This window comes from Paenibacillus sp. FSL K6-1566, from assembly GCF_038050475.1.
In the GTDB taxonomy this organism is placed as follows: Bacteria; Bacillota; Bacilli; order Paenibacillales; family Paenibacillaceae; genus Paenibacillus_AQ; species Paenibacillus_AQ lactis.
This window is the reverse complement of sequence record NZ_JBBOSR010000001.1, coordinates 5061160-5291845: the sequence shown is the minus strand read 5'-3', so window position 1 is coordinate 5291845 and position 230686 is coordinate 5061160. Positions and strand designations below refer to the sequence as shown.

The window sequence follows — 230686 nt, the reverse complement described above, 5'->3', positions numbered from 1 at the left end:
ACCGGCTTCTGCTGTGGCTGCAGCTTCTGGCTGCCGCGTTGATGGTCTTCGCGCTGATGCAGCCCTTTATGCAGGTGTCCGGAGGCAGCGCCCATATCGTCATCGTTGCCGATACCTCGGGCAGCATGAGCGCGCAGATGCAGACTGAAGGCAGCGGGGAAGGAGAGGACTCCTCCCGATTGGAACAGATGAAGGAGCGCTTGAAGGCCTACGTTCGGGATCAGGGGAGACGGAGCGAGATCACGCTGCTGTCGACCGGATCCAGCCCTGTAACGCATGTATCCCATGAAAGCGACCGGGGCGCGATCGATGAAGCGATTGAAGCGCTGCATCCTTATTACGGAACGGCATCGTATCGGGAGACGCTCTCGCTTGCCGCGGCATTGACAAGGGAGGAACCCGATGCTGAGGTTGTCATATTTACGGACAGCCATTGGCGGCAGGATCCGGTCCCGATAGCCTTCCAGGTGCCGGTATCGGTGGAGACGATCCAGGGGGCGGCAAAACACAACGCATCGATCGAGCAGTTCGGCGTTTCTCCGAAGGGGGGACAGGATCTTCGTACGAAGGCGTTGCGGTGGTCAGCTCGAACGCGGAGGGGGCCTCCTCCGTCGAGGTAAATCTGTACGGAGACAGCCAGCTGCTCGCGAGCAGAGTCGTTGAGCTCGAACCCAAGAAGAAGGCGACGGCATCCTTCTCCGATCTTCCGTTTGCGGAGGTCTACCGGCTCGAGCTGGCATCCGAAGATGGCTATGCGGCCGATAATGAATCATTTGCCTTCGGAACCGGCCGCAGCTCCGCAAGGGTGCTGCTGTTAACCTCAGGCAATCTGTTTCTGGAGAAGGCGCTGCAGCTTAGCGGAGCGGAAGTGACCCGGATCGCCGTGAACGGATCGGCAGGCAATCAAGGCGATCAAGCTTCGGAAGGAAGCGGGAAAGGCGGTCTGAGCGAAGGAAGCGGGGATGACCGCACAGAACCGGATATTCCGCCCGTACCCGACGGCGAATTTGATCTGCTCGTCATGGACGGAAGCATTCCTGCGGGCTTTACGCAGGGGAAATGGGCAGAGCTGGCCCGGCAAACGCCGCTATGGACCATCGGCGGAGATGGACCGAAGGTCGGGAGCCAGGGCGGGCGGCCCGTGCTGGCCCAGCATCCGCTCACTTCTTATCTGACCATGTCGGGCGTTTATTTCGGCAAGCTGATCGATCAGCGCCCTGCATGGGGGAACCGGTCATCCGGCTCGGGGACCAGCCGCTCGTATATGCCGGTGTGGCGGAAGGCCGCCCGAGATTGTCCTTCCAGTTCCTGCTGCAGGACAGCGATCTGCCTCTGTCGCCTGAATTCCCGGTATTGGTGAATAATGCACTCGATTGGATGACTTCCGGCTCAGGGACCGGGCTTGGGCGATTCCTGGCCGGGGCCCAGGCGGATATTCCTGTAGCGGCTGATGCGGTATCCGCCAAGTGGGTACCCAAGAGCGGGCTTGCTCTTGCGGACGGACCGGATACCGTCGAGGTGCAGCGGAGCGAGAGCGGCATTTCAACGGTGCAGACGGTACCGGACGTTCCGGGACTGTATGCGTTCGAACAACAGAACGAAGCGGGAGAGACGACGTCGTACTGGCTTGCGGTGACGGCTGATCCGTACGAAGCGGACCTGAGCACGACGCAAGGTCCGGCGGTGAGCCAGACCGGCTCTGGCGCAGCGTCCGGCGGAGGAGATCAAGGCAGCGGCGCTTCGGCTGCAGAGCAGCGCAGAGCGGCCAGCCAGGCCGGTTCGCTTATGCCTTGGCTTGCTGCACTGGCGCTGGCCGTGATCGCTGCAGAATGGGGGTGTACCAGCGTGGGCGTTCAATTTAGTCATCCATGGTTGCTGCTGCTGCTGATCCCGGCAGGGATCTTTCTGTATTATGCATACCGGTCGGATTTCCGGTTAAGCGGCTTTCGGCGGAAGCTGGCGCTGGGTCTCAGAACCTTGGTCATTTTGCTGCTCATCTTCATGCTGTCGGGCCTGCATGGGTTCACCGTGCTGCGGGATAAACAGGTCGTCTTTTTGGCGGACCGATCGGACAGCATGGGAGACCCGTCACGGATCACAAGCTGGATCGGCGAGTCCATTGCAGCCAAAGGGGAAGAGGATACAACCGCCATCGTCTCAACGGGTCTTGAGGGCGCAGTGGAGCGGCGACTCTCGGCGGACGAGTCGGCCGGCGCGTCGCTGAATGCGCTGCTTGAAGGGCGGTTCACGGGACTGGAATCGGGTTTGCAGCTTGCCGGAAGCCTTCTGGACGGAAACGGCGATTCCCGAATCGTGCTGATCTCCGATGGGGAAGAGAATGTCGGAAGCATGACGGCCGCCGGAAGGCTGCTGAAGGATCGAGGCATCGCGGTGGATGTCCTCCCGGCTCCGAAGCAAGAGATCCGGGATGTCGCCGTCGAGGAGCTGAAGGTGCCGGAGAAGCTCTATCAAGCGGAATCCTTCTATGTGGAGGCGCTCATTCGCAGCACCTTCAAAACCGCCGGCGAGCTCCGCATTTATGAGGACAACCGGGAAATCGGACGGGAACGCGTGGAGGTATCGCCGGGGGAGAACCGTTTTGCGATCAAGGGACTTGCCAAGAACCCGGGTCTTCACAGGTACCGGGCCGAAATATTCATGGACGGGGATGAATCTGCGGCCAACAATGCCGCATTTGATTTTACCCGGGTCGACGGACCGCCGAGGGTGCTGATCGTTGAAGGCACCCCTGGGACCTCCGGCAACATTACGGCGGCTCTTGAGTCCGGCATGATCGGTACCGAGGTCATTCCGCCGGAGCTGCTGCCGCTCGATGCCGCGAAGTACGCCGCTTATGACAGCATCATATTCAACGATGTTTCGGGCAGCCGTGTCGGAGGCAAACAAATGGAGCTGATCGAACAGGCGGTCCGCAGCTTCGGCATCGGGTTCATGATGGCCGGCGGCGAAGACAGCTTCGGGATGGGCGGCTATTTCAAGACGCCGATCGAGAAGGCGCTGCCTGTGTCCATGGAGCTTGAGGGCAAGCGGGAAATCCCATCGCTCGGGCTGATTCTGGTCATTGACCGCTCGGGAAGCATGAGCGGGGAAAAGATCGAGCTTGCGAAAGAATCCGCGATGCGCACGGTGGAGCTCCTCAGGCCGAAGGATACGGTCGGGGTGGTCGCTTTCGACGACGCGCCTTGGTGGGTGGTGCCCCCTCAGACGCTGGAAAATAAGGAAGAGATCATCAGCAGCATCCAGTCGATTCCGAGCAACGGCGGCACGAATATTTATCCGGCGGTTTCATCCGCCTTGGATGAGATGCTGAAGATTAAATCCCAGCGCAGGCATATCATTCTGATGACGGACGGCCAGTCGGCCTTCAATTCGGGATATCAGGATTTGACCGATACGATGGTAAAGAATAAAATCACGATGTCCTCGGTAGCGGTCGGCATGGATGCAGACGTCAACCTGCTGCAAACCTTGGCGGAAGCCGCCAAGGGACGCTTCTACTTCGTGGAGGACGAAACGACGCTGCCGGCGATTTTCAGCCGGGAGGCCGTCATGATGGCCAAGTCTTATATTGTCGATAAGCCGTTCGTCCCCGCGCTTCAGCAGGCGGGAGACTGGGCAAGCCTGTTTCAAGAGGGCGTCCCGGGGCTGTACGGTTATGTGGCGACAACGCCGAAGTCGACGGCTCAGACGGTGCTGGCCAGCCCGGAGCCGGATCCGGTGCTCGCCCGCTGGCAGTACGGCTCGGGCCGAAGCGTGGCATGGACGAGCGATTTAAGCGGGAAATGGTCGAAGGAATGGGTGTCCTGGAACGCCTTTGCGGATACGCTGACGGAGATCGTGAAATGGACGTTCCCGCAGTTTACCTCCTCACCCTATGAGGTTACGACGGAAACGGCCGGGAACCAGGTGAGGCTGCAGGTAACGACCAACGGGGAGAAGCCGCCCGAGAAGCTGAATGCGGTCATTGGAGATGACGAAGCCGGCGAGCAGAAGGTGGAGCTGGTTCAGGAGGCGCCGGGCCGTTATACAGGGCTTGTGAATGTGACGAAGCCGGGCGCTTTCCTCCTTTCGCTCGAGGATGCGAGTGGAGATGGATCGAGAGCGGCAGCGCCGGGAACGGGCTTTGTCGTCCCTTATTCGCCGGAATATCGGATCTCCTCCGGAGACGGCGAGGAAGGGCTGACCCGTCTTGCTGAGCTTACGGGCGGACGCGTGCTGTCCTGGGATAACCCCAAGGAGGTATTTGACGGGAAGGCGGCTTCCCGAACGCAGCTGCATGACTGGAGCTATCCGCTGTTAGTTGCGGCCCTTCTGCTGTGGGTCGCCGACATCGCCGTGCGGCGCCTGGCGCTGCCATGGGCCGCCCTCGGCGCCCGCCTGGCCGCCCTGCTCCGCAGGCGGCCGGCTCCCGCCGGCGAGGCCGGGCAGCGCACCGGCCTCGAGCGGCTGGCGGCGCGCAAAGCCCGCGCCGCCACCTTTTACGGCGGCGGCCAGACATCGCCGCCGGCCAAGGCGCCGCCCGCGCAGGAGCGCAGCGGCGCGGGCGCACTCGCCGGGGGCGGGAACCCCGCCCCGGCGCCCGGCGCGGCTCCGGCTGGGGGCCGCAAGGCCCAGCCGGAGGCACGCGCACCGCAGCGGGGGCTGCCCCGCTGCGGGAAGAGCGGCCGGCGAAGGCGAAGCCGGCCGCAGGGGAGGGCGCGCGCCGCGGAAGCGCGCCGCCTCCGCCGCCCCCGCCGTCGAAGGCACCGGGGGGCGGAGAGCGCCGGCCCGAGGGAACCGGGCCGGCAGCGGGAGGAGGCTCCTCCATGGATCGCCTCCTCCAGGCCAAGAAGCGGGGAACCCGCCGATGAGCTTGAATGCCAATCCGAAGGCTCCGGCCAGACCATTTGTGTCTGGACCGGGGCTTTTTTTCGTACAAGGAAGCCAGCTTGGGAGAAGCCGGGGATGGACGGAGCCTAAAACGGCAGGCGTATTCCGGGAGTCTGGAACGTCCTGATGTTTTCCTGGGGAGTCGATTCCCGGGCCTTATTTCCAGCGGCTCGTTTAAGATTCGCTTCTCACGGTTATAACCCGTCTAATAAAGGAAATAATGCAGGAGGGACATTCGCGGCTTTTGTGTCAATTTGGAAAACAACGAAAATTACGTTATGGAAATGAATCACGTCTGGTGATACAATAAGAGTCAAAATGATATTCTCAACATTCCTAACTGCCCTCATTGCTACATAACAGGGCCGAAGGGGCGTAAGATGACTTCATATTCGAAGCTTACGACGGAGAAGATTTGAGGAGGACGAATCATGACAACTGAACATAATCAAACGATCGACAACCTGTCCATCGCGACGATTCGGACGCTGGCGATCGATGCGATCGAGAAGGCCAAATCCGGTCACCCGGGCATGCCGATGGGCTCTGCGCCAATGGGCTATCAATTGTTCGCGAAGACCATGGTCCATAACCCGGATCAGCCGAGCTGGATTAACCGCGACCGCTTTGTGCTGTCGGCAGGCCACGGTTCCATGCTGCTGTACAGCTTGCTTCACCTGAGCGGCTATGATCTCTCGCTGGAGGATCTGAAGCAGTTCCGTCAATGGGGCAGCAAGACGCCGGGCCATCCGGAATACGGTCATACGGCAGGCGTAGACGCCACGACAGGACCGCTTGGACAAGGCGTTGCGATGGCAGTCGGCATGGCGATGGCGGAAGCGCATCTGGGCGCGACTTACAACAAGGACGATTTCAAAGTTGTCGACCACTATACGTACGCGATCTGCGGCGACGGCGACCTGATGGAGGGCGTTGCTTCCGAAGCGGCTTCCCTGGCTGGCCATCTAAAGCTTGGCAAGCTGATCATGCTGTATGATTCCAACGATATCTCCCTGGACGGCGAGCTGAGCCTGGCCTTCTCCGAAAATGTAGCGAAGCGTTTTGAAGCTTACGGCTGGCAGGTGCTGCGCGTCGAAGACGGCAACGATCTGCCTGCCATTGAGAAAGCGATCGAGGAAGCGAAAGCCGAAACCGGTCGTCCGACGCTGATCGAAGTGAAGACGATCATCGGCTACGGAAGCCCGAACAAGCAAGGCAAGGGCGGACATGGCGGTACGCACGGCTCCCCGCTCGGAACCGAGGAAGCGAAGCTGACCAAGGAATTCTACAAGTGGGTATACGAAGAGGATTTCTATGTGCCTGAAGAAGTGCGCGAGCATTTCGGCAAAGTGAAGGAGCGCGGAATCGCCGCATACCAAGCTTGGGTCGATCAATTCGCGAAATATAAAGAAGCTTACCCTGAACTCGCAGCGCAGTTCGAGCGCGGCGAATCCGGCAAGCTTGCTGAGGGCTGGGATAAGGATCTTCCGAAATACAGCGCCGAGGACAAAGCCGTTTCCACCCGCGTTGCATCCGGTAAAGCGCTGAACGGCCTGACATCCGGCGTGCCTCATCTGCTTGGCGGCTCTGCGGATCTGGAGAGCTCCACAATGACGCATCTTAACGATCTGCCGTCCTTTACGCCTGAAAGCTATGAAGGCCGCAACGTCTACTACGGCGTTCGTGAATTTGCGATGGCCGGCGCGATGAACGGGATTGCGCTTCATGGCGGATTGAAAATCTTCGGCGGCACATTCTTCGTGTTTACGGATTATCTGCGTCCGGCTATTCGTCTGGCTGCGCTGATGAAGCTGCCGGTAACTTACGTGCTGACGCATGACAGCATCGCGGTTGGCGAAGACGGCCCAACCCACGAGCCGATTGAACAGCTCGCGTCCCTGCGCATTATCCCAGGCCTGACCGTGATCCGTCCGGCGGATGCCAACGAAACGTCGGCTGCATGGGCTTATGCGGTTGAAAATACGGACCGTCCGGTTGCTCTCGTGCTGACACGTCAGAACCTGCCGATTCTTGCAGGCACGGTAGACAACGCCCGCGAAGGCATCAAACGCGGCGCTTATGTCGTATCCGATGCCAAAGGCGGCAAGGTGCAGGCGCAAATCATCGCGACAGGCTCCGAGGTGCAGCTTGCGGTGAAAGCCCAAGAGGCGCTCGCTGAAGAGGGCATCCATGTCCGCGTCATCAGCATGCCAAGCTGGGATCTGTTCGACAGCCAGGATCAGGCTTACAAAGATTCCGTCCTGCTTCCGGACGTGAAAGCCCGCCTTGCCGTTGAAATGGCCCATCCGTTCGGCTGGGAGCGTTACGTCGGCGAAAAAGGCGACATTCTCGGCATCTCCATCTTCGGTGCTTCCGCACCTGGCGACCGTGTCATTGCGGAGTATGGCTTCACCGTTGAAAATGTCGTCAGCCGCGTCAAAGCGCTGCTGTAATTCATTTAGAACGAACTCCATAGGATCAACCGGCACCCGCTTCATGCGGGTGTCGTCATATATCTTGCTTTACATATTTTGGAGGGGAGCAGAACGATGTCGCAATTCAAGAATGCTACGATTACTAAGGCAGCCAACATTTATTATGAGGGGAACGTGACGAGCCGCACGGTGGTCTTGGAGGATGGCCAAAAGGTAACGCTGGGCATCATGCTGCCGGGCAGCTACGAATTTGGCACGGACGGCCCGGAAATTATGGAGATCTTGTCGGGCGATCTGCGGGTTCTTCTTCCGGGTGAGCAGGAATGGCGGGAGATTCAGGGGAGCGCCACCTTCGACGTGCCGGGCAACTCGAGCTTTAAGCTGGAGATCCGCACCGTTACCGATTACTGTTGCTCTTATCCGGCGTCCTGATCCAAGGCGCGAAGCTTCGACTGCCGCGCTCGGTAAATCAGCAGGGGATCACTGATTCTTGCTAGTGGGTCGATCACACAAAAAAAGACCCGTTCCCCGGTCCGCGTGTCATTGACGGATACTTAGGAAAACGAGCCGTTACGATGTGGATGCCAGCTATTACGTTTTATGTGAGCTTGCATCAATCTGACTTTGAGCTTGACTTAGCTTACTTAGAGCTTGTCTTAAAGCTTACTTAGAGCTTAGAGCTTAGAGCTTGCTGATTGCATGACTTGAGGACTTAGAGCCCGGCTTTGATTTCGGCTTTGAGCTTATTGCAGCTCCTTGCCTCCGATTTTCTGGCCGATCCATGCCTCGTAGCATTTCACGACAGCGGACAGGTCCTCCTCGCCGTAGCCTTCGCTGGCTCCGGCCTGGAACAGGCTCTTCGCCAGATTCAGCATCGGGGACGGCATGCCGGCACTGTCGGTGAGCGAGGATGCCAGCTTCAAGTCCTTAAGCATAAGCGCCAAGGAGAATTGATTGCTGAAGTCGCCGTCGATAATTTTGCGGCCTTTCAGCTCCGCCGCTTTGCTGCCCGCCGAGCCGAGCTGAACCAGCTCGAGGAAGTTATCTGCCGGAATGCCGGATTTGGCGGCAATGGCGAACCCTTCGGCAAGCGCCAGATTATTGATGCCGACGATGGTATTATGCGCGAGCTTGGCCACCGCGCCGCTTCCGTTCGCGCCCATGTGGATAACCTTTTTGCCAAGCGTCTCGAATATGTCCGACTGAGCCGCTATGACCTCAGCATCGCCGCCGACCATGAAGACCAGTGTTCCGTCAATCGCGGCAGGCTTGCTGCCGGTTACGGGCGCGTCAAGGAAGGATGCGCCAAGTCCGGAAACGGCGGACGCAATTTCTTTGACGAGGCTTGGGGAGATCGTGCTGCAGTCGATGACGGTCATGCCCTCCCTTAGCGAGCCCAGCAGACCGTTCTCGCCATAGAAGACGTCCCGGATGGATTCATCATTGCTTACCATCGTGATAACGACATCTTGTCCTTCTGCGGCTTCGCGCGGGGTATCCGCAACGGAAGCACCCTGTTCGGCGAGCGGACGGCATTTTTCACTGGTCCGGTTGTACACGGTAACGTCATAATTCTGTTTAAGCAGGTTGGCTGCCATGGGTGCGCCCATGGTGCCGAGCCCGATAAAGCCGATTTTCTTCATAGCTATCACCTTCGCTTATGGATTCCTGATCCATTCTATCTTAGCACGTGTTTCCGAACCGAAGCCAGTCTTCACCGGAGGAAGCGCCGGATTGCCGGATTCGAAGGAACGATGAAGAATGCATGACGGTTCGCTTGCGGACCTTGCGGTCCCTATCAAATTACAGTATCCTATTCCTAAATTCACAGGAGGTTTAGAGGCATGTCTAAAAAAATCAAATTTGATTATAGTAAAGCACTAACTTTCGTCAATCAACACGAGGTGGATTATTTCGCGGAGCCGATCCGCACCGCTCATGAGCAGCTACATAAAGGCACAGGCGCCGGCTCCGATTATTTGGGCTGGATCGACCTTCCAACGAATTATGATAAAGAAGAATTTGCGCGAATCCAGAAAGCGGCGGCTAAAATCCAGAGCGATTCCGACGTGCTGATCGTCATTGGCATCGGCGGCTCCTATCTCGGCGCCCGCGCTGCGATCGAGATGCTGTCCCATTCGTTCTATAATGAACTGCCGAAGGACAAGCGCAAGACGCCTGAAATATATTTTGCAGGCAACAACATCAGCTCCACTTATGTGAAGCATCTGCTTGATCTGATTGAGGGCAAGGACTTCTCCGTCAACGTAATCTCCAAATCGGGCACAACGACGGAGCCGGCCATCGCATTCCGGATCTTCCGTGCCGAGCTCGAGAAGAAATACGGCAAGGAGGAAGCGCGCAAGCGGATCTACGCGACAACGGACCAAGCGAAGGGCGCACTCAAGAAGCTTGCCAATGAGGAAGGCTACGAGTCCTTCGTGATCCCTGACGACGTAGGCGGACGCTACTCGGTACTGACGGCCGTGGGACTTCTTCCGATCGCAACCGCTGGCATCAACATCGAAGAGATGATGCAAGGCGCGGCTGATGCTGCGAAGGAATACAGCAGCCCGAACGTTGCCGAGAACGAAGCGTACCAGTATGCCGCTGTTCGGAACGCGTTGTATCGCAAAGGCAAGGCTATCGAGATTCTGGTTAACTACGAGCCTTCCCTGCACTTCGTATCCGAATGGTGGAAGCAGCTGTACGGCGAGAGCGAAGGCAAGGACTTCAAGGGCATTTATCCGGCATCGGTGGATTTCTCGACCGATCTGCACTCCATGGGCCAATTCATTCAGGAAGGCAGCCGCAATATCTTCGAAACCGTCATTCAGGTGGAGAACGTTTCCGAGCACATTACGATCGAATCGGATCCGGAAGATCTGGACGGCCTTAACTTCTTGACCGGAAAAACGCTGGATTTCGTCAACAAAAAAGCATTCCAGGGCACGATGCTGGCCCATACGGACGGACAAGTTCCGAACTTGATTGTGACAATTCCAGATTTCACTCCCTATTCGTTCGGATATCTGGTATACTTTTTCGAAAAGGCATGCGGTATCAGCGGCTACTTGTTGGGTGTGAACCCGTTTGACCAACCGGGCGTAGAGGCTTACAAGAAGAATATGTTCGCTCTGCTTGGCAAACCGGGATATGAGAAGGAAAAAGCCGAATTGGAAGCGAGACTTTCCGAATAAACCTGACACATCATGGAATTTTAACGCAAGACGCTGAAGAAAGCAGTTCGCCGGCATATTTTTTGTGCCGGGAACTGCTTTCTTGGTAATTTGTTCGTTCTCGGGTTCACCCGCTGAAGTTTGCATCCATATGCGGGCATTGATTGTTATGCCGCTTCGGGGAAGAGAGCCCGATAGTAAGGGGTGGTTATTCATTCATGTTGGATCGTTACAAGACGGTGCGTCAGGCAGGCTCCAAGGAAATCGTCATCAAGAAATCCCGATTCATCGGTCATGTGATGCCGGTTGCGACCGAGGAGGAAGCCATCGCATTTATTGAAGACATCAAGAAGAAGCATTGGAACGCGACGCATAACTGCTCCGCCTACATGATCGGCGAGCGGGACGAAATCCAGAAGCAGTCCGATGACGGGGAACCGAGCGGTACGGCCGGCAAGCCGATTCTGGAAGTGATCCGCAGCCAGGGGCGGAAAAATATAGCGATCGTCGTCACCCGGTATTTCGGCGGCATCATGCTGGGTGCGGGCGGACTTATTCGGGCTTATACGGACGGAGCGGTTGCCGCCATTGAGTCGGGGGATCCGATTACGAGAGTACTCCACCGGGAGGTTTTCGTGGAACTGGATTATACTTGGCTCGGGAAGGTAGAGAACGAGCTCCGCAACCGCGGTGTCCGCATGGGAGAGACGGGCTTTGCCGATACAGTGACATTGACCTGCTTGCCGCTGGACGGCGAGGCGGAGAGCTTTATCGCCTGGATGGTTGATTTGACGCAGGGGCAGTCCTTGATCACGGAGGGAGAGCGGCTTTATTTTATTGAAGGGGAATAAAATAATATGGCAAGAAGAGCAGTTGAACGCGAGTTGTCCAGGGAGCGGATATTGGAAGCAGCCAGGCATTTGTTTATAACAAAAGGCTACAGGGCCATTTCGATGCGCAGCATCGGGCAGCATCTGGGTTATAGCCACGGCTCCTTGTACTATCATTTTAAGGAAAAGGCGGAGCTATTCTACGCCATTGTCGTGAAGGATTTCAATGATCTGAATGATTTGCTGTTGGAAGTGTCGGGAAAGCCTCCCTGTGACGGAGTTTCGAAGCTGGAGCAGCTGATGCTGGAGTTCGTCCGTTTTGGTCTGGACAATCCGTACCAATACGAGATCATGTTCATGATCCGGGACGAGGAGCTGCTGTCCTACTGTCGCTCTGAGCAGGGGCGTTGTTTTGAAATGTTCGCTACGCTTGTCCGTCAATATTTGCTTGAGGAGAACTATAGCGAGGAGGAGCGGCGCACCGTTCCGCTGACTTTATTTTTGTCGCTGCATGGCTTTATATCGTATTACATTCAGGACCGGATCGGTTTTGAAGAGATCAAACCCGCCGCACTCACCCATATCAAGGTACTATGCCGAAGCTTGTACAGCCGGGTCTAGTCCCCGTTTTTGCCGTACCGTTTTCGCTTGATGCTTCAATGTATTACAACGATGTTGCGTTGAAACGTCAATCACCTGATGTTAACATCAAGACAGACATCACGCTCTAGCATGATGCCTGTCTTTTTTCTGATGGCATACTCCGAAAGCTTGATTAGCCTTCCATGATCTTCACATGGTACTGCCGCTGCCGCGGTCCGTCAAATTCGCAGAAATAAATGCCCTGCCAGCGTCCGAGCAGCAGATGTCCGTTATGAATAATGACGGTCTGGGAAGGGCCGCATGTGATGGATTTCAGATGGGAAGCCGTATTCCCTGCGGCATGACGGTATTTGGGGTGCTCCCACGGATACACCTCATCCAGCGACATCAGCACATCCCGTCTCACGTCCGGATCGGCATTCTCATTAATGGCAATGCCTGCCGTCGTATGAGGGCAGTAGATCAGCGCTGTCCCTTGCTGAACCCCGCTTTGCTTCACGAAGGAAGCAACCTCCCGGGTAATATCCCTCAACTCGTCCCGTCCCTGTGTACGTAATTCCCCTGTAAACAGCAAAATAAAAACCTCCTCAACTTTTTCCATATTTATTATTATTTTACCCTATAAACTGCAAAAGATGGATTGACGATCGGATTCCGCATTTGGTAAAGTATGTTTAAGCAAAAAAACCAAGTATACAAATAGGAAATATAAAGATGAATTCTGCGTACGAGTCGACCGGAAGTAAGTTCCGGAGGCGGGAGGGGTGCATTGTGACAACATGGATACGCCATAAGGGATGGACATGGGGATTTCGGAGCACGGTACTGCTTTATTTTTTTGCCCTGATCGTGCTGCCGATTTTTGGCGTATATGTACAGTCTTTTTCTGCCGGTTGGAGCCATTTCGCCGAGAGCATCGTGGAGCCGATCGCCTGGAAGGCCGTGCTTCTAACGATCAAGCTTGGCTTGATCTCTACCTTGATCAACGTGCTTATCGGAACGATGATCGCCTGGGTGCTGACAAAATACCGCTTTCCGGGAAGAACGCTGCTCAATAGTCTGGTGGATTTGCCCTTTGCCCTTCCTACCGCGGTCGGAGGGCTTATGATATTGCTCTTACTGGGACCTGGAAGTCTGATCGGCGAGGCAGCGGAGAAGCTGGGTTTCGAGATCGTGTTTCATCAGCCGGCCATCGTCATTGCCATGCTGTTCGTCACGTTTCCGTTCGTCATTCGGGCGGTTCAGCCGCTGCTGGAGGAGCTGGATCCGCTTGAGGAAGAGGCGGCCTATACGCTGGGAGCATCCAAGACAACAACCTTTTTCAAGGTCATTCTGCCTTCTATGCTGCCCGGCATCATCAGCGGAGGGATGCTGGCATTTTCCAGAGCGCTTGCCGAGTTCGGCGCAGTCGTATTGGTAGCCGGAAATATCCCTGGACGAACGTTGATTGCCTCCGTATTCATTTTCGGAGAAATCGAGAGTGACAACCCGGCAGGGGCCGCAGCCGTATCCGTTATGCTCCTTACGCTGTCGTTCCTCATCTTATGGATCATCAATACGGTTCAGCAGAGGGGGAGACGGATGTGAGAAGGCTGTGGATCGGATTAACCTATGCCGTATTTATATTTCTCCTCATCATTCCATTGTCCCGCATCGCCATTGGGGCATTTGAGAACGGGCTTGATGGATTTGCCGAGGGGCTCTTTCGCCCGGAGGCGCTGCATGCCTTGATGATGACAGGACTTATCGTAATCGTTGTTACTATACTTAATGCTTTGTTCGGCATTATGATGGCGCTCTATTTGGTCAGGGCGAATTGGCTGAGCCATAAAATCAAAAGCATCCTGAACAGCATCGTCGATCTTCCCTACGCCGTTTCCCCGGTCATCGGCGGCCTTATGATTGTATTGCTGCTGGGTCCCGACAGTATCATCGGCGGATTTTTTGAAGGAATCGGCTTTAAGGTAGTTTATGCCTTCCCGGGCATGGTCATTGCCACCCTTTTTGTGACGTTCCCGCTGATGGTGCGCGAGGTAATGCCGGTGCTGCAGGAGATCGGACATGATCAGGAGCAGGCTGCCGCTACGCTGGGAGCTTATAGCTGGACCACGTTCCGCAAGGTGACCTGGCCCTCCATTCGCTGGGCTGTCGTATACGGCCTCGTGCTTACGGTCGCCCGTTCCCTCGGGGAATTCGGTGCTGTGCTGGTGGTGTCGGGCAATATCATGAACAAGACGCAAACGGCGACAACGCTTGTTTATCAGGATGTCGAGAATTTTAACGTGGCTGCCGCCAACGGAGTGGCTCTCGTGCTCGCGGCTTTTTCCGTGGCGCTGCTGCTGATGATGGAGTGGGCCAAGAAAAGAAAGGAAGTGCATTGACATGCATGTTGAAGTTCGCGATCTGAATAAGCATTTCGGTACGTTTCACGCGGTAAAGGATGTCAGCTTCGAAATCGAGAAGGGGCATCTGATCGGGCTTCTCGGTCCGAGCGGCGGCGGCAAAACCTCGATTCTGCGCATGCTGGCAGGGCTTGAGACCCCGGACTCGGGCCAGATTTCCTTTCACGGCCAGGTGGTCAACGACCTGCCGCCTCAGGAGCGGGGGATTGGATTCGTTTTTCAAAATTATGCATTGTTCAAGCATATGACCGTATATGACAACATCGCATTCGGCTTGAAGATTAAGAAAGAGCCGAAAGCCAGAATCAAAGACAAGGTGACGGAACTGGTGGAGCTCACCGGGCTCAAAGGATTCGAGCACAGATACCCGCATCAATTGTCAGGCGGCCAGCGCCAGCGCGTCGCCTTCGCAAGGGCACTAGCTCCGGAGCCGCAGCTGCTGCTCCTGGATGAGCCGTTCGCGGCGATCGATGCGAAGATTCGCCAGGAGCTCCGCTCCTGGCTGCGGGAGCTGATCGAGCGGGTGGGCATTACGTCCATTTTCGTTACCCATGACCAGGATGAGGCGATCGAGGTTGCGGATGAAATCATGATCATTAATCAGGGGCGGGTCGAGCAGAAGGGAACGCCTTGGGATATTTATAAGGAGCCGAAGACGCCGTTTGTTGCGTCCTTTATCGGCGAGTCCACCGTCATTGCCAGCGCCGGCGAGCTGAAGGGCTTCGAAGCGGCCGTGAACAAGCACGCTACGCGCGCGCTCATTCGGCCGGAATATATCGAGCTCGGCAGCGAGCATGATTTCCCGGTGCTGTCCGCAACGGAGACCGGGATCGTTCGCCATCTGCATTTCCGCGGAAGCGAATGGCTCGTTGAGGTCGAGGTTAAGGGCCATAAATTAATCACGTATCGTTCCTTGGAGAAGGAGACGCTGCATCCGGGGCAGCAAGTCCGGGTGCTCGTACATCGGGCTTATCTGTTCAATGAGGAGCACAGCTGGATTGAAGAGAATCGACTAAAGGTCGATCCGATGCCGATCATGATCTGACCGTTCTAACTATACGGAGGGAAGTGGTATCATGCGAATCTTGAGAAATCACCCTGCCTCATTCCTGCTGATCGGCATGGCGCTTCTCTTCGGCTTCCTGATCGCCGGATGCGCTGAGAAGGAGCCATCCCAAGAGGTAACCGTCCGGCCTGGCGAAAGGACGCTTGTCCTTGGCGCATACAGTGTCGCCCGGGACGCCATGCACGAGATTATTCCGGCCTTCCAGGAGAAGTGGAAGGAGCAGACGGGTGAGACGATCCGTTTTCAGGAATCGTACGAGGCATCCGGAACCCAGGCACGCGCGATTACAGGCGGTTTCGAAGCGGATGTGACACTGCTCGCCATGGAGGGGGACGTCGGCAAGCTGGTCAGATCGGGCCTGGTGTCGAAGGAGTGGAAGAATCAAGCTTATGGCGGCATGGTGACGCGCTCGATCGTCGTGCTGGGCACAAGGGAAGGAAACCCGAAAGGGATTCGGGATTTTGACGACCTCACGAAACCGGGCGTGAAAGTTCTGTATCCGAACCCGAAGACGTCGGGAGGCGCCCAGTGGGATATCAACGCCATTTACGGCGCAGGTCTGAAGCAATCGGAAGCGAAGGGCCAGCGGGATCCTGCGGCAGCGAAGGCGTTTCTTGAAGCGGTGCATCGGAACGTGGAGTCGCTCGACAAGAGCGGCAGGGCGTCCATGGCTGCCTTTGAGTACGGGGTCGGCGATGTCATTGTCACGTATGAAAACGAACTGCTGGCACGCATCGCGCAAGGGGTGCCTTATGATATCGTGGTGCCGGAACACACGATGCTGATCGAGAATCCAGCCGTTGTGGTCGAGAAGTATGCCGAGGAGCACGGGACATCCGATGTGGCTGAAGCCTTCGTTCAATACTTGTATTCACCCGATGCGCAGCGCATCTTCGTCAAGCATGGCTTCCGCCCGGTAGAGGAAACGGTTTACGCCGAGACGAAGGACCGCTTCCCGAACCCGCCGGGGCTGTTCGATATCGAATATTTGGGGGGCTGGGATACCGTCCGCGAGACGCTGTATTCCAAGCGCGGCGTCTGGTATCAGGTGCTGGCCGGCTTGTAACCTCTTATAACCAGGATGCCGCATACGGAACGAGCCGGCGGGGGAGATCCCCAACCGGCTCGTTTTCGGTGTGTCCGCGCTTTGAATGCACGCAGCATGTTATTTGACAGAGTGGCCGATGCAGCTCGGGTTGCTTGAAGCTTTGCGTTCCTCCCACTCTTCCCTCAGTACGCCCATGCGAATGGAATCATAGTAAACCCCATTATAATATCTGCATTTTCTCATGCGTCCTTCCAGGCGCATCCCGATCTTCTCTGCACAGCGCATCATCCGTGGATTTCCGGACCAGGTCGTAATGCCGACCCGGGCGATATCGAGATGACGAAACAGGCAATCCACCCACAGGGACAGCGCCTCGGTTCCATAGCCTCCGCTCCAATGCTGCGGGTCATAAATGGTAATGCCCGCTTCCAGCCACTTCGAGGGCTCATGCTCCCAGTAGAAGGTCACGAGCCCAATCGTTTGACCTTGGACTTCGATGAGCAGATCACTGGGAAAACGACCGGATTCGAAATCGGAGCTCCACTGTGTTTCAAATACCTCATAGGAGACATGCTTTAAGGGAAAGTAGGGGGCGTCGTATTGTTTCCACATCGGGTTGTCGGTACCGTATATAAGCTCGTAGAGAACAGGCGTATCCTCCGGACGACGGGTTCGAAGCGTTACTAGCTTGCCTTGAATCACGATATTTTGCATATGTAGATCATTCCTCCGCTTTTTTGAAAAGACCGCAAACCGGTGCTTGATTGCACATCCATTGTACCTCCGCCTGGGGGGGAATTACCAATGAAAATGGATAATAGCTCCATGGTATGCAACATTAGGATACATTAAAGCGTCTCTATAGGTTAGTAGCGAACAATCCATAATAAGGGGCGTTTACCATGCGGAAATGGACGGTTATTGCCTGTGCTTGCTTGCTCATATGGCTCACTGCCTGCGGTCAGGGGGACAAGATTCAAACCGCTGGCGGGAAAAAGGAGGAGCAGCAGAAAAAAATCAAGGTGTTGTCGGAAACGGAACGGAAAAACGTATTGGCCAAGGTCGATCAAGGCATGACGCAAGCCGGGCGTGATTTTGCGCTGCGGCTGCATCAATCGCTCGCAACGGAGCTGGAACAAGAGAACTTGATTCTATCGCCTTACAGCATTACCCAAGCGCTTGCGCTGGCATACAACGGCGCTGCAGGGGATACGGCGGCCGAGATGTCCGCCATGCTCGGCTGGAAGGACCAGCCCCTGGCAGACGTCAATGAAGGGAACCACCACCTATCAACGCTTCTGGAGCGCGGAAACGGCGTAGTCCTGAATGTGGCCAATTCCGTCTGGTATCAGCAGGGAGTGGCTATGAAGAAGGACTATCTGAACACGCTTCAAGACAGCTATGGGGCAGTGGCCAAAGGGACCCATTTAGGGGAAGACAAGGCTATGAACCAGATCAACGACTGGGTGAACAAGAAGACGGAAGGGATGATTCCCTCCATCTTTAGCGAGCCTCCAGGCGGCGTTGCTGTACTGATCAATGCGATCTATTTCAACGGGGGCTGGAAGGATGAATTCGATCCGGCGAATACCGTGGACGAGTCGTTTACCTTGGCCAACGGCAACAGTAAGCAAATTCCGATGATGAAGCGGGAAGGTAAATACGAATATAAGGAAGGGGAGGATTGGCAGGCCATTCGCATCCCGTATGCGGAAGGGCAGATGCATATGCTGGTCATCCTGCCGAAGGCGTCCTCTTCGCTTGCCACACTGCATCAGGAGCTGTGGGAGGATGCGTCAGCCTGGGAGGAAGGCTTCTCCTACGAAACGGTTAAGCTGAGCCTGCCGCGATTTAAGGCGGAACAGTCCTTTGAGCTGCCGAAAACGCTGCAAGGGCTCGGCATGGTCAAGGCATTCGATCCGCTTGAAGCGGATTTTACCGCCATGGCCGAAGGAGGAGACGGCTTCTACATCGACGAAGTGAAGCATAAAGCGGTCGTTGACGTCAGCGAAACCGGGACGAAAGCCGCTGCCGTTACCTCGGTTGGGGTTGTAGCGAGCGCGGAGCCTCCTTCCGAGCCAATCGAGATGGACGTCAACCGCCCGTTTTTCTTTGCGATCGAAGATCGGGACACGGGTTCATGGGTATTCATTGGGTCTGTATTTGATCCCCGGGCATAATATACAATAACGATTCAGACCCTCCCATTATTTTTACCTAAAAATAGGCAACTTTGTTATAATGATCGAATAAGACTAAAATGTATAACAAAGGGAGACTCGGATTGCCTATGTCCATGCCGAAACCGAAATTATTCATCGGCTCCTCCAGAGAGTCCATCAAGTATGCCCGAGCGATCCACGAACAGCTCAAACGGACGGCACAGGTGACACCCTGGTATGGCGGTACGTTCGGGGCGAACATGTATACGATGGAGGCTTTGGAGAAGCAGCTTGCGTCCAGTGACTTTGGTGTGTTCGTATTTGCTCCAGACGATGTGGCGTTGATTCGAGGCAAGCATGTCTTTGTAACCCGCGACAATACACTGTTTGAAATGGGCCTGTTCTGGGGAAGGCTCGGAAGGCGAAGGGTGTTCTGCATCATTCCCGATCACGTGGAGCCGGATGAGGAGTCCGTGCAGGACGTGACGGTTAAGGAATATCATCTGCTCTCCGATCTGCAGGGCATTACGCTGCTGGAATACGAGCTGCGAAGCGACAACGATTATAAATCGGCGGTGGATGTCGCATGCGGGCATATTATGCATGCAATCGAAGCGGAAGGAGCTTATATCAGCCCGAACGACGTGATTGAGCAGAAGGAATTGGAGCTTAGGCGCAAGCAGAGCGTGCTGCATTTTTTCTGGGAATATAACCGGAATGTGCATGTAACGGATGAAGCCGAGAAGTATCATGCGCTGAGTGAAGCCGTACGCAATTCCCTGCTGCCGCCCGGCAAAGGCGATTACCGGGTAACGGGGGCAGCCTTCTGGGCCCGAAAAGGAGATGAGGGAATCGGGCATATTGGGGGTAATGTAGGAAGAGGGAGATTTTTCCCGTTTGGCGAGAATCGTTCCCCGAGCAACCAGTCGATTTATGTGATGGATGTCTATAATAGTGGAAAATGGGCATTTTATCACGAAGAGGAAGTTGCGCAGGTGTATGTGTTCTGCTATCCTTTAGGGGAGAATCATGTGCTGTCGGTGCATTTTACAGGACATGACGTTCTTTCGGAGGACGAACTCGCGGAGATTGTGGAACAGAACCGTGAGCTGCTTCGTACCATCAGGCATTTAGTTGGAGGGGATTCGCCATGAGCAGGAATGAGAGGAAAAAAACAACTTCATCAAGTCAGCCGCAAGAGTCCGCCAATGGGAGCTGGGTGGTTCGGGGACCGGTGCCGATGCTGAGTACGCTGAAATCGCGTAATCGAAAGGTAAGGCGCCAGAGCAAGAATAGCGTGTATGTCGGCCCTTCGGTTGAAGGTGTAGATAAGAAATATGTCAAGGTTATCAGCGGAGCCGTTGATGATAATAAGCCCTCATTTGCTTAGATCATAAGGTTGCTAAATGGATTGCTAAGGCTTGATAAGAATAAAAGACAGGAGACCGCTTGGCATGGGCCGGGGCGGTTTTTTGTTCATTTGAAGGGCTGCTTTCGCTTGCTTTTGGGCAAGGGAGGTTTGGAGCGACGCGACCCGTACCCGGGAACGGGATCCGCGGGACAAGCGTTCACCAAGAAACCAGGAACTCCTAGTTAGATAGATGCGGTTAGAACGGAGGAGATGCAGATGGAGGATCGGCTTACTTTTTTAGGCACGGGGGATGCGATGGGAGTCCCTCGGGTGCATTGTGATTGCCAGGTCTGTAGGGAGGCACGAGAGACGGGGATGAATCGCCGGCTTCGTTCCTCGGTGCTGGTGGAGGGCGGCGGAGAGGAATTCATCATCGATTGCGGACCGGATTGGCGCTTCATGATGGAGCGCCTCGGCAAGCGAAAGGTGAGGGACATGCTGATTACCCATGCCCATTTCGACCATATCGGCGGACTTCCGGAATGGAGCGATGCGTGCCGGTGGCTTGGGGAGAAAGGGCGGCTATACGCGCCGGCCGAGGTGGTGGAGCAGATTGTCCGGCAATACCCGTGGCTGCCGCGGCAGATGGAGATGACCGCTGTGGATGATGGAGTGACGCTATGCGGCTGGGCCATAACCTGCTGGAAAGTAAACCATGGCAAGAACGGCTTCAGTTACGCGTACCGATTCCGCAAGGGCGATTATCATTGGGTATACAACTCCGATTCCATCAACCTGAGCGCCGGGGAAAAGGAACCCCTGCACGGCCTCGATCTGCTTGTGCTGGGGACCAGCTTCGTGCATGAAACGGCACCTTTTGAGACGCGCTCCGTCTATGACATGAGGGAAGCCGCGGAGCTGCTGTCCGAGGTAAAGCCGCGCCAGACGATCTATACCCATATGTCCCATGACGTGGACCTCCGGAAGGCCCTCCCGCTGCCCGAAGGGGTTCGCGTGGCGAAGGCGGGCATGACGGTGGGCTTGCACAAGTAAAGGGTAGGAGCGCAGCAAATCCGTTGGGCTTCACCCCTATACGGATCGAAACCAGATGGCCGTGCCCGGATGTTGTCCGTGCGCGGCTATTTCTTGTTTAGGTGATTCGAAGGGAGCGGGACAGGATCGGGCATCGAAGCAGCGGAGGGAACGAATCGATACACGGTATACCAACCACTATACAACATTGATGCAAGTGAGAAGATGGGTAGCTTGTGCCCCTTTCGATTCCGTGCTTTTATATTTTGGAACCTTATCAAGAAGCTTTAAGGTTGAATTTTAAGGTTTGCAAGAGCCTCGTGTTTCTGGTACAGTAGGTTCTCAATCGGAAGAGGGAGGGAAGCCGCATGCCTTTTTACAAGCCGAAGGAAATTGCCGATGAACTCGGGATCAGCACAAGCGCGTTAAGACATTATGAATCCTGGGGCGTCGTGCCTGCACCGGAACGGAGCGCGAACGGGTACCGTTTATATACGCAAGTGCATCTCGCTTATTTCCGCTGCCTTCGGGCCATGTTTCCCGGATTCGGATACGCAGTTACCTACGAGGTGCTTCGTCATGTACAAAATGGAGAGCTGGACGCAGCGTTATGGCTCGTGAATGCGGAGCAAGTCAAGCTTATGCAGGAGAAGAAAACCGCCGACGAAACGCTGGCCATGCTGGAAAATCCGGAGCTGCCCATTGAGAATCAGAAGAAGCTGAAGCCGGTCATGACCATCGGTGAGGTGGCCGAAGCAACGCATGTGGAACCCTCAGCCATCCGTCATTGGGAGAAGGAGGGGGTGCTGACACCCGATCGGAATCCCGAGAACGGATACCGGCTGTATACGCCGAAGCATGTTCGTCAAGTTCTGCTGATCCGATCGCTGCGAACGACCGTATTTTTTCTCGATAAAATCAAAGAGATTGTCCAGGTGGTGGAGAACCAGAGCATCGACCATGCCAGAAAGCTGCTGAAGCAAGCGCTGGCCGGCATTCATCAGCGGAATCGTCGGCAGTATATCGGGATTCAGAAATTGATGGAGCTGTGCATTGAGGTGGGGCTCATGGGGGCGGACGAGTCCGCGGAGCACAAGCCGATTCATACATTTGATCCGGAGCGGGACCGTTAGCTGAAGTCGGAGGGGTAGAGGAATTCGCTTGATACAGGTTCGTGAACATAGAACAAGCCCCCGTCAGAGACGGAGGCTTGTTGCAGCATTATATACATTAGCTCGGGTTGAGGATAAAGGTATCAATGACGTGCTTGACGCCGTCCTCGTTATTGCTCTTCGTCACAAAATCGGCGATTGCTTTCAGCGGCTCAATGGCATTGCCCATCGCAACGCCAAGTCCTGCCGCTTCGAGCATTTCATGGTCATTCCAGGAGTCCCCGATCGCGATGGTTTCTTTCAGATCGCAGCCGAAATGATTGGCCAGGAACGTAAGCGCATGGCCTTTCGTCCCCTCTTTATGCATGAACTCCAGAAAATGCGGCTTCGATTTCGTAATATGCACGTCTTCGCCCAGCAGCTCGCGGAAGATAGGAATGAGCTCGTCCAACACGTCCGGATCATCGATAATAAGCATTTTCGGGGTTGGCTGCTTCACCATCTTCATAAAGTCCGGCTCTATATAATAAGGGGTCCGGTTCAGTGCGCAGTAGTCGATCAGCTTTTGGTTTTCCTCACGGGCATAGAGCTTGTCGTCGATATAGGTCTGCAGATGAAGATTGTGCTCCACGCAGTATTCATAGAGCTTAACGGCGGCATCGATCGGGAAATAGCGCTCGTACAGCACCTTTTCGTCCAGCAGGTTTTTGATGAGGGCACCTTGATAGGTAATGATCGGAACGTTAAGTCCGGTTTGTCTGGCTATCGCTTGGGCTGATGCATAGGCACGCCCCGTAGCGAGCGTGACAACGACGCCCTTCGAAACGGCCTCTTCCAGTGCTTGCTGGACCCCGGGCGTAACCTCTTTGTCATCATTGATCAGCGTGTCGTCGATATCGATGGCCATCAGTTTGTAGGTTGTCATGGTCTTCTCTCCTTTGGTCGGTCTCTGGTCTCTATCTGTATCTGCCTTCTATTGTACCTCTAAACGGCCTCTGATTGTACCTTTGGCGGCACGGATTTCAATTCCGCAACCACCATCCCGGCCAAAATGCATACACAGCCGATACCGCCGATGAATGTAAGCCGCTCGCCCGCGAACAAAATTCCGGTCAGCGCGGCAAAAACAGGCTCTGTCGCGAAAATGATCGCGACCCTGGACGGCGTCGTATACTTCTGGCATACCGTCTGGATCCAGAAGGCAAAAGCGCTTGTGGGCCCGATCGATACGGCCAGTGCCCACAGCACATGGGGCCGGGTCAGCTGCTCAAAGAGGGCAGCGGGATCCGAAACAGGCTCCGTCAAGGCAGAAGCGGCGAGGCTAAGCAGTCCGACGACCGCCATTTGCAGCGCCGCGAGCGGCAGGGCAGGGTAGCGTCCGGCATAGATCCCCGTATAACCGATATGCAGCGCAAAACCGATTGCGCATACAAAGATGAGGAGGTCACCGCGGTTCAGGCTCATGCCCGATCCGGAGAAGGTCAACAAGTACAGCCCTGCCGCTGCAAGCAGCGCGCTGAACCAGGTATACTTGGAAATCGAATGCCGAAGCAGAGCAAAGGACAGGAAGGGCACCAGCACAACGGATAGTCCGGTGATGAACCCCGCGTTCGAGGTCGTTGTGTACAGCAATCCCGCGGTTTGAAAGGCATAGCCTATGAATAAAAAAAGGCCCAGCACGCACGAGTGCAGGAGCATTTTAAGGGTCATTTCCTTCCATTGGCTCCGATAGAAGACGGTAATGATGATGGCCAGCAGCAAGGCGGCGCCGAGAAAACGGACGCTGTTGAAAGCCATGGGCGGAAGCACGCGTACCGCATGCTGAACGATGAGAAACGTACATCCCCACATCATGGCGACCAGAAGGAGGCTGAGATCGGCAGCGCGAGATCGGTTCACGATGGTGTCATCCTTTCAAATTCGTATGTAAATGTTATCTAGCATAATGAAAAGCCCGGATGCGACCGGAGCGGGCTAGTCGTTAAAGCTGCTGCACCCCAAGTGCTCGGGATCAGACGTCATTTCTTGGCTGGGTCTGGCATCGCAGTGCAGGCAAGTGATCAAATTGTATCCCAAAATGAAGAATCGGACAACCGTTTCAAGGGGTCCTCAGATGGGAAGGTCTGGACAAAAAGAGGATGATTTTGCTATACTATTAAACCGAACGTATATTCGCTTTCGGGTGATTGTGAAGCGGGTATACAGCGCTATTATAGGACTCCAAGACGCATGGAAGAGCTGAGAAAGGAAGAATTGCATCATGATGGGAAGAGCACATTTAATTATCAGCACAGGGGTCACGTTATCGGTTATGGGCATGAGCGGGGTTCAGGTGACGCTGCCCGCCGCCGCGGTGGCCTTAGTCAGCTCGCTGCTTCCCGATATTGACGAGCCGAATTCCCTGCTGGTTCGCAAGGCCATTCCTGCCGAAATACTGCGCCTGCTGCAGCTGGCCATGATCGGGGCGGCTCTATTCGTATTGTTCTATGGCCGCGACTATGCGCCATGGAATTTCGCCTTGGCCGGATTAATCGGGGTTGTATCCTTTCTGCCAAGCAGGACGCTTCGGCATGTCGTCATGTTTCTGATCGGGCTTGGCCTTATCGCCTTCGGACAAGCCTTCAGTCCATGGAACCTGATTGCAGGCAGCGTACTGATCGTGGCCTCGCTTGTCACCCATCGCGGGTTCACGCACACGATTTACGCCGCTTGCGGCTGGTGCGCGCTCCTGTATTTTGCCTCACAGGGCAAGGAGGGAGCGGAAAGCCTGTGGTTTGCCGGGGGCTTATCGTATTCCATCCATTTACTTTCCGATGCCTTGACGAATCGAGGCATTCGGCCGCTGCCGCCGCTGAAGTGGCGAATCAAGCTGAAGATCATGAGCACGGGGAGCCGCTGGGGCCGCACGGTGGAGAATATTTGCATTCTGCTGACGCTGGTGCTGTTGTGGTACGTGTTCATGGCATCGGGCTAATCCCGTTCGGAGGAAGCCTTAAGGAACAACCTCGGTCCATTAGATGTATGCGGATAAAACAGACAAAGAGAAGACCCGCCCACAGCAGCGAGCGATTGCGCTTTCGCTGAAGGGCGGGTCTGTTTGTGCCGCTTGGGGAGGATGCTATTCCTCGAGGAAGATGAGTCCTACCAGATCGTCCATTTCGAGGTTGCCGAAATAGTGCTTGACGTCAACGCCGGACAAGGCGGCGCGAACGGTTTGCTCCTCGTATTTTTTGCCGCGGAGGAGGTTTTCGATATCGGCGACATCCCCTACACCGAAGAAATCCCCGTAAATTTTAATTTCTCCGATATGCCCCTCCCGGATATCCATCCGGATATCGATAATGCCGACCGGAAATTTCTTGGCATGCTTCACGTTGCTCTCCGGCGACAGGCCGTAGTTCCAATCCCAAGTCTGATAACGCTCTTTGGAGATTTGGTTGATGATCTCCCAATCCTTGTCCTGCAGCACATACTGCGGCACCTGATCCGGCTCCATGCCAAAAATGGAACGCAGCAGCTCTGCGCGGAACTCCTCGATCGTCATGTCGGTGCCGAGCAGCTCTTTGATGTTGGCTACGCGGCTGCGCACCGATTTCGTGCTCTTGGATTTGAATTTTTCCGGATTTGCGTTCAAGGAGGCCTGTACATCATCCAGGTTCAAATCGAACATGAGCGTTCCGTGGCTGAACATGCGTCCGCGGGTGGAGAATTGGGCATTGCCCGATATTTTCTTCTCGCCGACCTGAAGGTCATTGCGGCCGCTTAATTCTGCAGGCACGCCCATTTTTCGCAAAAAGTCGATAACAGGCTGCGTGAACTTCAGGAAATTGTGGAAGGATTGGCCGTCATCCTTCGTAATAAAGCTGAAATTGAGGTTGCCGAGGTCATGATACACCGCGCCTCCGCCGGACAGCCGGCGAACGACCTGGATGTTGTTGTTGCGGACGTACTCCTGATTGATTTCCTCAATCGTATTCTGATGCTTCCCGATAATGATGGAAGGCTTATTAATGTAAAAGAGAAGGTAGCTCTCGTCCATGGACAAGTGCTTCAAGGCGTATTCTTCAATCGCCAGATTGATGGCGGGATCGTGGATTCCCTGATTATCGATAAACAGCATAACATCCTCCGTCGTTACATGTATTTAGATTGGAATTGCTTCTTATTCACTTATTGTAAACCAATTGCAGTGCGAAAGACAAAGCATTCCGTATTGACGTTTGGGTGAAGGTACCCACATAATGATGGCATTGCGAGCAGCAAGTACAGGAGGCGTGAGAAATGACGGAAACCAAGCAGTCTTGGATCGAAGTATACGGTCACGGAGGCGATATCGAGACGGCCGCGGCGAGGTTTGGACAAAGGGCGGAGGCTATTCTCGACTACAGTGCCAACATTAATCCATTAGGCCCTCCGGTGGAAGTTATCGCAGCATTGCGGGATGGTCTGGGAGCGGTCATTCGTTACCCCGACCCGGGGCATCGCCGGTTCAAGGCGATGCTTGCCGAGCATGTGGGAGCCGGGACCGAAAATATTCTGGTCGGAAACGGTGCCGCGGAATGCATGGCTCTGCTCTTGCTGGCACTAAGGCCTGAGATTGTCGGCGTTGTCGATCCCTGTTTCTCGGAATACCGCGAATTGGCTCTTAAGTTCGGAGCGGGCATACGCTCCGTAAGCGGCGAGAAGGAAGGGGCATGGCGCGCGTCCAGCCGGCGGATCATGGAGCTGTTGTCCGGCTGTGACCTGGTGTTCCTGGGTCAGCCGAACAACCCGAACGGCGTACAGTACAGCTTGGAAGACATCCGGGCAATCGCAGGGGAGGCGCAGCGGCTGGGTACGTGGCTCGTGCTGGATGAAGCGTTCATGGATTTCATTCCGCATGGAGAGAGGCAGACGCTGCTGCCGGAGCTGTCCTCTTATTCAAGGACCGTCATTATAAGATCGATGACCAAGTTCTATGCGATACCGGGACTGCGCCTCGGTTATGCGGTCGGCCATCCGGACGTCATCCAGTCCATGTCAGCCATGCAAGTGACATGGAGCGTCAACGGACTGGCCCTGTTGGCAGGGGAAGCCTGTCTAAGAAGCGGCAGCGAGTATGAGCGGCGAACCCTGGAGCTGATTCATGGCGAGCGTTTGAGGCTGACCGACGGGCTGCAGGCGCTCGGTGTGGACGTGACGCCAGGGGAAGTCAACTATTTGCTGGGAGAGCTGCCGACCGGTTGGACGGCAGCGGCATTTCAAACGGCAATGGGCAGGCGCGGTGTCCTGATTCGCAGCTGCGCCATGTATCCCGGACTGGGAGAACGCCATTTCCGCCTGGCTGTAAAGGATGGGGAATCCAACAGCAGGCTGCTGCAAACCGCTGCGGAAGTGCTCCAGGGCTCGTCTCGGCCGGAGGCGTAAATGGCGGCGCCCTACGTTCCACAGTGTCGAGGCAGCAAGCCTAAGCTTGCGTTACCTGAGGGACAATCGGGTTCGAAGAACAGATTTGTATCTCGAATTCACCAGTCTCCTTCGAATACTGCAGTGATGGCGAGGAACGAGCCAAGCGGGTGGGGAATATGGACAACCAGCCCTCCAAGCATGCCCTACCATGCATCGTGCACACAGGGAGAAGTATGAACGATCTTTAAACTCCCCGTCACTTCGCAGTGACTTTAACCGGGGAGCCATTTCAAATGTTTAGAGCAGGGAGAGAGAGACGTGGCAGTACCTTTTTTGCACATTACGGAGCCGTGCAGTTATTCGTCCGCCGTATGGCCCGGCCTGATCGTTTCATCCGAGGGCTACCCGGAGCACCCGCATATCCGCATATCGCTCCCGCAGCCGGCGGATGCCTTGGGCAGTGCGGTGTATGGCGGAGGCTATGCAAGACTGAATCATATCGTTAACCGGTATGTGGACCGGCGCTACGATTGCAGTGATCCCGTGAAGGACATGCACAGCTTCATTCGCGGCTGCGGATACCCGGAGGATGCGACGGCCGGGTTATTAACCGCCGTCCGGCTGAAATATGCGTCAATCTGGGAGGAGGGCGGCTCCCAGGCTTCCATTCTGTGCTGCTCGACGGCCGGAACAGGCAATGCCGCGCGGGCAGGCATCAGCCGGACCACCTTCGCCGCCTATCAGCCTGGCACGATCAATATCATGCTGATGATCGACGGGCGGATGACGCCTGCCTGCATGGTGAACGCGATCCTGACCGCTACGGAAGCGAAAGCGGCAGCGCTCGGTGATTTGGGGATTGCGGATCACGAAACCGGGGCTGCTGCTACCGGGACGACGACCGATGCGATCGTGCTCGCCGTCAGCGGGAATGAAGCCTACGGGGTGGAACACCGCTATGCCGGCACCGCAACCGACCTCGGCGGCATGATTGGACGCCTTGTGTATAACAGCGTTACGGAAAGCGTTCGAACAGAAAGAGAAGAGCGGTTATGACAGCGGTCTGGATCCTATGGGCGGCCGTTGTGATCGATCTGCTGATCGGTGATCCCAGATGGCTTCCGCACCCCGTCATTGGCATAGGTAAAGCGATCCGTGCAGTGGAGAAGCGGATTCGCACCCGTACCCAATCGCCGGCAGGATTGAAGCGGGCCGGCATTCTGCTCCCGCTCATTGTTGCAGGCGGGGCGTATGCGATTACGCTGCTGCTCCTGCTGCTGTGTGCCTCTATTCATCCTTGGCTGGCCGCAGGCGCAGAGGCGGTGCTCATTGCGACAACCATTGCCGTAAAAGGACTGCGCGATGCCGGCCTTGAGGTGTACGGCCATCTTCGTGCCGGCGACCTTCCGGCTGCCCGCCGTTCGCTCAGTATGATCGTAGGAAGGGACACGGCCCATTTGGATGAGCCGGAAATCGTGCGGGGAACGGTGGAGACGGTGGCGGAAAATATCGTCGATGCGGTCATCTCCCCGCTGCTGTATGCCCTCATCGGCGGGGCGCCCTTGGCGATGGCTTACCGGGCGGTGAACACGCTTGATTCGATGGTCGGGTATAAGAATGAGAAATACGAGCATCTTGGCTGGGCATCGGCCCGGCTGGATGATGTCGCCAACTGGATTCCCGCCCGGCTGACGGCGGGGCTGGTGGCGATCTCGGCCGCGATGTTCTCCTTGCCTTGGCAGAAGTCCATCGCTACCGTCCGAAGAGATGCAAGGAAACACCCGAGCCCAAACAGCGGATTTCCGGAATCGGCGGTGGCCGGTGCGCTCGGCATTCGCCTTGGCGGGGAAAATTCTTATCAAGGGATCGTCTCGTTCCGGGCGTATATGGGAGATCCGGAGCGGGCGCTGAATGCGGAGGACATCCGCATCACGACCCGGCTGCTCCTCGCGGCTTCGGTGATTTTTACCGTGATCGGCACCGCCGTATTGGCGATCGTTATCGCCGCAGGCGGGGGAGCATGGGTATGAGGGAGCCGAAGGAAATCGTAAATGCAAACGATGAGGACGTAGGACTGGATGCGATACAAAGCAATAAGGCAATTGACGCAAACGCCGCATTGGAAGCGATCGATGCGGATCAGGCTAAAGCCTTGAACAAAGCGAACGACGTGAATGAGGCGATAGACGCGATTGATGCAAAGGACGCAAAGGACGCAAAGGACGCAAAGGACGCAAAGGACGTGAAGAATGCACATCCTGCACACTTTGCATACCATGCGGAGGATAAGGGGGATATTCAGCTGCTTGAAAAAGATACGAGTCCGCTGCAGGTTGTCCTGCACCTGGTCCGCCACGGCGTTACGCGGTGGAATCAGGAGCGGCGGTACCTCGGCCATGAGGATCAGGGCGTGATATCCGCGGAGCTGGAACGGCTGGCCCCGCTGGCGCGGCGGCTCCAAGGCCTGCAATGGGCACGCATATACTGCAGCGACCTGCTCAGATGCAGGCAGACCCTTCGCTATTTGCTGACCGGTAACGGGGTTCAAAGTGCCGGTTTAAATGGTAATACGGAAGTTTTGCCAATTCCGGGAGCGGTGTATGACAGCAGGCTGCGCGAGCTTCATTTCGGCGAATGGGAGGGGAAAACCTACGAGGATTTGAAAGGAAATCCTTTATATCGCCGCTGGATTGAGGACCCGGCAGCTGTTACTCCGCCGGGCGGAGAGAGCTGGGAAGCCTTCGCGTCCAGGATTCAGCATTTTTTGGCGGGATTGCATCAAGATATGTGCCGCAGCTTTGAGAGGGACGAGGACGGTGAAGCCAGAGGACGGGATTCCCAAAGAATTCCCGACCTGCTGGTCGTCACGCATGGCGGCGTGATTCGCCAGATTGCGGCGGCTACGGTTCCGGATACCCCTTTTTGGAGCTTGCGCATCCTGCCGGGTGAGGAGCTTAGACTGAAGCTGGCTTGGAACGGACTGGGCTGGCAAGGCGAGATCATGAGCTGACAGCCCTGCCATACCCGTTGGCAAGGACCTTGGGCAATCCACAAGAAAGCATCAACGGATCTCCAGATCAAGATGCAAAATATGCTGGATGCCCTGCACGCCCATGACCCGGTATCCCCTGTCACGAAAGCCGGCTTGAAGATAGACGTGACGGGCATGCTCATTGCGGTCGTTTACCGCCAGGGCAATCTCGTTCACTCCCGGCAGTCGCGAGCGAATAAATTCGGGCAGCAGGCGCATGGCAGCCTGGCCGTAGCCCCGCCCCTGCTCCTTGTGATCAACGGATAGGGCGCGAAGGAGCACCGCGCTTTGGTTCGGCGTATAACGGGCGATACGTTCCCCGCGATCCAGGACGAAGAAGGCGACGGGCTTATCCGCCGCGAGCAGAACGACCGGCAGCTTGTCCTCCGTGGGCGGATAACCGTGCTTCTTCATCGCATCGTCCGGAAGCAAAGTGAATCTTCGCTGGTGCTCCGGGAGGGAGAATTGACTCAGCACGGGAAGATGCTCGGGTTCCAGAACGGTCAGACGAAGTCTCTCTGGCTTTTGGTTTGAAGGAATTTTCATCATGGATTCACTCCCCGTTTTCAAAAAGATGTGATTTCAGGCGAATAATGAACGATAACGAGAACTATCAGTACCATTATACTCGAAGAATGGGATAATCCTTTAGTTGTAAGGGCGGGGGTTATCCCCTATAATCGTGTTCAGAGAAATCCAGCTTGGCTATATAAGCATGATTCATATGATTTGCGAGGGTCCTGGACAGGCAGCCGGGTATTGACGGCCTGCCATTCGGGTTAATAGGGAAGCCGGTGCAAATCCGGCACGGTCCCGCCACTGTGAAGCAGGAGACTCCTCCTTAATGCCACTGGGCGCTGATGCGCTTGGGAAGGCGGAGAAGTCGTTAGGCCTGTAAGTCAGGAGACCTGCCCTCGGCAATGAATGACGGTCCTTCGAGGAGAGGATTACGTTCACTTGGACCCGTTTTGATCGCGGGAGCGGCAGGAGCTGTGGAGGTACAGCTTTCCGGCAATAAGCCGCTTTGTTGATGATCAATCTATATTCGCAGGTGTCCTGAAGCTGAAACGTAATCCCCGATTCCTTATTCGTCAAGGAGTCGGGGATTTTTGCTGGAGAACGAGAAGGCAATGCCGGCCTCCTGATTCCCGCTCCGGGGAAACACCGGTATTCCTCTTCCTAACGGATAGCAGGGGTACCCGGAGGTTTAGGTCCCGGCGGAACCAGCCGGCTCTCCTTATACATGCGAGGACAGTCGTTTTCATACCCGGTAAGGATCGGAATTGAAGTTGTGAAATATGCAGGCTAGGGTTCTCAATGATGACGTAGGGGGAAACAAGAAAATGAAAGCAATGTTGAAATCATGGTCCGTCTTGATCGTGGCGATGCTGATGGCGCTGTCGCTGATCGCCTGCGGAAACGCCGAGGATGCCGCGCCGAATAGTGCGCCTTCGGAAACGCCTGCCCAGCAGGAGAAGCCGGCTGAACAGCCTGCGGAGGAGCAGGGTGCGCTGAAGACGCAGTATCCACTCACCGTTAAGGATGCGACCGGAACGGAGGTCACCTTCGAGAAGGCGCCGACCCGTATCGTATCCCTGGCTCCGTCCGAGACGGAAAAGCTGTTTGCCCTCGGGCTGGACGAGGAAATCGTAGGTGTGTCCGATCTGGATGATTATCCGGAAGCCGCGAAATCCAAGCCGAAAATGGGAGGCTTCCAGGTGAATGAAGAGGCTGTAATCGCAGCCGAGGCCGATGTCGTGTTCAGCGCGTCGATGAATGCGGAAAACGCGGAGAAGCTCCGCGGGATGGGCGTGAAATTGTTCGTTAACGATCCGTCCACGATTGAAGAAGTCATGTCTTCCATTACGCTGGTCGGACAAATTACCGACCGTCAGGAGGAAGCGCAGACTGTGGTCGAGCAGATGCAGCAGGAGCTGGCAAGCGTTACGGAAGCGGTGAAATCCGTGAAGGAAGAGGACAAGAAGAAAGTGTACGTCGAGTTCTCGCCGGGCTGGACCGTCGGCAAAGGCGAGTTCATGGATGAGATGATCACGCTGGCCGGCGGCGTCAACGCAGCCGGGGATACAGAGGGCTGGTTCGAAATTAGCGAGGAGAACATTATTGCGGCGAATCCGGATGTCATTCTGTATTCGAGCAATGTTGTCGACGAAGCCACCAAGAAAACGCTGGACCAGATGATTAAAGAGCGCGACGGTTGGGATCAGATCGAAGCGATCAAGAACGACCGGGTCATTGCGATGGACGATAATCTGCTGAGCCGTCCGGGGCCGCGCGTCACGCAAGGTTTGATTGAAGTGGCCAAAGCCGTTTATCCGGAACTGATGACACCATGAGACAAAAACTGGCGGGTTACGGAACGGCCGGCATTGTCCTGCTGCTGTTGACTTTGATCGTCAGCCTCGGAATCGGCTCGGTCCACCTGCCTGTTAGCGAGATTGGAGCGATGCTGCTGCATCGGCTGCCTTGGCTCGGCGATGCGATCGTCCCGGGCTGGGAGGTATCCTCCGAGCAGATTTTAATGAAGGTGAGGCTCCCGCGCATTCTGCTGGGAATGCTGGTCGGCGCCTCGCTTGCGGTGGCAGGAGCGGCGTTTCAAGGCGTGCTGCGCAATCCGCTGGCTGATCCTTTTACGCTGGGCGTGTCTTCCGGAGCAGCGCTTGGAGCGGCGTCCCTCATTTTTTTCGGATTGGAGTATTCCTTTGCCGGAGGCTACACGCTGCCGCTGGTTGCCTTTCTGACCGGAGCGGGTACGCTGTGGGTCGTTCTGCTGCTGGCACGGGATCAGGGGAAGCTGCCGGTGCACGGACTCATTTTATCCGGGGTCGTAATGCAATCCTTTCTCGGCGCCGTCGTTTCCTTCTTAACGGTGATGTCCAAAGACACGGTGAACCAGATTCTGTTCTGGACGATGGGAAGCTTGAGCATGCGCGGATGGTCCTACGTGGCCATCCTTTTCCCGTATTTTGGGGTAGGGCTTATTTATTTGTGGAGCCGCTCGCGGGCTTTGAATCTGCTGTCGCTCGGCGAAAGGCAGGCTGCCCATATGGGACTGAACGTGGATCGGCTGAAGACCAGCGTTCTGGTCGTAGCTACGCTTCTTGCAGCCGCGGCCGTATCGGTCTCGGGCGTGATCGGATTTGTGGGACTGGTGGTGCCGCATATGATCCGACTCATGACGGGCTCGGATTATCGTGTCATTATTCCGATATCCGCGCTGGGAGGCGCTATATTCATGGTGTGGTGCGATACGGCGGCACGATCCGTGCTCGCTCCGACTGAAATTCCGCTCGGGGTGGTCACTGCGTTTATCGGCGCTCCATTCTTTGCGTACTTGCTCTACCGGAACAAGAAGCGGCGCAGGGAGGGATTCTCATGATGATCGTTGCCCAAGGGCTGTCGAAGGTCTATGGCCGCACGCAGGTATTGTCGGAGGTCGAGCTTCGGGTCCGAAAAGGCGAATGGTGGGGCATCATCGGGCCGAACGGCAGCGGTAAGTCTACGCTAATGCAGCTGCTGTCCGGTGTGGAGCGGCCTTCCAAGGGAAGTGTTCGGCTTTTGGACCGCGATATCGGAAGCTATAGCCGCAAGGCGCTCGCCCGAATTATTGCCGTGCTCCAGCAGGAGGGACTGGACCCGACTGATTTTACAGTACGGGAAGTGCTCGAGATGGGGCGTTATCCATTCCTGAACTGGCTTGGTCGGGAGGAGCAGGATGCGGCACCCCTGATTGACAGCATCATGGAGAAGCTGGAGCTTCGCGATATTCAGGAGCGGCGTCTTACGGAGCTGAGCGGCGGCCAGCGGCAGCGGGTTGCGCTCGGCAAGGTGATGGTGCAGGAGCCGTCGCTCTTGATGCTGGATGAACCGACGACCTACCTCGATATTCATTACCAGCTTCAATTCATGGAGATGGTGGATGCTTGGAGACAGACGTCGGAAATTACCGTAATCAGCGTCCTGCACGATTTGAATCTGGCCGCGCAGTTTTGCGATAAGCTGCTCGTGCTTCATGAGGGGCGCGTTGCAGGAATGGGGTCACCGGAGGAAGTGCTGACCGAGGCGTATATCAGCCGGATATTCCGGGTCATGCCTTCCGTCGTCAAGCACCCCGAGAACGGCGCGCCGCAGGTGCTGCTCACCGCGAACCGGTCGAGAAAATAAGGACCGGCAAGCCTTGTCCTTGCCCGCAGCGCACGGATTCGGATAAAGTAAAAGCAAGCGAGATAAGTAAAAAGGAGGCTTCGTGCATGAAGGAGCTCATGGACCGATTGACGCGATCGGTTGGAACAATCACCGCGCCCGATGCTAGGGCGCAGGCGGAAGCCGCCGCCTATTTGGACAAGCTGACGAAACCTCCCGGGAGCCTTGGCAAGCTGGAATCGCTGGCGATTCAGCTCGCGGGAATTACCGGGACGATCAAGCCCTCATTCGAGAAAAAGGCCGTCGTGGTCATGGCTGGTGACCATGGAGTGTGCGAGGAGGGCGTCAGCGCCTTCCCGTCGGAAGTAACGCCCCAGATGGTCATGAATTTCCTGAACGGCGGCGCTGCCGTCAACGTATTGGCCCGTCAAGCGGGCGCGGACGTGCTGTGCGTGGATATCGGCGTTGCGGCGGATCTGTCCCATGAACGTCTCCTTTCCCGTAAAATTAATAAAGGAACGAAAAATATTGCAAAAGGGCCTGCGATGACGAGGGCGGAGGCGGAGCAGGCGATCCTGACCGGCGCCGAGGTAGCCGCCGAGCTCTACTCCCATGGAACCCGGGTGTTCGTGACCGGGGAAATGGGGATCGGCAATACGACGCCGAGCGCCGCCGTCTTCGCGGTTCTGTCCGGCAAGCCTCCGGCTGAGGTCGTGGGGCGGGGAACCGGCGTTAGCGACGAGCGGCTGATGCATAAGATCCGCGTTGTCGAGCAGGCCATTACGGTCAATCGCCCCCTGGCGGAAGATCCGGTGGATGTGCTGGCCAAGGTCGGCGGGTATGAGATCGGCGGTCTGGCCGGACTCATTCTCGGCGCGGCGGCCAAGGGTTGCCCTGTCGTTATCGACGGCTTCATATCCAGTGCAGCCGCTCTGATCGCTGCGGCGATTTGCCCCGAATCGCGTTCCTATATGATCGCTTCCCATAATTCGAAGGAGCGTGGACATGCCCTGCTGCTGCAAGCGCTGGAACTGTCTCCGATGCTGCATATGGACATGCGTCTTGGCGAAGGAACCGGGGGCGTGTTATGTCTTCATATGATAGAAGCCGCCTGCCGGATTATGAGCGAGATGGCAACCTTCGAAAGCGCGGGAATAAGCGGAGGCGAATTATGAACCCATTAAGCTCGCTCGTAACGGGAGGTGCCCGGAGCGGCAAGAGCTCGTTCGCCGAGAAGCTCTGCATGAAACGGTCGTCCTCGGGCCTTTATATTGCGACGGCTCAGGCGTATGACGATGAAATGAAGGAACGGATTCGGATTCATCAGGATAGGCGCAGCGATGCGGATTATCGCTGGGAGACGGTCGAAGAGCCCGTCGCCTTGCCGGAGCTGCTCGAAACGCTCGGCCAATCGGCATCGGATGCGCCAGCGGTCGTCGTGGATTGCCTGACGCTGTGGCTCACGAACGTGCTGCTCCAGGTCGAGCCGGAAGGAGCTGCGGCTATGGAGGAACGGCTGCAGTTGGATATCGGCAGGCTGGCCCGAGCCGTTCAGACGTATCCCGGAACGGTGATTCTGGTAACGAACGAAGTGGGATCGGGGATCGTCCCCGAGTACCCGCTCGGCCGAATATTCCGCGATTGGGCTGGGATGATGAACCAGCGGCTGGCACGGATCTGCCATGAAGTATTTCTCGTAACCGCGGGGATTCCGATGGAAATCAAGAGCAGGGAGTATCGAATATGAACAGGATGATGGAAGCGGCTGCGGCCGCTTTTCAATTTTTATCAAGGTTTCCGATCCGGCGGGAGATCCCCTTTACCCCGGAGGTTCAGCAGCGAAGCGTTGTCTTTTATCCGCTGGTAGGGGGCGTGATCGGCCTGACAGTGGCGCTGCTGGGGTGGGGATTAAGCTTAGCTCTCCCGGTCTTTCCGGCATCGGTTATCACATTGACCGTCTGGGTGGGGCTGACGGGCGGTCTTCATCTGGACGGATGGATGGACAGCGCGGATGCCCTCCTCAGCCATCGGTCGCGGGAGCGGATGCTCGAGATTATGAAAGACAGCCGGGTTGGCGCAATGGGGGTTATCGCCTGCACGCTGCTTCTGCTGCTGAAGGCTTCGCTGATTCAATCGATTTTTGAGCTGTCGGGCGGGGACTTGAAGCAGGAAGCTCTTCTGCTTGTGCTCGCACCCGTCTGGAGCCGTTGGTTTATGGTGCACGCAATGTACCGCTGGCCTGTAGCAAGAGGCAGCGAAGGGCTGGCTGCATTGTTCAGCGGATTATCCAGCCTGCGGAGGCTGCAGGCCGGCTTGATGGCGGTTCTGGTCACGCTCGGGGTCATCGTCACGCTGGGGCTGGTCACGGATTCAACACATCTTTGGATCACCGGATTAGCGGTACTCGTTCTTGCGCCGTTCCTTACCTGGTTGATTGGAGCGGCCGTAGCAGGACGTATGAGCCGGCGCCTCGGCGGCCTCACGGGAGACACCTACGGCGCATTGAATGAACTGCTTGAAGCAGCCGTTCTGTTATTTGTGGTTCTGCTCCTCCAGCATTGGGGATAGGATAGAAGTAAATGAATTTATCTTGGTAATCCGATCTGTATAATCGAATTGATCGGATGCCGGGAGTACCAATTTCCGATAAGAATCGGGAAGAACGGGTAATGTAATGTTTAGAGTGGGCGGTGAGTTGGAAATGAATACATACTAGCGCACTTATCCCCACAAGGATGGTACAACTTAATCCGAAATGAGAATGGAGGAAGCAAAGGATGGAAACGCTTTGGGTCGTTATCAATGTCCTTGTTTTGATTCTGCTGGTCGGTATTTTGTACTGGATGCAGAAAAAGCATTACTCGTTTACCAAGCGTGTCTTCGCGGGCTTGGGTCTGGGCGTTCTGTTCGGCGTCGTTCTGCAGCTCGTTTACACTTCTGACTCCGATATCGTGGCCGATTCAGCGGATTGGTTCAATTTGGTCGGCTACGGCTACGTCCGGCTGCTGCAGATGATGGTCATTCCACTGATCATGGTATCGATCATCTCGGCTATCACCAAGCTGAAGGGCGGGCGCAATCTCGGCAAAATGAGCGGGCTCATCATCGCCGTGCTAATGCTGACGACCGCGGTGGCCGCGACCGTCGGGATCACGACCGCGCTGTCCTTTGATCTGTCTGCGGTCAACATTCAGGGCGGAGCGGCAGAGGAGGAGCAGGGCGCACTGCTGCAGGAGCGGCTTGGAGACATCGAGGATCGTACGCTGCCGCAGCAGATCCTTGATTTCATACCGAGCAATCCGTTTGAGGATATGACGGGCGCGAGAAGAACGTCCACGATCGCGGTCGTTATTTTCTCGGCCTTCATCGGGATTGCCGTGCTTGGCCTGGACCGGAAAAATAAAGAGCAGGCCGATACGTTCCGCGGCATCATCTCCTCGGTCTATGGGGTTGTCATGCGCATCGTGACGCTTGTGCTTCGCCTGACGCCTTACGGCATTCTCGCGTTGATGGCCAAGACCATCGCGACGACGAATCTGCAGGTTATTTTGAACCTGATTGATTTTGTCTTGGCTTCCTACGTGGCGTTGATTGTCATGTTTATTGTCCATCTTGTGCTGCTCGCCTTGTTCGGCTTCAATCCGTTTACGTATGTGAAAAAGGTCTTCCCGACGCTGACGTTTGCGTTCACCTCGCGCTCCAGCGCGGCGACCATCCCGCTTAACGTCCAGACGCAGAGCAAGAAGCTCGGCGTATCGGAGGGGATCGCGAATCTGTCCGCATCGCTTGGCGCCACGATCGGGCAGAACGGCTGCGCCGGCATTTATCCTGCCATGTTGGCCGTTATGATCGCACCGACCGCCGGCGTTGATCCGACCTCATGGTCCTTCATCCTGACCTTGATCGTTGTCGTCATGATCAGCTCATTCGGTGTCGCCGGCGTCGGGGGCGGGGCTACGTTCGCATCGCTTATCGTTCTCTCCACGATGAACCTGCCGGTAGCGCTGGCGGGACTGCTGATTTCTGTCGAGCCGTTGATCGATATGGGCCGGACGGCGCTGAACGTCAATGATTCCATGACGGCAGGCGTCATTACGGGGAAAGTGATGAATGAAGTGGATAAGGATGTATATAACGATAAAAACATTCAACTTGATATGGTCCAGTAGTAAACGCTCAGGGATTCAACAGCCATCCTGGGATGTCTCGGACCGTGCATCGTGCATAGCGGGAAAAGCAGAGCAGTATCCAAAGTAAAAAAAGGCCATCCGGCAAGGCGAAGATAACGCCTTGCGGATGGCCTTTTTGTCGTATGAAGGGCTATTCGTACAATAGCTTAGCTAAGGAGCGGACCTGGATTACCCGATGACGGTCAGCTCCTTCGGAAATGTGGTTAGCACCAGGGCGCCGGTCTCGGTAACGAGGACATCGTCCTCGATGCGTACGCCGCCGACATGCTGTACATATACGCCGGGCTCGATGGTAAACACAGCGCCGGCCTGCAGCACATCCTCGTTCAGCCCATGCACGGACGGGTATTCATGGACATCCATCCCGAGGCCGTGACCAAGGCGATGAACGAAGGCGGGGCCGTAACCCGCATGCTCAATGACGGTTCTTGCCGCCCGGTCGATCGATCCGTATGTAACACCGGGTTTCACCGCCTGAATCGCGGCTTGATTCGCGGCCAGAACGGTATCGTAGATGCGAACGGCATCCGGCTTCAAGTCGCCGACAGCAAAGGTACGGGTAATATCCGAGGCATAGCCGCCCGCATATACGCCCAGGTCGAACATAAGCAGATCTCCCGCTTCGATCCGTCTGCCCCCCGGCACGCCGTGAGGAAGCGCCGTGTTTGGCCCGGACAGCACCATCGTCGCGAACGAAGGGGCATCCGCTCCGAGCTTCTTCATCAAATATTCCAGCTCGGCCACAAGCTCCAGCTCGCTAACGCCGATGCTTGCCTTTTTCAAGCCTTGCCGCAGCACCTCTTCCACTAGCTTGACGGCATGCTTGATCAGCGATACCTCCTCCGGCGATTTCCGCACCCGCAGCTCGCGAAGAACGGGACCGGCATCCTTGAAGGCAGAGGCGTCCACATGCTGCTGCAGCTGCTCGAAGCGGGAGACGGTCAATTGCTCCTTCTCCACAGCCACCGTGCCGGCAGAGCCGCGAAGGGAGCGCTGAAGCACAGCATACGGATTATCGGTATCCTGATGCGTCACGATGTTCTTGACGGACGATGCCGCCTCGGCAGCGGCGGCATCCAGGGCGGGTACGATCAGGACCGGCTCGCTCCCTGAGGAGAGGAGCAGGCCGAGAAAACGCTCATGGGGATCGCTGGCAAATCCGGTCAAGTAATAGACATGCTTGGGATCCGTGATCAGCGCATGATCCCAGCCGTGCGAATTCATGGATTGGAGCAGCGTGTTTAAACGTTCATTCATCAGGGTTCATTCCTTTCATGGTAACAACGGTCGTATAGCTACTAATGTAAGGGTATATCGTTCGGCTGCCGAAGTAAAGTTTCCCTTTATGAGAGCTAGTCCTTTCTATATAATGATCCATAGTTAGAAATTACATAATGCTGGAAGGAGTACTTATTCATGGATCCGAATCCGTTTCAAGAGAACGGGCAGATGCCGCCGCATGAGCCGGGGAAGCAGAAGAGCTATTCGCTGAAACCACCGGTTGAAGGGCTTGGGGGCTGGCTGGTCCTCGTTCAGATCTCCATTTATTTTTCATTGATTACGATTACCGCCCTGCTCATTACGAATGTGCTGCCGCTTTATGAGTCCGAAGTATGGGATGTGCTCACAGATCCGTCATCTCCTTATTATGACGCCATGCTGGCCCCGCTAATTCTGTTCGAGACGGTAATGAATGTTTTATTTGTGATTGGCCTCATTATTGCATTGTTCCTGATGTACGGCAAGAAAAGGGCATTCCCGAAATTGATGATCGGCTATATTATCGCCAGCCTTTTGTTCGGCATTGCAGACTTCGCCGTTGCCAGTCAAATCGAACTGCTGGCCGAGACCGACGACGGGCAATCTGCAACCCAAATTGTCCGCTCCATGATTTATGCCTGCATCTGGATTCCGTATTTCATCCGGTCCGAGCGGGTGCGCAACACATTTGTAAATTAATCCCTGATCAGAAAAATAAGGCGTAATCCCGCTTCCTCCTGTACAATAGACCTCATAGCAGTCATCGTCATCACAATCTGACATTCAACATTCATCGACTCGGAGGTAGCACATGACAGCGCATCAATATCAGATCGATTATGCCGTAATGGAGGATTTGCCGGCTATTGTCGACATCTACAATTCTACGATCGAAAGCCGAAAGGTTACCGCCGATCTGGAGCCGGTGACGGTGGAGAGCCGCATTCGCTGGTTCGAAGAGCACAGCGAGGACCACCGTCCGCTGTGGGTTATGCGTTTTGGAAGCGAAATCGTCGCCTGGATGAGCTTTCAATCCTTTTACGGGCGTCCTGCTTATAACGGAACAGCCGAAATCAGCATCTACGTGAATGAGAAGTTTCGGGGGATCGGCGCGGGCAGCATCCTGATCGCCAAGGCGCTGGAGGAATGTCCGCGGCTTCGCGTCAGCAATCTGGTCGGATTCGTATTTGGCCACAATGAGCCCTCCCTTAAGCTGCTCCGGAAATTCGGCTTCGAACAGTGGGGGCTTCTCCCGGGCGTTGCCGAGCTGGACGGGGTTAAGCGGGATCTTGTCATCGTGGGCCGTTCGGTTTAAGCCGGCATCCGGAGGATTGGCGTATTGAAAGCCTTCTTGCATGCAGTGAGGCTCCTGCCTGGCAGGCGATCCTGGCTGCATCATCGATCCAACCCTTTATCCGGCAGGACTGTTCCATGCGAGTCATGGGCAGTCCTTTTTGTTGTTTTTTTATGTAGATGAAATTCGTCACGTTGACAGCCAGCAGGATGCAAGCCGCTTCATTCCTTCGTCGATCTCTTCCTCCAGAAGACCGCCGAACCCGACGATGAATGATCTGCGATCCGTTGCCGTGCAGCTACGGGTGTCAGGGAGCCACGTATAATCCGCAGCGCTTACGCGGATTCCCGCGTGTTCGGCCAGGGTCTCGAGCTCATGGGCGGACAGCGGATGCGTGATGGACAGCATGAGATGAAATCCCGCTCCATTCCCGCTAATGACGGCCCGTTCTCCGAAGTATCGCTGGATCGAAGCAATCAGGCGATCATGCTTCTTTCTGAGCAGCATCCTCATTTTGCGGAGATGCCGGTCTACATAGCCTTCTTTCATAAAGCGTTCGAGGGCCAGCTGCTGCAGTCTGGAGGCGGTGCATTCCAGGAACAAGTGGAATTTCAAATGATGGTATGCCGGCAGCAGGACTGCGGGCAGTATCATATAATGGACCCCGATCGCGGGGGACAGAACCTGTGAGAACCCGCTCATATAGATGACCCGGCCGTCGGACCGGAGGCCCTGCAGGCAAGGAATGGGCCTGCCGTAATACCGGAATTCTCCGTCGTAGTCATCCTCGATAATAAACCCTTCGGTCTCGTGAGCCCATTGAAGCAGAGCCAGCCGCCGCGAGATCGGCATGGTGACGCCGGTCGGGAACTGATGCGATGGCGACACCGTTACTAGCTTGACCCCGCTCCCTTGAAGGTCTTCATGGCGGATGCCGTCCTCGTGCACGGCCAGCGGCATGACCTGAAGGCCGTTTTGCCTGAACGCTTCGGGATACTGGGGATAGCCCGGATTTTCAACGCCGACCCGGTCCCCGTATGGGCGTAGCAGGCGGCAGATGATATCCAGCAGAGGATAGGGATCCGAACCGATAATGACCTGCTCGGGCGTGCATTGAACCCCGCGCACGCTTTTTGCGTAGGCTGCAATTTCACGGCGAAGGCCCTCTTCTCCCTGTGGATCGCCGTAAAACAGCATCTCCGCTGCGCACTCCTCCTGCAGGCATCGGCTGTATGCTTTCCTCCAGGCTGCGACGGGAAAATGACGATACTCATTTTTGGACATATGAAAATCAAACGGAAAATGATGATGTCGCTTGAGCTTCGGGCCGTTCGTCGGGGGCGGTGCTGCCGGGAGCGGAAAGATATCGTCCGGCGTCTGCACAAAATACCCGCTTCGCGGTCTGCTGACGATAAACCCTTCGGCGAGCAGCTGCTGGTAAGCCATTTCGACGGGCGTCGTGCTGATTCCAAGAAGCTCAGCCAGCTTGCGAACGGAGGGCAGACGGGCTTGATTGAGCCATCGGCTGGCGATAATCTCCCGCTTCATGTACTGATACGCCTGGACGTACAGTGGCGCGGAGGAGCCCGCGAGAGCGGACATCATCTCTGTTTGGTGGATCGGAACCTGAATCTGTTTCATGCAAAATCTGTCCCTTTTATAGATTCAAAACTGTATATTCAGCTATGGTCAATTCATTGATATAGTATAAGGGATTTAAGCTGGAAACAAAACAGGAGGGCACATTTAATATGAGCATACCATCCACGTTATGGAACCCTCGGCCGGTACGTTTGCTGGAGGGAGAACGGGTGTATCTAAGACCCGTATCGGCTGAGGATGCCGAAGGATATTTTCAAATGCTGTTCAACCCGGAGATCAGGCGGCTGACAGGGACCCGGCGGGCATTCACGCTTGAGGAGGTCCGCCGGTATATCGAGGCCAAATCAGGGGACAATGCAGCCGTGCTGCTTCTGATTGCGCTTCGGGATGACGATGCGGTAATCGGCGATATTGCGCTGCAGGACATCGATCAAGTTAACCGGAATGCCAACTTGCGGATTGCGATTGATTCGGAGCAGCATCTCGGTAAGGGATACGGACCGGAATCGATCAAGCTGCTGCTGGAATATGGCTTCGGCATTCTGAATCTTCACCGGATTGAGCTCCAGGTGTTCTACAACGGGCGGGCGATCAAAGCCTATGAGAAGGTGGGCTTTAAGAGAGAAGGCGTGCAGCGGGATGCGCTGTATTTCAATCACCGCTACCATGATTCAATCTGGATGAGCATGCTGGAGGATGAATATCGAGAGCGTTACTGCTCGCAATGACCAGCGTGGGAGAGAACGTTAGGGAACAGCAAAAGGAGGCAGGAGATGCGCAGAGGGCAAGGATTGTTCCGAAATGCAAATCTTCGCCGGATCTCTCCATACCCATAAGACTGAAGCTTTCGCTAAACTAGGGATTATCACGTCATGCGAAAGAAAGGAATGAAAGTTTCATGGGATCGAAGCTTCGGATCCATCAGGCTGACGGCTGTGATTTGAACGCTGTCGCAGCTTTGTTTAATCAATATCGCATGTTTTACGGTAAGCCGGATGATGCGGCCGGAGCGGCCCGGTTTATCGGGGAGCGGCTAGAGCTGCGGGACTCCGTCATCTTCGTTGCGGCTGCATTTCAGGAGCCCGCAGACGCCGCGTGGGAAGCTGCAGGCTTTGTGCAGCTGTATCCGTCCTTCTCTTCCCTTTCGATGTCCCGGTTATGGATCTTGAACGATCTTTATGTCGCGAAGGAATTCCGGGGGCATGGGATCGGACGGATGCTGCTTAATCAAGCCAAGGAGCACGCTGTGCGGTCAGGGGCCGCCGGGCTTACATTGTCAACCCATCCCGGGAACCTCGCTGCGCGACGGCTCTATGAATCGGCCGGATACGTGGAGGACAGCGAGTTCGTATGCTACAACCTCTCGCTGCAGAATACAGCCAGATAATGCATTCCTCTCGAGCAAACGACGGCGGCGTCCTGAATTAGGACACCGCCGTTTTTAGGTAACGTTACAGTTATTGATAAATCGATTTTAGTTTCCGAAATACCTCGATTCGCGCGATTTTCAGCTCCCACATCTGGTCGAGCAATTTACGCTGCATGCTCTCATCTTGGGTTGCCTTCAATTCGGCGTACAGCTGGTGCATCCGGTTGTTGATTTGATCGATGCATTGCCACAGCTCTTGCTCGGAATATTCCTCTTTGTCTGAGCACATCTCCGGCGGTTCCTGCATCTGCTTCAGCGTACTGATAATTTCGGCTTGCCAATGCTCATCACCCAAACGAATTGCCAGATTCAGAAGATCGAGATAGTCATCGAGGGATAATGAGGTGTGCTGCATATTATGATAATGCATGTGAACGTCCCCCTTAATGTACGCTTTGCGTTTTACCAAGTATTATACTAGGAATTGTAGTAATTTCAAGCGGCAATTGGGATGCCCCCGGGTAAAATGTATAACGCTCGCCTATTAGAGCTATAGTCATTGCGTCTTGGACGTGAGCTTCAGGATGGAGTAGGATGGAGGGAACAGCGACAGTTTTTGGATAAGGGTGAGCTTTGTGATTTCTTCTTTCTTAACTACGATGGTCGGCGTGTTCCTGCCAATCTCTTTGCCCGTGATCGGCGGTGCGCTGCTGAAACGGTTCAAGGGACTTGAGACGAAGGCGCTCTCGGCCCTGTCTCTCTATGTCATGAGTCCGGCACTCATCTTCGAAACCTTGGCGAATGCTTCCATAACCTCTGGCGAAGTGAACGTCACGATCATTTTCTGTCTTTTGAATGTTGTTGTGCTGTGGCTTCTCAGTTCGTTAGCCGGAAAAATGCTCGGTCTGTCCCAGACGGAACGGTCCGGTCTTGCACTGACCACGATCTTTACCAACAGCGTGAATTACGGTCTGCCGCTCGTTCTACTCGCTTTCGGACAGGCAGGTCTTGATAAAGCCTCCGTCTATGTGATCGTACAGATTATCATTATGAATACGCTAGGCGTTTATTTGGCGGCGAGATCCCATTTCTCGGCAGCCAAAGCCGTAAAATCCGTCTTTACGCTTCCTTCGGTATATGCCGCTATGCTGGCTGTGCTCATTCGCGTGACCGGATTCGAGCCTCCTCAAGGACTGGATACGGGAATATCGATGCTGTCAGCCGCTTATGCCCCGCTGGCGCTGGTGATCCTGGGGGCACAGATGGTTGGCGTTCGTGACAGCGATGCAGCCCGTTCGGTATCGAAGATCGGATTCTGGTCCGGCATGAGCATGCGGATGCTCGTCGCCCCGCTTGTGGCGTGGGGACTGCTGGCCGCATTGTCGATCAAGGGAACGCTGTTCGCCGTCATCCTCATCCTGTCGGCCATGCCGGCAGCGGTTAATGCCGTCATTCTGGCGGAGGAATATGATGCTGCGCCAAAGCTCGTATCGCGCTGCATCCTATGGACAACTCTGGCGTCCTTCATCTTGCTGCCTCTTTTGATCGGTATTCTATAGACGCATAAGGGTGGCCTTGCCGCCTGGTTCAAGCCGTGCACGCGCGTGTAATGAGTAGTAAGCTTCGAGAGCATTCCAGCATCTTACGCATGCGTAGAACGGATGGAGGTGGAGATGATGAGCAGGCGCGTTGATCGCGATGTAGAAATCGAAACCCGTAACGTGGAGGAGAGGAATGACTCCAGCAGGGTGGCATCTACGTTAATCAAGTATGTGGCATATCTGATTATCTTTTTCGGATTTTTGTATTTCCTGATTAAATATGTTTTCCCGATGTTCTAAGCGCCCGGATTCCCGAAAAGGAGCCTTCTCTTAGCGTTGTTGCCAAGGAGGCTCCTTTTTGTCATGGAGAGAGTTTTATAAATGCGTTCATTTTGGGTGAATCATGCTCTTTCATGCACAGGGAGCATACATACGGTATCATCGAAATCCGAAGCTTGATTGCAAGCTGTGGCAATAAGGGGTAGGCGTTCGGGGTAAACGGATATTTGACTTTATAAAATTTAGTAACTATAATAATTATATAAACATCGTTTTTCATAAACATCGATCTTCGTTATTATTTCGCAAAAAGGGCACGCTGTAACCGATGAGGTTCCATTCTGCCCGCAGCTTTCGTTTGAAAGTTTTGGTAAGAGCTTGTTTTAACACGGAGCACGTTTTCGTTTCTAATAAAATAAAGGAAGAGTCAGGAGTGAGGTAATGTCGGCTGTTTTGCATCCAGCGACGAAGCTGGGCGCCGTCTCGCTGCGCATTAGCGATTTGGCGCAATCGGTTCGTTTTTATACGGAAGTGGTAGGTTTAAGAATGCTGCGACAGCACGGCAGAGTTGCCGAGCTTACGGCAGACGGCAGAGAAACCCTGTTAACGCTTGAGGAGATTGAGGGGTTCGAGGAGTCCAAGACACGTACAGCCGGGTTGTACCATTTCGCCATTCTGGTACCGGACCGGGTTAGTCTGGGGCTTGCGCTGCGGAATTTGCTCGCCCATCATATTTCAGTCGGTCAAGGGGACCATCTGGTCAGCGAAGCGCTCTACATTAATGATCCGGATGGCAACGGCATCGAGATCTACGCCGACCGGCCTCGCGAAACCTGGAAGCGGGATGCTCAAGGGGAATACATCATGACAACCGATCCGGTTGATATCGATGGATTGCTTGCTCTGTCCGCGGATAAGGAATGGAACGGACTTCCCGAAAATACCGTCATCGGACATGTGCATTTCCATGTATCGGATCTTCACCAGGCCCGTGCGTTCTACTGCGATACGCTTGGGTTTGAGCTGACCGCCCATTACGGCGGAGCCGCCCTGTTTATCTCCGCAGGCGGATATCATCATCATATCGGGTTAAACACATGGGCCGGTATCGGCATTCCGAATACGCCGCGCCGTGCAGCCGGTATCGAAAGCTTTACCATCTTGCTTCCAAGCGACGAGGAGCTTCAAGCAGTAACCGGGAGAATCCGCGAGGCAGGCTTTACTCCTGTACAACGGGAGGGCGCTTGGTTCGTTCAGGATCCGTCGGAGATTTGGATCCGGCTGCTGGTCGCATAAAGATAAATCCTGGCGGATACCATCCGTCAGGATTTTTTTGCTTGGGAGACAAGGAAGAAGAACCCTCGCCCCCATCTCAATCTAACAGCACTTAGATCCGATTCAACTGTTCCAGCGTCTGGAGCATATGATCCGCCAAATTCGGGATGTCCTCCATCTGCTCCTCGTTAATGGTGCGCGAGAACCGTACCTCGGTCATGCTGCGATATCCATCTGCTTCTTCTCCAACGATGTAGGTTACGGTCTGCACCGGGGGAATCTCGGGTTCCCATATGGCGGCAACGATCCGGGAAATTGCCGCGCATTCATCTTCAATCCTCTTCACGTTTTTATAAAAGCGGACTTTCAGCTCGCAGCCCGGCTGCTTCCCCGGTGTTTCCAATATCTCGGCCGCAAGCTCCTGAAGTCCGGCATCAAGCCGAATTTCCGCAGCTGCCTCCTTCAGACCCCTCAATTCAAACGTCAGGCTGAAGCTTCTCGACATGACGGCCATGTCCAGCAGATCCTCCCGACCGGTAATGAGGACGAGCTCATCCAGATTGTCCAAGTCGTATATTACGTTCTCAATGCCTACTTTTAAATTTTCAAATACCGTCGGGTCAAACATCGTGCACATCCTTTTTACGATTCATTGAACATCCTTCCATTCGTGGTTAATATACCATACTTCATTCTGTATTCGAAAATTTGCGAGCGATAGATCAAGGCGGACGACAGCGGTTTTGAAGAACGTCCCGTTCGGCCGGCAGCCCCATCTAAAGGTTCCCGTTCGGCGGCAATTCCAGGAGATTGGAGGGTTCGAGAGGATGAACATGACTTGTAAGAGTGAAGATAACCCAAAATGAAAGAGACTGGAAGTATTGACCAATGGGAGGAAACCGGATATGATCATCCATAACAGTAAAATTAATTTTACCGGTAAAAAATACGGAGGTGGATAAATGGATTTTACTGCAGTCTACAAAATTTCAACGCATGAGCAGCTTAAAGCGATTGCCGATCCCTTGCGGACGAAAATGCTGATGAATCTTGTGAAAAATGAATATACCGGCCAGCAGCTGGCAGAAATGCTTGGGATTACCCGCAATAATATCTATTTTCATCTCAGGGAGCTGGAGAAGCACGGCGTTATCCGGGTTGTCCGGAAAGAGGAGAAGAACGGCATCGTTCAGAAATATTACCGGGCTGCTGCAAGCCGGTTTATTCCCGAGGAGCATCTGCTGCCCAGCCTGGATTTGGTCGAAACCTCAAGGCAGGTATTTCTTGAGACGCTCGATACTACGCGATCCCAAGTCGAGCATGCGCCAGCAGCATCCTTTGCCTTGGATCCCACCCATGAGAGCAAGAGAAAGAACATTGCCTCCACTTACAGCTTCTATGCAACGGAGGAGAGCTTCCACGCGTTTATTGAAGAATTCAAGCAGCTGATGGACAAGCATTTCACCATGCGGAATACGGAAGCAAGCGAGGCTTCGCGATCCGAAGATGAGAAAAGCTACCGGATGTCCTTGATCGCGTTTCCCGATGGAGACGAAGGGACGGACAGTCAAGAACGACAGCAGGATGGAGGATAGAATACATATGGAAAACAAGCGGCATAACATCGTCATCGATGATGCCTGGTTTACGGTATCCGAGCTGGACGAGGCGACCTATGCAATCAGTGAATTCGGCCATTGGGAAAAGGTCCACTCCTATTTGCTGCTCGGCAGTGAACGGGCAGCGCTTATCGATACGGGGCTCGGCATCGATAATATCAGGCGGATGACCGATCAGCTAACCGACCTTCCCATTATGGTGCTGACGACTCACGTTCACGCCGACCACATCGGAAGCCACGGCCAGTACGATGAAATCTACGTGCATGAGGCCGAGGAGGACTGGCTTGTCAGCGGAATCAAGAAGCTGTCGATCGAACAGATCCGGAAGGATATTTCGCGTGACATTACGAGACCGGTGCCGGCTTCATTCAATCCCGTTACGTATACACCGTACCAAGGACGCCCTACAGGTCTGCTGCGGGACGGGGACGAGATTGAATTGGGGAATCGAAGGCTGGTGATCTATCATACCCCGGGCCATTCTCCCGGACATATCGCTGTTCTCGATACGAGCAGAGGCTATCTGTTCACCGGGGATTTGCTGTATGACGAAACTCCCGTATACGCGTTCTATCCGACGACGAGTCCGGAGGATCTCGTCCGCTCATTGGAACGGATTGCGGCTATCGAAGGCGTAACGCAAATTTACGGGGGGCATAACCGGCTCGGGCTTCCTCCGGAGCTGCTGGAGGTTGTCCGGGAGGCCGCCAGGGAGCTTAAGGAGAAGGATCTGGTCCGCTTCGGGACAGGCATCCACCGCTTTGATGGATTTTCAGTACAATTCTAACGGACAAGGTTTGCGGCCAGATCAGCATGTCTCGCCGGGGCAATTGCCTTGGCAATGCAGCACAAATAGCCTCCGGCAGATATGTTGTTCATCTGCCGGAGGCTTTTTTAGGTGAAGAGAAGGACTCAATCCATATTTTTGCCGTAGTAAATTTCGTTCATTTCGAGCGTCAATCGCTCGGTAATTTCCTTCTGCTCTTGAGGGGACAGCTTGTCTTTCGTGTATCCGAACAAGTAGTTATCCAGGTCGAATTGCTTCAGCTTGCATTTGGTGTGGAACAGATTCTCCTGGTACACGTTGACGTCGATCATATCGAACATCTCTTTGACCTCGTCCGGGATATAGTTCTGGATCGAGCTGATCTCATGGTCGATAAACAGCTTATGGCCGTGAATATCGCGAGTGAAGCCGCGGATTTTGTAGTCGATGGTCATGATATCCGTATCGAAGGAGTGGATCAAATAATTCAGCGCTTTCAGCGGCGATATTTCGCCGCAGGTGGACACGTCGATATCGGCGCGGAAGGTGCTGATGCCTTCATCCGGATGGAATTCGGGGTACGTATGCACGGTAATATGGCTCTTGTCGAGCTGAAGCATCACGTTGTCCGGCAGCGGACCCGGTGATTCATCATATGATTCCTCGGGGACCTCGACGACCGGGCCTTCGGATACCAGGACCGTTACGCTGGCCCCCTGCGGAACGTAATCCTGCTTGGCGATGTTCAGCACATGCGCGCCGATGATATCGGCGACATGGCTTAGAATTTTCGTCAGCCGGTCGGCATTATACTGCTCGTCAATGTATTCGAGATAAGCCTCCCGCTCCTCCCTCGTTTTCGTATAGCATACATCGTACATATTGAAGCTGAGAGATTTGGTCAGGTTGTTGAAGCCATGTAAGGTGACACGCTGTTCCGGTGTAATATCCATATGAATTTCCCCTTGTGATTGATATATCAGGTTCGTGTTATTCTTTCCCATCATGACGATTCCTAGTCGATGCTTCGGGATGTCGCCAGATATCATGATGTTCTTACCCGAATTAAGGCGGGGAGTAACAAAAGGATTGGATGAGGGGATTAAATTTGGGCCCCTTGTGGAGCGGAATTTCCATAACGCGAAAAGAAGGATACCTTGCGGTCGCAAAGTATCCTTCTATGGTAGGGGATGTTTTGAAGATACGCTTGCAAGATGAACCTTTGGTTTGCTGCCAAAGCTATCTTGATTTCCCCAAAATTATCCCCCAATTATTCGCTCCTGAAGCTATTGGCAGCAGAGAAGGCCCTGTCCCGATTCCATGCGGGATTTCAGGCTTGCGAGCATATCCTCCCACGCTTTAACATGCCACGACCTCGCTGCTTGCCAGTCGGCAGAGTCCTTCCAGCCATGATGCTTAAGCGTTACCCGTGTCTCTTCCGTCTCTTGGGCGAGAATGACTTCAACCCAAGTAAGCTCATCGCTGCGGTTCATGATGTCCGCAAACGGATCGGGCCCTTTCCATTCAAAAGCTAACGTGTGCGGCTCCTGATACTTCAGGATAGTGCATCCGGTTGTGCTCATGCTGCTTTTATCCCCGGGGTTGAAGTAAAGCTCGAATTTTCCTCCCTCCCGGGCTTCAATATCGGCTGCCGGCGCAAACCATTCCGTAATGCGTGCAGATTCCGTCCACGCGCGCCATACGAGCGTTATGTCAGCCTGGATCTGTGCTTCCTGCGTGATGATCATATCCACTTCTCCTCCATTCAACCGGTAACCCTGACAACGGATTTATCCTAATACATTCCTCTTCGTCCCATTATAACGGGGAAAATCGGAGGGGAATTCTTCTACTTTGCTGAGTTGCTCCGGTCCTTTTCGAACAGCAGCAGCGGCAAATTCACGACGATGGGCGGATCATACGGCTGGGGCTCCCTAAGCGTGATGGCCACGCTAATATCCGTCGTTTCATTGATATGAACAGGCGTGTCCAGCTTGCCTCGCAGCGAATGGTTCAGCAAATAGTAGTCCTTCGGATTCAGGCTCCACGGAATACCGGCTGCCAGTACGTAATATGTGCCTGGAGGAATCCCGGTAATGACGCAGGTTCTCCGCTTCAGGTTAACGGCGGTGCCGGCGGCGGGTTTCTGATCAGGTACAGGTCTTGGGAAGAGCCCCACGTAGATGATGCCGTGAAAAGCAGAAGGGGCCTCGATCCGGCAATGAACCCGCGGCAGTCTCCCCGATTTTTCGTCTTTGAAGCTGAGCGGCTTATGTCTATATTGATTGACATATTGATGAAGGGACTCGGAGACGGAACGGAATTTGCTCGGAGAGAGACCGACAAATTGCTTGAAACGCGTATTGAAGGTGCCCGGGCTTGTAAGTCCGACATGCATCCCGATCTTGACCAGCAGGGAGGGGGCTTTCAGCAGCTCCGATTTGCCGGATTCAACCCGGAGGGCGGATAGATAGTGCCTTACCGATATGCCCGTGGCTTTTTTGAATATTCTTGAAAAATGAAACGGACTATACCCCGCCTGATCCGCCAGCTGCCGGGTAGTTAAAGGCTCGTCCAGATGCTCCTTCATATATTGGATGGCTTGGGCAATGATTTCGCCATGCTCTTCGTTCATTTTGTAGAATCACCAACTTTTGATGATAAGATTTGCGAGACCCGTCATGACAGACCGATGCCTAGTTTTCTGATGATCTACTATCTTCTTTAACCCCCATGCTTTTTCCTGCCTGATCCGGTTGCCCATTCATTGAAACACCGTTAAACTTAAAGGATGGTATGTTTGTTAACGGTCGGCAGCCGCTCGAACCCCTGCCCGGTAAGAAGGACGCGATCATGCGGCTTCAGCTTACACGGTGCGCACTTTTCCCTGTGGGAACGGTTCGTGGTCCGGGGTCTGCCTAAGATGGCAATCGATCCAGCTCGAATCGGGCGACAGGACGAATAAATTAGTTGCAAAGTAGTGATATAAGGAGTTTTTATCCATGAATGTGGAAACGAATGATAGAGAATCCATGAATATGGACGCCGCGCGGGAATACCTGCAGCGGTATTATGGTTATCCGGATTTTCGGGAAGGTCAGAAGAAGATCGTGGACAGCCTGCTGCACGGAAGGGATACGCTCGGCATTATGCCGACCGGCGGCGGAAAATCCATCTGCTACCAAATTCCTGCCCTGATGCATCCGGGGCTGACGCTTGTCATCTCGCCTCTGATATCCTTGATGAAGGACCAGGTGGATGCATTGACGACGGCGGGCATCAACGCCGCTTACATCAATAGTACGCTGAGCGGCAAAGAAGTGAACGAGCGCATTCGCGCGGCCAAGCGGGGGGATTTGAAGCTGCTGTACGTCGCGCCGGAACGGCTTGAGCTGGACTGGTTCCGTGAGGAAATGGCCAGCCTGGATATCTCCATCGTCGCCGTAGACGAGGCGCACTGTGTGTCTCAGTGGGGGCATGACTTCCGGACAAGCTATCTTTCAGTGGCGCCATTTGTCGCGGAGCTGCCCGGAAGGCCGATTGTTGCGGCATTCACGGCAACGGCCACACCGGAGGTCATGGAGGATATGCAGCGTCTTCTCCGCCTAGATGACCCGCAGGTATTCGTTACAGGGCTTGGCCGCGACAATCTTGAAATGTCGGTGCTGCGCGGGGAGAATAAGCGGGAGTTCGTACTGAATTACGCGGCTTCGCACACCCACCAGCCGGGCATCATCTACGCGGCCACCCGCAAAGAGGTCGATGATCTGTGTCAACGGCTGCAGGCCCATGGATTGCTCGCAGGCCGGTATCATGCCGGGATGAGCGATGCCGAGCGGGCCGAGAGCCAGGAAGCGTTCCTGTATGACGATATTCGGGTCATCGTCGCCACGAATGCGTTCGGCATGGGGATCGACAAATCGAATGTGCGTTACGTTATCCATTACAATATGCCGAAAAATATGGAGTCCTACGTGCAGGAGGCGGGCCGTGCGGGAAGGGACGGCGAGCCGAGCCAGTGCATCCTGCTGTTCAGCGCGCAGGACATCATGACCCAGAAGTTTCTGATCGAACAGAACCCGCAGGATTCGGAGCGCAAGCATAATGAATACCGCAAGTTACAGCAAATGATCGATTACTGCTATACAACGCGCTGCCTGCGCAGTGCCATGCTGGATTATTTTGGGGAGGAGCACGACGATAAGCCGTGCGGCACATGCAGCTCCTGCACGGACGATCGGGAGCTGATCGATATTACCGTGGATGCGCAGAAGATCTTCTCCTGCATTCATCGGATGCGCGAGCGGTTTGGCGTGTCTATGGTGGCAGCGGTTTTAAAGGGCTCACGTGCCAAAAAGGTTCTGGAATACGGCTTTGACCGCCTGCCCACCTATGGCGTCATGTCGAACCGAACCGAGAAGGAAATATCCGAGACGATCAATGTGCTCATCTCGGAGGGCTATTTGGCGCTGACAGAGGGACAATATCCGGTCGTGAAGCTGCAGAGCGGGGCTGCTGAAGTGCTGAAGGGCCAGCGCGAGGTCATGCAGCGCGTGCCGAGACCTGCACGCACCGCCGGCAGCACGCGCAGCGCCAGCCGCCGCGATTCATCGCCATCGGCGGTCAACGAGACGGTGTTCGAGCAGCTTCGCCTCATCCGGCGCGAGCTTGCGAGCAAGGAGCATGTGCCTTCCTACATCATTTTCAATGATGCAACGCTGCGCGAAATGAGCGTGGTCTGCCCGCAGACCGAGGACGAAATGCTGCAGGTCAAAGGTGTAGGGGAAGTGAAATTCCGCAAGTACGGTCGGCCGTTTCTGGAGTTTTTTCAAAATGGCCCGGGGGTTTCGGCGGAAAGTGATGACTTGTATGATTATGAGTGAGAGGCGATCGCAATCCCTGCGATGAAGAGGCGTTAGATCTGCGGATCGCTCGCTGCCTGTACGGAATTTGAAGAGAAGGATCGTGAATCATGAAAGTCATTTTATCTACCTTGAACGCAAAATATATCCACACCTCTCTTGCCATACGCTGCTTGAAGGCTTACAGCGAGAAGGATTTTGATATCGAACTGGCGGAATACACCATTAAGGACCCGGTCATGAACATCGTCTCCGACCTGTTTCAGCGCCAACCGGATGTGATCGGATTTTCCTGCTATATCTGGAACATCGAAGAGACCATCAAAGTGATTGATATCGTCAAGAAGATTATGCCCGAGGTTACGATCGTTCTCGGCGGACCGGAGGTTTCCTACGATACGGATTATTGGATGAAGCGGCTCGTTAACGTCGATTTTATCGTCATGGGCGAAGGGGAGGAGACGTTCCACCATTTGCTTCAGACGATCGAAGGGGACCGCAAATTCCATTTTGTGTACGGCATCGCTTATCGCAAGCAGGATGAGGTCATTATCAATCCCGGCAGGCCGAAAAGCATACTGGCCGAGCTGCCCTCGCCGCACCGCTTTCCGGAGGACATTCCGCATCTCGGCAAACGGGTGGTGTATTTTGAGACGAGTCGGGGCTGTCCTTTCAGCTGCCAGTTCTGTCTTTCGAGCATCGAGGTCGGCGTGCGTTATTATGATATTGAGCGGACGAAGGCCGACATTTTGTATCTGATCGAGAATGGCGCGAAGCTCATCAAGTTCGTGGACCGGACCTTTAACATTAAACGGGATTATGCGCTGGAAATGTTCGAGTTCCTCATCAAGAACCACGGCGGCTGCGTGTTCCAGTTCGAGATTACGGCCGATATTATGAGGCCGGAGGTGCTCGACTACTTGTCGAAGAATGCGCCGCCGGGCATATTCCGCTTCGAGATCGGCGTTCAATCCACGAACGATCCGACGAACGAGCTGGTGAAGCGGCGGCAGAACTTTGCGAAGCTGTCCCGGACGGTAACGATGATCAAGGAAAGCGGCAAGATCGACCAGCATCTGGATCTGATTGCAGGCCTGCCGCTGGAGGATTATGATACCTTCCGTAAAACCTTTAATGATGTGTTCGCTTTGGGGCCAGAGGAGCTGCAGCTGGGCTTTTTGAAGATGCTTCGAGGAACGGGGCTCCGCATTGATGCCGAGAAGTATAACTATACGTACATGGATCATGCGCCATACGAAATTTTGAGCAGCGATGTGCTGCCCTTCTCGGATATCGTACGGTTAAAGCGGCTGGAGGACGTGCTGGAGAAGTATTGGAACGCGCACCGGATGGACCACACGGTCAACTACTTAATCCGGCACGAATTTGCGTCGCCATTCGATTTCTTCCAGGAGTTCGGAGATTATTGGGAGGGCCAGGGCTGGCAAAAAATCGGCCATCAGCTCGAGGACCTGTTCACCCGCTTGACGGCTTTTTTGGAAGACCGCCAAACGCCGAACATGGACATCATTACCGGGCTGATGAAATTCGATTATTTCCTGGGCCATAAGTATAAGCCGCGTAAAATATGGTGGGAGCACACCCAAAATAAAGCGGAGTGGTCGGCCAACGTACGACGAATCCTGGAGCAGCCAACCGAGCTGTCGGACGGCTTCGCCGAGCTTGGCATTACGGAGAGAGAGCTGCAGAAGCATGCAATGATCGAGCTGCTGCCGTTCGACCTGCTGGATGTTATCCACGGCGGCAGTAACGGAATCCCGGTTGACAACCCGGAGCATGGACGTGCAGCTACGCTGCTGCTCGTGCTGTACCAGCAGGATGATCGCGGCCAGCCGCGGTATTTCACGATGCCGCTGGCGGGGGCGGCTGCAGGCGGGGAGCTCCTTGGTTAAAGGAGCTCCGGGAAAAGAGAATAAGGCGCCTGGAGCGTGAACAAGTCCCTATTCGGGACGTGTGTGGAGAAAAGCGGCGCCGGAGCGTGAACAAGTCCCTATGCGGGACGTGTGTGAAGGAATGCTGTGCCTGGAGCGTGAACAAGTCTCCTTTCGGGGCTTGTGTAGGTTCCAAGGTAACCTGCAGAAACCTCAAGTGTTAAAATCAAGGGGTTTCAGGTAACTGTATCTCCTCAGGGAATTAGGTAATGATCAGTTACAGTAAATTCTCATTAATAGGTATCTGCTACTCCTCGAGTAGGTTAACGGTTTGCCCCTTTCTAGAGAGTTGATGCTGCTACAGTATAATTCGATCCGATAATCGGTACGCTAGTGGCATAATACGATGAAAAAGGAGGGGGACTCGGGATGAACGAAAAGCAAGAGCACCGTCCTGATCAAAGCACCCAAGAGGAGCCGACCATCGCCCCAGGCATGGAAACGAATAATGATTTGCGCGAGGAGGCCACCGACGAGGAGATCCAACGGGGCGATTATACGGAAGTCACCCAGTTCGTCATTGACCGAACACCGGATGACGAGTAAATATAGTCGGAGAAACATGAGCGGGGTGGTTGGATAGACGCTCAAGTTGCACTTCGCGTTATAGCAAAAGGGATGCCCCTGGTCCATGGACCAATAGGCATCCCTTTTTTACATTCGTTTTCAACTACCCATGACAGCCACTGCTTCCCTTACCTGTTAAATCAAGCGTCTTTGGGGGTCGCGTCTGCTGAACTCTTGTCTTCGGCACTCGCGTCTTTCGCAAGCGCGTTTTCGGGGCTCGCGTTTTCGGTACGCGTGTCTTCGGCACTCGTGTCTGATGCATTCGCGTCTTCAGCACTCGCATCACTCGCGTCCCTCACATTGGCGTCTTCGATACTTGCAGCATCCCCAAGGGTGTCTGCAGGCGTATGCCGCTCCAACCAGTCCAGCAGATGCGCGGCGACTTCATCCCGGTTGATCTCATGCAGCATTTCATGTCGGCCGCCGGGATACAGCCGGTATTCCAGGTCCGCAATGCCGTATTCCCGATACAGTTCGATAAGCTGCCGGACGCCCTTGCCGCGCTGGCCGACCGGGTCCTCCTCGCCGGAGAAGATATAAACCGGCTTATCCTTGCGTAGCCCTTTCATCAGCTGTGGCTTGTGGAGCTGCAGCAGCAGCCGGAAGAAATCCCGGAAGAAACGGGCGCTGCATACTTGCCCGCAATAGGGGTCGTCAATGTATTTATCGACCTCGGCCTCGTCCCGGGACAGCCAGTCAAACGGGGTGCGGATAACGCCGAAGCCCTTGTTGTAGGGCCCGAACACGATGGCATTCAGCATCAGGCTGCGGTGTGTACTGCCCTGAAGGCGCATCTGCGCCGATGCAAGCTGAATCCCGAACGGGAGCATCTTCTGGGGCCCGTTCGTGCCGGAGAGGATGAAGCCGTCGAAACGATCGCCGTGAATGCACATGATTTTCTGGGTGAGGAATGAGCCCATGCTGTGCCCCATTAAGAACAGAGACAGGCCCGGGTAATCCTTCCGAAGCTCGGAAGCGAGCAGCAGCTGATCCTCAATCATGCCTTCGAACCCATTCTCTCCGGCGTCGCCGAGACGCTCGAGGTTCCCGGCCGTCAGCCCATGCCCGCGATGGTCGTTCGCGTATACCGCATAGCCGTGGGCAGTAAGCAAAGCAGCGAGCTCCTCATAGCGCTTGCCGGTTTCGCACATGCCGTGGGCGATCTGGACGACAGCCCGTACCCGGGTTTCTGTGTCCGGAAGCCATTTATATACATGGATCGACATGGCTTCAGCATTCAACATGGTAAACGTTTCGCTTTGCATCTAGGACTTGCACCTCCATACAGACAATAATTTACCCTGCATTGCCTCGTATGTCTTTGATGAATGGAGCCGTGCTACTTAAGGAAGATAGGAACGAAGAACCGTGGATTCCCCGTCCAGGGTGTAAGTCCCCAGGTTAGCAGGGAGCAGGAAGCATTGGCCGGACGTATATTCGATCGAGCCTCCGTCCCAACGCAGGGTTCCCTTTCCGTCACAGACGACGATAATGGTAAAGCTGTCCTCGGATGTCGAGAGCTCCCATGCCCCGTTAACGACGCCTTTCTCCACGATGAAGTAAGGCGATTGCGCGAGCTGGAGCCATTCTCCCGGAACAGCGCCTTCCGTGCTCATCTTCGTGGCCCCTGAGCCTTCATAGGCTGTGACATTGAGGGAATCCTCAATGTGAAGCTCGCGCGGCTTGCCGTCGAGCCCTGGACGGTTGTAGTCGTAAATCCGATAAGTGGTATCCGAATTTTGCTGGATCTCCGCGACCACAACCCCTGCGCACAGGGCATGCACGGTGCCTGCCGGTATGTAGAACGTATCGCCGGCTTTCACGGGCACCTCTTGGAGCTGCTCCATGACGTTGCCGTTTTCCATCGCTTCCTTCAGAACGTCGCGGGTAACGCCTTCCTTCAGACCGTAAATGATTTTGGCGTCCGGCTTCGCATCAAGCACATACCACATTTCCGTCTTGCCGAGCTCCCCCTTCGGAAGGCCTTCATAATCATCGGTCGGATGCACCTGTACGGACAGATTGTCGTTGCAGTCAAGCAGCTTGATCAAGAGTGGAAAGCGTCCGTTCACTTCGGAAAAGCCTTTCGCGCCGAACCATTCGCGTCCGAGCTCTTCGCGGATCTGGTCGAGACCGCGGCCAGCCAGCTCACCGTTTACGATCGTAGTCGTGCCGTTCGGATGGTCCGCGATCATCCAGCCTTCGCCGATATGCCCTTCGGGAAGCTCCAGGCCGAACTGCTCCAGCGCGCGGCCGCCCCATACACGCTCTTTAAATTCGGGTTGAAACAATAGTGGATAAGGTTTCGTCATTGTAAATCAACTGCCTTTCATCATGATGGTATTAATGGTTGATAAAATGGTTGTGCCTCATTGAACTCTTATCATAACGGCTTTTTTCGCTCCAGCGCAATAAGATATGGCGCATCCGGCCGCTGCAGTCCCCGGTACACGATCGTCTGAGCCGTGCTCCATGGCAGCCTTGCGGCCCAGGCCTCAACGGCGGCGGCCTCCGTGTCGCCGCCCCGGTGGCCGGGATACAGCACGATGGTGATGATGCCGCCGGGCCGCAGCAGCTGCAAGGAAGACTCAAGAGCGGCAATGCTGCTTTCAGGCACAGTCATAATCTGCTTATCCGCCGTGTCTGCCGGGAGATAGCCTAGATTAAACATGACGGCTCCGATCCGGCCATGAAGCTGGTCGGGAACGCAGCTATTCATGCGGGCATGGCTTTCAAGGTGCAGTGATACCTCGCCAATGGATGCTTGAGGCTCCTTGGCAAGCCTGCTGCGCGTCAGCTCCAGTGCTTCCTCTTGAATATCGAAGGCGAATACTTTGCCTTTCGAGCCGACGCAGCGTGCCAGAAACAGGGTGTCGGCGCCCGTACCGGCTGTGGCGTCCAGCGCAGCCTCCCCCGCCCGAAGCCGCTCCGACACGAGCTTATGCGCAAAGCTTAGAACGGACAGGAAACCCATTACGCATCCCTCCACAGCTTGCCCTGCCATGTATCCCGGCGTTTCAGCTCGGCATCGATGCCGTTGAGAACCGGCCATTTGTCGAGGCTCCACATCGGCCCGATGAGCAGCTCCCGCGGCGCGTCTCCGGTCAGGCGGTGAATGATCATCTCCGGCGGCAGGAATTCCAGGGTGTCGACGATCAAATTCACGTACTCGTCACGCTCCAGAAATCGCAGCAATCCAGCCTCATACTGCTTCACCATCGGGGTTTTGCGCATCAGGTGCAGCAGATGGATTTTGATGCCCTGGACATCCATCTTTGAGACCGCCTTGCCGGTAGCAAGCATCATTTCATGGTCCTCCTGCGGAAGACCGTAGATGATATGGGTGCACACACGGATGTTATGCTTACGCAGCTTCTCAACGGCCCTGAGGTAGCATTCGGTGTCATGGGCGCGGTTGATCAGCTCGGAAGTTGAGTCGTGAATGGTCTGCAGCCCCATCTCCACCCATAGATAAGTTCGTTCGTTCAGCTCGGCCAAATATTCGATGACATCGTCAGGCAGGCAGTCCGGGCGCGTTGCGATCGACAATCCAACCACGCCGGGCTGCTTAAGGATCACTTCATAATATTCCCGAAGCACTTCGACCGGCGCATAGGTGTTGGTGTAGGCCTGAAAGTACCCGATGTACTTCGCGTTCGGCCATTTCAGATGCTGTCTGTCCCGGATCGTATTGAACTGGGTGACCAGGTCATCCCGACGGCTCCCGGCAAAATCGCCGGATCCGCGTGCGCTGCAGAAGGTGCAGCCGCCCTTGGCAATCGTTCCGTCCCGGTTGGGACAAGTAAAGCCGGCATCCAGCATGACCTTGAACACTTTGTCCTGGAATTGGCTGCGCATCTCGTAATTCCATGTATGAAATCGTTTATCCCCCCATAATCTTGGGGTCTGAATCACTGTTGTACTCATCGCTTCTCCTTTACAGCACATCGATGGGCTGAATACGTTGTAAGCAGCTAAGGCCAGGCCCCGGGATTTCTCCAAAAGGATACGGCTTTTTCGGCTGCTTTTTCTTTGATTTGCGGCTTACGTCTATTGTAGCAAAAAACAGCCTTTATCGTCATATGGGGGTCTTACAGCCTAATTCTTCATTGTTACTTGAATGGGCCTCCCTTAGTTGGTATATTTAAATTAGAAAAATAAATATCTGTTTCAGGCTGTTTTGGTACGGGTATATATACGGAGAGGATTCATATTTGTAAGACGTCATGGATACAATAATACCGTGAGGTGATTGCGAATGAATTCATCGACAGTGAAGTCTGACAGAGATAAAATCGCTGTGGAACTTACCCCGAATGAAGCTTTGGCTCTGACCGGCGTGGAATTTAACGCCGACCATGATGTGAAGGCTTCGGCACAACGTAAAATTCGGGCCGCCTTTGAGAAGACATTTGATTTTCAAGCACAGGAAAGGTAAATATTTCACAGTTTAACTACCGCGGAACCCCAATTCCAATATAAGAAAGAGGAACCTGTTTCTTTTCCGAGAGGGAAAGATAGGGTTCCTTTTTCTATTGGCTCTTTACTTTTGGCTGTAACTTCGTCACAATAATGCAGTATCGGGATATGACGTCCCAATTCATTGGACAAGCTTGTGGAGGTATGTGATGCGTTTACGCGGGAGAAAAGGTATTCGGGAAAATCTGGAGCAGCAGGAAGACCTGGTCGTTTTGGACCCCGGTCAATATAGAGGAAAGTGGGCCGAGCTGTTCGGCAACGATCTTCCGATCCATGTCGAATTTGGCATGGGCAAAGGCCAGTTCATCAGTCAGATGAGCTATAAGCACCGGAATGTCAATTTTATCGGCGTCGATATGTACGACGAGCTGATCCGTCGTGCAAGCGAGAAGGGCCGGGGCGTATGGGCTTCGGAGGGAGTGGATACCCCGCCGAACTTGAAGCTGGCGCTGTTAAATATCGAGAACGTCGAGCAGGCTTTCGCTCCGGGAGAGATCGAACGGATTTATTTGAATTTCAGCGATCCGTGGCCTAAATCGAGACATGCGCGCCGCCGTTTGACGCATCCGCGGTTCCTGGATAAATATAAGGTGATTTTGAACGACAGAGGCCAGATTCACTTTAAGACGGACTCGGTCACGCTGTTCGAATTTTCGTTGAATGCTTTCGCGGATTACGGTTTGCAGATGACTAATATTTCCTTGGATTTACACCGCGACGGGCTGAACGAAGAGCATGTGATGACCGAATACGAGACGAAGTTTGTCGGGCAGGGGATGAAGATTCATCGCTGCGAGGTCCTTATGGGGGAAGCAGCGCTTGAAAGCTATCGACCGAACCGGCTGGAGAAATACGGAAAATAGTAGAAGGCGCAATGCCAGCTCCGTGCACTCCCTATGATAACGGTTACACGACTAATTATAATAGTAGAAAAAGATCGAACTTGCACCGATTCACATCCGGATCCTCGGGAAAATGGTCGATTATGCAGCTTCGTGCGGCATGGGATGGAAACGCGGTTTGTCAAAAAAAGGTGTACTCCAATTTCTAGGAGTACACCTTTTCATTTTCAAGCATGTCGATGATGCTTTTCGCGCTTTGCATGGGATGAAACCGCTCGATGTCCTTCAAATTTCGCTCCCGCTGTTCCTGGATGCGGTCGTATTGGTGAAGCAGCATGTTCATCCATTTGCCGATGACCTCAAGCGAGGTAATCGGCTCCCCAAGGCCTTGAGCCGTAAAATATTGGCAATTCTCTTCCTCCTGTCCGGGAAGCGGCTGATGAAACAGCATCGGAATGCCTTTGGCCAGCCCTTCCGTACAGGTCATTCCGCCAGGCTTCGTGACGAGCAGATCGGACACTTCCATCAGCTTGTCAATTTCGCGGGTAAAGCCCAGCAGCCGGATATTCGGGTGCTGGAAGCGCGGGTTGGCTTCCATCTCCTCCCGGGCCTTGTCATTGTTTCCAAGGCAGAAGATAATCTGGACTTGCTTGCTCCACCGGGTCAAATATTCGTTAACGACCTCGTCGTTCATAATGCCCCAGCCGCCGCCCATAACGAGAACGGTCGGCATATCGGACAGATTGAAGCGCTCGCGGATTTCATCCTTGCTTGGATGCGTCCAGAAGTCGGGGTGGATCGGAATGCCGGTCACCTGGATTTTCGCCTGGGAGACGCCGCGGTTCAGCAGCTTTCTCTTCACTTCCGGCGTCGAGACGAAGTAGCGGTCGACTTCCGGACTGATCCACGTATCATGGGCATCGTAATCGGTAATAACGGTACACAGAGGCACATCGGTGCCCAGCCGCTTCAAACGGGATATCACCGCGCTTGGAATGAAGTGCGTGCACACGATGATGTCGGGCCGAAGCGCCCTTACCACGTTCTTGGTGCTTGTATAGAAAATCCGGTGCAGCGCTAAAGCAGTAAACCGGTTAAAGGACTTCTGATGGCGGTACATGTACCCTACGAGTCTCGGGCGTGTCGTGATCGTCTTCCTGTAAGCCGAAATGATCAACGGAGCGATCTTGGGGTTCAGGAAGCTTCCGAGCTCTAGTACCTTCGTTTGTACGCTAGGGGACAATTGGCGCAGGCTGCTGGAGAGTGCGTGGGCGGCCTGCGTATGACCGGCACCGAACCCTTCAGATAACAGCAAGACTCTTTTTTTAGCCACTACTTTTCACCCGTTCTGCAGCGTTATTCTTTAACTTTAACATATCGGCTTTAGGAAGAGAATGCAACTATTTCCGGCTGCTATGAGGAGGGACTATGGTCCCGGATCAAGAAATCAATGCTGCCATGCGCTGCCGCATCCTGCTTGCTACTTAAGCCACTTGACGGCGATGCGGATTTTGTAGAAAAGAAGGGTCTGCGGACTTTTGACTTCGGTAAAAGGAGCCGCTACAATGATTCAAACGGACAGCAAAAAGTTTATTTAAAGAAAAGAGCGTGATGAATCAAAACTTTTTGGTTGTCTGTTACGTTTATTCATTGGCGGACAAGTTTGCGGTAAAAAAATTAGGCGGCCAAAAGAAATAAAAAGCAAGAAAACAGATGAAAATAAGAACTAAAGCCGTTTGAAACGAAGTTTGCTGCCACGCTGGACCGCAAGCTGAGCTCTTTTACGAAGTTTTTCGGTAAATTAGAGCATTCCACGCTTTTGACAAAAGATACGAAAGTGTGGAAAATCGTGTATGACGTGCGAAAAGCAGCCCCGCGGCACCGAGGCTAAGATCTAGAAAAGACACAAGACAAAAGTCAACAGGGTCATAAGAGCAAGAAAAAACATGTAGAGAGAAAAAACACAACACATTCTCGGGTTATAAAAAAGGGGGTAACGGAGAATCATGACAGACGCCATCTTTATCGCGCTCCAATTATTTTTGGCCGCGGTGGGTGTGTACCAGTTCGTATTCTCTTTGTTTGGTCTGATCAAGAGAAAGAAGAAAAAGCACTTTGCACCGAATAAATCCTTTGCAGTCCTTGTGGCTGCACACAACGAAGAGCAGGTTGTCGGGGCTCTTATGGAGAACCTGAAGCAGCTCAATTATCCGAAGGAACTGTACGATGTATTCGTCATCTGCGACAACTGTACAGACCGCACAGCCGACATCGTCCGTTCGCATGGGATGAATGCGTGCGTGCGCACGAATCAAAATCTTCGCGGGAAAGGGTATGCCATCGAGTGGATGCTCAAAGAGCTCTGGGCGATGCCTCGTCAGTACGATGCGGTCGTCATGTTTGACGCCGACAATCTGGCGGATCCGAATTTCCTGATTGAAATGAATAACGACCTTTGCTCGGGAGCGAAGGTCATCCAGGGATATATCGACACCAAGAACCCTGAGGATTCCTGGATCACGGCCGCTTACGGCGTATCCTACTGGTATATCAACCGTCTGTGGCAGCTGTCCCGCCACAATTTGAATATGGCCAATTTCCTTGGCGGCACCGGCATGTGCTTCGAGACCAATCTCCTGAAGGAGATGGGCTGGGGAGCTACGAGCTTGGTGGAGGACTTGGAGTTTACGATGCGCAGCGTGATGCGCGGCGTATATCCGAAGTTCAACTATGACGCCAAAGTGTTCGACGAAAAGCCGCTGACGTTCAAGGCTTCGGCCAGGCAGCGTCTGCGCTGGATGCAGGGTCACTTTACGGTTGCCCGTCGTTATTTCTTCCCGCTGCTGTGGCGTGCCATTAAGGAGCGCAGCCTCGTGAAGCTCGATTTGGCGCTGTATGGGGTCAACGTGTATATCGTCCTGCTGACGTTCGTGCTGACCGCCATCATTTGGGTCGATAATTCGTTCTTTGACGGTCCGAATATCGCGAACCTGTACGGGCATTTGCCGATCTGGCTGAGCTTTACGGCGATTGCGGCGAACGTGTTCACCTTCATGATCGCAATGATCCTGGAGAAGGTGAAGTTCAAGAAGGTATACCTGTACCTCGTCCTGTTCCCGATCTATCTGCTGTCTTGGTATCCGATTACCGTCTATGCCTTCTTCACGCAGAACAACAAAACATGGAGCCATACCGAGCATACACGTGTCGTTCGGCTTGAGGAAGTACAGAGCAAGCAAGGTTAATTAAATTTTGCGAGCAGTGTTGACATAGTCCAGTGTACTTGTTATACTGTTCTAGTCTTTGTAACAGAATATTCTGATTGCAAGTAGAAGCACCGCTTCTCACCTGACCGACATAGGTTGGCTGGTTTGATCACGAAATCAATGAATGGATTAAGTTTCATTTTTGAATGAGTTATCAAATAGGGATGTCGGTGGTTGAACCGTCATCCCTTTATTTTTTTGCAAGCAGGAATCACAAGTTATCTGGAGGTGGAGGACTATCAGTAAGGAACATATGATCAATGACGAGATTCGGGCCAAGGAAGTACGTTTGGTCGGCCCGGAGGGTGAACAGATCGGGATCAAGCCGATTCGTGAAGCACTGCAGATGGCAATTGATCTCAATCTGGATCTGGTGAACGTGGCCCCTCAGGCGAAACCGCCGGTATGCCGCATCATGGACTACGGTAAATTCCGCTATGAGCAGCAGAAGAAAGAGAAGGAAGCGCGCAAGAACCAGAAGATCGTGGATATCAAGGAAGTATGGTTCCGGGCCAACATTGAGGAGCATGATTTCCAGACCAAGCTCCGCAATGTCGTTAAGTTTTTGAAGGACGGCGATAAAGTGAAATGCTCCGTGCGTTTCCGCGGTCGTGAAATCACCCATGCGAACATCGGCCAGAAGATTCTGGAGCGCGTGAAGACGGAAGTGGCGGACCTCTGCGTCGTCGAACGTCAGCCGAAGCTGGAAGGCCGCAGCATGATTATGATTTTGGCTCCTAAAGCCTAAGAGAAATTAGAGGAGGAAGTACAACAATGCCTAAAATGAAAACACACAGCAGCCTGAAAGGCCGCTTCAAGATTACTGGTACGGGTAAAGTTAAACGTTACAAAGCTTACAAAAACCACTTGCTGTCCCACAAATCCAAGCGTGCGAAGCGCGTATTGTCCAACAGCCCAGTAATGGCGCCTGGAGATGTTAAACGTTTGAAGCAAGGTCTGGCTAACTTGAAATAGTAAACAACATTTATTGGGAGGTCTTTTGATATGGCACGAGTTAAAGGCGGATTTGTCGTTCGTCGTCGACATAAAAAAGTATTGAAGCTTGCTAAAGGTTATTTTGGTTCCAAACACCGTATTTTTAAAACTGCAAACGAGCAGGTTATGAAATCCCTCGTTTATGCATACCGGGATCGCCGTCAAACGAAGCGCAATTTCCGTAAATTGTGGATCGTTCGTATTAACGCGGCTGCTCGCCAAAACGGTCTGTCCTACAGCAAAATGATGCATGGCCTGAAGCTTGCTGGCGTGGATATCAACCGCAAAATGCTGGCTGATCTGGCTGTGAACGATCTGAACGCATTCAACTCTTTGGCAACCGTTGCTAAAGAAAAAGTGAACGCTTAATACTACATGTATGAAGAAACCGCCGAATTATTCGGCGGTTTCTTTGCGTATATCAGGATATCTTAAGGATTCGGCAATGCTGGTTAATTCGGTATCTTTATACATGAAATCGCCGTCTATATTTGCTGTTTAGGGCCATGAAACAGGCAAGCCTCCCCCTTCCGGAATAGATTGAAATGTATATTACCTCAAGGAGGGATTTTCATGGAAAAGCCTGTCAACAAGGCGAAACTGAAGTCGTATGTGGGCAAGCGGATTGTTGCGTATAAGAAAGACGGAACTATGGTGACAGGCAAATTGGTTAAGGTATCCGGGAGCCGTTTGTTCGTTGAACCGGGCGGCAAGCAGGTAAAGACCAAAGCCATCGTTCCTCTCGTGCTGTTCGACTTGCTTGCGATCGGCACCGCGCCTTACGCTTACGGCGGGTATCCCGGATATGGGGGATATCCCGGATATGGCGGATTCTACGGCCCTGGTTACGGCGGGTTTGGCGGACCGTTCGGCGGATTCTTCTGGTAAAGACTAGGGATACCACACTTTTTCCATTTCGTAGCATTGGCTGGTTGAGATGATTCGGGTTACCGTATAACCGAGCTTTCTGTAAAAGGCGAGCCCGCCCCGGTTCCCGACGTCTACCATCACCTTCGCTCGCTTGCAACCGCGGGATACAGCGAAACGTTCGGCATGCTCCATCAGGCGGATGCCCCATTGCTTTCGCTGTACGGCGGGTGCGACGGCCAGCATATCGATATACAGCAGCTCGCCATGCACCAGGAAGTGGATGAAGGCGAGGACTCGATCCTCCTGTCCGGCTGCAACGAGGGTTACGCCGCGCCGTAATCGGGCAGGGATATCTTTGCGAATCGCATGGATCTCCTTCGGGCTCATATGGGAAAGAGGGACGAGCTCGGATTCGATCAGCTGCAGAATCATGACGTCATCCTGCCCGGGTTTCCAGTAGCGGATCATCGTTATTTCTCTCCCTTCTCTCGCCGAGGTTTGCTGCTCAATTTATCATATGTACCAGGCTCTGGGAGCGTGTTTTGCGGCAATGGCCGGAAGCTTCGAATTGCGTAGTGAATGAAAACCTCTCATGCGAAGTAAAATAAATGTGTTGACTTCTGGATTGGAACGATCATATAATGTTTCTAAACATTTTAACGAATATATCCAATCGGCAATGATGAGGACGAAGTTTAAAGGGCTCTTTTGCTCAGAGAGTGGATGGATCTGCTGAAACCACCACCAAAATCCCTTTTATACGAGCTCACCTCGGAGCTGTTTTCCTGAAAGATGCTAGGCTATGACTTTACCGCATTAAGTCGTAACAGCATTTATTAGGGAAAATCGTGTAAGTCCACGTTACGGACTGCAGATATTGAAGAGCTGGTGTTATGCGAGAGCCTTCATACCTGCTGAGGCTTTACACTGCGAGGTGTAGAGCAAACATGGGTGGTACCACGGAAGCCAGAACCTTTCGTCCCTCACACGGAGATAATCCGGGTGTGGAGACGGAAGGTTTTTTTGTTGCTTGGATCATGGTGGAAATTAGAGCATGCCAATATTTGAGAGGAGGATGACTGATGAGCGCGCAAACTCCAGAAGTGCGGTCTACAGAACAATTACGTGAGAAATGGATGAAGCCTGAAGTGATTACCGGATCGGAAATCTTGCTTCGGAGTCTTCTGCTCGAAGGTGTCGAGTGCGTTTTCGGATATCCGGGCGGAGCCGTCCTGTATATCTACGATGCAATGTATGGTTTTGAGGATTTCAACCATGTCTTGACTCGTCACGAGCAAGGCGCCATCCATGCAGCCGACGGATATGCCCGGGCAAGCGGTAAAGTAGGTGTATGTATCGCGACCTCGGGACCGGGGGCAACGAACCTCGTAACCGGGATTGCAACAGCCTATATGGATTCTGTTCCGCTCGTTGTCATTACCGGTAACGTAGCAACGACGCTGATCGGAACGGATGCCTTCCAGGAAGCGGATATTACAGGCATCACGATGCCGATCACCAAACACAGCTATCTGGTACGGAATGTCGAAGATCTGCCGCGGATCATCCACGAGGCCTTCCACATCGCGTCCACGGGACGTAAAGGGCCGGTGCTGATCGATATTCCGAAGGACGTATCGGCGGCAACGACGCTGTTCAAGCCGGAAGATACCGTCCACCTGCGGGGCTATAACCCGCGAACGGTACCGAATCGTCTGCAGCTCGACAAGCTGGCCCGCGCGATCGAGGATGCCGAGCGTCCAATGATTCTTGCCGGCGGCGGCGTCATTTACTCCGGCGCGCACGAAGGGCTGCTGGAATTCGTTAACAAGACGGGCATTCCGATCACGACGACGCTGCTCGGGCTGGGCGGATTCCCGACGGGACACGAGCTCTGGACGGGCATGCCGGGCATGCATGGCACGTACACATCGAACCAGGCCATCCAACAATCCGACCTGCTGATCAGTATCGGAGCGAGATTTGATGATCGCGTTACTGGCAAACTGAACGGATTTGCACCGAATGCCAAAATTGCCCATATTGACATCGATCCGGCGGAGATCGGCAAGAACGTGCCAACCGATATCCCGATTGTCGGGGATGTCAAAACCGTGCTTGAAATGCTGAATCCGCTCGTCGGATATGCAGGCAAGGCGGATGCTTGGAGAGACCAGATCGGTAAGTGGAAGGCGGAATATCCGTACCGCTACGTGGATTCGGATACCGTACTCAAGCCGCAGTGGGTTATCGAAATGCTGAACGAGACGACAAAGGGCGAGGCGATCGTAACGACGGACGTCGGACAGCACCAGATGTGGGCGGCGCAGTATTACAAATTCAACCAGCCGCGTTCATGGATCACCTCCGGCGGCCTCGGCACGATGGGCTTCGGATTCCCTTCCGCCATCGGCGCCCAAATGGCCCATCCCGACCGGCTCGTCATCTCGATCAACGGGGACGGCGGCATGCAGATGTGCTCCCAGGAGCTTGCGATCTGCGCCATCAACAACATTCCGGTCAAAATCGTGGTTATCAACAACCAGGTGCTTGGCATGGTTCGCCAATGGCAGGAACTGATCTACGACAACCGTTACAGCCACATCGATCTGGCGGGCAGCCCGGATTTCGTCAAGCTTGCTGAAGCTTACGGTGTGAAAGGTCTTCGCGCCACGACGAAAGACGAAGCGCACCGCGCTTGGGCCGAAGCGATGGAAACGCCGGGACCGGTGCTCGTCGAGTTCGTGGTCGAGAAAGGCGAGAACGTGTATCCGATGGTACCGCAAGGGTCGACGATCGATCAAATGCTGATGGGGGATGCGTAAGATGAGTACAAAACATACCATTGCCGTACTAGTAAACGACCAGCCGGGTGTCCTGCAGCGGGTTTCGGGACTGTTTGGCCGCAGAGGCTTCAACATCGAGAGCATTACCGTGGGGCAATCGGAGGAGCAGGGGCTGTCGCGGATGGTCATCGTGACGACAGGAGACGACACGACGCTGGAGCAGATCGAGAAGCAGCTATACAAGCTGATCGATGTCATCAAAGTCATCAACCTGAGCTCCAAGCCGATGGTCGCAAGGGAGCTTGCCCTGATCAAGGTCAAGGCGGAGCCTTCCGCCAGACCTGAAATCATGGGCGTTGTCGAGACCTTCCGGGCTTCGGTCGTCGACATCGGTACCTCCAATCTGATGGTTCAGGTTGTAGGCGATACCGTGAAGATCGATGCGATGATCGAGCTTCTAAAGCCTTACGGGATCCAGGAGCTGTCCCGGACCGGGGTTACCGCGATGATTCGCGGTAATGCGTAATCATCCGTTCGCTTTTTGACGCTTTTCGCTTCTGAGCTTCAAACCATCAATATCAGCAGACACCTGCATGGCATGAGCGGGTGTTTCAGCAGACCGGGCCACTAAGCCGGGTCGATTGAAATACCCGCTCATCATGAAGGGTCTTTAAAATTAAAGGAGGACTTATCCAAATGGCAGTTACTACTTATTATGAACAAGATGCAGAGCTTAGCGTACTTAAGGACAAAACGATCGCGGTAATCGGCTACGGCAGCCAAGGGCATGCCCAAGCACAGAACCTGCGTGACAGCGGTCTCCAAGTGGTGATCGGTCTTCGTGAAGGAAAATCCTTCGACAAAGCGAAAAACGACGGGTTCGAGGTGCTTTCTGTAGCGGAGGCTGTAAGCCGTGCGGATGTCGTTCAAATCCTCATGCCGGACGAAACGCAAGCGTCGGTGTACAAGAATGACATCGAGCCGAACCTGAAAAAGGGTGCAGCTCTGATGTTCTCCCATGGCTTCAACGTTCATTTCGGCCAAATCGTGGCTCCTAAAGACAACGACGTCCTGCTCGTAGCTCCTAAATCCCCGGGCCACATGGTTCGCCGCACGTATGTTGAGGGCTTCGGCGTACCTGGATTGATCGCGATCGAGAAGGACGCGACCGGACAAGCTAAGGCAATCGGCCTTGCTTATGCTAAAGGTATCGGCTGTACCCGTGCAGGCGTTATCGAAACATCCTTCCGCGAAGAAACCGAAACCGATCTGTTCGGTGAGCAGGCTGTACTGTGCGGCGGCGTATCCGCGCTGATCAAAGCGGGTTTCGAAACGCTTACAGAAGCCGGTTATGCTCCGGAAATGGCTTACTTCGAGTGTCTGCATGAACTGAAGCTGATCGTCGACATGATCTATGAAGGCGGACTTGCGAACATGCGCGACTCCATCAGTAACACTGCGGAATACGGCGACTACGTAACAGGCCCACGTATCGTTACCGACGAAACGAAGAAAGCGATGAAGGAAGTATTGTCCGATATTCAACAGGGTAAATTCGCACGCGACTTTATTCTCGAGAACCAATCCGGCCGTGCATTCCTGACGGCTACTCGCCGCAACGAGTCCGAGCACCAGCTTGAAGTCGTTGGCGCTCAGCTTCGTGAAATGATGCATTGGATCAAGAAATAAGAAGATTCAATGTCATTAGAAGATTCTATGGCTTCCAGCCTTTTCTACGGGACGGGTGAACAGCCTGGAAATGACAGATTTAAAAAAAGGAGGAACCGCTAGTAAGGCGGCTCCTCCTTTTATTTGTATTGGCCGAGGACGGTTATGGCCCCACCGGAGAAAGCTAGCGTGTAAGCAGATGTGTTCCGGTACTTTCGCTCCGACTGAAATCGTTTAACGCTGCGAGGGGCTCATATTGTGAACAACTTGTCCAAAGTGGCGTTATTTTTACAGGATGTTCCGGGATTTGCGTCTTACCAGGCGTAAGCTTGCGGCGCAGGGCCACCCGGACCAGGGAAAATTTCATCCAGCCGCTTCATAGCCGATTCGTCGAGCTCCACCTCGAGGCATCTCAAGGAGCTTTCGAATTGTTCCAAAGTACGCGGACCGATGATTGGCCCAGTGACGGCCGGATTTTTAAGAAGCCAGGCCAGTGCCACGTTGTCCTGCGGCTCTCCGAGCTCCTGGCAAAGTGCGGCGAATTGCTCCAGCTGGGCACGGTGCTTCTCGATCCGCTCCGCATTGCCGCCGCTTCTCGAACCCTCAATCTTCTTCAGCGCGTTGCGCCCCAGCAATCCGCCGTCGAGCGGACTCCAAGGAATTACGCCGAGACCGAGGCTCTGCGCTGCTGGCAGCACTTCAAGCTCAGGGAGCCGGCAGGTCAGGCTGTACTTATGCTGCTCGGATACCAGACCAAGGAAGTTCCGGTTTTTGGCAGCGGCTTGAGCAACGGCGATGTGCCAACCGGCGAAATTGCTGGAGCCGACATAGCCGATTTTTCCCTGATGCACCGCGACCTCAAATGCTCCCCAGAGCTCGTCCCATGTTACGGATGAATCCACGTGATGCATTTGATACAGCTCGATATGATCGGTCTGCAGCCGCTTCAGCGACCCTTCAAGATGGCGCCGGAGCTTGTAGGCGGACAAGCCGGCTGCATCATTGGGACCGTCGAGTGGATCGCTCATCGACCCGTAAAATTTCGTGGCCAAAATGACCTTTTCCCGACGGCCGCCGCCCTGCTTGAACCACCGCCCGATTATCGTTTCGGTCAGCCCGGCGTTCTCGCCCCAGCCGTAAACATTAGCGGTGTCGAAAAAATTCACGCCGGCATCCACCGCCGCATCCATGATGCGAAAAGCTTCCTTCTCATCCGTGGCAGGTCCGAAATTCATCGTACCGAGACACAGACGGCTGACTTTCATGCCGGATTTACCTAGAGAGGTGTACTGCATGAGGGGATCATCTCCTTGGTGGGTATTGGTAATAAAAACGATTACATTTCTATTGTAGCGCATGAACAGAGAAATGTAACCAAAGCGGTGCGGGTAACGTTAATAAAGGAAACGGAGGATTTTTATAAGGAGGGACGAGCATGAGTTCTCGTTGCCGAAACGCAATCCGCTTGCGAAAGCTCTCGTTATTTGGATTGGTGGCGGTATTACTTGCGATTAGCGCTTGTGACAATTCCCCTGCAGCCCAAACGGACGAGAACGCCCATAGAGCATTGCCGGAGTTGTCGGATGAGATACCCGCAATTCAAAATGCAGCATATACAGAAGGCACCAGGCGGTTGGTCCAGGATACTTTTGATTCGATCCAAACGATCCAGAATAAGATCCGGAATGAAGGGCTGCCTCCTTGGATGATGGAGACGGAGGAAGTGCGTATTTCGCTTGCGGAATATGTCTTCACCCTGAAAACTAAAGAGCTGATCTATGCCCTAAATCAGTTGACCGAGAAACCTTCGGGCGAGGAGGTGCTGCGGCATATGATTACCGAGGCGCTGACCGTGCACCATGCAAAACAAATTGGAATCACCGTAACGCCGGAGGAAGTCAAGGGTATGATCGACATGCAGAGGCGTGCGATGAAGGACACCGGCCCGAAAACATCCGCGGAGCAGCTGACCTTATACATTATGGAGCAGCGGATCCGAATCACGGGACTGAGCGAGGAGGAGTTTTGGAACAGCGAGGAGTTATACAGCGCGTACGAGGCGGCGATTTACATGAATAAGCTTATGGGACATATCCTTGCGGATGAAGACCTGAAAGGGACGGAAAGCTATGAGGCGCTTCAGGCGGAGCTTTATAAGGATTTCCGGAAAAAACATCGCATTAAAGTGCCCGATCTAAGCGAGTTGGAGACGCTATAACGGGCGGACAAGCAAGCTGGCGGCTCCTCCAGCTCGCTTGTTTTCCATGCTCACTTCTGGACCGGGTTATGGCTGCCAAAGCACGGCCAGCAGCCATAACACCTCGAATCGGCATCCGAAGTCCCCTGGTGTGCTGGTGAAGGACAGACAGGCAGCAGGCCCCATCGGAGCGACACCCGAATTCTCAGGGCGGCAGCTGAACCGAAGGTTAGAAGACGCTCCATCGCCGCAACACCGAAGGTCCCCAAGGTGGCTGCTGGGTGCAGCTCAGGCAGTCGGCCTCATCGAAGCAACACCTGAAAGTACCCAGGGTGGCTGCCTAAGCGGAGCCAGGCAGCCACCCCATTCCCACCCCAAGTGAGCCGAAGGGAACGCGGGCCCCCAAGAGCTTCGAAGCAGCGGAGAGGACGAATCGATTCCGGAAAAGCGGAGCGTTCGCCTTTGGAGCCGAATATCCACCGCTAAATATATAATCATGAAATTCGGCGACAACAGCGATTGGAGGAAGGATACGTACTCGGAGCAACCCCAGCAGCAGTCAAGATACATCATCCGAGCTTCCCCAGCAGCAAGCAGTGAGATACGCCATCGGGGGAACCCAATCAGGCAGCAGAGCTACGCATTGCCGCAAAACCCGAAGGTCCCCAAGGTGGCTGCTGGGTGCAGCTCAGGCAGTCGGCCTCATCGAAGCAACACCTGAAAGTACCCAGGGTGGCTGCCTAAGCGGAGCCAGGCAGCCATCCCCTTCCCACCCCAAGTGAGCCGAAGGGAACGCGGGCCCCCAAGAGCTTCGAAGCAGCGGAGAGGACGAATCGATTCCGGAAAAGCGGAGCGTTCGCCTTTGGAGCCGAAATTCCACCGCTAAATATATAATCATGAAATTCGGTGACAACAGCGATTGAAGGAACGATACGTACTCCGAGCCCCCCCAGCAGTAAGCAGTGAGATTCTAACCGGAGCAACCCTAACAGCAGTGGAGGAATCCCACCAGCAGCCAAGAAACATACTCAACTACGTCCAGTAAGTGGTCCACACATCCAAGCGACACCTAAAGTTTCAGGGCTGCCGAAGTGCAGCCAGGCAGTCGGCCCCATCGCCGTAACCCCCAATATTCCCCAGGGTGGCAGCCCAAGCGGAGCCAGGCAGCCATCCCCTTTCCCACCCCAAGTGAGCCGAAGGGAACGCGGGCCCCCAAGAGCTACGAAGCAGCGGAGAGGACGAATCGATTCCGGAAAAGCGGAGCGTTCGCCTTTGGAGCCGAAATTCCACCGCTAAATATATAATCATGAAATTCGGCGACAACAGCGATTGGAGGAACGATACGTACTCGGAGCAACCCACGAAACTCCCCACGAAACTCCCCACGAAACTCCCCACGAAACATCCCACGGAACTACCTCGGAACACCCCTCGAAGCACCCTCCCCAGCAGTAATACCTCCGGTCACATCGCCAACGCGTTCCCTACGGATCACTCCCCCACTTATAGGCAAAACAAATTAAGTTCATAGTTTCTATATCTTGGTCACCGTGAGGGAAGTATGTTACAACAGTAACTAGATGACTTTACGAGAAGCGTATTATAAATAAGGAGTGACTAACCGATGGCAGAAACGAAGAAAATTGCCGTAATCGCCGGGGACGGAATCGGTCCTGAGGTCGTGGCGGAAGCGGAGAAAATTATAAAGCGGACCGAAGAGGTCTTCGGATATTCCTTCACGACGGAGCACGCGCTGTTTGGCGGCATCGCCATTGACGAGAAAGGCACGCCGCTTCCGGAGGAAACGCTGAGCGTGTGCAAAAGCGCCGATGCCGTGCTGCTTGGAGCGGTAGGCGGTCCGAAATGGGACAACAATCCGAAGGAGCTGCGCCCGGAAACCGGATTGCTCGGCATTCGCAAAGAGCTCGGTTTATTTTCGAACCTGCGTCCGGCTGTCATTTTTGACTGCTTGAAGGATGCCTCGACGCTGAAGCCGGAAGTGCTTGAAGGCACGGACCTGATGGTCGTGCGAGAGCTGACAGGCGGCATCTACTTCGGAGAGAAGTTCAGACGCGAAGGTGCCGGCGGCGAAGAAGCGGTCGATACCTGTGTTTACAATACGGCCGAGGTGGAGCGGATCGTGCGCCAAGCGTTCGAGATCGCCCAGAAGCGCCGCAAGAAGCTGGCGTCCGTCGATAAAGCGAACGTGCTGGAAACCTCCCGCCTCTGGCGTGAAACGGTCAACCGCATCGCGCCGGAATATCCGGATGTGGAGCTGGAGCATGTGCTGGTGGACAACTGTGCGATGCAGCTTCTGCGCCGCCCGTCCAGCTTTGACGTCATCGTGACCGAGAACATGTTCGGAGACATTCTGAGCGATGAGGCGGCAATGCTGACCGGATCCATCGGCATGCTGGCATCGGCATCCATGGGCGAAGGAGCATTCGGCCTGTACGAGCCGGTTCACGGTTCGGCGCCGGATATTGCGGGACAAGGGCTGGCCAACCCGATCGCGACCATTCTGTCGGTTGCGCTCATGTACCGCCTGACCTTCGGCTATGCCGATGCGGCGGACGCGATCGAACGCGCGGTAGCTGAAGTATTGGATGCTGGACACCGGACAGCAGACATTGCCGTCGATAAGAGCAAAGCGCTCAGCACTACGGAGATGGGCGACCTGATCGCGGCGGCCATCCGATAATCTGCTCACTGTTCAAGGAAAATTCTTATTTATAATAATTATAAAAAAGTAACCTCTATAATCTTGACTTTGCCAAGCCTCGATGATAACATTTCTAGTGAATGTTCGTGGGAACATAGATTTGTTACACATTTTAATATGTTCTACATATGTTAAGGAGGAATTCAATCATGGCAGAACGTTTGGTTGGTAAAGCAGCTCCAGATTTCACGATGGAAACCGTATCGGGAGACGGTAAAGATTTTGGAAAAGTCAGCCTGTCCGACTACCGCGGTAAATGGCTCGTATTCTTCTTCTATCCGCTCGATTTCACTTTCGTGTGCCCGACTGAAATCACGGCACTGAGCGATGCTTACGATCAATTCAAAGCATTGGATACCGAAATTCTTGGTGTAAGTGTTGACTCTATCCACAGCCACAAAGCTTGGATCAACACATCCAGAGACGCTAACGGTCTGGGAGCATTGAACTTCCCGCTCGCTTCGGACATCACGAAGAACGTAGCAAGAGACTACGGCGTTCTGATCGAAGAAGAAGGTGTTGCACTTCGCGGCCTGTTCATCATCGATCCAGAAGGCGAACTGAAATACCAAGTGGTTAACCACAACGACGTGGGCCGCAGCGTAGAAGAAACACTGCGCGTGCTTCAAGCGCTTCAATCCGGCGGATTGTGCCCAATGAACTGGAAACCAGGCGACAAGAACCTGTAAGCCTTTGTTGACATCCGAAAACCCTCATCATCTGACAATTTGTTCAGAAGATGGGGGTTTTTTTGACAGAGTGTTCGGGCCGGAAACAGGGAACACTGGTGTTTAGACAACCGATATTTCGTTGATATATAATAGGAAAAACTAGTCTTCTCGTAACCAATTAGGCTTAAAGGCCCAAATTTTGTGAAGCCACCGACGGTTGAAGGAATTAGAGGGCATGAAAGCGAATACAATATGGGAAACGGTGGAGAATTGATGGAGGAGGGTGAACGGTATGAGTTTTTGCTGTGGGGCTAGTATGATGGGTACAAAGGGTACACTTAAGCATTATCGCACTCAAGTACATAATGTTCCCCTGCTGCTGTGTCCGGTCTGCCATCGCGTTGAAGTACATCATCGCGTTGAGAACGAATATGAGATCCTTGCCGAATATGCTCATGGGGACGGTGCCTCCCAAGTAGATTTTCAGGATTATGTGATGGAAGATGAAGATGCGATTTTTGAAAATGTGGTCAACCGGGAATCGGAGGATCCTCTTACCGTTGTTCAAAGCCAGATCGATATGTCGCTGGATCTCCTCGCCGTTGCAAAATGGATGCAGGACGAAAAGTGGCAGGGTGAACTGAAACGGCGACTGGCTGTCATGAGCCAGCGAAGACTCCGCCTACAGAAGCAGCCGTAATCAGTGACCTGTATAAGCCTCGTTCTTCGGGGCTTTTTATTTTTGGTATATTTTAGGGTGTTTCAAATGTGAGGAAAATGGGTATAAACTTCTTATTGTTGTTTGAAGCAGAGTTAAACATACATAAGAGGCATGTCTTTAGTCGGAATATTGGTATTTTTATGAAGATATCCATTTTTCGACAGGATTTCTGATTGACGTTTCTTTCCCATGATGACTATCATGAAAGGAAGCAGATTCAGACTGCTAATGATTCAAAGACGGACAAACTGTTTTTTGCAACAATTGATTGTCGGTTTGGTGAGTTCAACTTTTCATGAAAAGGGGGAGCCATCTTGTTGAGTCAAATCCGTGAATCTGAGCTGCAGGCGATTCGGTCATTTCATTCGAGCCAGCTAATTAGGAACAAGTATGAGAACATACTGGAGAATCTCGACAGCGGGATCATCCTCTTTGATAGTGAGGGTGTACTTGCTTTTGTCAATGTTCAAATGGCAAAATTGCTTGGCGTACCCCGCAAATCGCTAACCGGTTGCACATTAACCCAGCTGCTGCGTCATAAACAGCTGTCCCGATTTAAGAAGAAGAAAATCCTCCGCATTTTCAGGGAGACCGTGTTCCATCGCAAGCGCTACCACGAACTCGTGGACGAGTATGGTCGGTCGTGGCTCATCACGATGACCTATGGGGACCAGATGGAAGGGGATTTTTTAATCAGCGTCAAGGATGTTTCGGATTTCAAGCGAATTGAGCAGACAGCCTACCAGAACGACAAGCTTGCCATGCTCGGTAAAATCTCCGCCTCCATCGCCCACGAAATACGAAATCCGCTGACTTCGATCCGGGGCTTCATCCAACTGCTTCGCCCCCATCTGGTGAGTCTCGGCAAGGAAGAATATGCCCGGATTATACTGACGGAGATCGATCGGGCAAATGATATTATATACGAATTTCTGAATTCCTCCAAGCCATCCGCTCCGGAAACCAAGGTTGTAGCCGTATCCTCGCTGCTCAAGGAAGTCGTGCTTCTTACCGAGAGCGAGGCGCTGATGAAGGGCTGCCAAATTAACCTACATACAGAAGAGATGCCACCGGCGTTTATATCTGTCGATGTGAAGCAGATCAAACAGGTGATTCTCAACATTATCAAAAACGCCCTTGATGCAATCAATGAACAAAAGGTCGAGAATTTTACCGGCATGATTGATATTTCAGCCCGCGACAACGGTAAAAACATTAGCATCTGCATATCGGATAACGGGGCCGGCATGGATCAGAATACGCTGAACCATCTGTTCAATCCGTTTTTTACGACGAAGGAGAGCGGTACGGGACTGGGTCTGTCCGTCAGTTACAGCATTATTCGCAATCACGGCGGCTCGATTGCCGTGGACAGCCAGATCGGTGAAGGGACCGAGTTCGTGATCACATTTCCGAAGCTGGAGGCAACTGAGGGCCCAAAAGCACCAAATGTAAGGATATAACCCAATCGGAGCCAAGCTCCATAAGCAGAAAGCGGCTGTTCCGATGGAATGGTCTTTTTCTTTTTTCGGAAAAAAAGCTTTCTTATAATAGGGGGACTTTCTTCTTTACATTTCTCATCGGATTCAAGTATGATGAAGAGAAACTTGCCGAGAGGAGTTTAGCTTAGAATGATCAAGAGTAGTCAGACAAAGATTGTGGACTGCACCATTCGTGACGGCGGATTGGTGAATAACTGGGATTTTAGCGTTGAATTTGTACAGCAATTGTATGCGGGCCTGAATGAGGCTGGCGTGGACTATATGGAAATCGGTTATAAAAATTCGCCAAAGCTGCTGAAGGGCGCAGATCAAGCCGGTCCATGGCGCTTCTTGGATGATGATTTTCTGAAGGAAGTCATCCCGCATAAAGGCAAAACCAAGCTCTCCGCTCTCGTCGATATCGGTCGTGTGGACGAGGATGATATTTTGCCGCGCGAGGAAAGCCTGCTGGATCTGATCCGGGTCGCCTGCTATATCAAGGATGTGGATAAGGCGCTTGCGCTTGTACAGACCTTCCATGATCGGGGCTACGAGACTACCCTTAACATTATGGCGCTCTCCAACGTAATGGAGAATGAACTGCTGGAGGCTTTTGAGCTGATCAAGGAAAGCGTCGTCGATGTCGTTTACATCGTGGACTCCTATGGAAGTCTGGATCATAAGGATATCGAATACCTCGTCAATAAATTTAAAACGCATCTGCCGAATAAGCGCCTTGGTGTGCATACGCATAACAACATGCAGCTTGCGTTTTCGAATACACTCGTTGCAGCTGACCTGGGTGTGGAGCTGCTGGATGCGTCCGTGTACGGAATGGGACGGGCTGCTGGCAATTGTCCTACGGAGCTGCTCGTCACCCATTTGAAGGGAACCAAGTACGAGCTTCGCCCGGTTCTGGATATCATTGAGCGCTTCATGATCCCGCTGCGGGAGAAGGAGGAGTGGGGTTACATCATTCCTTACATGATTACCGGTACGCTGGACGAACATCCGCGGTCGGCCATGGCGCTTCGGGCATCGGAGGACAAGGATAAAGTTGTAGATTTTTACGATAAGCTGACGACACCGGAAGTAACCTTCGACAAAAAGAAATAACAATCGCCCTAACATTCGGTGGCTATTGAGATGGATAGGCAGCAGCGAAACTCTTGAGGAGGGAAGCTGCTGCTTTATTTTCCGAGATGATAATTTCCATAAAATACATGTTGAAATTATGAATACAGCATGGTATATTTATTTTTGTCTTCACGACAGTTACTGGATTATCGGGACGTAGCTCAGCTTGGTAGAGCACCTGGTTTGGGACCAGGGGGTCGCATGTTCAAATCGTGTCGTCCCGATTGGCTTACGAAATAGGCCCCGCAAAAGTAATCGAATATGCTCTGAAGCATAGCGCCGCTTTTGTGGGTTGATATGCGGGTGTAGTTCAATGGTAGAACTCCAGCCTTCCAAGCTGGTAGCGTGGGTTCGATTCCCATCACCCGCTCCATACTTTAGTAGACTAGAACCCTTGAGAATCAAGGGATTTTTTGTGTCGTTTAAACGTGATGGTCCGCTTGCTGATTTCATGCTTGCCATTGACAACCAGATTTGTTACAATGTCGGTGAATTCAATTCCAAGAATGCGAGGTAACCATAGTCCGATGAAGTAAGATACCCTTTTCTCTGACAACTGCAATGATGTTGCAGGCGTTTCTCTACGGTGCTGGAGAAGAGATTTGGTGTGTCTGAAAAATGGGATTCGGGGTGCCTTTTTTTATTTCCTGATTTAAAGGACTTCATTCCGGGTTGAACAGCAATTCCCACCCACGGTCAGCGGGTTTCTATTCGGATGTTCGGAATCCGAACACAACAGCCTGTATTTTGACTAGACAGCGCGTGTGCTGAATGCGGAGGGGGTGTCGAATCAATCCGTCCATTTCATAAACACATCCGCATCTCTTTCTCGATGATCCGCCGTAGGCCATGGCCTGCGGTTTTTTTAATGGATTTTTCAGGGAGGATGAGGTTATATGACGATGATCTTAAAGGCTAAGGATATAGGAATGGAGCTGCAGGGAAAGCCGCTGTTCGAGGGGATACACCTGGAGGTGGCAGAGGGGGAGCGCATCGCCCTGTATGGACGAAACGGAATGGGGAAATCCACGTTGCTGTCGATCCTGGCAGGAGAGCGCCAGCCGACGAACGGGACGGTCGAGGCTGTACTGCCAAGGGAACGATGGGGCTGGATGCGGCAGCAGGATGAGCCTGACGAATCCGAGATGACGGCGCTCGAAATGGTTCGCAGCCGCAGCGAATCGTCCCTTTGGGAGCTTAAGCAGCAGCTTGCAGCTATAGAGAAGCAGATGCAGGCAACTGACGCTGATGCTATGGATCGGCTGGTTGAGCAGTACGGGAATCTGTTAGAGCGCTATGAGTCCGGTGGAGGCTTCCAGTGGGAGACTGAAGTCGAGAAGGCCATGACGATGCTCGGCATCGGGCCGGACGTATGGCCTGTCCCCTATAAAGAGCTCAGCGGTGGACAAAAGACCAAGGTGATGCTGGGCGCTCTGCTCGTACGAAACCCCAAATTTTTGCTTCTGGATGAGCCGACCAATCATCTCGACAGCGAGAGTCTGGTCTGGCTGGAGCAGTGGCTTGTTTCCTCATATAAAGGGACCGTGCTGTTCGTATCCCATGACAGGGAATTCATCGACCGCGTCGCCACCACGGTGTGCGAGCTGTCCGCCACCGAGCTGCGGAGGTATCGGGGGGGATACACGGATTACCGTAGGGAGAAAGAGCGTGAGCTGCGTGAGCAGGAAACCCTCTACCGCAAACAGGAGCTGGCCCGCAAAGCGCTGGAGGAATCGATTCGCAGATATGAGGAATGGTTCCATAAAGCGCACAATTCGGCAGGGGATGGAGATGTCCGGATTACGGCTAGCTACTATAAAGCTAAAGCGAAGAAGAACATTTCGCGATACCATGCCAAGGAGAAGGCGCTCGAGCGGCTGGAAGCGGAGCGTGTAGATAAGCCGCGGAGCGATCCGAAGCTGAAAATGGAGCTGGAAGCGGAGAATATCGGTGCCAGAACCCTGCTGCGCGTGAAGGAGATGAGCTTCGGATTCGGAGACCGCCTGCTGTTTGACCGTTTCAGCTTTCAGTTGAACCGCGGGGATCGTCTCGCAGTCCGGGGGCCGAACGGAAGCGGGAAAACGACGCTGCTTAAGCTTCTGCTAGGCGAAATAACGCCGACGGAAGGAACCGTCGCCTGGCATCCTGCCGTCAAAATCGGGTACTTCTCCCAGCAGCTCGAAGGGCTGGAGGATGACATGACCTTGCTGGACAGTCTGCTTGCCATTCCTGGAATGACGCAGAGCCATGCCCGAACGCTGCTCGGATGCTTCCTGTTCCGCCGGGACGACGTCTTCAAGCAGATCGGTCAGCTCAGCATGGGGGAGAAATGCCGGACCGCCTTCCTGAAGCTGTATTTTAGCGGGGCCCATCTTCTGGTGCTTGATGAACCGTCCAACTATTTGGATGTGGATACACGCGAGGTGATAGAAGAGGTCCTCGTCCGCTTTCCGGGAGCGATTGCGCTCGTATCGCATGACAGATACCTGGTTCGCAAAGTCGCCAACCGGCTTCTGACTCTGCAGCCAGGCGGAGCTCCAGTCTGGTTCGAGGGGAGCGTGGCAGAAGAAGAGGAGCATATGGCCCGTGTCGGGGTGATCAGGGGAGATACCGACAAGGAGAATCGCAGGATGGAGCTGGAGTACCGGATTCAAGAGCTGCTTGGACTCTCGGCCGGAGAGGGTGGAGCCGAGCAGGCGGAGGATTGGCTCGCCGAAATCCGGACGCTCCGGAATGAGCTGGCCCGGCTGCAAGGTGAATAAGCGCGTGCCAATACGGGTAAACCTTCTTGTATAAGGCATTTCGGGTAAATGCAACTTGCCATATGTCGAAAGGTTGCATATAATATACCCTATAAATTCGATTTGCCATAGTGTTTAAATGCATGGATGGAGAAGAGTAGTCAGTGCTTCCGTACAGGGAAGAGATGCCGCAGATTGAGAGCGTCTCGATGGAATCAGGCTGGTGAAGTTCGCTCCGGAGCAGTTCCCTGAACACGGCAGAACGCCGTACAGTAGGGGATAACGGGTCCGATTCGTTACGTCGGTCAAGTGAGCATGTGTCCGCTTATATTAGGGAATGCCGGTGTGTTCAAGCCGCATTCTTAAGAAGCTGGTATGCTAACAAGGGTGGTACCACGGTCTTTTCGTCCCTTTCTGGGAGAAAAGGCCTTTTTTATTTGCAAGGAAAAAGGCAAGTACGAGTTCATGAAGGGGTGTGCGAACAGCAATGAAAGAGAAATTGGAAGCATTAAAGCAAGAAGCATTAGCACAGTTGCAGGACGTAAGCGATCCGCAACGCTTGAATGATCTGCGGGTGAAGTACCTCGGTAAAAAAGGAGCGCTGACGGAAATTTTGCGCGGCATGGGCCAGTTAAGTGCCGAAGAGCGCCCGGTGATCGGACAGGTGGCGAACGATGTCCGCGGAGCGATTGAGGAGGTCATCGCCAGCAAGCAGGAGGCGTTCCTCCAGCAGGAGACGGAGGAGCGGCTGCGCGCGGAGAAGGTGGATGTTACGCTGCCGGGAAGGAAGCTTGCGCAAGGCGCGATTCATCCGCTCAGCAAAGTCATCCAGGATATCGAGGACATTTTCATTGGAATGGGTTACCGCGTCGCCGAGGGGCCGGAGGTGGAGACCGATTATTTCAATTTCGAGGCGTTGAATTTGCCGAAAAACCACCCGGCGCGCGACATGCAGGACTCCTTCTATTTGACGGAGGATTTGCTGATGCGTACCCAGACTTCTCCAGTGCAAGCGCGGACGATGCTGGCGATGGAAGGGGAAGTTCCGGTTAAAATCATCTGCCCGGGCCGGGTATTCCGCCGGGACGACGATGACGCGACCCACTCGTTCCAGTTCCACCAGATCGAAGGTCTGGTCATCGGGGAGAATATCCGGATGAGCGACCTTAAGGGAACGCTGCTGCAATTCGTACAGGAAATGTTCGGGGAGAATACGCAGATTCGCCTGCGTCCAAGCTTCTTCCCGTTCACCGAGCCGAGCGCCGAAGTGGATGTGTCCTGCGTGAAGTGCGGCGGCAGCGGATGCCGCGTGTGCAAGCATACCGGCTGGCTCGAAATTTTGGGCTGCGGCATGGTTCATCCAAAAGTCCTGGAGATGGGCGGCTACGATCCGGAAAAATACAGCGGCTTTGCATTCGGCATGGGAGTCGAGCGGATCGCCATGCTGAAATACGGCGTAGATGACATCCGGCATTTCTTCAACAACGATACGGCATTTTTGAAGCAGTTCACGCGGATCTAACTTAAACAAGATAAGGGAAGTGAATACACAATGAGAGTTTCAACGGATTGGTTGTCCGATTATATATCGCTCGAGGGCGTTAGCGCCGAGGAGCTTGCCGGGCGGATTACGTCAGCCGGCATCGAGATCGACGTCATCGAGAAGCGGAATCAGGGCATCAGCAAGGTCGTCGTCGGCTACGTGAAGAGCAAGGAAAAACACCCGGACGCGGATAAGCTTAACGTCTGTGTAGTGGATGCGGGGCAGGAGGAAGACCTGCAAATCGTGTGCGGGGCAAAGAACGTTGACGCCGGACAGAAAGTGCCCGTCGCTCTTGTCGGCGCGAAGCTTCCGGGCGGCCTGGACATTAAGAAAGCGAAGCTGCGGGGCGTGCTGTCCCAAGGGATGATCTGCTCGGCCAAGGAGCTGGGCATGAACGATAAGCTGCTGCCGAAGGAGCTGCAGGAGGGAATTTTGGTGCTGCCTGCCGATACCGAGATCGGCAAGCCGATCGTCGATGTGCTCGGCTTGAACGATGAGGTGATGGAGCTGGATCTTACGCCGAACCGTTCCGATTGCTTGAGTATGCTCGGGGCAGCCTACGAGGTAAGCGCGATCCTTGGACGGGAGCTGAGCCTGCCAGAGCCGGAGAAAGACATCGTAGAGGTGCATGAGCGCGCAGCGGATCATATCGCAGTGACCATCGGCGCGAAGGAGCAGTGCACGCATTATGCAGCACGCTATATTAGCGGAGTTACGATCGCTCCATCCCCGTTGTGGATGCAGAACCGGCTGATGGCGGCAGGGATTCGCCCGATCAATAATATCGTCGACATTACCAACTACGTCATGCTGGAGTACGGACAGCCGCTGCATGCCTTTGATGCGGATCGCCTGGAGAACGGCGCCGTGCACGTTCGGATGGCCGAAGACGGCGAGAAGATGGTGACGCTTGACGGCCAGGAGCGTACGCTTGCTCCTCATATGCTGGTCATCGCGTCCGGCGGCAAACCGGTGGCCCTTGCCGGCGTTATGGGTGGCTTGGATTCCGAGGTTACGGACAATACCGTGAACATTTTCCTCGAATCGGCCAAATTTGACGGCGGCACCGTCCGCAAAACATCCCGACAACTGGGGCTTCGCTCCGAAGCCAGCTCGCGCTTCGAGAAGGAAGTGGATCCTGCGGCAGTTATCCCGGCATTGAACCGGGCGGCCTCCCTGATGGCGAAATATGCCGGGGGCAAGGTGCATCAAGGAATTGCCGAAGCGGGATCAGCGGCGTCCGAGCCGAAGGTGATCACGCTCTCGCTCGAGAAGCTGAACCGCTATCTCGGTACCGATCTGTCGCTGCTGGAGGTGAAGACGATCTTCTCCCGGCTGCATTTTGCAAGCGGTGATGCCGCTCAAGGGCTGGTGGACGTTCAAGTCCCTACCCGCCGCGGAGACATTACGCTGGATGTGGATCTGATCGAAGAGGTTGCACGCTTGTACGGCTATGACAACATTCCGACCACGCCGATCGAAGGGCCGACCACGCCGGGCTCCCTTACGAAAGCACAGGCGATCCGCCGCTCGCTCCGCAAGCTGCTGACGCATGGCGGCTTCCAGGAGGTGCTTGGGTACTCCTTCATTCATCCGAAACAGGCCGAACGATTTACCGCGTTGGAGCAAGAGGGCAAAGCGGTCAAGCTGGCGATGCCGATGAGCGAGGACCGCAGCGTGCTTCGGACCAGCCTGCTGCCGCAGTTGCTCGATATTGCCGCTTACAACCTCAATCGCAAGCAGCCGGATCTTGCGTTGTTCGAAATCGGCAACCTCTTCCACACGCATGAGGAGGTTCTGACGAAGCAGCCGCAGGAGCGTCCGGTGCTGGGTCTGCTGCTGTCGGGCCGGACAGGAGCGAAGCAGTGGAATGTGCAGCCGGCGAAGGTGGACTTCTTCGATCTGAAGGGTGCGATCGAAACCGTGCTGGATTATCTCGGCATCGCCGCAGATCAGATCAGCTATGAGGCGAACCAGCCGGCCGGCTTCCATCCTGGCCGCTCGGCATCGGTATTCGTCCAGCATGGAGGCAACAAGCAGCTTCTTGGCGTGCTGGGACAAATCCATCCGAAGCTTCAGCAGGAGCTGGATTTGGAGGATACCTACGCTGCGGAAATATTGCTTGCCCCATTGTATGAGCTGACCAATGACCGGGTGGCTTACCGTGACTTGCCGAGATTCCCGGGTATGGAGCGGGATCTGGCCATCGTGGTGAATGAAGAGGTTGAGGCAGGCTCCTTGATTCAGGTCATTCGTGAGAATGCCGGTGAACTGCTTCAGCAGGTTCAAGTATTCGACGTCTTCACCGGAAGCAAGCTTGGCGAAGGCAAGAAGAGCGTTGCGATTTCCCTGATGTACCGTCATCAGGATCGGACATTGACCGATGAAGAGGTTGCTCAGGTAACCGAAAAAGCCGTAACGGCGCTTCAGCAAACTTTTGGCGCAGAATTGAGAAAATAGCAGGAATTGTGAAAGCCCGCATCGAATCCTTTACACATCAGAGATTCGATGCGGGCTTTTTGTGGTCGAGCCTAAGATCGCTTGGAAGCGATTGTTTCGATCCTCGGTCCCGGAAGGTGCAGCATGAGCGTTTCTTCGCAGCATTTTTGCGCAAGAGTTGCATCCGGACGCCCGTTCGGTAGATAATGATAACCACAAGCGGCTATTGTCATAAATCAAGCTTCGGTCTGTGTCTCTACCATTCGTCTGCACTTGAGATCTCATATATAATGAAGGAAGAGGGATAGGCCAATACATCATAGATTGCACACATAATAGAAGGAGGGCACAACCGTGACAACACCGGATCGTAAAAGCGTCACCGTAGACATCTACGGGACTTCCTATAAACTTGTCGGCAGCAGCAGCGATTATACGAAACAGGTCGCAAGCTATGTGGACGAACGGATGCGCACCATATCCAAGGCGCACACCCGGCTGGATACTCCGCGAATTGCCGTCCTTGCTGCGGTACATATGGCTGAAGAAGCGCTGCAGATGCAGCATTATCAGAATGAGGCTAAGCAGCTTAATGCGGAGCGTAACGAGCTGCGTTCCGAGCTGGCGCGTGTTCAGGGGCTGCAGATTGAGCAGCAGGAAAGGCATCGCCAGCAGAGCGAGCTGATGGAACGCAAGCTTGCGGAGCAGACCGCTCTGGCTGAGGAATATCGGAGCGCGAAAGAGACGCTGACGGCTGAATCCGAGCGGACCAAGGAGCTGCTGCAGAAGGAATCTGCGCGTGTGTCTGAGCTGCAGCAGGATAAGCAGCAGCTGGAAGGGCAGCTGAAGAAGCAGCGCGAAGAGCTTGAGCGGCGGCACCAGCAGGCGCTGGAGGAAATGAAGCGGCGACATGAAAGCCAGCTGCAGCAATTGAACGGAACCCATAAGCAGGCGCTGGAGAAGCTGGAGCAGCAGTATCAGGCTTCCGCCAAGGAGGAAGCCGAGAAGCATGCCCAGCATGCCAAGAAGCTGGAGGAGTCCTTCAAGCAGGAGGCGCTTCAGAAAGACCGGCAGCATACAGCCGCCGTACAAGAGCTGGAGAAGCAGCTGTCGGATCAGCGAAGCCGGGGAGGTCAGCTGCAGTCGCGCCTGGCAGCGGCCGAGAAGGAGCTGGGCGTAGTCAAGAGCGAGTCCCAGAAGCTGAAGGAGGATTTGCTTCAGGCAAGGCAGCAGGTCAAGAGCGCCGAGCAGGAGCTGCAGAAGCTTCGGAGTCAAGTGCAGCAGCTGAGCGAGGAGCGGGACAGCCTGAAAGCCGAATCCGCCAAGTCGGAAGAGGAGCGGCGCCGCCTTCAGAAGCTCGTTGTGGATGCGAATCAGACTTCGAGGAAGCAGCAGGAGGAGCTGCAGCGGTTGAGCCAGGAGCTTCAGTCTTGGCGTACGCTGGCCGATCAGCGTAAAGTGGAGACCGGCGAGCTCGAGATGCGGATTGTGGAGCTGATGGAAGGCAACGAAAGCCTGGAGGAAGGCATGAGAGGCCTCCAGGATGAAATCGGCGTTCTGAAGGACGAAGCCGAACGCGCGAATGCCGATCGCAATGCGGCCCGGCAGGAATTGCTCGAGCTTCAGCACCGGTATGACGAGCTGGAGAAGCTGGGCAAGGAAGCGGAGAGCCGCGAGGAAGAAACGCATAAGCTCTATGCGATGCTCGAGGAGGAATACGATACGCTTTCAAGTCAGCTGGACGAGCTTCGCCGCAAGGCAAATGCAAGCGAGGAGCACAGTCAGGAGCTTGCGAAGCGATTAAGAGAGGCAGAGGAACGGGCGGCTCACTGGCAGGAGCAATGCGAGCAGTGGATGGCGGAGCGGGACCAGCTCGCGGAAGAGACGGAGCGGCTTCAGGCCGAACGCGAGGAATGGAAGACATCCCGGGACGCGCTGGAAGAGGAGCTGACTTCCTGGCAGCGAGAAATCGCTTCAGCTAAGGAAGCCTGCGAGCGAATGGAGAGCGAGAAGAAGGATGCCGAGGCGCAGTACGCCGAGCTGGGCGAGCAGTATGAGCTCGTTATGCATCAATACCGGCTGCTGCAGGCCGAACAGGAGCTGAAGGCGGAGCAAACCGCCCACCTTGAAGAAGAACATAAGAAGCTGAAGGAAGAGTACGCCAAGCTTCAAGTCGAATATAATGAATGGATTGAACTGATCGAGCAGGACCAGCGATAATCCGAGGGTCTGCTTCCGTATTCTGATCAGTACGGTTGTGGAATCATCCCATTCTTACCAGCGGCAAAAACCTCCGGTTGCACAGAGAGGAAGTTCTCTCTGGCAATCCGGAGGTTTTGTTTGCGTCTTGCTGCTGGTGCTATTCTTCAACAATAAGCTTGGAGATCATCGCGCCATGGCCGCTTCCGCACATAATGGAGCAAGAAATTTCGAATTCGCCCGCTTCGTCCGGGGTAACGACCGTGGAGTTGTTTTTGCGGTCAAGCTGCAGGCCCAGAGCCGGGATCATGACCCCATGATTGCCTTCCTCGTTCTCATACGTAATTTTGACGGGAACCCCTTTTTTCAGACGGTATTCCTCTTGGTCGAACTTGAAGTTCGTTCCCTTGATGACGAGTTCAGCTTCCGGCGCTACGCCTGTATCGGTAATGCCCGAATCTCCTGCGGATTCATTCTGATTTCCGCCGCCGCATGCAGCCAGCACAAGCAGAAGCATAGAAGATATAAGCAGTGCAATCGCTTTTTTCACTATGATCTCTCCCGACTATGAAATATTGGTGAACTTTACCTATCTGTTTTTTATCATAGCGCAGAAAGAGCGGGCATGCACATCGCTGTTATGAAAAATTGGTGAACTCAGCGCTTAAAAATATGTCTGAACAGGACAACACCCCCCTGTTAGTGGCAACAGGGGGGTGCTGAGAAATATCCGCCGTACTTTCGAAGAAGGGCGGTTAGCCGCAGGTGTGTGCTACGAATTCTTGCGGCGGCTCTTGCCGGCTTCAAACGGTGTGGCGACCGGGATGAACAAATCGATGATCCCGATAACGAGCGCGGCAATTAGAGCGCCCAATACGGAGACGCTGACGCCTCCAACGATAAATTGGGCAAGGTAAATGACAAGGGCGCTCACGAGAAAGCCTACGATCCCGCGTCCAAACGGGGTGACCCTCTTGCCGAAGATCCCCTCAATCGCCCAGCCAAACAGAGCGATAACCAGCGCAAGCAAGAGCGCACTTCCGAATCCGCCGACGGTGAATTGAGGAACAATCCATCCCACGACCATAAGTACAAGCGCGGCAACGATAAATCGAACGACGTGCCCGAGGAATTGCATGGTACTTGCCTCCTTAGAAATAGGACTAAGAATGTTACGCAGAAATTATTTTGTTCAATTGAGCCTGCGGTTATGTGTGGAAGGATTTTGGTTTCCATGGCGAATTTCCATGGCTTTCGTTATAATATATGCATTGATTGAGAGGAGTTGTGAGCTTCTTGAACGACAAGATTTTGCAAACGTTGGAATATCGAAAAATTTTAAATACATTGTCGCAGTATACCCAGACCTCGATGGGAGCCGAGAGAACGGAGCAGCTTCGGCCCGTTGCGGAGCTTGAGGACGTGAAGCATCTGCTCGCGGCGACCGACCAGGCGTACACCGTCGATCGGCTGAAGGGAACGCCTTCCTTCAGCGGCGTTACGGATATTAATGACGCATTAAAGCGGGCGCGGATCGGAGGGACGCTGAATCCGCATGAGCTGTTAGCCACGGCGAACACCATCTTAGGCTCGCGGCGCATTAAGCGTTTCATCGCAGGCATCCATGAGGATGAACCCATCGACATCCTGTTTCATTTGAGCGATTTGATCTCGGAGCAGAAGCCGCTGGAGGATGCGATCCGGGCATGCATCGACGATTCGGCCGAGGTGCTGGATACGGCAAGCGCGGAGCTGGCCCAGATTCGGCGCGAGCTGCGAAACGGCGAGGTGCGGATCCGGGAGAAGCTGGAATCGATGATCCGCTCCCAATCGGTGGCGAAGATGCTGCAGGATCAGCTGATTACGATCCGCGGCGACCGTTTTGTCATTCCGGTCAAGGCGGAGTACCGTTCATACTTTGGCGGCATCGTCCATGACCAATCCGGATCCGGCGCTACCCTGTTTATCGAGCCGGAATCCATTGTGGCCATGAACAACAAGCTTCGGGAGACCCGGATTCGGGAAGAACGGGAAATTGAAGTCATCCTGCAAAAATTGACCGCACAGGTCGGCGAGCAGGCCGACGTGCTGGCGATTGACGTCGATCTGGTCGGCCAGCTGGACTTTATTTTTGCCAAAGCCCGCTTGGCGCATGTCATGAAGGCTTCGCTGCCGCGAATGAACGACCGGGGATATATCAAGCTCCGCAAAGGCCGCCATCCGCTAATTCCGATGGATCAGGTCGTGCCGCTTGATGTCGAGCTGGGCAATTCGTATACTTCGATCATCGTGACCGGCCCCAACACCGGAGGAAAGACCGTTACGCTGAAAACGATCGGGCTGCTCAATCTGATGGCGATGTCCGGTTTGTTCATTCCGGCCGAGGAAGGCAGCCAGATGTGCGTATTCGATGCGATTTATGCCGATATCGGGGATGAGCAGAGCATCGAGCAGAGCCTGAGTACTTTTTCCAGCCATATGACCAATATCATTCGCATTTTGACCCAAATGACCCCGAAAAGCCTAGTATTGCTGGACGAGGTAGGGGCAGGTACAGATCCGGCGGAGGGCTCCGCCCTCGCGATCGCGATCCTCGAGCATATCCATTCCATGGGTTGCCGCATGATTGCCACAACGCACTATTCCGAGCTGAAAGCCTACGCTTACGAGCGGAAGGGCATTATTAACGCCAGCATGGAATTCGACATCAACACGCTGAGCCCAACCTATAGGCTCCTCGTCGGCGTGCCGGGACGAAGCAACGCTTTTGCGATTGCGGAACGGCTCGGTCTGCCGGGCTCCATTCTGGAATTTGCCCGGGGTGAAGTGAAGGAAGAGGATCAGCGGGTCGAGCATATGATTGCCTCTCTTGAGGAAAACCGGCATACTGCCGAGGTTGAACGCGAGAAGGCGGAGCAGGTCCGGAAGGAAATGGAGGAGCTGCGCGCCCGTCATCGTGAGGAGCTTCAGCGGCTGGAGGACCAGCGCGATAAGCTGGTTGATAAAGCGCGCGTCGAAGCGAAGCAGATTGTCGATAAAGCTCGTTCCGAGGCGGAACAGATCATATCGGATCTGCGCAAGCTGGCCCAGGAGGAAGGGGCATCGGTTAAGGAGCATAAGCTGATCGCGGCCAGAAAGCGGCTGGAGGAAGCCGAGCCCGAGCAGGGCAAAAGGCCGGGGGCCCAGCGCCAGAGCAAGCAGCAGCGCAGTATCGAAGCCGGTGACGAGGTCCGCGTGTACAGCCTGAACCAGAAAGGCCATGTGGTGGAGCTCGCAGGATCGAAGGAAGCGATCGTGCAGCTTGGCATCATGAAGATGAAGGTCGGGCTCGACGATTTGGAGCTGCTGTCCAATCCGGCTGCAAACGCCAAACAGGCGCAGAAGCAGCATGCCACGGTGCTCAAGCGAACGCGTGATGCAAATATCCGCAATGAGCTTGATCTTCGCGGCGCCAATTTGGAGGAAGCGTTAATCGAGGTGGACCGCTTTATCGACGAGGCGTTCCTCGGCAACCTGGGCCAGATTTACATCATTCATGGCAAAGGTACGGGGATATTGCGAACAGGCATTCAGGAATATTTGCGCAAGCATAAGCATGTCAAAAGCTACCGCCTCGGCAACTACGGTGAAGGCGGAACCGGCGTTACGATTGCCGAGCTGAAATAAGGAAGAGCAAAAATCAGGAACCGTTTTCTCCTTCATACGTATACAATACACCATAGGGATTAGTCCGGCGGGATTCTTGACCTCACCAGGTCTTCAGAGTCCCGCCGAGGTTCGGGGAGGAACTATTGGGAATGATGGAAGCGATTGATCATTTGCTGACCCACCCATTGGGCGTGCTTGTCGGGTATTTTTCGGTGGCCATATTAGCGCTGATCGTGTACCTGTATTGCTTTGAGCTGGTCACCAAGTACAACTGCTGGGATGAAATACGCAAGGGTAATGTGGCCGCAGCCATGGCAACGGGAGGCAAGGTATTCGGTATTTGCAATGTTATGCGCTACAGCATTACGGCCAACACCTCCATTTACGGTATGATTAAATGGTCGTTCTTAGGGTTTATACTGCTGTTGGCGGCATATTTGCTGTTGGAATTCCTTACTCCGGTATTCTCCGTTGATGAGGAAATCGGCAAGGATAACCGTGCCGTCGGCTTAATTGTGCTGCTGATCACCGTATCTTTATCTTACATTATCGGCGCCAGTATTACGTAGGGCTGCTAGTACGGGAGGAAAAGTACGATGAAATATTTGCCGCGGGTGCTGTTTGCGGCCGCCTTGATCTTCTTTGTGGGGGGCATCGTTTATTTGATGTCCCAGTAAAATATATGAACCGACCTATCATGGGCCGCTTTAATTAGGAAAGGAATGAATGTAACGATGGAGCCAACGGTATGTCCATGGTGTCAAAATGAAATTGTGTGGGACGAAGAGATCGGTCCCGAGGATACATGTCCCCACTGCTCCAACGAGCTGAAGGGGTACCGGACCCTCAGCATTTCCATTGACCGGGAGGATGAGGAAGCCGATCCGGCGGATCTGGATGAAGTGGACGAAGAATCCTTTGATATCTCCGAAGATGAGAAGCGTGAGCTTCACCGCATATGGGGATCCGATACAGAGAACCTCTCTTCGCTGCGAACGGTGGATAAGTACGGAGAGGATCATGATTTGTTTGCATTCGAGGAGGCCGTGGAAGCGGTTCTGGACGAGCAGGACGAGGTGCCGGAGTGCTTCCATTGCCGGGAGTATATGCTCCATGCGGGCACGCAGCGCGTGACGGAAGAGGGATTCCAGCCGGCTGTCGCCTCCTTGCTGCAAGGACCGGTGCTGAAGCCGCCTTTCGACATGAACGTCTACGTGTGTCCAGGTTGCTTCCAGGTACAGTACAATCTGGCCGAGGACGACCGTTTGCGTTTGATTCGAAGCTTCATCCAGAAAAAGGAATAGCCGTAAGGATAGGCGAAATGGCCCGTCTTAGGGCTTGTTACAGGGAACCGCTAAGGAGCGGTTCCCTTTTTTCGTTATGAAGCGGGCACGGAAAGGGTAAAATATCCGAGGACTTTCAGTGTAACTGGCAAGGGAGGAACTGCAGATGAAATGGACAAAGGACCCCCAGGCTATCCTTCTACTTTCCGTTCATGGCCTCTTCATTCTATCGAGCGCGCTGTCGGGCACATTCCTGAACGTGTACCTGTGGAAGAGCCGGCAGGATTATTTGATGCTTGGCTGGTTTACGATTGCCCAGCAAGTCGCTTTGGGGCTTACCTTCTGGGCTGCGGGGAAATGGGTGAAGGAGCACAATAAGATGAATGCCCTCCGCCTCGGAATTGCCGTTTCCGGCATATTCTATATGTGCGTGCTGTGGGCAGGAGGTCAAGCCGTTGATTACATTTGGCCCCTCGGCTTGCTGTTCGGCGTATCGCTGGGATTGTTCTGGCTGGCCTTTAATGTCGTCTATTTCGAAGTGTCCAGCGCGGAGAACCGGGACTGGTTCAATGGCTGGATCGGGCTGCTGGGCTCCATCACCGGCATTATCGGGCCGTGGTTGGCCGGCTGGATCATCACGATTATGCACGGAGAGTCCGGCTACAGGTTTATTTTCACGGTCTCGATGATCATTTACGGCGTAACGGTCGTTCTTAGTTTTTTTCTGCACAAGCGTCCGGTCCAGGACAGCTACCATTGGCTCGAAGCCTATCACCGGTTAAAGGAAGGCGGAGTGTGGAAATATGCCGTATGGGGGCTTGCCGTGCAGGGGATGCGGGAAGGGGTATTTTCCTTTCTCATCACCCTGCTCGTATTTGTCGCTACCGACCGTGAGGCCAAGCTCGGCCAATTCGCGCTAATCACCTCTGCCGTCTCGCTAGTCAGCTACTGGATATGCGGGAAATGGTTCAAGCCGAAGTACCGCAAAACCGGTATGCTCATCGGCGCAGCGTGTATGCTGCTTGTCATTATGCCTTTGCTTCTGGATGTCAATTATACGACCCTGCTGGTGCTTGGTATCGGTACCTCGCTGTTTATCCCGCTGTACATGCTGCCGTCCGTATCGGTAAGCTTCGATCTGATGGGACTTAACCGGGAAAACGTGGAGAAGCGGGTGGAGCTTGTCGTGCTTCGGGAGCTGAGCCTCACTTTGGGGAGAATCGCAGGACTTTTGGTCTTTATCATGGTGTTGTCCATACGGCAGGATACGTTAACGATTACCTTGCTGCTTTTGTTTTTGGGCGCTTCGCCGATCGGCTCATGGATCTTTATGCGGAAGCTGTTTACCGGGGACAAACAAGCGACCTATACTGGGAAAGCCGACTAGGAAACACGGGGAATCAGTCATTCAAAAAAAAGGGTATCCGCGGGTTCGTGCCCGGGATACCCTTTGCTGCATTGGCCAGCATGTCTATTCGTTCTTGATCTCGACCGGACGGGTCAAGGACAGCCACGCCAGCGCTTCGGGCTCACGGCCTGCAATGGCTTCAGCCAGGAGCTCTGCCGCAATCATGCTGAATACCGTACCGTTGCCGCCGTATACCTCCATGAAATAGCTGTTCGGGTATTCGGGATGACGTCCGATGAGGGGCATGCCATCCTTCGTAGACGCGAAGATCCCCGCCCAGGCGCAAGCCATTCTTACGCCTTCCAACTCGGGGAACATACGGCCGATTTCCTTCAGCAGCCTGTCGCTTCGTTCCTTCATGAACTGATACGGCCTGCCGGAAGGAGGGGGAGGCTCGTCCAGTCCGCCGGCCATAATCCGGTGATCCGGCGTTGTTCTGAAATAGAGATAGGGATTGCCGGACTCCCACAGTAACGCCTGATCGTGCCAAGAAGATAGATCGGATACCGGCTCGGTCATGATCGCATACGTGTTGGTCAGCACCACCTGACGGTCCGGCTTCCAATCCTGCATGGCATAACCTCCAGCCCATACGGCCTGCTTAGCCGCCACCGCCCCCCGCTGCGTATGGGCCACTACGCTGCTGTCGGTATATAGGCAATCCAGGACTTCACTCTCCTCATAAATCCGGAGCCCCTGAAGGCTAGCGTCTTTCAGCATGCCGTGTCCGAGAAGGTAAGGATTAACCTCGGCGTCTCCACGGGTATATAGCGCCGCTTCCTTTGCGAAAGGAAAGGCGGCCTTGATTCGCTGGCGGTCCCAATACTCCACATCGAAGCCGCAGCGCTTCAGAATATCATACTCATGCCGAAGCTTGCCGGCATCCTCAGGCGTGCTCGCATAATAGAGACTGTTTCTTTCCGTGAAGGATGAATCGATGGATAGCTCTCCGGCTATATCAGATAGTCGTTTCACCGCATCTTTGCACATCCGGTAAAAGGCCTTGCCCTGCTGTTCGTTAAACTGCTGAATCAGCTCGGAAAGCATCCGGTCGTTGGCGAACTGCAGAAGTCCCGCATTGGCCGAGGTGCTGCCGCCGCAAACGCGCCCTTTTTCCAACAACACGGTGTCCACACCCTGTTTCGTCAGTACGTAGGCCATGGCCGCTCCGCTGATGCCCCCGCCGATCACAAGAACATCGCAATGGATCTTATCTTCTAAACGGGGGTATTTCGCTATGGGCTTGTTGTGTAAAAATGTCCAGGGGGTGGTGCCGCCGGTCAATATCATGTCCTTCGTGCTTCCTCCTTCAAAACGTATGGGGCGATCCATATTAGTTTTGGATTCCTGTCGGGGATTTATGAGGCCCGGAACATAGTTTTTATTGCCCGAGGCATACTAGGGTTGCGATACTTTATGGCAAAGGAGAATGACAACGACATGACATCCAATCATCAAATGGAGCCGCTGACCTTCAAAGAGCTGGACTATATCGCGGATTGCCTATCGAATGAAGCGATGCTGGCCAAGCATTGCGCGGCAACTGCGGCGGCAAGCAAGAATCCTGCGATCCAGCAGGCACTGATGGGGTTTGCAAGCCGTCACGAGCAGCATATGGATACCCTGGTGAATTCGCTCCAGGCACACAGCGGAATCGCGCCTGCACAGCCCCAGTAACCTCAACCTTAAATACTTCGAGCACATGAACATAAGGAGGATTATTAATGGCATCCATGGGCAATGCTTCATTTTTACCGGAACAGGATATGCTCAGCACGATTTTGGGTGAGCTGAAGCGAACGGTTCGCGAATATACGACGGCCACAACGGAGTCATCCTGCCCCGCCGTCCGGCAAATGTTCGAGAGCCTGACTGCGGACACGTTGAAGCTGCAGGGGGAGTTATACAGCCTGATGAAACAGCAAAACATGTATTCCGCCGGATCATATGCGCTGAAGGTCGATGTGGACAAGCAGTATAAGCAGGCACAGCAGTCCGTCCAAAAAGCGCGGGATCTAATCAGCCAAAAAAACGCAGCGATGGGTCCGTTCGCACACCAGCCGAATGTTGCTTCCCATGCGGCAAACGTTCCGCCGCTATCCTAAATGCAGCCATGCTTTTCCCCGCATAAAAACCGATGGTTCTTGCTGCAGCTTTCGCGGGAGCAGCCGTCGGTTTTTTTGTTTTGCACATCCCATGTGAGTTATTGTAATATAGGTATTAATCTCTGCTTCCGAACCCTGCAGCTGATGAAGGGATCGAAAGCAAGTGCTGGAGGATACGTATATGGAAGAGCTAAGCGAATTGAAACTGAAGGTGCTTGACCTGCTGAAAGAGGACGCGAGAAGATCGCCGGCTTTGCTCTCAACCCTTCTTGGTGTCGATGAGGAAGAAGTAAAGACCTCCATTGCAGAGCTTGAGCGGGATCATGTGATCGTGAAATATGCGACAGTTGTCAATTGGGGCAAGGTTGAGGATGAGAAGGTAACGGCGCTGATCGAAGTACAGATTACGCCTGAACGCGGAAGAGGCTTCGAAGGCATTGCGGAGCGGATTTATCTGTTCCCTCAAGTGAAGTCGGTCTACCTCATGTCCGGCGCGTATGATCTGCTGGTTGAAGTGGAAGGCGCCAATTTGCGCGAAGTGGCCAATTTTGTGTCCGAGAAGCTGTCACCGATTGATTCGGTACTGTCGACCAAAACCAATTTTATTTTGAAAAAATATAAACAAGACGGGATTATTTTTGAAGAGCGTGAAGAAGACAACCGTCTCCTGATCTCGCCGTAAAGGAAGCGTGTGCTATGATTGTGAACGAACAGCAGCTTGCAGAACAAAACAGGAAATCGATGAGCTCCTATCTGGCGCCGAGTGTTAGAAATATTCAGCCTTCGGGAATCCGGAAGTTTTTCGATCTGGTCAGCGGCAACAAGGATATCATCACGCTCGGAGTCGGCGAGCCGGATTTCGTAACTCCGTGGCATGTCCGCGAAGCCTGCGTTTATTCCCTTGAGCGCGGGTTTACCGGCTATACGTCCAATGCGGGCATGCCGGAGCTGCGCGAAGCGATTGCGGAATATTTGAACGACAGCTTCCATGTCGCTTACGACCCTGCGAATGAAATGATTGTGACCGTCGGCGGAAGCGAAGCGATCGATCTGGCGCTTAGGGCCTTGATCGTTCCCGGCGACGAAATTTTGATACCTGAACCGTGTTATATTTCTTATTCTCCGATTACCTCGCTGGGCGGCGGGGTGCCGGTTGGCATCGAGACGAAGGCCGAGAATCAGTTCAAGCTGACGGCCGAGGCCCTCGAGGCGAAGATTACGCCGAAGTCGAAAATACTGATTCTGTGTTATCCAAGCAATCCGACAGGGGCTATTATGACCTATGAGGATTGGCTCCCGATTGCGGAAGTGGTGGAGAAGCATGATCTGATCGTCATCTCCGATGAGATCTATGCCGAGTTAACGTACGAAGGCAAGCATGTCAGCTTTGCCCAGGTTCCGGGCATGAAAGACCGCACGATTCTGGTCAGCGGCTTTTCCAAGGCATTTGCAATGACGGGCTGGCGTATGGGATATGTGTGCGCGCATTCCGATCTGATTGCCGCCATGCTGAAGATCCATCAGTACACCGTCATGTGCGCGCCTGCGATGGGACAGGTGGCCGCGCTGGAGGCGCTCCGCAACGGTATGGGCGAGAAGGATCGCATGGTGGAGTCGTATAATCAGCGGCGCAGGCTCATTGTCAAGGGATTGTGTGAGGTCGGGCTGGATTGCCATGAACCGCAAGGGGCCTTCTACGCATTCCCAAGCATTAAGCGGACGGGGTTAACATCGGAGGATTTCGCCCAGCAGCTCCTGACAGAGGCCAAGGTCGCTGCCGTTCCAGGCACGGCTTTCGGATCGGGCGGGGAAGGCTTTATACGCTGCTCTTATGCAACATCCATATCACAGCTGAACGAAGCGTTGGAGCGTATAGGAAAGTTTATGGAAAAATTAATATAAGCAAGGAATTCGTTGTACGTTTTCCTTGAATTAACAAAAGTTTTACTTTTCATTGGTCAGAAATATGTTATAATTTTATTTTGGGAGCAGAATTTTACTTTCCAAGGAGGGATCACCAGTGTTTTGTGATTATGAATTGTCAAATTACCGTGGTGATTATACGGCTGAAGACAATGATCACGGTAAATGGTCAATGAAATCAGCGAAATCCACTCCTCAGGAAATCACCTTGGAAGACGAAATTCACATGCTCCGCCGGAAGATGGAGCAGATTTTTCTTGAAGAACAGTCCTTCACTTCGGAGATCGTGATCGAAATCAGCAGTTTGCTGGATTTGAAGATTAACGAGTACATGAAAGCCAACCCGAAAAAGAAATTATAAACGCGAGTATCCTCTAATATATGAAAAATATAAAGATAAGGCTGTTCTGTGGGTGATCCAATTACCCGCGTGAGCAGCCTTATTCACATCTGGACAATCCTCTTTTGGCTTGAAGCGATTGGGGAAGTTGTACCGGGTTGTGCTATAGTTGAGCATAATAAGTTGATATAAGAAAGCTGCCTGAATCGGGATAAGGAGGAGACGCGTAAATGAAGATATACACGAAAACAGGGGATGCCGGTGAGACTTCCATTATCGGCGGACGTGTTCCTAAGGATGATCCGCGGATCGAAGCGTACGGTACGATTGACGAATTAAACAGCTTTACCGGACAGGCCGTGTCCCTGGCGAAGGAGAGCGGGTTCGAGGAGCTGGCCCGGCAGCTGGTCCAGATCCAGCATGAGCTGTTTGATTGCGGATCGGATTTAGCTTATGCAAGGCCCCGCGAGGATAAATATAAGGTGAGTGCCGGCCTGGTCGATCATTTGGAAGCGTGGATGGATGAGCTGGAGGAGGGCAATCCGCCGCTGGAACGCTTCATCCTGCCGGGAGGAAGCCCGCTGGCGGCCGCCCTCCATGTATGCCGGACCGTCTGCCGCCGGGCGGAACGGCTGACCGTTAAGCTGCAGCGCGACATTGAGAGTAATCCGGAGGTACGCCGTTATCTGAACCGGCTGTCGGATTATTTCTTCGTGGCGGCGCGCGCGGCGAATGCCCGTGCGGGAATACCGGATGTGGAGTACGAGCGCAGCGGGAAGGTGTTTCGATAATTGATGGACTCGTATTATCCGCCGATCAAGTATGTCATATCCGGGCATGAGGAGGGCATGCTGCTAAAGACGATCCTCCAACAGCGGATGGGGGTATCCCGGAAGCTGCTCTCCCGGCTTAAGCTCACCGAAAAGGGGATCATGCTCAACGGCGAGCGTGTGTACATCAGCGTCAAGGTTAAGACAGGAGATGTCGTTGAAATCCGCATGGAGCAGGAGCGCTCGGATGATATTTTGCCGCAGCCGATGGATCTGGACATTATGTACGAGGACGAATTCATCCTTGTACTGAACAAGCCGGCAGGGGTCATTGTACATCCGACGCACGGGCATTATACGGATACGCTGGCCAACGGCGTCGTTCATTACTGGCTGCAGAAGGGCTGGAACTACCGCTTCCGGGCCGTGCACCGTCTGGACCAGGAAACATCGGGGGTGCTCGTTATTGCCAAGAACCCTTATGTTCATCAGCATATTTCCGAGCAAATGATCGCCGGGACCGTGGATAAAAGATATGTCGCCTTCGTTCATGGACGACCTGAGCCCGCCGATGGCGATATTGACGGACCGATCGATCGGGACCCGCTCGAGCCTCACCGGCGGATCGTTACGCCGAGCGGCTACCCGTCATTGACCCGCTACAAGCTGGTTGCGGCATACCGCGACGCTTCCTTGGTTGAATTGAAGCTGGAGACCGGCAGAACGCATCAAATTCGGGTGCATATGCTAAGCATCGGTTGCCCGCTGATCGGCGATCCGATGTACCGGCATCCGGTCTACAGCCGGGTGTCGGGGGCGGAATGGGCATCCTCCGCAAATACGGACCCGCTACCGCCTGTGCTATATGAGAAGGTGGCGAGGCTGGACGAGAGAATCGGAAGACAGGCGCTTCATGCCTCGAGCCTTACGCTTGTGCATCCGATGGATGGACGGACGGTCCAGTTCCGCGCACCGCTGCCGGATGATATGAATCGGCTGAAAGCATGGCTTCAGGAGGCTGAAAGGGCAAGATCTTAGCAGTTTTTACGACATAAGAAGGAGCACATAACGTATGAGCAAATTGAAGGTATACCAATATCCGAAATGCGGCACATGCCGGAATGCCGTGAAATGGCTTCAGAATGAAGGCTATGAGCTTGAGCTCCAAAATATTTTTGAAGAGGCCCCAAGCAAGGAAGAAATGGCCGATCTGGTTGCCAAGAGCGGGCTGGAGCTGAAGAAGTTTTTTAATACGAGCGGCGAGGTTTACAAGGAAATGAACCTGAAGGATAAATTGCCGGGTCTTTCCGATGATGAGAAGATCGAGCTGTTGTCCGGCAACGGCCGGTTGATCAAGCGTCCGATCGTGACGGACGGCAAGCAGGTGACGGTTGGTTTTAAGGCCGAGCAATATCAGGAGGCTTGGGGCAAGTAGGATGGCAGCCCCACCGAGTCAGCGGCGGGTATAAGAACCCTCCGGTCAACCCGGACATCAATCGAAATCCGAAATCGTCTCAAAACTGAACGCTGGTGCTGGAGAAGATGGGCATCATGCCGCCAACGGAGTTCACCCGGCCCCGGCAGCCGGCCAGTCAGCGGGATCCAACGAGGAAGCATCTTAAGGTCATGAGACCAAAGGATGCTTCTTTTTTGCGGATTTTTGAACCAGGCTGGTCTTCAGATGCCACCCGGATGAAAGGAATAGGCAGGAAATTCAAAGAAACGCCTTTAGACAAGCCCAAGATCCGAGGCTGATATGGTATAATGGCAAGGAATCATGATGGTAACCCATGCATAACAGAAGTATACAGTTAGGAGCGATATTACGTGATACCCCATCAACAACCATCCTTAATGCTCGTAGACGGGATGGCTTTATTATTTCGAGCTTATTATGCTACCGCATCCAGCGGATACATTCGCCGTACGAAATCCGGTCTGCCTACCAATGCGGTCTACGGATTCCTGCGTTATTTATGGGATGCAATCGATAAATTCAACCCGACCCATGTCGCCTGTTGCTGGGATATGGGATCGAAAACGTTCCGTTCGGAACAGTTTGCGATGTACAAGGGGAACCGTCCGGATGCGCCGGATGATTTGATCCCCCAGTTTTCCCTCGTACGAGAGGTGACCGAATGCCTCGGAATGCCGAATTTGGGGGTCGAGGGCTACGAAGCCGATGATTGCATCGGAACGTTGTCCAGACGGTTCGGCGGTGACATGAAGGTAATGATCTTGTCAGGGGACCATGATCTGCTGCAGCTTGTCAACGAATCCACCTCCGTCATTATTATGAAAAAAGGCCACGGCAATTATATGGTGTATACTCCGGAAACTTTGTATGCAGAGAAAGGCCTCCTGCCGAAGCAGGTCATTGATGTGAAGGGGCTTATGGGCGACACCAGCGACAACTACCCGGGCGTGCGCGGGATCGGAGAGAAGACGGCGGTCAAGCTGATTCAGGAATATGAATCGGTGGAAGGGATACTGGAAAATCTGGATGCCCTAACGAAGGGGGTTCGGAGCAAGATTGAAGCCGATCTGGATATGCTTCATCTGTCCCGTCAGCTTGCCGAGATCCACTGCGAGGTTCCGATGGAATGCGAGCTGGATCTATGCCGGTTGGCCGTGGATCCTGAACGTGCCCTGCAGAAGCTGGAAGAGCTTGAGATGAAGAGCCTTAGTCATCTGATCGGCGCTGCGGTGGTTTCCTGACATGGCCGGCCGCGGAACCTTCCCGAAACGGCCGATCATGATCACTGCGCTGTTAGCGGTGCTGCTCCTGCTATCGGCATGCGCTTCCGGTCGTTCTTCGGGAAATGATGCTCAAGATATGACGTCCGGCGGGGAAGAACCGGTGGAGCTCTTGGTATCCGCAGCCGCAAGTCTTAAGGACAGTATGGAGGAGGCAGGGCGGCTGTTCGAAGAGCAGCATTCCCATGTCCGGATCCGGTACAATTTCGGCGGCTCCGGCTCTCTGGGCCAGCAGCTGGAGCAAGGAGCCCCTGTCGATTTATTCGTATCCGCTGCAGTGGAGCCGATGGATCGTCTTGTCGATAAGGGGATTGTAAAGGCCGACTCGGTTCAGCTGATGTTCCGGAACAGCCTTGTGCTGATTGAGCCTGGGCCGAAGCCTTCCATCAAACAGCTGGACGAGCTGTTAAGACCGGATGTCCGGATTGTGGCGGTCGGTCAGCCCGATACCGTTCCGGCCGGCGAGTACGCTGCGGAAGCGCTGCAGCATGAAGGGCTATGGGACGAGGTGGAGTCCAAGGCCGTGTACGGCAAGGACGTGTCACAGGTGCTGGCTTACGTGGAGTCTGGCAATGCGGATGCGGGATTCGTCTACAAAACGGATTTGACCCATTCGTCGAAAGCCGTATTGTCCATGGAGATCAATCAGGGCCTGCATCAGCCGATCGAGTACCCCGCAGCCGTGCCGGTACAGGCCAAGCATCCGGAGGAGGCAAGCGAGCTGCTGGCTTTTATGAAAACGCCGGAAGTGAAAGCGATATTTCAGAAGGCAGGCTTCGACGTGGTGGAGGAATCGCCGTGACGGAAGCCGAGATGTTCTGGATGCCGGTGTGGCTGTCGATAAAAACATCACTGCTCTCCAGCATCATTACGTTTATACTAGGTACTGCGGCAGCCCGGTGGATGTCGAGGCGCCGATTTGCCGGCAAGACGGCGGTCGAAACGCTGCTTATGCTTCCGCTCGTCCTGCCGCCGACGGTTGTCGGCTTTCTTCTGCTCGTTATACTGGGCAGAAATAGCTGGGTAGGGATGGCGGCGGAATGGCTGTTCGCAAGACCGGTCGTATTCAGCTGGGGGGCCGCCGTCATCGCGGCGATCGTGGTTTCGTTTCCCCTGGTTTATCAAAGCATGCGCGTCGGGTTCGAATCGGTGGATGCCGAGCTTGAGGATTCGGCCCGTTCGGCCGGAGCCGGCGAATGGCAGGTGTTCCGCTGGATTACGCTGCCGCTCGTGCGGCGTGCGGCGGTCTCGGCCTATATTCTGGCGTTTGCCAGAGGATTGGGCGAATTCGGTGCAACGTGGATGGTGGCCGGCAACATTCCCGGGGTGACACAGACGCTGCCAACAGCGATTTACGTTGCTGTAAGCAACGGTGACAGCCGGCTCGCTTGGGCCTGGACCGGCATGATCGTCCTCTTTTCCTGGCTGCTCCTGGCAGCTTCGGGAACGGGGCGAGGCCCGAGCAAGAGGGATTAGGCTTGACGGAAGAGGAATGTTTCCATATGCTGACGAATAGAGCTTGTTTAACAACCCAAGAGAAAGAGAGCACACGTGGAGAGGATGAGTAGCATGAGTTTACTTGGAGCTATTGAGGCAGGAGGAACGAAGTTCGTTTGCGGAGTTGGAACTGCGGACGGTACGGTCGTGGAACGGGTAAGCTTCCCGACAACAACCCCTGAGGAGACGATGGCGAACGTCTTCAGCTTTTTTGCGGATAAGGATATTGAAGCGATCGGCGTAGGTTCGTTCGGTCCGATCGATCCGGTGAAGGGCAGTCCTACATATGGCTGCATTACGACGACGCCTAAGCCGCATTGGAGCAACTATAACATCGTAAAAGCACTGGAGGAGCGGTTCGGGGTTCCGATCGGCTTTGACACGGACGTTAACGGGGCCGCGCTTGGTGAATATACTTGGGGAGCTGCTCAAGGCTTGGACAGCTGCCTGTACATTACGATCGGCACGGGTGTGGGAGCAGGCGCTGTTGTATCCGGCGAGCTGATCCACGGCTTGTCCCATCCGGAAATGGGTCACATCTATGTCCGCCGCCATCCGGAGGATCGTTATGAAGGCACATGCCCGTACCATGCAGACTGCCTGGAGGGACTTGCTGCAGGACCTTCGCTCGGCAAACGCTGGGGGGTTCCGGGGGCGGAACTGACACCGGACCATCCGGCTTGGGAGATGGAAGCGTACTATCTGGCTCAAGCACTGATGAATTATGTGCTGATTCTCTCTCCACAGCGGATCGTTATGGGCGGCGGCGTCATGAAGCAGGAGCATCTGTTTCCGATGATCCGTACCAAGCTTCAAGAGCTGCTGGCCGGCTACGTTCATCATCCTAGCCTGCGCGAGAACATCGATCAGTTTATCGTGCCGCCGCAGCTGGGCGATAATGCGGGGCTGTGCGGCGCCATCGCGCTTGCCAAGCTGGCTCTTGCCGAGAAGTAACAGAAAGCCCGAAGACTTCGTGACGGTAAACGGATAGATCTTTATAAAATCTGTTGGCTCCCGTTACAAATTATGGTACTATATAGCCAACAGTATAACATAGTGAAACGGGAAGCACCCTTAACGACGCTGCGGCGGAGTAGGGGTGCTTTTTTGCGTTGTCTTAGGTTGTACTGAAGAATGTGATAACGGGAGGTAGACAGGACATGCAAATTGTGTTCATGAATCAGATGAGCAGGACGGACGAGCAGGGGCATTCGAGTTTCGCTCAGGTGTGGATCGGAGAGGAGGAGGGCGTCTGGAGCCTTGGCTGGCGGGACATCGAGCCGGAGGGCGAGGCCGCAGATGACGATTGGTATGAAGGAGGCTCGTGGAATGAGCTGCTCTGTGTATACCGTCACCATTTGGCCAGAAAGCTGGCGGAGGGGTATCGTCCGATCATCGAAGGGATATTTAACGAGACCGGAGAGATCGGCGGCAGGAACCTCCATATGCAGAAGCTTCAATGCTACAGCGAGCTGCACGGCTCGGAGGAGCTGTATACCGAGCTGTGCGCCTGGAGGCGCCGGAAGGCGGCTTCCGGGCGGAAGGCTCCGTACTTTATCGCCAGCAACCGGGTGCTGCGGCTCATCAGCGCGTTCGTTCCCCAGAGCGAGGAGGAGCTGCTGCAGCTTCCCGGAATCGGGCCTGCCAAAGCTTCCGAGCATGGGGCGGAGTGGCTTGAGATCACGGCGAAGATCGAGCGCAAGACAACCTTTCCGCTGGACTGGGTTTATCACCAGCTCCCGGAGGATGTGTTCGTCTCCTGGTTGTATAAGCAGAAGGAGGAGAAGTACAAGCAGGAGCTGGAGCGGTACCGGATCCGCCGCTCGATGCTGCTTGGCATTGCCGAGGGAGCGACGCTGGAGCAGCTGGAAGAGCGAACGTCGCTGTCCCGCCGCGATCTGATCGAGCAGCTGGAGGGGCTTGAGAAGGAAGGCTATGACACCGAACAGCTGGTGCAAGCCGAGCTGTGCACCGTGCCGGATGCTGAGCAAGCAGCGGTATGGAAGGCTTTTGAGGAGCTTGGCGATACGTTTCTTAAGCCGGTTCTTCAGCGGGTATACGGCCAAGAAAAGGGGGGAGAGGAGGTTGGCGGAACGGAGAAGCTGTATGAGCGGCTGCGCCTGATCCGGATCCGCTTCCGCCGAGAGGAATCCAGCCAAGCGAGTGCGGGCTGAAGCAAGAATAGACTGCAGGGTAGCACTGTCCCATGAGTAGAACCTTCTACTTGTGGGACCGTTTTTTAATGAACGCTTGCTGCGAGGGAAGCATCATTTCACATAGAAAAAGAGGAGCCCCGCAAGATCTAATGATCTCATGGGACGCCTCCTCTTTAACAACAAGCTGCTGTATATGCGGTGAAATTAAATCCAGTCCTTTTTTCGGAACAAATAAAACATCAGCAGGCCGGCGAATACCATGACCCCGATCACAACGTAATACGAATATTCCCAATGCAGTTCCGGCATATTGTCGAAGTTCATCCCATAGATGCCTGTAATCAGCGTAAGCGGGATGAAGATGGTCGTAATAGCGGTAAATACGCGCATGATTTCGTTAGCACGATTCGCAATACTCGACTGATACGCTTCCCGCAGGTTGCCCATCAAATCGCGGTAGGTTTCGAATGTTTCCGAAATTTTCACGGCATTCTCATAAATATCGCTGAAATATTTCTGCAGCTGATCGTCGATCAGCCGAAGATCCTTTTTGTTGAGCGTATTGATAACTTCCTTCTGCGGCCCCAGCACCTTCTTCAGCCATAGAATCTCGCTTCGCAGGCCGATAATTTCGCTGAGATGCGTCTTCTTGGTATGAATAAGAATGTCTTCCTCCAGCTTCTCGATCCGGGCTTCGATCCGGTCGCCGACCGAAAAGTAGTTGTCCGTGACCAAGTCGATCAGCAGGTAGAGGAAACGGTCGGGCGTGCTGACCTCGTCTTCCCATAGAAGGGGCTTGACGGTCCGCAGCTCGTGAATTTTCTGTTTCGTGACCGTGATGATGAAATGTCTGCCCAGGAAAATATTGAGGGCCCGGAGGAAAATCTCCTCGTCATCAAAACGGATGCTGTTTACAACGATAAAATAGTGGTTTTCATATATTTCGATCTTCGGACGCTGCTCCTCTTCGCTCAGGCAGTCCTCCACCGCAAGATCATGCAGGGAGAAAAGCGGCTGCAGCTCGGCTAAATCATCGACATCCGCATCCAGCCAGTAAAAGCCGCTGGCCGGTGCTGTCAGCGTCATCTGGATATCGTCAACAGGGGTAAATACACCCGCATCAACCAACCGGATTTTCATCTGATATCACTCCTTCTTCATTCGTACATTAAAGGCACAGGATATCAGCTTAGCCGGTGTACGGGCTTTGTTGATTTTCTCCTAAGAGAACTATGACAAAAGCGCATGAAAAATAACGCTGCCCTCTGCCGGTAAGCTGATCCTGGTCCTATGCGGTTGTGCATCCTTCGCTTCCACGTTCTGGCTCGGGTCACCGTCCATTTTCATGTTTCACCTCTTTCATCATGGGGCTAAATAGCACTTGTCTAGTATAACGCCGGGTTTGGGAGCTTTCAAGCTGTAATCGGGTCAAACAGAAGGCGTTAATACAGGGTATTGAGAAAGGGGTGTAATGTGACGGCTCGCTTGAAAAGATGCTTGACGAAAATATTCGGATGATATAAAGTAAGTATCAATATAACCATACAACTAAATACAGCGAAATCTTATCAAGAGCAGGTGGAGGGACTAGCCCTATGAAACCCGGCAACCGGCGGCAATATCGCACGGTGCTAATTCTTGCAGGATATACGATTCATGATTGACCGTATAGCCTGGCAGATGAGAGAGGAGCATTGTAGTAATGTATACGACGACCTTTCTCGACCGAGAAAGGTCTTCTTGCGTTTATACAGTCAAAGCGCTCTGACTCAAGCTGCAGCGGATGTACCACTACATATTTTGAAGGAGTGAGCTTAAGGTGCCAATTAAAATCCCTGATGCCCTGCCGGCCAAAGAAGTGCTGGCTGGAGAGAACATTTTTGTTATGGATGAGAGTCATGCCTTTCACCAGGATATCCGCCCGCTGCGGATTGCGATTCTGAACCTCATGCCGACGAAGGAAACGACGGAGACCCAGCTGCTGAGGCTGATCGGTAACTCGCCGCTTCAAGTCGATGTTGTATTGCTGCACCCAAGCTCCCATGTATCCAAGAACACATCGGCTGAGCATTTAAAGTCGTTCTACAAAACGTTCGAGCAAGTGAAGAATCGCCGGTTTGACGGCATGATTATCACCGGCGCTCCGGTGGAGCAGCTCGAATTCGAGGAGGTCAACTACTGGCAGGAGCTCACGGAAATTTTTGAGTGGAGCAAGACGCATGTGACCTCGACCATGCATATTTGCTGGGCATCCCAGGCCGGCTTGTACTACCATTACGGCGTGCCGAAATACAGCTTGGAAGAGAAGTGCTTCGGCGTGTTTTCCCATACGGTCAGCGAGCCCTGTACGAAGCTGCTCCGCGGCTTTGACGACATGTTCTTCGTTCCGCATTCCCGCCACACCGAGGTCCGGCGCGAAGACATTGCGGGCATCGATGACCTGGTCATTCTGTCGGAGTCCGAGGAGGCAGGCATCTACCTGGTAGCAAGCAGGGACGGCAAACAAATATTCGCCACCGGCCACTCGGAATATGATCCGGACTCCTTGAAATGGGAATATGACCGGGATGTTGCGAAGGGATTGGATATTGCGCTGCCGCGCAATTATTATCCGAATGACGATCCGACCAGCAACCCTCCTTCGATCTGGCGGGCCCATGCTAACTTATTGTTTACGAATTGGCTCAATTACTATGTATATCAAGAAACCCCATATGATATCGGTCCACAAATATAGAAGCCGCCAAGGAGGAAGTTGTAATGGAGAGAAAACCGCTGAATATCGAGAGCCGGCTGGCGCAGATCGGATCGGTGCATGAGCCGGTGACGGGAGCCGTCACGTTCCCGATCTATCAGGCGACCGCATACCGTCATCCGAAGCTTGGGCAAAGCACGGGCTTTGATTATATCCGCACGAAGAATCCAACCCGGCAAGTGCTGGAGGATTCGATTGCCGGGTTGGAATCCGGCGATGCCGGCTTTGCCTGCAGCTCGGGCATGGCGGCCTTGCAGACGATATTTGCCATGTTCAGCCAAGGGGATCATCTGATCGTATCTCTGGATCTGTATGGCGGAACCTATCGGCTGCTGGACAGAATCATGTCCAAGTTCGGCGTGAGCGCATCGTATGTCGACACGAATGACCTGGACGCGCTGGAGCAGTCCCGAAAGCCGAATACAAAGGCGGTATTTATCGAGACCCCGACCAATCCGCTGATGATGATCACGGATATTGAAGCGGTCTGTACATGGGCCAGACATCATGGACTGATCACGATTGTAGACAACACGCTGCTGACACCGTATTTCCAGCGGCCGATCGAGCTAGGGGCGGACATCGTCATTCATAGCGCCACCAAGTATTTGGGCGGACATAACGATGTGCTTGCAGGGCTAATCGTAACGAAAGGCAAGGAACTGTCCGAAGAAATCGCCTTTTTGCACAATTCCATCGGAGCGGTGCTAAGCCCTTCCGATTCTTATCAGCTGATGCGGGGCATGAAGACGCTGGCGCTCCGCATGGACCGGCACGAAAGCAATGCGACTGCAGTCGCAAACTTTCTCACGACTCATCCGGCAATCGCAGAGGTGTTCTACCCTGCGCTGCCTGATCACCCGGGTTATGAGATTCAGCACCGGCAGTCCAGCGGAAATACAGGCATCTTCTCCTTTAAAGTGAAAGATGCCCGCTATGTAGAGCCTGTTCTGCGCCATATCAAGCTGATTGCCTTCGCGGAGAGCCTCGGGGGCGTTGAATCGCTCATGACTTATCCGGCGGTGCAGACGCACGCAGACATTCCGGTGGAGATCCGCGAGGCCGTCGGGGTGGATGAGAGACTGCTGCGTTTCTCGGTCGGCATCGAGCATGCGGACGATCTGATCGCGGATCTGGATGAGGCCTTGAACGCAGCTGTGGCCGAGGTGGAAGGAGGCGTTCTGGGATGAGCATCGATAAAGGCGTACGCATAGACGCGAAGGGTCGAAAGCATTCCGGCCCGAAAGGACGGGAAGCGGAATCGCTCCGCTTCGAGACGAAGCTGCTTCATTTCGGCGGGGAGATCGACCGGGCCACCGGAGCGTCAAGCGTGCCGATCTATCAGGCATCGACCTTTCACCACGAGGATATCTACCAGCCTCCGCTTCATGATTACAGCCGATCCGGCAATCCGACCCGCCAAGCGCTCGAGGATTATATCGCGCTGCTCGAAGGCGGTGTTCGCGGATTCGCTTACGCTTCCGGCATGGCAGCGATCTCCAGTTCATTCATGCTGCTCTCGGCAGGCGATCATATGATCGTCACGGAGGATGTGTATGGAGGAACCTACCGTCTATTAACCAGCATCCTGAACCGGATGGGCATTGAGAGCACCTTCGTGGACATGACCGATCTCGATCAGGTGAAGGCGGCGCTTAAGCCGAACACCAAGGCGGTCTATATGGAAACGCCGTCCAATCCGACGCTGAACATTACCGATATCGGCGCAGTGACCGATTGGGCGAAGGAGCATGATCTGCTTACGCTTCTGGATAACACCTTTATGACCCCGTACTATCAGCGGCCGATCGAATTCGGCGTTGATATCGTCATTCACAGCGCCACCAAATTTCTGGGGGGACACAGCGACGTTCTCGCAGGTCTGGCGGTTGCCAGAACGGAAGAGCTGGCTGGGCGGCTGAAGCAGCTGCAGAACGGACTCGGCACGGTGCTTGGCGTTCAGGATTCATGGCTGCTCATGCGGGGAATGAAGACGCTAGGCGCGCGGATGGCTCATTCCGAAGAGAGTGCCGCCAAGCTGGCGGCATGGCTGCAAGGAAGAAGTGATATCGAGCACGTATACTATCCGGGTCTCTTGAATCATCCGGGTCGGGAGATTCACGAGAAGCAATCGAGCGGCTATGGGGCCGTCATCTCGTTTGACGTCGGTTCCGGAGAGCGTGCCAAGCAGGTGCTGAACCAAGTGAAGCTGCCGCTGGTAGCGGTCAGCCTGGGAGCAGTGGAGAGCATTCTGTCCTATCCGGCCATGATGTCCCACGCGGCGATGGGGGAGCAGGTTCGTCATGAACGGGGGATTACGGATGGACTGCTGCGTTTCTCGGTCGGACTCGAGGATGTGGATGATTTGATTGCCGATCTGGATCAGGCACTTGCCGGCAGCCGCTACTGAGCGAGAAGAACGGCGATAAAATCCCATGGAACATGGCGCTCCGACTGGGTCGTTCACAATATTTCCATATTTTTATTCGGCATCCCGCCCGCAGCGGGATGTCGTTTTTGTTGCCGGATTGTGGTAGGATGAAAAGACGAAGTTTTTGAAATTTTTGTTGAGTTGTCATTTTCTCGGATAAGGGAGGCTGCAAGAAATGAGTGCGGTAAACCGTATTTTGGATAAAGCTTTACGCGGTGAAAGACTAAATCTTGAGGATACTGTAACGCTGTTTGAAAGCGATGAGGTGGAGAAAATAGGGCATGCGGCGAATGTGATGACCAAGCGTCTGCATCCAGACCCGATCACGACATTTGTCATCGGCCGAAATATCAACTATACGAACGTCTGCGACGTTTATTGCCGCTTCTGTGCTTTTTACCGGAGACCGGGCTCGTCGGAAGGATATGTACTGCCGGACGAGACGATCTTTCAGAAGATTCAGGAGACCGAGGACGTTAACGGAACCGAGATCCTGATGCAGGGGGGAACCAATCCGGATCTGCCGTTCAGCTATTACACGGATCTTCTGCGCAACATCAAGAAGCGGTTCCCGAATATTACGATGCACTCCTTCTCGCCTGCGGAGATCATGAAGATGGTCGAGGTGTCGGGCTTGTCGCTGGAGGAGGTCGTACGCGAGCTCCGCGATGCCGGACTGGATTCGCTTCCCGGCGGCGGCGCCGAGATTCTGGATGACCGGATCCGGAAGAAGGTCAGCCGCTTGAAGGGCTCCTGGCGCCAATGGATGGATGTCATGCAGACGGCTCACCGGCTCGGCATGAACACGACGGCCACGATGGTCATCGGTCTCGGCGAGACGATGGAGGAGCGGGCGCTGCATTTGCTGCGCGTGCGGGATGCGCAGGATGAGTGCATTCAGAACGGCTGGAATTCCAAGGGCTTCCTTGCTTTTATTCCATTTACCTTCCAGCCTGACAATACGAACCTGAAGCGCGAGCGGGAGACGCCCGAGGCTTACTTGAAGACCGTTGCGATCGGCCGCCTCGCCATCGATAATGTGCCGAACCTGCAATCCTCCTGGGTAACGATGGGACCGGAGATCGGCAAGCTGTCGCTTAGCTACGGTTGCAACGACTTTGGCAGCACGATGATGGAGGAGAATGTGGTTTCTTCTGCCGGTGCCGTATACAAGGTTAACATCGAGTCGATTCTGAAGCTGATCCGCGAGACCGGCAATATCCCGGCCCAGCGGAACACCCGCTATGAAATCCTCCGCGTGTTTGAGGACAACAGCAGCGTAGAGCGCGATTTTGTCATGCAGAACTAATTCCAAATACTTAGATGTCTTGCTTGAGAAGCGGATCGGGGAACAGCCCCGGTCCGCTTTTTTTGCATGCCGGTAAGCGCCCGGCCCTTATTCATTCCTGCGCTTAAATATTCCTTGGACTTGCTTGTTTTTCCAAGCAGGTGTTCCGTATATCCCCGAGCGGGTCCCCATATACTGAAAAGGGATTCGAAAGGAGTGATTCCATGGAACTGTTCAGCATTTCTGTCAGTGCACGGACCGAAGACGAGAAAAGAGCGTTTCACCGTATATTGTCAGACAAGCAGAAGGAGTTACATAAACAATGCAAGCAGCTGAAATTCACGTTCAGCGCTTCCGAGGACCGCGTCATTTGGACTTGCTCCGGCAAGCTCCCGCTGTCATCTTGGACAGTCTCTGCCGAAACCCTTCGGCGCCAAGTCTCCGAAGCCGTAACGGCTTATATTCTCGAGGAGAAGGAGCAGGAGATTGCTGCACGGTTAATGTTCTCGGAATTCGAGTTTGACGATGAGGAAGAGGCCGATCGGATTCTGCAATGGTTTCTTATGCTGTTGACCAAGGAAGAAGGTCCTTCGGGCGACTTCTGGCGGAGCCGCAGGCGTAAGTTGTCCGATGGCATTTATCAATGCCTGCTCGAGAGCCCGGAGCTGAATCTGGACGGGTTCATGACCTTCCGGCTTCAAGGATATGAAGAGGAGCTCCGCGAGATGGCAGAGTATGCCGTAGATGAATTTATGCTGGATCAGCAGTATGAGGAATTTGTGAGCCTGCTGAAATATTTCGTTTATTTTCAAGAGCCTAAAATGCCGCTGGTCCATGTTATTCATAAGGGAGACGAGGACTTCCTCCTGCTGGACGGCAATTTACGGCCGATTGAGCGCCCTCGGGAGGAGGGGCTTGTGATGGAGCGGCTGGATCAGGAGATGGAAATCGAGGACATGGTTGTCAGCACGCTGATTTCCGTATCCCCTGCCCGGATGATCATTCATACAAGGCAGCCGGAACTTCCGGTTATCGTGACCCTTGCCCATATCTTCGATAATCGCGCCGAGGTATGCTGCAGCTGTCCGGAATGCAGCGCGCTTCTCGGGAGCGGACGGATGATGACTTGACGTTTTGCGCGAGACAGGATTATAATTACTGATAAATTCACGTAAAAAGCTCTGACAAAGACATGAATCAATTCGGACCAGACCGCTTTCAGAGAGAGGAAACATCGGCTGAAATTTCCTCCGGAATGCCATTGATTTACCCCTTTGTAGCTGTGCTGTCGAACATCCTTCGGGCTTAGTAGGCATCACCGGGTCATGACCGTTACCTCATGCTGATGAAGGATCCTCCGAGTCTAATGTGTGCGCACGGCTGGAGCGATCGAATTAGGGTGGAACCACGGGTATAACACTCGTCCCTTTGCGGGACGGGTGTTTTTTGTTATTTATAGGCCCGCGAACAGCCTTCACCTAAGCCTAGCTATACGGGGATGAAAGCTGGCACGCACGGGATTGAGCCTGTCCTGCAGAATGTCAATGAACGTGAAAGAAACATCATTTTGGAGGAGGAATGCAAGGTGGCTATCAGTATCAAATTACCTGACGGCTCCGTCCGCGAGTACGAAGCGGGCAGCAGCATTGAGGATGTTGCCGCTTCGATCAGCAGCGGGCTGAAGAAAAATGCGGTTGCAGGCAAACAGAACGGGATTTTGGTGGATTTATCGACACCGCTTCAGGACGGGGCGTTGATTGAAATCGTAACCCAAGACTCCGCGGAAGGACTGGAGGTCATCCGCCACAGCACCGCCCACCTGCTGGCCCAGGCAACGAAGCGCCTGTTCGGCGCGAAGGAAGTAAAGCTTGGCGTGGGGCCTGTGATCGAGGACGGCTTCTACTATGATATGGATCTTGAGGAGCCGCTGAATCCGGAGGACCTGCAAAAGATTGAGAAGGAAATGGAGCGCATTACCCAGGAGAACCTTCCCATTGTTCGCAAGGAAGTCAGCCGTGCGGAAGCGCTGCGTATCTTCGGTGAGCTGGGCGACCCATACAAGCTTGAGCTGATCAATGCTCTGCCTGAGGACAGCGTGATCACGATCTACGAGCAGGGCGAGTTTTTCGATCTTTGCCGCGGGCCGCACGTTCCGTCTACCGGCAAGATCAAGGTGTTCAAGCTGATGAGCGTTGCGGGCGCTTACTGGCGCGGTGACAGCAAGAATAAAATGCTGCAGCGCGTATACGGAACGGCTTTCGTGAAGAAAGCGCAGCTTGATGAGCATCTGCATCTGCTGGAGGAAGCCAAGAAGCGGGATCATCGCAAGCTGGGTAAGGAGCTCGAGATGTTTACCTTCTCGCAGCTCGTCGGACAAGGACTGCCGATTTGGCTGCCGAACGGAGCCAAGCTTCGCCGGACGCTGGAGCGTTATATCGTCGATATGGAGGAGCGTCTCGGATATCAGCATGTGTACACGCCGGTACTCGGTAACGTAGAGCTGTACAAAACATCCGGACACTGGGACCACTATCAGGAGGATATGTTCCCGACGATGGCTATGGACAACGAGGAGCTTGTGCTTCGTCCGATGAACTGTCCGCACCATATGATGGTTTACAAGAGCGGGATGCACAGCTATCGGGATTTGCCGATTCGCGTAGCGGAGCTTGGGATGATGCACCGTTACGAAATGTCGGGAGCGCTGACCGGCCTTCATCGCGTGCGGGCCATGACGCTGAATGATTCCCACATCTTCTGCCGCCCGGACCAGATCAAGGACGAGTTCGCACGCGTCATTCAGCTGATCATGACGGTGTACAAGGACTTCGGCATTAGAGACTACCGCTTCCGCCTCTCCTACCGGGATCCGCAGGATACCGAAAAATATTATCAAGACGACGAAATGTGGGAAATGTCCCAGCGCATGCTGCGCGAGGTCGTGGAGGGCCTGGATATGCCGTTCTACGAGGCTGAAGGCGAAGCGGCCTTCTACGGTCCGAAGCTCGATGTGCAGATCAAGACGGCGCTCGGCAAGGAAGAGACGCTGTCGACCGTCCAGCTGGACTTCCTGCTTCCGGAACGCTTCGAGCTCGAATACGTAGGCGACGATGGCCAGAAGCATCGCCCTGTCGTTATCCATCGCGGTATTATCAGCACGATGGAGCGCTTTACCGCCTTCCTGCTGGAGAACTTTGCGGGTGCGCTGCCGCTGTGGCTGTCCCCGGTTCAGGTGAAGGTCATTCCGGTTTCGGGCGCATTCGAGGACTATGCGAAGGAAGTGGCCGAGAAGCTGCAGCAGGCAGGCATTTCCGTCGAAGCGGACCTCCGCAACGAGAAGCTCGGCTACAAAATCCGGGAAGCACAGCTTGAGAAAATTCCTTACATGTTCATTGTGGGCGAGAATGAGAAAAATGCGGGTGCGGTTTCCGTCCGCAAACGGGGCGAGGGAGATATCGGCGCCCAGCCGCTCGGCGAAATCATCTCGAAGCTTCGGGAAGAGATCGACACGCGCCTCGTTTAATTTCGGGGCTGAATCGTCGGAGCAGCTTGCGCAACTGAAGGCTGCAATCCATTAAATAGTAAACCGTTAGAACCCTCTGTTATGATGTATATTTCATTCGGGATGTGGGAACCCTCGCTATTAAGGGGGAGGTACTCACATGATCAAATGGAAAACATGGCAGAGGGTTCTTTGCGGTTCCGTTCTGTCAGCTTTGATATTCAGCACATGGACATCTTCAGCGAAAGCCTACAATACCATTTTAAGCGAATCATACAGCAGGATCGATAGCAGTCCTATTTACGAAGGTTTAAGGAAAGGGGAAGTCCGAGGCTCGGATTACGTAGATCTGTCCGTGTTTTATGCCATGCGTGCCGCCGGCTTATCCGATTTGAGCCGGTATATTACCTTGCCCGAAACGGCGCCGAAGAAAACCGGGCCTGCGAAGAGGCGGGCATCCTCCATGCCGGTGCTTGCACCGCCGGAGGATCAGGTGCTTCATACGGTAAAAGTGACGGCAACAGGCTATACGGCAGGATACGAATCGACGGGCAAGAAACCGGGCCACCCGCAATACGGAATTACCTATTCCGGCGTTAAGGTCAAGCGGGATAAAAACACGCTGTCCACAATCGCCGCAGATCCTGATGTGTTTCCGCTTGGAAGCATCCTGTACATTCCGGGCTACGGCTATGGGATCGTCGCTGATATCGGATCGGCGATCAAAGGCCGGAAGATCGACCTGTATTTTGCTACAACCAAGCAGGTGTTCCAGGAGTGGGGAAAGAAGGATGTCGAGGTTCAGGTCATTAAGCAGGGCAGCGGCAAATGTACGGAGCAGATGCTGAGAACGTTTGGCAATGCGATCGAGACGTACCGGTTTCTGCCGTCCTCGGTGCTCGAGGAAGCGATCTAAAGAGCATTCCGAAACATCGATTTGAGCCGGGAGTTCACCTCGCGGAATTTCAGAATAAGGTCACCCTGTTCATCACATACTACATTTCGGGGGGCAAGAACCCCTGAAGAGGATGAAGGTATCGATAAGAACAGGGAGGTGAACATTGTGCCTAAAAAGAACAAAGTGCAAGAGAACTACCAAACTCCGAATGAAAAGTTCAACGCCGAGTTCGCTGAAGATACCAGCGGAATCAAGAGCAATCCTAAGGGGAACGCTAAAGTTCAGGAGAACTACAAAAAACCGAACGAGAAGTTTGACGCCGAGTTTGGTGAGCTGAACCAGCCAGGCGATCACCCGACGAACCGCTAACCATTCATTATTGATGGTAGATCGTTCGAGTTCAGATAAAAAGACCTTCGCCTAGGCGGAGGTCTTTTTTTGTAGATATTAGATAGTATATAATCTTCGGAAGATGTGCTGCCCGGCACCGCAAGAAAGACTACCGCTAAACGGTTAGTCTTCTTTGAGAGTACGTCGATAGACGTCTTTCTAATGTCAAGCCCAGAAATATCCAGCGCCTCGGTCTCGAGACCGAGAATAGTTTCATCCCGGCGCCGCTAACCGATTTCCCCCATCATGTAGTACACTGTAGGTAAGCTACAAATAGAACTACGAAAGCAAGGGGATGACCATGAGTAGAAAAGGGTGGAGCAAGCTCAGCAGCGGTTTGCTGCTCATCGGGATCGGTGTATTGTTTCTTCTCAATCAGATGAATATTGTAGATGTGGATCTCGGATATATTTTCTCAACCTTCTGGCCGGTGTTCATCATTTGGTTCGGACTGCAGAGCTTGATTTATGCACGCGGAGGAGGGCTGTGGGGGGCCGTCGTTCCGCTGATCATCGGCTTCTACTTCCTGGGCCGCAATTTGGGGGTTGTCGACTTTTCCTTCGGCGATCTGATTAAATACGCGATCCCGCTTATCTTGATCGGATTCGGTCTGCAGGTGATTTTTAATCCGAAGCATCAAGCACCGCCGCCGTCCCCGCCCAAGCCTGACGATTTCACCTCCTCACGGGGAGAGGGCTATCATGATCTGCCAGAGCCGCCGGAGGCACAGCCGTTGGATTCTTCTTTGGATGAGGAATTCGAGCGCAGATTCGGAAAGCAGGACAGCATGGACAAGACCGACAAGGGCCGCATGAGCGGTATGGGCGGCGGAGCAGAACGGAAGACAAGGCACAACGAATCGGTTAAGGGATACCGCTGGCAGGGCAATCATCATGCGGATCAACGGAATGAAGAACATGGCGGTGAACGGGACGATCGCAGAAAATATCGGGATTATATCGGTATGGATGGCCGGGATTCACAATACGGGAGTGCTTACGGTCCAAACGAGCACGACCCTAATGATCATGGCCCATACGGCCGTTACGGCCATGACGGTCATTATGGACACCATCATGGACATTCCAATCATGATACGGTGAACAAGTCCTCTTTTATCGGGGATGTGCATATGGGCAAGGATTATTTTCAGCTCAAGCCGACGAATATTTCCCAGTTTATCGGCGACACGGTGCTTGATTTAACCAAAGCCCAGATCCCTTACGGGGAAACCAAAATCAATATCTCCGCATTCATCGGCGATGTCAAAGTGTTCGTTCCGAATGACTCGGATGTCGGGATCCATGTATCGACCAGCTCATTCATCGGCGATATGAAGGTGCTGGAGGAGAAGCGGAGCGGATTTATGGGAAGCACCGGTCTGGAAAGCCCGTATTACAGGGAAGCGGGCAAGAAAATTCGAATCAATGTCAGCGTCTTTATCGGTGACGTTAAAGTGAACAAGGTAGGGTAACGCCATGGGATTTTTAAAGAACACAAAATGGATCATCATGGTCAATTTCCTTCTGATTGGAGCCGGAGTCGCTGTATTCCTGTATGCAGCGGACCGAACCGGTTCTATACATATAATAGATAACCGGCTGTGGTTCGTTTACGCGGCCGGTGTCATTCTGTTTTCGGGCATCGCCGGGTACATCGCAGGCCAGCGAATTCAGCGGCCGCTCGATCTTCTTCATCTAAATATGCTTCAGGCAGCGAAGGGCAATTTGACGGTTCGGCTGCCTGTCATTGAGGATGGTTCGTTTTCCAGAGTATATGATGAATTTAACGGCATGATCGAGGCGTTGGAGAAGAAGGTAAAGATACTGCAGCGGCTGGGCGAACAGGAAGTGATGGAGAAGGAAATCGCGGCTGAAGCCGCCGTCCTGGAGGAGCGGCGCCGAATGGCGCGCGATCTGCATGATACGGTTAGCCAGCAGCTCTTCGCCATCCACATGTCGGCCTCCTCGCTGCCGGCCGTACTGAAGCGGAACCCGGAGCATGGGGATCAGGTGCTTGGACAGCTTATCGAGATGTCGCACATCGCTCAGAAGCAAATGCGGGCATTGATTGCACAGCTGCGCCCGGTTGAGCTGGAGGGTCGAACGCTTGAGGAAGCGCTTGAGAAATGGTTCCCCGACTACTGTCGTCAAAATGGTCTAAAAGGCATGAAGGACGTGGAGCTGTACGGCGGCGTGTCGGAGGCGATCGAGCACCAGCTGTTCTTGATCATACAGGAGGCGGTTGCCAACATTGTCAAGCACGCGGGTGCGGGGCTTGTCAGCATGTCGCTGCGGGAAGACCAGAAACGGGTCGTGCTCAGCATCAGCGATGATGGCGTCGGATTCGACGAGATTGCCGGAAGACAGGGCTCTTATGGACTTTCAACCATGCGCGAGCGGGCGGAGAAGCTTGGCGGGCAGGTCGAGATTATCAGCAAAAAGGGAGCAGGTACGACTGTTAGAGTCAATATCCCTCTGTTTGAAGACGAGAACGGACATGAAGGTAGCGGCAAGGATCAGACGGAACGGGAAGTACCGGCAGGCGCCGGCGCATTGGAAAGGGGAGCGGAAGAATAATGAGTGGTGTAATTCGAGTACTGCTGGCTGATGATCATGATATGGTGCGGATGGGGCTAAAAACATACTTGTCGCTTGATCCCGGCTTTGAGGTGATCGGCGAGGCGGCGAACGGGCAAGAGGTTATTGACATGCTGCGCAGCGCGGATGACAGCTCCAGACCGGATCTGATTTTGATGGATTTAATGATGCCGGTTATGAACGGAGCGGAGACGACGCGGGCGGTGATGTCGGAGTTTCCCGAGCAGAAGATCGTCATTCTGACCAGCTTTCTCGAAGATGATCTGGTCGTGGAGTGTATTGAGGCGGGCGCGGTCAGCTATGTGCTGAAGACGGTATCCGCCGATGAGCTGATCTATGCCCTTCAGGGGGCGTTCAGGGGCATGCCGGTCATGACGAAGGACGTTTCGGAAGCGTTGACCCGGGGAATCCGGCGGCATATGGTGAATGAAGACGAGTCCGGATTGACCGAGAGAGAGCGGGAAGTTCTGCTGCTCATCGCCGAAGGAAAGAGCAACAAGGAGATCGGGGAGGAGCTGCATATCAGCATTAAAACCGTCAAAACCCATGTCAGCAACCTGCTGATGAAGTGTGAGCTGGAGGACCGGACCCAGCTTGCGATTTATGCCCACCGGAAGGGCTGGGTCAAATCGTCGTAAGCGAGGGAAGCTAAATCCCGTCTGATAAGGTTTTTATCTGCCTTTTAATTGTTTTTAAGGTACTATTAAGGTTTATAGTACACAATAAAGACAGTTAATCAATGAAACCGCTTGGAAGCAGGCGATTCAAATAGGAGGTAAACACCCATGGACGATCCAAGAAAGCGATATGGCTATCCAGATGATGAGCGAGCGAACAACGAACCCGGCAATGAGCCGAACAGACAAGAGGAGCCATCCTCGGGCAGCTCTTCATACTACTATTCGTACGGACCCTTTCAGTCCTTATCCAATGAGGGAGGCAACGAGCCAACCGAGGAAAGCCCGTATCGGAGACGGGAATCCCAAGAGGTTGAGGTTACGGCACCGCAGCCCGTAAAGCCGATTCCGTCTTCCGGCTATGCCCAATCGCAATCGGCCGGACAACAGGGCGGCAGCGGGGGACCGTCGGACGCCGTGACAAGGAATACGCAATGGAACTACAGCTCCAAGCCGAAAACGTCGGTCAAAACGGTGCTGCTGTCCTTTCTCGCAGGCGTCATCGTCATCTCGAGCCTGATGTTTGCGGCAGACCGGACGAATCTGTTCACGCCGGACGCGGCCTTCTCATCCGAACAGCCGTCTCAGGAAACGGCGGCGCCTGTCGATAGCAACGGTAACGGCAACGACAGCGCGACAACGGCATCCGCGATGATTCCAACCAACCAAGGGGACGTTTCGGCTGTCGTGGATGAAGCCGGCCCTGCCGTTGTCCTGATCGAAACGCTGGTCAACAGCCGCAGCGGGCAAAGCTCCAATCCGAGTCTGAATGATCCGTTCTGGTATTTCTTCGGCGGGGGCCCGTCCAGTCAGCAGGAAGACAGCGGCAATAGCGGAAACAGCGGTAACGGCGGCAATCAGCAGCTCGTGCCTTCGGGTCTCGGCTCCGGCTTCATATTCGATAAGTCCGGTTACATCCTGACGAACGAGCACGTTATTCACGGCGCCGACGTCATTCAAGTTACGGTTCAAGGCACCAAGAAGCCGTATGAAGCCAAGCTGCTCGGCTCCAGCTACGAGCTCGACCTGGCCGTGCTGAAGATTGAAGGGGATAACTTCCCGGCGGTTAAGCTGGGCGACTCCGATTCCCTGAAAGTCGGCGAATGGCTGGTGGCGATCGGCAACCCGAAAGGGTTCGATCATACCGTAACCGCCGGCGTGTTAAGCTCCAAAGAGCGCGAAATCGATATTCCAGGAACGAATGGGGAAGAGGACCGCAACTATCAGCACCTGCTGCAGACGGACGCCTCGATCAACCCGGGAAACTCCGGCGGGCCGCTCTTGAATCTGAAGGGTGAAGTGATCGGGATGAACGTGGCCGTCAGCGCGGAAGCGCAGGGCATCGGCTTTGCGATTCCGTCCAGCACGATCAAAGAAGTGCTGGAATACCTGAAGAACAACCAGGAAGTTCCGAAAGAGCCGGAACCGTTTATCGGAGCGGAGCTGGCAACCGTCACGCCGCAAATTGCACAGCAGCTTGGCTCGAAGGTAACCGAAGGCTCTTACGTCAATCGCGTCGTATTCCGCTCGCCGGCGTATGAAGCCGACCTTCGCCAATATGACATCATCATTGGCGTGGATGGTGAGAAATACCCGACGCATACCGATCTGGTCGAATTCATTCAATCGAAGAAGGTCGGCGATAAAATTACGCTTAACGTCGACCGCAACGGCAAGAAAATCGACCTGCCGCTGACGATTGGGGACAGAAACGAGTTTGAGGCTTCCCTTCAACAGCAGCAGCAACAGCAGCCGTAAGCATTGATATAGAAGCGCTACAAGCGGAAGGGTGGATTCCCTTCCGCTTGTCTTGTGCTTGGACCGGCCGATATAATGGATTGTAAATGACGTAACAATTGAGATGCTAGCAGATAGAGGAGATGTCGCCGATGCGGTCCCGAATTTTAATCGTGGATGATGATGAGAAAATTATTTCGATGCTTCGAAGAGGATTGGCCTTCGAAGGTTATGATGTGTTGACGGCCTCGAACGGGGCCGAAGGCTTGAAGCTGATTTTGAGCGAAGATCCGGATGTGGTCGTGCTGGATGTCATGATGCCCCAAGTCGATGGATTTGAAGCGCTGAGAAGGCTTCGTGAAGGGGGCAGCACGGTGCCGGTGCTGATGCTGACCGCGAAAGACGAAGTCGAGAACCGCGTGAAGGGGCTCGATACCGGCGCGGATGATTATTTGGTCAAGCCGTTTGCGCTGGAGGAGCTGCTCGCTCGCGTGCGCGCGCTCTTGCGGCGTAAAACAGGGGAGGACTCAGCCTCTCAGCGGCTGACCTTCGAGGACCTTGTTATGGACACCGATGCCAGGGAGGTCATCCGGGCGGGACAGCGGCTGGAATTGACCGCGAAGGAGTTCGAGCTGCTCCATCTGTTTATGCAGAACCCGAAGCGGGTGCTATCCCGCGATTTGATCATGGATAAAATATGGGGCTACGATTACAGCGGGGAATCCAATGTGCTGGAGGTCTACATCGCCATGCTCCGGCAGAAGACTGAGGAACATGGAGGGAAGCGGCTGATCCAGACGATCCGCGGTGCTGGCTACATTCTAAGAGGTGACAATTAAATATGTCCATTCGTTTAAGGCTGACCGCTTGGTATACCGGAATTCTGTTTGTGACGCTGCTGATATTCAGCTCAGCGGTATACGGCTTTGTGCATTTGTACACGTATGAGGAACTGAAACAGAGGATTGTCAAACAATCAGGCGAGATGGAGCTTGGAACCGACGGCTATGAAGTGTTTCCTAGCCGTGATACAGCCGACCGGCTCGAAGCTGCTGATTTATTTATGCAGACATCGACTACGGAAAGACCGACATGGCGCTCTGATAATATGATCTTTAGCGAGGTTCAGTTTGATATTCCTCCTGCCGACAATATAAAAAAATACGACAATAAGTTTACACGCATGAATATCAACGGAAACACTTTTCTTGTATATCAAAAAGCATTATTTAAAAACCCTAATCAAACCATCTTGTGGCTTCAGATTGGTGCCAATACTAGGTTAATCGACCAAACGCTGGACCGGCTCCAGTCGATTCTGATCATGGGTTCGGCCGCAACGCTGGTGATTGCTTCCACCTTCGGTCTGTTCTTGGCGCGTAAATCGATGAATCCGATCGGCAAAGTGACCGAGGCCGCAGAACATATCCAGAAGGGAACGGACCTTAGCGTCCGGATTGAGTACGACGGTCCGCAGGACGAAATCGGACAGTTGATCGGCACCTTTAACGCGATGCTCGAGCGAACCGAAGGCTTCTATAAGGAGCTGGAGGATGCCTATGCCGCCCAGCGGCGTTTCGTCTCCGACGCTTCCCATGAGCTCCGCACCCCGCTGACCACGATCCGCGGCAACGTCGACCTGCTGCAGAAGATGTGGACGGCGGAGCAAGGCGAACGAATGGATATGGATGATGAAATGATCAAGCAAATTTCGATCGAAGCGGTTGGAGACATCTCAGATGAGGCCAAACGGATGAGCCGGCTCGTGAACGATATGCTGTCTCTTGCCCGCGCGGATACCGGTCAGACCTTCGAGCTGTCGCCGATTCCTTTGCAGCCGCTCGTTGAGGAGGTTGCGCGGCGGGCACAGTTTCTGGAAAAGACCGCAGAGTGGCACGTCGGCCGGCTGTCGGTTCTTAACGGGGTGTATGTCGAGGGGAACAAAGATTATTTGCAGCAGATGCTGTTCATATTTATCGAAAATGCATTCAAGTATACGCCGGAAGGTGAGGTCAGTCTGGACGCCGTTCTGTACAAGGGACAGGTCGGTCTGAGGATTTCGGATACCGGAATCGGGATGGACAAGGACGAGGTGCCGTTCATCTTCGAACGATTCTACCGCGCGGACCAGTCTAGAGGCGTTACCGCCGGAACGGGCCTTGGGCTCTCGATTGCCAAGTGGATCATCGATGAACACAAGGGCTCGGTCGAGGTCGTTACCCGCAGAGGGGAAGGCAGCACGTTCATTGTATGGCTGCCGGTCGTCTTTGCTCCTCCCCTGGAATAGGGTATAATGGTCTATGAACCTAAGGAATACAACGCGAAAGCAGGTGAGGATCATCGAAGTCATCAAAATATCGCCGAGAGGTTACTGCTACGGCGTCGTGGATGCCATGGTGCTGGCACGTCAGGCCGCCCAGAACCTGGATCTTCCCCGGCCTATTTATATACTGGGCATGATTGTGCACAACAGTCATGTCACGCAATCTTTTGAGGATGAGGGCATCATTACGCTGGACGGTCCGAACCGGATGGAAATATTGAAGCAGGTGGACAGCGGGACGGTTATCTTTACCGCACACGGCGTTTCGCCGGAGGTTCGCAAGCTTGCCCGGGATAAAGGGCTGACCACGCTGGATGCGACGTGCCCGGACGTGACGAAGACCCATGATTTGATTCGGGATAAGGTTGCGGACGGATACGAAATTATTTATATCGGCAAGAAAGGCCACCCCGAGCCCGAAGGGGCGATCGGTATCGCGCCTGAGCACGTCCATCTGATCGAGAAGGAAGAGGAGATTGATCAGCTTGAGGTTGACGCATCCCGGATCATCATCACGAACCAGACCACGATGAGCCAATGGGATATCAAGCATATTATGAAGCGCCTGCTGGAGAAATTCCCGGGTGCCGAAATCCATAACGAGATTTGCCTGGCGACGCAGGTGCGGCAGGAGGCCGTAGCGGAGCAGGCAGGGCAGGCGGACCTCGTCATCGTGGTGGGCGATCCTCGAAGCAACAACTCGAACCGGCTTGCTCAAGTCTCCGAGGAAATTGCCGGCGTTCCCGCGCACCGGATCGGCGATGTGACCGAGCTGAAGCGCGAGTGGCTTGAAGGCATAAGCAAGGTGGCGGTCACCTCGGGCGCCTCGACGCCGACGCCGATCACCAAAGAAGTCATCGCATACCTTGAGCAGTATGAGCATGACAAACCGGAAACTTGGGAAATCAAGCGTACGGTGAACATGAGCAAGCTGCTGCCTCCGGTACGTGCGAAAAGCAAGACGCAAGCTTAAGTACCATAGATATTTATGAAGAAGCCATTGCGGTAATTTCGCAATGGCTTTTTTTGTGCCAAACCGTTGTTTATGCCACCCGGATGCTGCTAGAAGCTCGTTGAATAATATCAATTTTCTTTAAACCGGGGGTAGTAAGAAGTAATTTACCGATGAAGGGGCCGCGACATGCTGCCCTCCTAAGAGTCCTTTAAGGGCTCTTTTTTCATTTGGATGCATTTCGATTGAATATTATCATTTTTCGTTGATCAGGCAAATATTCATGATCGCCTCTTTCAACTAGAATGATAGACATTAGAGATACTTCATGGCATAAACATACGGGGGGTTGGAGATGGCACAAATATCCGTTAAGCAGGAACCTGTTCCTAAACGGAAGAAAGACAATTTGCTTGTTCGCTTTGCCAAACAGTGGGACATCCAGCTTATGGTGCTTCCCGCGCTCGCGCTGATTTTTATATTCAGCTATATCCCGATGTACGGGATTTTGATGGCGTTCCAGGACTACAACATTTTCAAAGGCATGGGCGACAGCCCTTGGGCGGGTCTGAAGCATTTCCGGATGTTCTTTGAATCTCCTGAATTCATGAACGTCATGCGCAATACGATCGTCATCAGTTTGCTCAAATTTCTAATTGGCTTCCCGGCGCCGATCATCTTGGCGCTGATGCTGAACGAGGTCCGGCACATGTTCTTCAAACGCTTGGTGCAGACCGTCAGCTATCTGCCTCACTTCTTATCCTGGGTTATCGTATCAGGGTTCGTCATTTCCCTGTTGTCCACGGATAACGGGAGCGTAAATATTTTGCTGATGAAGCTGAACCTGATCGAAGAGCCGATCAACTTCCTGTCCTTGCCGGAATACTTCTGGACCATTCTTGTAACGACGGGAGTTTGGAAAGAAATCGGTTTCTCGTCGATCGTATATTTGGCAGCCGTAGCGGGAGTGGATCCGCATATGTACGAAGCGGCTGACATGGATGGAGCCAGCAAGTTCCGCCAGATTTTCACCATTACACTGCCTTCGATCATGCCGGTGGTTGTCATCTTCATGATTCTTGCGATCGGCAACCTGTTGACTGCCGGGTTTGAAGACATCTTGCTCTTGGCAAAGAACCCTGTGCTTAGAGAGGTGTCCGATGTTATTGATACATATGTTTACCGGATCGGTATCGAAAACTCCCGGTTCTCCTATGCAACGGCTGTAGGCTTGTTCAAAGCGGTAATCAGCGTGATGCTTCTGACGATCGCCAACCTGATTGCACGCAGATCGGGCAACAGTCTATGGTAAACGAACATTGTGATGAAGGGAGCGGGTAGATTTGGTACGATTAGGATTCGGTGACCGCGTCATGCAGGTTGTCATCTATATCTTGCTTGCATTGTTGGCTTTTGTGACCTTTTATCCGTTTTGGAACGGACTTGTCATATCATTGAATTCCGGTTCGGATACCGCCCTGGGCGGAGTGACTTTCTGGCCGAGAGATTTTACGCTGGAGAACTATGAAATCGTCTTCCAGGACAAACGGCTGCTGAACGGCTTCGGCATATCCGTAGCCCGGACCGTGGTCGGTACGATCAGCTCGATTTTGGTGACGTCGATCTTTGCTTACGGGATGACAAAGCGCGAGCTTATCGGACGCAAATATTACATGGTGATGTGCATCATTACCATGTACTTCGGGGGCGGCTTGATTCCGACGTTCATGCTCGTCCGCAGTCTGGGTCTGATGGATTCCTTCTGGGTGTTCATTATTCCGAGCTTGGTAAGCGTGTGGAACATGATCATATTCCGAACCTTCTTCCAAGGGCTTCCGAACGGGCTGGAGGAGTCTGCCAAGATTGACGGCGCAGGCAATTGGGGGATTTACTTCCGGATTATCCTGCCGCTGTCCGGTCCCGTTATCGCGACACTATCCCTGTTTACAGCCGTGGCGCACTGGAACGAGTGGTTCTTGCCGAGTATCTACATTACGAAGGAAGAGCTTCTGCCGATTCAGACGATTCTGCGTCAAATTCTGAATTCGAACATCATGTCCGAGCAGATGAGCCAGCTCGATTCCTCGTCGGCGGCAGCGCTGTCGAGAATGCAGAGCGTAACGACCAAATCGTTGTCCATGGCAACAATGATCGTGGCAACCTTGCCGATTATTATGGTGTATCCGTTTGTACAGAAGCACTTTGTAAAGGGTGTACTGGTAGGTTCATTGAAAGAGTAGAACCCGAGAGTCTTTGCAAATATTCAAAGAGCGGCTTTCAATCGGCAATATGCAGGGTGAAATGGTTTGGTTCATCTATCTATTGGACCTGGAAGCCGCTGGAATCGGATTTTGCATAATCCTGAGCATCTAAACATGTTGTTTGAAGCATTCGCTTTAGACATAAATATCAAGTGGAAATACGAAAGGGGAATTAGAGAATGAGGTTGAGAAAGAAATCTCTGACCACATCGATGACCGCTTTGCTGGCGGCAGCGCTGATGCTGTCGGCATGTAGCGGCGGCGGTGGCAACGGCGGGACGAAGACGTCCGATCCGGCTCCTAGCACGGGCGGCGATACGGGCACGCCGACAGAGCAAGCGTCCGACTGCAAGTACGTGCTGGGTGAGCAGCCGCTTGAGTTCAGCTTCTATGGTCATTACGATTGGTATACGATGCCTCCTTGGGGTGAGGACGACGCTTCCAAATGGATTAAAGAGAACAAAAAAGTCGATGTTAAAGCGATTAACTCCCAAGGCAACGCGCAGCAAAAATTCAATACGATGATCGCGTCCAAAGAGCTTCCGGACGTTATCTGGCTCGATCGCGGTCCAGACGTGGAGAAGCTCAGAGAGGCGGATATGCTCGTGCCTTTCGATGAGTATTTGGATAAATATCCGAATCTGAAGGAATGGCTCGGCGAAGCCGGGATCAATATGCTTCGTTCCGATGACGGGAAGCTGTATCAGTTCCCGAACTGGTATACGAGCCAGCCGAACGGCAACGCCGGTTACGTCGTGAACAAGAAGATTTACAAGGAGCTTGGAGAGCCGAAGCTCGAGACGACCGAAGATTTGGCGAATTACTTGGCGGCCGTCAAGGCGAAGTACGGCAATGAAGTCGTACCGTTCGAGCCGGGCATTGAAGGCCAAGGGATCGATGTATTGTACTCCGCATTCAAGGAAGATGCGCTGACTCGCTGGATCGCGATCCGCGGCGTGCCAAACGGCGACAAGCTGACCTCGATCTTCACCGATCCGACGTATCGCGAGTCGATGCAGTATGCGGCGAAGCTGTTCCGCGACAAGCTGATTTCGCAGGATGCCCTGACCCAAACGAACGACCAGGTTAAAGAAAAAGTAATGACGGGCCGTGTTGCAGTCTACGCTGCATCAAGCCCGACGGAAAATGCGATGAATGCTCATGCCGAGCTGGCCAAGAAAGATCCGAACGGCGGTTATTTCATGATCTGGCCGATTGCTAAGGAAGGTCTGGATAAGAACAAAATTTATCCGGGTACCTATACGCAGCTGGGCTGGAACGTAAGCGTCATTACGAAAAGCGCGAAAGATCCGGAAGCCATCTTTGCTTTCCTGGATTGGTATACCGGTCCTGAAGGACAAAGCGTCCAAATGTGGGGCCCTCCAGGCGGATATTGGGACGGATTTGAGGAAGACGGAAAGACACCGAAGTTTACTGAGAAGTATATAACGGATGCAGAAGGTCTGGCTAAGCTTCAAGCAACAACAACGAATATCCAATGGAACGGTAATACCGTATTCGTCGACACCGCAAAAGCGAAGTACGAAAGCACACTGCCTGAAGAGCAGCGCAACTGGTCGACTCGCTGGCAGTACGAAATAACATGGAAAACGCAAGCGAACGCAACGGAATTCATTAACCTGGATCCGTCACCTGAAAGCGAAGAAGGAATTATTCGTCAACGTATCGAAGATATCTATACCGAAGCTAGAGCGAAGGCTCTGTTTGCGAAGGACGATGCCGAAGTGTTGGCCGTGCTGGATAAGGCAGAAGCCGATGCTCAAGCAGCAGGCTACGAGAAGCTTCTTGCTTTCAAAACCGAAAGATGGCAAGCAAACCTCGCCAAGATGAACGGCCAATAATACCATATGGAATACCGAAAGGGTATGCTGCGGATGCAGTATACCCTTATCGGAATTTTAGGGGGAGTAGATGCCCATGTATAAAGTGCTGCTGGCAGATGATGAAATACTGGACCTAGAAGGCATGAGGAGCTTTATTCCATGGGAAAGCCTCGGCATGGAGGTCGCGGCTGCGGTTAATAACGGATTTGCGGCATGGGAAGTGCTGGAGAAGGAGCCGGTGGATATTCTCGTTACCGATGTTCGAATGCCCAATATGACCGGGATCGAGCTGGCACAGAAGGCGCAGAAGATGAATGAAGAGCTGCAGGTTATTTTCGTGAGCGGTTACCAGGACTTTAGTTACGTTAAACAGGCAATCGCGCTCAAAGCATGTAATTATGTGCTGAAGCCGATGGAGGATGAGGAGCTTATCGAAGCGCTGACCAAGGTCAAGCAGGAGCTGGACCGCCTTCGCGAGCGGAAGGAGACGGAGCGTGCCTATCAACAGATGGTGCCGATCTTGAAAAACCAATACTTTCTTCAAATTTTGCAAAAGCCGTATGATGGGGCGATGCTGGAGATTATCGAACGGGAGTACAGACTGAATGAAATCGAATGGCCTGTCCGTGTAGCACTCTTGGAAATCGATGATGTCAGTACCTGGCGCAGCAGCTATGAGGAGAGGAATAAGGGGACAGGGGTTAACGAGCAGTTCTTCGCGAAGCTGCACATGCTTCTGGAGCAGGCCGGATTCCGGCATGTATGCAAGGTTACGGACCAGCGAATGGCGGTGCTGCTGGACAGCAAGCACGATAAGCCGGATATACAGCTTCTCCTGGAGCAGCTGAAGGACGATTATGCCTTAACCGTAACGGTTGGCGAGGGCGGCGTTGCCAATCAGCTGGAGCAGCTGCACGCTTCTTATCTGACGGCGGTGGAAGCATTAGATTATAAGATGTTCCGCGGGAAGGGTCAGTGGATTCTTTATCACGAGGTTCCGACCGAGGATCGCGAGGACGCCAAAATTCTGGACATACGCCTCGATTCCTTGTTCACGGCGATGACCAATTACGATATTGTACGGATTCACGACGAGATCGAAGCGATTCAAGCATTGGCCTCAAACATCAGATCCAAATTTACAATCCGTAATTTGGCCATTTATATCATCATGAAGCTGGATGCGCATCTTCACACGATGCATGAGGATCTGTTCCGCATGCTTGGGATTGATCTGAAAAATTTGGATGTCCTTATGCAGTTTGAGACGATGAATGATATTTTCGCTTGGCTCCGGATGAAAGTGTTTGAAATTTCGGAGCAGCTCAACTTCCGGCAGCATTCCAGGAACGGCCGGCTGGTTGAGGATATCATCAGCAATATCCGCGAACGAATGCATGAAAATATTACTTTACGCGATATGGCGAACCGATTTTCGTTTTCACCGAACTATTTAGGGGTTCTCTTCAAAGAAGAAACCGGATACAATTTTAGCGATTATGTCATCAAGCTTCGTATGGAACGGGCGAAAGAGCTGCTGGTTACGACAAAGCTTAAAATATATGAAATTGCATCCCAGACCGGCTATCAGTATCTGCCCTATTTCAGTCGGCAATTCAAAGAAATGTACGGGATGACGCCGCTGGAATATCGGCGCAAGCACGCATAGCCTTCCATACTATACCGTAGATAATGAGGTCGTGATTGGTCATGACGGGGAAATTCGAACGAATCCGGGTCAAGGTGCCCTTCGGCTATAAATTAATGATATCTTATTGCGTGTTCATCATTATTCCCGTGCTGCTGGTCGGGAACATCGCCACCCAGATCTTTGTTACGTCCATCCGGGAACAGACGCACAATAACATACAAGGCACGCTTCATCAAATGAATAATAACATTACGTACAAGATCGAGGATATCGTGCGGATTTCGGATATGCTGTATTTCGATACCTTATTCAACAATCGCCTTCGTTACACGGAGAGCCAGTGGGTCAGTTACGATACCATGGTCAAGGTTTTGATTCCCAAGCTGGAGACGGCCATCAGCACGGCCAATCGAAAAATATGGATGTCGATCTATTTAAAGAATAACGACCTCGGAGAAGTGTATGATAATTATTCGGATTCCGATCCGCTTGATGCGGATAAACGGCTGTTCGATATTTATCGATATGACCGCCTGGTTGACAAAACCTGGTACAAGCTTTACCCGCCGGAAGAAGAATACGGAACGACGCTGCAATGGAAACAGATCGAGTATGATGCTGCCCAGGGCCGCATCTCGCTCCTTCGCCGTTTGATCGACATCACCACGATCAAGCTGCAGGAAATCGGATTTATGCGGATCAACGTCAGCCTGGATTATTTGTTCGAGAGTATGGACTATAAAAAAATCGGTGAAGGAACGGCCCTCTATTTATCCGACTCGCAGGGGCGAATCATCCTCTCCTCGGGCGGTGTGAAGACGACCGTCTTCAGGGAGAAGGAGCTCCGCAATAACGGCGACTTGCTCATCCGGGAACCGATTCCTCAGCTTGGCTGGGAATTGATCGCTGTTGTCCCCGCGCCAATCGTCGAGAAGGATACAGTCAAGATTCGCAACCTGACGCTGTTGATCTGCCTCGTCTGCATCGTGGTGTTCTTCGTGGTGAGCCTGATCGTCTCGAGGTATTTTAGCCTCCGCGTGTCTAAAATCGTCTCAGTTCTGGATTCGTTCCAGGAAGGGGAATTCCATAAGCGGGCCCATTTCAAAGGCAATGATGAATTCTCGCATATCTCATCCGCGCTCAATGAGATGGGCAGCAACATCGGCAGACTGATTAATGAGGTGTACCTGGCCGATCTGCAGAAGAAGGAAGCGGAGCTGGAATCGCTGCATGCGCAGATCAATCCGCATTTTCTGTACAATACATTATCCTCCATCAGCCGTCTGGCCCGCTTTGGCATGTTGGATAAGCTGCATCGGATGGTTCTGGATCTGGCCAAGTTTTACCGCCTGTCGCTCAATGACGGCCGAAACATTATTTCCGTCAAGAACGAATTGGAGCAAGCACAAGCCTATGTCGATATCCAGAAGATTAAATACGATGAACGAATGCAAGTCAGCTATGACGTAGAGCCGGAAGTCGTCCGGTACGAGACGGTGAAGCTAATTCTTCAGCCGTTCATTGAAAATGTGCTCGAGCATGCCTGGACCGGGGACTCCATTCATATCCGCATCACGGCCAAGGTGCTTCAGAATGTGCTGGAATTCCGGGTTATCGATAACGGGGTTGGTTTCCCTCCTGACCGAAGGCTGGATAACACCGGGGCTCAGAATCTGACGAACGCTGGCTACGGGATCCGTAACGTGGATCAGCGAATCAAGCTGCACTACGGCAGTCAATACGGGGTTACCTTGTTCAGCCGGGCCGGGATCGGAACCACGGTAAGAATCGTTATCCCGCTGGTTAAGCGTAAAGTGTCGGAGGGACGCGACAAACCGATTCCGTAAGTACACCAACAGCTCCCCTTTTCAAAAGGTCCAGGATTTGGGCTTGACGGAAAGGGGCATTTTTTGTATAGTTACTTTAATAGATAAAAGCATAAAAGCTTAAAAGCGAACAAGCGCTTAAGCGTGAAAGTCTATAGTGGAATCAGGAATAATTACTGAGCATATTGAGGAAAGAAGGGCTAAGCATGATCGTCATAACTTCGAATCAAACACCGGAAGAGCAGATTAAGCATATTGTAGGCGAGATTGAGAAGGAGGGGCTGCAGGCCCATGTATCGCGCGGTGCGGACCGAACGGTGATCGGGCTGATCGGCAGCGTCAATCCGAAGCTTGCCGAGCATCTGCGTCAAATGAAAGGCGTAGAGAACGTCATTAAAATCTCTAAATCTTATAAGCTTGCAAGCCGTGATTTCCATCCTGACGACACGGTCATCGATATTAAAGGAACGAAAATCGGCGGCGGCAATCTGGTTGTCATGGGCGGTCCTTGTGCCGTGGAGTCCGCGGAGCAGATCGACGAGATTGCAAGGCTGGTTAAGGCGGCCGGCGGACAGGTGCTTCGCGGGGGTGCTTTCAAGCCGCGAACAGGACCATACAGCTTCCAGGGGATCGGCGTCGAAGGGCTGATCATGATGGCTGAAGCCGGGCAAAAGCATGGCCTCCTGACGATTACGGAGGTTATGACACCGGAGTACGTCGATATTTGCGCGGAATACGCGGATATTCTTCAGGTTGGAACACGGAATATGCAGAATTTCGATTTGCTGCGCAAGCTGGGCACTTGCGGAAAGCCGGTGCTGCTTAAGCGGGGATTTAGCGCAACTTACGATGAATTTTTAAATGCGGCGGAATACATTCTTGCCGGGGGGAACCCGGATGTAATGCTCTGTGAGCGGGGAATCCGAACATTCGAGACCTATACCCGGAATACATTGGATTTATCTGCCATCCCTGTATTGCAGCAGCTCAGTCACCTTCCGGTCATCTCCGACCCAAGCCATGGAACAGGCCGCCGGGAGCTGGTTGAACCGATGTCGAAGGCTTCCGTAGCCGCAGGCGCGGACGGACTTATTATTGAAATGCATACCGACCCGGATAATTCGATGACAGGAGATGGCGTACAGTCCCTGTTCCCGGATCAGTTTGCCGCTTTGCTCAAGGATCTGGAGCAGCTGGCTCCGCTCGTGGGCAAAAGCTTTAATACTTCCAAGGCTCCGGCATCCGATTTTGCCCGCGTATAATACGCTTCGTACCTGATCGCAATGTCGATGCGATGCCGGGAGAAGCAGCCGGGAAACCGCGGGGAGAAGTTTATGAATAGCGGATATGGATAGGCAGAGTCACAGCATAGCTATGAAGACACTTGCACGTTATTTGCAGGTGTCTTTTTCATGTTGTTTTACTTTAATTGGTTTCTTATGTCAATTTATATGACATGGTTTTTAAAAATACCTTACATAGCTATTGACGTGAGGTTATCTGCCAGCATATAATGACGAAAAGAAAACGAAGAATATAGGAACATTGTTAAGCTGTTTTAATCTTAATGTTCGGAAATTGGGAGGAAGAGACATGTCGGTAGAGAAATTATTGCATACAATTCAAGAGAATAACATTGAGTGGGTCGATTTTCGTTTTGTAGACTTGTCGGGACGGGCGCATCACATTTCCCTGCCAGCTTCAGAAGTAGATGCTGAGACGTTTGTGAACGGGGTAGCCTTTGACGGATCTTCTATCCCAGGCTTCCGCGGCATTGAGGAATCGGATATGGTGATGATGCCGGATCCAAATTCCTACTATATCGACCCGTTTACAGCACATCCTACCATCAATATTATGAGCAACATCTATACGCCGGAAGGTGAAGCATATGAGCGTGATCCGCGCGGCATTGCGACACGTGCGGAAGAATATCTGCAGCAGTCCGGTGTAGGTACGGCAGCGTACTTCGCGCCTGAATCCGAGTTCTTCCTGTTTGACGATGTCCGCTATGAAAGCACGATGAACAGCTCCAGCTACTTCGTGGATTCCGAGGAAGCTAACTGGAATACGAACCGTAAAGAAGAAGGCGGCAACCTCGGCTTTAAAGTCGGCGTAAAGGGCGGTTATGTACCGGTGGCGCCGGTGGATACGCAGCAGGATATCCGCAGTGAAATGTGCAGATTGCTGAATGAAGCAGGACTTCGCGTGGAGCGTCATCACCATGAGGTGGCGACGGCAGGGCAAGCGGAAATCAACTTCCGTTTCGATACCTTGAAGAAAACAGCAGACAATCTGTTGATCTATAAATACATCGTTCATAACACGGCTCGTCAATACGGCAAAACGGCAACCTTCATGCCGAAGCCGCTGTTCGGGGACAACGGAAGCGGGATGCACGTTCACCAATCCATTTTCAATGGCGATACTCCGTTGTTCTACGAGAAAGGCGCATATGCTAACCTGAGCGAAACTGCGCTTCATTACATCGGCGGTATTCTGTACCATGCTCCGGCACTGATCGCCCTGACGAACCCAAGCACCAACTCCTTTAAACGTCTGGTTCCAGGTTACGAAGCACCGGTTAACCTCGTGTTCTCCAAAGGCAACCGTTCCGCCGCGGTTCGGATTCCGGTTGCCGCAGTAACCCCTAAAGGCTGCCGGATCGAGTTCCGTACGCCGGACTCTACGGCGAACCCTTACCTGGCATTCGCGGCAATGCTGATGGCAGGTCTGGACGGAATCAAGCGTAAAATCGATCCAACGGCTCTTGGATACGGGCCATTCGATAAGAACATCTACGAGCTGTCCGATGCCGAGAAGAAGGAAATCCGCAGTGTACCGGGTTCTCTGGACGAAGCGCTGGATGCACTTCAGGCAGATTATGAGTTTTTGACCGAAGGCGGCGTATTTACGAAAGACTTCCTCGATAACTTCATCGAGTTCAAGCGTGCCGAGGCCAAAGCCGTTAACATCCGCGTTCATCCGCACGAGTACTCCCTGTACTACGATCTGTAAGAGATCAGCTTCATTTAGCGCCGAGGGCTTATAATTAAGCCCTTGGCGCTTTTTAGGTAGTCACCGGGAGCGGCAAAAAAATTGTGAATAATTACACTTGAAGGACCATCAGATTGTTGCTATGATTAGCGTTAAATCAATAAAGCGATAAAGGGAACACAGAGAAAGGGTGGAGAGTCAATTGAGCAAGAGAGCCTTCAATTTTAATGCAGGACCTGCCGCATTGCCCCTGGAAGTGCTGGAGCGCGCGCAAGCGGAATTCGTCGATTACCGCAATACCGGCATGTCGATCATGGAAATGTCCCACCGTGGTGCCGTTTATGAAGCTGTACATAATGAAGCGCAGGAACGCCTGCTGTCACTGCTGGGGAATCCGTCCGGTTATAAGATGCTGTTCATTCAGGGCGGTGCGAGCACGCAGTTTGCAATGATTCCGATGAATTTTTTGGGACAGGGCCAGACCGCCAATTACGTCATGACGGGAAGCTGGGCCGACAAGGCGCTCAAGGAAGCGAAACTGATCGGGGAGACGCATGTTGCTGCCTCTTCCGAGGAGAGCAAATACATGTCTCTGCCGAAGCTTGCGGACATCCAATTGTCCGACAATGCCGCTTACCTGCATCTGACCTCCAATGAGACGATCGAGGGCACGCAGTTCAAGGACTTCCCGGATACCGGCGCAGTGCCGCTGATCTGCGATATGTCCAGCGACATTCTCAGCCGTCCTTTTGACCTGAGCCGATTCGGCATGGTCTATGCGGGCGCGCAGAAGAATCTGGGACCGTCCGGGGTGGCCGTTGTGATCGTTCGAGAGGACCTGATTACGGACTCTCCGAAGCATCTGCCGACGATGCTAAGATATAACACGTATCTGAAAAACAACTCCCTGTACAATACGCCGCCGTCCTTCGGCATTTACATGATTAACGAGGTTCTGAAATGGATCGAAGAGAAGGGCGGGCTTGCAGGGGTTCAGGATATGAACCGCAAGAAGGCCGCGCTCATTTATGATGCCATCGACAACAGCGGCGGATTTTACCGCGGCTGCGTGAATCCGGACAGCCGCTCCGATATGAACATTACGTTCCGCCTGGAAACCGAGGAGCTGGAGAAGGAATTCGTGAAGGCTTCCGAGAAAGAAGGCTTTGTGGGACTTAAGGGGCACCGGAGCGTAGGCGGCTTGCGGGCATCCGTATACAATGCGGTTCCTTACGAGAGCTGCAAAGCGCTTGTGGACTTTATGGAGCACTTTAAGAACAGCCGCTAATGTGATATAAATCCAACAACAGACCTAAACCCTTCCCTGATTAACAGCGGAAGGGTTTTTCTGGAATCAGCCTGAAAAGTCCGGCGTATCGGTTATAATAGAAGAAAACGTTAAAGAAAAGGTGGACAATACAACATGGCACTGCATATCGTACTCGTTGAACCCGAAATTCCAGCCAATACGGGCAATATTGCCAGAACCTGTGCGGCTACGGGCACACATCTGCATCTGGTTCGACCGCTCGGCTTTAATACCGATGACAAGACCTTAAAGCGGGCTGGCCTGGATTATTGGTATGCCGTACATATTGAATATCATGACTCCTTCGAGGAGCTGAAGGCGAAATATCCGGACGGGCGCTATTTCTATGCTACGACGAAAGCCAAGAAGCGGTATATGGACGTTCAATTTCAGGATGAGGATTTTCTTGTATTCGGGAAAGAGACGAAGGGGCTGCCGCCCGAGCTGCTGGCTGCCAATCCGGAGTCCTGCATCCGGATGCCGATGACAGACAAGGTCCGCTCCCTTAATTTATCCAATTCGGCGGCCATTATCGTTTATGAGGCTTTGCGCCAATTGGATTTTCCAGGGATGGAATGAGTAGTGCTGACGCTTAAATAATTCGGAAAAACCATCCAGTATACCTATAAGATATCGAAAAAAACTAATAAATTCTTAAAACCAGCAGGATTCGACAGCTTTTTATCGAACTATACTACTAGGCCCTTATTATCAGTTTGAGAATTCCAGAAATCACTTGTTGAAGATGAAAGAGGTGTACAATTGTTATGAAACCTGCTGGTGTAGTTCGAAAGGTCGATCAGCTGGGGAGAATCGTTCTTCCAAAGTCTCTGCGTAAGAGATATCAGATGAACGAGGGCGATCCCGTAGAAATTCTTGTGCAGGGGGACCACATTATTCTGGAGCGTTACCGTCCCAAATGCGTCTTTTGCGGCTCGATGGACGGCGTAAGCGAGTTTAAGGAGCGTTATATCTGCACACAATGCATGTCGGAGATGCAGCAGCTTCCGAGACATGCTTGATTCCTAATATAAAGGTTCTATCGTCTCATTTGATAAGCATCGCGGACAGCGGTGCTTTTTTTTATCGCAAAAAATAAAAGACCCCCTCATAAGAAGAGGGAGTCATGCCTTACAGGCCTTTGGTTTTGTCATCATTGTAGGCTGCGGTCAAAATGCCGACCATATAAAGGGCAAATACGATCATGACGATCCAAAAGGTTAATGAGAAAGACATTACGGCCACCTCCTGCTAAGCTAATCTATATTATAACCATCTTAGCCGAAAAAATAAATGATAATATGAAAACTGCCCCTTTATTTGAAAAACAGGAAGTGTGTCGGCACCGGACGGAGCTGTCCGTCCGAGGGCTTGTTCACAACCCGTCCGTTCAGGACGAGGGAGGAGGAGCCGCCCCCATCCAAGTTATATGCGTCGATCACGCCAAGTTTAAGAAGCTTGTTCTGCAGCTCCTGCAGCGTAGCACCCGACTTGCCGTTCTCATCATATCCTTCCGTGACGAGAATCAGCAGCTGATCGTCCTTATAATTGCCGATGACGGTGCGCGGAGCACGTGCAGGCGTGCTTCTCCACTTCTCGGGAATGGTCGTCTTTCTTCCGTTCTGCAGCAGCACCGGCACAAAGGTGGCTCCGAATTTCGGGCTTAGACGGTCAAGCTGCTGTTGACTGTAAAATTTGCCGCCGATCAGTTTTCCGGAGGTGCTCATTCCGACGAAGGCCAGATCCTTAAAGCTAGGCTGAAATCCGGATACATAGTGGCCCTCGTAAAACGTCGTGCCGAGCGGGAAGCGGCCCTTGTTCCCATCGGCGTATCCGCCGGCATTAATGCCGGCTACGGCCCCGTGCCGGCTGACGGCCCGCATCGTCGTTTCCACCGTTCCGGGCTTGCCGCTTTCGCTGCCCAGGGACATGCTCATCGCGGAAGGGTCCTTCAGCTTGACCTTCATCGCATAGCCATGGTAGGGGCCGGGATTGACTTTATACAATTCAATCCGGATCCGGTCGCTGTGAACCGTCTCGATGGGGGCTCCCAGCTTTGAGGTGATTCTCCGGTTATAGATTTGCTCGGGCTTTGCGGCCTGCGTCTTGGCTTTTCCCAGAAGGGATCCTACCTTGGCGGTCGTCTGTTGATAGAGAACGGCCGTCTTTTCAATGGAGGATACGGTTTGTTTGGCAGCTGCGGCCGCTTGGCCGAGATCGCTCCTGATCTTCGCCGACTGCTCGGAGATATGGCTGTCGGCTATGTACTCCGAAGAGTGCAGCGTGATGCGCGGCGGCTGGGTTAATAGCCACATGCACAGCAGCATGCCGATGAAAGGCGCGATGGCAAGCATAAATAAACGGTTTACCTGCTTTGGTCGGATATATTTGAGCTTGCTCACTTTAAGAGCTCCATTTTGCGTTCCAGTTCTTTGAGCTGTTTCTCGACCTCGCTAAGCTGGCTGTACAGCTTGTTGCTGTTGTCGGTTTTGCCGCTGGCCTGATCTTTGGTGAAGGTCAGCAGCTCGTTGAAGGATTGAACCTGACTCTGCATTTCGTCCAATTCCTGTACCAGCTCATTGAAACGCTGATCGTATTCCGATTTGAACGAAGCCATCTGCCTATTGGTATCCTCCTGGAGCTGGATAACGACCTGTTCCTTCAAATGGTTACTGTATAAATAGGCTGCGGTAGTGCCCAGCCCAATCAGTACAATCCAAAATACCCAGAACCATCTGGCCGAAGGTCCTTTGCGCTGCATTTCCTCACGGGACTCATAGGGGGTATTGTTTTCTGATTCCAACACCGGCATTTCATCACCCCTCAAAATCTATCATTTTTTCCAGATATCTATTCTATCATGTCAGAAATACTTTCGCAAAGACGAACAAAAGGCACTTGTTTTATGAAAAAAGATTGCTTAGAAAGTTAGAGTGGGATACAATCTGTATAGATTTGTTTATCAAGTAGGATACATATAAGACATTCGCCATGCTTATTTTGACTTCTCTGCGTCTTCAGGATTAAGTTCGCCACGGATCTGCATGTGATTCACAGTTCGAAATGTCGATCCATGCCGTAAACAACGTAAATTCGCATGTCGGATGTATGCTTCGTGATGATGCCGCTTACTTAGAAATAGAGATATCAAGACGAAACAGGAGGTCTATCGGAATATGAATCAGGTTTGGCGGGTAGTTATCGTCGGCAGTCAACCTACAAGCATGCTGGGAACGAAATTGATATTGGAGGAGGAGCGGGACCTGACCGTCCTGGGGATGACCTCTTCCGGTACGGAAGGGGTGAGGATGGTCGCTGAGCTGTTACCCGAACTGGTCTTATTGGATTACCAACTTCAGGACCAGACCTCGGAAGCGATCCTGGAACAGATGAAGCAGTTGTCCCCGAACACCCATGTGGTGGTCATGACCGACAACGACGGCCTTCCGCTGCTTCAGTCCTTGGTTAACCGGGGAGCGAGCGGGCTTTTGTCCAAGCAGGCCTCGACCTTTCAGCTCATCCATATGATCGCCGGTCTTCGGGAGGGGGTAGCTTCTCTTCCGCTGGAATGGGTAAAACAGGGGATATGGCCGCTGACGGCCTCGGCGATGAACGAAGGCGGGCTGCAGCTTTCTGAGACGGAGGCCTTTATCATGGAACGGATCGTGCAGGGCATTACATACGATAAGATCGCATCTGAAATTCAGGTCAGCCGGCGCTCCATCGACAACTACCTCCGGAAAATTTATGTCAAGCTTGGCGTATCGACCCGGGCGCAGGCCATTGAGAAGTATGCGCTGTATACCCGTCAAGGAAGGCAAATATATGCTTAAAATTTTACATAAGGTATAATATATAGATATCGGGAATATTTTTTAGAGGTTGTAAAGAGGCTCCCTGAATATAAAACCGAGGTTTCCATAAACGGTTAGAGGAGGGATTTCCATGCAGTATTCCTTTGCTTCCCGTGCACAGACCCTGTTGTCATCCCCGCTGCGCAATATCCGTGAGCTTGCGAAGCGGGATTCTTTTATTTCCTTGGCAGAGGAGCTGCCGGCTGAGGAATTATTCCCTATGCATTCGCTGGCCGAGGCCGCTACCTCTGTACTAACCGCCGATCCGGAAGCCTTGCAGTACGGGGAAGCGGAAGGCTATCGCCCGCTGCGTGAGTGGCTGAGCCGGGATCTTGCCAAGCGCAAAGGACTGAGTGTCCAGCCCGGGAATATACTGCTGACAACGGGTACACAGCAGGCCATTGATTTGCTGGTCAGGGTGTACGTCGAGCCGGGCGACGCGGTTCTCGTGGAGAATCCGACGTCACCCGGTCTGCTGCAGGTGCTCCGCCTCCAAGGGGCTGAAATCGTGCCGGTTCCGGGAGATAGCAGCGGCATGCTCCCGGACCGGCTGGCGCCGCTGATTCGCAAGCACAGGCCAAAGCTGCTCATGGCAGCGCCGAATTTCACGAATCCGACAGGTGTCATGTGGAGCCTGGAACGGCGAGCACAGGTGCTGGAGCTGTGCGTGCAGCACGGGCTTCTCATCGTAGAGGATGATTCGTACGGGGATTTGTATTTCGGAGCAGCCGGCGGGCCGGATCGGAAGCAGCGGCTTCCATCCCTGTTTTCTCTGGAGGAGAAGCAGGGAGCGCATGTGCTTTATGTCGGCTCGTTCAGCAAAACGGTAGCTCCGGCGCTCCGCACGGGCTGGGCGGCAGGCAGCCCGCAGGTCATTGAGATGATGACGGCGGTGAAGCAGATGGCGGATTGGCAATCCAGCATGCTGAATCAGCGGATGCTCCATCATCTGCTGGAATCGAATCACTTTAAGCTCGAGGACCATATCGAGATGCTGAACAGAGAGTACGCCACGAGGCTTAAGCTCATGGTGGAGCTGCTGAAGCGGAGCGCCTGGAAGGATGCTAAATACGAGGTCCCTCCCGGCGGCATGTTTCTGTGGGTGGAGCTCCCTCCCGGCTTGAATGGCGATGCTCTTCTGCGGGCTGCATTAATGAAGGGGGCTGCTTTCCTCCCGGGATCGATGTGTTCGGCAGGAGGGGAGAATGCCGAATGCATCCGGCTGAACTTTACCCATCCCGGCCGCGATGAGCTGCTGCTGGGCATGAACCTGATCAGTGAAGCCGTCATGGAATTTACCGCGCGGAATTAACCGTAGCGTGCTCAGAATCCAGTTTGCACAGCGGATATAAGCTTGCTGGGATCCAGTATGAACAGCGGAATTAAGCGGGCTCAGGATCCAGCATGTACAGCGGAATTAAGCGGGGTTAAGATACAAAGACAGCTGCAAGTTACAGCTACAGCCACGAGTTACATCTACAGTAAGATACACGATGAACACAGGCTGCCGATTCAACCAGCGTTTGGTTGGAGCGGCAGCTTTTTTGGGTTCCCAAAACGCCAGTTTTATCTTTATATGGCTTGACTCTGCGGACCAGCCTTGATCCATTGGAATCATCTGTTCTACTCAAATTGGTAACGCGATCCTCTCGGCGCACGGTATAATGATGACTGCTGCACGATGATCAACGTAGACGCTCGGACGACAAGCCATTAAGTCCCGTCATACTAGCGGATTCGAGCACGTTGGCATAATCCGCGAGGGCTTGGAGACCGGCCGGGGTAAGGAGATATCGTCCCCGCCCGACCCGCCGGAACCAGCCGTAGTAATTGCGCTGCAGGATGGCTGCAGCCGAGCCAACGCCGCTCCGGTCACGCACAGCTGCGGGCGATATTCCCGGCAGGGGAGCGTCAGGATTGGCCTCGGCAGCGGCAGACGCCTCGCCGCTTTGCCGCAGCGTTTCCCGCTGCTCATTCTCCGCGCTGTATAGGGCAGCGGCGACGCGGAGCGTCTTCTCGCGATAAGCCGTTACCAGCTTGGCCCGGGTGACGCCGCCCGTGTTGTAGTCGCCGCTGCGTTCCCTGAATTCGTTCAGCAGCCGCTCCTTGCGCCTGATCGCCGTTCGTCCCCGGGTGACGGCGATCTCCGGCTCGCAGAGCACCTCCACAAACGGGGCCTTCGTCTTGTAGAAGGTGACCGTAATGAGCCCGAGGCCGAGCCGCCCGCATAATCCGGTCAGCTCGGACCAGCGCTGATTGACGGCCCCTTTCTTGGCCCGGCTCTTCTCTACGGCCAGGTACACATAAGGCGTCAGTTTCAGGCGTTCGAGCCCTTGGAGAAGCAGCGCCAGATTGAATGTTTTTTTCATCTCCACGATCAGGGGCTCGTCCGCTCCCTCCTTCATTCCGACCAGGTCGCAATTCCGAACCTCCCCCTTGACTTCATACCCATTTATTTCAAAAAAAGCCTTCAATGGAGCGTACAGCTCGGCTTCATGCTTGATCGCCATGATTGCCCTCCTTGATTATTGCATCTGCTCGAATGTTACGTTCATGTAAAATCAGTATAGCATGAGGACCGCATCGTGGCGTTCCCGATTGGGATAAGACGAGCGGCGCTCAGCAAAAAAGCTCCGGCTTGACTTCGAAAATAAGGTCAACTATTCCGGGCAAGGCGCATAGGTATGTAGTACACTTTTTCGAAATCGAATGTTTCAAATGACGCTGTGGAATGGAAGCCAATCCCCATAAACAGACTCATAGGAGGTAGCGAAAATGGATATTTTCGAACGCATAGCATCATATAGGGCAGAGAGCGACCGTTTGGCGTGGAGCGGCACATTCAGGGAATATATTGAATTATTAAAGAAGGATCCCTCTCCAGCCATGACGGCTCACGCCCGTGTGTATGACATGATCGAATCCTACGGGATCGAGGAGAGCGGCGGCCGGAAAAAATATAAGTTTTTCGAGCAGGAGATCTTTGGACTGGACCGGGCGATTGAGAAGCTGGTCGAGGAATACTTCCACTCCGCAGCCCGGCGGCTCGATGTCCGCAAGCGGATCCTGCTGCTGATGGGGCCGGTCAGCGGAGGAAAATCCACGATCGTTACGATGCTCAAGCGGGGGCTGGAGAAGTACTCCCGAACCGACAGCGGTGCGGTGTACGCCATTTCAGGCTGCCCGATGCAGGAGGAGCCTCTTCATTTGATCCCGCTGGAGCTGCGGCCGGAGATCGAGAAGGAGCTTGGCGTTCGCATCGAGGGGAACCTGTGCCCGGCCTGCCAGCTGCGGCTGAAGACCGAATACGGCGGCGATATTGAGAGCGTGAAGGTTGAACGGGTGCTCATCTCGGAAGAAGGCCGGGTGGGGATCGGGACATTCAGCCCTTCCGACCCGAAATCGCAGGACATTGCCGACCTGACCGGCAGCATTGATTTTTCTACCATCACGGAATACGGCTCCGAGTCGGATCCGCGGGCATACCGGTTCGACGGGGAGCTCAACAAGGCCAACCGGGGGCTGATGGAATTTCAGGAAATGCTCAAATGCGATGAGAAGTTCCTGTGGAATTTGCTGTCCCTGACGCAGGAGGGGAACTTCAAGGCCGGACGCTTTGCGCTGATTAGCGCCGATGAGCTGATTGTGGCCCATACGAACGAAGCGGAATACAAAGCCTTTATCGCCAATAAGAAGAACGAGGCGCTCCAATCCCGGATGATCGTCATGCCGATCCCGTATAACCTCAGGGTCAGCGATGAAGAGAAAATCTATGCCAAGCTGATCGGGCAGAGCGACATGAAGCATATCCATATTGCGCCGCATGCATTGCGTTCCGCCGCAATATTCTCCATATTGACCCGTTTGAAGGAGACAAAGAAACAGGGAATGGACTTGATCAAGAAAATGCGCATGTACGACGGCGAAGAAGTGGAGGGCTACAAGGAAGCCGATCTGAAAGAGATGCAGAGCGAATATTTAGAGGAAGGCATGTCCGGCGTGGATCCCCGGTATGTCATTAACCGGATCTCAAGCGCTCTTATTAAGCAGGATCTTCAGTGCATTAACGCGCTGGATATGCTGCGGGCGATTAAGGATGGGCTGGATCAGCACGCTTCCATTACCAAGGAGGAGCGGGAACGGTATTTGAACTTTATTGCAGCTGCGCGCAAAGAGTATGATGAGCTGGCCAAGAAGGAAGTGCAGAAGGCGTTTGTCTATTCCTTTGAAGAGTCGGCCAAGACGCTGTTCGAGAACTATCTTGATAATATTGAGGCATTCTGCAACTGGACCAAGATCCGCGATCCGCTGACCGACGAGGAGATGGATCCGGATGAAAGATTGATGCGTTCCATCGAGGAACAGATCGGGGTATCAGAGAATGCCAAGAAGGCCTTCCGCGAGGAAATCATGATTCGCATCTCGGCATATTCGCGCAAAGGGAAGAAGTTCGAGTACCATAATCATGAGCGCCTGCGCGAAGCGATCGAGAAGAAGCTGTTCGCAGATCTCAAAGACATCGTCAAAATCACCACCTCCACAAAAACGCCGGATGCGGTGCAGCTGAAACGCATTAACGAAGTCAGCTCCAGACTGATCGAGGAGCACGGCTACTGCCCGGTCTGCGCCAATGAGCTGCTGCGGTACGTAGGCAGTCTGCTGAACCGATAACTTTCGTCCTGAGAGCTGGCGTCATCCACCGTTCTTGCGGGAAGTGAGACTAAACGTCAGGAGCGGAAGGACTCGCAAAAAAATGAACCGGCGGGGGCATAGCCTGTTTTGGAGTCAGCCCGGTCAGCTGTTAGGGATTACGCAGAGGGAGAATGCTTGGGAGCGGTAATCCAAACGAAGGTTGAAGGCGAGCTGCGCTGGCGGTAAATGGTTACCGCCAGCGCAGCTTGTTTCTGTCTGCATGGGGGTATCGAAACTCGTCCGGTATGATCGCATTTTCGATTTAACTTGCATATTCAGGCAATGGCAAGATGTGATTTTATACACTCAATTAGGACTTTAGAATTATGCCTTGATTGGTAAATATAGTCTATAATGAACCCTAAGTACTTAGACCTGTAACAGGGATCATTCTATTTAGGAGTGAAGGATTTCGTCATGATGGATGTTTCACCGAAAAGACGTCAGCAGCTGGAGTATATCGGACTACGTGAGCATGATTTAGAGCTGCTTGCACAGCACCGCGATGTGTTTGTCAAGGTGGTCGAGGAGGTGGTGGACCGGTTTTACGCGAGAATCGGCGAACAGCCGCAGCTCATGCAGATTATTAACCGAATGTCGACCATGGAGCGGCTGAAGGAAACCCAGCGGGTATATTGGTTGTCGCTTGCAGAAGGCCGGGTGGATGAGGCCTATCTCGAGAACCGGATTAAGATCGGACAAGTTCATTCGAGAATCGGGCTGAATACCGATTATTATCTCGGCAGCTATATGCTATATTTGGATATTGCAGCAGATCTGTTTAAGCAGCTGCTTCCTGAGCAATGGACGCATGTCGTGCATGCGCTCAGCAAAATGTTCAATCTGGATTCTCAGCTCGTTCTGGAGGCTTATGAGATGAAGGAGAAAGAAAAAATTCAAAATTTGGTCACGGATCAACAGAAAATGTTGGAAGCGATTACAGAATCGGTGCAGGAGCTGACCGCCATGATCGTTGAGCTGGATCAAAGCGCAGCGCTGATGGCCGATAATGCCATGAAAACCGCGGAGGCTCAAGAGAAGGCCCATACGCTGACCGCCGAGCTTGGCGAGGAGATTCTCCAGATCGAGCAGATGGGCAGCCTGATCCGGGAAATCTCCGACCAGAGCCATCTGCTCGGACTGAATGCCGCGATTGAGGCTGCGCATGCCGGAGAGCTCGGAAGAGGCTTCGAGGTGGTGGCGGGCGAAGTGAGAAAGCTTGCAACGCATTCTAAAAAAGCGATGGAAGAGATCCAAAGCAAAGTCAGCGGGATTATACGCAAGCTGGGCCTGGTGGAGCAGGAGTCCGAGAAGACCTCGGTGAACGCCCGAAATCAGGCGGCAAGCTCCCAGGAGCTGGCGGCTTTCGTGAAGATGATGGAGAAGCTCGCGGATGACCTGGAGGCTTTAAAGCACGAGTATGACGTGCACAAGCATGATCTGGAAGCTGAATCGGCTCCGATGAAGTCCGAGAAGGCCACCGTTTGATTCGAAAGCGAAGGCGGTGCTTGGCGATAAATCTTACAGATGAACAAGAAAGCAGCATCCACGGACCGGAGCGATTGCACCGGGAGGATGCTGCTTCTATTTTTATTAATGCGGAAGAAACGAATCGAAGCTGCGACAAAAGTCATTCAAATAAATCGCCGGTGGAGCTTCTTGCCGTCATAGGAGAATAGAATCGGCTTGCCTTCGATCATGCTGTGCAAATGCACCGGCTTGCCCCAGAGCCGGTAAACGTACGGTATTGTGCGCTCCATGTATTTCAGATCAAGCTCGATGCCTTCGAATAGATGCTTGATCATGAGTTCACCGGAACGAAGATGGTCCCCGTCGGTGACGACCAGATAGGGGTTGCCGCCGTTTACGCGGGAGACGACGAGCTGATCCCGAATGTTTTCCCACGCTTTGTCCGTAATTTTCCACTCAGGGCCCTTCTTCTCGAATACGTACAGGTCCAGATCCTCAACGAGCTCCTTGGTCAAATAATTGCGAAGGAACGAGATGTCGGAGTCGTATTCCCTCACGTCGAACATCTTCTCCCGGTCCCAGCGCCGTTCGATGTCCTCGAAGATTTTAAGACCCAGATAGTACGGGTTCAGGCTGTGGCGCAACGGCTGGACGACGGAAGCGTTCAGCTTGGCGAATTCCACCGTTTCCTCGCTGGTCAGGTCCATCTCCCGCAGTATGCGCTGATGCCAGTACGAGGCCCAGCCTTCATTCATGATTTTCGTCTCCATCTGCGGCCAGAAATACAGCATCTCCTCGCGAAGCATGCTCATGATGTCCCGCTGCCAATCCTCAAGAATATCGGAGTGCTCCTGAATAAACCACATGATGTCCTTCTCCGGCTCAGCCGGAAACCGCTTTGGCGCGGCGGGAGCCTGCTCCGCCTTTTCTTCCTCGTCTTCATCCAGCTCCCATAGATCATCGTACCGGCCGGGAGGCTTCTGGCGTTTGGCCTCTTCCCGCCGCTCCAGCATCCGCCGCTCGTTATAGCGCTGCTTGTCGAGTTTTTCGGGCTTCAGGATTTGAGGGTCGACATGCTCCTGGATCGCCAGAACCGCGTCAATGAATTGCTCGACCGCTTCCGTTCCATGCTCCAGCTCATAACGGGATATCCGCTCGGCGGTAGCGGACATGCTCTCCACCATATTGCGGTTGGAGACCGAAAAACGGGCGTTGTTTTTGAAGAAATCGCAGTGGGCGAGCACATGGGCGACGATCAGCTTGTTCTGAATCAGTGAATTGCCGTCCAGGAGGAAAGCGTAGCACGGATTGGAATTGATCACGAGCTCGTAGATTTTACTGAGACCGAAATCGTATTGCATCTTCATTTTATTGAAGGTTTTGCCAAAGCTCCAGTGGCTGAACCGCGTCGGCATGCCATAAGCGCCGAAGGTGTATATGATGTCTGCCGGGCAGATCTCATACCGCATGGGATAAAAATCAAGGCCGAAGCCTGATGCAATTTCGGTAATCTCTGCAATGGAGCGCTCTAACTCAGCAATCTCGTCTTGGTGCACGAGGATCCCTCCTTCGTTAATGGAAACCTGGTTCTTATCATATATATGGGAACTTGATGGAGATATGCGGGCTCAAGGGAGGAGTCGGGCGAAGAATAGGCTTGTTAAGAGAGCGGGCGGTGAAAGCATGGAGACCACTTTTTGGTGTAAAAAAATACCATGCCGAGACTGTCGATCACGGATTTGCCCTCATGCCAATGTCAGGATGTTCGCGGTAATGATTTACGCTATAATATGAGATAATCCGCTGCGTTGGCATAATCCACCAGTTAATCAACCTGTGGATAATTAGAGGGACAGGGAGGCAAAGGAATGATTCCATTTCCTAAACCGGATGTCGAGCAATTTTTCCAGACTTATTTGATTCGTAATTTTGCTGTAAGCGCAGATGAGTCCAGACTGGTATTCAGCAGCAGCATGAACGGAAAGTTCAATTTATGGGCGATGGACCTGAGGGAGGAGACGGCATATCCTTACCCGCTTACCTACAATGACCAGGCCGCAAGCTTCATTAAGCTGGACCCCAAGGGGCGCCATATTCTTACGGGGTTTGACCGCGACGGCAATGAGAACTATCACATGCACGCGCTGCGCTGGAGCGGCGGGGAAGCGATTCCGTTATTCGAGGATGCCAATCCGGATGACAAGTATTTCTTCGTACATCTGTCCGAGGACGGCAGAAGGCTGTATTACGTCACATCGGAAGGCAACCCGTCCTGTCTGAACTCCCTGGTCTATGATCTGGAGACGAGAGAGAAGAAGCTTCTGCATGAAGGCCGGGATACGGCCACCGAGCTGTCTGCCGTGAGTCCTGACGAGAAGACCATTGCTTATACGAAAATGTATGCCAATACCTATTACATAAGCTATGTACAGCGGGAATCCGAGGAGCCTCTGTGTCTGACTCCGTCGCCAGAGCAGGTGCATACCGCCGGCGGCGTGCAGTTTATCGACAACGATCATGTCGTGTTTACGACCGACTATGATTCCGAGTTTTCTTACGTCGCCGCGTATCACATTTCCCAGCGGAAGTTTGAGCCGCTGTGCCGGATCGAACGGGAGAGCGTTCAGCTTCTACGCTGGCATGAGGATTCCCGAACGCTTTATATCCTGACGGAAAAAGGCGTGGAAGATAAGCTGTATGCCTATTCCATGGACAGCAGCGAATTGACGGAGCTGCCTCTGCCGGCGGATATCGTAGAGCAGCTGAACGTGACGAAATCGGGGACTCTGTACCTGCTGGCCCGCGGCGCGGTCAAGCCGCTGAATATTTACCGCTACAAGGACGGCAGCTGGACCATGCTGACGAAGAACGTGTTGACAGGCTTGACAGAGGAGGATCTGTGCTCACCTGAGACCGTTACGTACCCGTCTTTTGACGGCATGGAGATCGAAGCGCTGCTGTTCCGGGCCAAGGAGGGAGTGGCTAACGGATACACGATCTTCTGGCCGCATGGCGGTCCGCAAGCCGCAGAGCGCAAGCAGTTCCGGGCGATGTTCCAGTATCTCCTGGCACAGGGATACCATATCTTCTGTCCGAACTTCCGGGGCAGCACAGGCTATGGCAGCTCCTTCGTCAAGCTGGTGGAGCAGGACTGGGGCGAAGGGCCGCGCAAGGATTGTCTTGCAGGAATGGATTGGCTGTTCGAACAGGGAATTTCAAGCCGGGAAAAGCTCTTTGTTATGGGTGGAAGCTACGGCGGTTATATGACCTTGCTCCTGGCCGGCCGCAATCCCGAGTACTTCAAAGCGGCAATTGACATCGTGGGGGTGAGCAATCTGTTTACCTTCTACAACTCGGTTCCGGATCATTGGAAGCCGATCATGGAGCGTTGGCTCGGCGATCCGGAGCGGGATCGGGAGCGGTTCATCAAGGATTCGCCGATCACCTACCTGGACAACATGGTGAACCCGATGCTGATCATCCAGGGAGCGAATGACCCGCGTGTCGTTCAAGCGGAATCGGACCAAATCGTTGAGGCGCTTCGAGCCAAGGGCCGGGACGTCGAGTATATCGTGTTCGAGGATGAGGGACATGGCATCACAAAGAAAGCCAACGAAAAAATTGCCTATGCCCGCATGGCCGAGTTCCTGCGGAGAAATCAATAATCGGATCATAAAAAGGCGCCTCGCATCAAGCGATTGCGGGCGCCTTTTTTATGGCTGCAGCGGACTGTTCAGTGCTCGCGAGGGGGCGACAGGTGCTGGGCTTTAAGGCTTTTGTGGTTCGCTGCCAAGATCGGCGCTCGGGCTCCAGACCCGGATGTTGTCGTCTTCCAGAATGCCCAGGGTAACATCGGAGATGTCCGGGTTTTGCAGCAGCAAGGAGTTGACCCGCATTTTGGATACGCTGGCCTCGGCCAGGGACATGCCTTGCCGCAGCTCGATGTATGCCTCGACATGGTAGCTTCGTCCTTCCTGCACGATGCGGAGCCGATTGATGTCACGCACATCCGGGTCCGCAAGGATGATCCGGGAGATCTTCTCCTCGACATCCTTCGGCGCTGAAACGCCGATCAGACCGACCATATTGTCGTACCCGACCTTGAAGGCTACGCCGATCATCAGACATCCGATCAGAATCGTTGCGATGCCGTCGAGGATCAGGAAGTCCATGAAGTGGGCAAATACGATGGCGATCAGCGCAAACAGCGCTCCCAGCGTGGCGACGATGTCTTCATAGAACACAAGCCGGGTAGGCGGTGCGGCCTTGCCGGCGTTTTTGAAGGCGGCCGGGAACATGCCGAGTCCGGCAGCTTCGGTCCGGGTTTCTTTTAAAATCTCCTTCATCGCCTTCATCAGGATACCGCCGTCAATCAAGACCGCTATAGCCAGGACAATGAAGTTCAGCCAGAAGCTCGTTGCCTCCTCCGGATGCTTCAGAAGCTTGTAGCCTTTATGAATGGTTTCATAGGCCATAATCGTTACGACGATGACCGCAACCATACAGACCAGATTGATGACCCTCCCGAACCCTGTAGGGAACTTCTTGGTCGGCTTTCGCTCGGCGAGCACGCTGCCGACGAATACGAAGCCCTGGTTCACGGCGTCGGCGACAGAATGCATGGCGGAGGCGAACATCGTCCCGCTGCCGCTGACGGAAGCAGCGATCGCTTTAATGATCGCAAGTCCCGTATTGCCAAGCGATGCGATGGCCGAAGACGTGTTTCCTTTCTTAATGAGCTGCCACAAGTTTTTCATCCAAACCCTCCGTCGATCAGTGTCAATTTCCAGGTGATTTCCGAAATCTATATTATCACAGGATACCGAATATATGGTGATTTTTTCCTCCAGCGTACGGCCGTTTCCTTAGTTTACCCGAAGTTAAAGCTCATTCTCCATGAATTACTCATAACTTTATTTCTTACCCAATACATTAACAATATAGTGGAAAATAAAGGATGGGTGGGGCGAAGCCGTTCTGGATGCGGCGAGAAGGGATTGAAGGTTGAACCATTGGGTAAGGAGTAAGGACATCTGCCTTGCAGCAATGCGAAACAATGCTAAGGAGGAAATGGGAATGAAGGCGTTGACAAGTCCAGAGGCAGGAGTGGCTCAAGGAAGACAGGATATGGGGCTTATTATTTGCTCCGGATGTGAAGAAATGGTTGATACGATCCCCACCGACGGCGTTAAAATCATTCACGGATACTGCGGCAAAGGAGAGTGCGAGCGAAGTACTGCCCAGAATTCATAAGTTCATTAATCTAAGCAAAGCATGCCTAGGAAGTGCATTCCGGGGCATGCTTTTTATTTTCTGCATTTTATTTGGCGTCAGGCATGAGATGGGGACCCGAGGATCATCAGGAGAACAATCTTTATCAATTTTTTTAATAGGCCATACAAAAAATATTAATACTTTATGTCATCATTTTAGACGAAAATATGTTGCATATATAATATATATGACGTATTATATCCGCAAGCAGAGGAAATGGAAGCAGGAGGGATCACTATCGAACTGACGCCAAGACAGCTGGAAATCGTCGATATCGTAAAGAAGCATGCCCCGATTACGGGAGATCAAATCGCGGAGCTGCTTAACGTTAGCCGGGCTACTCTGCGTACCGATTTATCCAAGCTTGTCATACTGGATTACATCGATGCAAAGCCTAAGGTTGGATATTTTCTCGGAAAGCGGGGCGAGCCTGATCGGGAGGAAAAGTTCCGACTGCTCAAAATGAAGGTTGGCGACCTCCACGGCGTTCCGATCATCATAAGGGAGACCACAACGATCCAGGAGGCGGTTGTCGCCCTGTTCCTTGAAAACGTGGGGAACCTCATTGTGACCGATGCGGACGGCCATCTTGCAGGCATCGTGTCCCGCAAGGACCTGCTCAAGGTGACGCTGGGGAATCCGTCGGCCTCGTCCATGCCGGTCAGCCTTATTATGACGCGCCGGGCGAATGTGACCACGGTACAGCCGGAGGATACGGTGCTTGATGCCGCCCGCAAAATCATAACAAGGCAGATCGACAGCCTGCCGGTTGTCGTTCCGTCAGAGGACGGCAATCCGGATCACTGGAAGGTTGTAGGACGCATTACCAAAACTAATATCATCAAAATGCTGCTCGACATGGTAGCCGAGGAATAGTGGGAGGAATCGGATGAATCAGGCATCGACTCATTTTATAGCAATCTGTTCAGATTCAATCGGGGAGACGGCCGAAGCGGTCGTACAGGCAACGCTGCGGCAGTTCGAGCTGGAAGACGCCGAAATCAAGCGATATATGAATGTTCGGGACGAGGAAGAGCTTACGGAGCTGATGGAGGAGGTTGCCAGACGGGGCGGATTTGTAGCATACACGCTGGTGCAGCCGGAGCTGCGGGAAGTAATCCGGGAGGAGGCGGTAAGGCTGAATATCCGCGCGGTCGATATTATGGGACCGATGATGCAGGCCTTCGCCGACACCTTCAACGATTATCCGAAGCGGCTGCCCGGCTTGCTGCATCGCCTGGATGATACGTATTTCCGCCGAGTGGAGGCGATGGAATTCGCCGTTCAATACGATGACGGCAAGGATGTCAGCGCGATCTTGAAGGCAGACATCATCCTGCTTGGCGTTTCGCGAATATCCAAGACGCCGCTGTCAATGTTTCTTGCTCATAAAGGCTACAAGACGGTCAATTATCCGATCGTGCCGGATTTGTCTCCGCCTTCGCAGCTTCAAGAGGTGAAGACGGGGACGATCATCGGCTTGACGATGGAGCCGGAGCATCTGCTGAAGATCCGCAGCGAACGGCTCAAGGTGATGGGGCTTCCGAATGAGGTTCAGTATGCGACCCTTGAGCGGATCCGCGAGGAGCTCGATTATGCGCTGTCGTTGTATGAACGGCTGGGCTGCCCTGTCATTGATGTGACGGATAAGGCCATTGAAGAGACGGCGGGGCTGATCACGAATTTATTGAAATAATATGTCCATAGAAGTTTGTTTTAACGATACGATGCAGGCAAGAGAGTAAAATGATTTCTGCGATTGCAGGAACATTTTACGTGCTTGCCCACGACATGCATTCAATCTGTCCAAATTATATGACGGAACATATAGGAGAGGGAGGGTACGATCAATGGAGAGCTCATTGGCATTGGAGTTGGTACGAGTAACGGAGGAAGCGGCGCTCAGGTCCGCCCGGTGGACCGGCAGAGGAGACAAACACAGTGCCGATGAGGCTGCGACGCTTGCGATGCGCAAGCACTTCGATTCGGTCGCTATGAACGGCGTGGTCGTGATCGGTGAGGGCGAGATGGATGAAGCGCCAATGCTGTATATTGGGGAAAGAGTAGGCAGCGGCAAAGGACCGAAGATGGATGTTGCCGTTGATCCGCTGGAAGGGACTGAAACGGTGGCTAGCGGCTTGAATAATGCTCTATCGGTGATCGCGGCAGCTCCGCGGGGAAGCCTTCTGCATGCACCCGATATTTATATGCACAAGCTGGCGGCTGGTCCTCGGCTCGCGGGAAGGCTGAGCCTGGACGACCCGATCGAAGTAACGCTTCAGAAGGCGGCGGTCATTCTGGATAAGCCGTTATCGGAATTGACGGTATCCATTCTGGACCGTGAGCGTCACAGCGCCATGATTGCGGCTTTGCGGGAATCGGGGGTTCGAATCAAGCTGCTCACTCATGGAGACGTGATGGGAGCGATCGAAACCTGCACCGACAGCGAGGTCGATCTTTATGTCGGGTCCGGCGGGGCGCCTGAAGGGGTGCTGGCCGCGGCCGCGCTGAAATGCCTTGGCGGCGAGCTTCAGGGCCGGCTGATTCCGGTTACGCCGGGCGATATGGAACGCTGCCGCAGGATGGGGCTTCAGGATCCCGAGCAATTGCTTCGGATGGAGGATATGGTAGGAAGGGAAGGCGTGCTGTTCGTGGCGACCGGGGTAACGCCCGGGGATTTTCTGCAGGGCGTCAAATTCCTGCCGGGACAGCGGGCGGAGACGCACTCGGTCCTGATGCATTCGGGTACGCAAACGGTCCGTTATCTGCGGAGCGTCCACCAGCTGTTCGCGGGATCGGGAACGCTGGCGGCTGCGGCATCATCCTGATCGATCCCTCTTTGTGCATGCGCACAAGCCGCCCGCCCGGGTTTCCCGTGGCAGCTTTTGTTTGAGTTATTGAATTCGTGCCGGCTTGAATTCAGCTGTGCCGCTTGCGTCCGAGTATGATCCAAGCACCTCCGAGCACGAGCAGAACCGCAATGACAGGCTGGATCACGGACAAATAGTTCAGCATCGGACCAATGGAGAAGACAACAAAGAACAGCAGGGACAGCACGGTCAAAATATTGATGGGGATCAGCAGCCATTTATTGCGCGAGCCGAACCAGTAGAATTCGAACAGGCCGGCTGCAACGGCGAGAATAAATCCCGGCCACATCGTGTCCCAGCTGTCGAATAAGGAAGCGATCTGGCTGACGACACCGGCTGTCAGCAGGATTCCTCCCGGGATGAGCAGGCCGATGCCTTGACGCCCGACCAGCGAGAAATACATCCAGTGGAAAAACAGCCCCAGCGGAATCACGAACAAGGTTGGCCAGAAGGTGGCAAAGATGGAGCCGGCGCCAACGGAGCCGCCTTGATTGAGCAGCAGGTAAGCACCGAGCAGAATGAGCAGGGGAGCGAGGATGGTACGTTTCAACATACGAGCTTACTTCCTTCCTATAAAGAAATAGTTAACTCAAGAATACCATGTTCTGGATGAGGATGTCCTCGGTCCCGAGTATCCCGCGGAACTGGACCAAAGTCTAGGATATTGCAATGAAGCAATTTGACATAAAGAAAACAGCTCTGCATGATGCTAACTGCACAGCAGAACTGTCTTTGAATAACCCACCATTTAAAGCCCTACTTAAAAAGTCGGGAACGACGAATTTTTAGAAAAACAGCCTCTTAAACGGCCGGTTTCTTGGTATACATCAGGCCGACGGTATGCGGTCCGCAATGGCTGCAGATGACGCATCCGGCCGTGGAGATGGCAACCTCCCGTGCACCGGTCTTCTCCTGCAGCTCCTTCTGCAGGAACCGGGCTTCCTCTTCCGCCATCGTATGTACAACAATGATCAAATCATTGTCCATGTCCTGGACCTGAGCGAGCGCATTTTGGATCATCTGGTCCAGTGCCTTTTCTTTCTTGCCGCGAACCTTGTAGGCAGGAATCATTCCGCCGTTGACGACTTTAATCACCGGACGGATCTTCAGCAAGCTGCCGATGATGTTCTGCATGCCGGAGCAGCGACCGCCTTTATGCAAATAATCCAGCGTATCGATAACGAATTCGCACTCCACTTCATTGACGGTTCGGCTGAGCAGCTCCACGATTTGAGGAATGGAGGCGCCTTGTTCGGCTGCACGCACGGCCTTCATCACGAGGAGTCCGATGCCGCAGGAGAGATTGCGGGAATCGAAGACGGTAACCCGGCCCTCAGGCAGCTCGCCGGCAGCGATCAGCGCGTTTTGATACGTCGAGGACAGCTCGGATGAAATGCTGAGAAACAGTATATCTTCGCCCTGCTCGATCGAAGGCGTGAAGGCGGCGATGAAGTCAGATGGGGAAGGAGCTGCTGTCTTTGGCAGATGGCCTACCTGGTCGACCTTGGCGTACAGCTGCTCAGGCGTAATATCCACGCCGTCACGCAGAGATTGCTCACCAAATACCACATAGAGAGGAATAATTCCGATATGATGCTTTTCTATCCATGCAGAGGGCAGATCGCAAGTACTATCAGCGAATATTTTAATTTTTCCAGACATGAACATCTCCCTTTATCAACTATTTTGCTCTGTACTACTAGCATACCTTGTTTGATAGTAAAAGTGAATGATATTGTCAGGCGGGCCGGGTGGCGGCAGGAAATATTAAGAAGAATTGGTAATCGGCCGCAACCTTCATCGGTCCTCCTTCGTCCGTAATGATAGGAGGTGGTTTTATGGGAAAGAGAGCAGCTCGGAACAAGCTGGTTGCACTCACAACTGCGGCTGTATTGCTTCTGGCCGTTACCGCGTGCAGCGGTGAACAACCGGCAGCAGAGCCCCCGGTCGATCCGAATCCGGTTGAAGAAGGAGTACAAGAACCGGTGCAGCCGGCGGAGCCCAATCCTGAAGAAGGCGAAACGCAAGAACCGGTAAAGCCGGGAGATCCGGAAGAGGGTCAGAGCACTGAAACGAAACAGGGGACCGGTACCTATGTGGGTCAAATTGATAATCATTCCGTAGAGATTGAAACCGAAGACGGACCGACCGCCTTCCGTCTCGGGGATCATATGAACGAAGCCATTGCCGGACTCCAGGGAAATGAAGAGGTTGCCTTCGAATATTTCGAGGAGCCGGTTGAAGGCGATGAAGGGCTGAAGCAATTGATTCTGACGAAAATAACGGTCAGGCAGTCCGGCAGCGGCTCGGATTCGGATACCTCGCAGCTTCCCGCCACGAAGGAAGTGGAGCTTGAGCTCGAAGGCATGAAGGAGACGAAGACCGCCAAGCTGGCTTCAGGAAACGGGTATTCCTTGTATATATTCGATATCTTCTCGTTTGACGCGAAGACCGGCAAGCTGACAATGAATGTGGATCCAGATTATTATGTAAAAATTACGAAGCTGCCCTCGGATTACAACGGGGACATGCTGAAGCAAGAGGCCGAGAAAGAATTGGCCGAAGTGGGTAAAGTCCTTGAGGCGAAGGAGAATGAAAGAAATCAGGCGCTGAAAAATGCCCCCGTGTACATGATTGCCCGAGGGGAGCAGCTGACCCGGGAATATATCGTAGCGGAAATCGATGGTCAAGGCTTTATCTTCCGTGTGAATATCCCGCATCGCGAGCCGACCGAGGGCTTTGTGCCACATGCGTTTGCATCGCTAGCTACGATCGTTAACCAATAACTCTCCACTTATTTAGATAAAAGAAACCGCCCGGCGTAAGGGGAATCGCGAGCCGACTCCTTGCCTCCCGGGCGGTTTTGTTATTCCCTCAATGCTGCGTGCTATTTAGAAGCTTCGAGATATCTCTGAATAAAGAGCTTTGCGTTGGCGTCCTTCTCCGTCCCCTCACGAATCCCTGCGTACATCTCGTTCTTGAGCACGGGAATTTCCTCGCCCAGCTTGCTTCCCATAATATCGACGGCATACACATGCTCGGTGCCGTCTTCCTCGTCGACCCCCTTCAGAAGCATCTCCGGTGTCACAAGCGCTTTCAGCTCGCCGTTCACTTCTGCTTCCAGCGGGCGTACCATGCCTTGATTGCCGACCCAGTCAAATGCATTCTTATCCATGATATAAAGGTCAGGCCTTTCGGTTGCCAGCACGAGCAGCGCTTTTTGCAGCATGGCGGCGTCCTGCGGATTGTTCGAGTCGAGCGCCGGCACATAATTAATGTTAACGGTTACGCGTTTCCACTCGGGAAACTGTGCCAAAATCGCGTCTTCAATCGGCTTGACATCCGTACCGCCGTCGGGGTTGAAATACGACCCCAGGAACATCACGGAGAGGTCTACCGGGGGCAGCTTTGCCAGCCGCTCTTTTTCCGCCTGATGGTTAAAGATGCTGATCGCGATATACACAAGAATGCCAAGAATGGCGATGCCCCCAAGCAGATGAAATTTATAATAACGGAAGAAATGGTCGGTTTTCTCGGCAGTTCCGGCCAGTTTTTTGTATTTTCCATACCGCTTCTGATTCAATTCCTCCAGAGACTTGCGGTTCTCTTCATCAAGAATGAATTTGTAGGCCTTGGTAATCTCGGCGAAGCGGGCTTCAATCTCTTCCGCCCGGTCCGGCTCACGCCTTTGCTGCGAACGGGTCTGACGCATGAGGAGGGTATACCTGTCATCAAGCTGTTCCCGGGTCGCATCCTCCGGCAAGCCCATTCGTTCGTAGGCTTCTTTCAATTGATCCATCCATGTCACCTCTTCTATACTGTGAGAGTTTCCTAGTTACCAGTATATAGTGAAGAGGCATACTTGCACAAACGTTTATAGACGGTGCAGGCGAGTCGGCATTAGGACGATAAAACCCAGCCGCAACGAAGAAGAGCCAGAAGCAAGCGGGGCGGATAAAGCTGGAGCGGTATGAAAAATATAGGGAATATGCCATTCAATAATTTGAAGGATTATGAATGTTTATGATTATTTTTGATTGTTTTTTGCGCGAAATATGATAGGATTAGATCTGGAGGGGATTCATTATGCTGACTGAAGAAAGATACCGCGTTATTTTAGAGCGCTTACAAGAGCGCGGGGTCGTCAAATTGCAGGAATTGGTCGAACTCCTGGAAGCATCGGAATCTACAGTGCGGCGTGATTTGATTGATCTTGAGGAACGCCGCTTATTAAAGCGTATTCACGGGGGAGCAGCGCTGCCGAGTCAAAAGGCCCCCGAGCCGGGAATGGAAGAGAAATCATTCAAAAACATTCAACAGAAAAATGCCGTTGCCAAGCTGGCTGCGCAGCAGGTACAGGATGGCGAGAGCATTTATCTGGATGCGGGAACGACCACATTGGCGATGATCCCGTTTATCGAAGCAGGCAACGTGACCGTTGTGACCAACGGCTTATCGCATATCGAAGCATTGGTAAGCAAACGCATCAACAGCTATCTTCTGGGCGGCATGATGAAGATTCGCACGAAAGCCGTAATCGGCAGCATAGCTCTTCAAAACATGGATAACTTCCGCTTTGACCGCTGCTTTCTCGGGACGAACGGCGTCGATATCGAGATGGGGTATACGACGCCGGATCCGGAAGAAGCCTTGATCAAACGGCGGGCCCATCAGCTGTCCGCTACCAGCTATGTTCTTGCGGACTCCAGCAAGATCGGAGAAGTCACGTTCGCTAAGCTGCTGGATTTAAGCGAAGCGACGTTGATTACCGAATCGCTGCCGGAAGCCTGGCGGAAGTCCATAGCACAGAAAACCAACATAATTGAGGGATCATGATGATATATACGGTAACTTTGAATCCTTCCATCGATTACATCGTGGAAGTGGAGCATATCGAGCTTGGAAGCTTGAACAGAATGGCCCGGGACTTGAAGTTCCCGGGGGGCAAAGGCATCAATGTCTCGCGGGTATTGAACCAGCTCGGCGCAGACAATACCGCGATCGGCTTTCTTGGTGGATTTACCGGGCGGTTTATCGACGAGACGCTGAGAAAGGAAGGGATCGTCACCGACTTCGTGAGGATTGAAGATGATACAAGAATCAACATCAAGCTTAAGCACGGGGACGAGACGGAGATTAACGGCCTCGGGCCGAGCATCCGGCAAGAGGAGGCCGATGAATTGGTCCATAAGCTGTCACGGCTTCAGCCGGGCGATATCGCGGTACTGTCCGGAAGCGTTCCGCCATCGCTTGGCTCAGGCTTCTACGACCTGTTAATTCAAGCGTGCAAGAAGAGCGGAGCCGAATTCGTGATCGATACGACGGGGAATGCGCTGATGAAGGCTTTGGCTCAGCAGCCGCTTGTCGTCAAGCCGAACCATCACGAGCTGGCCGAGTTATTCGGCGTCCCGATGGATTCGCGCGATAAGCTTGTCATGTACGGCCGCAAGCTGCTTGAGCAGGGTGCGCAGCATGCGATGATCTCCATGGCGGGAGAAGGAGCCCTGCTCATTACGGCTGATCAGGTTTATCACGCCAACGTTCCGGCGGGAACGGTCCGGAATTCGGTAGGCGCAGGCGATTCGATGATTGCCGGGTTTGTCGGCACGCTGTCTCTGGGGCACAGTCCGCTTGAGGCATTCCGGACCGGGGTTGCATCGGGAAGCGCAACGGCGTTCTCGGACGATCTGGCAGCCAGAGAAATGATCGATAAACTTCGTGAACAGGTCACGATCACGCCATTGTGAGGACATGCATGTTTGCAATGCGGCTGCGAAACGGCAGACATCTAAGGCAGAAATTAAGGGAGTGTTATCCATAATGAGAATAACGGAATTAATGATTCAGCAGACCATGATTATGGATCTGCAAGCGGTAACGAAGGAGGCGGCGATCGACGAGCTGATTGCCAGCCTGGCCGCAAGCGGACGAATCAATGATCCGGTCCTGTTCAAGGAAGCGATTCTGAAGCGGGAAGCGGAATCGAGCACGGGGATCGGCGGAGGCATTGCGATGCCCCATGCGAAGACCCGGGCGGTGAACGAACCGACCGTCGTATTTGCCAAGAGCAGCAAGGGTGTGGATTTTGAGGCATTGGACGGCGAGCCGGCTTATGTGTTCTTCATGATTGCAGCGCCTGAGGGCGCGGGAAATACCCATTTGCGGACGCTTGCTGCACTTTCCAGGCTGCTGATTGATGCCGATTTCATCAGCCGGTTGATGGAGACGAAGACGCCTGAGGAAGTAACGGCGCTATTCGATGCCAAGCAGGCGGAAGAAGAAGCGGCAAAGGCCGAGAAGGAAGCTGCCAAGCAAAGGAAAGAAGCAGAGAAGCAATCGGACAAGCGTCCGGAGTCTGACAGCGCTATCGAAGCCGCACCCGTTCAGGACGGAGCAGCCTCCGGTGAGCAAGGCGCCTTCGTCGTTGCCGTAACGGCCTGTCCGACCGGGATCGCCCATACGTTTATGGCGGAGGACGCGCTCAAGAAGAAAGCCCAAGAGATGGGCGTCGAGATTCGGGTGGAAACGAACGGCTCGGAAGGGGCGCAGAACATTTTGACCGAGGAGGAAATTCGGCGCGCCGCCGGCGTCATCATTGCTGCCGATAAGCAGGTCGAGATGGCCCGCTTTAACGGCAAGCCGGTGCTGCAGCGCCCAGTCAGCGACGGCATCCGCAAATCGGAGGAGCTGATTCGAAAGGCAGCGAGCGGTGATGCGCCGATCTACCGCAGCGAAGGCGGCGGGACATCCGGAGAACAGCAGGGCGGACACAGCGGCATCGGCAGCAAAATTTACAAGGATCTGATGAACGGGATTTCGCATATGCTGCCATTCGTTGTCGGCGGAGGCATTCTGCTGGCCGTATCCTTCCTGATCGAGCAGCTTGCCGGTGAGAATCATCCGCTCTTTCAGCTGCTGCAGACGATCGGCGGAGGAGAAGGCGCTTTCCACTTCCTGATTCCGGTCCTTGCCGGATTCATTGCCTTAAGCATCGGTGATCGTCCGGCATTGATGCCCGGCATGGTCGGCGGCCTGATGGCGCTGAATTCGAATTCCGGGTTCCTCGGCGGTTTGGCCGCCGGCTTCCTTGCCGGATATGTCGTCATTCTGCTTCGCAAATGGTTTGCCGGCTTGCCGAAGGCACTGGACGGCTTGAAGCCGATATTGCTGTATCCAGTCGTTGGCTTGCTGATCACCGGTACCATCATGTTCTATCTGTTTGATCCGTTCTTCAGCTGGATCAATCTTGGCCTGACCGATATTCTGAACAATCTCGGAACGGGCAATGCCGTCATTCTCGGTCTGATTCTCGGCGGAATGATGTCGATTGACATGGGCGGCCCTTTCAATAAAGCGGCTTATGCATTCGCCATCGGCGTATTTACGTCGAGCGGCAATACGAACGGCGCGATGATGGCGGCGGTGATGGCCGGCGGCATGGTTCCTCCTCTGGCAATCGCCCTGGCTACGACGTTCTTCAAGCGCAAATTTACGGAACAGGAGCGCAAGTCCGGGGTTACGAACTATGTTATGGGTCTTTCCTTTATCACGGAAGGCGCGATCCCATTTGCCGCTGCCGACCCGCTGCGCGTACTGACATCGTGCATTCTCGGTTCGGCGGTTGCCGGCGGATTGACACAGTTGTGGAGCATTAACGTTCCGGCCCCGCATGGAGGGATTTTCGTAGCGGCTTTGGCCAACCACGCGCTGCTGTTCCTGCTGGCCGTTATCATTGGCGCGGCGCTGTCAGGTGTACTGCTGGGTTTGTGGAAGCGGCCGGTTGAAAGCAAATAGAGCAGTGGATTTTAGCCCGATCTTACCGGCATTATCTCTTGAATGTTGCTGGTTTTAAAGCAAAAATATCTCCAAATACTTGATGCGAGTTGGAATAAGAGGCGGCAAGCCCCTTTCCAGCTCTTTTTTTTCGTTGTCCCGTTTAACATAACACAATTCCTACGATGAAAAGCTCCCAGAAGATGCTGATTTAGGGTACAGTATATACAGAGGCTGGTGAGTCGATGAATAAGCAGAAGCATCTGTGCTCACCGTTTGTTGCAACATCAACCGAAGGGAGAGGGGACAAGTGAATGGACGTCATAACGGCCATGGACGAACACCGGAGCAGCTGATCGGGGAGATGAATCGAACATCCGCTCCGCACGGAATGGCTGCGGTTTGGTTTTTGGGACAGGAGAGCGTTGTAATTAAAGGCGGGGAGACCGTTATTTATATCGATCCTTATCTGTCCGACGAGCTGGAGCGGAAGAGCGACCTCCAGCGGGCTTTTCCAGCTCCGCTTAAGCCGCAGCATGTTACGAATGCCAATGTGGTGCTGATTACGCATGAGCACGATGATCATATGGACCTGGGGACGATCTCGGTTATCGCCAAGAATAACCCGGACACCCGCTTTGTCGCGCCGGCAATCTGTCATGAGGCGATGCGAGACGCAGGAGTTGCCGAAGACCGGCTGCTGGCTGCCGCGTGCGACCAATGGCAGGAGCTTGAGGGCTTCCGCTTGATGGCGGTGCCGGCGGCTCATGAAGTGCTTGAGGAGGATCGGGTGCTGGGACACCGGTATGTCGGGTATTTGATTGATATTTCGGGCGTGCTAATGTATCATGCTGGCGATACCGTCGTTTACCCGGGTCTTGTTGAGCGGCTGCGGAATCACGCGATTGACATCGGCATGGTGCCGATCAACGGGGGAGACGCCTTCCGTAGGCAGGATGGGATCGTGGGCAATATGGGCTTCCGTGAGGCGGCTGAGCTTGCTGCAGCAGCGGGCTTCGAGCTGACGATCCCACTCCACTATGACGTATTCCCGTGGAACGGGGAAAGACCGGGGCATTTTATCGATTACTGTTATGAGAACCATCCCTACATGAAGACCAAAGTGATGGCGCGAACGGAACGATTGATTTATGTCAAGGCGTAGCCCTTCGTACAGGTGGTTTTGCGCTTATAGAGTGGAATTTTTTTGAAATCAACAAGGATAAGGCCGCAATTTTTCGATTTGACGAGCATATAAATGAGACATGCCTTATAAATGGAGCTGTTGGATATGCTGTCATTTCGAAAACATGTCATCATCGTGATCGGAAGCTTCCTGATCGCGATGGGGACCAATTTCTTTCTTGTCCCGCAAAAAGTGCTGGATGGCGGCGTGATCGGTATTGCTCTCATTGCTAATTATGTGTTTGACCTACATATCGGCTTTGTCATCATCTTGTGCAGTGTCCCCATATTCATTGCGGCTTGGGTCCTTAATCGTGAAATATTTTACAACAGCTTATCAGGCATGCTGATCTCTTCGTTTGTCATCGATTTGCTGTCCCCGTATCAAGGGGATGTATTGCGTGTGTTTGCCCCCGGCGCCATACCCAGCGCCATGATTGGCGGCGCTCTGATCGGGACAGGCCTTGGTCTGATGCTAAGAAATGACGCAAGTACGGGGGGAACGGACCTGCTGGCGCATTTTCTGTCCAAGTATGTGCCTCTGAATGTCGGAATCATCATTCTGCTGATGGATGCGGTGATCATCGGCATCGGAGGTGCTGTTCTCTCAGGCAATACGTTTGTTAACTCCATCTTCACGATCTTGTCTGGGGGCGTGGCAACCGGGCTTTGTACGCTAAAGCATGGTCATCGAAGAACGAGAAGGTTATGATCGGCGTGCTTCAACAAGCACTGCGGGAACGGCGCTTCTGAATGCACGCAGCAAGCCGTCGGCGGGGAAGAGAAGAGGGGACATCATCTAAAAAAGGACTGCCACAGCGAATGCGCGGCAGTCCTTTTGCATACGTACAAGTTAGGCCTTGGTCTTCTTGAATGCATCGATATATGCACGGGCCTTCTCCGAAATCAGATCAAGGTTGCCGCTCTTCATCGCATCCTTGGTTAAATCTGAACCGATTCCGACTGCAAATGCACCGGCCTTGATCCATTCATGGAGGTTATCGAGGTTCACCCCGCCGGTAGGCATAATGTTCGCCTGCGGGAGCGGGCCCTTAAGGGATGGGATCACGGATGGCGAGTACAGATTGCCCGGGAACAGCTTAATGACATCCACACCGAGCTCTAGGGAGGCGACAATGTCATGTACGGTGACGGCCCCCGGCATTACCGGAACGCGGTAGCGGTTGCAGAGCATGATGGTGTCCCGGTCAAAGCCAGGGGATACGACAAACTCCGCACCGGCCAGGATGGTCAGTCTTGCGGTTTCCGAGTCCAGCACGGTGCCGGCGCCAATGATGGCATAATTGTCGGCTTGCGGATCCTCCGAGGAATACATTTTTGCCAGCCGGGTGATTGCTTCGGTGGCGAACGGAACGGTCATCGTCACTTCGATCACTTTGATACCGCCTTCAATGGCACGCTGGGCGACCTCGACGACTTCTTCCGGCGAGTCCCCGCGAAGCACCGCCACGACGCCGGCATCATGAATTTGTTGGATCAGTCTGAGTTTCTTCATAGTAACACTCCTATCGGTTATTAAATGAATGGATCAAGGCCTAGCGTAAACACTGCTGGAGTGGAAAGACGTAAAACAGCCTATGCCTCTTAACGCTCGATGTGGGCGGCTTGTCCGCGGCGCTGCAGCACTTCGTCCCAAGTCGGAAGGGCTTCCCAGTCGCCTGGAGCCTGGATAACCATCGATCCGGTCAGACCGCCTAACGAGAGCGCTTCCTCCGGCGACCAGCCCTTAGCAACTCCGGCGAGGAAGCCGGCACAGAACCCGTCTCCAGCACCTACCGTATCGACGACCTGGCCCACTTTCTCAAACGGAAGGGAATACGTCTGTTCTCTGTGCACAATCACATTGCTTCCGTTGAAGCTTTTGATTATGCTCATCCCCGGCAGCTTCCGGAGCTGCTCGGTAATGACCTCTTCATCCTCGGTCTCAAACAACAGCTTGCATTCGTCATATCCAGGAAGGAAATAATCGCAGGAAGCCGCAAGCTCCAGCAAGACGGGACGAGCCTCCTCTATGCTCCACAGCTTGAGTCGCAGGTTCGGATCAAAGCTGATCCGGACGCCATGCTCCTTGCATAGGGATACCACATGCCGGATCGTTTCCAGGCAGCTGCCGCTTAGGGCAGCAGTGATGCCGGTGATATGAACGATCTTAGCTTGTGCTATGTATTCGGCATCCACATGCGCAGGGGTCATCCTGCTTGCCGCAGAGTCCTTGCGGTAGTAGTAAACGGAGGACTGTCCGCGAACGGTCTGCCGCAGCATAATTCCTGTCGGCGCTTCATCGGTCTGGGTAGCCCTTGAAACGTCGACCCCCTCTCCCCGAAGCGTTTTCAAAATGCCGGTGCCGACCGGATCGCGACCGAGTCTGCCGAACCAGCCTGCCGTGCACTCAAGCCGCGCAAGACCGATTGCAAGGTTGCTCTCCGCACCGCCGAAGGACTGGGCCATGCTTCCTCCTTGGCCGATGCCCCGGGGCCCTTCCGGATAAAATAATCCCATCGACTCGCCGAATGTGATGACATCCAGCTTTGGTGTGTCACTCGTCATACATGCTGCCCCCTTTATAAACAATACCATTATTTTAACACTTTACCTTGCCATGGGGGATAACTCAATATCAAAGTTCCCAACATAATAAACAACCCCCTGACCGTGAATGGTCCGGGGGTGAGCTTCGGCCAAGACGCCGAATCCTATTTAGATGTTTTGTTGATGCGGGAGATTTAGAAGCCTTTGTATTGAGGCTCCTCCTGTTCAAGCTGCTGCACGCGCTGAGCTACTTGGTCTACGATCTGCTGGGTTTGCTGAGCCGCTTGGGTGAACATGTTCTTAGCGTTCTCATCCTGTGTGGACAGAGCAAACTGCTCAAGGCTGGCTTGCGCGCTTTTCAAGGAAGAGAGGCAGGTTTTGACATCGGATGCTACGGTCATGGTTCGTTATCACTCCTTTCTTGAACTAATGTACACATTTCGGCCAGGAACATGCGTTTAAGACGGACAGGAAAATAGTGGCGTGATTTCATAGCGTACTTTTGTCCATAATTTATAAAGATGATATATCGCGACAACCCATCAAGGATTGGAGGGCACTCTTATGCCGCAATGGCTGGAAATTATCCTACGGACGCTGTGTGCTGTAATTGTTCTGTTTTTGCTGACCAAAGCCCTTGGTAAACGGCAGGTTACGCAGCTGTCCTTTTTCGAATACTTAACGGGAATTACGATCGGCAGCTTGGCTGCTTACATCTCGCTCGATTTGGAAGCCAATTGGTATCTTGGACTGATTGCCCTGGGAGTGTGGGTGCTCTGCTCTTTGCTGATTGAATACTCCCAAATGAAGAGCAAGAAGGTAAGGGATTTTATCGATTTTAAAGCTACGGTGCTCATCAAGGACGGCAAAGTTTTGGAAGACAATATGAAAAAAGAACGTTTGACATCCGATGATCTCATGCAGCAGCTGCGGAAGAAGGACATTTTCCAGATTGCTGACGTCGAATTTGCCATCATGGAGTCCAGCGGGGATATCACCGTGCTGCAGAAGCGTGATACGCTTCCGGTCACGCCGAAGGATTTGGGCGTTAAGATTGCCCCTGAAAAAATGCCGCAGGCGGTCATTATGGACGGTAAAATTTTGGATGAGCCGCTGCGCGTCATGGGGTTCAGCCAAAGCTGGCTTAAGGATGAACTGGACAAGCAGGGCGTCAAGCTCAAAGATGTGTACTTTGCACAAGTGGATACCTTTGGCGGATTGACCATTGATTTATATGACGACCAAATGCAGCAGCCCCAGAACCAGGAGAGAGCCTTACTGTTCGCGAATTTGAAGAAATGCCAGGCGGATCTGGAGCTGTTCAGCTTAAACACCAAGGACAAGGCGGCCAAGAAGATGTACGAGGAAAGCGCCAAAGAGATGGCCCGTATTCTGCAGGAGGTTAAGCCCATTCTGAATACTTGATAAAAAGATCTCCAGTCATAATGCCGCCGAAAACGGAATAGGATATTTTTGTGTATCACAAAACGGAGCCGGATGCCGCCGACTCCGGGGGTACAGCAGACACCGCTTACAGGGCGGCTGAATGCTTGCTCCTGCCCAGACACAAGAAATAGATTCATCTTCCTGAGGGATGGGTCTATTTCTTATTATGGAAAGCAAGGATCGAAACGACCAGAGTGGCGAACGAAATCATTAGAGCCAATGCTTCATTCACGCCCATGCCTATCACCTCCCGCTGCCACCCTTGTTTGCTGGTTCTACTGTACTATATAATATGCCAATTTCTTACAATAAAAGAACTATTTTCGGGAAGCGCTTTCATGAAAAATTCTAATTTTTGTTAAATTTTTCGGTACAACCAGCGGTAGATCAAGCGATTGATGGTAACATGCATTCATCCGCCGAGATTCATAGGGCTTGCCGTTTACAAAATGGAAGGGAGGTAGCATCCGCCTCCCACCTATCTATCTATTTTGTTTATCCGGGTGTTACTAACGACCAGCGGTCATAAGATCATGCTGCATTTCGCCGCTGTCGCCTTCCTCTGCGAAAAAGGGAGGCGATCCAATACAGGATCGGAATGCATTCGACGAGAAGGAAAAACGCAATCATCGAGGAAGAACTAAAATCCTGCTGGAACAGGACCGGGTTCTTGGAATATTGGAACGCCAGGATAGAGCCTGTTCCGCCGATCACCGCAATCAGCGTGGCGTCCATTTCCTTTAGCGCAAGCAGCTTGGCAAGGCACCGGACACTGATATGGATCAGGAATGCGCTATGCAGGAACATGGAACTGCTCCACAATCCGATCATGAACGGATCGGAATTGCCGTGGAACCCTTTTCCCGCCCGCAGCAATTCCACGAGCGGGTACTGCAGCTCCCGGCCGATATAGGGGCCGAAGCTTAGCAGGGAGGAGGCCCACTGGAGCAATACGCCAAGTGCAACCATTGCGCTTGCGGCCGCAAGGTTTCGGAATGCCTTCCGATCGATTTGAAGGTAAGGGGCGAGGAACAGAAACACGACCCATTCCGCGATATAGGCGAGGGTGGTCAGCGAATCCTTAAAGACGTCCCCGTAGTTATGATGTCTGTACATGGCGGGTACCATATTGAAGTCCGCATCTTGGAAAAAAAACATGTTCATGAGCAAAATCGTCAGCACAATGACAATGAACAGCCCGTCGGAGATATAAACTAGCGTCTCCATCCCCCAACGCGCGGTAAGGGTGACGACGAGGCCGACGATCAAGATGATGAACCATTGCGGCGTCTCCCGCATGTAATTGGTGTCGAAGAATAGGGTAAAGCCCTCGATATCGAGCCCGATATAATTGACGGACCAGAAGAGAATCAGCAAGATGATCGGATAGTGGATCCATTTTCCCAGCAGGTCCTGGCCGAAGTCGATCCAGGAGCGGTCGGGATCCCAGCGCCCAACCTTGACGGTGAACCATAGAAGGATCAAGTTGGCGCCCCATCCAATCAGGATGGCCATCCATCCCAAGTACGCCGAGCCCCACAGCAGAGGGGTAACTAAAAATCCTGTCGGGATCGCATTCAGGTATACGAAGGCGAATCGGAACAATTGCCAAGGGGTTTTATTCACCATCGCGAAAAGGGCTCCTTTCAAAGTTATTGGTCAAGCCAGCCAAAAGCAAAGCGAATCAGCTGGTTCGGGGTCGGCCATCCGTTCATCCAAAGCGCGAACGCGCTCCATATCGACATGACGACAATCAGAGCGAGCACCGTCCATTTCTCGCGGCCCGGCTTTTGCCTAGCAACGAACCATTCCAGTAGGGAATACGCTAAAAACACAAAGAATAACATCCCCTGATGCCTCCTTATTCAGGCTTGGATTTGAGCACGGAACCGAAATTACGGACCTTGACGTCCGCTACGATCTCGATTACAGCCTCGTTGGCATATGCCTGGGACCAGTTACTTCGAACCTTCTCCCAATAATCGGGATAGTTCCAGTCAAGGAGCATGCCGAGCTGCAGGATGTCGGCGCGTTCCCTTTGAGAGGTGCGTATGGCCGTTGCCAGGTGCTCCTTGATCACCTCGTTCAATTCCCGTTCGATGGCATATTTGGCGGATAGCGAATCCGTCTGAATGCCGTTCCTCTTGAATATGACATCGCCGATTCCTTTTAGCTTGATCGTAAACACGGGACGGCCGTCCACCAACCTTACCGACTTCTTCGCCCGGTTTTGGATTAGATACACGCTCGCTTTTCCGGATTTATCCCAGCTCACCGTGTATAAAGAACCCCTTAGCTGATTTTCAGCCCAGCTGATCGTCAGCGAAGGCTCTAGCGGAAGGGTGGTACGAAGCCTGTGATCTTGAAATAGCGCGGTTCCATGAACGCCGACCCAAGGCTCCGGCTTGCCCTGATCGGCGATCATGGGCTTCATGCCGGCGCTCAAATAGGTCAGCGCATAGCCCTGGTTGGCCGATGCCGCGACGAGGCAATCCAGAAAAGTCGTGCCGATGACGTTATGCTGATCGCCTATCCGGGCCAGAACTTCGGAAGGCATTTGCTCGAAGCCGGGGGTCAGGGAGGCTACTTGTGTCGCCTTTCCCGGTGCTACGAACAGGTAGGTATCGAGGTCCGTCGTCGGCTCCCGCTGAAACCAGTCCATCAGATCGTGCAAGCCGTCCTCTGCATAACGATGACCAACCACGACGGCTCGTGTATGGCTGAAGTCGAAGCGACGAGTCAAATCCCGCTGAATTAAACTCAGTGCATCCTGAACGGTAACGGAGCTTTTGGTAACCATCGCATACGGATCCCCGCTTGCTTGGCCCCCTGCCTGGGAACCTGAAGTCAGCCGGTTAGGCAGCGGGGCGCTGATCGTAACCTCGACGGTATTAGGCTGCTTCCCTTTGTCGATGTACATCGCAAACACGAAAGTCTGTTCGTTGATTTCGACTTTGGTCATCATGAATCCGCAGCCGGCAAGGGTGAAGAGCGGCGTTATGACCAGGAGAAGTAGGACTAACGCTCTCATGGCTTTTGTCTCCTTGTGTTGTTTCCAGAAGCATAGGTTTTCGGACGCTTCTTCATCATTTTGGAAGGAGCCCTGAAAAACGCGTCTTTCCAATCTGACCGGATCAGGGGAGCAATGGGCTGCAAATAGGGCGTTCCGAACGATTTCAGGGAAGCCATATGGCCGTACACCAGAAATGCAGCTGCGAATACGCCGATGAGCCCGAGCGTTCCTCCCAGAATCAGGATCGGGAAGCGCAGAAGGCGGAAAGCCAGCCCGAGCTCAAAATTAGGAATGATGTAAGAAGCGATGCCCGTAATCGATACGACGATAACCATCGGGTTGGAGACGATGCCGGCCTCGACCGCCGCTTGTCCGATGACGATTGCTCCGATAATGGAGATCGTCTGGCCGACGGGTTTCGGAATGCGGGTGCCCGCCTCCCTAAGCGCTTCAAACGTCAGCTCCATAATGAGCGCTTCCGCCAGCGCCGTGAACGGAATATTCTCCCTTGACGCCGAGATCGTGATCAACAGATCGGTCGGAATGATGGAGGGCTGGAATGTCGTGATGGCCACATACAAGGAAGGCATCAGCAGGGACATGAGTCCGAACGCGAACCGGACAAGCCGAATCCAGCTTGAGGAGTAGAAGCTGTGGTAGTAATCCTCGGACGATTGCAGCAGCGACATCAAGGTTACCGGTACGATGAGAGCCGACGGCGTCCCGTCCTGCATGATGCCCACCCGGCCTTCGAGGAGCGATGCCGCTACCGAGTCGGGACGCTCCGTATATTGGAACTGGGGAAACGGAGACCGTACCCCTTCCTTCATCTGCTCAGATAAGGTGCTGATCCCGAATGTTCCGTCAATATCGATCGCAGCGAGATGCTGATTGACCTCCTGTACAACCTCCGGCTTGGCCAATCCTTCGATATAAACCATATACACGGCTTTTTTGGTATACCTTCCAATTTGGAATCGGATCGTCTTCAGGTCGGGGTGCCTGATTTTGTGGCGCAGCAGCGATAGATTGGTGCTGATATCCTCGATAAAAGCTTCCTGAGGGCCATTCACGACCAGCTCGTTCTGGGATTCGGATACGGCTCTTTTCTGATACAACACAATATCGAACAGGTAAGCTTCCGCGGTCTCCTCGATAAGAAGAACCGCGCTGCCCTCGACGATCGCGTTGGCAATATGCTCTGCTGAATCGGAGCGTTCGAATGGAATCGACAGCAAATCTCCCCGGTCCAGCCGGTCGATAAAATCATCGAAATGATGCTCAACCTTGGCCGATTCCTTAAGCAAAGGGGTGACGATATGCCCGTGCAAGGAGCTAAAGTCAATGATGGGCCCTATAAATATCAACGTGCAGTCAGACCCATGAAGCCTCAAGGACTGATAGCTTACATCCCCGCAGCCGGAAAGCCGGCTTTTGACATTCTCAAGCAGTTCGCTCTTTACATTGGCACTGGATCTCATCTATGCTCCCTCCCTTTCAGATTAGTAAGAGTAAAGAATGAGTGAATGATTGGGCATTGCCGCCGATTGAGGGCGATATCCGTGGATCATGGAGAGATTTGTTCTTAGGATGCCGTACTCTTAGCAACTTATACCTGAACTTCCAGAGAAGTTGACGCATGAAAAATGCACGTTTTGTTGATTGCGGTGTTAACCGGGCAGGCGGCTCTTGATGGAAGGGGCTTTTACCGCATTTTTCGTTTATAAGTAACTGCATCCGAAATTTGTGCAGGAAAACTTCAGCTTCCAGAGAACTTAGTTAGCGAGGTGGGCTGTGATGTCAAAATATGCGCTGGATGTACCCGCTCTTCAGGCCAAGCTGCATCAATACTGTCTGCATGTGACCGGGGAACGCTGGGAAGCTGAAGATCTTCTGCAGGAAACGATGATCAAAGTGATGCGGGCGGTTGAAATCAAGCCTGATCGGCCAATTACCAATGCCTATTTATATCGAATAGCAAGCAATGCATGGAAAGACCGATTGAGGAAAGAGAAATCCGTCAAGAGCGTTACGGATGAGGAGCTGAAGGACAGACCCGGCGAGGATGGCGGATTATCAACGAGGGAGCTTCTGGAGACATTAGCAGACCGGTTATCTCCACGCGCGATTGTCATTTTGCTGCTGATGGACGTGCTGGATTTCACAGCCGGGGAAACGGCTGATTTTCTCTCCATGTCGGAAGGGACGGTACAAGTGTCGCTCGGCCGTGCACGGGCCAGGCTGAGAAAGCTGCACCAGCTGCAGCAGGCAGGCATTGAAGCTAAGCCGGAAGTGAGGACCCATGCGGATGCAGCCGAAGGGCTGGATATGGACGCGCTCGTGGACGCTTTCCGGAGAAGGGATCCGAAAGCGATCTGTGCTTCATACCTCCAATTGACCAAGCTGCGCATCCGAATCAGCAGATTGAGACGGGTTCGCGGTTCTCTTGCATTTTATATGGAGGATCCGGACGGGAATGTGTGGATGATTACGGAGTAAGCACGTTTTTTTGGGGAGGATTGTTTGGTTCTAACGTGAAATATCGTTATTTAGGTGTTGGAATACAATCATACTCGTATTGAGAGAGGAGAATGGAGATTGGTCAAACCCCCATTGTACGGCGTGGGTATCTTTGTGCCGGTGAGTGATTTGAATCGTTCTGCGGCATGGTATGCCCAGATGCTGGGACTCGAGATCATACATAGGGATGAACCCGAAGCGATTGTCATGCGAATGAACGATGAGAAAGTGAGCTTTTGTCTGGTGCGTTCCGATGAGGTAAAGCAGCCGGTGTTTCCTAAAAATAATTACGGTGTAGGACAGTATTTCAACATTCATGCCACGGATGTTGAAGGAATGCATCGGCAGCTGAAGGCCAAGGGAGCGGATGTGGGCGATATTGAGGATTTTGACGGGATCAAAGGATTCTCCCTGACGGACCCCGACGGCAACCGGTACGGCATAACAGCTTAACTAAACGGGAACGGCGGTACATGCAAAGACAGGAAAGCTGGCTCTAAATTAAAAAAGATAAATACCGCGACAGCAACAAAACACCCGCTGCATTGCAAGGGACGGCTCCCCGTTTGTAAGACAGGGAGCCATACACCTTAGCAAGGACGGGTGTTTTTGCTATTGAATTATAAGGAATGCATGTTGGCGATATCCATCGCTAGTCCTGATCCCGGCAGTGCTCCTCGGCCGCCGAAGTAAACTCTTCGTCATTCTCGTTTGCCAGCTTATCGCCGTATTGATCCAATCGTTCAGGACTGCTGGACGGACCATCGTTCTTAGGTTTACTGTTTCTTCCTGTCATGCTGTACTCCTCCTTGTGCGAAATATCCATCGATTGCGGGCGCTTCGAATAAGCGAAACGATCGCAAACGTTTATGTTGTTCCAGTTTTGGTGCGGGATTATGCACTGGAAAGCTCCCTTTTTCGCTCATGATGTTTAAATGAATGCGTAAAGCTGCCTTGTCCCTTCCTGCCGAGACATGATACCATTATAGAATTTAGTAGATTCATAGATTCAAAAAACGAAAACGATATAGATACCATGGAGGTTGCGATATGAAGCTAGTGTCATGGAATGTCAACGGGCTGCGTGCCTGTGTGAATAAAGGCTTTCTCGATTATTTCAAGCAGACGGATGCGGATATATTTTGCGTGCAGGAAACAAAGCTTCAAGAGGGGCAGATCGAGCTTGAGTTAGGCTCCGACTATCGCCAGTACTGGAACTACGCCCAGAAGAAGGGATACTCGGGAACGGCCGTGTTCACCCGATTGGAGCCGTTGTCCGTCCGGTACGGGATCGAGGAAGACGAGGAGCCGGAAGGAAGAATCATTACGCTGGAGTTTCAACAATTCTACCTGGTGAACGTCTATACGCCGAACGCCAAACGTGACCTGAGCCGGCTTGCGTACCGGCTGGAGTGGGAGGAACGGTTCCGCCGTTACTTGCAGGAGCTGGATGCGGTCAAGCCGGTCATTATTTGCGGCGATTTGAACGTCGCCCACCAGGAGATCGACCTGAAGAACGCGAAGTCCAATCTCGGCAATTCAGGCTTTACACTGGAGGAGCGCGGGAAGATGACCGATCTGCTCGCAGCAGGCTTTATCGATTCATTCCGATTCTTTTATCCGGACAGGACGGATGTATACAGCTGGTGGTCGTATATGGCCAAGGTCAGGGAACGGAACATCGGCTGGCGAATTGATTATTTCCTCGTATCGGCCCGATTGTCCGAGAAGCTGGTCGATGCCGAAATCGATTGTCATGTGCTGGGCAGCGATCATTGCCCGGTTCGGCTGACGGTCAGCGAGGAACTGAAGGCGTAAGCCCGGAAGAAGGAATAATAAGATTCGGCCAGGCTGCATAGCATGGTAGTAGTAATCAGCCAAGTACCTCTCTTTTAATGAATGGCGGGGGCAAATCCCCGATCGATTTTAGAAGGGGGGTATTTTATTTTTGCCGTCAAAAGGTTTCCTCTTTGAAAAAAACAGTTACAATAGAAAGGGACAATCGGGATACATACGTATCATTTGAAACGATAATGAGTGTAAAGAGAGGAACTAAATCATGATTATTAAACCTAGAACACGCGGATTTATTTGCACGACGTCGCACCCTGTCGGCTGCGCAGCGCAGGTTCAGGAGCAGATCGATTACGTGCTGAAACAGCCTGGCATACAAGGTCCCCGTAATGTACTTGTGATCGGGGCATCCACCGGATACGGATTGTCGGCGAGAATCGCCGCTGCGTTTGGTGCACGGGCAAACACGGTAGGAGTATATCGTCCGAGCCAGGGAACCGAGAAGCGCACCGCTTCGGCAGGCTGGTACAACTCGGCTGCTTTTGAGCAGGCAGCGGAGGCGGCGGGACTGAAGTCCTTCAGCGTAACCGGCGATGCATTCACGGAGGAGACCAAGGCGAAGACGGTCGAGCTGATCAAGAAGGAGCTTGGAGAGGTAGATCTGGTCGTTTACAGCGTGGCCTCCGCGCGCCGGACGCTGCCGCGGACCGGAGAGACGGTCAGCTCCGTCCTGAAGCCGATCGGCCAATCCTACACGAATAAAACGGTCAATTTCCATACGGGAGAAGTTACTCAAGTAACGATTGAGCCGGCTACCGAAGAGGAAGTTCGAAATACCGTCGAGGTCATGGGCGGCGAGGACTGGGAGCTGTGGATCCAGGCGCTGTCGGAAGGAGGCGTGCTGGCGGACAATGCCACCACGATTGCGTTCTCTTATATTGGCTCCGAGATTACGAAGGCGATCTACCGGGACGGGTCCATCGGTCAAGCGAAGGATCATCTGGAGGATACCGCACTGAAGCTAAACGAGGCGCTCGCGGGTCGCGGAGGCCGCGCTTACGTGACGGTCAGCAAAGCGCTGGTTACGCAGTCAAGCTCGGCGATTCCGATCGTGCCGTTGTATGTTTCCGCTTTGTACAAGGTGATGAAGGAGAAGGGGCTGCATGAAGGCTGCATCGAGCAGATTTATCGTCTCTTCACTGACCGTTTGTACGCTGGGAAGGATGTTCCGGTCGACGAGAAAGGCCGGATTCGCATTGACGACTGGGAGCTTCGCGAGGACGTCCAGCAGGAGGTTGCTGAGCTGTGGAGCAAGGTCGACAGCGATAACATTGAAGAGCTGACGGATTTGGTGGGGTACCGCCGCGAGTTCTTCCAGCTGTTCGGATTTGAGACCGACGGCGTTGATTACGATGCAGACGTGAATCCGATCGTGGAGAATCCCAAAGCGATCTAGGTTCGTCCATGAACAGGCAGGCAGGCTCCCCGGAAGGGGAACTGCCTGCTATCTTTTTATCGGGATAAACATCCGGATGACCGAAGCATCGGCGTCGTCCCGACGTTCCAAGGCATAGCATCCGGGATCCGGATTCATGTCGAGCTGCTTCATCCGCTGCAGGACATACGCATAAGATTGGTCGATATCCTCCCTGTCCGAGCGGCCTTCATGCGTATACATCGCGTATTCCTGAGCCGGTATCGCCAGACTCACCATCCCTTCTGGAAGACTCCCCAGCGCCGTCACTTCGATACCGGCGACGTAATGATAGATTTGCTGCCGATTCATAACCGCGGCGACATAGGAAGGCCGGGGCGTGGTCCGGCGGTACGGGATTTCATGCAGGCGGCTGACGAGCTCCTGCCACAGCTTGGGTTTGAGGGTATGCGTCATATAGAAGGCGGTAAAGGGTGCTTTCATCTCCAAACCGACGATCAGGATCCCAGGCTTGACCACCCGCTTGACAGCTTCCGTGTCATGCTCTGCCAGCTCCCGCCGCTGGCGGGAAGTCAGGATGGAATAGCCGCCGTGCTTGCCCTCCGTTGCGTACAGCGGGACGCCCAGCTCGGACAGCTCATGGAGGTAGCGGAGCATGGTACGGTAGGAGACCGAAAACTCCTCGGCCATTTCGCCGACGGTGAAGCTCCGCTTCTCATAGACGTGCTGCATGACCTTGAGCATGCGTTCGGTTTTCGGCATGGAATCGATGCTCCTTTTTATTTCGTACTGTGACAAATTCTGTCATAGTTTCAGTATATAATGAATTTGTAAAAATGAAAGGAGGATATAGGATGAGCGCTCAGCAACGAAATGAGGCTGCGTTGACGACGAAGGAGGCATTTCAGGCGGTCGGCCTGAAATGGGAAGGAACGTTTGCGGATGCGGCCGCAGGAGGGATTCGCGCCGTTCATCGGCAGCTGCAGGAACGGCTTGAGGAAATTCCGCATGCCATACATAAGGACACGATGCTCGGTTTATCGTACCATGCGTTTCCGGGTGGAGAAGGCTTTATCCATTATGCGGCGGTTGAAGTGGAGAAGTTGGGCAAGGTTCCCGACGGCATGGTGACCGTGTCGGTTCCGACCCTGACCTATGCGGCTTGCCAGCACAGCAAGGAGCAGGCCATCGAGGCATCGTATACGAATATTTACAATTGGATTAAGGAACAAGGATATAAGGAATATAGTCCGGACCATTTAACCCATTTCGAGAAATATCCGATGAGCCAGGACCCGTACGACGATCATCCCGAATTTGTCATCATGATTCCGGTCGAGACGTAATCACCTCTGCCGTTCATCCTGATCCCGGTGTGCTGAGCATCTTGGTGCAGCAAAAACGAAAGGAGCAGCCGCAAGCGGGCTGCTCCTTTCGTGATATGCTCCTCACTTGCGGCCTTCCTTCGGCAAACGGATGGCCGCAATTATGCGTGCCGTGCTGCGGGCTGCAAGTTAAGGATTACTGCTTACGGATGATCGGGACCCATAACTCGTTCTTGTCCTCATCTGGCGGGAGATAGCACTCGATGGCCGGCAGCGGGGCAAGCTCATAGGCTTGGGACGGAATCCATTCGGAATACAGGCGTTTCCACATCTCCGCGATTTGGCCAGGGTCGCCCCCCATTTCAAATACGGCCCATGCGGAATCGGGAAACGAACGCTGAATAAGAGGCTCCGGCGGCGTTTGCTCGGACACAACCGATAAAATATAGCAGAACGTATCCTGCCGTCCGTAATCGCCGTCGGCACAGACGCCGAGGAATCCGCGGATCGGATGATCATGCCTTTTAAATGGCCACAGCTTGTGGAAGACATCCTCCTCCGCCGCTTCCTGCCACAATCGGGGGACGACATCATACGCATTCTGAGTGCTTACCTCTTTGGAATAGCCGATAATCGAAAACGCCGGTATTTCTTCAATCCTGTAATTCATTTCTGCCGCTCCTTTCATGGAAACTTGAAAGAAGATGCGGGGATAGTCCTTCAGCTTCGTTCCGGCAAGCCGGGCTGCGGAGGGAGTGGTTCCGTGCATGTTCTGGAATGCTCGCGCAAAAGCCTCCGGCGAGTCGTAGCCGTACTTCAGCGCGAGATCAACGATCTTGATGTCGCTGTTCTGAAGCTCATACGCCGCCAGCGTAAGTCTTCGCCTTCGTATGTATTCCGATAGCGTAACCTCCGCAATATACGGGAACATCCGCTGAAAATGATACACCGAGCAGCAGGCGATTCGTGCGGCTTCCGCGAAATTGATCTCTTCGGTGATATGCTCTTCCATATAACCGATCGCATCATTCATGCGCCGGACCCAATCCATCTGACCCATCTTCCTTTCATGATCCAATATAACGGAGTGTCGTCTCCGGCTGCCTAGCAGATGCTGCACCATATCGGCAAGCCTCGATGCGATCGATTATCGTTGAACGCCTATTTCAACGGGACCTGCTTGGACAATGCTTCAAACTGTCCCAAGTGCGGAGCGATCTTCTTATAGATGCTCTGCAAATATTTGCGGTCGGCGTCGTTCTTCCGCTGCTCCGCTTCCGTGCCCAGCGGGAAGATCGTGTAGCTCTTGTTGACGGAACCATTCTTGTACTTGACGTCGAACAGGTTGCCTTTCTTCCAGGCTTGATGCAGGCCCTTATTCGTTCCCATGATCTCCAACGTTTCCTTGCCATTCGTATAGGTGAAGCTGAAGTCAGGGTCAGCAACGGCTTGAATGACATCATATCCGTTTGTAAACACCCCATCCTTAAAGATCCCCTTTTGAATCTGGTGCCATCTTACGGTCCCGTCTGCTTGGGTCACCTTATGCGTAAGGACGCCTTTTCCATTCATCTGATCACCGGACCAGCTTCCCGTGTAAACGACTTTATGCTGCTCGCCGTCCTCGATGTATTGATTGATGTACTTCCCGCTTCCGGAGCGTTTGCCATTCACAAAATCGCCGGAATATTGCTTCTCCGTTCCCCATTTTATCGTTCCACGACCGTTAGGCTGCCCGTTTGAAACTTCGCCGTAGTAGGAGGTGCGCTCGGACATTTGTATCCGCTCTTTCGCCGCTGAAGCATCGGCAGAAGCCGCAGCCGGAATGAGCGAAGCGACGGTGAGTGAGGCCGCCAGCGCCGTTGTCAGGGTGATTGCCGTCATTTTTTTCATGTTAAAAAATTCTCCTTTTCTTAGATGATCCTCTATTACATTCGCGTAAAGCCGGCGATATTCCTTTTTAAGGGAATGAAAGCAGGGAGGAGCCCGCCGTTAAACGAGGGCTGCGCGGTTAAGTTCAGGATGCCAGGCACGAAAATTGATTGCGTAATGCCAAAGGCGCTATACTAAAAATCATAGGTTTCTTTTTGGTTTAAGCAGGACGGCGGTTTTTTTGTGAATAAATCGTGAACATTATTGGTAAACACCATGGGCCTGCGAGCAAAAAAAGTTTAACATTCCTATGTAATGTCTTTATACTTTAAAGCAGTAGACTAACACATCAAGCCAACGAATAATAGGATTGGCAAAGGGAGGATCACGCTTGAACTCGAATATCAAAGTCGGAATCGTAGGTTATGGCAACTTAGGCAAAGGCGTCCAGAAGGCAATCGGACAAAACCCCGATCTGGAGCTGGTCGCAATCTTTACGCGCAGAGACCCGCAGCAGATGCCGGAGGTATCCGGTGTGCGCTTCGAGCATATCTCGGCAGCGGAACAGTATATCGGCAAAATTGACGTTATGATCCTGTGCGGAGGATCCGCGACGGATCTGCCTGAGCAGACTCCACAGATCGCTCGTCTGTTCAATACGGTAGACAGCTTCGACACCCATGCCAAAATCCCTGAGTTTTTCGAGCAGGTAAACGAGGCAGCACAGGCTGGCGGCCATGTCAGCGTCATCTCGACAGGCTGGGATCCGGGGCTGTTCTCCATGAATCGCTTGCTTGCCGAGTCGATTCTGCCGGAAGGCCATGATTACACATTCTGGGGCAAGGGCGTGAGCCAAGGTCACTCTGATGCGATCCGTCGTGTACCAGGCGTAAAGGCAGGCGTACAGTACACCATTCCGGTACAAGAGGTTATCGATGATATCCGTTCCGGCTCGACGCCTGAGCTGACGACCCGCGAGAAGCATATCAGAGCCTGCTACGTCGTTGCAGAGGAAGGGGCCGACCAGGAGCAAATCCGCCAGACCATCGTTTCGATGCCGAACTATTTCGCGGACTACGACACGACGGTTACCTTCATTACGCAAGAAGAGCTGGACGCCGAGCATTCGGGCATGCCGCATGGCGGCTTTGTCATCCGCAGCGGCGTTACCGGCAACGGCAGCAGACAGATCATCGAATTCGGTCTGAAGCTGGACAGCAATCCGGAGTTTACCGCCAGCGTGCTTGTAGCTTATGCGAGAGCAGCCTTCCGCTTGAGCGGGGAAGGGCAGAAAGGCGCCAAAACGGTGTTTGATATTCCGCTCGGATACTTGTCCCCTAAATCGGCCGAAGAGCTCCGCCGCGAGCTTCTATAAGCCGTAAGAGAAGGCCTTCCCGTAAGAACGTTCATCTTGCGGGGGGGCTTCTTTTTTTTTACATGAAGGGTTTGAAAAACATGAAAAGGCCGTCCCGCAGCAGAGAATTCCTGCTGGCGGGACGGCCCTGTTATTGGCGTATACCCTCTTTAGACGATGCCTTGGGCGATCATGGAATCGGCCACCTTCAGGAAGCCTGCAATGTTCGCGCCGGCCACCAAATTGCCGGGTACTCCGTATTGCTCTGCCGCATCTACGGCATTGTTATAAATGTTCTTCATGATTTGATGCAGCTTTGCATCGACTTCATCAAAGGTCCAGGCCATGCGCATGCTGTTCTGGCTCATTTCCAGCGCGGATACGGCCACGCCGCCGGCATTTGCGGCTTTCGCCGGTCCAAACAGGACACCTGCCTCGAGGAACAGCTCGATTGCATCAAGCGTTGAAGGCATGTTAGCCCCTTCGGCAACCGCCTTGACGCCATTGTTGATCAGCGTCTTGGCAGATTCGGCATCCAGCTCGTTTTGCGTAGCGCATGGGAGTGCGATGTCACAAGGAACCGTCCAAATGCCGAAGCATCCTGGGTGATACTCCGCATGCGGATGGATGCGAACGTATTCGCTGATCCGGAGGCGGTCTCTCTCCTTGAGGAGCTTAACGGTTTCCAGCTGAATGCCCTCAGGATCATAAATATATCCGTCCGAATCACTGCAGGCTACGACGCGGGCGCCGAGCTGCTGGGCCTTCTCGATCGCATAGATAGAGACGTTACCGGAGCCGGATACGATCACGCGGCTGTCTTTGAAATCAAGCCCTTTGGAAGCAAGCATCTCTTGCGTGAAATAAACGCAGCCGTAACCTGTCGCCTCGGTCCGGACCAAGCTGCCTCCGTAGATGACGCCCTTCCCAGTCAGAACGCCGGATTCATGTCCACCGCGAATGCGCTTGTATTGACCGAACATGTAGCCGATCTCGCGAGCGCCTACCCCGATATCGCCTGCAGGCACGTCGGCATCAGGTCCGATATGGCGGTACAGCTCTGTCATAAAGCTTTGGGTGAAGCGCATGACTTCCTGGTCCGATTTGCCTTTCGGATCAAAGTCGGAACCACCCTTGCCTCCACCGATCGGCAGGCCGGTCAGGGAGTTTTTGAAGATTTGCTCAAAGCCGAGGAATTTCACGATGCCGGCATAGACCGAAGGATGGAACCGGATTCCGCCTTTGTATGGACCGAGGACGCTGTTGAATTGAACGCGGAAGCCGCGGTTCACTTGGATTTTACCCTGATCGTCCGTCCATGGGACACGGAAGGTAATCATTCGCTCCGGCTCGACAAGACGCTCGAGGATTCCATGCTCTTGATACTTCGGGTGTTCAGCCAGGACCGGCACGATGGAATCTACGAATTCCCGAACGGCTTGATGGAACTCGGTCTCATGCGGGTCTCGGGATACGACTTGGGAATAAATGGACTCAACATACGCTTGGGCAGCAGCAAGAGGTGAAGAAACAGAAATATTCGTAGTCACTTTTATGATGCACTCCTTCAAATCGTTAAAGTAGGTTGTCGTGAACGTCCGGCAGCAACAGGGTAGGACCATTGTCCAAATAATTTGCACTAAATCGATAAATCATTGTCACAACTGTATGTTAGGTTGATGAGAATTTTATAGAATTTCGGCGTCATTTTCCAATAAAATGTTTTTTATGGACCTATTAAATATTTCTATGCAGGTAACATTTTATGTGAGTTTAAGGCCGCGAAAGTGCCGAAAAATCAGGGGTTTTCCTGCTTTGGACGAACTTGAAACATCAGATGTTTCAAGCATCTGCACGGCTGTTTTCTCCGCTCCCGTCCGCATGCTTTCAACTTCAAAACGGACATGAAAAAAAAGATCGAAAAAAACCCCCTCACAAGATTTTTCTCGATCTTTGTTTGATTTTAGTGTAAAATGAATCATTTAACTACTTGGATATATCAATGAAGCCTTCGCCGAATACGTCGCGAACGTCATGAATTGTAACAAATGCGTTTTTGTCCTCTGCGCGAACGATCTTCTTCAGCATCGATACCTCCTGCTTGCTGATCACGATGTACAATACATCCTTCGGCTGACCGGTATAATAGCCATATCCTCGCAAAACCGTTACTCCCCGGTCCATAACCTCCGTCACCCGTACCGCAATGCGGTCGTGGTGGGTGGAGATGATCGTGACGGCTTTTTTCGGATTCAGGCCTTCGATAATGAACTCCATAGCCTTGGTACCGATATAGAGAATAACTACCGTGAACATGACCTTCTCAATTCCGATGACGAAGATGGAGAGGCCCGCTACAATCAGGTCGAAGAACAGAAGGGCGTAGCTGATATTCCAGTCCCAATATTTGTTGGCGAGCCGTGCGAGTATGGCCGTACCCGCCGTCGTTCCGCCTACCCTGATGATGAGCCCGATGCCGACCCCGGCAAGGAGCCCGGCGAATATCGCATTAATGACCGGCTCGCTCGACGAAATTTCCCAATGCTCGGTCAGATGCAGGAACAGGGAATTGAAGCCGACAGCAATGATAGTGTAGACGGTCGTTTTCTTATCAAGCAGCTTATAGCCGATAATCAGCAAAATGCCGTTAATGACGATGCTGACGAGCGCGGGGGACCATTTAAGCAGGTAATATAAAATAATCGAAATCCCCGTTACGCCGCCTTCCCCGAAATCGTTCGGAATAATAAACAGGTTGACGGCAAGAGCGAACAGGAAAGCCCCTACCAGCAGCATAAGCATGTCGAAAAGTCTTTTTTTCATACGAATACCTCCACTGAATCTAAACTCACAAAAAAAGCGATTAAAGGAAAAAATCATCCTTTAATCGCCTTATGCAAACGTAAGTTGCGCAGCTCTTTTGATACTTTTTATTATATAGGAACATGACATGACTTGTAAATCATTTTCGATCCGTGTCCTCTCTGAACGGACAGAATAGGAGCGCAACATTTCAAAACGGCCCCTATGGTACAACTGAAAGTGAAATCAGAGGGAAGGGATGATATACATGAGTAAGTTAAATGGAAAAGCAGCACTCGTCACGGGAGCCAGCCGGGGGATCGGAGGGGCGATAGCGAAACGCTTGGCTCAAGAAGGGGCCTTAACAGCCGTTCATTACGGCAAGAACCGGGAAGCTGCCGAGGAGGTTGTGCGCGAAATCGAGCGAAGCGGGGGAAGGGCATTCGCGATCGGGGCTGTGCTGGATACGGTCCAGAGCGTCGAATCGCTCTACGCTGCCCTGGATGAAGAATTACGGCAGCGGACAGGAGAGACGGGGCTCGACATTTTGGTCAACAACGCCGGGATCGGCCTGGCCGTGACCATTGATGAGACATCCGAGAAGGATTTCGACGAGGTGATGCGGGTCAACGTAAAAATGCCGTTTTTCCTGATCCAGCAGGCGCTGCCGCGGCTGAGGGACGGAGGGCGCATCATTAATCTGTCGTCGGCAACGACTAGAATATCGCTGCCGGCCGTTCCGGCCTACAGCATGACCAAGGGAGCGATTAACACGCTTACGCTGTCGCTGGCTAATCAGCTTGGCGCGCGGGGGATTACGATCAACGCCATCCAGCCGGGGTTCATCGCAACCGAGATGAATGCCGCGATGCTGCAGGATCCGGCCTCCCGTCAATTCGGCGCGGAATACTCCATCTTTGGCAGGTGGGGGGAGCCGGCGGATATCGCCGATGTGGCCGCTTTCCTGGCATCCTCGGAAAGCCGCTGGATCACCGGACAGTGCATCGATGCAAGCGGCGGATCGCATCTGTAACGGAATGCAATGTGCACAAGATTACACCCCGTACGCACAGGCTGTGCGCACGGGGTGTTTAGATTTTTTCCTTACTTTAACTTGGGAAGCTGGCAAACCTACGCCAATACCTCCACGGTGAAGCCCCCGGGAGCTTTCACATAGAAGGTCCAACCGTGGGCCCGCTTCGGAGACGACGCCTCGAAGCCGTCCTCCGTTAAACGCCGATACATCTCGTTCACCTTCTCCTCATTCTCCTGGATAAAGCCAATATGGAAGGTTTTCGGATAATGCGCTTCGGTTCCCTTCATCAGCGTCAGCACAAGCCCGTCATCGTCAAACAGCGCGGCAAAGGCTTCCCCGCGCTCTCCACCGATCTTCAACCCGAAGTAGGTTTGCAAGAAATTTTTCGCAGCGGATACATCCGTGACGGTCAGATTAACGTGATTCAATTTCATCTGCAACACTTCCTTTCAGAAATTGGAAATCTAAAACCAGCTTATCACATTCATGCAAATGCGAAGCTTACGGGTGAGAAGCATGGGTGTTGCGCAGGAAATCCGTCACAAGAGTTTAAGGTCGGAAATGCTGAAATAGCTAAACACCCTTAAAATTCCCATCGTTTGTCGAAAGAGAGTTTTGGATATCTATCTTAAGGGTTACTGCTTAACATAAGTGTATTATTTTGCTGCCAATATCAGCTGTTCCGCCATCGCATGCAGCTCCCATACATCACAGGTTTGATTGGCCAGAATGATGCTCGTCGTTTCAATTTTTGGATAGTACGCAAACATGACGGCTACTCCGGCATTAGAACCCTCTTTGTACATACGAACGAGATTTCCCTTAAGATCATAGGTGAAATGAAATCCGTACCCGTTTATGACCTTTCCCCATTCATACGCTCTTTCGATGTCGGTTTGCGGCTTCATGATTTCCCTGGTCATCTCAACGGACAGAAGCTTCCCGTCCGCCAAGGAACGCATGAATACATCAAGATCGCCGACTGTGGTATAGGCTCCTCCGTCAGCAGTACCGATTGGAGGGAAGGAGTAAATATTCTTTTTCCATATCATTTCATTGTCCTCGTTGAAGGCAGCGGCATATCCTTCAGCCACCGCCATATCGCCCTCATCCTTAGCGATAAAGGACGTGTGCTTCATTCCACAAGCTCGAAATATGTTCTGTGCCACATAATCACGGTAGTTTTGACCGGTTGCTTCTTCGATGGCAAGTCCAAGCAGCACAAAAGCACAGTTATTATAGCTGACATCCGTTCCCGCCTTGAACTTCGGCTCCTTATAGGCAAACTGCGGAATAAAATCAATGCAGTTTCTTATTGAATAGTTGGGCTTGCTGATAAACAACGCCTCGTAGCTCTCTCCCAATTCTTCGTCTGCGTCGTCTGCGATGCCCGAAGTATGCGTGAGTAGATGGGCAATTGTCACATCATCAGGAATTTTGGTGCCGGTCAGGTCAATAATGTCCGTTATACGGTCGTCAAGCCGAATCATTCCCCGATCAACAAGCTGCAAAATCGCCACTGCTGTAAACAGCTTCGTGACCGATGCGGTATCAAACCTTGTATGGATCGAATTCGGCACTTGGAAGCCGCGATGAGCCAGGCCGTATGCCTGTTCAAAAATCGTATCGCTGCCGTCTTTGATAAGAACCGCTCCTGCGAAATGATGCTCCTCGTAATATTTATTGAATAAGGAATCAAAATGATGACCCATTACGTTCCCCCCTTAAAATCGGCAACCTTATTTTACCAATCCACAATGGATATGTACCGATAAAAAACAACTATATCCATTCTTGCAGCTGCAATGAAAAACATAGAAAGGGCTGCAGCAGCCTGCCTCTCGGCAAGCAGCCACAGCCCCTTCAACGTGTCCGGGCGCGGACCTTTATTATTCTTCTCCCGTGGAGATCGGGTTCTCCTCGTAGCTGATCCAATCGCTCCAGCTTCCGGCGTACAGCTTCACGTTCGTATATCCGGCCTCCTTCAAAGCGAGCACATTCGGGCATGCAGAGACGCCGGACCCGCAATAAACGATGACCTGGGCATCCTTTGAAATCCCTGAAAAATGCTCCTGGAGCGCTTGCGCATCCTTCCAATGCCCGGATGCATCCTGGACGCCTTTCCAGAAATAGTTGACCGCGCCCGGGATATGGCCGGCCTTCACGTCCAGCGGCTCCTCAATGCCGGCATAGCGGCGCGGATCGCGGGAATCGATAAGGATGTGCGAGCCGTCCTTGGAAGCGGCACGCACATCCTCCATTGAGGCGAGCATGGCCGGCTGAAGCGACGGCTCATACGTCACCGGAATGACGACAGGCGTCTCGTCCGTGACCGGATAGGAAGCCTTCTTCCAGGCCGTAAAGCCTTCGTCCATCACGTAAGCCTGCTCATGTCCCGTGTATTTCAGCATCCACCACAGCCGGCTGGCCATCATGCCGCCTTGGTCATCATAGATAACGACACGCGCGTCCTGATGGATTCCGGCTTTGCCAAAGGCCGAGGCGAGCTGCTCCATGTCCGGAAGCGGATGACGGCCACCATGCTGGGCTGCAGGAGAGGAGAGGTCCTTCTCCAGGTCAAGATAAACGGCCCGCGGAATATGCGTCTCGTCATAAGCGGTACGGCCTTGATCCGGCTGACCCAGGGCAAAACGGCAATCCACGATGACGAGATCGGGCTCGTAGAGCCTTGCCAGCAGCCATTTCATCGATACGATATGGTTCATAGAGATTTTTAGCACCGCCTTTTCATTGGAATGATGAATTCGTAATCGAATTATATCATATTGCTTGCCGCGCTCACGTATATAAGTAAAAAGCCGGCCCGTCTCATAGAATAGGAGAGAGGGCCGGCGTATAGGCAAATCGCTTAGTAAATGAATGATAGCATATGCAGGATAAGTAAGATAAAACCTTATGTTACTTAAGAGCTTCCAGCAGCATGGAAGTATAAGCGGCTGCGCCTTCCGGCTCCAGATGAACGCCGTCCGAGCGGAAATATTCCGGATGGCCCTTGCTGGCCGAATACCAATCGATGAGCTTCACGTTCGGATACCGGTCTGCAGCGGCTGCCAGCATCTCATTGACGTTCTGCTCCCACTCCCGGGGTACCCGGGTATTGACGAGCAATATGCGCTGCGCGGGCTCGAGCGACTTTAACAGACTGTCCAGGTCCTTCTGCGCAAAGGCGCCGTTCGTCCCGAGCCCAATGATGACGGTGCCGCCTTGGATTCGGTTATTCGCCTGCAGCCCGGGCAGGAGATCCCTCGCCTGCCGCATTTGACGGCCGATAACCGCATCGACATGGATGCCGGGGATCGCCTTCTCCAGATAAGGGGAGACGCCTAGCATGACGGAATCGCCGATCGCTGATACGGCAGCGCCTGATATCGGCTCTTTAGTCTGAGTGCCCGGTTTCGGACTTGCCGGCTGCTTCGAGATGCCGCTGCTGCCGGAGTCGCTTTCCGACGGCTTTTCTTGGCCGCCCGGCTTCGAACCGGACGAATCCTTGGCGGTATTCCCGGATGGCGAAGGCGGCGCATCCGACTGCTTACCGCCTGTCTCAGAGCCTTCCTTCACAGCCGCATCCTTCCCTGCAGAGGGAGGCATGTCATCCCCTTGATCTTGAACTCCCCTATGGTCTTTCAAGCTGGAATTGGTATGGGACTGAGCTTCGTCTCCGGGATCGGCCGACTTGGCAGGCGTCGTTGGCTCCGGCGTCGGTTTCCCGTCAGTCTGGCCGGGACCTTCCAAGGGAGCTGGAGGATCGGCAGGGTCCTTTCCGGTTTTGTCCGGTTCGGTGATTGTTTCTTTCGCTGGCAGCTGCGTAATCGTTTCTTCCGGCGCTCCGGCGCGAGTTGGATCGGTTCCGTTCTGATCCAGGTCCGGTCCCGGAATATGAAGCATCGCTGCGATATCACCGGCCGTCTTCGCGTCCGAGACGCTGCTCATCATGCCGGTACAGAATATCCCGATCAGGATAAGCGAGCTGAACGAGACGATCCAGCCTTTCACGGAAATGGAGGCCGGGCGTTTCCGGAGCGATCTCAAGCGCTCCCTCAGCTTCCGGAACCCGCCCCGGCGGATCGGCTGCTCGACATATTTCCAGGACAGGGCAGCCAGCACGATGCTCGCCGCCACCTGCAAGACGATCTGGGGCATGCTGAGCCCGCTGACGCCGGAAGATGGGGAAAACAATATCAACACAGGATAGTGCCACAGATAAATTCCATAAGACCGAACCCCGAGCCACAGCAGCGGCTTCCCGCTGAACAAGCGGGACAGTCCGGTTGCCGGGTGGGCCAATACGGCTACGAGCACGGCCGCTGCAATCGAGAAGAGAAACATCCCGCCCCGGTACAGGAACGGATCGTAACGGTCTACCTTCCACATCATGAGGAGCACAACGAGCAGGGCCAGCATGCCGATCAGGTTCAGCGTACGTCTGACGGCAGGCGACGCGGAAACGGGGAGCTTCCAGCTGGGCCAAACGATGGCGAGTCCGGCTCCGATGAGCAGGCCGAAGGCTCTTGTATCGGTCCCGTAATAGACACGGCTTGGATCCGTTCCAGGCTGATACAGCACACCCATGACCGCGGCCGACAGAAGGGCTCCCGCCGCGATGAACGCGAACAGCTGGCCTCTTCGCGGGAACAGCTTAAGGCCGGCCAGCATGATCAGCGGCCACAACAGATAGAACTGCTCCTCTACAGCCAGCGACCAGAAATGCCCAAGAGGCGAAGGGGGACCGAAGGATTCGAAATAGGATTGCTGCTCGAATATAAACTGCCAATTGCTTATGTACGTGATCGCCCCGAGCACGTCGCCCCTAAGGTTTGGCAGACGCTCGCGATCAAACAGGGTTACCCATGCAACGATGAGGAGGAGCATGATCATGATGGCCGGCAGCAGACGCCGAAACCTTCGGACCCAGAAGTCCTTCAAGTCGATTCGGCGGTGATGATGCCACTGCGATGTAAGGATGTCCGTGATTAGATATCCGGACAGCACGAAAAACAAGCTGACTCCGAGGAATCCGCCGCTTGCAAAGCCAAAGCCCCAGTGATACGCCATGACGCCGATGAGCGCCAGGGCGCGGAGCCCGTCAAGACCGGGCATATAACGCGAGTGCGACTTACCGGATCCGGGCACGGCCCACTCCCCCTTTCGAGCGGCATGGGCCTGCTCCGCCCTGCAACAGCTGCCGTGATAATATGTAGGACATATTCACAAACGTCTGGATGTCTAGATATGGATGTGTCATTTGGAACATGGTAAACCTTCCCTTTCATTTAGCAGAAGCTGCAGCTTATGTAATAATGGATCGAATTCTGCAAAATCCTGCAACAAGATGTCATAGCTAATACTATCATCTTCGGAGGAGTAGAAGGTGACAAAATAATGAACCTGAGGCTACAGCGAGATAACAATATGAAGACAGATTATTCATTTGATTTCGGTGCGGCTGTGCTTGCCGGCGTGCCGGCTCGCATTCGGCTTGTTAGCGGCAATGGGTAGAGGAATTGAGGCAAGGCGAGACGAGAGCAATCCCCATAAGAAAGAGGAGGCAGTACCTCCTCCGTTTGCGATGAATCCCATTTTCAAAAGGTTATTTTTCTCGCGGGGCGAACAGCTACACAGCAGCTCCTTCCCGCTTCCGGAAAAATGTCTTCAGCGCCTCGTACACCTCGCCCTTATCCTTAATGACATGATACATAAACTGGTCCAGCTTAATGTTCTTGTAAGCGGACATTAGCGTACTGCTTCGGTTGTATTGGTTGACCTCGCCGTATCCGAACATATTGCTTACCTTCAGCAGCTCGCCGATCAGCTTGACGCATCGTTCGTTATCGGAGGTGAGGTTGTCGCCGTCCGAGAAATGAAAAGGGTAGATGTTGTAGTTGGCAGGAGGATACCGGTTATGGATGATGTCGAGTGCCTTCTGGTAAGCCGATGAACAGATCGTGCCCCCGCTTTCGCCCCGGGTGAAGAACTCCTCCTCGGTCACTTCCTTCGCTTCGGTATGGTGGGCGATAAATACGATTTCCACCTTTTCGTACTGCCTGCGGAGAAAGCGGGTCATCCAGAAGAAGAAGCTTCGCGCGCAGTACTTCTCGAAGGAGCCCATACTGCCTGACGTATCCATCATGGCGATAATAACGGCATTTGATTCAGGGACAACCGTATCGTCCCATGTTTTGTAGCGGAGATCGTCGGGGCTGATGCCATGGATGCCGGGCTTGCCGTCTCTGGCGTTGCGCCGCAGATTTTCAAGAATGGTCCGCTTCTTGTCGATGTTGGACATGATGCCTTTCTTGCGGATATCGTTAAAGACGATGGATTGCGTCTCGATCTGCTCCTTGTCTTTGGGCTGAAGATGCGGGAGCTCGAGCTCCTCGAACAGCATGTTCTCCAATTCCTCCAAGCTGACCTCGGTTTCCACAATATCATAGCCCGCCTGATCGCCGGCCGATTCCCCTTTACCGGGCTGGGCAGAGGCAGGGTCGCGTCCGAGAACGTCACCGACCTTGCTGTCTCCGTCTCCTTGACCGACATGCTTCTGTTTCTGGTAATTATAGATGAACCGATATTCGTCAAGACTGCGGATCGGAACTTTAATGATCTGCTTGCCGTCGGACATAATAATATTTTCCTCGGTGATGAGGTCGGGCAGGTTGCGCTTGATCACTTCGCGGATTTTATGCTGGTGGCGCACCTGATCCTGGTAGCCTTTGCGGTGCAGCGACCAGTCTTCGCGGGATACGACGAACGAGTGTGCATCTTTGCTTTGCATGGACAGTCACCTCCCAAGTTGGCGTTGACACTGCTGCCTTCATTCGGCTGTAGTATTTCATTATATTCGGAAGAAAGAGCGATATGTGAGTGCGAATCGGTGCAAGCCATGAAAAAGACATCTTCCCGCCGATTCGGCGAACAAGATGTCTTCGCGATGGGTTAGGCATATGCGATTATCCGTTCAATACGAAGAGGAATAATGCTCCTATCGTTAGTACGACGACGCCGTTTACGATCGTAGCGATGACCGCAACGGTGCGCTTGCGGATTTTGGAGAAGCACCCAACGATCCCGAGAATGAGTCCGGCCAGATTGATGATCATGACGATGATGAATACTGCGGCCAGCGTAGTCATCGCCTCCACGGTTTCCTGGGTCGGCTGCAGCACGCCAGCCTCGGTGATATACGGCTCGACCATTGTCGTGCCGAGCGCGCCTAGAAAAATATAACCGAGCAGCGTTACGATCGACAGGATGAACGAAGCAATGCCGAAGCGGGAGTGCTTCCGATCCTCGGGAGGGATGAAGGTCGTTGTCGAATGGCTTGAAGCAGGCTTGTCTCCGGAAGGCGACGAGCTAGAACGTTGATCCATGAATACAAATCGCTCCTTACTTGGAATGACTTTCGATATACATGCCGTCCACAGGGAAGCTTGATTAGGCATCCTTATTAATTTTTCACAAAATGTACCTTAAATCAAGTCCAATCCTGCCGCCAACCGGTGGAAAAGCTTCGTATCATCCGGTAAACTTAAGGCATAGCGGGGCGGATAACGCCCGTATGAGAAGAAAGGATTGAAACCAATGCGTCGGACATTTATAGCTTGGGGCTCGGTCTTGATGGCGCTGTCCGTGGCGATCGGAGCTTTCGGAGCGCATATGCTGGAAGGAAAGATTTCGGCAGATGAGCTTGCCGTATATGAAACGGGTGTTCATTATCATATGATTCACGGGATTGCTGTCCTGATCGCGGGCATTCTGGCAGGTGCGCTTGGAGAGTCGCGCAAGCTGTACTGGGCGGGAACGCTGTTTATTGCAGGCGTGATCATTTTTTCAGGCAGCTTGTACGTGCTCAGCATCTCGGGTGCTAAGTGGCTTGGAGCCATTACGCCGATCGGCGGCGTATCGTTCATCGTCGGATGGATTATGCTGCTGTCGGCAGCGTTGTCCCGAAGCAAGGCATAAGAGCATGGCAGACAAGAAGAAACGGCTTCGTCCATCCCAAGGAAAGGGAGAGGGCGGGGCCGTTTCTTTATCTTTCTGCAACCCTATTACAGACGTTCAGCTGACGCTGAACTCGTCAATTTCATTGAGCTTGAACGTATATACCTGCTTCTCGTCGACATGATAGACGTTGACCAGGAAATTGCTCTCATCATAATTCAGAATACGGCACGGGAGGCTGGTTTGTTTGCCGTGGCGATTGGTCGTCAGGCGAACAAGGCGATTATCCTTGCTGTACATTTTAATCCACTCGAAAGGATCTGTTCCGGTTTCGGGAGCCGAAGCCGTGACGGGAGGTTTGCTGGCCGATCCGTTCTGCGCTGCAGGCGGGGATGCCGCTTGGGACGGTTTGGTCTTCTCGACAGGGAGAGAAGCGGGAGTCATCTTCTGTGAGGCTTTCGTGATGACGGAAGTTTTCTTGGCTTGGACCAATGTATTGATGATTTCACCAAGCTCCATGCCGGATTTGATCCGGAAATCGACGACTTCGGATTTGCCGTTCAGCATTTCAAGCAAATATTGTAAAGCCAGTGCGTTGGAGGGGCTTTTAACCAAAATATCAACGTTAAATAAAAAGCCGTGGTCCTCGATGTCAGGGTTTGTGTTCATAGCTTTTATCATTCACCAGCTTTCATATGTTTCTACTGAATCAAATATACCATAATTTTGAGATTTTCATAGTCCTAATGTCACACGCTCGTACATGATTATCTTCGCTTTAATAGACATTTGCACAAATGCCGCTGAGAGGAACGTCTCAGGCAGCGAAAGGGCCTTTCGCACCATGTCGGCAATAAAAGAATAAACATAATTCTAGACCTGATGTGAGAGGGGGTTAAGCCGATTGGTTACGCTGCTGCCGATTGACATTGAAGGACACACCGTCATGGGGGTCGAGGTTAAGCTGCCAAAGACGACGCTGCTGGCCGTCTATACTTCCCGCGGTTATATTATGTGCGGCGCGCTGGATGTCGGTCTGCTGAACGATAAGCTTGCGGACCGGAAGATCATTGCAGGGAGAGCCGTAGGCGTGCGAACATTGGAACAGCTTCTGGAGGCACCTCTGGAATCGGTGACGCTGGAGGCGGAGAAATGGGGCATCCATCCGGGACTGCAAGGCAAAGATGCAATTCTTCGGATGTTGTAATGGTGTTTTATGCAGCAAGGCGATTTCGTAAATGAAAGCTCTCCTTTCCCAGGGCATCGAGAGTGTCAGGATCGTAACATAAAAAACGGACACCGATCATCGTGGTGTCCGTTTTGTTAGTGATTAAGCTGCAGCTATTCGAACAGCTTCTTCAAATTTTCGTGATATGGCGCCTGTACAACGCCCTTCTCGGTAATGATCGCGGTGACGTATTCGTGCGGCGTTACGTCGAAGGCCGGGTTATACACCTTTACGCCTTGCGGAGCCGTGCGCTTGCCGAAGCCCTCGGTGATTTCCTCCGCCGGTCGCTCCTCGATCGGAATATCGGCGCCGGTAGGCGTCTCCAGATCAATCGTAGATAACGGGCAGGCTACATAGAACGGAATGCCGTGCGCCTTCGCCAGAACGGCTACGCCATAAGTGCCGATCTTGTTGGCGACATCGCCGTTCGCGGCGACGCGGTCCGTTCCGACGATAACCGCCTGCACCCAACCCTTGGACATGACCATGGCAGCCATGTTGTCCGCCAAGAGGGTTACGTCGATGCCGGCCTGCTGCAGCTCGAAGGCGGTCAGCCGCGCGCCTTGCAGCACGGGACGGGTCTCGTCCGCGAACACCTTGATCTTCATGCCCTGCTCATGGGCAAGGTACATCGGCGCCAGCGCGGTACCGTATTTGGCCGTTGCCAAGCCGCCTGCGTTGCAGTGCGTAAGGATGCCCATACCGTCTTTGAAGAACGGCAGCGCGTTCTCGCCGATTCGGCGGCAAACATCCTCGTCCTCCGCGCGAATGGCTTCTGCTTCTGCCAGGAATGCCGCATTCAGCCCGCTGATATCGAGGCCGTCCGCAGCGAGCTTGGCCGCGGCAAGCTTCATCCGGTCCAGCGCCCAGAATAGGTTGACGGCTGTCGGTCTGGAGGTGGCCAGGTATTCGCTCGTCTTGACAACCTGCTCGAGCCATCCGCCGGCATCGCTGCCTTCATAACGGAGTCCTCCAAGCACAGTTCCGAAGGCGGCCGCGATGCCGATCGCCGGCGCGCCCCGAACCTTCATGGAATGAATGCCTTCCCAGACTTCCTCGGGGGTATAGAGCTTCAGATAGACGATTTCTTCGGGCAGAAGCCGCTGGTCTAGCAATACCAGGTGGTCTCCGCCCCAATATACGGAGCTTAGCGGTTCATGGGTGGTGGAATTATCGGTGGTCATACCGCTCATATCGATACCTCATTTCCTTGGGATGCTTGTTCGACCAATGTTACGATATCATCAATGGATTGAATGGAGCGGTGGTGCCGCACCAGGCTCTTGCCGATTGCCAATGCTTTACGCTGAGCCGCTTCCCTGCCCTTGTCGCCCGGGATCGTGTCGATATCGGCCACGTGAGACAGGCCTACGATGCGCCGTATCATTTTGCAGCCGGCAAATCCGGCGGTATCCTTTAGAATCTGGGAAATGTAATAATCCTGATAGCCTGCCGTACGGGACATCTCGTCTTGCAGACCTTCATTCCAGAGCAGGCGGAAACCGCTCTCGAAATGCGTCCATACGCCCCGCGCCATCTCAATAAGTCTTGCTTCACGGGCAGCCCGTGTCTGCTCATCCGAGGACCATCCGATCTGCGACGCATAGTTGAGCAGCAGATTGCCGATGACCGCGCCGATATCGAATCCCATAGGCCCGAAGAAGGCGAATTCCGGGTCGATGACCTTGGTCGAATCCGGCTTGACGAAGATGCTTCCTGTATGAAGATCCCCGTGAAGCAGCGCCTGCGCCTGCGTCAAAAACTTATGGCGAAGCAGCGTGACTTCGAAGTGAAGCTCCGTATCGGAACGAAGCACCTCCGCCTCATCCTCGATCGCCTCGGAATAATTGTTGTTGTCCGATTTCCGGTAAGGATCCTCGAAGATCAGATCCTCGGTGATTTTGCATAAATCGGGATTCACGAACTGGCCGGCAAGCACCTTCTTCTCCTGCTGATTCATCCCGAGATCCGACGTGTAGAAGAGCGTTCTCGCCAAAAACTCCCCGATATGCTCGGCGAATTTCGGATAGGCTTGGCCTTCGATGAGCCCTCTGCGCATAATCGTATATTCGCTCAGATCCTCCATCACGGTATAGGCAAGCTCATCGGAATATCCGTAGACCTCAGGTACAAGTTCCGGGCAGATCTTATGCTCGGTTTCTAAGGCCAAACGCTCGATTCGCGCACGGTCCAGAGACAGCGGCCACGATTCGCCGACGACCTTTGCATAAGGAACGGCCTGCTTGATAATGATACTATCAGCCGTATTTTTGGCGGTGACGTGAAACACCAGATTCAGATTGCCGTCGCCGATTTCCCGGCACTCCAGCTCGGCATGCTCCGGGAACCGGCCCGGGATACTTCTTGCTAACTGTATAGCTTCCTCTGCGCTCAGCGGATGATATGCAGACATGGATGGTCACCCCCAAATATAATAGAAGAAAACTTAAAGCCAACTTTTTTGCTTGGTATTACCTAGTATAACGGTTTTTCGCGAATTTTGTATAATTTTTTGGACGGCTGCGGAATATGCGAAAGGAGTATGATTCGCATATCGGCTCAAGGGGTAAACTACAAATAGACGCCCAAGCGCAGATTTGTGCTCCTATATAATTGAAGGATTACGTGAAAGGCGGCATGCCTTGCAGCAGAAGGATGCCGACGGCTGACGGCCGTTCCTTTGCGTGTCACAGGGTGCATTATATATAGAAAAGGAAGGGATTAACCATGGCAAAAACATCGTCTAGCAAATCCGCAGGAAAAACGAAAAGCTCCTCGCTGGAGCAGCTGTTGAACCAGCAGGTTGCAAACTTTAACGTGCTCTATGTGAAGCTTCATAATTACCATTGGTACGTTACCGGGCAGCAGTTCTATTCCCTTCATGTGAAGTTTGAAGAACTGTATAATGAAATTACGCTGAAAATGGACGAGGTTGCAGAGCGGCTTCTTGCCCTCAAGGGCAAGCCGGCGGCAACCATGAAAGAATATCTGGACCTGGCAACCGTGCAGGAAGCATCCGGCAATGAGGATACGAAGGGCATGGTGCAGGCGCTGATCGAGGATTTTGCCACGGTTTCGGAAGAGCTTGCAGAAGGGATCGAAATGGCCGAGGAAGCAGGCGACGCCCCGACGGCGGATATGTTCACGGGCTTTAAGGCCGACCTTGAGAAGCATATGTGGATGCTGCGCTCTTTCTTGGGATAAAGAGGCTGTTTCATAGGATGAAGTTTAGTTCACCTGTTCTTCATGGCATAAAGAAGGATCGTATTCGATCGCCAATCGCATCACAAGCTTCATGCTGTTAGACTTGTACCGTCCGGCGACGAGCGTTTGTGAAAGCCGTCGCCGGGTGCTGTGGCGTTTAACGCATGCAGCATCTCGATGGCAGCTAGCCATGAACAGGGAACAACAAGCAGGTTTGACCGCCGATGGGTCAGGCCTGCTTTTTAATTGTTGATGGGAATTGCTGGTTATTGGTGCCCTTAGTTTCGGTTATGCTACAGGATAATCGGAGGTTATGACGATCAGGTGTTGTTTTGATGAAGGGGAAGTCTGCCGCTTAGCCGTAAAAGGCTTGTCCGGTTGAAATGCATCCTGTATTATTATAAAATGGCTTGAGAATCAGTGAGAATCAGTTTAGAATAATTATAAATAAATAATCACTTTTCTTTCTTGCTTCTTTTTATGAAATCAGGGCGTACAATCCTGTTATCATATAGGACCATAATACACTACCTATTCAACGGAGGGAATCTAATATGTCAACAAAGTTTGTCATTGAAGGATTGAAAGCACAAATCGAAGGGAAGGAAATTCTTAAGGGGATCAACCTTGAGATGAAAGGCGGCGAAGTTCACGCCATCATGGGACCTAACGGTACAGGTAAGAGTACCCTCGCTTCCGCTTTGATGGGTCACCCTAAATATGAAGTAACGGAAGGTACGGTTCTTCTGAACGATGAAGACCTGCTCGAGATGGAGGTTGACGAGCGTGCACGCGCCGGATTGTTCCTCGCCATGCAGTATCCAAGCGAAATTGCCGGAGTAACGAACTCCGACTTCCTGCGCAGCTCCATCAATGCACGCCGAGGCGAAGGCAATGAAATCTCGCTGATCAAGTTTATCCGTCAGATGGAAGGCAAGATGAAGGAGCTTGAGATGAACCCAGAGTTCGCTCACCGCTACTTGAACGAAGGCTTCTCCGGCGGCGAGAAGAAGCGTAATGAAATCCTGCAAATGATGATGCTCGAGCCGAAAATTGTCGTGCTTGACGAAATCGACTCCGGTCTCGATATCGATGCTTTGAGAATCGTGGCAAACGGCGTGAACGCCATGAAATCGGAAGAGCGCGGTTTCTTGATTATTACCCACTATCAGCGCTTGCTTAACTATATTACTCCTGATTACGTACACGTTATGATGCAAGGACGCATCGTGAAATCCGGCGGCCCTGAGCTGGCCGAGAAGCTGGAAGCCGAAGGTTACGACTGGATCAAGGAAGAGCTGGGAATTACCGATGAAACTGTAGGTCAAGACGCGTAAATTGACGGGAGGAGGAAACGATATGACTACACAAACCATTCTTCCGGTCAACGCTGAGGCTTTGAAGGCATTGTCCGAAAGTAAACAGGAACCGGCCTGGCTGACAGAGAGCCGTCTGGCTTCTCTGGAACTGGCCGGCCAGTTGGAATTGCCAAAGCTGGAGAAGCAGCGCATCGAGCGCTGGAACATCCAAAGCTATGGCGAATATAAAGAAAGCAGCAAGCTAGCTTCCTTTGAAGAATTGCCAGAGCATGTTGCGAAGCTTGTCGAAGGCTCCCGTGAGGGCGGCTTGATCATTCAGCGCAACTCCGGCACGGTCCATGTAAGCCTCGCTCCTGAGCTTGCAGCGAAAGGCGTGATTTTCACCGATCTGCAAACCGCGGTTAAAGAGCACGAGGATCTGGTGAAGCCTTACCTGCATCAAGCGGTTAAGCGGGATGAACACGCAATGGCGGCTTTGCATGCGGCGGTGTGGAACGGCGGGGTATTCCTGTATGTACCGAAAAATGTCGAAGTTGACGTTCCAATGCAGGCGGTGCTGCTGGCAGACGACGCCGGTGCAACCTTTGCTCCGCATATTCTCGTCGTTGCCGAAGCGAACAGCATGGTAACTTATGTCGATAACTACGTGTCCGATGCGTTGAACGCTTCTGTGACCCATAACGGAGCGGTGGAAGTGTTCGTTAAGAACGGCGCCAAGGTCCGCTATGCATCAGTGCATCAGCTGGCTGCTGAAGCAACGGACGTCACGTATCGCCGCGCGGTCGTCGAGAACGACGGCTCCATCGAATGGATTGTCGGAGAGATGAACGACGGGGATACGGCAAGCGATACGATGAGCGTTCTTAAGGGCAACGGTTCGACATCCGATGCGAAGGTCATCGCGGTCGGCTCCGGCTCCCAGAAGATCAATTACACCACCCAAGCGAAGCATTTCGGCAAGAGCTCGGCGTCCCAGATGATTACCCGCGCGGTCATGCGCGAAGAAGCGCAAGCGATCATTAACGGGATTACGAAGATCGAGAAGGGTGCAACGAAGGCTGACGGTCAGCAAACCGAACGGGTGCTGATGCTTAGCCCGAAAGCGCGCGGCGACGCCAACCCGATTCTGCTCATCGATGAGGATGACGTAACTGCAGGTCATGCTGCATCCGTCGGTCAAGTGAACCAGGAGCAGATTTACTACCTCATGTCCCGCGGAATTTCACGCACGGTGGCGGAATCGCTCATCATTTACGGTTTCCTCGCTCCGGTCGTCAGCGAAATCCCGCTGGAGGGACTTCGTGACCAGCTGCAGGGGCTCGTTGAAAGGAAGCTGGGACAATGATTGCCCGGATTCGAGAGCAATTTCCCATCCTCCATCAGGAGATCAACGGACATCCGCTGGTCTATCTCGACAATGCGGCGACTTCACAGAAGCCGAAGGTCGTAATAGACGCCGTCAAGCGGTATTATGAATGGGAGAACTCCAACGTCCACCGCGGGGTTCACACGCTCGGCAGCCGTGCGACGGACGCCTATGAAGGAGCACGGGAGAAGGTCGCCCGTTTCATTAATGCCGAAAGCTCCGAGCAAATTATTTTCACGCGCGGCACGACGACGGCGCTGAACCTGGTTGCCTCGTCTTATGCACGCTCCGTATGCGGTCCCGGCGATGAAATCGTCCTGACCGAAATGGAGCATCACAGCAATCTCATTCCGTGGCAGCAGGTGGCCATCGCCACCGGCGCTACGCTGAAATATATTCCGCTGCAGCCTGACGGCACGATTCGCGTCGAGGATGTCGAGGCGTTGGTCACAGACCGTACGAAGCTGGTAGCGATCGCTTATGTCTCCAATGTCATGGGCGTGATCCATCCTGTGAAGCAAATAGCCGAAATCGCTCACCGTCACGGTGCCGTCATCGTTGTAGACGGTGCGCAGAGCACTCCGCACATGAAGGTGGATGTTCAGGATATAGGCTGCGATTTCTATGCCTTGTCCGGACACAAGATGTGTGCTCCAACCGGCATCGGGGCGCTCTACGGCAAGAAGGCGCTGCTGGAGGCAATGGAGCCGATCGAGTTTGGCGGCGAAATGATCAACGATGTCGGCTTGTATGAGTCGACGTGGAAGGAGCTCCCTTGGAAGTTTGAAGGGGGAACGCCGATCATTGCCGGGGCTGTCGGTCTTGGCGCAGCCATCGATTTCCTTCAGGAGATCGGCATGGATGCCATCGAGCAGCATGAAGAGAAGCTCGCTGCTTATGCGATGAATCGTTTGTCCGAGCTTGAGGGCGTGACGATTTACGGCCCGCGCGAGCGCAAGGTCGGGATCGTTACCTTTAATCTCGGCGATATTCATCCGCATGATGTGGCAACCGTTCTTGATGCGCAGGGCATCGCGATCCGGGCAGGCCATCACTGCTGTCAACCGCTGATGCGCTGGCTGAAAGTATCTTCTACGGCACGCGCAAGCTTTTATCTGTATAATACAGAAGAGGACGTTGATCGGTTAGTTAGCGCCTTAATCCAGACAAAGGAGTATTTTGGCGATGCAACTTGATGATTTATACAGACGTGTCATCATGGATCATTATAAAAATCCCCGCAACCGCGGAAAGTTCGAGGACGACGCGGTAACGGTCGATTTGAACAACCCGACGTGCGGAGACCGAATCTCCTTGCAGCTGAAAGTTGAGAACGGGGTCGTGGCTGATGCCAAATATACGGGGGAAGGCTGCTCCATCAGCATGTCTTCCGCCTCGATGATGACGGACGCCGTAAAAGGCAAATCGCTCGAAGAGGCGCTGAGCCTGGCGGACCGGTTCTCCTCCCTCATGCAGGGCGAGGACGTTGAATTCGAAGAGTACGAGGATATTGAAGCCCTATCCGGTGTTAACAAGTTTCCTGCCCGCATTAAGTGTGCAACACTCGCGTGGAACGCACTCCGAAAAGGAATAGACGCGAAGTAAGCGAATGACAATAGATCGATAGGGAGGTAAGTCAAATGGCTAAAAAGGCACCCGAATTAGAAGAGTATAAATATGGTTTCCGTGACGAGCACAAAGCCGTTTTTCAAACCGGTAAAGGATTGACCCGCGAGGTCGTTACGGAAATTTCCAAGATTAAGAATGAGCCTGAATGGATGCTGGAGTTCCGCCTGAAGGCACTGGAGCAGTTCGAGAAAATGCCGATGCCGCGTTGGGGCGGCGATCTCGACGAGCTGGATTTCAACGACATCCAGTACTATGTCAGACCGTCCGAGAAGCAAGGGAAGACTTGGGAGGAGGTTCCAGCCGAAATTAAGGAAACCTTCGACAAGCTCGGGATCCCGGAAGCGGAGCAGAAGTTCCTTGCAGGCGTATCGGCACAGTACGAATCCGAAGTGGTGTACCACAACATGCAGAAGGACCTTGAAGATCAAGGGGTAATCTTCATGGATACGGATACCGCTCTGAAAGAGCATCCGGAAATCTTTAAAGAATACTTCGCAACGGTCGTTCCTCCGGCTGATAATAAATTTGCCGCGCTGAACAGTGCGGTATGGTCCGGCGGAAGCTTCATCTATGTTCCGAAAGGCGTGCAGTGCGAAATTCCGCTGCAGGCATACTTCCGTATCAACTCCGAGAACATGGGTCAGTTCGAGCGTACGCTGATCATCGCCGACGAAGGCAGCTTCGTGCATTACGTCGAAGGCTGTACGGCTCCGATCTACAGCACGAACTCGCTTCATAGCGCGGTTGTCGAGATTATCTGCAAGAAGGATGCACGTGTTCGCTACACGACGATCCAGAACTGGGCGCCGAACATCTACAACCTGGTGACCAAGCGTGCGGTTGCGGAAGAGAATGCAACGATGGAATGGGTCGACGGCAACATCGGCTCCAAGCTGACCATGAAATACCCTGCCGTTGTCTTGAAAGGACGCGGCGCCAAAGGCATGGTGCTGTCCATCGCGGTTGCAGGCAAAGGCCAGCACCAGGATGCAGGTGCGAAGATGCTTCACTTGGCTCCGGACACCACTTCAACGATCGTATCGAAATCGATCAGTAAGCACGGCGGTAAAGTAACCTACCGCGGTCTGGCATCGTTCGGCCGCAACGCCGAAGGCGCGAAGGCGAATATCAAGTGCGATACGCTGATTCTCGATAATGAGTCGACATCCGATACGATTCCATACAACGAGATCAAGAACGACAACATTACGCTGGAGCATGAGGCGACTGTATCCAAGGTATCCGAGGATCAGCTGTTCTACCTTATGAGCCGCGGTCTTACCGAGGACGAAGCTACTCAGATGATCGTTATGGGCTTCATTGAGCCGTTCACGAAAGAACTGCCAATGGAGTATGCGGTCGAAATGAACCGCCTCATCAAGTTCGAAATGGAAGGCTCCATCGGTTAATAACTTCCAAGCAGGATTAGAATATAGGCTGACATCGAAGAATGGGCTGCCCGCGAGATCACAGATCTTGGGCAGCCCATCTTTCTGTTATTGCGAGGTTTCGCTGAGGCAAATATTTCTCATTTCGCGGTGGTTTCGAGTTTTTTCAGACATTGAATGTGCATCGTCGCTACTCGGACAATAAGCCTTACAAAAGAGCGGGGCTTCTCCAGAAATGCAAACCTACCAACATTCGAATAAACTGCGAGCTTGTTCCGTATATAACCGGGGAAGCCTGTGGGACGGCTTGCTTTACGATGTATTGGCGGTAATCTGTTCTACAAATAAATTCCCCGGACGATTGCTGTTTCAATCGCAGGGGAATTTTCGTTTATGTAAATACGTAAGGCATGAGTTCATTTTAGAGCAAGATCTCCTGGATCTCGGTATCCGGTTCCTTGGACAGATCAATAAAGCGCTCTCCGGCTTGAACGAGGGGACGGAAGTAGTCCGACTGGTTATTCGCAACGATGATGCCTGATTCGCCGGTTGTCAGGACGACTTTTTTACCGATGAAATATGGAAGCATCTGCCGGATGAACGCATGAGTCGCCTTCCCGTTCAGCTTGCCGAAGCTGAGGCCGTAGAGCTCCCGCAGAACGGTCAGCAGCTGCTGCTTGGATTGATACACCCGGTTGGTCGTCATGGCGCTGTAGACATCGGCGACTGCGCAAATCTGCGCGTAGGGGTGGATCTGATCCTCGCCGATCGCTTTCGGATATCCGGAGCCGTCGCCCCGTTCATGATGCTGGAGGGCCACGGTTGCAGTGATTTTGTCCTGCGTTGATTCATAGATCATTTCGTAGCCGTAAATGGTGTGCAGCTTGACTTGCTCATATTCGTCCGGTGTCAGCTTGCCGGGTTTATCGAGTATTTCCCGGGGGATTCGGCACTTTCCGATATCATGGAGGAAGCCGGCTTTGCCGATGTCATACGCTTCCTGCTCAGAATAGCCCATCCATTCGGCGATATAATAGGACAGCATTCCAACTTGAATGGAGTGGCGGTAGGTGTAATCATCCTTGCCATTAAACAGAAGCAGGAGAGAAACCACGTCCTTCTGTTCGCTGAGCGAGTCGACGAGCGGATGAAAGGTGTCGTCGACGACGGATTCATTAAACTTTCCCGTCATTGCCGCTTCCTCGAACATGGATCTGCACCCGTCGAACGCGAGATTGAACTGCGGTTGAACCTGTCGGAACGATTCCGAGATATCGGATAGCAGCTCGATGGATTCTGCAAGCTGGCGGGGGGAAATATCGATATAATCGATGCCGTGCTGAAGGAGCTTGGATATGTCCTCCATGCGCAGAATCGTTCCTTTGCGAAGAACATGAACGCCGTTACTGTTGAATGCATCTTGTTGGATGTGATCGCCGGGTCTCAGGTCCGTGACATGTACTCTCAAATCATTGCACCTCTTGCCCTTATATAAATGAAAAGTTAAGACCATCTTAGCAAGAAAATTATGGTTTTACAATGATTGAATAAGTCTTATAGCCTAGCAGTCGGGTCCCATGGGCCAGTTTGCGGGCCTTTCCATTCGGAGCCGTCATCCCAGATTTCCTTTTTCCAGATCGGGACGGTTCGCTTCAGCTGCTCGATGGCATACCTGCTTGCTTCATAGCAGTCGTTTCGATGAGGCGAAGAGACGGCAATGACCACGCTGGTTTCACCAATATCGACTGTGCCAATGCGGTGGGAAATCGCGCATAAGGTGCCAGGCCACTGATTGGAAATGTCTCGACAAATTTGCTGCAATTCTTTTAGCGCCATGGGGATATAGGCATCATACTCTAGCGTAACCGTTCGTTGCTCTCCGGTCATCTCCCGGGTCGTGCCGATAAAAGAGAGCGTTGCGCCATGGTTGGCATCATGGACCTTCGCCACGGTCTCCTCGACCGAGAGCTTCTCGGACGTGATCAGACAAGTTCCATCGGGGGACTGAGCGCTTCTGCAGCGCTGCTCCCCGGCACCGTCTCCGCCGGATACAGGCGGAATCAGAGCAACCTCATCCCCTGACTGAATAAGCTGATCCTCCAACGCATATTCTTGATTGATTGCTACGAACGAAACCGCGATCTGCTGTGCGGCGTCCGGGTAAGCGTCGCTAAGCTTGTGCTTTAATTCTCCGGCTGTAATCGGAAGGGCGGGTACGGAAAACGCAAGCGAAGCGGAACCGATTCGATCGGCCAGCCCCGCGAATAATAGGATCGGAATAGTCGTCGACATTTTGCATCACCTCATAATTCTTCTGGGCTACAATATACCATATTCCTCGTCAAAATGTTATGCTTGAAAGACCGGAAAATCACGTGATACGAACATGGGAGGAGGCCGCCTGAATGCTGAAGAAGAGCCATGACCAGAAGCTTACAATCCTGTATACAAATGATATACATAGTCATTTTGAAATGATGAGTAGCGCGGCGGCTATTATTTCCCGGGAAAGAACGGCCGCGCAAGGCCCTGTGCTGGTGCTTGATATAGGCGACCATATGGACAGAGCCGCTGTCGAGACGGAAGGCTCGATGGGACAGGCGAACGTGGATATTATGAATTTGACAGGATACGACGCAATTACCATCGGCAACAATGAAGGGCTTACCTTTCCGGCGGATGTGCTGGAACATCTATACGCCGGTCTTCAATGTCCCGTCGTCTGCTGCAATATCCGCGAGACCACGAGTGGTGCCCCCCCACGCTGGATGAAGCCGAGCATCGTCGTTGAGAAGGAAGGCATCCGGGTGGGAATCACCGGTGCGACGGCTGCTTTCGCGGGGTTTTATCAGCTGCTGGGCTGGGAGGCTTCCGACCCGGATCAAGCGATCGCAGAGCAGGTACGGCTGCTGTCGGATCAATGCGATCTCGTCATTGTACTGTCGCACCTCGGTTTAACGACGGATAAACGATTGGCGGAAAACATTGAAGGCATTGATATTATATTGGGCGGTCATACCCATCATGTGCTTGAGAACCCGCTTGTCATCGGTGGCACCGTCATATGCGGTGCCGGAAAATTCGGGAATTATGTCGGTCGGCTAGTCATGGAGCGGAGCAGTGAGAATGATCGATTTATGAGCAGGGAAGGGCTGCTGCTTTCCGTGGATCAAGCGCTGATTGAGCCGATTGTCGAGCAGGCGATTATGCGGCATCATGAACTGGCCGAGCAGCGGCTGCAGGAACAGGTAGCGGTCATTGACCGCAAGCTTCCGATCCATTACGAAGAGGAATCGCCATTTGCGAATCTGCTCGCCCAGGCGGTGCTGCACCATACGGGAGCCGAGTTTGCCATCGTTAATTCCGGGCAGCTGCTCGGACCGCTTCCGAAGGGTGAAATCAGCGCCGGCATGCTGCACAGTCTGTGCCCGTCCCCGATCAATCCCTGCGTCGTAACTCTGCGTGGAGAGCATATTTATCAGGCGCTGGAAGAGAGCCTGCTTCTGGAGTTTAACAACAAGAAGATTACGGGGTTCGGATTTCGCGGTTATATATTGGGCTGTTTGGCAGTGGACGGACTACAGGTTCATTATGATCCATCGGGATTGCCTTACCATAAAATCACAAGCATTACGCTGGGCGGACAGCCGCTCGAGCGTACACGGGAATACAGGGTAGGCACGCTGGACATGTTCACGTTCAAGATCGGCTATGAAACACTGGCTCTTGGTACGGACACGGCTTATATGCTTCCGGAATTTATCCGGGATTTGCTTAGAGAAGAGCTGTCAAGACCCGGATCGCTTGACGAGACGCTTGTTCCCCGCTGGATATCCTGAACATCTCCTTCGACTAACTTCCTTTGGCCGAGCATACATATGAGGAGGACAAAGGTTAAAGGAAGGGGATGGACATGGATTTTCTTACATCCATCATATTGGGAATTGTAGAGGGCTTCACCGAATTCATCCCGGTATCCTCTACGGGGCATATGATTTTAACGGCAAAGATGCTCGGATATGACGATCAGACGCCCATCATGAAGACGTTCGAGGTGGTCATCCAATTGGGAGCCATATTGGCGATCGCGATCGTCTACTGGAACCGTATCCTTACACTGCTTGGATGGAGCCGCAGCGAGCCGATTGCCAAGGCAGCGCCGAAGAGACTGAATCTGATCCACGTATTGTTGGGGATTGCCCCGGCGCTGCTTGTTGCCTATTTCGCAAGAGATTTCATCAAAAGCCTGTTCCATGCGCAGACCGTTTTGTTTGCGCTTGTCGCAGGGGGCATTTTTATGATTTTCGCGGAGTGGTACAATAAACATAAAGCTCGATTGACCGCTGAAAATGTGGATGATATGACGTACAAGCAGGCGTTTTTGATCGGTTTGTATCAGATTATATCCGTATTGTGGCCGGGGTTTTCCAGGTCGGGCTCCACCATCGCCGGAGGCATGATCAGCGGTGTCAGCTACAAGGCTTCGGCTGACTTTTCGTTTCTGATTGCAATTCCGATTATGTGTGCCGCGTCCGGCTATGAGCTGCTGGATTCTTACCGAAACTTTACGTCGGACACGATCGGCGTATTTATTGCAGGTTTTATTGTTTCGTTTGTTGTCGCTTATTTTGTTGTCTTGGCCTTTATGAAGCTTATACAGAAGATCCGGCTTACGCATTTTGCGATTTACCGTTTTGTTCTGGCTGCCGTATTCTGGCTGTTTATTATGCACTAATATACAGAATGAAGAACTGGTTAAGCCTGAACCATCCGGTTTTTACGTACAGCACCCTGTAAAGGCCAGGCGCATAAATCCCATACGTGTGACGAATAGCAGAGGAAGTGACGGATTGCGTCTAATACCTATTGATGCGTTGAAGCCGGGAATGATAATTGGTAAAAAAATATATAACAGTGACGGTCTGGTGCTGCTGTCCGAAGGTGTGGAGTTGACGGATCGCCTGATCCGCCGTCTTGGCGGGCTGGAGATCAGTTATGTGTATATCCAGGATGCGATGACAGAGGATATCGTAGTACAGGAGCTGCTGTCGGAAGAAACACGGCTCAGGGCCATTCAGTCAATCCGGAGCAATTTCAAAAAATTGGAGAGTCGTCGGGATCTGGGAGGAAGCTTTCACCATCTGGGAAAGGCCTTTTCCGGCGTCATGGAAGCGATCATGGATGAACTGTCGGAGCACGAGGAATGCATGGTGCTGCTGACCGATATGAACACCAATGATTACAATTTGTATCGCCATTCATTAAACGTATGCTTGTATACGACGGTACTGGGCTTATCCTTCGGTTACAGCCGTGAGGAGCTCCGGGTGCTGAGTCTCGGGGCACTCCTCCATGATATAGGCAAGACCAGAATATCCCAGTCGCTGCTGCAGCGGCCGGGACGTCTGAGTTTGGAGGAGTTTCGCGAAGTACAGAGACATACGGAGCTCGGTTATCAGATTCTAAAGAACGAGCCCAACATTCCGCTAATGGCAGCGCACTGCGCGCTCTCCCACCATGAACGCCTGGACGGCAGCGGCTACCCCCGCGGGTTGAAGGGACCGGAAATTCACGATTATGCCAAGTGGGTTGCAATCGCCGATTCCTATGATGCCATGACGACACAGCGGGTATACAAGCCCGCGCTGCTGCCGCATCATGCGGCAGAAGTGATGTATACCGGGTCGGGGACGCTGTATGAACAGAAATTTCTCGAAGTGTTCCGGGATCGGGTCGCGATATACCCACCCGGGATCACCGTGAAGCTCCACACAGGGGAGAGCGGGGTTGTCTCCAAGGTTCATCCCCATGTACCGCACCGTCCGGTCGTTCGGGTGCTAACGGATGCAGAAGGGGTGCCGCTAGCCGCGCCTTATGAAGTGGATTTGTCCAAAACACTGGCCGTCATGATTGCCGGTATCGGACAAGCTAACGTGGACTGATTATTGTTAACTAGGAGGTAGACTCGTGAGACAGGATAGCCACCCGACACCGCTGTATAGATGGGGGCAGCAGATTTACCGCTGCCGTAAAGCCATTGTTCTTGCCTGGTTGGCCTTGTTTTGCGTGCTGCTTCCGTTTGCGCTCAAGCTCCCTTCCATACTGGAGCATAACGGTTTTACGCCGAAGGACAGCCCTTCACAGGTCGGGCTCGAGAAGCTTGAAGAGGGGCTCGGACTGTCTGCGGCGTCCCTCGATATTGTAGTGGTAAGCAGGACGAAAGAGAATTTGACGGCCGGGACGGCGCAGAAGCGAATTTTGGAGGAGCTGGCGCCGCTGCGGTCACTTCCGTATGTTAGGGATATCTATATGAATACGTCCTCACGCCAAACCGGCGAGGACCATATCGTTGCGGTGAAGGTGCTTCTGAATCTGGACGCGTCGGAAGCGCTCCGGCGATTTGGGGAGATCCGCAGTAACGTGCCCGACATTGTCGGTGCAGACGCTTATATTACCGGGAATACCGCCGTATTCGCCGATATGAATGAGGCCGTGAAGAGCGATATTATCCGGGCGGAAATCATCGGCATTCCTGCTGCGCTGCTAATCCTTCTAGTGGTCTTTGGCACATGGACGGCTGCAGTTCTCCCGCTGATCGCCGGGCTGGTGAGCGTCGCGACCACGATGGGAGCTTTGTATTTCCTGGCGCTGGCGGACGGGTCGATCAGCAATTTTCTGCCGAATGCCGTTACGATGCTGGGATTGGCCGTGGGCATTGATTATGCATTGCTTATTGTTAGCCGTTTCAAGGAAGAGCTCAGGAACGGGGACGTGGAGAAGGCCCTGGCGATTACCTGCGCGACAGCCGGAAAAGCGGTGATGTTCTCCGGGGGAGCCGTTCTGATCGGATTTGCGGCGATGAGCTTTATTGATCTGCCGATTTTCCGCTCCTTCAGCATCGGAGGCATTACGGTCGTGGTCGTATCGGTTCTTGCCGGTAATACGCTCCTGCCGGCGCTGCTCGGTATTCTGGGAGAACGAATCCACGCCCTGCCCCTCCTTCCGAAAAGATATAGATCGCGCCGTGAAGTTGTCCTTCCGTCCGGGTTCTGGCGAAATGTCTCCCGATTTGTGATGGCACATCCTGTCATCATCTCCGTAGCTGTTATCGCGCTGCTGTTGGCAGCCATTTATCCGGTAAGAAACATGAATATCGCCATTCCGGCTGCCGAGGTGCTGCCGCCGAAATATGAATCCCGATACGGCAATGATTTAATGACGCGCGCATACGATGTACGCGAGTTGAACTCCATTGTGGTTGCAGCTGAGCTTCCGGCCGCCTATGACGATCCCCAAAGCATCCGCGCGTTAAAGGCTTATACGGACGAAGTGCGGATGATGCCTGGTGTTAAACAGGTTGACAGCTATCTGAGCATCGGCCGGGGATCGGAAGAGAAAGTGGCGAAATATTTGTCCCGTGCGGATATCCGGGAGCAGCTGGAGCAGTACCGGCTGGTTCGTGATAAGATGGCGGTTGTAGCCGTAGTCCCGGAATACGGGGAGGCGCATGCATTGACGGCTCAGCTTGTCCGGGATCTGAGAATGATGGATACGCCGGGTCTGGTGACGCATGTTACCGGAAGCCCGGCTTATAAGCTTGATATTATGAACAAGATGCAGGAACACATTGTGCTTGTGCTGGGCTTTGTATTTGCCGTGACGTATGTGATTCTGCTGATCGCATTTCGCTCCGTGCTGCTCCCTCTTAAGGCGAGCCTGATGAATATGCTCAGCCTTGGGGCAGGGCTTGGGGTCGTGGTGTGGGTGTTCCAGGAGGGAATCGGTGCGGATTGGCTCGGGGTATCTTACACGGGAACGATTTTCGCCCTGCTGCCGATTCTGATCTTTTGCGTAGTCTTCGGCATCTCCATGGATTACGAGGTCATGATGATCTCCCGCATTATGGAGAATTATGAGCGCACGGGGGATAACGAATACAGCACAGCCGAAGGTCTTGAGAGCACGGGAGGATTGATTACGAGCGCGGCCCTGATTCTTGCCGTGGTCGTGGGCGCATTTATTTTTACGGACAATGAAGTTATGAAAGCGATCGGGCTCGGGCTGACGGTTGCGGTGCTTCTGGACGCGACCATCATTCGGGTGCTGCTCGTACCGGCGTTTATGAAGCTGCTCGGGAAGGCCAACTGGTGGAGCCCGCGTTGGCTGCTGCCGAGGAGGATGGCAGTAACGACTGCGGAGGACCCGCTGGAGCCGGGGCCGGAACAGAAACCAGCCCAATAACGATACAGGTACATGCAGAGACCTTCTATACAGATATGCTATAATCATATAATGAACCATGAACTGTCAGCCGTCCGGGTACATAAAGACGTTGTATCTGATTGAACCGGTAATTCAAAGAAATAAGGTGAGTAAACCATGAGTAATACAGCACAGCCAACACCACCGGCCCTAAGGCCGATTTCGCCGAGTTATGATCCGTGGGATCCCATTACATCCTTGCGTCAGCATGGCAAGCATGTGCTGACCAGCGTGGAAATGACCGTAACCCATCTATGCAATATGCGGTGCGAGCACTGTGCCGTGGGGGATATGCTGGTGATGAAGGAAGCGCCGATGCTGCCGCTCGATATGATGCTAAAGCGGCTGGATGAGGTGGAGCATCTGCAGACGATCAGCCTGACAGGCGGCGAACCGGCTTTTCTTGGCAAAACGGTGGATGATGTGATCGTGCCGCTCCTTAAATATGCGAGAGAACGGGGGATCCGAACGCAGATCAACTCCAATCTGACGCTGGATATCAGCAGATATGAAAAAATGCTGCCCTATCTGGATGTCATGCATATCTCCTTCAACTACTTAAACGGAGATGATTTCTACGAGGTCGGTTTTGCAAACAGCGCTCGTCCGGTCTCCAAGGAGACAGCATATCGTATGTATGATACGATGCTTCTTAATTCGGAGAAGCTGAGTGATGCGGGGATGTATATATCCGCCGAATCGATGATTAACTATCGAACCCATCAGAAGCTGGGCGGAATTCACAAGCTGATCAAGGAGATGGGCTGCAAGCGGCATGAGGTGCATCCGATGTATGCTTCGAATTTTGCATCCTCGCTCCCGGTCTTGTCGCTGGCCGATACGAAGGCAGCCATACACGGCTTGCTGGACGCGCGCGATCCCGACATTTGGATGCTGTTCGGAACGCTGCCGTTCTTTGCTTGCAGCTCGGATGAGGATGATCAGGCATTGCTTCGACGTCTCCGCACGGAGCGCAATGTTACGGTCCGGAACGATCCGGACGGGCGCAACCGGGTAAACGTGAATTTATTCTCAGGTGACGTATACGTGACGGATTTTGCTGATATTCCGGCTTTTGGTAATATTAAAGGACAGAGGCTTGATGACATCTTTGAAGCATGGTCGACGGGGCACCCGCTGAATCAGACCGTAAACTGCCATTGCGATGCGGTAAGCTGCTGCGGGCCGAACCTGCTGGTGGCGGACATGTATTACCGGGGTGTCGACTTCAAGTCCAGAAAAGCAAAGACTAACTAGAATCCGGAAAGAAGGCGTATCATCATGACAGAGGGATTTGAGGTCGGGAAACTGATTTTGAATTTGCTCTTGGTATTACTGCTAGTACTGCTGAACGGCGTGTTCGTGGCTGCCGAGTTTTCATTGGTCAAAATGCGGCAGTCGCGGCTAACCCAGCTCGTAAGCGAAGGGAACAGGCTTGCCGGCTTTGCGCTAAAGGTCAATCAGAAGCTGGACGCCTATCTGTCGGCTACGCAGCTGGGGATCACGCTCACCTCGCTGGGTCTCGGATGGATCGGAGAGCCTGCGATATCGGAGCTTCTTGTCGCCCCGATCATGCACAGCATAGGGTTTACGGATGAACGAGTCATCACCACGATCTCGGTTGCGGTCGGCTTCTGCATCATCACGTTCCTGCATATTGTATTAGGGGAGCTTGCGCCGAAATCGCTGGCCATTCAGAAAACCGAGGGCACTGCGCTGATTCTGTCGGCGCCGCTGCTCTGGTTTTACCGGATCTTTTTGCCCGTGATCTGGGTGCTTAATGCATCGGCGAACCGCATCTTGAAGCTGGTCGGAATCGAGCCTGCCAGCGAGGCGGAGGCTGCGCACTCGGAAGAAGAGATCCGCATCCTGATGAACGAGAGCGCGAAGAGCGGCGTTATCGACCAGAATGAAATGCAGCTGATGGACAACCTGTTCGATTTCTCCGATTTGAAGGCCCGTGAAATCATGCTGCCAAGAACCGACATGATCTGTCTGTTCACGAATTACTCCCTAGAAGAGAATCTGCGAATTATCACCGAGACGAAACATTCCCGCTATCCGGTCGCAACCGACAACAAGGACCGCATTATCGGATTCGTCCACATTACCGATCTTCTGCTGGCCGAGCCTGACAAGCAGCGCAATCTTGCGGCGCTGGTCCGACCGATTATGGACGTTTCCGAGTCGATGGAGATCAGCCAGGTTCTGCGCCAAATGCAAGCCAGACACGAGCAGATGGCCCTTGTCGTGGATGAATACGGAGGAACGGCAGGGATTCTGACCGCCGAGAAGATTCTTGAGGAGATCGTCGGGGACTTGTATGATGAGTTTGAGGACGAGCGCCCGGAAGTGGAAGTGCATGACCATTATATCTCCGTAGATGGACGCATGCTTATTGAGGACGTGAATGATTTGACGGGGCTCTCGATTGAAGAGCAGAATATCGACTCCATCGGCGGTTGGCTGTTCAACGAGCTGGAAGGCAACCCCGTCGTAGGGAGGAAAGCAACGTTTGACGGCGTTGTGTTTGAAGTCGAGGAGTCTACCCGTCTGCGCGTAACCCGAGTCATTATTCATCAGAAGCCGGAGGGCAGTCTCTGATAGCACGGCTAGATTCTATGGATTAGGAAGTGGACTATGTCGATTAAGCAGCTGATATTTATCGCGCTGGGGCTCTTGTTGTTGTACGGTATGTTTACGGTGGGAGCGCCGTTTTTATTGGCGATCGTCATTGCGATTTCCCTGGAGCCGCTCAATCGGCTCCTGATCAATCGGCTTCGATTCAAGCGCCTGGCTGCAGTGACGGTGACAAGCACGCTGTTCCTGCTGCTCCTGCTTGCACTCGCGTATTTGATCGGAGTGCAGGTGTTCAGCCAGCTCGTCGAGTATTGGAGCCGGGCACCGCAATATTTTGAAAGTGCGAACGAGTTTTTGCAGCATACGATTATTCAAGCACAGGACGCGTTAAACGGCATTTCGCCAGGGCTGGCGGACAGCCTGACACAGTTTATGTCGAATATTTCATCTTATGTCCAGTCGCTGGTCAACTCGGTATCTTCGGCCTTTTTGTCCTTCGCCAAGTCCTTGCCGAATCTGTTTGTCACGTCCATCGTATTTTTTGTCGCTGTGTATATGTTCGCCTACAGCCTGGACACGATGCGCGAAAAAGTACTGTCTCTGTTTGACGAGTCGTCCCAGTCGCAGGTGAATGAAGTGCTGCTCAGCTTGAAAAAATCCATTTTCGGATTTTTAAGGGCACAGCTTATCCTCAGCTTGTTCACATATGTCATTACATTGCTCGGACTATTGGTGCTGGGGATCAATTACCCGCTCGCCATTGCGCTCCTGGTTACGATTGTCGATATCCTTCCGATTCTCGGCGTCGGCTCCGTCTTGGTGCCGTGGTCGATCTACCAGCTTGTCGTGGGGGATATCTTTACGGGAGTCGGCCTTATCCTTCTATTTATCCTGATTACGGTCATTCGCCGGGTACTGGAGCCGAAGGTGATCGGGGATGCCGTGGGCATCGGCGCATTGCCTGCGCTGATCAGCATGTATGTCGGCTTTAAGCTGGTCGGCGTGATCGGGTTCTTTATCGGCCCGCTCGTTATCATTATTTACGCCGCTATGCGCAAGGCCGGCTTGTTCCAAATTAAAATCAAGTTTTGACACAGCTGCACCAATAGACAACCCTTTTCGCGGTAATTTTTCGCGGGAAGGGTTTTTTTGTCATTTTGAAGTTCATTTTCTGGGCGATTGACATATGTTAATTACGAAGAACCCTATAAGAAGAACCGCTACCGTAAATAGAGAAGGAGGTATCCCCTTTGAAGGCAAATCCAGAGGAGCGTGTATATTCCGTATTCCATTCCCCGTTTGATCCTTGCCCCCCCAAACCGTACAGAACGTATGTCGTGCCGGTCAATCAATTTATTGTCTTTCAACCGCCGGGCCTGCCGCAGTTCAGTCCGGCCGAGGCGTTAAGGCATGGAACGCTGTGGCCCGCACTGTACAGTCCGTACACATCACGTAAATTTAAAGGAGAGTGAAAGGCCGTGACTGATGGAAGACCTCAGGCCGGAGATCCGAAGTACTACGAATTGCTGGAGCAGCTGCAGGCATTGGACTTTGTCCTTGTCGAGCTGAACCTGTACCTAGACACCCATCCTGATGATCTTAAAAGCATTGAACAGTTCAATAAGCTGACACAGGAGCGAACGATCCTCGCGAAGCATTTCCAGGAGTTGTACGGACCACTCCAGAATTTTGGCCGTGCTTACTCCAAATATCCGTTCGAATGGGCTCAAGGGCCATGGCCTTGGCAGGTGTAGGAGGGTATACCAACGGGCTGCAGCCGATGGTGTGCCGATTGTTGCATGCAGCCCGTAGAAACGCGTAGAGCTAATGAAGGAGGCGTAAAAGAGTCCATGTGGGTATATGAGAAGAAGCTTCAATATCCGGTGCGGGTAAGTAAATGCGATCCGAGAATGGCGAAATTTCTGATCGAACAGTACGGAGGAGCGGACGGAGAGCTTGCAGCGGCGCTGCGTTATCTCAATCAGCGTTATACCATCCCGGATAAGGTGATCGGCTTGCTCAACGATATCGGGACGGAGGAATTTGCCCATCTGGAGATGATTGCCGCGATGGTGTTCAAGCTGACGAAGGATGCGACCGTGGAGGAGCTTGAGGCGGCAGGTCTCGGCGCACACTATGCGAATCATGACAATGCACTGTACTATGAGAACGCAGCCGGGGTTCCTTGGACCGCAAGCTATATTCAGGCCAAGGGTGATCCGATCGCCGATTTGTATGAGGATATTGCGGCGGAAGAGAAAGCGCGCGCTACATATCAGTGGCTCATCGATATGACAGATGATGTGGATTTGCAGGACAGTCTTAAATTTTTGCGTGAGCGCGAAATTATCCACTCGATCCGGTTCCGTGAAGCGGTGGAAATCATTAAGGATGACCGAGCGACCAAGAAAATCTTCTGAGGATAGGGCTGCATGCAGGGTATGAACAGAACGCAAAAGACAGGCCGGAGGGCAAATATGCCCCTCATGCAGCCTGTCTTTGTCATGTGCATAGCGTTAGCGGTATTTTCTTAGACGATGGCACCAGTCTCAAAGCCCAACTGAATCAATCCGGTCAGCTGGCCGGGTGGAGATAGGGCAAGCTGACTTTGAATGTCGTCCCGCGTCCGAGCCGGCTCTCCACCTCGATAGCCCCGCCATGGGAGTCAACCAGCTCCTTGGCGATTGCAAGCCCCAGCCCCATGCCGCCCTGGTGACGGGCGCGCGCTTGGTCGGTACGGTAGAAGCGATTAAAGAGATACGGAAGATGTTCCTCGTCAATCCCCGGGCCCGAATCCCGGATATCGATACGAAGCCGCTTCGAGTCCTCGTCTTCATGAAGCGAAACGTAGATGTCCCCGCCTTCCGGCGTGTACCGGATCGCGTTGATCAGAAGATTCAGAAATACTTGGGTGATCCGGTTCGGATCGACCGGAACCGTCGTATTGGCCGTAGTGCTCGTGAATCGTACAACCAAAGCCTTGTCCTCGGTTTCGGGCGAGATCCGTTCGATAAGCCGCTGCAGCAGCTTGGTCATATCACAAGGCTTCACGTCCAACGGGAGCTTGCCTGCCTCCGCAAGGGACAGCTGATGCAGATCACCTACCAGCCGGGTCAGTCGAATCAACTCGTCTTGAACCGGAAGCAGGCCTGTAGGCTCGATCGGTTGTCCGGACTGCTGCAGAAGATCGAGCTTGCCGCGGACGATGGTCAGCGGGGTGCGAAGCTCATGGGCGACATCCGCAACCAAATTGCGGCGGACAACCTCGGCCTGCTTCAGCTTGGAGGACATGCCGTTAAAGGCAAGCGCCACCTTTCCGTATTCATCCTTCGAGACAACCGGAGCCTGGATGCCGTATTCGCCTTGGCCCAGGCGGTCAATGAACGGGATCAGCGCCCGAAGCGGCGACGTCAGCCTTCTGGATATCCAATAGGCTGCACCGAGTGACAGCAGCACGAACAAGAGCGCGCCGCCTCCCAGCAAAATCGCGATGGAGGTCGGCGTACCGATCCGCAGCTTGGTCAGATTGGCCACATCCGTATCATAGTAATAGAGCTTCCCGATGAGCTTTCCGTCGGCCGTAAGCTCCCGCATGACGCCCAGGTTCCGGATCAGTTTTGGCTGGGCTGTCCCTTGGTGCAGCAGTAAGGTTTGGTCCGGCGATACGAGCAGAATGCTTTCCTGGTGACCGGTTTTCCGCACGGGCTCCTGCGCGCTTGCCTCGGTCTCTACACCGGCGAAGCTCCCCCCGTTCTCTGTATAGTAACGTGTCAGGCTCTCCGATATTTCCAAGAGCTCCTCCTTGCGGGAATGCTGCAGCATCACGTCCATGGAGTCGCGTATTACGATATAGGTCAGCATAACGAATACCGCGCTCATCCCTACGATGAACGAAGCAATGACGAAGAAGATTTTACGTCCTGCGCTCATGGCTGCTCAAACCGATAGCCGAATCCGTATACGGTTTTAATATAGACGGGGGCTGCCGGGTCATCCTCGATCTTTTTACGAATCCGGCTGATATGGGCATCCGCGGTTCGCTCGTCATTGTAGATGTCATCTTCACCTGCCGCTTGCAGCAGCTGCAGTCTGCTGTATACGACCTCCGGCCTTGCAGCGAGGGTAAGCAATATTTTGAACTCGGTCGGCGTCAGTTGCAGCTCCCTTCCGCCCTTCCACACGCGGCACGAGGATTCCGAGATTGTGAGCTCTCCCCGTACCAGCTTGTCTTCATGCACCATGTCCTGCTGATCCATTCGGCGCAGCACCGATCGAATTCTGGCCGCAAGCTCCCGTAAGGAAAACGGCTTCGTCACATAATCGTCTGCGCCGACCTCCAGCCCGATCAATTTATCCGTCTCCTCGATCCGGGCCGTCACCATAATAATACCGACCCGGCTCGTTTTTCGAAGCTCCCGGCATACCTCGATCCCGCTCATTTCCGGCAGCATCCAGTCGAGGATGACCAGGGACGGCTTAAACTGCTTGGCTTTGTCAAGCGCTTCTTTCCCGGAGGCAGCCGTTATAATCCGAAATCCCTCCTGACGGAGGAAGGGCTCCATAAACTCGATAACCTTGCGTTCGTCATCCACGAGCAGCAGCGTGTGCGACATTGTGCGTTTCCCCTCCTATGTTGGGCCAATGGTAGGCGTAACCTTGATTTTCCCCCATTATATACGGTTTCCAGCCGACTTTGGAAAATTTCACGCAACCCGCAAAGGATCGTCACAGGTTCGCAACATGACGGTGATAGGATGATGGCATGAATCATACCGATGATCAAGAAAAGGAGCAGGATGATGAAGGAAAAAGTGGTTTCAAAGGGAAGGGAGACCTTCTTTGGCGGGACGTTCGTCGGATTGGCCTGGCTGCTTACGGTCTGTATCGCGGTTCAAACCTTGCTTGCAGGTCTGGCGCTGTTTCGTGATGGATCGATGTGGAGAAGCCATGTCATGTTTGTTCATATCTTTGAGATCGTGCCGCTGCTCATGCTGATCGCCGGATTCGCGGGGAGCATGGCGGCTCGTTACAAGTGGAGCTCGCTGGCGCTGCTTTTGCTCGTTTTCGCACAGTATTTCACGGCCAATGTTCCGGCAGCAGGGGCATTGCACCCTGTCATGGCGATCTTCATGTTCTGGCTTTCGGTAGAGACGGCTCGCGCTGCCAGACGAAGCCTGCGAAGGGGGAAGGAGACCGGGGCATGAGAGGCTTTCCGCTTCTAATCATGGCCTTGGCTTGCGGGTTTGCAGGAGGTGCCGCATTGAATCATATGATTGCGATTGCCGGCCGCCTGCTCTTCGAAAGCGATATGCACCTGCCTCGAGGTCTGGGCTTTCTGCCGATGATTACATCGATTCTGTGTGCAGTCACCGTCATGGTCTGGCAGCCGGGCAGGAAGAAATGAATCGGCAAACGAAGGGGGTCATCCCTCTACAGCAAGCGACACCCATACCAGCAAAGCATACACCAGCAGAGGGAGTGCGATCCCTGCAGTCATCAGGAGCCAGATGAACGGGGTTCGAACCATCTCGCCTACAACCTGCAGAGGACTGCGGATATAACGTTCTTTGCGAAGACGGCTGATCATCTTCTTCAAGATGGCGGCCTGTTCGTCTTGTTCGTAGCGGCTAAGCTCCTTCAGCAGCTCCGATTCCAGATTGTGAATGTGCTGGGTCTGGGAAGATTCGTTCTGCAAGGACATCTTCTTCATCCTTTCGTTATTCCTCTATAGGTTATAACCACAACAAGTCCTTTGTAGTTACGATTTTTTTATGCCGTGCGCAAGAAATGTCGTTTGCAGTTGAGAATGCCTTCCTTTATGATGAGGGGAGACAGAGACAAATCATAGGAGTGAAAGGAAGGACCAGACTTGGAAAAAACCGCAACGTTGATCAAACCGGAAGCGATGATTTTCGACATGGACGGAACCCTGTTCCAAACGGAGACGCTTTTGCTGCCCGCCTATCACAAGCTGTTCGACATTTTGCGTGAAGAGGGCCATTACGAAGGCGAAACGCCGGATGAGGAGCTCATGCTTAGCTGCCTGGGGATGCTCCTTCCGGATATTTGGAAGAAAGTCCTGCCAAGCGGTACGCCGGAGGCTCACCGGAGGGCGGACGAGCTGCTGCTTCAGCTGGAGCTTGAAGGCTTGGAGAATGAGGCCGCGGTTCTGTACCCTGGCGTTAAGGAAACGCTGGAGGAGCTGCACCGCCGCGGCGTCCGGCTGTTCGTGGCCAGCAACGGACTGGAGCATTATGTGAAAGGCATTGCCGAAGCAAGAGGAATCATGCCGCTTTTTGAAGGAATATACAGTGCAGGCGAGCATCAAACATCGACGAAGGTCGACCTTGTTAAACTGCTGCTCGATCAGCATGACATCGGACATGCTTGGATGGTCGGCGACCGTTCATCCGATGTTGAGGCAGGCAAGGAGAACGGACAGACGGTCATCGGCTGCCACTATGCCGGATTCGGAGCGGATCAGGAGCTAAAGGGAGCGGATGTTGTCATCCATTCGTTCTCACAGCTGCTCCGTCTGCACGATCAGGCGGAGTAAGACGGACGATGAATCGAAACAAAAAGGCTGTTTCCAAGAGGGTCTTCTTGGACAACAGCCTTTTTGCCGTTCTGCTATTGCTCAATGTCCGCATGATATCCGGTTAAGCATTCTTTGCCGACTTTCTGTGGTTGTATACATACAGCGCATATTCAAGCGGTCTCAAGATGGATACGCGGTAAGCTTCGAGATCTCCGACCTGCGAGAACACTTCCCGGGAAGGCTTCGGGTTGACCTCGATCAGAAGGACTCTGCCCGATTTATCGACCGCCAAGTCGAGGGCGATCTCGCACAGTCCCCCATACTGACCGTCGAGAAATTGCGCGATGTCCACTCCCAGCTGACCGGCATCCTCCCGGACCTTGAGCCGTTTGGCCGGATCCGAGATCCACTTCTCCAGCAGCTCCTCCATCATGGCGGCACGGCCGCCGCCGTGCAGATTGGAGGTTACGCTTTTTGGCGGCCCGACGCGCCCGACGCAGCCGGTCACTTCCCACTGGCCGGATCCGTTTTTCTGAACGAGCATCCGGTAGTCATGCACCCGGCCGTCCGGGAGCTCCAGATGGAGTCCCTCCTGAACCAGGTATCGGTCCTTCACGCCCCAGCCTGACAAGTATTGGCCAAGAAAACCTGAGGGCATCCGCTTCGGCTTGATGATGGTGCGGTTGGCGTTACGGCCGCGGACTTCATAGGTGCCGGGGACCCCGGGAATGCGGGAAATCTTCAGTATGCCGCGTCCGCCGGTGCCGTTGATCGGTTTAAAATAGACCGTATCATGCTCCTTCAGCATTCGGTGGACGTCATTCACGCTCTGTACGATCCGCGTATCCGGCAGATGCGGGCGGAAACGCTTCTTCGTATATAAAATCTGATGAATGGTCCATTTGTTCCGAAGGGGCCGATTGAGAAACAGCAGATGCCTGTAGCGCGCGCGGAACCGCAGCAGCTGCTGGAAGCGGGCGCTTTTTTGAATACGGCATCGGTCGAAGATCATATGCGGAAACGGCCGCCATCTGCGGCCCCACCTGCGGGATGTTGGATCATATTCCATGGCGTTGATCAAGCCTTGCGCCGAATTGACGTCCGCGGGGGTGAACACAAATAGATCGAGCCCGAGCGATTTCCCTTCCTTGATCATATGCTCGTAGATATGCCGCTCTTCCAGTCTTTTTCGGTCATCGAGGTAAAGCGTCATGATTCCTAAGACAGGTTTGGACACAAAAATTCACCTTCTTGAATAGATTCAGACATCACAGCGAAAGGAACTTGAGGGAGCGCCCATGACTCCGTTCAAAACCAGCGTAGGCTTGCCGGTGGGGCCGAGTTCGATTTCAGTCGCTTGGAGCCCTGCCTGAAAGCATATTTTGAGGCTTGCGATATGGTCGGCGGCCACCTTGCAGCGAAGCCGCCCGAGCCGGCTCAGCTGAGAGCGGATCAGGGAAGAACCGATTCCTCTGCTTCGGTAGAGCGGATGAACGGCAATCAGACAGGCGCTCTCCCCGTAATCCTCTGCATAACACATCCCAATCGGAATGCTGCCCACATCGCCGCGAACGGTGGCGGCGATGATGGAGGTGCCGGGCTTCTTCAATTGTTCGTAGGTCAGCGAGCTGAGGCGCTGAACGCCGGTGAGGGTTAAACGCTTATTGCCGTATCGCCGGAAAAAGTCCCGGCACTGCTGCCGGACATACGGCCATTCATCCGGGCGCGAGAGTGAGAGCTGCGTGATCTCCACATGATCCCTCCTTTCGTGGAATCGCCGATTGGTCCGGCGAACCGGACCTATCGTTGATTGATTAGATAGCTGGAGTACTGGAATATTCGCTCCAGCGATTTTTTGCGAATGGCAGGCTCATCAAACTTCATCGGTCTTGAGTTGGCTTCGAAGAACCAGAGGATGCCGTCGCTGTCGATGCCCAGGTCCATAGACATTTCGCCATGTGCATAGCCGGAGCATTTTTCGATTTGCCTAGCGATATGCAGGGCGGCTTTACGGACTTCGCCCAGGATCGTTTCGGCCTGCTCCTGGCCGAATACGATCGGCAGCAGCTTCTCGGGGTCCTCAATCGTTCCTCCGCGCGGAACATGGGTGGTAATGCTCTTGGCGCCGGCCATGCGGGCGCCGATTCCGGTTACAGCCCAATTGCCGGACTCCGTCTTCTGGACGAGTATGCGCAGATCGAATGCCCGGCCGTGCACCTGTGCAAGCTCGATGCCCTGCTGGATCAGATACGAGCTTCCCTTCGTTTCTTGATAGATCCGGTTCCACAGCCGCTCGATGGAGGCTGCCTTGTAGGTCGTGCTGTTCTTGTGGTTTTGAATCTGGATGCGGTAAGGGAGCGGGCGGTTTTTCTGGAATCGTACGCTCATGATGCCTTGCCCGGCCTTGCCGTCCTCCGGCTTCAGATACAGATAGGGCTTTCTCCGGATCATCTCATGCAGCGTGGGGAATCCTTTGAGACGTTTGGTGAGCGGCGTCCATTGCTTGGTCAGGCGCGATTTGTTCAGCCATGAGAACAGCCGCCACTTATTGAAGAAGTACGGATTGTAGAGGTCGATTCGCGGATGCTGCTGGATCTCCTTGATTTTTCGCCGTACCCATGGAAGAGCTTCGTCGTCGCGGTTGGGAATCCGATTATAAATGACCTGGGGCAGAGGACATAGCTTCTGCTCCCAGGATTGATCGGCGCTGTTGAACATATAGCCTTTAACTGTCGGGGACTGAAGCTTGAGATCACGCACGGTCACGACATAGACCAGAAAGCCCATATCTCTGCCGGTCTTGATGATTTCTTGAAAGTTCTGACGGTTGCCCCTGAACAGGTTCTGCGGATCATGCATGGTCAGTATCGCTACGACCGGTTTCCCATCTCCTTCAAGTCGACTGGTCACGAGTCATTCCCCCTGTGAAATCCGGCCAGATGCATACTGTACTCCATCACATGATCAACCGACGCTCTGCCTTCTCCCTTGAGCGCAGGATGATTGAAGATCGATCTGCCCGGCTTGGAATTCGCCTCAAACATCCATATTTTCCCGCTGTCATCAATCCCGATATCAAATCCGATTTCACCCAGCAGATGAGCGTGGTGGTTTTCAATAGCCTCCGACATGGCAATCGATGCTTCTTTGGCCCGTTCAAGCACTTCATTCGCTTTTGAACCGAAGGCTCGGGAGAGCGCTTGCTCCGGGGTCAGCAGGGAGCCGCCGTTTTTGATATGCGTCGTCACGCTGCCTCTTCCCGCTTTCTTGGCTCCAATCCCGACAGGGGTCCAGCGGTTTCTGCCGTTTTTATGCATATGGAACCGGAAATCGATCGGGCAGCCGTCGATTTCGATCAGCCGGATTCCCTGCTGGATCACGTAGCTCTTCAGCTTGGACCCGTGCTTGGATTGAAGCATCCGCATCAGGCTGCCGAAGCTCGGAAACTTTAGCAGCGTATTGCCGCCGTTGCCGTGGTATCTGGCGTAATATCCCTTTTTCGGGAGATAGGTTAAGCGGTAAATGCCAAGGCCCAGGCTGCCGGCGGACGGCTTGTAGTAAACGAAATGATGGCGCTCCATCATATCCTTGATCCGCTCCGGGCTCGGATTGTTATAGGTTTCCGGCAAATATTTGCCGGCCTGCACGTCGCCGTCCAGCTTTGAATAGATATCGGATTTATTAAAGAAGCACCAATTGAAGAATTTGATATTCCGTTTGAGGAACCGGTCTCTTAATTGATTGGTAAAGGGCGAAAAGTCGGTTTTTCGGCTTGGAAGCCGGTTATAAACAACATCCGGCAGCGGCACCGTTTTACGGACAAAGCCGCCGCCCGTGCCCAGCATATAGCCCTGCACGGTATTTCGCTGCCAATTGATGTCCCGCGGGGTGAAGGCATATACGAACACCTTCTTGTTGCCCTCCCGCAGAAGCTGGCGGATATACGAGGTGCGGGCACCGAAGGGATTGGAAGGATTGTGAGGGCCGTCGGACAGCACGCCGACCACCGGGCCGAGCTCGACTTCTCCGTCGCGCGGTGAATGGATATAGACCGGCCCGGACCTCGGTACATGGAGACTGTTCCGCGTGCCGGCACTCACATAGATATGCTTTCCCGATCGGTCAATCGGCTTCACCACCGCGTTCACCGAGTCGGTGCCGATGCGGAGCCTGATCGTTTTCCTGCTCGAGAGCCCCAAACTTTTCATTAAGGAACCGGACAAAAAGACGACTTTTTCGGGCTGCTGCGAGAAATGAATATTACCGAAATTCAAACTCATGTATTTACCCTCCTAAGTTGTCGAAGCAATAAATAACGGGCATATTGAATCGGATGTTCGACGGACCGCCGGGCGGCCTTGGAATCCCCTGTCAGCACGAATGCGCGCCGGCCCGGCTTGGAATTTGCCTCAAGGATCCACACCTTTCCCCGGGTATCCACCCCGAAATCGATCCCGAGCTCTCCAAGCCGGCCGAAGCCTTCCTCAAGAAGAGGGGGAATCCGGGCGGACAAATTCCAGATGGTGTCCATAATCGCCCGCGCCTTCTCTTCACCGAATTCGGATATTAGATAAGGAAGGGCCGGATAGGCTGTGCCGCCTCCATGTAGGTTGGAGGTCATTCCTTGCTCGGCGCCTTGGCGAACCGCAATGCCCGTTATGGACCAGATGCCCCGGTCATTTTTTTGAACGAGTGACCGGACGTCAAAGGGGTTCCCGTCTTGGTTATGAAGCTGCAGGTAGGGTTGAATGATAAACCTGCGCCTTCCGGTAAAGCTTCTCACCCAGGTGTTCAGCTCCTGTGCCGGAATGGTCTGCCGGAATATCGTATTGCTTCGGTCTCTTCCTTGCAGCAAGGCGGTATGGTTCTCTTTCAAGGATATATATAATGAATGGCGCCCATGGGAGCCTCCACTGGGCTTCATAAAGATGCTGCCGTTCAGCGCAAGCAGAGCTCTGCTTAGCGAATCGGCCCCGGTATAACGGATCGTTGCCGGCAAATGAGGCCTCAGCAATGGGGAGCGCTTGAGCAGCTGATGCACCTTCGCCTTGCCCGGCAATCCGCGTGACCATAGTTTGGACCCCTGCTGCAACAATCGGCTGATCCATTCGCCGGCGGCTGCCGATTCTTGGCCGCTGCCGTGCAGGCAACGGTCATAAATGACGTCAGGCAGCGGGAAGCTTCCGCTGATCCAGCCGTCGTCCGGATGGAAGCGGTAGCCCTTGATGCTGACTGCCCGGTTGCCGGCGGCCTGAGCAAGCGGAAGGCCGGCGTCCTCATCCGGACAAAAAACAAATACCTTCATTCCGAGCTTCTCCGCTGCCAAGCTGAGTTCCCTTAAATAATGCTTCTCGGCAAAGGGAGGCGAGCCCGGTCTGCGGCATACCATGACACCGATGGTGCCGTTTATGCTAGAAGACATAGGTTTCTCCTTTTAAAAGCCCGTCAAGTATTGACAGTATTGAACAAGGCGGACGGCCGAGGGCCTTACCTTGGAGGTGGCGCTCAGCGGAGCGTTCTCGCTTTTGGAGGGCTTGGAATTGACCTCCAGCAGCCAAATCTGCCCTTTCGTATCGATCGCCAGATCGATGCCCAGCTCTCCGAAGTGGTACGGGAGCGCCGCCTCTAATCCGTTGGCGATGTCAAGAGCCGCCCTGTTCATTCTGGCGGGCGCGGTCTGCTTCAGTGATTGCGGGATGCCGCTCATCGCCAGCGCATCCTTAACGGGGGATAATGTGCCGCCCCGGGCAAGGTTGGAGACAAAATGATTGCCGCCCGCAATGCGCGCGACGACGGAAGTAACCGCCCATTTTCCGCTTTTGTCTTTGTGGACAAGTGCCCGGAAATCGACATTGCGGCGATTGATTCGGATCAGATCCAGCCCCTGCTGGATCTGGTAACGCGTTTTTTTAATTTTGCCGGATAAGCTGCGGAACAGCTTGGAAAGCGAGGAGTAGGAGTGTTTACTGATCCCTTCAAGGGAGGTGGTCATCGTCTGATAGGTGCCGTTCCCTAAGCGGGTAATCCGAATAATTCCTTTGCCAAGGCTTCCCCGAACCGGTTTGAGGAAGACAGTCTGATAAGCGTTGCACATTTTTTTGAGCATCGAGTAGCCGCCGAGCAAATAGGATTCAGGTAAATATTTTTGCAGCTTCGGGTCAGGTGCAAGCGCCTCGAAGACATCGGATTTATCCAGGAACTTTTCATTGAAGATATGTGTCCCGAATCGCGATTTTACTTCTCTCATAAAATGCTGTACGCTAGGACTGTTCTCCAGTTTGCGGGTAGACAGCCGGTTATTGATGACGTCAGGAGCCGGAACGGTTACCTTTTTCCAACCATCATGATAGGAAACGGCTTCGAGCGTGGAAGGGTTGGTACCGATCATGTCAGGGGTGAAAAAGTACACATAAGCGCCCAGCTTTTTGCAGGCGTTTACCATTTCCAGGCAGAAGGAAGAGATCGATCCGAACGGTTTGGCGGGGTCATCTGGCTGATAGCGGCTGACCATGACGCCGATAAGCGGACCGAGCCTCAGTATTCTTTCCGCGGGGAAGTACTTGACACTCATGAAGGAGCTTGGAAGAAGTCCGGATTTGTTGAATAACGTAGGGTTCAGGCGAAGCGACTTGGATTTTCCTCCCGGACTGACGCGTATTTCCTGCTTGAAGGAGCCGAAAGCAAGCTGTATCGGTGCATCTGTTGGAATTCGGAGCTGTCTAATAAGCCGGTCCCCCAGCTTGATATCGTTCTCCGGCAGCCCGGCTGAATGGATCAGCGATATCGTGGTTCTGGTGCGGGACATGGATTTCGATTTGGACATCTTGGATCTCCTTCCGACAAACAACTGGATGTCTAGGTGAACAGACGAAGACTTCATCTGATCATTTGCATGTAATGCATCATATGAGGACATATATCCCTTGGTGATTGTACTGCTCGTGAAAAAGGAGTGTAGGAAATGCCGAACTGGCTGTTTATTTTGGTGAACGTGGGGGTCGCTGCATTCGTCGGCGGCATCACGAACCACTTTGCGATCAAAATGCTGTTTCACCCGCGCAAAGAGGTCACCTTTCTGGGCCGCCGCCTGCCCTTCACCCCGGGACTGATTCCGAAGCGGAAGGATGAAATCGCCGAATCGCTAGGATATGTGGTCTCGGATTATCTCGTGACCAGCGAAGGCCTGCAGGAATTTATCCGCAAGCCGGCATTCCGCGGCAAGGTTGAGGAGGCAATCAGCCGTAAGCTTCAGGAATGGAACGGCTCGGAGGACAGCATTCACGAATTGGCGCTGAAGGTATGGAGCGCGGAGGAATGGGAGGAGCTCAAGCTTCGGGCGGAGCAGGCCGCTCGCAGACTGACGGCCAAGGGAGCGGCTGCGGTCTGGCAGGAGTATAGGCTGCATGAGAAGCCGCTGAAGACGCTGATTCCCGGCTGGTCGAAGGAAACATTGGAAGGCTGGGGCGAAAAGGCGGCCGATATCGTGCTGAAGGAGCTTGGGAGTACGCTGATGTCAGCCGAAGGCCAGCGCATGCTGACTAAAATGGCTTCATCCTTAATGGATAAAGCCGGCGGTTTTCTCGGCACTATGGC

At 53.4% G+C, this 230686-nt stretch carries 212 protein-coding genes, 2 tRNA genes, 2 pseudogenes and 2 riboswitches (2 of these 218 running past the window's edge); of the genes and pseudogenes, 149 read left to right on the top strand and 67 right to left on the bottom strand.

Going from position 1 to position 230686, the window contains the following annotated elements:
- From NST08_RS29970 to ppnP, 4 genes and pseudogenes are all read left to right on the top strand, one after another.
- A pseudogene (locus tag NST08_RS29970) lies at positions 1-1862 on the top strand (vWA domain-containing protein) (it extends 169 nt beyond the left edge of the window).
- Positions 1846-4980 carry a VWA domain-containing protein gene (locus tag NST08_RS23475; protein ID WP_445933637.1) on the top strand — a complete coding sequence of 1045 codons (3135 nt, stop codon included), beginning with the start codon at positions 1846-1848 and terminating at the stop codon, positions 4978-4980. The pseudogene NST08_RS29970 and the gene NST08_RS23475 overlap by 17 nt, the downstream one beginning before the upstream one ends.
- A gap of 341 nt (positions 4981-5321) precedes the next feature.
- Entirely contained in the window at positions 5322-7343 is a 2022-nt protein-coding gene (gene tkt, locus NST08_RS23470; protein ID WP_007127178.1) for a transketolase, read from the top strand.
- A gap of 96 nt (positions 7344-7439) precedes the next feature.
- Positions 7440-7757 carry a pyrimidine/purine nucleoside phosphorylase gene (gene ppnP, locus NST08_RS23465; RefSeq protein ID WP_007127179.1) on the top strand — a complete coding sequence of 106 codons (318 nt, stop codon included), beginning with the start codon at positions 7440-7442 and terminating at the stop codon, positions 7755-7757.
- A 311-nt stretch (positions 7758-8068) separates the two neighbouring features.
- Here the strand turns inward: ppnP and NST08_RS23460 are convergent, their stop codons facing one another.
- Positions 8069-8968: an NAD(P)-dependent oxidoreductase gene (locus NST08_RS23460; RefSeq protein WP_341342337.1), complete on the bottom strand. Its 900-nt coding sequence runs from the start codon at positions 8966-8968 to the stop codon at positions 8069-8071.
- A 201-nt stretch (positions 8969-9169) separates the two neighbouring features.
- Here NST08_RS23460 and NST08_RS23455 point away from each other — a divergent pair, with 201 nt between their 5' ends.
- The 3 genes from NST08_RS23455 (at position 9170) to NST08_RS23445 (ending at position 11955) form a co-directional block, all read left to right on the top strand.
- Entirely contained in the window at positions 9170-10525 is a 1356-nt protein-coding gene (locus NST08_RS23455; protein WP_077567930.1) for a glucose-6-phosphate isomerase, read from the top strand.
- A 197-nt stretch (positions 10526-10722) separates the two neighbouring features.
- Entirely contained in the window at positions 10723-11355 is a 633-nt protein-coding gene (locus tag NST08_RS23450; protein WP_007127182.1) for a YigZ family protein, read from the top strand.
- 6 nt (positions 11356-11361) lie between these two features.
- On the top strand, positions 11362-11955 hold the full coding sequence (locus NST08_RS23445) for a TetR/AcrR family transcriptional regulator (protein ID WP_007127183.1): 594 nt from the start codon (positions 11362-11364) through the stop codon (positions 11953-11955).
- 154 nt (positions 11956-12109) lie between these two features.
- Here NST08_RS23445 and NST08_RS23440 read toward each other — a convergent pair whose 3' ends face one another.
- Entirely contained in the window at positions 12110-12511 is a 402-nt protein-coding gene (locus NST08_RS23440) for a secondary thiamine-phosphate synthase enzyme YjbQ (protein ID WP_341342336.1), read from the bottom strand.
- Positions 12512-12708: 197 nt separating this feature from the next.
- On the opposite strand from NST08_RS23440, the gene cysT reads away from it, so the two are divergent.
- From cysT to NST08_RS23420, 4 genes are read left to right on the top strand one after another with little or no spacing between them, the layout of a single operon-like run.
- Positions 12709-13524 (top strand): sulfate ABC transporter permease subunit CysT, encoded by an 816-nt coding sequence (cysT, locus tag NST08_RS23435; RefSeq protein WP_040737777.1) that lies wholly within the window; start codon positions 12709-12711, stop codon positions 13522-13524.
- Positions 13521-14318 carry a sulfate ABC transporter permease subunit gene (locus tag NST08_RS23430; protein WP_007127186.1) on the top strand — a complete coding sequence of 266 codons (798 nt, stop codon included), beginning with the start codon at positions 13521-13523 and terminating at the stop codon, positions 14316-14318. Before cysT ends, NST08_RS23430 begins: the two co-directional genes overlap by 4 nt.
- Before the next feature lies 1 nt (position 14319).
- Complete coding sequence (locus NST08_RS23425; RefSeq protein ID WP_028403719.1) at positions 14320-15384, top strand: sulfate/molybdate ABC transporter ATP-binding protein; 1065 nt, start codon at positions 14320-14322, stop codon at positions 15382-15384.
- 31 nt (positions 15385-15415) lie between these two features.
- Complete coding sequence (locus tag NST08_RS23420; RefSeq protein WP_007127188.1) at positions 15416-16471, top strand: sulfate ABC transporter substrate-binding protein; 1056 nt, start codon at positions 15416-15418, stop codon at positions 16469-16471.
- A 99-nt stretch (positions 16472-16570) separates the two neighbouring features.
- Here the strand turns inward: NST08_RS23420 and NST08_RS23415 are convergent, their stop codons facing one another.
- Positions 16571-17167 carry a GNAT family N-acetyltransferase gene (locus NST08_RS23415; protein WP_007127189.1) on the bottom strand — a complete coding sequence of 199 codons (597 nt, stop codon included), beginning with the start codon at positions 17165-17167 and terminating at the stop codon, positions 16571-16573.
- A 188-nt stretch (positions 17168-17355) separates the two neighbouring features.
- Here NST08_RS23415 and NST08_RS23410 point away from each other — a divergent pair, with 188 nt between their 5' ends.
- From NST08_RS23410 to NST08_RS23390, 5 genes are all read left to right on the top strand, one after another.
- Positions 17356-18633: a serpin family protein gene (locus tag NST08_RS23410; RefSeq protein WP_028403722.1), complete on the top strand. Its 1278-nt coding sequence runs from the start codon at positions 17356-17358 to the stop codon at positions 18631-18633.
- A gap of 110 nt (positions 18634-18743) precedes the next feature.
- Complete coding sequence (locus tag NST08_RS23405) at positions 18744-19769, top strand: TIR domain-containing protein (protein WP_028403723.1); 1026 nt, start codon at positions 18744-18746, stop codon at positions 19767-19769.
- Positions 19766-20005, top strand: coding sequence for a hypothetical protein (locus NST08_RS23400; RefSeq protein ID WP_007127192.1), 240 nt, complete (start codon positions 19766-19768; stop codon positions 20003-20005). The genes NST08_RS23405 and NST08_RS23400 overlap by 4 nt, the downstream gene beginning before the upstream one ends.
- A gap of 237 nt (positions 20006-20242) precedes the next feature.
- Positions 20243-21019: an MBL fold metallo-hydrolase gene (locus NST08_RS23395; protein WP_341342335.1), complete on the top strand. Its 777-nt coding sequence runs from the start codon at positions 20243-20245 to the stop codon at positions 21017-21019.
- Positions 21020-21366: 347 nt separating this feature from the next.
- Positions 21367-22131: a MerR family transcriptional regulator gene (locus NST08_RS23390; RefSeq protein WP_007127194.1), complete on the top strand. Its 765-nt coding sequence runs from the start codon at positions 21367-21369 to the stop codon at positions 22129-22131.
- 97 nt (positions 22132-22228) lie between these two features.
- Here the strand turns inward: NST08_RS23390 and NST08_RS23385 are convergent, their stop codons facing one another.
- Both NST08_RS23385 and NST08_RS23380 read right to left on the bottom strand, forming a co-directional pair.
- Complete coding sequence (locus tag NST08_RS23385) at positions 22229-23035, bottom strand: Cof-type HAD-IIB family hydrolase (protein WP_007127195.1); 807 nt, start codon at positions 23033-23035, stop codon at positions 22229-22231.
- A 59-nt stretch (positions 23036-23094) separates the two neighbouring features.
- Positions 23095-24009, bottom strand: a complete 915-nt coding sequence (locus NST08_RS23380; protein ID WP_028403724.1) for a DMT family transporter — start codon at positions 24007-24009, stop codon at positions 23095-23097.
- A gap of 361 nt (positions 24010-24370) precedes the next feature.
- Here NST08_RS23380 and NST08_RS23375 point away from each other — a divergent pair, with 361 nt between their 5' ends.
- The gene (locus NST08_RS23375; RefSeq protein WP_028403725.1) at positions 24371-25084 is read left to right on the top strand and encodes a metal-dependent hydrolase; all 714 of its coding nucleotides are present in this window, start codon (positions 24371-24373) and stop codon (positions 25082-25084) included.
- Between the two features lie 144 nt (positions 25085-25228).
- On the opposite strand, the gene NST08_RS23370 is transcribed toward NST08_RS23375, so the two are convergent.
- Positions 25229-26230 (bottom strand): lipoate--protein ligase, encoded by a 1002-nt coding sequence (locus NST08_RS23370; protein ID WP_028403726.1) that lies wholly within the window; start codon positions 26228-26230, stop codon positions 25229-25231.
- A 161-nt stretch (positions 26231-26391) separates the two neighbouring features.
- Between NST08_RS23370 and cobD the strand changes: the two genes are divergently transcribed.
- From cobD to NST08_RS23350, 4 genes are all read left to right on the top strand, one after another.
- Entirely contained in the window at positions 26392-27516 is a 1125-nt protein-coding gene (gene cobD / locus NST08_RS23365; RefSeq protein ID WP_028403727.1) for a threonine-phosphate decarboxylase CobD, read from the top strand.
- Positions 27517-27816: 300 nt separating this feature from the next.
- Positions 27817-28554: an adenosylcobinamide amidohydrolase gene (locus NST08_RS23360; protein WP_028403728.1), complete on the top strand. Its 738-nt coding sequence runs from the start codon at positions 27817-27819 to the stop codon at positions 28552-28554.
- Positions 28551-29528 (top strand): adenosylcobinamide-phosphate synthase CbiB, encoded by a 978-nt coding sequence (cbiB, locus tag NST08_RS23355; RefSeq protein ID WP_028403729.1) that lies wholly within the window; start codon positions 28551-28553, stop codon positions 29526-29528. Before NST08_RS23360 ends, cbiB begins: the two co-directional genes overlap by 4 nt.
- Positions 29525-30508 (top strand): histidine phosphatase family protein, encoded by a 984-nt coding sequence (locus NST08_RS23350; protein WP_341342334.1) that lies wholly within the window; start codon positions 29525-29527, stop codon positions 30506-30508. Before cbiB ends, NST08_RS23350 begins: the two co-directional genes overlap by 4 nt.
- Before the next feature lie 51 nt (positions 30509-30559).
- On the opposite strand, the gene NST08_RS23345 is transcribed toward NST08_RS23350, so the two are convergent.
- On the bottom strand, positions 30560-31078 hold the full coding sequence (locus NST08_RS23345) for a GNAT family N-acetyltransferase (RefSeq protein WP_007127203.1): 519 nt from the start codon (positions 31076-31078) through the stop codon (positions 30560-30562).
- 169 nt (positions 31079-31247) lie between these two features.
- Positions 31248-31459: riboswitch (cobalamin riboswitch) on the top strand.
- A gap of 413 nt (positions 31460-31872) precedes the next feature.
- Between NST08_RS23345 and NST08_RS23340 the strand changes: the two genes are divergently transcribed.
- The 7 genes from NST08_RS23340 (at position 31873) to NST08_RS23310 (ending at position 38859) form a co-directional block, all read left to right on the top strand.
- Positions 31873-32883, top strand: coding sequence for an ABC transporter substrate-binding protein (locus NST08_RS23340; RefSeq protein ID WP_251535525.1), 1011 nt, complete (start codon positions 31873-31875; stop codon positions 32881-32883).
- The gene (locus tag NST08_RS23335; protein ID WP_251535523.1) at positions 32880-33926 is read left to right on the top strand and encodes a FecCD family ABC transporter permease; all 1047 of its coding nucleotides are present in this window, start codon (positions 32880-32882) and stop codon (positions 33924-33926) included. Before NST08_RS23340 ends, NST08_RS23335 begins: the two co-directional genes overlap by 4 nt.
- Positions 33926-34711: an ABC transporter ATP-binding protein gene (locus NST08_RS23330; RefSeq protein ID WP_251535683.1), complete on the top strand. Its 786-nt coding sequence runs from the start codon at positions 33926-33928 to the stop codon at positions 34709-34711. The genes NST08_RS23335 and NST08_RS23330 overlap by 1 nt, the downstream gene beginning before the upstream one ends.
- Positions 34712-34797: 86 nt before the next feature.
- Positions 34798-35865, top strand: coding sequence for a nicotinate-nucleotide--dimethylbenzimidazole phosphoribosyltransferase (gene cobT / locus NST08_RS23325; protein ID WP_213613755.1), 1068 nt, complete (start codon positions 34798-34800; stop codon positions 35863-35865).
- A complete protein-coding gene (cobU, locus tag NST08_RS23320) occupies positions 35862-36437 on the top strand; it encodes a bifunctional adenosylcobinamide kinase/adenosylcobinamide-phosphate guanylyltransferase (protein WP_007127208.1) in 576 nt (191 codons plus the stop codon). Before cobT ends, cobU begins: the two co-directional genes overlap by 4 nt.
- On the top strand, positions 36434-37258 hold the full coding sequence (gene cobS / locus NST08_RS23315; RefSeq protein WP_213613753.1) for an adenosylcobinamide-GDP ribazoletransferase: 825 nt from the start codon (positions 36434-36436) through the stop codon (positions 37256-37258). Before cobU ends, cobS begins: the two co-directional genes overlap by 4 nt.
- A 209-nt stretch (positions 37259-37467) precedes the next feature.
- Positions 37468-38859: an L-cystine transporter gene (locus NST08_RS23310; protein WP_007127210.1), complete on the top strand. Its 1392-nt coding sequence runs from the start codon at positions 37468-37470 to the stop codon at positions 38857-38859.
- A 189-nt stretch (positions 38860-39048) separates the two neighbouring features.
- On the opposite strand, the gene NST08_RS23305 is transcribed toward NST08_RS23310, so the two are convergent.
- Positions 39049-40137 carry a M24 family metallopeptidase gene (locus tag NST08_RS23305; protein ID WP_007127211.1) on the bottom strand — a complete coding sequence of 363 codons (1089 nt, stop codon included), beginning with the start codon at positions 40135-40137 and terminating at the stop codon, positions 39049-39051.
- Between the two features lie 159 nt (positions 40138-40296).
- On the opposite strand from NST08_RS23305, the gene NST08_RS23300 reads away from it, so the two are divergent.
- Together NST08_RS23300 and NST08_RS23295 are read left to right on the top strand one after the other, a co-directional pair.
- Positions 40297-40839, top strand: a complete 543-nt coding sequence (locus NST08_RS23300; RefSeq protein ID WP_007127212.1) for a DUF2569 domain-containing protein — start codon at positions 40297-40299, stop codon at positions 40837-40839.
- Positions 40840-40951: 112 nt separating this feature from the next.
- Entirely contained in the window at positions 40952-41455 is a 504-nt protein-coding gene (locus NST08_RS23295; RefSeq protein ID WP_007127213.1) for a GNAT family N-acetyltransferase, read from the top strand.
- Positions 41456-41623: 168 nt separating this feature from the next.
- Here the strand turns inward: NST08_RS23295 and pdxR are convergent, their stop codons facing one another.
- On the bottom strand, positions 41624-43075 hold the full coding sequence (pdxR, locus tag NST08_RS23290; RefSeq protein WP_341342333.1) for a MocR-like pyridoxine biosynthesis transcription factor PdxR: 1452 nt from the start codon (positions 43073-43075) through the stop codon (positions 41624-41626).
- Positions 43076-43185: 110 nt separating this feature from the next.
- Between pdxR and NST08_RS23285 the strand changes: the two genes are divergently transcribed.
- Positions 43186-43764: a GNAT family N-acetyltransferase gene (locus NST08_RS23285; protein ID WP_341342332.1), complete on the top strand. Its 579-nt coding sequence runs from the start codon at positions 43186-43188 to the stop codon at positions 43762-43764.
- Between the two features lie 170 nt (positions 43765-43934).
- The gene (locus NST08_RS23280; RefSeq protein ID WP_251535521.1) at positions 43935-44423 is read left to right on the top strand and encodes a GNAT family N-acetyltransferase; all 489 of its coding nucleotides are present in this window, start codon (positions 43935-43937) and stop codon (positions 44421-44423) included.
- A 70-nt stretch (positions 44424-44493) separates the two neighbouring features.
- Here the strand turns inward: NST08_RS23280 and NST08_RS23275 are convergent, their stop codons facing one another.
- Positions 44494-44835 (bottom strand): hypothetical protein, encoded by a 342-nt coding sequence (locus tag NST08_RS23275; RefSeq protein WP_144867444.1) that lies wholly within the window; start codon positions 44833-44835, stop codon positions 44494-44496.
- Between the two features lie 205 nt (positions 44836-45040).
- Here NST08_RS23275 and NST08_RS23270 point away from each other — a divergent pair, with 205 nt between their 5' ends.
- Positions 45041-45964, top strand: coding sequence for an AEC family transporter (locus NST08_RS23270; protein ID WP_144867442.1), 924 nt, complete (start codon positions 45041-45043; stop codon positions 45962-45964).
- A gap of 702 nt (positions 45965-46666) precedes the next feature.
- Positions 46667-47521 (top strand): VOC family protein, encoded by an 855-nt coding sequence (locus NST08_RS23265; RefSeq protein WP_144867439.1) that lies wholly within the window; start codon positions 46667-46669, stop codon positions 47519-47521.
- A 91-nt stretch (positions 47522-47612) separates the two neighbouring features.
- Here NST08_RS23265 and NST08_RS23260 read toward each other — a convergent pair whose 3' ends face one another.
- Entirely contained in the window at positions 47613-48128 is a 516-nt protein-coding gene (locus tag NST08_RS23260; protein WP_144867437.1) for a hypothetical protein, read from the bottom strand.
- Between the two features lie 334 nt (positions 48129-48462).
- Here NST08_RS23260 and NST08_RS23255 point away from each other — a divergent pair, with 334 nt between their 5' ends.
- Together NST08_RS23255 and NST08_RS23250 are read left to right on the top strand one after the other, a co-directional pair.
- A complete protein-coding gene (locus NST08_RS23255; RefSeq protein ID WP_210094439.1) occupies positions 48463-49095 on the top strand; it encodes a winged helix-turn-helix domain-containing protein in 633 nt (210 codons plus the stop codon).
- 7 nt (positions 49096-49102) lie between these two features.
- Entirely contained in the window at positions 49103-49909 is an 807-nt protein-coding gene (locus NST08_RS23250) for an MBL fold metallo-hydrolase (protein WP_007127223.1), read from the top strand.
- Positions 49910-50034: 125 nt separating this feature from the next.
- On the opposite strand, the gene speD is transcribed toward NST08_RS23250, so the two are convergent.
- From speD to NST08_RS23235, 3 genes are all read right to left on the bottom strand, one after another.
- Positions 50035-50841: an adenosylmethionine decarboxylase gene (speD, locus tag NST08_RS23245; protein ID WP_028403751.1), complete on the bottom strand. Its 807-nt coding sequence runs from the start codon at positions 50839-50841 to the stop codon at positions 50035-50037.
- Positions 50842-51174: 333 nt separating this feature from the next.
- The gene (locus tag NST08_RS23240; RefSeq protein ID WP_144867433.1) at positions 51175-51636 is read right to left on the bottom strand and encodes an SRPBCC family protein; all 462 of its coding nucleotides are present in this window, start codon (positions 51634-51636) and stop codon (positions 51175-51177) included.
- Between the two features lie 101 nt (positions 51637-51737).
- Positions 51738-52523: an AraC family transcriptional regulator gene (locus NST08_RS23235; protein WP_341342331.1), complete on the bottom strand. Its 786-nt coding sequence runs from the start codon at positions 52521-52523 to the stop codon at positions 51738-51740.
- A gap of 367 nt (positions 52524-52890) precedes the next feature.
- On the opposite strand from NST08_RS23235, the gene recQ reads away from it, so the two are divergent.
- The 4 genes from recQ to NST08_RS29965 all read left to right on the top strand — a co-directional run bounded on the left by recQ (position 52891) and on the right by NST08_RS29965 (position 57666).
- On the top strand, positions 52891-54771 hold the full coding sequence (recQ, locus tag NST08_RS23230; protein WP_341342330.1) for a DNA helicase RecQ: 1881 nt from the start codon (positions 52891-52893) through the stop codon (positions 54769-54771).
- A gap of 89 nt (positions 54772-54860) precedes the next feature.
- Positions 54861-56663 (top strand): B12-binding domain-containing radical SAM protein, encoded by a 1803-nt coding sequence (locus NST08_RS23225; protein WP_341342329.1) that lies wholly within the window; start codon positions 54861-54863, stop codon positions 56661-56663.
- A gap of 408 nt (positions 56664-57071) precedes the next feature.
- Positions 57072-57248 carry a hypothetical protein gene (locus tag NST08_RS23220; protein ID WP_340899461.1) on the top strand — a complete coding sequence of 59 codons (177 nt, stop codon included), beginning with the start codon at positions 57072-57074 and terminating at the stop codon, positions 57246-57248.
- Positions 57249-57408: 160 nt separating this feature from the next.
- Positions 57409-57666: a pentapeptide repeat-containing protein gene (locus NST08_RS29965; protein ID WP_445933648.1), complete on the top strand. Its 258-nt coding sequence runs from the start codon at positions 57409-57411 to the stop codon at positions 57664-57666.
- On the opposite strand, the pseudogene NST08_RS23215 reads toward NST08_RS29965, so the two are convergent.
- The 4 genes and pseudogenes from NST08_RS23215 to NST08_RS23200 form a co-directional block, all read right to left on the bottom strand.
- Positions 57614-58534: pseudogene (locus tag NST08_RS23215) on the bottom strand (alpha/beta hydrolase); the annotation flags it as partial. The gene NST08_RS29965 and the pseudogene NST08_RS23215 overlap by 53 nt on opposite strands.
- Positions 58535-58612: 78 nt before the next feature.
- On the bottom strand, positions 58613-59581 hold the full coding sequence (locus tag NST08_RS23210; protein WP_341342328.1) for a type I phosphomannose isomerase catalytic subunit: 969 nt from the start codon (positions 59579-59581) through the stop codon (positions 58613-58615).
- A gap of 71 nt (positions 59582-59652) precedes the next feature.
- Positions 59653-60243, bottom strand: a complete 591-nt coding sequence (locus NST08_RS23205; protein ID WP_341342327.1) for a class I SAM-dependent methyltransferase — start codon at positions 60241-60243, stop codon at positions 59653-59655.
- On the bottom strand, positions 60243-61196 hold the full coding sequence (locus tag NST08_RS23200) for a TIGR01212 family radical SAM protein (RefSeq protein WP_144867422.1): 954 nt from the start codon (positions 61194-61196) through the stop codon (positions 60243-60245). Before NST08_RS23200 ends, NST08_RS23205 begins: the two co-directional genes overlap by 1 nt.
- A gap of 331 nt (positions 61197-61527) precedes the next feature.
- Here NST08_RS23200 and NST08_RS23195 point away from each other — a divergent pair, with 331 nt between their 5' ends.
- Positions 61528-61707 (top strand): hypothetical protein, encoded by a 180-nt coding sequence (locus NST08_RS23195; RefSeq protein ID WP_007127234.1) that lies wholly within the window; start codon positions 61528-61530, stop codon positions 61705-61707.
- Between the two features lie 190 nt (positions 61708-61897).
- Complete coding sequence (trmB, locus tag NST08_RS23190) at positions 61898-62611, top strand: tRNA (guanosine(46)-N7)-methyltransferase TrmB (RefSeq protein WP_210094432.1); 714 nt, start codon at positions 61898-61900, stop codon at positions 62609-62611.
- A 184-nt stretch (positions 62612-62795) separates the two neighbouring features.
- Here the strand turns inward: trmB and NST08_RS23185 are convergent, their stop codons facing one another.
- Positions 62796-63923, bottom strand: coding sequence for a UDP-N-acetylglucosamine--LPS N-acetylglucosamine transferase (locus NST08_RS23185; protein WP_007127236.1), 1128 nt, complete (start codon positions 63921-63923; stop codon positions 62796-62798).
- A 673-nt stretch (positions 63924-64596) separates the two neighbouring features.
- Between NST08_RS23185 and NST08_RS23180 the strand changes: the two genes are divergently transcribed.
- The 5 genes from NST08_RS23180 to NST08_RS23160 all read left to right on the top strand — a co-directional run bounded on the left by NST08_RS23180 (position 64597) and on the right by NST08_RS23160 (position 67740).
- Complete coding sequence (locus NST08_RS23180) at positions 64597-65835, top strand: glycosyltransferase family 2 protein (protein WP_007127237.1); 1239 nt, start codon at positions 64597-64599, stop codon at positions 65833-65835.
- Between the two features lie 274 nt (positions 65836-66109).
- On the top strand, positions 66110-66604 hold the full coding sequence (gene infC / locus NST08_RS23175; protein WP_007127238.1) for a translation initiation factor IF-3: 495 nt from the start codon (positions 66110-66112) through the stop codon (positions 66602-66604).
- 26 nt (positions 66605-66630) lie between these two features.
- Positions 66631-66831, top strand: a complete 201-nt coding sequence (gene rpmI / locus NST08_RS23170; RefSeq protein ID WP_007127239.1) for a 50S ribosomal protein L35 — start codon at positions 66631-66633, stop codon at positions 66829-66831.
- 30 nt (positions 66832-66861) lie between these two features.
- Positions 66862-67221: a 50S ribosomal protein L20 gene (gene rplT / locus NST08_RS23165; RefSeq protein WP_007127240.1), complete on the top strand. Its 360-nt coding sequence runs from the start codon at positions 66862-66864 to the stop codon at positions 67219-67221.
- A gap of 204 nt (positions 67222-67425) precedes the next feature.
- Complete coding sequence (locus NST08_RS23160) at positions 67426-67740, top strand: hypothetical protein (RefSeq protein ID WP_007127241.1); 315 nt, start codon at positions 67426-67428, stop codon at positions 67738-67740.
- A 3-nt stretch (positions 67741-67743) separates the two neighbouring features.
- Here the strand turns inward: NST08_RS23160 and NST08_RS23155 are convergent, their stop codons facing one another.
- Positions 67744-68190, bottom strand: coding sequence for a GNAT family N-acetyltransferase (locus tag NST08_RS23155; RefSeq protein ID WP_007127242.1), 447 nt, complete (start codon positions 68188-68190; stop codon positions 67744-67746).
- A 614-nt stretch (positions 68191-68804) separates the two neighbouring features.
- Here NST08_RS23155 and ilvB point away from each other — a divergent pair.
- From ilvB to ilvC, 3 genes are all read left to right on the top strand, one after another.
- Positions 68805-70547, top strand: a complete 1743-nt coding sequence (gene ilvB, locus NST08_RS23150) for a biosynthetic-type acetolactate synthase large subunit (protein WP_007127243.1) — start codon at positions 68805-68807, stop codon at positions 70545-70547.
- A 1-nt stretch (position 70548) separates the two neighbouring features.
- Positions 70549-71034 (top strand): acetolactate synthase small subunit, encoded by a 486-nt coding sequence (gene ilvN, locus NST08_RS23145; protein ID WP_077567874.1) that lies wholly within the window; start codon positions 70549-70551, stop codon positions 71032-71034.
- Between the two features lie 170 nt (positions 71035-71204).
- Positions 71205-72197 (top strand): ketol-acid reductoisomerase, encoded by a 993-nt coding sequence (gene ilvC, locus NST08_RS23140; RefSeq protein ID WP_007127245.1) that lies wholly within the window; start codon positions 71205-71207, stop codon positions 72195-72197.
- Positions 72198-72490: 293 nt separating this feature from the next.
- Here ilvC and NST08_RS23135 read toward each other — a convergent pair whose 3' ends face one another.
- Positions 72491-73471 carry an aldo/keto reductase gene (locus NST08_RS23135; protein ID WP_210094430.1) on the bottom strand — a complete coding sequence of 327 codons (981 nt, stop codon included), beginning with the start codon at positions 73469-73471 and terminating at the stop codon, positions 72491-72493.
- A 140-nt stretch (positions 73472-73611) separates the two neighbouring features.
- On the opposite strand from NST08_RS23135, the gene NST08_RS23130 reads away from it, so the two are divergent.
- The 12 genes from NST08_RS23130 to NST08_RS23075 all read left to right on the top strand — a co-directional run bounded on the left by NST08_RS23130 (position 73612) and on the right by NST08_RS23075 (position 90048).
- Positions 73612-74394 carry a hypothetical protein gene (locus NST08_RS23130; RefSeq protein WP_210094429.1) on the top strand — a complete coding sequence of 261 codons (783 nt, stop codon included), beginning with the start codon at positions 73612-73614 and terminating at the stop codon, positions 74392-74394.
- A 1603-nt stretch (positions 74395-75997) separates the two neighbouring features.
- Positions 75998-77074, top strand: coding sequence for a 3-isopropylmalate dehydrogenase (gene leuB / locus NST08_RS23125; protein ID WP_007127248.1), 1077 nt, complete (start codon positions 75998-76000; stop codon positions 77072-77074).
- A gap of 170 nt (positions 77075-77244) precedes the next feature.
- Positions 77245-77784, top strand: a complete 540-nt coding sequence (locus NST08_RS23120; RefSeq protein ID WP_007127249.1) for a peroxiredoxin — start codon at positions 77245-77247, stop codon at positions 77782-77784.
- Between the two features lie 274 nt (positions 77785-78058).
- Positions 78059-78466, top strand: coding sequence for a hypothetical protein (locus tag NST08_RS23115; protein ID WP_007127250.1), 408 nt, complete (start codon positions 78059-78061; stop codon positions 78464-78466).
- A 335-nt stretch (positions 78467-78801) separates the two neighbouring features.
- On the top strand, positions 78802-79950 hold the full coding sequence (locus NST08_RS23110) for an ATP-binding protein (RefSeq protein WP_210094428.1): 1149 nt from the start codon (positions 78802-78804) through the stop codon (positions 79948-79950).
- 168 nt (positions 79951-80118) lie between these two features.
- Positions 80119-81084 carry an aldolase catalytic domain-containing protein gene (locus NST08_RS23105; protein WP_007127252.1) on the top strand — a complete coding sequence of 322 codons (966 nt, stop codon included), beginning with the start codon at positions 80119-80121 and terminating at the stop codon, positions 81082-81084.
- Positions 81085-81255: 171 nt separating this feature from the next.
- Positions 81256-81329, top strand: a tRNA-Pro gene (locus tag NST08_RS23100).
- A 75-nt stretch (positions 81330-81404) separates the two neighbouring features.
- A tRNA-Gly gene (locus NST08_RS23095) sits at positions 81405-81478 on the top strand.
- A 523-nt stretch (positions 81479-82001) separates the two neighbouring features.
- A complete protein-coding gene (gene abc-f / locus NST08_RS23090) occupies positions 82002-83867 on the top strand; it encodes a ribosomal protection-like ABC-F family protein (protein ID WP_210094427.1) in 1866 nt (621 codons plus the stop codon).
- Between the two features lie 466 nt (positions 83868-84333).
- Positions 84334-85368: a phenylalanine--tRNA ligase subunit alpha gene (gene pheS, locus NST08_RS23085; RefSeq protein ID WP_007127254.1), complete on the top strand. Its 1035-nt coding sequence runs from the start codon at positions 84334-84336 to the stop codon at positions 85366-85368.
- Positions 85369-85398: 30 nt separating this feature from the next.
- Complete coding sequence (pheT, locus tag NST08_RS23080) at positions 85399-87849, top strand: phenylalanine--tRNA ligase subunit beta (RefSeq protein ID WP_210094426.1); 2451 nt, start codon at positions 85399-85401, stop codon at positions 87847-87849.
- Positions 87850-88182: 333 nt separating this feature from the next.
- Positions 88183-90048, top strand: coding sequence for a hypothetical protein (locus NST08_RS23075; RefSeq protein WP_210094425.1), 1866 nt, complete (start codon positions 88183-88185; stop codon positions 90046-90048).
- A 139-nt stretch (positions 90049-90187) separates the two neighbouring features.
- Here NST08_RS23075 and NST08_RS23070 read toward each other — a convergent pair whose 3' ends face one another.
- Positions 90188-90577 (bottom strand): cytochrome C oxidase subunit II, encoded by a 390-nt coding sequence (locus NST08_RS23070; RefSeq protein WP_210094424.1) that lies wholly within the window; start codon positions 90575-90577, stop codon positions 90188-90190.
- Positions 90578-90799: 222 nt separating this feature from the next.
- Positions 90800-91165 (bottom strand): phage holin family protein, encoded by a 366-nt coding sequence (locus tag NST08_RS23065; RefSeq protein WP_007127258.1) that lies wholly within the window; start codon positions 91163-91165, stop codon positions 90800-90802.
- 158 nt (positions 91166-91323) lie between these two features.
- Between NST08_RS23065 and NST08_RS23060 the strand changes: the two genes are divergently transcribed.
- From NST08_RS23060 to NST08_RS23045, 4 genes are all read left to right on the top strand, one after another.
- A complete protein-coding gene (locus NST08_RS23060) occupies positions 91324-93693 on the top strand; it encodes an endonuclease MutS2 (RefSeq protein WP_007127259.1) in 2370 nt (789 codons plus the stop codon).
- 131 nt (positions 93694-93824) lie between these two features.
- Positions 93825-94244, top strand: coding sequence for a DUF350 domain-containing protein (locus NST08_RS23055; protein ID WP_007127260.1), 420 nt, complete (start codon positions 93825-93827; stop codon positions 94242-94244).
- A gap of 165 nt (positions 94245-94409) precedes the next feature.
- A complete protein-coding gene (locus NST08_RS23050) occupies positions 94410-94979 on the top strand; it encodes a hypothetical protein (RefSeq protein ID WP_040737785.1) in 570 nt (189 codons plus the stop codon).
- A gap of 145 nt (positions 94980-95124) precedes the next feature.
- Complete coding sequence (locus NST08_RS23045; RefSeq protein WP_210094423.1) at positions 95125-96345, top strand: MFS transporter; 1221 nt, start codon at positions 95125-95127, stop codon at positions 96343-96345.
- Between the two features lie 84 nt (positions 96346-96429).
- On the opposite strand, the gene NST08_RS23040 is transcribed toward NST08_RS23045, so the two are convergent.
- Positions 96430-97656, bottom strand: a complete 1227-nt coding sequence (locus NST08_RS23040; protein WP_210094578.1) for an FAD-dependent oxidoreductase — start codon at positions 97654-97656, stop codon at positions 96430-96432.
- A gap of 150 nt (positions 97657-97806) precedes the next feature.
- Between NST08_RS23040 and NST08_RS23035 the strand changes: the two genes are divergently transcribed.
- From NST08_RS23035 to NST08_RS22975, 13 genes are all read left to right on the top strand, one after another.
- Positions 97807-98043, top strand: coding sequence for a hypothetical protein (locus tag NST08_RS23035; protein WP_007127264.1), 237 nt, complete (start codon positions 97807-97809; stop codon positions 98041-98043).
- A 47-nt stretch (positions 98044-98090) separates the two neighbouring features.
- Complete coding sequence (locus NST08_RS23030; RefSeq protein ID WP_210094422.1) at positions 98091-98471, top strand: spore coat protein; 381 nt, start codon at positions 98091-98093, stop codon at positions 98469-98471.
- Between the two features lie 181 nt (positions 98472-98652).
- Entirely contained in the window at positions 98653-99153 is a 501-nt protein-coding gene (locus NST08_RS23025; RefSeq protein ID WP_007127266.1) for an Lrp/AsnC family transcriptional regulator, read from the top strand.
- Between the two features lie 14 nt (positions 99154-99167).
- The gene (locus NST08_RS23020) at positions 99168-100373 is read left to right on the top strand and encodes an aminotransferase class I/II-fold pyridoxal phosphate-dependent enzyme (RefSeq protein WP_028403780.1); all 1206 of its coding nucleotides are present in this window, start codon (positions 99168-99170) and stop codon (positions 100371-100373) included.
- Between the two features lie 118 nt (positions 100374-100491).
- The gene (locus NST08_RS23015; protein WP_007127268.1) at positions 100492-100755 is read left to right on the top strand and encodes an aspartyl-phosphate phosphatase Spo0E family protein; all 264 of its coding nucleotides are present in this window, start codon (positions 100492-100494) and stop codon (positions 100753-100755) included.
- A gap of 209 nt (positions 100756-100964) precedes the next feature.
- Positions 100965-101525, top strand: a complete 561-nt coding sequence (locus NST08_RS23010; protein WP_210094421.1) for a cob(I)yrinic acid a,c-diamide adenosyltransferase — start codon at positions 100965-100967, stop codon at positions 101523-101525.
- Between the two features lie 3 nt (positions 101526-101528).
- Complete coding sequence (locus tag NST08_RS23005) at positions 101529-102542, top strand: RluA family pseudouridine synthase (protein ID WP_251535478.1); 1014 nt, start codon at positions 101529-101531, stop codon at positions 102540-102542.
- 34 nt (positions 102543-102576) lie between these two features.
- On the top strand, positions 102577-102939 hold the full coding sequence (locus NST08_RS23000) for an arsenate reductase family protein (RefSeq protein WP_007127271.1): 363 nt from the start codon (positions 102577-102579) through the stop codon (positions 102937-102939).
- 419 nt (positions 102940-103358) lie between these two features.
- Positions 103359-104222, top strand: a complete 864-nt coding sequence (locus NST08_RS22995) for a 5'-3' exonuclease (protein ID WP_186332859.1) — start codon at positions 103359-103361, stop codon at positions 104220-104222.
- Between the two features lies 1 nt (position 104223).
- Positions 104224-105063: a molybdate ABC transporter substrate-binding protein gene (modA, locus tag NST08_RS22990; protein ID WP_007127273.1), complete on the top strand. Its 840-nt coding sequence runs from the start codon at positions 104224-104226 to the stop codon at positions 105061-105063.
- Positions 105060-105737 (top strand): molybdate ABC transporter permease subunit, encoded by a 678-nt coding sequence (gene modB, locus NST08_RS22985; RefSeq protein ID WP_007127274.1) that lies wholly within the window; start codon positions 105060-105062, stop codon positions 105735-105737. Before modA ends, modB begins: the two co-directional genes overlap by 4 nt.
- Before the next feature lie 93 nt (positions 105738-105830).
- Positions 105831-106712 carry an ROK family protein gene (locus NST08_RS22980; RefSeq protein ID WP_007127275.1) on the top strand — a complete coding sequence of 294 codons (882 nt, stop codon included), beginning with the start codon at positions 105831-105833 and terminating at the stop codon, positions 106710-106712.
- A 206-nt stretch (positions 106713-106918) separates the two neighbouring features.
- Positions 106919-107932: an HRDC domain-containing protein gene (locus NST08_RS22975; protein WP_210094420.1), complete on the top strand. Its 1014-nt coding sequence runs from the start codon at positions 106919-106921 to the stop codon at positions 107930-107932.
- Between the two features lie 186 nt (positions 107933-108118).
- On the opposite strand, the gene corA is transcribed toward NST08_RS22975, so the two are convergent.
- A complete protein-coding gene (corA, locus tag NST08_RS22970) occupies positions 108119-109054 on the bottom strand; it encodes a magnesium/cobalt transporter CorA (protein WP_007127277.1) in 936 nt (311 codons plus the stop codon).
- Between the two features lie 422 nt (positions 109055-109476).
- A riboswitch (SAM riboswitch) is annotated at positions 109477-109601 on the top strand.
- 132 nt (positions 109602-109733) lie between these two features.
- Here corA and metA point away from each other — a divergent pair.
- From metA to NST08_RS22845, 25 genes are all read left to right on the top strand, one after another.
- On the top strand, positions 109734-110651 hold the full coding sequence (gene metA / locus NST08_RS22965; RefSeq protein ID WP_210094419.1) for a homoserine O-acetyltransferase MetA: 918 nt from the start codon (positions 109734-109736) through the stop codon (positions 110649-110651).
- Between the two features lie 23 nt (positions 110652-110674).
- Complete coding sequence (locus tag NST08_RS22960) at positions 110675-111859, top strand: PLP-dependent transferase (RefSeq protein WP_210094418.1); 1185 nt, start codon at positions 110675-110677, stop codon at positions 111857-111859.
- Positions 111856-113079: an aminotransferase class V-fold PLP-dependent enzyme gene (locus NST08_RS22955; RefSeq protein WP_341342326.1), complete on the top strand. Its 1224-nt coding sequence runs from the start codon at positions 111856-111858 to the stop codon at positions 113077-113079. Before NST08_RS22960 ends, NST08_RS22955 begins: the two co-directional genes overlap by 4 nt.
- A gap of 196 nt (positions 113080-113275) precedes the next feature.
- Entirely contained in the window at positions 113276-114409 is a 1134-nt protein-coding gene (gene mqnC / locus NST08_RS22950) for a cyclic dehypoxanthinyl futalosine synthase (protein ID WP_007127282.1), read from the top strand.
- A gap of 203 nt (positions 114410-114612) precedes the next feature.
- Positions 114613-115518, top strand: coding sequence for a putative sporulation protein YtxC (locus NST08_RS22945; protein ID WP_340899516.1), 906 nt, complete (start codon positions 114613-114615; stop codon positions 115516-115518).
- A gap of 455 nt (positions 115519-115973) precedes the next feature.
- Positions 115974-117911 (top strand): threonine--tRNA ligase, encoded by a 1938-nt coding sequence (gene thrS, locus NST08_RS22940; protein WP_007127284.1) that lies wholly within the window; start codon positions 115974-115976, stop codon positions 117909-117911.
- 346 nt (positions 117912-118257) lie between these two features.
- Positions 118258-118806: a 3D domain-containing protein gene (locus NST08_RS22935; RefSeq protein ID WP_376773063.1), complete on the top strand. Its 549-nt coding sequence runs from the start codon at positions 118258-118260 to the stop codon at positions 118804-118806.
- 147 nt (positions 118807-118953) lie between these two features.
- On the top strand, positions 118954-119157 hold the full coding sequence (locus NST08_RS22930; RefSeq protein WP_028403792.1) for a hypothetical protein: 204 nt from the start codon (positions 118954-118956) through the stop codon (positions 119155-119157).
- 316 nt (positions 119158-119473) lie between these two features.
- Positions 119474-120652, top strand: coding sequence for a cell wall-active antibiotics response protein LiaF (gene liaF / locus NST08_RS22925; RefSeq protein ID WP_210094413.1), 1179 nt, complete (start codon positions 119474-119476; stop codon positions 120650-120652).
- 4 nt (positions 120653-120656) lie between these two features.
- Positions 120657-121757, top strand: a complete 1101-nt coding sequence (locus NST08_RS22920; protein ID WP_251535468.1) for a sensor histidine kinase — start codon at positions 120657-120659, stop codon at positions 121755-121757.
- Complete coding sequence (locus NST08_RS22915) at positions 121757-122416, top strand: response regulator (protein WP_028403794.1); 660 nt, start codon at positions 121757-121759, stop codon at positions 122414-122416. The genes NST08_RS22920 and NST08_RS22915 overlap by 1 nt, the downstream gene beginning before the upstream one ends.
- Positions 122417-122563: 147 nt before the next feature.
- Positions 122564-124213, top strand: coding sequence for a S1C family serine protease (locus tag NST08_RS22910; protein WP_028403795.1), 1650 nt, complete (start codon positions 122564-122566; stop codon positions 124211-124213).
- Between the two features lie 131 nt (positions 124214-124344).
- On the top strand, positions 124345-125031 hold the full coding sequence (locus tag NST08_RS22905) for a response regulator transcription factor (protein ID WP_007127291.1): 687 nt from the start codon (positions 124345-124347) through the stop codon (positions 125029-125031).
- A gap of 2 nt (positions 125032-125033) precedes the next feature.
- On the top strand, positions 125034-126479 hold the full coding sequence (locus tag NST08_RS22900) for a sensor histidine kinase (protein ID WP_341342325.1): 1446 nt from the start codon (positions 125034-125036) through the stop codon (positions 126477-126479).
- Between the two features lie 52 nt (positions 126480-126531).
- Positions 126532-127488 (top strand): 4-hydroxy-3-methylbut-2-enyl diphosphate reductase, encoded by a 957-nt coding sequence (locus NST08_RS22895; RefSeq protein WP_028403797.1) that lies wholly within the window; start codon positions 126532-126534, stop codon positions 127486-127488.
- A 334-nt stretch (positions 127489-127822) separates the two neighbouring features.
- The gene (locus NST08_RS22890; RefSeq protein ID WP_007127294.1) at positions 127823-128779 is read left to right on the top strand and encodes an ABC transporter permease; all 957 of its coding nucleotides are present in this window, start codon (positions 127823-127825) and stop codon (positions 128777-128779) included.
- 31 nt (positions 128780-128810) lie between these two features.
- On the top strand, positions 128811-129707 hold the full coding sequence (locus NST08_RS22885) for a carbohydrate ABC transporter permease (RefSeq protein WP_007127295.1): 897 nt from the start codon (positions 128811-128813) through the stop codon (positions 129705-129707).
- A 200-nt stretch (positions 129708-129907) separates the two neighbouring features.
- Entirely contained in the window at positions 129908-131590 is a 1683-nt protein-coding gene (locus NST08_RS22880) for an extracellular solute-binding protein (protein WP_341342324.1), read from the top strand.
- Positions 131591-131666: 76 nt separating this feature from the next.
- Entirely contained in the window at positions 131667-133241 is a 1575-nt protein-coding gene (locus NST08_RS22875) for a response regulator (protein WP_251535682.1), read from the top strand.
- Positions 133242-133282: 41 nt separating this feature from the next.
- A complete protein-coding gene (locus NST08_RS22870; protein ID WP_213613699.1) occupies positions 133283-135070 on the top strand; it encodes a cache domain-containing sensor histidine kinase in 1788 nt (595 codons plus the stop codon).
- Between the two features lie 185 nt (positions 135071-135255).
- Entirely contained in the window at positions 135256-136311 is a 1056-nt protein-coding gene (gene aroF, locus NST08_RS22865) for a 3-deoxy-7-phosphoheptulonate synthase (protein ID WP_210094409.1), read from the top strand.
- A 331-nt stretch (positions 136312-136642) separates the two neighbouring features.
- The gene (gene glnA, locus NST08_RS22860; RefSeq protein WP_007127300.1) at positions 136643-138067 is read left to right on the top strand and encodes a type I glutamate--ammonia ligase; all 1425 of its coding nucleotides are present in this window, start codon (positions 136643-136645) and stop codon (positions 138065-138067) included.
- A 181-nt stretch (positions 138068-138248) separates the two neighbouring features.
- Positions 138249-139334 (top strand): 3-phosphoserine/phosphohydroxythreonine transaminase, encoded by a 1086-nt coding sequence (gene serC, locus NST08_RS22855; protein ID WP_341342323.1) that lies wholly within the window; start codon positions 138249-138251, stop codon positions 139332-139334.
- Positions 139335-139469: 135 nt separating this feature from the next.
- The gene (gene trmL / locus NST08_RS22850) at positions 139470-139934 is read left to right on the top strand and encodes a tRNA (uridine(34)/cytosine(34)/5-carboxymethylaminomethyluridine(34)-2'-O)-methyltransferase TrmL (protein ID WP_007127302.1); all 465 of its coding nucleotides are present in this window, start codon (positions 139470-139472) and stop codon (positions 139932-139934) included.
- 188 nt (positions 139935-140122) lie between these two features.
- A complete protein-coding gene (locus NST08_RS22845; protein ID WP_007127303.1) occupies positions 140123-140377 on the top strand; it encodes an AbrB/MazE/SpoVT family DNA-binding domain-containing protein in 255 nt (84 codons plus the stop codon).
- A 294-nt stretch (positions 140378-140671) separates the two neighbouring features.
- Here NST08_RS22845 and NST08_RS22840 read toward each other — a convergent pair whose 3' ends face one another.
- Both NST08_RS22840 and NST08_RS22835 read right to left on the bottom strand, forming a co-directional pair.
- Positions 140672-141757 carry a phosphodiester glycosidase family protein gene (locus NST08_RS22840; RefSeq protein WP_007127305.1) on the bottom strand — a complete coding sequence of 362 codons (1086 nt, stop codon included), beginning with the start codon at positions 141755-141757 and terminating at the stop codon, positions 140672-140674.
- Positions 141754-142167 (bottom strand): hypothetical protein, encoded by a 414-nt coding sequence (locus tag NST08_RS22835; protein ID WP_007127306.1) that lies wholly within the window; start codon positions 142165-142167, stop codon positions 141754-141756. The genes NST08_RS22840 and NST08_RS22835 overlap by 4 nt, the downstream gene beginning before the upstream one ends.
- Positions 142168-142531: 364 nt before the next feature.
- Here NST08_RS22835 and NST08_RS22830 point away from each other — a divergent pair, with 364 nt between their 5' ends.
- Together NST08_RS22830 and NST08_RS22825 are read left to right on the top strand one after the other, a co-directional pair.
- A complete protein-coding gene (locus NST08_RS22830; RefSeq protein WP_028403806.1) occupies positions 142532-143188 on the top strand; it encodes a response regulator transcription factor in 657 nt (218 codons plus the stop codon).
- 112 nt (positions 143189-143300) lie between these two features.
- A complete protein-coding gene (locus NST08_RS22825) occupies positions 143301-144521 on the top strand; it encodes an aminotransferase-like domain-containing protein (protein ID WP_210094405.1) in 1221 nt (406 codons plus the stop codon).
- A gap of 373 nt (positions 144522-144894) precedes the next feature.
- Here the strand turns inward: NST08_RS22825 and NST08_RS22820 are convergent, their stop codons facing one another.
- A complete protein-coding gene (locus tag NST08_RS22820; RefSeq protein ID WP_007127309.1) occupies positions 144895-145719 on the bottom strand; it encodes a DUF2161 family putative PD-(D/E)XK-type phosphodiesterase in 825 nt (274 codons plus the stop codon).
- Positions 145720-145984: 265 nt separating this feature from the next.
- Here NST08_RS22820 and NST08_RS22815 point away from each other — a divergent pair, with 265 nt between their 5' ends.
- Together NST08_RS22815 and NST08_RS22810 are read left to right on the top strand one after the other, a co-directional pair.
- Positions 145985-147880, top strand: coding sequence for a PrkA family serine protein kinase (locus NST08_RS22815; protein WP_007127310.1), 1896 nt, complete (start codon positions 145985-145987; stop codon positions 147878-147880).
- A gap of 438 nt (positions 147881-148318) precedes the next feature.
- Positions 148319-149389 carry a globin-coupled sensor protein gene (locus NST08_RS22810; protein WP_210094403.1) on the top strand — a complete coding sequence of 357 codons (1071 nt, stop codon included), beginning with the start codon at positions 148319-148321 and terminating at the stop codon, positions 149387-149389.
- Between the two features lie 146 nt (positions 149390-149535).
- Here the strand turns inward: NST08_RS22810 and NST08_RS22805 are convergent, their stop codons facing one another.
- Positions 149536-150927, bottom strand: coding sequence for a SpoVR family protein (locus NST08_RS22805; protein ID WP_210094402.1), 1392 nt, complete (start codon positions 150925-150927; stop codon positions 149536-149538).
- Between the two features lie 312 nt (positions 150928-151239).
- Between NST08_RS22805 and NST08_RS22800 the strand changes: the two genes are divergently transcribed.
- A complete protein-coding gene (locus NST08_RS22800) occupies positions 151240-153036 on the top strand; it encodes a S9 family peptidase (protein ID WP_213613695.1) in 1797 nt (598 codons plus the stop codon).
- Positions 153037-153138: 102 nt separating this feature from the next.
- On the opposite strand, the gene NST08_RS22795 is transcribed toward NST08_RS22800, so the two are convergent.
- Complete coding sequence (locus NST08_RS22795; RefSeq protein ID WP_210094400.1) at positions 153139-154128, bottom strand: cation diffusion facilitator family transporter; 990 nt, start codon at positions 154126-154128, stop codon at positions 153139-153141.
- A gap of 319 nt (positions 154129-154447) precedes the next feature.
- On the opposite strand from NST08_RS22795, the gene NST08_RS22790 reads away from it, so the two are divergent.
- The 4 genes from NST08_RS22790 to glpX all read left to right on the top strand — a co-directional run bounded on the left by NST08_RS22790 (position 154448) and on the right by glpX (position 157473).
- Positions 154448-154624, top strand: coding sequence for a GapA-binding peptide SR1P (locus tag NST08_RS22790; protein WP_007127315.1), 177 nt, complete (start codon positions 154448-154450; stop codon positions 154622-154624).
- Between the two features lie 237 nt (positions 154625-154861).
- The gene (locus NST08_RS22785; RefSeq protein WP_007127316.1) at positions 154862-155521 is read left to right on the top strand and encodes a helix-turn-helix transcriptional regulator; all 660 of its coding nucleotides are present in this window, start codon (positions 154862-154864) and stop codon (positions 155519-155521) included.
- 13 nt (positions 155522-155534) lie between these two features.
- Positions 155535-156341, top strand: a complete 807-nt coding sequence (locus NST08_RS22780) for a pyruvate, water dikinase regulatory protein (RefSeq protein ID WP_007127317.1) — start codon at positions 155535-155537, stop codon at positions 156339-156341.
- A 154-nt stretch (positions 156342-156495) separates the two neighbouring features.
- Positions 156496-157473 (top strand): class II fructose-bisphosphatase, encoded by a 978-nt coding sequence (gene glpX / locus NST08_RS22775; protein WP_007127318.1) that lies wholly within the window; start codon positions 156496-156498, stop codon positions 157471-157473.
- Between the two features lie 91 nt (positions 157474-157564).
- Here glpX and NST08_RS22770 read toward each other — a convergent pair whose 3' ends face one another.
- Together NST08_RS22770 and NST08_RS22765 are read right to left on the bottom strand one after the other, a co-directional pair.
- Entirely contained in the window at positions 157565-158068 is a 504-nt protein-coding gene (locus tag NST08_RS22770) for a hypothetical protein (RefSeq protein WP_007127319.1), read from the bottom strand.
- A gap of 248 nt (positions 158069-158316) precedes the next feature.
- Positions 158317-159177 carry a DegV family protein gene (locus NST08_RS22765; RefSeq protein WP_210094398.1) on the bottom strand — a complete coding sequence of 287 codons (861 nt, stop codon included), beginning with the start codon at positions 159175-159177 and terminating at the stop codon, positions 158317-158319.
- Positions 159178-159353: 176 nt separating this feature from the next.
- Here NST08_RS22765 and NST08_RS22760 point away from each other — a divergent pair, with 176 nt between their 5' ends.
- Positions 159354-160301 (top strand): hypothetical protein, encoded by a 948-nt coding sequence (locus tag NST08_RS22760; RefSeq protein ID WP_210094397.1) that lies wholly within the window; start codon positions 159354-159356, stop codon positions 160299-160301.
- A 101-nt stretch (positions 160302-160402) separates the two neighbouring features.
- Here the strand turns inward: NST08_RS22760 and NST08_RS22755 are convergent, their stop codons facing one another.
- Positions 160403-161314, bottom strand: coding sequence for a molecular chaperone DnaJ (locus NST08_RS22755; RefSeq protein ID WP_007127322.1), 912 nt, complete (start codon positions 161312-161314; stop codon positions 160403-160405).
- A 287-nt stretch (positions 161315-161601) separates the two neighbouring features.
- On the opposite strand from NST08_RS22755, the gene NST08_RS22750 reads away from it, so the two are divergent.
- From NST08_RS22750 to NST08_RS22730, 5 genes are all read left to right on the top strand, one after another.
- Entirely contained in the window at positions 161602-162351 is a 750-nt protein-coding gene (locus tag NST08_RS22750; RefSeq protein WP_341342322.1) for a DeoR/GlpR family DNA-binding transcription regulator, read from the top strand.
- Positions 162351-163262 carry a 1-phosphofructokinase gene (gene pfkB / locus NST08_RS22745; protein ID WP_007127324.1) on the top strand — a complete coding sequence of 304 codons (912 nt, stop codon included), beginning with the start codon at positions 162351-162353 and terminating at the stop codon, positions 163260-163262. The genes NST08_RS22750 and pfkB overlap by 1 nt, the downstream gene beginning before the upstream one ends.
- Positions 163263-163335: 73 nt before the next feature.
- On the top strand, positions 163336-165309 hold the full coding sequence (locus NST08_RS22740; RefSeq protein WP_144877820.1) for a PTS fructose transporter subunit IIABC: 1974 nt from the start codon (positions 163336-163338) through the stop codon (positions 165307-165309).
- A 289-nt stretch (positions 165310-165598) separates the two neighbouring features.
- Positions 165599-166453, top strand: coding sequence for an MBL fold metallo-hydrolase (locus NST08_RS22735; RefSeq protein WP_007127326.1), 855 nt, complete (start codon positions 165599-165601; stop codon positions 166451-166453).
- A gap of 126 nt (positions 166454-166579) precedes the next feature.
- Positions 166580-167185: a YitT family protein gene (locus NST08_RS22730; protein WP_210094395.1), complete on the top strand. Its 606-nt coding sequence runs from the start codon at positions 166580-166582 to the stop codon at positions 167183-167185.
- A 141-nt stretch (positions 167186-167326) separates the two neighbouring features.
- On the opposite strand, the gene NST08_RS22725 is transcribed toward NST08_RS22730, so the two are convergent.
- The 3 genes from NST08_RS22725 to NST08_RS22715 form a co-directional block, all read right to left on the bottom strand.
- Positions 167327-167989 (bottom strand): bifunctional 2-keto-4-hydroxyglutarate aldolase/2-keto-3-deoxy-6-phosphogluconate aldolase, encoded by a 663-nt coding sequence (locus NST08_RS22725; protein WP_007127328.1) that lies wholly within the window; start codon positions 167987-167989, stop codon positions 167327-167329.
- A gap of 89 nt (positions 167990-168078) precedes the next feature.
- Positions 168079-169041 carry a sugar kinase gene (locus NST08_RS22720; RefSeq protein ID WP_341342321.1) on the bottom strand — a complete coding sequence of 321 codons (963 nt, stop codon included), beginning with the start codon at positions 169039-169041 and terminating at the stop codon, positions 168079-168081.
- 176 nt (positions 169042-169217) lie between these two features.
- A complete protein-coding gene (locus NST08_RS22715) occupies positions 169218-169424 on the bottom strand; it encodes a DUF1657 domain-containing protein (RefSeq protein ID WP_007127330.1) in 207 nt (68 codons plus the stop codon).
- 163 nt (positions 169425-169587) lie between these two features.
- Between NST08_RS22715 and NST08_RS22710 the strand changes: the two genes are divergently transcribed.
- Positions 169588-170448 (top strand): DUF421 domain-containing protein, encoded by an 861-nt coding sequence (locus NST08_RS22710; protein WP_007127331.1) that lies wholly within the window; start codon positions 169588-169590, stop codon positions 170446-170448.
- Positions 170449-170623: 175 nt separating this feature from the next.
- Here NST08_RS22710 and NST08_RS29960 read toward each other — a convergent pair whose 3' ends face one another.
- From NST08_RS29960 to NST08_RS22690, 5 genes are all read right to left on the bottom strand, one after another.
- Positions 170624-170707 (bottom strand): putative holin-like toxin, encoded by an 84-nt coding sequence (locus NST08_RS29960; protein ID WP_223260591.1) that lies wholly within the window; start codon positions 170705-170707, stop codon positions 170624-170626.
- Between the two features lie 293 nt (positions 170708-171000).
- Positions 171001-172098, bottom strand: a complete 1098-nt coding sequence (locus tag NST08_RS22705; protein ID WP_341342320.1) for a GerAB/ArcD/ProY family transporter — start codon at positions 172096-172098, stop codon at positions 171001-171003.
- A gap of 23 nt (positions 172099-172121) precedes the next feature.
- Positions 172122-172316 (bottom strand): hypothetical protein, encoded by a 195-nt coding sequence (locus tag NST08_RS22700; RefSeq protein ID WP_007127333.1) that lies wholly within the window; start codon positions 172314-172316, stop codon positions 172122-172124.
- 14 nt (positions 172317-172330) lie between these two features.
- The gene (locus NST08_RS22695) at positions 172331-173500 is read right to left on the bottom strand and encodes a Ger(x)C family spore germination protein (RefSeq protein ID WP_341342319.1); all 1170 of its coding nucleotides are present in this window, start codon (positions 173498-173500) and stop codon (positions 172331-172333) included.
- Entirely contained in the window at positions 173497-174963 is a 1467-nt protein-coding gene (locus tag NST08_RS22690) for a spore germination protein (RefSeq protein WP_007127335.1), read from the bottom strand. Before NST08_RS22690 ends, NST08_RS22695 begins: the two co-directional genes overlap by 4 nt.
- A 316-nt stretch (positions 174964-175279) precedes the next feature.
- On the opposite strand from NST08_RS22690, the gene NST08_RS22685 reads away from it, so the two are divergent.
- Together NST08_RS22685 and NST08_RS22680 are read left to right on the top strand one after the other, a co-directional pair.
- Positions 175280-175981, top strand: coding sequence for an RNA polymerase sigma factor (locus NST08_RS22685; RefSeq protein WP_034272211.1), 702 nt, complete (start codon positions 175280-175282; stop codon positions 175979-175981).
- 99 nt (positions 175982-176080) lie between these two features.
- The gene (locus NST08_RS22680; protein ID WP_028403828.1) at positions 176081-176455 is read left to right on the top strand and encodes a VOC family protein; all 375 of its coding nucleotides are present in this window, start codon (positions 176081-176083) and stop codon (positions 176453-176455) included.
- A gap of 199 nt (positions 176456-176654) precedes the next feature.
- Here the strand turns inward: NST08_RS22680 and NST08_RS22675 are convergent, their stop codons facing one another.
- Positions 176655-176798 carry a hypothetical protein gene (locus tag NST08_RS22675; protein ID WP_198031509.1) on the bottom strand — a complete coding sequence of 48 codons (144 nt, stop codon included), beginning with the start codon at positions 176796-176798 and terminating at the stop codon, positions 176655-176657.
- Positions 176799-177052: 254 nt separating this feature from the next.
- On the opposite strand from NST08_RS22675, the gene NST08_RS22670 reads away from it, so the two are divergent.
- Both NST08_RS22670 and fabV read left to right on the top strand, forming a co-directional pair.
- Positions 177053-177820: an exodeoxyribonuclease III gene (locus NST08_RS22670; protein ID WP_341342318.1), complete on the top strand. Its 768-nt coding sequence runs from the start codon at positions 177053-177055 to the stop codon at positions 177818-177820.
- A 241-nt stretch (positions 177821-178061) separates the two neighbouring features.
- Positions 178062-179252: an enoyl-ACP reductase FabV gene (gene fabV, locus NST08_RS22665; RefSeq protein WP_341342317.1), complete on the top strand. Its 1191-nt coding sequence runs from the start codon at positions 178062-178064 to the stop codon at positions 179250-179252.
- A 48-nt stretch (positions 179253-179300) separates the two neighbouring features.
- Here fabV and NST08_RS22660 read toward each other — a convergent pair whose 3' ends face one another.
- A complete protein-coding gene (locus tag NST08_RS22660; RefSeq protein ID WP_341342316.1) occupies positions 179301-179993 on the bottom strand; it encodes an effector binding domain-containing protein in 693 nt (230 codons plus the stop codon).
- 92 nt (positions 179994-180085) lie between these two features.
- Between NST08_RS22660 and NST08_RS22655 the strand changes: the two genes are divergently transcribed.
- On the top strand, positions 180086-180577 hold the full coding sequence (locus NST08_RS22655) for a GyrI-like domain-containing protein (RefSeq protein WP_144877826.1): 492 nt from the start codon (positions 180086-180088) through the stop codon (positions 180575-180577).
- A 175-nt stretch (positions 180578-180752) separates the two neighbouring features.
- On the opposite strand, the gene NST08_RS22650 is transcribed toward NST08_RS22655, so the two are convergent.
- Together NST08_RS22650 and NST08_RS22645 are read right to left on the bottom strand one after the other, a co-directional pair.
- On the bottom strand, positions 180753-181607 hold the full coding sequence (locus NST08_RS22650) for an AraC family transcriptional regulator (RefSeq protein WP_210094390.1): 855 nt from the start codon (positions 181605-181607) through the stop codon (positions 180753-180755).
- A 110-nt stretch (positions 181608-181717) separates the two neighbouring features.
- Positions 181718-182449 (bottom strand): hypothetical protein, encoded by a 732-nt coding sequence (locus NST08_RS22645; protein ID WP_210094389.1) that lies wholly within the window; start codon positions 182447-182449, stop codon positions 181718-181720.
- A gap of 370 nt (positions 182450-182819) precedes the next feature.
- Between NST08_RS22645 and NST08_RS22640 the strand changes: the two genes are divergently transcribed.
- Positions 182820-183803: a diaminopimelate dehydrogenase gene (locus tag NST08_RS22640; RefSeq protein WP_007127345.1), complete on the top strand. Its 984-nt coding sequence runs from the start codon at positions 182820-182822 to the stop codon at positions 183801-183803.
- 149 nt (positions 183804-183952) lie between these two features.
- Here NST08_RS22640 and gdhA read toward each other — a convergent pair whose 3' ends face one another.
- Positions 183953-185332, bottom strand: coding sequence for an NADP-specific glutamate dehydrogenase (gdhA, locus tag NST08_RS22635; protein ID WP_251535441.1), 1380 nt, complete (start codon positions 185330-185332; stop codon positions 183953-183955).
- 436 nt (positions 185333-185768) lie between these two features.
- A complete protein-coding gene (locus NST08_RS22630; protein WP_028403835.1) occupies positions 185769-186605 on the bottom strand; it encodes a YitT family protein in 837 nt (278 codons plus the stop codon).
- 247 nt (positions 186606-186852) lie between these two features.
- Between NST08_RS22630 and NST08_RS22625 the strand changes: the two genes are divergently transcribed.
- A complete protein-coding gene (locus NST08_RS22625; protein ID WP_028403836.1) occupies positions 186853-187617 on the top strand; it encodes an SDR family oxidoreductase in 765 nt (254 codons plus the stop codon).
- Between the two features lie 98 nt (positions 187618-187715).
- On the opposite strand, the gene NST08_RS22620 is transcribed toward NST08_RS22625, so the two are convergent.
- The 6 genes from NST08_RS22620 to NST08_RS22595 all read right to left on the bottom strand — a co-directional run bounded on the left by NST08_RS22620 (position 187716) and on the right by NST08_RS22595 (position 195008).
- The gene (locus tag NST08_RS22620; protein ID WP_007127349.1) at positions 187716-188054 is read right to left on the bottom strand and encodes a VOC family protein; all 339 of its coding nucleotides are present in this window, start codon (positions 188052-188054) and stop codon (positions 187716-187718) included.
- Between the two features lie 222 nt (positions 188055-188276).
- Complete coding sequence (locus tag NST08_RS22615; protein ID WP_007127350.1) at positions 188277-189332, bottom strand: serine hydrolase domain-containing protein; 1056 nt, start codon at positions 189330-189332, stop codon at positions 188277-188279.
- A gap of 177 nt (positions 189333-189509) precedes the next feature.
- Positions 189510-190346, bottom strand: coding sequence for a sulfurtransferase (locus NST08_RS22610; protein ID WP_144877830.1), 837 nt, complete (start codon positions 190344-190346; stop codon positions 189510-189512).
- Between the two features lie 193 nt (positions 190347-190539).
- Complete coding sequence (locus NST08_RS22605; RefSeq protein ID WP_341342315.1) at positions 190540-192771, bottom strand: acyltransferase family protein; 2232 nt, start codon at positions 192769-192771, stop codon at positions 190540-190542.
- Positions 192772-193252: 481 nt separating this feature from the next.
- On the bottom strand, positions 193253-194413 hold the full coding sequence (gene yhbH, locus NST08_RS22600) for a sporulation protein YhbH (RefSeq protein ID WP_028403840.1): 1161 nt from the start codon (positions 194411-194413) through the stop codon (positions 193253-193255).
- Positions 194414-194588: 175 nt separating this feature from the next.
- On the bottom strand, positions 194589-195008 hold the full coding sequence (locus NST08_RS22595; protein WP_210094385.1) for a hypothetical protein: 420 nt from the start codon (positions 195006-195008) through the stop codon (positions 194589-194591).
- Positions 195009-195219: 211 nt separating this feature from the next.
- Between NST08_RS22595 and NST08_RS22590 the strand changes: the two genes are divergently transcribed.
- Entirely contained in the window at positions 195220-195600 is a 381-nt protein-coding gene (locus NST08_RS22590; protein WP_028403842.1) for a DUF423 domain-containing protein, read from the top strand.
- Positions 195601-195696: 96 nt separating this feature from the next.
- On the opposite strand, the gene NST08_RS22585 is transcribed toward NST08_RS22590, so the two are convergent.
- Positions 195697-196248 (bottom strand): hypothetical protein, encoded by a 552-nt coding sequence (locus tag NST08_RS22585; protein WP_245255877.1) that lies wholly within the window; start codon positions 196246-196248, stop codon positions 195697-195699.
- 235 nt (positions 196249-196483) lie between these two features.
- On the opposite strand from NST08_RS22585, the gene NST08_RS22580 reads away from it, so the two are divergent.
- The gene (locus NST08_RS22580) at positions 196484-196786 is read left to right on the top strand and encodes a YunC family protein (protein ID WP_028403844.1); all 303 of its coding nucleotides are present in this window, start codon (positions 196484-196486) and stop codon (positions 196784-196786) included.
- A 134-nt stretch (positions 196787-196920) separates the two neighbouring features.
- Here the strand turns inward: NST08_RS22580 and mtnA are convergent, their stop codons facing one another.
- Together mtnA and mtnK are read right to left on the bottom strand one after the other, a co-directional pair.
- Positions 196921-198000 (bottom strand): S-methyl-5-thioribose-1-phosphate isomerase, encoded by a 1080-nt coding sequence (mtnA, locus tag NST08_RS22575; RefSeq protein WP_028403845.1) that lies wholly within the window; start codon positions 197998-198000, stop codon positions 196921-196923.
- Positions 197997-199220: an S-methyl-5-thioribose kinase gene (gene mtnK / locus NST08_RS22570; RefSeq protein ID WP_028403846.1), complete on the bottom strand. Its 1224-nt coding sequence runs from the start codon at positions 199218-199220 to the stop codon at positions 197997-197999. Before mtnK ends, mtnA begins: the two co-directional genes overlap by 4 nt.
- A 314-nt stretch (positions 199221-199534) precedes the next feature.
- Between mtnK and NST08_RS22565 the strand changes: the two genes are divergently transcribed.
- The 6 genes from NST08_RS22565 to sufB all read left to right on the top strand — a co-directional run bounded on the left by NST08_RS22565 (position 199535) and on the right by sufB (position 205734).
- A complete protein-coding gene (locus NST08_RS22565; protein WP_007127361.1) occupies positions 199535-200011 on the top strand; it encodes a Dps family protein in 477 nt (158 codons plus the stop codon).
- A 554-nt stretch (positions 200012-200565) separates the two neighbouring features.
- A complete protein-coding gene (gene sufC / locus NST08_RS22560) occupies positions 200566-201348 on the top strand; it encodes a Fe-S cluster assembly ATPase SufC (RefSeq protein ID WP_007127362.1) in 783 nt (260 codons plus the stop codon).
- A 22-nt stretch (positions 201349-201370) separates the two neighbouring features.
- Entirely contained in the window at positions 201371-202675 is a 1305-nt protein-coding gene (sufD, locus tag NST08_RS22555) for a Fe-S cluster assembly protein SufD (protein ID WP_144868274.1), read from the top strand.
- Positions 202672-203892 carry a SufS family cysteine desulfurase gene (locus NST08_RS22550; protein ID WP_144868272.1) on the top strand — a complete coding sequence of 407 codons (1221 nt, stop codon included), beginning with the start codon at positions 202672-202674 and terminating at the stop codon, positions 203890-203892. Before sufD ends, NST08_RS22550 begins: the two co-directional genes overlap by 4 nt.
- Complete coding sequence (gene sufU / locus NST08_RS22545) at positions 203882-204301, top strand: Fe-S cluster assembly sulfur transfer protein SufU (protein ID WP_007127365.1); 420 nt, start codon at positions 203882-203884, stop codon at positions 204299-204301. Before NST08_RS22550 ends, sufU begins: the two co-directional genes overlap by 11 nt.
- 35 nt (positions 204302-204336) lie before the next feature.
- Positions 204337-205734, top strand: coding sequence for a Fe-S cluster assembly protein SufB (gene sufB / locus NST08_RS22540; RefSeq protein WP_007127366.1), 1398 nt, complete (start codon positions 204337-204339; stop codon positions 205732-205734).
- A 400-nt stretch (positions 205735-206134) separates the two neighbouring features.
- Here sufB and NST08_RS22535 read toward each other — a convergent pair whose 3' ends face one another.
- Together NST08_RS22535 and NST08_RS22530 are read right to left on the bottom strand one after the other, a co-directional pair.
- Complete coding sequence (locus NST08_RS22535) at positions 206135-207181, bottom strand: HD-GYP domain-containing protein (protein ID WP_144868270.1); 1047 nt, start codon at positions 207179-207181, stop codon at positions 206135-206137.
- A gap of 86 nt (positions 207182-207267) precedes the next feature.
- Positions 207268-208005 (bottom strand): molybdenum cofactor biosynthesis protein, encoded by a 738-nt coding sequence (locus NST08_RS22530; protein ID WP_144868268.1) that lies wholly within the window; start codon positions 208003-208005, stop codon positions 207268-207270.
- A 113-nt stretch (positions 208006-208118) separates the two neighbouring features.
- Here NST08_RS22530 and NST08_RS22525 point away from each other — a divergent pair, with 113 nt between their 5' ends.
- The 10 genes from NST08_RS22525 (at position 208119) to NST08_RS22480 (ending at position 218975) form a co-directional block, all read left to right on the top strand.
- Positions 208119-209552 (top strand): bifunctional metallophosphatase/5'-nucleotidase, encoded by a 1434-nt coding sequence (locus NST08_RS22525; protein ID WP_144868266.1) that lies wholly within the window; start codon positions 208119-208121, stop codon positions 209550-209552.
- A gap of 74 nt (positions 209553-209626) precedes the next feature.
- Positions 209627-210448, top strand: coding sequence for an undecaprenyl-diphosphate phosphatase (locus tag NST08_RS22520; protein WP_028403853.1), 822 nt, complete (start codon positions 209627-209629; stop codon positions 210446-210448).
- 115 nt (positions 210449-210563) lie between these two features.
- Positions 210564-211655, top strand: a complete 1092-nt coding sequence (locus NST08_RS22515) for an HD-GYP domain-containing protein (protein ID WP_341342314.1) — start codon at positions 210564-210566, stop codon at positions 211653-211655.
- A 25-nt stretch (positions 211656-211680) separates the two neighbouring features.
- Entirely contained in the window at positions 211681-213954 is a 2274-nt protein-coding gene (locus NST08_RS22510; RefSeq protein ID WP_340899591.1) for an MMPL family transporter, read from the top strand.
- A 138-nt stretch (positions 213955-214092) separates the two neighbouring features.
- On the top strand, positions 214093-215232 hold the full coding sequence (gene yfkAB / locus NST08_RS22505; protein WP_007127373.1) for a radical SAM/CxCxxxxC motif protein YfkAB: 1140 nt from the start codon (positions 214093-214095) through the stop codon (positions 215230-215232).
- Between the two features lie 24 nt (positions 215233-215256).
- Positions 215257-216579: a hemolysin family protein gene (locus NST08_RS22500; protein WP_028403857.1), complete on the top strand. Its 1323-nt coding sequence runs from the start codon at positions 215257-215259 to the stop codon at positions 216577-216579.
- Between the two features lie 36 nt (positions 216580-216615).
- A complete protein-coding gene (ytvI, locus tag NST08_RS22495; protein ID WP_007127375.1) occupies positions 216616-217647 on the top strand; it encodes a sporulation integral membrane protein YtvI in 1032 nt (343 codons plus the stop codon).
- 158 nt (positions 217648-217805) lie between these two features.
- A complete protein-coding gene (locus tag NST08_RS22490; protein ID WP_007127376.1) occupies positions 217806-218027 on the top strand; it encodes a spore coat associated protein CotJA in 222 nt (73 codons plus the stop codon).
- Between the two features lie 6 nt (positions 218028-218033).
- On the top strand, positions 218034-218309 hold the full coding sequence (locus NST08_RS22485) for a spore coat protein CotJB (RefSeq protein ID WP_007127377.1): 276 nt from the start codon (positions 218034-218036) through the stop codon (positions 218307-218309).
- 96 nt (positions 218310-218405) lie between these two features.
- Positions 218406-218975 (top strand): manganese catalase family protein, encoded by a 570-nt coding sequence (locus tag NST08_RS22480; RefSeq protein ID WP_007127378.1) that lies wholly within the window; start codon positions 218406-218408, stop codon positions 218973-218975.
- Positions 218976-219129: 154 nt separating this feature from the next.
- On the opposite strand, the gene NST08_RS22475 is transcribed toward NST08_RS22480, so the two are convergent.
- The gene (locus NST08_RS22475; RefSeq protein ID WP_028403858.1) at positions 219130-220485 is read right to left on the bottom strand and encodes a sensor histidine kinase; all 1356 of its coding nucleotides are present in this window, start codon (positions 220483-220485) and stop codon (positions 219130-219132) included.
- On the bottom strand, positions 220482-221168 hold the full coding sequence (locus NST08_RS22470) for a response regulator (RefSeq protein WP_007127380.1): 687 nt from the start codon (positions 221166-221168) through the stop codon (positions 220482-220484). The genes NST08_RS22475 and NST08_RS22470 overlap by 4 nt, the downstream gene beginning before the upstream one ends.
- 183 nt (positions 221169-221351) lie before the next feature.
- On the opposite strand from NST08_RS22470, the gene NST08_RS22465 reads away from it, so the two are divergent.
- Together NST08_RS22465 and NST08_RS22460 are read left to right on the top strand one after the other, a co-directional pair.
- The gene (locus tag NST08_RS22465; RefSeq protein ID WP_341342313.1) at positions 221352-221759 is read left to right on the top strand and encodes a DUF6220 domain-containing protein; all 408 of its coding nucleotides are present in this window, start codon (positions 221352-221354) and stop codon (positions 221757-221759) included.
- Complete coding sequence (locus NST08_RS22460) at positions 221756-221959, top strand: DUF5957 family protein (RefSeq protein WP_144868260.1); 204 nt, start codon at positions 221756-221758, stop codon at positions 221957-221959. Before NST08_RS22465 ends, NST08_RS22460 begins: the two co-directional genes overlap by 4 nt.
- Positions 221960-221977: 18 nt before the next feature.
- Here NST08_RS22460 and NST08_RS22455 read toward each other — a convergent pair whose 3' ends face one another.
- Positions 221978-222265, bottom strand: a complete 288-nt coding sequence (locus tag NST08_RS22455) for a hypothetical protein (protein WP_244869080.1) — start codon at positions 222263-222265, stop codon at positions 221978-221980.
- Positions 222266-222424: 159 nt separating this feature from the next.
- Here NST08_RS22455 and NST08_RS22450 point away from each other — a divergent pair, with 159 nt between their 5' ends.
- On the top strand, positions 222425-223111 hold the full coding sequence (locus NST08_RS22450; RefSeq protein WP_007127384.1) for an HAD family hydrolase: 687 nt from the start codon (positions 222425-222427) through the stop codon (positions 223109-223111).
- Positions 223112-223214: 103 nt separating this feature from the next.
- On the opposite strand, the gene NST08_RS22445 is transcribed toward NST08_RS22450, so the two are convergent.
- From NST08_RS22445 to NST08_RS22420, 6 genes are read right to left on the bottom strand one after another with little or no spacing between them, the layout of a single operon-like run.
- A complete protein-coding gene (locus NST08_RS22445) occupies positions 223215-224330 on the bottom strand; it encodes a YheC/YheD family endospore coat-associated protein (RefSeq protein WP_144868258.1) in 1116 nt (371 codons plus the stop codon).
- Between the two features lie 24 nt (positions 224331-224354).
- Complete coding sequence (locus NST08_RS22440) at positions 224355-224846, bottom strand: GNAT family N-acetyltransferase (RefSeq protein WP_144868256.1); 492 nt, start codon at positions 224844-224846, stop codon at positions 224355-224357.
- Positions 224847-224893: 47 nt separating this feature from the next.
- On the bottom strand, positions 224894-226003 hold the full coding sequence (locus NST08_RS22435; protein ID WP_007127387.1) for a YheC/YheD family endospore coat-associated protein: 1110 nt from the start codon (positions 226001-226003) through the stop codon (positions 224894-224896).
- Positions 226000-227373, bottom strand: a complete 1374-nt coding sequence (locus tag NST08_RS22430) for a YheC/YheD family endospore coat-associated protein (RefSeq protein WP_210094380.1) — start codon at positions 227371-227373, stop codon at positions 226000-226002. Before NST08_RS22430 ends, NST08_RS22435 begins: the two co-directional genes overlap by 4 nt.
- On the bottom strand, positions 227370-228515 hold the full coding sequence (locus NST08_RS22425; RefSeq protein ID WP_210094379.1) for a YheC/YheD family endospore coat-associated protein: 1146 nt from the start codon (positions 228513-228515) through the stop codon (positions 227370-227372). The genes NST08_RS22430 and NST08_RS22425 overlap by 4 nt, the downstream gene beginning before the upstream one ends.
- 12 nt (positions 228516-228527) lie before the next feature.
- Positions 228528-229916, bottom strand: coding sequence for a YheC/YheD family endospore coat-associated protein (locus NST08_RS22420; protein ID WP_034272224.1), 1389 nt, complete (start codon positions 229914-229916; stop codon positions 228528-228530).
- 138 nt (positions 229917-230054) lie between these two features.
- Here NST08_RS22420 and NST08_RS22415 point away from each other — a divergent pair, with 138 nt between their 5' ends.
- Positions 230055-230686 carry the 5' portion of a DUF445 domain-containing protein gene (locus NST08_RS22415; protein WP_210094378.1) on the top strand. The gene runs 535 nt beyond the window's last position, so 632 of the gene's 1167 nt are visible here — the first part of the coding sequence; the start codon lies at positions 230055-230057; its stop codon lies off the right edge, out of view.

Bases quoted from the DNA above. Each gene is read 5' to 3' on its own strand.
- tkt (WP_007127178.1), top strand. From the start codon at position 5,322: ATGACAACTGAACATAATCAAACGATCGACAACCTGTCCATCGCGACG.
- ppnP (WP_007127179.1), top strand. From the start codon at position 7,440: ATGTCGCAATTCAAGAATGCTACGATTACTAAGGCAGCCAACATTTAT.
- NST08_RS23460 (WP_341342337.1), bottom strand. From the start codon at position 8,968: ATGAAGAAAATCGGCTTTATCGGGCTCGGCACCATGGGCGCACCCATG.
- NST08_RS23455 (WP_077567930.1), top strand. From the start codon at position 9,170: ATGTCTAAAAAAATCAAATTTGATTATAGTAAAGCACTAACTTTCGTC.
- NST08_RS23450 (WP_007127182.1), top strand. From the start codon at position 10,723: ATGTTGGATCGTTACAAGACGGTGCGTCAGGCAGGCTCCAAGGAAATC.
- NST08_RS23445 (WP_007127183.1), top strand. From the start codon at position 11,362: ATGGCAAGAAGAGCAGTTGAACGCGAGTTGTCCAGGGAGCGGATATTG.
- NST08_RS23425 (WP_028403719.1), top strand. From the start codon at position 14,320: ATGCATGTTGAAGTTCGCGATCTGAATAAGCATTTCGGTACGTTTCAC.
- NST08_RS23420 (WP_007127188.1), top strand. From the start codon at position 15,416: ATGCGAATCTTGAGAAATCACCCTGCCTCATTCCTGCTGATCGGCATG.
- NST08_RS23415 (WP_007127189.1), bottom strand. From the start codon at position 17,167: ATGCAAAATATCGTGATTCAAGGCAAGCTAGTAACGCTTCGAACCCGT.
- NST08_RS23410 (WP_028403722.1), top strand. From the start codon at position 17,356: ATGCGGAAATGGACGGTTATTGCCTGTGCTTGCTTGCTCATATGGCTC.
- NST08_RS23405 (WP_028403723.1), top strand. From the start codon at position 18,744: ATGTCCATGCCGAAACCGAAATTATTCATCGGCTCCTCCAGAGAGTCC.
- NST08_RS23400 (WP_007127192.1), top strand. From the start codon at position 19,766: ATGAGCAGGAATGAGAGGAAAAAAACAACTTCATCAAGTCAGCCGCAA.
- NST08_RS23395 (WP_341342335.1), top strand. From the start codon at position 20,243: ATGGAGGATCGGCTTACTTTTTTAGGCACGGGGGATGCGATGGGAGTC.
- NST08_RS23390 (WP_007127194.1), top strand. From the start codon at position 21,367: ATGCCTTTTTACAAGCCGAAGGAAATTGCCGATGAACTCGGGATCAGC.
- NST08_RS23385 (WP_007127195.1), bottom strand. From the start codon at position 23,035: ATGACAACCTACAAACTGATGGCCATCGATATCGACGACACGCTGATC.
- NST08_RS23375 (WP_028403725.1), top strand. From the start codon at position 24,371: ATGATGGGAAGAGCACATTTAATTATCAGCACAGGGGTCACGTTATCG.
- NST08_RS23370 (WP_028403726.1), bottom strand. From the start codon at position 26,230: ATGCTGTTTATCGATAATCAGGGAATCCACGATCCCGCCATCAATCTG.
- cobD (WP_028403727.1), top strand. From the start codon at position 26,392: ATGACGGAAACCAAGCAGTCTTGGATCGAAGTATACGGTCACGGAGGC.
- cbiB (WP_028403729.1), top strand. From the start codon at position 28,551: ATGACAGCGGTCTGGATCCTATGGGCGGCCGTTGTGATCGATCTGCTG.
- NST08_RS23350 (WP_341342334.1), top strand. From the start codon at position 29,525: ATGAGGGAGCCGAAGGAAATCGTAAATGCAAACGATGAGGACGTAGGA.
- NST08_RS23345 (WP_007127203.1), bottom strand. From the start codon at position 31,078: ATGATGAAAATTCCTTCAAACCAAAAGCCAGAGAGACTTCGTCTGACC.
- NST08_RS23340 (WP_251535525.1), top strand. From the start codon at position 31,873: ATGAAAGCAATGTTGAAATCATGGTCCGTCTTGATCGTGGCGATGCTG.
- NST08_RS23335 (WP_251535523.1), top strand. From the start codon at position 32,880: ATGAGACAAAAACTGGCGGGTTACGGAACGGCCGGCATTGTCCTGCTG.
- NST08_RS23330 (WP_251535683.1), top strand. From the start codon at position 33,926: ATGATCGTTGCCCAAGGGCTGTCGAAGGTCTATGGCCGCACGCAGGTA.
- cobT (WP_213613755.1), top strand. From the start codon at position 34,798: ATGAAGGAGCTCATGGACCGATTGACGCGATCGGTTGGAACAATCACC.
- cobU (WP_007127208.1), top strand. From the start codon at position 35,862: ATGAACCCATTAAGCTCGCTCGTAACGGGAGGTGCCCGGAGCGGCAAG.
- cobS (WP_213613753.1), top strand. From the start codon at position 36,434: ATGAACAGGATGATGGAAGCGGCTGCGGCCGCTTTTCAATTTTTATCA.
- NST08_RS23310 (WP_007127210.1), top strand. From the start codon at position 37,468: ATGGAAACGCTTTGGGTCGTTATCAATGTCCTTGTTTTGATTCTGCTG.
- NST08_RS23305 (WP_007127211.1), bottom strand. From the start codon at position 40,137: ATGAATGAACGTTTAAACACGCTGCTCCAATCCATGAATTCGCACGGC.
- NST08_RS23300 (WP_007127212.1), top strand. From the start codon at position 40,297: ATGGATCCGAATCCGTTTCAAGAGAACGGGCAGATGCCGCCGCATGAG.
- NST08_RS23295 (WP_007127213.1), top strand. From the start codon at position 40,952: ATGACAGCGCATCAATATCAGATCGATTATGCCGTAATGGAGGATTTG.
- pdxR (WP_341342333.1), bottom strand. From the start codon at position 43,075: ATGAAACAGATTCAGGTTCCGATCCACCAAACAGAGATGATGTCCGCT.
- NST08_RS23285 (WP_341342332.1), top strand. From the start codon at position 43,186: ATGAGCATACCATCCACGTTATGGAACCCTCGGCCGGTACGTTTGCTG.
- NST08_RS23280 (WP_251535521.1), top strand. From the start codon at position 43,935: ATGGGATCGAAGCTTCGGATCCATCAGGCTGACGGCTGTGATTTGAAC.
- NST08_RS23275 (WP_144867444.1), bottom strand. From the start codon at position 44,835: ATGCATTATCATAATATGCAGCACACCTCATTATCCCTCGATGACTAT.
- NST08_RS23265 (WP_144867439.1), top strand. From the start codon at position 46,667: ATGTCGGCTGTTTTGCATCCAGCGACGAAGCTGGGCGCCGTCTCGCTG.
- NST08_RS23260 (WP_144867437.1), bottom strand. From the start codon at position 48,128: ATGTTTGACCCGACGGTATTTGAAAATTTAAAAGTAGGCATTGAGAAC.
- NST08_RS23255 (WP_210094439.1), top strand. From the start codon at position 48,463: ATGGATTTTACTGCAGTCTACAAAATTTCAACGCATGAGCAGCTTAAA.
- NST08_RS23250 (WP_007127223.1), top strand. From the start codon at position 49,103: ATGGAAAACAAGCGGCATAACATCGTCATCGATGATGCCTGGTTTACG.
- speD (WP_028403751.1), bottom strand. From the start codon at position 50,841: ATGGATATTACACCGGAACAGCGTGTCACCTTACATGGCTTCAACAAC.
- NST08_RS23240 (WP_144867433.1), bottom strand. From the start codon at position 51,636: ATGATCATCACGCAGGAAGCACAGATCCAGGCTGACATAACGCTCGTA.
- NST08_RS23235 (WP_341342331.1), bottom strand. From the start codon at position 52,523: ATGAACGAAGAGCATGGCGAAATCATTGCCCAAGCCATCCAATATATG.
- recQ (WP_341342330.1), top strand. From the start codon at position 52,891: ATGAATGTGGAAACGAATGATAGAGAATCCATGAATATGGACGCCGCG.
- NST08_RS23225 (WP_341342329.1), top strand. From the start codon at position 54,861: ATGAAAGTCATTTTATCTACCTTGAACGCAAAATATATCCACACCTCT.
- NST08_RS23220 (WP_340899461.1), top strand. From the start codon at position 57,072: ATGAACGAAAAGCAAGAGCACCGTCCTGATCAAAGCACCCAAGAGGAG.
- NST08_RS23210 (WP_341342328.1), bottom strand. From the start codon at position 59,581: ATGACGAAACCTTATCCACTATTGTTTCAACCCGAATTTAAAGAGCGT.
- NST08_RS23205 (WP_341342327.1), bottom strand. From the start codon at position 60,243: ATGGGTTTCCTGTCCGTTCTAAGCTTTGCGCATAAGCTCGTGTCGGAG.
- NST08_RS23200 (WP_144867422.1), bottom strand. From the start codon at position 61,196: ATGAGTACAACAGTGATTCAGACCCCAAGATTATGGGGGGATAAACGA.
- NST08_RS23195 (WP_007127234.1), top strand. From the start codon at position 61,528: ATGAATTCATCGACAGTGAAGTCTGACAGAGATAAAATCGCTGTGGAA.
- trmB (WP_210094432.1), top strand. From the start codon at position 61,898: ATGCGTTTACGCGGGAGAAAAGGTATTCGGGAAAATCTGGAGCAGCAG.
- NST08_RS23180 (WP_007127237.1), top strand. From the start codon at position 64,597: ATGACAGACGCCATCTTTATCGCGCTCCAATTATTTTTGGCCGCGGTG.
- infC (WP_007127238.1), top strand. From the start codon at position 66,110: ATGATCAATGACGAGATTCGGGCCAAGGAAGTACGTTTGGTCGGCCCG.
- rpmI (WP_007127239.1), top strand. From the start codon at position 66,631: ATGCCTAAAATGAAAACACACAGCAGCCTGAAAGGCCGCTTCAAGATT.
- rplT (WP_007127240.1), top strand. From the start codon at position 66,862: ATGGCACGAGTTAAAGGCGGATTTGTCGTTCGTCGTCGACATAAAAAA.
- NST08_RS23160 (WP_007127241.1), top strand. From the start codon at position 67,426: ATGGAAAAGCCTGTCAACAAGGCGAAACTGAAGTCGTATGTGGGCAAG.
- NST08_RS23155 (WP_007127242.1), bottom strand. From the start codon at position 68,190: ATGATCCGCTACTGGAAACCCGGGCAGGATGACGTCATGATTCTGCAG.
- ilvB (WP_007127243.1), top strand. From the start codon at position 68,805: ATGAGCGCGCAAACTCCAGAAGTGCGGTCTACAGAACAATTACGTGAG.
- ilvN (WP_077567874.1), top strand. From the start codon at position 70,549: ATGAGTACAAAACATACCATTGCCGTACTAGTAAACGACCAGCCGGGT.
- ilvC (WP_007127245.1), top strand. From the start codon at position 71,205: ATGGCAGTTACTACTTATTATGAACAAGATGCAGAGCTTAGCGTACTT.
- NST08_RS23135 (WP_210094430.1), bottom strand. From the start codon at position 73,471: ATGCAGTACACCTCTCTAGGTAAATCCGGCATGAAAGTCAGCCGTCTG.
- NST08_RS23130 (WP_210094429.1), top strand. From the start codon at position 73,612: ATGAGTTCTCGTTGCCGAAACGCAATCCGCTTGCGAAAGCTCTCGTTA.
- leuB (WP_007127248.1), top strand. From the start codon at position 75,998: ATGGCAGAAACGAAGAAAATTGCCGTAATCGCCGGGGACGGAATCGGT.
- NST08_RS23120 (WP_007127249.1), top strand. From the start codon at position 77,245: ATGGCAGAACGTTTGGTTGGTAAAGCAGCTCCAGATTTCACGATGGAA.
- NST08_RS23115 (WP_007127250.1), top strand. From the start codon at position 78,059: ATGAGTTTTTGCTGTGGGGCTAGTATGATGGGTACAAAGGGTACACTT.
- NST08_RS23105 (WP_007127252.1), top strand. From the start codon at position 80,119: ATGATCAAGAGTAGTCAGACAAAGATTGTGGACTGCACCATTCGTGAC.
- abc-f (WP_210094427.1), top strand. From the start codon at position 82,002: ATGACGATGATCTTAAAGGCTAAGGATATAGGAATGGAGCTGCAGGGA.
- pheS (WP_007127254.1), top strand. From the start codon at position 84,334: ATGAAAGAGAAATTGGAAGCATTAAAGCAAGAAGCATTAGCACAGTTG.
- pheT (WP_210094426.1), top strand. From the start codon at position 85,399: ATGAGAGTTTCAACGGATTGGTTGTCCGATTATATATCGCTCGAGGGC.
- NST08_RS23065 (WP_007127258.1), bottom strand. From the start codon at position 91,165: ATGCAATTCCTCGGGCACGTCGTTCGATTTATCGTTGCCGCGCTTGTA.
- NST08_RS23055 (WP_007127260.1), top strand. From the start codon at position 93,825: ATGATGGAAGCGATTGATCATTTGCTGACCCACCCATTGGGCGTGCTT.
- NST08_RS23050 (WP_040737785.1), top strand. From the start codon at position 94,410: ATGGAGCCAACGGTATGTCCATGGTGTCAAAATGAAATTGTGTGGGAC.
- NST08_RS23045 (WP_210094423.1), top strand. From the start codon at position 95,125: ATGAAATGGACAAAGGACCCCCAGGCTATCCTTCTACTTTCCGTTCAT.
- NST08_RS23040 (WP_210094578.1), bottom strand. From the start codon at position 97,656: ATGATATTGACCGGCGGCACCACCCCCTGGACATTTTTACACAACAAG.
- NST08_RS23035 (WP_007127264.1), top strand. From the start codon at position 97,807: ATGACATCCAATCATCAAATGGAGCCGCTGACCTTCAAAGAGCTGGAC.
- NST08_RS23030 (WP_210094422.1), top strand. From the start codon at position 98,091: ATGGCATCCATGGGCAATGCTTCATTTTTACCGGAACAGGATATGCTC.
- NST08_RS23025 (WP_007127266.1), top strand. From the start codon at position 98,653: ATGGAAGAGCTAAGCGAATTGAAACTGAAGGTGCTTGACCTGCTGAAA.
- NST08_RS23020 (WP_028403780.1), top strand. From the start codon at position 99,168: ATGATTGTGAACGAACAGCAGCTTGCAGAACAAAACAGGAAATCGATG.
- NST08_RS23010 (WP_210094421.1), top strand. From the start codon at position 100,965: ATGAAGATATACACGAAAACAGGGGATGCCGGTGAGACTTCCATTATC.
- NST08_RS23005 (WP_251535478.1), top strand. From the start codon at position 101,529: ATGGACTCGTATTATCCGCCGATCAAGTATGTCATATCCGGGCATGAG.
- NST08_RS23000 (WP_007127271.1), top strand. From the start codon at position 102,577: ATGAGCAAATTGAAGGTATACCAATATCCGAAATGCGGCACATGCCGG.
- NST08_RS22995 (WP_186332859.1), top strand. From the start codon at position 103,359: ATGCTCGTAGACGGGATGGCTTTATTATTTCGAGCTTATTATGCTACC.
- modA (WP_007127273.1), top strand. From the start codon at position 104,224: ATGGCCGGCCGCGGAACCTTCCCGAAACGGCCGATCATGATCACTGCG.
- NST08_RS22980 (WP_007127275.1), top strand. From the start codon at position 105,831: ATGAGTTTACTTGGAGCTATTGAGGCAGGAGGAACGAAGTTCGTTTGC.
- NST08_RS22975 (WP_210094420.1), top strand. From the start codon at position 106,919: ATGCAAATTGTGTTCATGAATCAGATGAGCAGGACGGACGAGCAGGGG.
- corA (WP_007127277.1), bottom strand. From the start codon at position 109,054: ATGAAAATCCGGTTGGTTGATGCGGGTGTATTTACCCCTGTTGACGAT.
- NST08_RS22960 (WP_210094418.1), top strand. From the start codon at position 110,675: ATGGAGAGAAAACCGCTGAATATCGAGAGCCGGCTGGCGCAGATCGGA.
- NST08_RS22955 (WP_341342326.1), top strand. From the start codon at position 111,856: ATGAGCATCGATAAAGGCGTACGCATAGACGCGAAGGGTCGAAAGCAT.
- mqnC (WP_007127282.1), top strand. From the start codon at position 113,276: ATGAGTGCGGTAAACCGTATTTTGGATAAAGCTTTACGCGGTGAAAGA.
- NST08_RS22945 (WP_340899516.1), top strand. From the start codon at position 114,613: ATGGAACTGTTCAGCATTTCTGTCAGTGCACGGACCGAAGACGAGAAA.
- NST08_RS22935 (WP_376773063.1), top strand. From the start codon at position 118,258: ATGCGTGCCGCCGGCTTATCCGATTTGAGCCGGTATATTACCTTGCCC.
- liaF (WP_210094413.1), top strand. From the start codon at position 119,474: ATGACCATGAGTAGAAAAGGGTGGAGCAAGCTCAGCAGCGGTTTGCTG.
- NST08_RS22920 (WP_251535468.1), top strand. From the start codon at position 120,657: ATGGGATTTTTAAAGAACACAAAATGGATCATCATGGTCAATTTCCTT.
- NST08_RS22915 (WP_028403794.1), top strand. From the start codon at position 121,757: ATGAGTGGTGTAATTCGAGTACTGCTGGCTGATGATCATGATATGGTG.
- NST08_RS22910 (WP_028403795.1), top strand. From the start codon at position 122,564: ATGGACGATCCAAGAAAGCGATATGGCTATCCAGATGATGAGCGAGCG.
- NST08_RS22905 (WP_007127291.1), top strand. From the start codon at position 124,345: ATGCGGTCCCGAATTTTAATCGTGGATGATGATGAGAAAATTATTTCG.
- NST08_RS22900 (WP_341342325.1), top strand. From the start codon at position 125,034: ATGTCCATTCGTTTAAGGCTGACCGCTTGGTATACCGGAATTCTGTTT.
- NST08_RS22890 (WP_007127294.1), top strand. From the start codon at position 127,823: ATGGCACAAATATCCGTTAAGCAGGAACCTGTTCCTAAACGGAAGAAA.
- NST08_RS22880 (WP_341342324.1), top strand. From the start codon at position 129,908: ATGAGGTTGAGAAAGAAATCTCTGACCACATCGATGACCGCTTTGCTG.
- NST08_RS22875 (WP_251535682.1), top strand. From the start codon at position 131,667: ATGTATAAAGTGCTGCTGGCAGATGATGAAATACTGGACCTAGAAGGC.
- NST08_RS22870 (WP_213613699.1), top strand. From the start codon at position 133,283: ATGACGGGGAAATTCGAACGAATCCGGGTCAAGGTGCCCTTCGGCTAT.
- aroF (WP_210094409.1), top strand. From the start codon at position 135,256: ATGATCGTCATAACTTCGAATCAAACACCGGAAGAGCAGATTAAGCAT.
- glnA (WP_007127300.1), top strand. From the start codon at position 136,643: ATGTCGGTAGAGAAATTATTGCATACAATTCAAGAGAATAACATTGAG.
- trmL (WP_007127302.1), top strand. From the start codon at position 139,470: ATGGCACTGCATATCGTACTCGTTGAACCCGAAATTCCAGCCAATACG.
- NST08_RS22845 (WP_007127303.1), top strand. From the start codon at position 140,123: ATGAAACCTGCTGGTGTAGTTCGAAAGGTCGATCAGCTGGGGAGAATC.
- NST08_RS22835 (WP_007127306.1), bottom strand. From the start codon at position 142,167: ATGCCGGTGTTGGAATCAGAAAACAATACCCCCTATGAGTCCCGTGAG.
- NST08_RS22830 (WP_028403806.1), top strand. From the start codon at position 142,532: ATGAATCAGGTTTGGCGGGTAGTTATCGTCGGCAGTCAACCTACAAGC.
- NST08_RS22825 (WP_210094405.1), top strand. From the start codon at position 143,301: ATGCAGTATTCCTTTGCTTCCCGTGCACAGACCCTGTTGTCATCCCCG.
- NST08_RS22820 (WP_007127309.1), bottom strand. From the start codon at position 145,719: ATGGCGATCAAGCATGAAGCCGAGCTGTACGCTCCATTGAAGGCTTTT.
- NST08_RS22815 (WP_007127310.1), top strand. From the start codon at position 145,985: ATGGATATTTTCGAACGCATAGCATCATATAGGGCAGAGAGCGACCGT.
- NST08_RS22810 (WP_210094403.1), top strand. From the start codon at position 148,319: ATGATGGATGTTTCACCGAAAAGACGTCAGCAGCTGGAGTATATCGGA.
- NST08_RS22800 (WP_213613695.1), top strand. From the start codon at position 151,240: ATGATTCCATTTCCTAAACCGGATGTCGAGCAATTTTTCCAGACTTAT.
- NST08_RS22795 (WP_210094400.1), bottom strand. From the start codon at position 154,128: ATGAAAAACTTGTGGCAGCTCATTAAGAAAGGAAACACGTCTTCGGCC.
- NST08_RS22790 (WP_007127315.1), top strand. From the start codon at position 154,448: ATGAAGGCGTTGACAAGTCCAGAGGCAGGAGTGGCTCAAGGAAGACAG.
- NST08_RS22785 (WP_007127316.1), top strand. From the start codon at position 154,862: ATGGAAGCAGGAGGGATCACTATCGAACTGACGCCAAGACAGCTGGAA.
- NST08_RS22780 (WP_007127317.1), top strand. From the start codon at position 155,535: ATGAATCAGGCATCGACTCATTTTATAGCAATCTGTTCAGATTCAATC.
- glpX (WP_007127318.1), top strand. From the start codon at position 156,496: ATGGAGAGCTCATTGGCATTGGAGTTGGTACGAGTAACGGAGGAAGCG.
- NST08_RS22770 (WP_007127319.1), bottom strand. From the start codon at position 158,068: ATGTTGAAACGTACCATCCTCGCTCCCCTGCTCATTCTGCTCGGTGCT.
- NST08_RS22765 (WP_210094398.1), bottom strand. From the start codon at position 159,177: ATGTCTGGAAAAATTAAAATATTCGCTGATAGTACTTGCGATCTGCCC.
- NST08_RS22760 (WP_210094397.1), top strand. From the start codon at position 159,354: ATGGGAAAGAGAGCAGCTCGGAACAAGCTGGTTGCACTCACAACTGCG.
- NST08_RS22755 (WP_007127322.1), bottom strand. From the start codon at position 161,314: ATGGATCAATTGAAAGAAGCCTACGAACGAATGGGCTTGCCGGAGGAT.
- NST08_RS22750 (WP_341342322.1), top strand. From the start codon at position 161,602: ATGCTGACTGAAGAAAGATACCGCGTTATTTTAGAGCGCTTACAAGAG.
- pfkB (WP_007127324.1), top strand. From the start codon at position 162,351: ATGATATATACGGTAACTTTGAATCCTTCCATCGATTACATCGTGGAA.
- NST08_RS22740 (WP_144877820.1), top strand. From the start codon at position 163,336: ATGAGAATAACGGAATTAATGATTCAGCAGACCATGATTATGGATCTG.
- NST08_RS22730 (WP_210094395.1), top strand. From the start codon at position 166,580: ATGCTGTCATTTCGAAAACATGTCATCATCGTGATCGGAAGCTTCCTG.
- NST08_RS22725 (WP_007127328.1), bottom strand. From the start codon at position 167,989: ATGAAGAAACTCAGACTGATCCAACAAATTCATGATGCCGGCGTCGTG.
- NST08_RS22720 (WP_341342321.1), bottom strand. From the start codon at position 169,041: ATGACGAGTGACACACCAAAGCTGGATGTCATCACATTCGGCGAGTCG.
- NST08_RS22715 (WP_007127330.1), bottom strand. From the start codon at position 169,424: ATGACCGTAGCATCCGATGTCAAAACCTGCCTCTCTTCCTTGAAAAGC.
- NST08_RS22710 (WP_007127331.1), top strand. From the start codon at position 169,588: ATGCCGCAATGGCTGGAAATTATCCTACGGACGCTGTGTGCTGTAATT.
- NST08_RS29960 (WP_223260591.1), bottom strand. From the start codon at position 170,707: ATGGGCGTGAATGAAGCATTGGCTCTAATGATTTCGTTCGCCACTCTG.
- NST08_RS22705 (WP_341342320.1), bottom strand. From the start codon at position 172,098: ATGGTGAATAAAACCCCTTGGCAATTGTTCCGATTCGCCTTCGTATAC.
- NST08_RS22700 (WP_007127333.1), bottom strand. From the start codon at position 172,316: ATGTTATTCTTTGTGTTTTTAGCGTATTCCCTACTGGAATGGTTCGTT.
- NST08_RS22695 (WP_341342319.1), bottom strand. From the start codon at position 173,500: ATGAGAGCGTTAGTCCTACTTCTCCTGGTCATAACGCCGCTCTTCACC.
- NST08_RS22690 (WP_007127335.1), bottom strand. From the start codon at position 174,963: ATGAGATCCAGTGCCAATGTAAAGAGCGAACTGCTTGAGAATGTCAAA.
- NST08_RS22685 (WP_034272211.1), top strand. From the start codon at position 175,280: ATGTCAAAATATGCGCTGGATGTACCCGCTCTTCAGGCCAAGCTGCAT.
- NST08_RS22675 (WP_198031509.1), bottom strand. From the start codon at position 176,798: ATGACAGGAAGAAACAGTAAACCTAAGAACGATGGTCCGTCCAGCAGT.
- NST08_RS22670 (WP_341342318.1), top strand. From the start codon at position 177,053: ATGAAGCTAGTGTCATGGAATGTCAACGGGCTGCGTGCCTGTGTGAAT.
- fabV (WP_341342317.1), top strand. From the start codon at position 178,062: ATGATTATTAAACCTAGAACACGCGGATTTATTTGCACGACGTCGCAC.
- NST08_RS22660 (WP_341342316.1), bottom strand. From the start codon at position 179,993: ATGCCGAAAACCGAACGCATGCTCAAGGTCATGCAGCACGTCTATGAG.
- NST08_RS22655 (WP_144877826.1), top strand. From the start codon at position 180,086: ATGAGCGCTCAGCAACGAAATGAGGCTGCGTTGACGACGAAGGAGGCA.
- NST08_RS22650 (WP_210094390.1), bottom strand. From the start codon at position 181,607: ATGGATTGGGTCCGGCGCATGAATGATGCGATCGGTTATATGGAAGAG.
- NST08_RS22645 (WP_210094389.1), bottom strand. From the start codon at position 182,449: ATGAAAAAAATGACGGCAATCACCCTGACAACGGCGCTGGCGGCCTCA.
- NST08_RS22630 (WP_028403835.1), bottom strand. From the start codon at position 186,605: ATGAAAAAAAGACTTTTCGACATGCTTATGCTGCTGGTAGGGGCTTTC.
- NST08_RS22625 (WP_028403836.1), top strand. From the start codon at position 186,853: ATGAGTAAGTTAAATGGAAAAGCAGCACTCGTCACGGGAGCCAGCCGG.
- NST08_RS22620 (WP_007127349.1), bottom strand. From the start codon at position 188,054: ATGAAATTGAATCACGTTAATCTGACCGTCACGGATGTATCCGCTGCG.
- NST08_RS22615 (WP_007127350.1), bottom strand. From the start codon at position 189,332: ATGGGTCATCATTTTGATTCCTTATTCAATAAATATTACGAGGAGCAT.
- NST08_RS22610 (WP_144877830.1), bottom strand. From the start codon at position 190,346: ATGAACCATATCGTATCGATGAAATGGCTGCTGGCAAGGCTCTACGAG.
- yhbH (WP_028403840.1), bottom strand. From the start codon at position 194,413: ATGCAAAGCAAAGATGCACACTCGTTCGTCGTATCCCGCGAAGACTGG.
- NST08_RS22595 (WP_210094385.1), bottom strand. From the start codon at position 195,008: ATGGATCAACGTTCTAGCTCGTCGCCTTCCGGAGACAAGCCTGCTTCA.
- NST08_RS22590 (WP_028403842.1), top strand. From the start codon at position 195,220: ATGCGTCGGACATTTATAGCTTGGGGCTCGGTCTTGATGGCGCTGTCC.
- NST08_RS22585 (WP_245255877.1), bottom strand. From the start codon at position 196,248: ATGAACACAAACCCTGACATCGAGGACCACGGCTTTTTATTTAACGTT.
- mtnA (WP_028403845.1), bottom strand. From the start codon at position 198,000: ATGAGCGGTATGACCACCGATAATTCCACCACCCATGAACCGCTAAGC.
- mtnK (WP_028403846.1), bottom strand. From the start codon at position 199,220: ATGTCTGCATATCATCCGCTGAGCGCAGAGGAAGCTATACAGTTAGCA.
- NST08_RS22565 (WP_007127361.1), top strand. From the start codon at position 199,535: ATGGCAAAAACATCGTCTAGCAAATCCGCAGGAAAAACGAAAAGCTCC.
- sufC (WP_007127362.1), top strand. From the start codon at position 200,566: ATGTCAACAAAGTTTGTCATTGAAGGATTGAAAGCACAAATCGAAGGG.
- sufD (WP_144868274.1), top strand. From the start codon at position 201,371: ATGACTACACAAACCATTCTTCCGGTCAACGCTGAGGCTTTGAAGGCA.
- NST08_RS22550 (WP_144868272.1), top strand. From the start codon at position 202,672: ATGATTGCCCGGATTCGAGAGCAATTTCCCATCCTCCATCAGGAGATC.
- sufU (WP_007127365.1), top strand. From the start codon at position 203,882: ATGCAACTTGATGATTTATACAGACGTGTCATCATGGATCATTATAAA.
- sufB (WP_007127366.1), top strand. From the start codon at position 204,337: ATGGCTAAAAAGGCACCCGAATTAGAAGAGTATAAATATGGTTTCCGT.
- NST08_RS22530 (WP_144868268.1), bottom strand. From the start codon at position 208,005: ATGTCGACGACTATTCCGATCCTATTATTCGCGGGGCTGGCCGATCGA.
- NST08_RS22525 (WP_144868266.1), top strand. From the start codon at position 208,119: ATGCTGAAGAAGAGCCATGACCAGAAGCTTACAATCCTGTATACAAAT.
- NST08_RS22520 (WP_028403853.1), top strand. From the start codon at position 209,627: ATGGATTTTCTTACATCCATCATATTGGGAATTGTAGAGGGCTTCACC.
- yfkAB (WP_007127373.1), top strand. From the start codon at position 214,093: ATGAGTAATACAGCACAGCCAACACCACCGGCCCTAAGGCCGATTTCG.
- NST08_RS22500 (WP_028403857.1), top strand. From the start codon at position 215,257: ATGACAGAGGGATTTGAGGTCGGGAAACTGATTTTGAATTTGCTCTTG.
- ytvI (WP_007127375.1), top strand. From the start codon at position 216,616: ATGTCGATTAAGCAGCTGATATTTATCGCGCTGGGGCTCTTGTTGTTG.
- NST08_RS22480 (WP_007127378.1), top strand. From the start codon at position 218,406: ATGTGGGTATATGAGAAGAAGCTTCAATATCCGGTGCGGGTAAGTAAA.
- NST08_RS22475 (WP_028403858.1), bottom strand. From the start codon at position 220,485: ATGAGCGCAGGACGTAAAATCTTCTTCGTCATTGCTTCGTTCATCGTA.
- NST08_RS22470 (WP_007127380.1), bottom strand. From the start codon at position 221,168: ATGTCGCACACGCTGCTGCTCGTGGATGACGAACGCAAGGTTATCGAG.
- NST08_RS22465 (WP_341342313.1), top strand. From the start codon at position 221,352: ATGATGAAGGAAAAAGTGGTTTCAAAGGGAAGGGAGACCTTCTTTGGC.
- NST08_RS22460 (WP_144868260.1), top strand. From the start codon at position 221,756: ATGAGAGGCTTTCCGCTTCTAATCATGGCCTTGGCTTGCGGGTTTGCA.
- NST08_RS22455 (WP_244869080.1), bottom strand. From the start codon at position 222,265: ATGAAGAAGATGTCCTTGCAGAACGAATCTTCCCAGACCCAGCACATT.
- NST08_RS22430 (WP_210094380.1), bottom strand. From the start codon at position 227,373: ATGAGTTTGAATTTCGGTAATATTCATTTCTCGCAGCAGCCCGAAAAA.
- NST08_RS22425 (WP_210094379.1), bottom strand. From the start codon at position 228,515: ATGTCTTCTAGCATAAACGGCACCATCGGTGTCATGGTATGCCGCAGA.
- NST08_RS22420 (WP_034272224.1), bottom strand. From the start codon at position 229,916: ATGTCCAAATCGAAATCCATGTCCCGCACCAGAACCACGATATCGCTG.